Here is a 215,139-nt window from a genome sequence, read left to right as displayed (position 1 = left end):
GCGGTCCTTGTCCCAGTCGCGGTCGTGGTCGCGGTCCTTGTCCCAGTCGCGGTCGTGGTCGCGGTCCTTGTCCCAGTCGCGGTCGTGGTCGCGGTCCTTGTCCCAGTCGCGGTCGTGGTCGCGGTCCTTGTCCCAGTCGCGGTCGTGGTCGCGGTCCCTGTCCCAGTTGCGGTCCTTGCTAGGGTGACCCGGCTTGGGCTCGACCGGGGCCTGCTGGACCGGGGCCTGCTCGGCGGGGGCCTGTTCGGCGGGGGCCTGTTCGGCGGGGGCCTGTTCGGCGGGGGCCTGTTCGGCGGGGGCCTGTTCGACGGGGGCCTGCTGGACCGGGGCCTGTTCGGCGGGGGCCTGTTCGACGGGGGCCTGCTGGACCGGGGCCTGCTCGGCGGGGGTCTGCTCGACCGGGGCCACTGGCTCCGGCGTCGGCGCAGTGGTGCCCGCGTCAACGGGGACGTCCACTGCTGGCGTCAGGGCGGGATCCGGTGTGGCAAAAGTGGACGGATCGGAAAGAGCGGCCGCTACCTCCGACACCGTGGTCGTCTCGGCGGCTCCGGAAGCCGACGAGCTGTCGACCGCGAATGCCCCGGTGAACCCGGAGAAGGTAATCGCCGTGGCGGTAGGAGCGACGAGCAGAGCGCGTGCCAGTTTCTGGTTCAAGGTATTCCCCCTGTCAATGCGAGTGATCCCCTATCACTCGCTGGTACTAATTAACTTATGCACACAAGCGGGCCGGTGGTCGTCCCTACATGTGCCCCTGGCGGTCCAGGAGAGGGGGTTGATACGTCTGCATCCAATGGGGTGGTGGCCCGAGGTGGGACTCCACACGGAAGGCCTCGGAGGCCGCTCCCGGCGATTGACCCACGCGGATGGCGAAGCCGGTGTGGCCTGGGGCGACTGTCGATCGCACCGATCGATGTGGGCTGACAGGGCTGTTGCGTGAGATCCCGCCGGTGCGCCCGGACGGCTCGCGGCGATGCCTGCCCACCCGGTGTCAGGGCAGCACGACGGCGCCCCGTCCCCTGAGCTGGGGACGGGGCGCATGGCCGGCGCGGGAGACGCTAGAGCTCGAAGCGGTAGTTCTTCGGAGCGACCGTCAGCCCGGAGGTGGTCACGGTCAGCCCGCGGGCCTTGTCCTCCTCGCGGTCCACGCCCACCCGCGTGCCCGGCGGGACGACCACGTTCTTGTCGAGGATGCACCGGTCCACCACGGCGCCCTCGCCGACCCACACGTTGTCCATGAGCACGGACTGGCTGACGGTGGCGTCGTTCTGCACCAGCACCTTGGGGGAGAGCACCGACTCGTGCACCCGCCCGCCCGTGATGAGCACACCCGCGGAGAGGATCGAGTCCGTCGCGACGCCGCCCTCGCCGTGGGGGCCGCGGACGAGCTTGGCCGGCGGGGCCTGCACGCCGTAGGTGTAGATCGGCCACGAGTAGTTGTAGAGGTTGAACACCGGTAGCGGGCGGATGAGGTCCAGGTGGGAGTCGTAGTAGGAGTCCAGGGTGCCCACGTCGCGCCAGTACTGCCGGTCCCGGTCCGTGGAGCCCGGGACGTCGTTGCCCGTGAAGTCGTAGACGGCCGCCTCGCCCCGGTCGGCGAACCACGGCATGATGTCCCCGCCCATGTCGTGGTCGGTGTCGTCCTTGGACTCGTCCACGCGCAGGGCCTCGACCAAGGCGTCGGTGTCGAAGACGTAGTTGCCCATCGAGGCGTAGAAGGCGTTCGGGTCGTCGGGCAGGGGAGCGGTGGACTGGGGCTTCTCGACGAACCGGGTGATCCGGGTGGGGTCGTTCGGGTCCGTCTCGATCACGCCGAAGGACGTCACCATCTCCATGGGCTGGCGCACGCCGGCCACCGTGGCCCGTGCCCCGGACTGCACGTGGAAGTCGACCATGGCGGAGAAGTCCATCCGGTACACGTGGTCCGCCCCCACGACGACCACGATGTCCGGCCGGGCGTCGTCGACGAGGTTCAGGGACTGGTAGATGGCGTTCGCCGACCCCAGGTACCAGTCCTTGCCGCGGCGCTGCTGCGCCGGGACCGTGGTCACGTAGTTTCCCAGCTGGGTGGACAGCCGCCACGTCTCGGAGACGTGCCGGTCCAGGGAGTGGGACTTGTACTGCGTGAGCACCACGATCTGCAGGTATCCGGAGTTCACGAGGTTGGACAGGGCGAAGTCGATGAGCCGGTAGCTGCCGCCGAAGGGGACCGCCGGCTTGGCGCGGTCCTCGGTCAGGGGCATCAGGCGCTTGCCCTCGCCCCCGGCGAGGACGATCGCGAGAACCTTCTTACGGTGGGGCATGAGGACCTCTCTGACATCTTCGGCAACGGGCTCGCATCCGCCTGGCGGCGCCGAGGCAATCGACAGGCGCCTTCATTGTGTCTTAACCCGCGGGAACTGGGTGACCCCCACCACGGCGCGAGTCAAAATGTCGTCCGGTGCGGGGCCGCCCGAAAGTCTCCGCCGCGTTCCGGTGGCAGGGGCGGGCTCCTGCAGTACGCTCGGGAACGTGCGAGTCGATATCTTGTCCAAGGAGTTCCCGCCCGAGATCTACGGCGGCGCCGGAGTCCACGTGTCCGAGCTCTCGCGGGTCCTGGCCCCGCTGGTCGACCTGAAGGTGCACTGTTTCGGTGCGCCCCGGGAACCGCGGGTCAACGGGGCGGAGGTGAAGGCTTACCCCGTGCCCGGCGAGCTGGTGGACGCCAACGCCGCCATCCAGACGCTCGGGGTGGACCTTGCGATGGTGGGGGACGTCGCCGGTGCGGACGTCGTGCACTCGCACACGTGGTACGCCAACATGGCGGGCCACCTCTCCTCGCTGATGTACGGTATCCCGCACGTGCTCTCCGCCCACTCCCTCGAGCCGCTGCGCCCGTGGAAGGCCGAGCAGCTCGGCGGCGGCTACGCCGTCTCCTCCTTCGTGGAGAAGACCGCCTACGAGGCGGCTGCGGCGATCATCGCCGTCTCCGACGGCATGCGGCAGGACATCCTGCGCTCCTACCCCGAGGTGGACCCGGACCGGGTGCGCACCGTGCACAACGGCATCGACGTGAGCCAGTGGGTGCGCGACGAGGGCACCGACGTCCTCGAGGCCTACGGGATCGACCCGGCGAAGCCGTCCGTGGCGTTCGTGGGGCGGGTGACCCGGCAGAAGGGCGTGCCGTACCTGCTGCGCGCCGCGGCCCTGCTGCCCGAGGACGTGCAGCTCGTGCTGTGCGCGGGCGCCGCCGACACCCCCGAGCTGGGCGCGGAGGTCAACGCGCTCATCCACGACCTGAAGGCCACGCGCTCCGGGGTGGTGCTCATCGAGAAGATGCTCCCGCGCCGCGAGATCGTCCAGATCCTCTCGCACGCCACGGCGTTCGCGTGCCCGTCCGTCTACGAGCCGCTGGGCATCGTCAACCTCGAGGCCATGGCGTGCGGCACCGCCGTCGTCGCCTCCGCGACCGGCGGGATCCCCGAGGTCGTGGTCGACGGCGTCACCGGCCGGCTCGTGGCGCTCGAGCAGGTCCAGGACGGCACCGGGACGCCGCTGGACCCCGAGAAGTTCGTGGCGGACTTCGCGGCGGCGCTCACGGAGGTCGTCTCCGACCCCGCCCGGGCGCGGGAGATGGGTGCGGCCGGCCGCCGCCGCGCCGAGGAGGCCTTCGCGTGGGAGTCGATCGCCGAGCGCACCGTGGAGGTCTACCGCTCCGTGCTGTGAGTCCCTGCCGTGAGCGTTCGGCGCCGTGCGTCCGGTGCGGGGCGCAGGAGGCGGCGGTCGTCGGGGCCGATGTGAACCGGCGGCGGACATGTGGTAACTTATTCCCTGTTGCGTTCAGCGAAGGCCGCCGGAAACGGAAGCAGGCCGGACCTGGATCCACTCGCGCGGGTGGCGGAATAGGCAGACGCGCTAGCTTGAGGTGCTAGTCCTCGTATTAGAGGGTGGGGGTTCAAGTCCCCCCTCGCGCACGACGGGAAGGCCCCGGACCGGATGGTCCGGGGCCTTCGTCGTCCCCGGAGTCGTTTCTCTGGTTGCCGGTGTCGCTCTGTGCGCGGTGGGCGTCTGCTGCTCGCCGCGCCCAGGAGATCGAGGCAACGCAATCTGCCGGTCGGTCCGGTGTTCTCCCGGTGCCGCAGAGGCGACCGGATACGGGGTGGCCTCCGGCGGATGCCGGTGCCGATGCCGTCTGTCCGTGCACCGTCCATGCGGAGGGCACCGGCGCCGGGAGGCAGGTCGTCGTGACCGTCGGTCCGTTCGCCGTCGTGGTCCCCGCCGTGTTCATCGGCATCGGCGCCACGCCGGCCTCAGCGCCGCCCTGACGGTCGGGGGACCGGTGGGGTGGTCGCGGCTGCCCCAGGGACGACGAGCGAGGGCTTTCCCGCCGAAGCCGTGACAGTGGCACTGTGCGCGGTGCTGCTGCTGCCGGCGGCCGAAGACGTGGTCTTCCGCCGGCTGGTCCTCGGCTGGATGCTCACCCGGACGCCGAGCCCTCCAGTGATGCCGACGGCCGTGGTGCAGCTGCTCCTCCCGGTGGTGGCGGCCGACGCTGCGGTTCCGGGCGCCGGAGATCGGCGAGAGGGACTCCCTGCCACCACGGCAGGCGGGGGCGACGGGACGGGAGGGAGCCCGCGATCACCGCGGCAGATGGCGCTGCAGCCACATGGTGCACCACAGCTTCAACCGCATCTCGTCCCAGGATGGGGCGTCCACGACGAGGGCGGCGGGCCCGTACCGGTGGACCGACTCGACACCGTCGCGGTCGGTGAGCTCGGCGATCAGCTGCTCGACGACCGCTGGGTGGGCGTCGGCGATGTCCTCGCGCAGCCCGACGTCGAAGCAGTCCACCTCGGCGACCACCGTCACCGGCGGCTCCTCGACGGCGGCCGCCTCCCGGCCCTCCCCGCGCAGCGCTGCGATCGTGCGGCGGGTGTGGGCGAGCATCTCGGTCCCGCTCATCGCCGGCCGGCCGTGGGCGGACTGGTAGGCGCTGTAGAGCGGCATCCCGGGGAGGAAGACCTCGTGCCCGGCGCCGGCGAGCACCGGGTGGTTGAGCGCCGGGTAGTCGCTGATGCGGTGGTGCCCGACGCGCCACCGCGCCTCGGGCACCGCGGTGGTGAGCACCTGGCCGAGGTAGGAGGCGAAGCCGTCGACCAGGGCGAGGGCGGCGGCCGGCGGGTGCGGGTCCACGAGCTTGCCGTGGCGGGCCCAGCTGGGCCACGCGGGGCGAGTCGGGTCGTCATCCAGTGCTCTTGGATCCACGCCGAGCTCGGCCGCCCGGGCGGTGATCCACTCCCAGGCCGGGGCCACCGACTCGACCGAACCGTCGAGGAGCTCGCCGGGGCCGGGTCCTCGACCGGCCGGCGCTGAGCGCAGGTGCTGCAGCGCCGGGTCGCGCTCGGCCAGATACGCATCGAGTGCCTCCGCAGCCTGCTGCGGGCTCATCCACTCGTAGAGCAGCTCCGTCATGGACGTGACTCTACTGCGGGGGCGGAGCCGTCGCGGGCCGACGCGGACGGCGGCCGACGGTCAGCCACCGCGGACAGGGACGCCGTGCTGGTCACTCCTGGCGCGGAATCCTGCGGACCATGGCGACGCTGCTACCGGCGACGATGCCGTAGAGGAACGCCCCGGTCAGCTCGAAGCCGTTCTCCCGGACGGCCTGGGCCAGCTTGGCCTCGCCTTCGTCCAGGCCGATGAACTCGGTCACGGTGCCCGAGGCGAAGACCGGGCCGTCCCCGGTCTCGCTTTCCACGACTTTCCACCGGGTCTGCCCCTCGTGCCCTCCGCCGGCCTCCTCGCCCCAGTCCACGACCAGGACGTAGAGCGTGTTGGTGCCCTCCTCCAGCTGCTCGATCGCGCGGGTGACACTGCGGCGCAGGGCGTGAATGTCGCCGCCGCAGTCCTGTTCCAGGTGCTCGCGCAGGAAGGCCAGCAGGGCGTCGTCGTCAGGCATGGGAGCTCCTCCTGAGGTACGTGGCGTCGTTGACGGAACTGATGGTAGTCCGACCGGCACGGCGCGGTGACGACGGACCCGGCGATGCTCAGCGCCGGACAGCCCGGCAGCGGCAGGACGAGCACGAGCGCCTGCCGCAGGAGGGGGTCGGCCGCCACGGGTCAGTCGCACCCACCCCCGCCGCCGCCGTCACCACCGTCCCCGCCGGAGGAGCCCCAGATCCCGGCCGAGCCGGAGTCCGAGGAGGCGCCGCCACGGCTGTCGCGGGACCGGGTGGGGCGGTGCCGGGACCGGCGGGCGCGGAGGAGGACCGTCGCGGCCAGCGCCAGGGTGGCCAGGGCGAGGACCACGAAGAGGGCGACGCTGGTGGCCGAACCGGGCTCGGGCAGCAGCGTGGCGCTCAGCAGGGTGGAGGTGCTCATGGTCGGAACCTAGCAGCGCGGCGGGTGCTTGGGCAGCGGCTCGCCCGGTTGCGCCGTTCCGGCACGACCAGCCGGTGCCGGGCTGGCTGTCGCATGCCTGCGAGGTGCCTCCGGAGCCCGCCCACGACGTCGGGCGTGGGTGGCCGCCGGTACGCCCGGCACGCTCCGGCACCGACAGCGAGGGGTTCCCCGGCCTCATCCGCCAGGAGGACCGCACGCGCCTCCCGCGGGTCCGTCCTCGCCGTGCCCGTGGTCATGGCCCTCGCCGGTGCCCTCTGCGCGGTGGGCGCGCCGGGGGCGTACCGGACGGTGCCCGTGCGCCCGGCTCTGCTGGGCGACACGACGAGCCACGTCTCCACGCCCCAGCGTGCCGGGGCACTCCGGGCGCCCGACCGGAGCCACCGGCTCACCGTCCTCAGGCGGGCCACAGGTACGGGATGGAACAATCACCGGCGAACCACTCGGCGCGGAACCAGGAGAGAACGATGGCGGCGACGACAGCGCGGACGATGACACGATGGGGATTCGGCGTGCTCGCCGTCGCGATGCTGGCCGCGGCGGTCGTGCTCGGGCAGACGGCGCTCATCACGGTGGCGCTGCTGGTCGCGCTGGCCGGCATCTCCGGGGACCTGCGCCGGACGCGGGCGATCGCCGACCGTTCCTAGCCCAGCCGGCGTGCGCCCGGGTCAGCGAGGCAGGTGGCGCTGCAGCCACAGGGTCAGCCACATCTGCAGCCGGAGCTCCTCCCAGGACGGGGCGTCGACGACCAGCGCTGCGGGCCCGTAGCGGTGGACCGACGCGACGCCGTCACGGTCGGTCAGCTCGGCGATCAACCGGTCCACCAGCACCGGATGCTGTGCGGCGATGTCGGCGCGCAGCCCGACGTCGAAGCAGTCCACCTCGGGGACGACGGTCACGTACGGCTCCTCGGCGGTGGCCGCCTCAGGCCCCTGCCCGTGCAGCGCGGAGATCGTCCGCTGCACGTGCTCGAACATCTCGGTCCCGCTCATCGGGTCCCGTCCGTGGGCGCTCTGGTAGGCACTGTAGATCGGCAGGCCGGGCAGGAAGACCTGGTGCTCGGCGGCGGCGAGCACCGGGCGGTTGAGCATCGGGAAGTCGTTGATGCGGTGGTGACCGGCCTGCCACGACGCCTCGGGGACGGCGGTGGTGATGACCTCCCCCAGGTAGGCGGCGAACCCGTCGACCAGTGCCAGGGACCCGGCCGGCGGGTGCGGGTCCACGAGCATCCCGTGCCGCGCCCAGCTGGGCCAGCGGGGCCGGGTCGGGTCCTCGGCCAGCGGTCGGGGATCGACGCCGAGCTCGGTGACCCGGTCGGTGACCCACTCCCACACCCGCGCCACCGAGTCGACGGAGCAGTCCAGCGCCGCGGCCGGGTCCACGCGCTCGTCGGCCAGCGCGGAGCGCAGACGGTCCAGGGACGGCGCCCGCTCGGCGAGGTACTCCTCCAGCGCGGCGGCCGCCTGCTGCGGGGTCATCCACTCGTAGAGCAGCTCCGTCATGGCGGAACTCTACTGGGCAGGCCCGTCGCCGGGAACCGGTCACCGGGCGGGCGAGGCGCAGGGCACGGTGGACCCGGTGCTCCGCGCCGGGGGCCGTGCACCGGGTCCGGCCCCGCGGCCGGTGCACCCGGCCGGAGGCTCAGTGCAGGACTAGCCGCGTGCCGGCCGGCACGGGCAGGGGACCGCCGTGGCCCGGTGCCAGGACGCCGAAGTCGGTGCCGGAGAGCAGGCGGAGTGCCGTGTCCTCGGCCCGGACCGGATCGTGGTGGTAGGGAGCGGGCAGCATCTGCGGGGCGCCGAGGACGGGGGAGGTCATGTGGCCGGTGATCACCGCGTCGCCGGCCGCGACGACGCCCGTGTCGCCGATGAGGAAGGACGTGTGCCCGGAGGTGTGACCGGTGGTGGCGACGGGCCGCATCGCCCCGGGCAGATCGAGGACCTCGACGTCGGTGTCGAAAGGCGTGAGCGCGGAAGCCGCGACGGTGACGTCCCTGAGCCCACCGGTGCGGATCGCGTGGACGCACCACTTCGCCCAGCGCCAGGAGCGCAGCGCCCGCGGCAGGGACCCTCTCGGGCCGATCTGCTTGCGGGAGGTGCCGGTCATGTTCGGCACCTCGGCCGCCGCGCAGTGGATCGGCACGCCGGCGTCGGCGAAGCGCCCCAGGGTGCCGATGTGGTCGGCGTGGGCATGGGTGACGACGACGGCCTCGGGCAGGCCGGTGGCCCCGGCCGCGGCGATGGAGGCGTCGACGAGCTCGCGGTCGTCCGGGTAGCCGCAGTCGACGAGGGTGTAGGCCTCCCCGTCGCGCACGATCAGCCAGTTGGCCGCCGGTCCGGTGACCAGGGTGGTCCCCGGGCCGAGGTGGTGCAGGTTGCCGGTGGTGCTCCACTTGCCCATTGCTCGCGCTCTCCTGGGGTCGACGACGACACCGCCGGCCGGGGTGGCGCCGTGGCGGACCACCCGCATCGGCGGGGCCCGGGCCATCGGCGACAGCGGCGGGTCGGGCCGGACACGGCCTCCGGTCCAGTCTCCCCGTCCCCGACACGCCCGCCGGAGGGCGCCGGTCCCGTGCCGGCCTCCGTGCGGGTGCTGCCGGGACGGACCGCCGGACGGGGCGGGTCAGGCGCGCAGCCGCTCCGGACGCCCGAGGTGCTCCAGGAGGCTGGGACGCAGAGCAGGCGCGGGCTCGTCGGTCCCGGGCCCGAGGGAGGCGGCCAGCGGGACACCGGACGCCGTGCGGGAGGGCTCGGCGTCCCGTGCTGCCGCCTGGCCGTGCTGCCCCAGGTCCTGTAGACGCGCGTAGCGGGCCCGCTGGACGACCCAGGTGGCGAAGTACAGCATCCACAGCAGCATGATGAGCGCCATGGTGGTGTCGAACCTGCTCCCCGGCGACCATTCGTAGAGAACGCGGCAGGTGAGGGGCACTCCGACGGCCCCGAGCCCGATGATCAGTGCGTTCTCCTGGTCCTTGGACACAGTGGCTCCCCCTAGTCCCACGGCATGGTCCCTGCATCGTGTCATGTGCGAAAAGGAACTGTCTGACCCCACTTGTGGGGCCGATCCGGCGGGAGGGCGCCCCCTCCGTGTGAGGACATATGACACGACGACCTCCGGTGACCGGTGGGGTGGGTCATAATGGGGCGAACTTCCCCGGCGCGCGGGGAACGGGCGGTCGGAGCTGAACCCTTTCCGGGTGCGGCCTGTGAGGAGGTTGATGCCGTCTCATGGGTGGGGTGTTCCGGCATGAGCTCACGGTCTCGGACCCTGAGGTGGTCGCCGCGCTGGGCGATCGGACCGGGCTGCGCTTCGGGTACAGCACCACGGATCCGCGCTTCGCCTACCACCTGTCCCGGGCCGGGGACGAACAGGTCGCCGTGTCCGCGGTCCGCGTGGGCGGGGCGATGTCCCTGTGGGGCGACACCGAGGGCTTCACGGTGGCCAACGTGCACGGGACCCGGTACGACTGGCAGACCCGCGAGGAGACCGGGAGCGCCGCCGCGGGCTCCTCCGTGCTGTTCCGTCCCGGGCACCCGTCGCTCGTGGTGGCCGAGGACGTGGACGTCACCCTCGCCCACCTGCCGGTGGACCTGGTGCAGGAGACCGCCGACACGGTCTACGGCACCGACACCCCGGTCCTCTTCGCCTCCTCCACCCCGATCAGCGACCGATTGGGACAGTTCTGGACGCAGCTCGCCCGCTACGGGGCCGACGTGCTGGGCACCGAGGCCTTCGACGAGCCGCTGGTGCGCGCGGACCTCACCCGCAACCTCGCCGTGGGGCTGCTCGAGTGCTTCCCCCTGGTCGGGGACCCCGACGCGCGGTATTTGTCCATGGAGGCGCAGACTCACCGCTACCGGGCCGCCGTGCAGTTCTTCGACGACCATGCCGCGAGCCCGGTCACCGTCGAGGACGCCGCCCGTGCCGCCGGCACCACCACGAAGGCGCTGGTCAGGGCGTTCCGGGCCAACCACCCGCTGGGGCTCACCCCGGCCCAGTACCTGCGCCGGGCCCGGATGGACGCCGCCCACCGCGAGCTGCAAGTCGGCGACCCCGCCCGCGGGGACACCGTGAAGGACATCGCCGCCCGGTGGGGTTTCACGCACCCGGGCCGCTTCGCCCAGTACTACCGGCAGATCTACGGGACCACTCCTCGCCAGACCCTCGGCTCCTGACACCCGCCGGAGCGCGGGGGCCGGCCATCGGAGGTTCCGCGCTCCCCTTGTCGCGCCGTCCCAGGTCCCCGGCCGCGGCCGGGCGACCACAGGGAGGAGAGCCGGGCACCCCTGGCGACCCGACCGGGCGGCCTCGGCCGGTGCTGCGTCGAACCGCAGGATCGGCGGTGCCTCTGACGCGCACAGGCCTCGGACGCGCCCGGCAGGGATCCAGGACGTGGCCCCGGAGACCACGGGAGGCTCAGCCGGGACGGACGCCGGTGACGGCCACGAATCAGCGGCCGAGGTCGGCCCACCGCGTCGTCCGGGCGCTGTTCACCAGGACCGGGTCCACGGGTGCCGTCTCCGGCAGGAGCACGACCATGGTGGACAGCGCGCGGGAGGGCCAGGTGGACAGTCCGCGCACGGGGAGGAACGCGGGCGCGTCATCGCCACGGTGCATGCGCACGGCCTGGCCCAGGAGGAGCAGGCCGGCCACGGCCAGGCCGACACCCACCCAGGCCGGGGCGCGGTAGCCCCACCCGGCGGAGATCACGGCCCCGCCCAGGAAGGCCCCCAGGGCGTTGGCCAGGTTGAAGGCCGCGTGGTTCATCGCGGCGGTCAGCGACGGGGCGTCCTTGGCCTCACGGAGCAGGCGCATCTGCAGCGCCGTGCTGAAGACGGAGCCCATGATCCCGATCCACAGCACGCCGAGCACGGCCGCGGCCGGGAGGTGGACGAACAGGCCGAAGAAGGCCAGGGCCACCGCGGAGACGGCTCCGGCGCCCAGCGCGGTCTTCTCGATCGAGCGGTCCAGCAGGGGGCCGACGAGCAGCGAGCCCGCCGTCATGCCCACCCCGTACACGGCCAGCACCCACGGCACCGCCGAGATGTCGAGGCCGCTGAACTCGGTCAGGGTGGGGGAGATGTAGGTGTAGACCGCGAACATGCCGCCGAAGCCGACGGCGCCGGCCAGCAGCGTCAGGGTCACCTGGGGACGACCCAGGGCCCGGACCTCCTGGGCCACGGAGACGCCGCCGGTGTTGTGGGTGCGGGGCACCCAGGCGGCGAGGGCCGCGACGGTGAGCAGCCCGATGGCCACCACGAGACCGTAGCCCGAGCGCCAGCCCAGGGCCTCGCCGAGGAACGCGGCCAGGGGCACGCCGATGATGTTGGCGACCGTCAGCCCCAGGGCCACGCGGGCCACGGCGGTGCCGCGGCGTTCGCGCGGCACCATCGAGGACGCCACCACGGCGGCGACCCCGAAGTAGGCCCCGTGGGGCAGGCCGGAGAGGAAGCGGGCGGCGTACAGCCAGTCGAGCGAGGGCGCGGCCGCGGACAGGACGTTGCCGGCGGTGAACGCGGTCATCAGGCCCAGCAGGAGCGTCTTGCGCTCCACCCGGGCGGTCAGGGAGGTGACCAGCGGCGCGCCGACGACCACGCCCAGGGCGTAGAGCGAGATGGCGTGGCCGAGGGAGGGGATCGAGGCGCCGAAGTCCTCGGCGATGAAGGGCAGCAGGCCCATCGAGGCGAACTCGGTGGTCCCGATGCCGAAGCCGCCCAGGGCGAGGGCGAGGAGCGCGAGCCGGGTCCCGGTGGGGCCGGGGGCGTTGACGACCTGGAGCAGGGCGGTGCGGGGCGCTGACATGGCGGTTCCTTCCGTGTGGAGCGGGGGAGGGGAAGGCGCGTCGTCGAGCCGAACTGGATGAGGTCACGATGCTACGGACGATGTCGCGGGCGTCCAATGCCCTGGCGGTGTGATCTTGGACAAACGGACAATGGTGTGATAGAGCTGGCGCTCCGTTGCGCCGGACGCAGGAGGCGGAGGTCGGCACGGTGGCAGGACGTGCGGTGGTGGTGGGCGCCGGCATCGGCGGCCTGGCGGCGGGCGCCGCTCTGGCCCGCGCCGGCTGGCAGGTGAGCGTCCACGACCGGGCGCCGGTCCTGGACCCCGTGGGAGCCGGCATCAGCCTGTGGCCCAACGCGCTGCGGGCCCTGGACGTCCTGGGCGTCGGGAACGCCGTGCGGGAGCGGTCGGTCCTGGGCGCCGGTACCGGGATTCGCCGTCCCGACGGGCGGTGGCTGGGGCGCAGCGACGTCGCCGGTGCTCTCGAGGCGCGCTTCGGGGACCCGGTGGTCGTCCTGGCCCGAGCCGAGCTGACCGGTCTGCTCCGGGAGCTCCTGCCCTCCGGCGCGCTGCACCTGGGCCGGTCCGTCGACGCCGTGGCGCCCGGGGACCCGGCCGGCGGCGAGCGGGCCGAAGTGCTGCTCAGCGACGGGGACCGGATCGGGGCGGACCTCGTCGTCGCCGCCGACGGCATCCGCTCCCGTCTGAGGAGTTCCCTGTTCCCTGGACACCCCGGGCCCGCGTACGCCGGGTACACCGCCTGGCGCCTGCTGGCACCGGCTCCGGCCGGGGCGCAGGGCGCGGAGACGTGGGGGCCGGGCGGCCACCGGTTCGCCGTCGTCCCGATGGCCGGGGGCCGCGTGTACTGCTACGCCACCGCCACCACCGCGGCGGGGATCACGTACGAGGACGACGCCGCGGAGCTGCGGTCCCGCTTCGGCAGCTGGCACGACCCGATCCCGGAGGTCCTCGCCGGGCTGCGAGCCGGCGACGTGCTGCACCACGACGTCCAGGAGCTCCGCACGCCCCTGCCCTGCTTCACCTCGGGCCGCGTCGCCCTCGTCGGCGACGCCGCCCACGCCATGACCCCGGAGATGGGCCAGGGAGGATGCCAGGCGCTGGAGGACGCCGTCACCCTGGCCGCCCTCACCGTGGACGGGAGCCTGCCGGCCGCCCTGGAGCGGTACACCGGGGTCCGGCTGCCGCGCACCACGCGCATCGCCGCCCGCTCCCGCTCCACCGCCCGCCTGACGCAGGCGTCCGGCCCGGTGGGCACGCGCCTGCGCGACCTCTCCGGTCGGCTCCTGGGCCGTGTCCCCGCACGGGTGCTCGTCAGGGGACTGGCGCCCGTCGTCGACTGGTGCCCGCCCGGCGCGGGCTGACCCGCGCGGCCGGGCCGCAGCTCCGTGCGGGATGACGTCTCAGGCGGGACGGCTGCGGTCGCGGAGCACCTCCACGCCGTCGCCCTCGAGGTCGTCCAGGTAGGCGGCGCGGCCCACGGTGGCCATGAGCAGCGCGAGAGTCGGCCCGGTCACCAGCGGACCGTCACCGGTGGCGAAGGGGCCGTCGGCGGCCTCCAGGCGCAGGCCCTGCACCCGCCGGCGGCCCACCACGACGAAGTCGGAGCCGCTGTGGTACTCGGCCAGCCGGGTCAGCACCGGCGGCGGGTAGGCACGGTGGATGCCCAGTGGGCGGCGGATGTCCTCCGCGTGCACGACCGCCTCGCCCAGGGGCACGATCCGGGACCCGGTCGGGGACCGGGTCCCGGTGCGCACCGAGTCGAAGCGGCGCAGGGTGTCGGCGCCGTCGGTGCCCAGCTGCTCGGCCAGGCGCACCGCGACCTGACGGTCGAAGTCGAACCGGCAGCCCACCACTCCGGCGAACCAGCGGGCGGGACCGAGCGCGGCGCCGGCGGTGAGGTGGGCCAGGACCTCGCGTACCGTGAGCCCCGCGCACAGGGACGGTTCCGCCCACTGCTCCTCGGACAGGTGCTGGAGGTCGCGCGCCAGCGCCGCTCGCTCGGCGTGCGTGGCGCTCCAGTAGGAGGACATGGCACCAGGCTATCCAGCGTGCTACCCGCGCCGCCGTCGCGCCGCGAGGACCGTGCGGTGCCGGTCGTGGCGAGAACGTCAGCCGAGGAGCCCGAGCAGCCCGACGGCCAGGCCGGCGGCGGCGCACACCCCGAGGGTGCGCAGCACGGACCACCTGAGGCGGAAGACCATGACTAGGGCGGCCGCGGTGATGAGCACGGCCTGTGGTTGCAGGCTGGTCAGCTGCGGGAGATCGAGCCGGACCGGTCCCCAGGACAGGGCGGTGGTGGCGGCGAAGAGGGTGTGGACGGCGAAGTAGACGGCGAGGTTGGCGATCACCCCGACCACGGCGGCGGTGATGCCGGTCAGCGCCGCCGACAGCGACGCGTTCCCGCGCAGGCGCTCGACGTAGGGGGCGCCGAGGAAGATGAACAGGAAGCAGGGGACGAAGGTGACCCAGGTGGTCAGCAGCGACGCCAGCACGGCCGCCACCCACGGGTCGAGGGTCCCGGGGTCGCGGAAGGCCCCGAGGAAGGCCACGAACTGCACGACCATGATCAGCGGCCCCGGGGTGGTCTCGGCCAGGGCCAGTCCCCGGGCCATCTCCCCGGGCCCGAGCCACCCGTAGGTGGCCACGGCCTGCTGGGCCACGTAGGCCAGCACCGCGTAGGCCCCGCCGAAGGTGACCAGGGCGGTGCCGGAGAAGAACAGGCCCTGCTGGGTGAACACGCTGTCCGTGCCGGTGAGCAGGGCGGCGGCCCCGACCGGGGCCAGCCACAGCGGAACCCCGATGCCCAGCACCAGGGCGGCGCGCCTGCCGGAGGGGCGGGAGGTGTGGAGGGCGTCATCGGCGATCACCGGGGCTGGACCATCAGCGGTGTCCTTCTTCGCGGGGGCGACCATGATCGCCGGGCGGAGCCTGCCGATTACCCAGCCGCTCAGGGCGGCGGCGGCGACCACGGCGGGGAAGGGCACCGCGAACACGGCCAGGGCCAGGAACGACGCCACGGCGATGGCCACCAGCGCCGGGTGGTGCAGGGCGCGCCGGGCGACCTTGAGCAGGGCCTGCGCGACGATGGCCAGCACCGCCGGGGCCAGCCCGGCGAACAGCGCCACCACGACGGCCGTCTCCCCGAACGCGGCGTAGATCCCCGAGAGCACCAGCAGCGCCACGACGCCGGGCAGGACGAACAGGGTCCCGGCGATCAGCCCGCCGCGCGTGCCGTTGAGCAGCCAGCCGATGTAGACGGCCAGCTGCTGGGCCTCGGGCCCGGGCAGCAGGGTGCAGTAGGACAGGGCGTGCAGGAACCGCCGTTCCCCGATCCAGCGGTGCTCCTCGACCAGGGACCGCTGCATGACCGCGATCTGCCCGGCCGGGCCGCCGAAGGTCTGCAGGGAGATCTTGAACCACGCGCTGGTGGCCTCCCGCAGCGGGACGACGTCGTGGATCCGGGGGCTGGCGCTCATGGTGGTTCCCTTCCGCTGCGCAGGACCGCGCGGCCCTGCTCGGCGATCTTGTCGGCGCCAGCCGTCGGGGCTCGTGAGCGGCCGGGCCGGTGGCCGGGTGCCGCGGCGGGTGCCGCGGTGTGCTCCGCGACCCGGTCCACGGTACGGGGTGCGCGGCCCGGGGCGACAGGGAGGCGGCAGCTGCCCCTGACGATGTCGGGCAGTCACCCGGTGCGCCGGGGGGCGGTGCGGGGGGAACCGCCTGCGAGGACGGCCTCAGGAGTGCAGCGTGCTGATGGGGGAGCGCCCGTAGTGGTGGCGGTAGGCGGCGGCGAACCGGTCGAGATCGGTGAAGCCCCAGCGGTGGGCGATCGCCGCGACGGTGGCCCCGAGGGCGGGGTCGGCGTCCATCAGCTCCTGGTGGGCGCCGTCCAGGCGGGCGGTGCGCAGGTAGGCGAGCGGGGTGGTGCCCGTGTGCTCGCGGAAGGCGCGCTCCAGGCGGCCGGGGGACAGGCGGGCGGCCGCGGCGATCTCGCCCGGCCCGAGGGGGAGCTCGCGGTGCTCGTCGATGAAGGCCACCGCCCGGCGCACCGGCCCGGGCAGGACGGGGGCCTGGTCCACGGGGGCGTCGACGTCGTGGAAGGTGCCGGGGAAGGTCCACAGCAGGGCCGTGGCGATCCTGCGGTAGGCCTCGACGCGGATCAGCGGGATGCTCATCGCCTCCTCGTTGTCGAGCACGTCGTCCTGGAGGTGGCGCACGGTGTCCCTCCAGTGCTCGGCGGCGGCTCCGGTGCGGGGGGTGCGGTCGTGGAAGCGCAGCCGGAAGTCGTCCCGCTGGAGCAGCTCGGCGGCGTGGTCCTCCACCCAGGAGCGCTCCAGCGCCGTGGTGGTCAGGTGGGCGGCCTCCAAAGTGGCGGTGAAGGGCTCCTGCGGCAGCAGGAACGGGCCGTCGTCGGCGCGGGGCCGGTCCCGGCCGGTGCCGATCGTCATCCGGCCCCGGCTCACCTGGGCGATGCTCAGGGCCTCGGGAGGATCGATGCCCACCTGCAACGACGACGACGGGCCGAGCTGGGACTGCCGGCACATCAGGGGCCCGACGAGCGTCCAGGACGCGGTCAGCTCGAAGTCCGGCGCCGTGGAGGCCTGCACCTCGGCGCGCTTGACCACCCAGCGCAGGGCGTCAGCCGCCGCGCCGGCATCGGCGGTGACGAAGACATCGCGCTGAACGGCCCCCATGGCGCACCACCCTAGAGTCCCCGGGGTCCGGTCGGATAGGCGCGGGAACGTCTAATGCTCCACGTTTCACCGCCAGGGACGGGGTGGAGGAGCCACGAGCGGGGAGCCGGACAGCACGCGGTCCCGGACGGGCGGCACCGGCGTGTCCCTTCCCCTCTCCCCGGCGCCGCGCCAGAGTAGGAACCGCACGGGCCAGCGCCGACCGCACCGACAGGAGATCCTCATGGGGCAGCTGATCATCTCGGAGTTCATCACGCTCGACGGCGTCGTCGACTCCCCAGGCGGCGGGCCGCACCCCCACGCCGGCTGGACCTTCCAGCAGGTCCCCTTCGAGGAGGCGGCCTACGAGATCAAGGACCGGGAGCAGCGGGAGGCGACCGCGATGCTGCTGGGCCGGGTGAGCTACGACGAGTTCGCCCCGGTCTGGCCGTCGATGGAGGAGTTCGCCGAGTACAACGCCATGCCGAAGTACGTGGTCTCCTCCACCCTGACCGACCCGCAGTGGAACAACACCTCGGTGCTGCGCTCCCTCGACGAGGTCGCGCAGCTGAAGGAGAGCACCGACGGCACCATCCTCGTGCACGGCAGCGCCACGCTGGCCAAGGGGCTGGCCGCCGCCGACCTCGTGGACCGGTACCACCTGCTCGTGTTCCCGGTCCTGCTCGGCCGGGGCAAGCGCCTCTTCGACGACTCGGCCGACACGCTGCGCACCCTGGAGCTGGCCGAGCACGAGGCCTACGCCAACGGCATCGTCAAGGCCGTCTACGACGTCGTGCACTGACCGGCGGCCGGGCGCTCCCGGCCGGGGCGTCAGAACGGCCTCGCGCCGCGCCGGTAGCTCAGGGCGCCGGGGACGCGGCCGGCGTCGCCCAGCGGCTCGCCGCGGGCGAAGCCGGCCCACAGCCGGCGGACCTGCCGGCCGTGGGCCTCGATCTCCTCCCACGTCGCACCGGCGACCAGCCCGGTGTGCGCCCAGGTGCGCTCGTGGCCGAACAGCAGCGGCAGGTCGATCGTGTGGGCGGCCCCGTACGGGTTGCCGGGGGCGGCCCAGGAGAGTCGATAGGTGTGCGCGGTGCCGCCGGCGCGCACGTGGCGCCGGGCGAAGCGGCGGATGGCCCGCGAGTAGACCTCGGCGGTCACCCAACCCACGACGGCGCGGCGGACCAGCGGCCCGAGCAGGGGGAGGCGGACCCACCGGAGCAGGGCGGGCCGCGTCGGCAGGAAGAACCGTGCCTCCTCGGTGGTGTGGCCGATGAGGACGTCGATGTGCGGGGCCACCTTGTCCCACGCCGCGTCGACCTCCTCCTCGGCCGGCAGGGGGTGGTGGCCGTACTGGGTGCCGAAGGCCATCGCGCCCATGAGCCCGAAGGAGGCCGCGTGGGCGGCGACCTCGGCCTGGAGGGCCACCACCTCTTCTGCCGGGGTGGCGGCGGTGACGACCTCGGCCGCGGCCGCCATGGCGGCGTTCATCTTCGCCCGGCCGCGGGAGATCCCCAGCGGGGGGCTCTGGAGGATGGCGCGGCGGAACAGGGCGGGAGCCTCGGGGGTGGCCATGAGGTGGGCCACCGCATCGGCCCCGGCGGACTGGCCGAAGGCGGTCACCTGGTCCGGGTCCCCGCCGAAGGCCGCGATGTTGCGCCCCACCCAGCGGAACGCCTCGATCTGGTCGAGCAGTCCCAGGTTGGCCGGGCGGTGGTGGCCGGTCCCCAGGTAGCCGAACAGGCCCAGCCGGTAGGTCACCGAGACCACGACCACGCGTTGTTCGGCCACGAGCCGGGCCGGGTCCATGATCGGGGCGTCCCCGGCCCCGGTGGTGTAGGAGCCGCCGTGGATCCAGACCATCACGGGCAGCTGCTCGCCGTCGGCCAGGTCGCGGGGCAGGGTCACCGACAGCCGCTGGCAGTGCTCGTCCTGCGGCAGCCCGTCCATCGCCCCGCCGAGGACCTCCTCGAGGAAGGGGGACCGGACCTGGGCGCAGGCCGGTGCGGGCTCCGTGGCGGGAAACGGCTCCTGCCAGTCCGGTGCCGCAGCGGGGGCGGTGAACCGGTCGGCCACCGCGTAGGGGATGCCGGTCGCGCGGACCACGTCGCCGTCGGCCCAGCCGAGGACGGGGCCGCAGGGAGGTGTGAACGTGAGCGTGGTGATCATTCTGCCCATTATGGCCAGCCGCCGGCCCGGGCGCGCCCGGCGCCCGCGCCGCCGCGGGAAGCAGGTCGGGGGCAGCGGCTAGCCTGGAGCCGTGACCGGCTCCCTCTTCGACGACCTCGACCGCCCCGAGCCCTCCGGCGCCCCCGGGGGCGATCGGCCGGACGACGTCCCCGCCCCGGGCCGGGCCCGCCCCCGGTCCCGCAGCCGCGCCCCGCTCGCCGTGCGGATGCGCCCGCGCACCCTGGACGAGGTCGTGGGCCAGCAGCACCTGCTCAAGCCGGGCTCGCCGCTGCGGGTCCTGGCGGGGGAGGACCGGGGGCCGGCGGGGCCGTCGTCGATCATCCTCTGGGGTCCCCCCGGCACGGGCAAGACCACGCTCGCCCACGTCATCGCCCGCGGGGTCTCCCGCAAGTTCGTGGAGCTGTCCGCGATCACCGCGGGGGTCAAGGACGTCCGCAAGGTGATGGACGAGGCGCTCACCGACCGCGACCTGCACGGGCGCACCACGGTGCTGTTCCTCGACGAGATCCACCGCTTCACCAAGGCCCAGCAGGACGCCCTGCTGCCCGGGGTGGAGAACCGGTGGGTGGTGCTGGTCGCCGCGACCACGGAGAACCCGTCCTTCTCGGTGATCTCCCCGCTGCTGTCGCGCTCGCTGCTGCTGACGCTGCGGCCGCTGGAGCGGGCCGACATCGCGGCGCTGCTGGACCGCGCCGTCGCCGACCCCCGGGGCCTCGGCGGACAGGTGGAGCTGTCCGCACCGGCGCGGGAGCACCTCCTGGACCTGTGCGGGGGCGACGCCCGCAAGGCGCTGACCTCGCTGGAGGCCGCGGCCGGCGTCGCGTTCTCGGAGCAGGACGCCGCGGAGCAGGACGCCGCGGAGCGGGACCACGGCGCCGTCCCCCAGATCACCCGCGCCCACGCCGAGGAGGCCCTCGACCGGGCGGCGGTGCGCTACGACAAGAACGGCGACCAGCACTACGACGTGGTCAGCGCGTTCATCAAGTCCATCCGCGGCTCGGACGTCGACGCCGCGATGCACTACCTCGCGCGGATGATCGAGGCGGGGGAGGACCCCCGCTTCATCGCCCGCCGGCTCATCATCTCCGCGGCGGAGGACATCGGCACGGCCGATCCCACCGCCCTGCCCACCGCGGTGGCCGCCGCGGAGGCCGTCCAGCTCATCGGCATGCCCGAGGGCCGCATCCCCCTGGCCCAGGCCGTCGCCCACCTCGCCACCGCCCCGAAGTCCAACGCCGCCTACACCGCGATCAACGAGGCCATCGCCGACGTGCGCGCCGGCCGGGCCGGCCCCGTGCCGGCGCATCTGCGGGACGCCCACTACGCGGGGGCGGACCGGCTGGGCCACGGCCGCGGCTACGTGTACGCCCACGACGCGCCCAACGGGGTGGCCGCCCAGCAGTACCCGCCGGACGAGCTCGTGGGCACCGACTACTACCGGCCCGTGGACCGGGGCCGCGAGCGCCAGATCGCCGAGCGCCTGGAGATCCTGCGCGGCATCGTCCGGGGCGGCCAGTGACTCAGCGGCCCGAGAGGTAGCGCACCACGCCGCCCGCGGTGCGCTCGTCGACGACGAGGTCGGTCACGACGCCGGCCCGCAGGGCGCCGACGAGACCGCGGATCTTGTGCTCGCCCGAGACCACGCACAGCCGGCGGGGGATCCGCCGCAGCTCCGAGGGGGTGGGCCCCGAGGCGCGCCGGTTGAGGCCGATGTCCGCGTAGGTGCCGTCCTCCCGCAGGAACACCGTGCACACGTCCCCGACCACCCGCTGGGCGGTCAGCGTCCGGAACGCGTCCTCGTCGAGGTAGCCGCCGCTGTAGACCTGGGAGACCATGGGCCCGCGGAAGGCACCCACGCTGAAGACGGCGAGGTCGGCGGTGTTGCGCACCGCCAGCACGCGGCGCACGGTCGACTCCTGCCACATCAGCTCCCGGGTCCGCTCGTCGTCGAAGAAGGCGGGGGTGGGGAACGGGTACAGGGCGGCGTTGAACGCGGTGGACATCTGGGCCAGCAGGGTCGCGGAGCGGGCCGCCCCCGCGGGGTGGACGTTGACCGCGCCGTTCATCTGCACGACCGTCGCGCTGCGCGTGCGCTTGGGCTGCAGGTGGGAGGCGACCGCCGACGTCGTGGTGCCCCACGCGACCGCGAGCGTCATGCCGTCGCCGAACCACTCCCCGAGCAGCGCGGCCGCGCAGCGGGCCACCGACTCCAGCCGCTGCGAGTCCGTGGCGCTGCGGGCCGTGCCGGCGACGTGCACCGTGACCCCGAACGTGCTCTGCAGCGTGCGGGAGAGGTCGTCCACGGGGCTGCCGGGGGAGGCCAGGCTGATCCGCACGATGCCGCGGTCGCGGGCGCCCTGCAGCATGCGCGAGACCGTGGAGCGGGAGACGCCGAAGCGCTCGGCCACCGCGTCCATGGTCATTCCCTGCACCCAGTAGAGCTCGGCGGCCTGGTAGAGCTCCGCATCTTGGTGCATCCGCAAACCCTTCCCCTGCACGTCCGTTCGTATTGGTTGAGCATAGGTGCACCGGAGGGAAGAGTGTGAGTCACAGCACACCGGGGCGCTCCGCCCCGGGCCCGTCGAAAGGCCGCACCCATGTCGTTCCCCACCCTGTCCGCCACCGACCGGAAGCAGGCGCTCGCCGCGCTCACCGACGGCACCGAGCTCGACGTCCTCGTCGTCGGGGGCGGCATCACGGGGGCCGGGATCGCCCTCGACGCCGTGTCCCGCGGCCTGCGCACCGGCATCGTCGAGGCCCAGGACTGGGCCGGCGGCACGTCCCAGTGGTCCTCCAAGCTCGTCCACGGAGGCCTGCGCTACCTCCAGCAGCTCGACTTCAAGCTCGTCGCCGAGGCCCTGCGGGAGCGCGAGCTGCTCCTCGACTTCCTCGCCCCGCACCTCGTCAAGCCCGTGCCCTTCCTCTACCCCCTGACCCACCGGTTCTGGGAGCGCCCCTACGTCACCGCTGGCATCGGCCTCTACGACGCCCTCGCCCACATCGGCGCGAAGGTCGCCACCCTGCCCTACCAGCGCCACCTCACCGCCTCCGGCGTCCGGCGGCTCTTCCCCGACGTCAGGCCCGGGTCCATGGTCGGCGCCGTGCAGTACTGGGACGCCCGCGTCGACGACGCCCGCCTCGTCCTCACCATCGTGCGCACCGCCGTGCGCTTCGGGGCGCTCGCGGCCAACCGCACCCGCGCCGTTGGCTTCCCCACCGACGGCAGCGGCCGGGTGGTCGGCGCCACGATCCGCGACCTCGAGACGGGCACCGAGCACCTGGTGCGCGCCCGCAGCGTGATCGCGGCGACGGGGGTGTGGACGGAGCAGACCCAGGACCTCGCCCACGCCGAGGGCGGGCTGCAGGTGCTGGCCTCCAAGGGCATCCACATCGTCGTCCCGCGCGACCGGATCCGCAGCGACACCGGCCTGATCCTGCAGACCGAGAAGTCCGTGCTGTTCATCATCCCGTGGGAGCGGTACTGGCTCATCGGCACCACCGACACCCCCTACGAGCAGGACCTCGAGAACCCGGTGGCCTCCGGCGCGGACATCGACTACGTCATCGACCACGCGAACGTCGTGCTCGACCGTCCCCTGACCCGCGACGACGTGATCGGCACCTACGCCGGGCTGCGCCCGCTGCTGCAGCCGGGGACGAAGCAGGACGGCGGCGAGCAGTCCACCAAGATCTCCCGGGAGCACACGGTCACAGAGGTCGCCCCCGGGCTGATCACCATCGCCGGCGGCAAGCTCACGACCTACCGGGTGATGGCCGAGGACGCCGTGGACCTCGCCCTGGGCGCCGAGCGCGCCAGGCAGCTGCCGTCCGTCACCGACCGCACGCCGCTGCTGGGCGCCGACGGCTACCTGGCGCTGCGCCGGCAGGCGGGCTCCCTGGGCGCCCGGTTCGGCTGGGACGAGGAGCAGGTGCTCCACCTGCTGCGCCGCTACGGGTCCGCGGTCTCCGAGATCGTCGCGCTCGCCGAGGCCGACCCGGACCTGGGCCGCCCGCTCGCCGGGGCCGCCCCCTACCTGCGGGCCGAGATCGTCCACGCCTGCACGCACGAGGGCGCCCTGCACCTCGAGGACATCTACGACACCCGCACCCGCCTCACGTGGGAGCGGCCCCGGCACGGTCTGGACGCCGTCGAGGAGATCGCCGACCTCGCCGCCGCGGCCCTCGGCTGGGACCTGCAGCGCCGGGCCGCCGAGGTCGAGGCCTACCGGGCCCGGTGCGCCGCCGAGGACGCCGCGGCGGCCGCGGCCGACGACGCCGCGGCCGCCGCCGCCCGCGCCGCCGCCCCCGACGTGCTCGACGCGATCCGCCCCGCCGGCTGACCGCCGGACGGCCACCGGTCGACCGCCGGTGCCCGTCTCCCTCCTGCGACCGCCCGCCCGGGCGGCCCGCGCCACCCCGTCCGCCCGTCCGCCCGTCCCGAGGAGCCGCTGTGCTGTCCACGTCCCTGCCACACCTCTTGCTGCAGACCGCCCCCACCGTGCCCGCGTCCCTGTCCACCGTCTTCCTGTCCGAGATCGCCGGCACCGCGACGCTGCTGCTGCTCGGCGCCGGCGTCGTCGCCAACGCGGTGCTGCCCCGGACCAAGGGCCTGGGCGGGGGCTTCCTGATGATCAACTTCGGGTGGGGCCTCGCGGTGTTCGCCGGCGTCTACGTCGCCTGGCAGTCCGGGGCCCACCTGAACCCGGCCGTCACCGTGGGCCTGTGGGCCTCCGGCTCCGCGGAGTACGCCCCGGGGGTGCCCGTCACCGCGGCCAGCACGGCGGTGTACTTCGCCGGGGAGCTCCTCGGCGCGTTCCTCGGCGCCGTGCTCGCCTTCCTCGCGTACAAGAAGCACTTCGACGAGGAGGCGGACCCGGATACCAAGCTCGCCGTCTTCTCCACCGGCCCGGCGATCCGCTCCTACGGCTGGAACCTCGTCACCGAGGTGATCGGCACGTTCGTGCTCGTGGCCGTGATCCTGCTCTTCGGCAACACCCCCTCGCAGATCGGCCCGCTGGCCGTGGCCCTGCTGGTCGTCGGCATCGGCGCCAGCCTCGGCGGGCCCACCGGTTACGCCATCAACCCCGCCCGCGACCTCGGACCCCGCATCGCCCACGCCGTGCTGCCCATCCGGGGCAAGGGCCCCAGCGACTGGGCCTACGCCTGGGTCCCCGTGGTGGGGCCCCTGGTCGGCGGCGCGCTCGCCGGCGGCTACTACCAGCTCTTCGCCAACCCGCCCGCCTGAGACCCGCCCGCCGGAGACCTGCCGCCTGAGATCCCGCCCGCCCGCAGCACCCGCCATCCGTCCACCGGAGCACCACGAAGTGAGGAACCACCCATGAGCACCCAGCCGAAGTACGTCATGGCCATCGACCAGGGCACCACCAGCTCCCGCGCGATCATCTTCGACAAGCAGGGCAATGTCGTCAGCGTCGGCCAGCTCGAGCACCAGCAGATCTTCCCGCGCGCCGGGTGGGTCGAGCACGACCCCATGGAGATCTGGCTCAACGTCCGCAAGGTCGTCGCCGAGGCGGAGGCCAGCTCGGAGGTCGGCCCCCGCGACATCGCCGCCGTGGGCATCACCAACCAGCGCGAGACCACCGTGGTGTGGGACCGCACCACCGGCAAGCCCGTCTACAACGCGATCGTCTGGCAGGACACCCGCACCCAGGCGCTCGTCGAGCAGTTCGCCGGGGACGCGGGCATGGACCGCTACCAGGAGCGCACCGGCCTGCCGCTGGCCAGCTACTTCGCCGGGCCGAAGATCCGCTGGATCCTCGACAACGTCGACGGCGCCCGGGAGGCCGCCGAGCGCGGGGACCTCATGTTCGGCACGACCGACTCCTGGCTCGTGTGGAACATGACCGGCGGCGTCGAGGGCGGCGTGCACGTCACCGACGTGACCAACGCCTCCCGCACGATGCTCATGAACCTCGACACCCTGGACTGGAACGAGCAGATCTGCGAGGAGATGGGCGTGCCCGTCTCGATGCTGCCCGAGATCCGCTCGTCCTCCGAGGTCTACGGCAAGGGCCGCACCCGCGGCTTCCTCCGCGACGTGCCCATCTCCGGGATCCTGGGCGACCAGCAGGCCGCCCTGTTCGGCCAGGCCTGCTTCGAGAAGGGTATGGGCAAGAACACCTACGGCACCGGAAACTTCGTGCTCATGAACGTGGGCACCGACGTGGTCCCGGCCAGCCACGGGCTCATCGCCACGGCCGGCTACAAGATCGGCGACGCCCCTGCGGTGTACGCCCTCGAGGGCTCCATCGCGGTGACGGGCGCGCTCGTGCAGTGGCTGCGCGACAACCTCGGCATCATCTCCTCCGCCCCCGAGGTGGAGGTGCTCGCCGGCACCGTGGAGGACAACGGCGGCGCGTACTTCGTGCCGGCCTTCAGCGGCCTGTTCGCCCCGCACTGGCGGGCCGACGCCCGCGGCGCCCTCGTCGGGCTCACCCGCTACGTGACGAAGGCGCACATCGCCCGGGCCGCCCTCGAGGCCACGGCCTACCAGTCCCGGGAGGTCGTCGACGCGATGAACGCGGCCTCGGGCAGCCCGATCACCGAGCTGCGCGTCGACGGCGGGATGACCGCCAACGAGCTGCTCATGCGGTTCCAGGCCGACCAGCTGGGCGTGCCCGTGGTGCGCCCGGGGGTCTCCGAGACCACGGCCCTCGGCGCGGCCTACGCCGCGGGCATCGCCGTGGGCTTCTGGGCCGACACCGCCGACGTGGCCCGCAACTGGGCCGAGGGCGCCCGGTGGACCCCGACGATGGGGGATGAGGACCGCGAGCGGCTCTACCGCAACTGGAAGAAGGCCGTGACCAAGTCCCTCGACTGGGTCGACCGCGACGTCGACTGACCCCGCGCCGCCAGGCCGCAGCACCGTGCCGCCCGGGCCGGACCGGGCGGCACGGTGCTGCTCCCGTCGCCGGCCACCCCTCGGCGGCGCCCTCGGCGGGGCGCGTCGGGGGCGGGCGGTGCGAGGGCGCGCGAAAGGGGCGGGCGCAGGCTATACTGGACCGTCGGCCGGCAAGGCCCGTGCCCCCGCGCGCCCGGCGCACCGCTGTCAACCACGGTGCTCCCCGTGCGGCCACGGCGCTTGCAGGACGAGAGGATTGCGGCTGATCCTCACCTCTCCGACGGGACCGATCCCGTCCTCGGAGGCCGGACCGACCAGAACACGCTTCCCCCGCGCGACGGGGGAGCACCGCATTGTGAAAGGTAACCGTGGCTAACAACACGCGTGCGCGCCGTCAGGTGCGCAAGTCCCGCGCCCTCGGGATCGCCCTGACCCCGAAGGCCGAGAAGTACTTCGAGCGCCGTCCCTACGGCCCCGGCGAGCACGGCCGTGCCCGCCGGAAGGCCGACTCGGACTACGCCGTCCGTCTGCGCGAGAAGCAGCGTCTGCGCGCCCAGTACAACATCCGCGAGAAGCAGATGCACCTGGCCTACGTCGAGGCCAAGCGCCAGGAGGGCCAGACCGGTGAGAACCTGGTCGTCCTGCTGGAGTCCCGCCTCGACGCCCTCGTCCTGCGCGCCGGCTTCGCCCGCACCATGGCCCAGGCCCGCCAGATGGTCGTGCACCGCCACATCCTGGTCGACGGCCAGCGCGTGGACCGCCCCTCGTTCCGCGTGAAGGAGGGCCAGCTGATCCACGTGCACCCGAAGTCGGAGAAGATGGTGCCCTTCCAGGTCGCCGCCGCCGGCGCGCACCAGGCCGTGCTCCCGGACACCCCGGGCTACCTGGACGTGCAGATCGACCGCCTCCAGGCCAAGCTGGTGCGCAAGCCCAAGCGCGCCGAGGTCCCCGTGACCTGCGAGGAGCAGCTCGTGGTGGAGTACTACGCCCGCATGGCCTGATGCCAGCGGGCTCCCGTCCCCGGCGCACGCCGGGGACGGGGCCCCACCGGCGGAGAGCCCGCGGCGCCTGCGCCGCGGGCTTTTCCGTTCGGTACAGTTGGTCACCGGGCGCCGCGCCGGTGCCCCGCCCGCCCGCCGCGGGCCCCCGCCCCCGACCAGACCAGCAAGGAGCGCCCCGCCCCATGACCGGTGGAGAAATCGCAGGACTGCTCGCCGCCGGGGTGTTCGCCGTCCTGGTCGCCCTGCTCGCCGTGCCGATCCTCAAGCTCGGCAAGGTCTTCGACGAGCTGCGGCTGACGATCCGCTCGCTCAACAACGAGACCGTCCCGCTCATCGACGAGGTGACCCGGACCGTGTCGACCACCAACTCGCAGCTGGAGAAGGTCGACGGGATCACGACCAACGTCTCGGACGCCTCCGCGAACGTCTCCGCGCTGTCCTCCCTGGTGGCCTCCACCGTGGGCCAGCCGCTGATCAAGGTCGCGGCGTTCTCCCACGGGGTGCGCCGCGCCTTCACCGGGGACGACCCGTCCGCCGGGGCCCGCCGCGCGGATCCCTTCGGCGGGCCCACCACCGAGCCGGGTCCGCGCGACCCGGCCGCCTAGGGAGGACCCAGCATGAGCTTCTGGGGCAAGCTTGCCCTCGTGGCCGCCGGCACCGTGATCGGCGCCGCCGCAGCCCGGATCACCCGCACCCCCGGCCAGGACCTCGACGTGCGCCGCGGCGCCGCCGCCGCCCGCGCCCCCCGGCCCGGGGACTGGCGCTCCCGCCTCTACCGCTTCGCCGCGACCGTCAAGGCCGGCATGGACGAGCGGGAGGCCGAGCTGCGCGCCTCCTTCGGCGTGACGCCCCCCGGCACGCCGTCGTCCCCCCTCACCGGCCGCGACGCCGCGCCCGGGCTCCTCGACGCCCCCGACCCCTCGACCGACCGCGAAGGAAAGCACCGGTAATGCTCTCTCAGGAAATCACCAAGCGCTGGCTGGACTACTTCGAGCGCCAGGGCCACACCGTGGTGCCCTCCGCCTCGCTGATCTCCTCCCAGCCCGGTTCCATGTTCACCATCGCCGGCATGGTCCCGTTCATCCCGTACTTCCTCGGTCAGGAGACGCCCCCCTACCGGCGGGCCACCTCCATCCAGAAGTGCATCCGCACCCTCGACATCGACGAGGTCGGCAAGACCGCCCGTCACGGCACGTTCTTCCAGATGGCCGGCAACTTCTCCTTCGGCGACTACTTCAAGGAGAAGGCCATCCCTATGGCCTGGGAGCTGCTCACCGGCCCCGTCGAGCAGGGCGGCTTCGGCCTCGACCCCGACCGCCTGTGGGTGACCGTCTACGAGGGCGACGAGGAGTCCTACGCGCTGTGGAGGGACACGGTGGGCCTGCCCGCCGAGCGTATCCAGCGCATGGGCCGCGACGAGAACTACTGGGACACCGGCCAGCCCGGCCCCGCCGGGCCCGACTCCGAGATCTTCTACGACCGCGGCCCCCGCTACGGCCAGGAGGGCGGCCCGGCCGTCGACGACGACCGGTACATCGAGATCTGGAACCTCGTGTTCATGCAGTACCAGCGCGGCGAGGGCTCCGGCAAGGACTACGAGATCCTCGGGGACCTGCCGGAGCAGAACATCGACACCGGCCTCGGCGTCGAGCGCCTGGCCATGCTCCTGCAGGGCGTCGAGAACTTCTACGAGACCGACCAGGTCCGCCCCGTCCTCGACAAGGCCGCCGAGCTGTCGGGGAAGACCTACCGCGGCTCGGAGAGGGCCGACGAGGAGGGCTACGCCGACGACGTGCGGATGCGCGTGGTCGCCGACCACGTCCGCTCCTCGCTGATGCTCATCGCCGACGGCGTCAGCCCGTCCAACGAGGGCCGCGGCTACATCCTGCGCCGCCTGCTGCGCCGCGCGATCCGCGCGATGCGCCTGATGGGCGTCACCGAGCCGTGCCTGCCCGTGCTGCTGCCCGCCTCCCGCGACGCCATGCGCGGCGTCTACCCCTACGTCGCCGAGGACTTCGAGCGGATCTCCCGGATCGCCTACGCCGAGGAGAAGGCGTTCCTCAAGACCATCGAGTCCGGCACCACCCGGCTCAACGAGGCCGTGGCCGGCGCGAAGCAGCAGGGCCAGGCCGTCTCCGGCGCCGAGGCGTTCGCCCTGCACGACACCTACGGCTTCCCCATCGACCTGACCCTCGAGATGGCCGCCGAGGCCGGGGTCGCCGTCGACGAGACCGCCTTCCGCGGCCTGATGGAGGAGCAGCGCCGGCGGGCCCAGGAGGACGCCCGCGCCAAGAAGGGCGCCCACGCGGACCTGTCCGTCTTCCGCCGCCTGCTCGACGAGCGCGGCTCCGTCTTCACCGGCTACACCGTCCTGCGCACCGAGACCGCCCTGCGGGCCCTGCTCAGGGACGGCGTGACGGTCCCGGCCGCGTCGGCGGGCGAGCACGTCGAGGTCGTCCTCGACGAGACCCCCTTCTACGCCGAGGCCGGCGGCCAGGCCGCCGACACCGGCACCATCACCGGCGACGGGTTCGTGCTGGAGGTCTCCGACGTGCAGCAGCCGGTCAAGGGGCTGTCCGTGCACAAGGCCGTCGTGCGCGAGGGCGAGGCCGTCTCCGGCACGCCCGTGGTCGCGCAGGTCGACGTCGCCCGCCGCCGCGCCGGGGAGATGGCGCACTCGGGCACCCACATCGTGCACGCCGCCCTGCACGACATCCTCGGCCCCGACGCCGTCCAGCGCGGCTCCTTCAACAAGGAGGGCTACCTGCGCTTCGACTTCGCCTGGGGCGAGGGCCTGTCCGAGGAGCAGCGCCGGGAGATCGAGGAGGTCTCCAACACCGCCATCCACGACAACTTCCAGGTCGTCACCCAGGAGATGGGCCTCGACGAGGCGAAGGCGCTGGGCGCCATGTCCCTGTTCGGCGAGAAGTACGGGGAGCGCGTGCGCGTCGTCGAGATGAACGGGCCGTGGTCGCGCGAGCTGTGCGGCGGCACCCACGTGGGCGGCACCGCCCAGATCGGCTCGCTCACCCTGCTCACCGAGCAGTCCGTGGGCTCCGGCAACCGCCGCGTCGAGGCGCTCGTGGGCCTGGACTCGTTCCGCCACCTCGCCGCCGAGCGCACCCTGGTCCACCAGCTCACCGACATGCTCAAGGTGCAGTCCTCCGCCGAGCTCCCCGAGCGCCTGGCCACCACCCTGGACAGGCTCAAGGCCGCCGAGAAGGAGCTCGCCGGGCTGCGCCGGGAGAAGCTCCAGGCCCAGGCCGGGGCGCTGCTCGACGGCGTGCGCCAGGTCGGGCCCGTCAAGGTCCTCGTGCACGACGCGGGCGAGGTCGCCGGCGCCGACGACGTCCGCTCCCTCGCCCTGGACCTGCGCGGGCGGCTCATGGCCGACGCGTTCGTCGTCGCGGTGGCCGGTGTCGCCAAGGGCCGACCGGTCGTCCTCGTGGCCACCACCGAGGGCGCCCGCGAAGCCGGTGTGAAGGCCGGCCGGCTCGTCCGCACCGCCGCCACGGTGCTCGGCGGCGGGGGCGGCGGCAAGGACGACGTCGCGCAGGGCGGCGGACAGGACCCCGCGAAGATCACGGCGGCCCTGGACGCGGTGCTCGCCGACGTCGCCAACGCGACGGCGGGCGCCACCGCGTGAGCGCAGGCTTCGCCCGCGGACGACGGATGGGGGTCGACGTCGGACTCGTCCGCGTCGGGGTCGCCCTGTGCGACCCCGACGGGATCCTCGCGACCCCGCTGACGACCCTGCGCCGGGACCCGAAGAAGGGATTCGACGTCAAGCTGCTGGCCGGGCTGGTCCAGGAGCACGACGCCGTGGCCGTCTACGTCGGGCTGCCGCGCAGCCTCGACGGCGGCGAGAACGCCTCCACCGCGATGGCCCGGGACTACGCCGCCGCCCTGGTGCGCCGGCTGCACGCCAAGGGCCGGGACGTCCCCGTGCGGCTCGTCGACGAGCGGCTGAGCACGGTCGACGCCCACCGCGCGCTGCTGGAGGCGGGCGTGTCGCGGCGGGAGCACATGGACAAGGTCGACCAGGTGGCCGCCGCCACCATCCTGCAGAGCGCCGTGGACCGGGCGAAGGCGACCGGCGCGGAACCGGGCCAGCTCGTGCCCGGACCCGCGGCCGGGCCCCCGCCCCCGCCCGGTTCCCGCCCCGGGGCCCCCGTCGTGGCCCATAATGGGGGAGACCCCGGTGCGGACCACCCTGCCCCGGGGCACCTCGACGGACGGTCCCGGCACGCCGGGGACGCCGCCGCCGCGCCCGAGGGGGCGCCGGGGGCACCGTTGACGACCACCGATCCGGACGGAGAGCATTCGTGAGCGACGACCCGTACGACCAGGCGGCCTCCCGCCGTCCCGAGGCGCCCCGCGAGCCCTCCGGCGCGGGAGCGGCCGGGCGCCTCGGCAGCCTGCTGGACGCCCCGTCGTCGCGCGAGGACTCCACGGGCCTGCAGGGCGCCTTCGAGCACGAGGAGCTGACCCCCGAGCAGGTCAAGCGCCGGCAGCGGCGGGGCCGGGTCTCCCTGACCACGGCCATCGCCCTGTTCCTGCTGGCCGCGCTGATCACCGTGTCCGTGCTCGGCTCCACCTTCAGGTGGTTCGAGGTCCGCGACTACCGCGGCGACGGCAAGGACCCCGTCACCTTCTCCGTGGCCGAGGGCGCCACCACCGGGCAGATCGCGGTGGCCCTCGAGCAGCAGGGCGTCGTCGCCGACGCCGAGACGTTCATGGAGGCCTACCAGGAGGAGCACGCGGAGGAGTTCATCCAGCCCGGCGAGTACGAGCTGCGCACCGAGATGAGCTCCGAGAGCGCGATCGACCTGCTGATGGAGGAGGAGGAGGCGACGCACTACGCGGCCGTGGCCCAGACCCTGCGGATGAGCGACGTGTTCGAGATCCTCAGCAAGTCCACCGGCATCCCGATCGAGGAGTTCGAGGCCTACGCGGAGGACACCGCGACCTTCGGGATCCCCGACCGGTTCCCGAGCCTCGAGGGCTGGCTGCACCCCGGCGAGTACCGCTTCCCCCTCGACGCGAGCGCGCAGCAGATCCTGCAGACCATGGTGGACAGCACCCGCACGACCCTCGAGGGCGCCGGGATCACCGACGACGACGCGGCGTTCGAGGCGCTGACCATCGGGTCGATCATCGAGTTCGAGGTCCAGCCCGAGCACTACGACGTCGTGGCCGGGGCGATCGAGAACCGCCTCGAGAACCCCGAGGGCGAGACCTCCGGGTTCATCCAGTCCGACGCGTCCGTGACCTACGGCCTCGGCCGGAAGGGCTACGACTTCTCCGAGGAGGAGCGCCAGGACGAAGGCAACCCCTACAACACCTTCGCCCACCCGGGCCTGCCCGTCGGCCCGATCGGCTCCCCGGGCGACGCCGCCATCCAGGCCGCCGCCGACCCGGAGGACAACGGCTACTACTTCTGGGTGACCGTGGACCTGGACACCGGCGAGACCAAGTTCGCCGAGACCTACGCCGAGCACCTGCGCAACGTCGACGAGTACAACCAGTGGTGCGGCGAGAACGAGGGCCGGTGCGGGTGAGCCCCGCCCGGGCCGCGGTGGTGGGCCACCCCATCGGCCACTCCCGCTCGCCCGACCTGCACCGCGCCGCGTACGCGGTGCTGGGCGAGGACGTCGACTACGCCGCCCACGACCTCGTGGAGGACCAGCTGCCGGCGTTCGTCGACGCCCGGCGCGGGGACCCTGCGTGGCGCGGGCTGTCGGTGACGATGCCCCTGAAGTCCGTGGCCGCCGCGTGCGCCGACGAGCTCACCGGCCTCGGCGCCGCCGTGGGCGCGGTCAACACCCTGCTCTTCCGCCCCGGCGCCACGGTGCTCGGGCACAACACGGACGTCGCCGGGATCGTCGGGGCCGTGCGCGCCGCCGGCGCCGTGCCCGCCGCGCCCACGGCCGCGGTGCTGGGCGGCGGGGGGACGGCCACCGCGGCCGTCGCCGCCGCCGGGCTGCTCGGGGCCGGGCGGGCCGACGTGTTCGTCCGCTCCGCGGCCCGCGCCGAGCGCGCCGTCGAGGCGGGCCGCCGGCTCGGGCTGCCCGTGCGGCTGCGCCCCTGGGAGGAGGCGGCGGGCGCCCTGGCCGGCTACGACGTCGTGGTCTCGACCCTGCCGCCGCACGGCGCCGACGAGCTCGCCGCCCGCCTCGCGGCCACCGCCCCCGCGACGGCCGGGGTGCTGCTCGACGCCGCCTACGACCCGTGGCCCTCGGCCCTCGCCCGGGCCTGGGAGGGCGCGGGGGGAGCCGTGGCCCCGGGACTCGATATGCTGATCTTCCAGGCGGTCGATCAGATCCGCCTGTTCACCGGGCGCAGCCTGGGCGAACCCCTGCCCCGCGAGCAGGACGTGATCGCTGCGATGTGCACGGCGGTGGGACGGCCCATCCGCGTCGTCCCGGCCGTGTCCCGGACCCGACCCTGACGGCAGGGCGCGCCCCTGCGGGCCCCCGCCGTCGAGACCCCGAACGGAAAGAGTTGTTATGTTGCGTTGGCTCACGGCCGGCGAGTCGCACGGCGAGGCGCTCGTCGGGATCATCGAGGGCGTTCCCGCGGGGGTGGGCCTGACGAGCCAGGACGTGCGGGACGCGCTGGCCCGCCGCCGGCTCGGGTACGGGCGCGGAGCCCGGATGAAGTTCGAGCAGGACGAGGTGCGCCTGCTCGGGGGCGTGCGCCACGGCGTGACCCAGGGCGGGCCCATCGCCGTCGAGATCGCCAACACCGAGTGGCCGAAGTGGCGCGACGTGATGTCCGCCGACCCCGTGGACCCGGACGTGCTCGAGGGCCGGGCCCGCAACGCCGCCCTGACCCGCCCCCGCCCCGGCCACGCCGACCTCACCGGCATGCAGAAGTACGGCTTCGGCGAGTCCCGGCCCGTCCTGGAGCGCGCCAGCGCCCGGGAGACCGCCACCCGCGTGGCCCTGGGCGTCGTGGCCGCGAAGCTCCTCGAGGCCCTCGGCGTGGGCCTCGTCTCCCACACCACCGCGGTCGGGGCCGTCAGCGCGCCCCTGGACGCCCCCCGCCCGCTGCCCGCGGACGTCGCCGCCCTCGACGCGGACCCGCTGCGCTGCTTCGACGCCGCCACCTCGGAGGCGATGGTCGCGGCCGTGGACGCCGCGCACAAGGACGGTGAGACCCTCGGCGGCGTCGTCGAGGTCCTGGCCTACGGCCTCCCGCCGGGGCTCGGCTCCTACGTGCACTGGGACCGGCGCCTGGACTCGCGGCTGGCCGCGGCCCTCATGGGCATCCAGGCCATCAAGGGCGTCGAGGTCGGCGACGGCTTCCTCACCGCCGCCCGCCCCGGCTCCGCCGCCCACGACGAGATCGTGCGCGACGCCGACGGCCTGGTCCACCGCGTCAGCAACCGCGCCGGGGGCATCGAGGGCGGCATGTCCATCGGCGACGCCCTGCGCGTGCGCGCCGCCATGAAGCCCATCGCCACCGTCCCCAAGGCCCTGCGCACCGTGGACGTCGCGACCGGCGAGCCCGCCCGCGCCCACCACCAGCGCTCCGACGTGTGCGCGGTGCCCGCCGCCGGCGTGGTGGCCGAGGCCATGGTCGCGCTCGTGCTCGCCGACGCGATGACGGAGAAGTTCGGCGGGGACTCGGTCGCCGAGACCCGGCGGAACAAGGACGCCTACCTCGCGGCGATCCCCGCGTCCCTGGCCTCCTCCGGGGAGCTCGGGGCCTTCCGGGCCGACGCCGCCGCGTCCGCCGGTGACCACATGGGCGACCCCCTGGTGGCCCCCGCCGGCCCCGAGGGGGCGCAGCCGTGAGCGCCCCGCTGCCCGGCGCGGCCCCGCAGCGACCCGTGGTGCTCATCGGGCCCATGGCCGCCGGGAAGTCCTTCCTCGCCCTGCACATGGCCAAGTTCTACGGCTACGACTTCGTGGACGCCGACCAGGTCATCGTCTCCCGCTACGGGGTGATCCCGACGATCTTCGCCGAGCACGGGGAGAAGTACTTCCGGGACCTCGAGGCCGACACCATCGCGGAGGTCCTGCGCGACCCCGACCACGCCAACGCGATCTTCTCCGTGGGCGGGGGCGCCCCCATGACCCCGTCCGTGCGGGAGCTGCTGCGCCACGAGCTCGTCGCCTACCTGCACGTGGACGCCGGGACGGTCCTGCCGCGGATCAGCGGCAACCGCACCCGGCCCATGCTCCAGCCCGACCCGGAGCGGCGCTGGCAGGAGCTCTACGACGCGCGCCGCGGCTGCTACGAGGAGCTCGCCGACATCACCCTCGACGGCACCCGGGACCGGCCCGTGGCCGAGATCGCCGCCGACCTCGAGGCCGAGATCACCCGGCTGCGCGCCCTGCGCGCCCCCGGCACCACCCAGGAGGTCCAGTCATGAGCGAGTCCGCCCGCGGCACCGTCACCACCATCCCCGTCACGGGCGAGCGCCCCGGGGAGAACTACGAGGTCCTCGTGGGCCACGGCCTGCTCGGGGAGGTCCCGCGCGTGCTCGGGGACCGCGTCCAGCGGGTGCTCGTGATCCACCCCCGCGCCCTGCGCAGCACGGGCGACGTGGTGATGGAGCAGCTGCGGTCCCAGGGCTACCAGGCCTTCACCGCCGAGATCCCCGACGCCGAGGAGGGCAAGCACGTCCAGGTGGCGGCCTTCTGCTGGCAGGTGCTGGGGCAGAACGACTTCACCCGCTCGGACGCCGTCGTCTCCGTCGGCGGGGGAGCGGTCTCCGACCTCGCGGGCTTCGTGGCCGCGACCTGGCTGCGCGGGGTGCGCGTGGTGCACATCCCCACCACGCTGCTGGGCATGGTCGACGCCGCCGTGGGCGGCAAGACCGGGATCAACACCGCCGAGGGCAAGAACCTCGTCGGCGCCTTCCACCCGCCCGCGGGCGTGCTGTGCGACCTGGACACCCTGCGGACCCTGCCCGAGAACGAGCTGCTCACGGGCATGGCCGAGGTCGTCAAGTGCGGGTTCATCGCCGACGAGCGGATCCTCGAGCTCATCGAGGCCAACCCGCGGGCCGTGCGCGACGCGCAGTCGGACGTGGTGCGCGAGCTCGTCGAGCGCGGCGTGCGCGTCAAGGCGGAGGTCGTCTCCGGGGACCTGCGCGAGGCCGGGCGCCGGGAGATCCTCAACTACGGGCACACCCTCGGCCACGCCATCGAGCACAACGAGCGCTACCAGTGGCGCCACGGCGCGGCGGTGTCCGTGGGCATGGTCTTCGCCGCGGAGCTCGCCCGCACCGCCGGCAACCTCGCGGACGACGTCGTCGAGCGCCACCGCGCCGTGCTCGGCTCCCTCGGGCTGCCCACCACGTACCGGTGGGACCAGTGGCCCCGCCTGCTCGAGGTGATGAAGCGGGACAAGAAGACCCGCGGGAACCTGCTGCGCTTCGTCGTCCTCGACGCCGTGGCCCGGCCGCGGATCCTCGAGGTCCCCGACCCCGCGATCCTCTTCGCCACCTACCAGGAGATCGCCGAGGGCGCGCCCAGCTAGACTGGTCCGCGGTCCGGCGAGACCCACCGACCGCACCCACCGCCGACTTCGCAGACCGACAGAGAGAGAACCTGTGGCAACCACCAACGACATCAAGAACGGCACCGTCCTCAAGCTCGAGGGCAACCTCTGGAACGTCATCGAGTTCCAGCACGTCAAGCCGGGCAAGGGCGGCGCGTTCGTGCGCACCAAGCTGCGCAACGTCACCTCCGGCAAGGTGGTCGACAAGACGTTCAACGCGGGCGCGAAGATCGAGACGGCCACCGTGGACCGCAGCGACTACCAGTACCTGTACCAGGACGGCGCCGACTACGTCTTCATGGACAACAAGACGTACGACCAGATCACCGTGCCCGGCGAGGTCGTCGGCGACGCCGCGAACTTCATGCTCGAGAACCTCAACGCGACGATCGCGATGCACGAGGGCGCCCCCCTCTACATCGAGCTGCCCGCGTCCGTGGTGCTGGAGATCACCTACACCGAGCCGGGCCTGCAGGGCGACCGCTCCACCGGCGGCACCAAGCCCGCCACCGTGGAGACCGGCTACCAGATCCAGGTGCCGCTGTTCCTCGAACAGGGCACCAAGGTCAAGGTCGACACCCGCACGGGTGACTACCTGGGCCGCGTCAACGAGTGAGCGCCCGGGGCAAGGCGCGCCGCCGCGCCGTCGAGATCCTCTTCGAGGCCGAGCAGCGCCACGAGGACGCCCGTGAGGCCATGGAGCGCCGCCGCCTGCACAGCGACGCGCTCGTCTCCCCGTACGCCGAGGAGCTCGTGCAGGGCGTGCTCGTGCGCCGCGGGGAGATCGACGAGTACCTGGAGACGTACTCCCAGGGCTGGACCCTGGAGCGCATGCCGGCCGTGGACCGCAACATCCTGCGCGTCGGCGCCTGGGAGCTGCTGTTCAACGACGAGGTCCCCGACGCCGTCGCCGTGGCCGAGGCCGTGAGCCTCGCCAAGGAGCTCTCCGGCGACGAGTCCCCGCGCTTCGTCAACGGCCTGCTGGGCCGGCTGCAGCAGATGAAGCCGACCCTGCTCGGCTGACCCGCGGCATCCCGGACACCCCGTGCTCCGCGCTCCCGCGCGGCGGCGCGGGGTGCTGCCGTCCCCGGGGCCGCGAGCGCCCCGCACGCCCCGCGGCGGAGGAGACGGGCGTCACCCCCGGCCGGGGCGGACCGGCCGGACGTGCTAGTTTGGGCGGAGCAAGCAACCTTTAAGTCCGTCCTGTGAGGCGGGGAAGGAGGCGGCACCCATGAACGACGGCACCTCCGTGGCCGGTCCCCCGACGGGGCCCGTGACCGCGCGCGTCATCCTCTCGGCAGCCGACATCGACCGCGCCCTGACGCGCATCGCCCACGAGATCCTCGAGTCCAACAAGGGCAGCTCGGACCTCGTCCTGCTCGGCATCCCGCGCCGCGGCTACCCGCTGGCCCAGCGGATCGCCGCCAAGATCGCCGCGACGGACCCCGGCTTCGACGCCGCCGCGAGCCTCGGCCAGCTCGACGTGACGATGTTCCGCGACGACCTGCGCAAGAACCCCGCCCGCACCCCCCAGCCCACCCGCATCCCGGTGCAGGGCATCGACGGGCGCACCGTCGTGCTCGTCGACGACGTCCTCTACTCCGGGCGCACCGTGCGCGCCGCCCTCGACGCCCTCGTCGACGTCGGCCGGCCCCGCGTCGTGCGCCTCGCCGTGCTCGTCGACCGCGGCCACCGCGAGCTGCCCATCCGCGCCGACCACGTCGGCAAGAACCTGCCCACCTCCTCCCAGGAGAAGGTGCGGGTCCGTCTCGCCGAGACCGACCCCGAGCCGCGCTCCGCCGAGCACGCCGACTGCGTCGTCATCGAGGCCCCCGCGCCGGGGGCGGGCGCATGAGGCACCTGCTCTCCACGAAGGACCTGTCCTACGACGCCGCCCTGACGATCCTCGACACCGCGGACCAGATGGCCGCCGTGGGCCAGCGCGCGGTCAAGAAGCTGCCCGCGCTGCGCGGGCGCACCGTGGTGAACCTCTTCTTCGAGGACTCCACCCGCACCCGCATCTCCTTCGAGACCGCCGCCAAGCGGCTGTCCGCGGACGTCCTGAACTTCTCCGCGAAGGGCTCCTCCGTCTCCAAGGGCGAGTCGCTCAAGGACACCGCGCAGACCCTCGCCGCCATGAGCGCCGACGCCGTGGTGATCCGCCACTCCGCGTCCGGCTCCCCGCAGCAGCTGGCCGAGTCGGACTGGATCGACGCCGCCGTCGTCAACGCCGGCGACGGCACCCACGAGCACCCCACCCAGGCCCTGCTCGACGCGATGACGCTGCGCCAGCACCGCGCCCGCACCGAGGGTCGTGAGAGCACCCGCGGCCTGGACCTCGAGGGCATGCACGTGGTGGTCGTCGGCGACGTCCTGCACTCGCGGGTGGCCCGCTCCGACCTGTGGCTGTTCACGACCCTCGGCGCCCGCGTCACCTTCGTCGCCCCGCCCACGCTGCTGCCCGTCGGGATGGGGGAGTGGCCGTGCCGGGTGCTGTTCTCCCTCGACGAGGCGCTGGACCCGGCCCCCGACGCCGTGATGATGCTGCGCGTGCAGCGGGAGCGGATGCACGCCGCGTTCTTCCCGACCGCCCAGGAGTACGCCCGCGAGTGGGGCTTCACCCCCGAGCGCCTCGGCGCGCTCGACGCCGCCGGCGCCTCCACCGCGATCATGCACCCGGGCCCCATGAACCGGGGGCTCGAGATCTCCTCGGCCGCCGCCGACTCCCCGCGCTCCACCGTGCTGGACCAGGTGCGCAACGGCGTCTCCGTGCGGATGTCCGTGCTCTACCTGCTCCTGGCCGGCGACGACCTCGACACCCCCACCGACCCCGCACGACTCCAGGAGCGCTGACTGCAGTGACCTCGTACCTCATCAAGGGCGCCCAGCTGCTGGGCGAGCAGACCGCCGACCTCCTCGTCGACGAGGGCGTCATCCAGCGCGTGGGCCCCGACCTGGCCGGCGCGGCCGGCGACGCCCGCGTCGTCGACGCCGCGGGGCTGGTCGCCCTGCCCGGGCTCGTTGACATCCACACCCACCTGCGCGAGCCCGGCCGGGAGGACGCCGAGACCGTGCAGACCGGCACCCGCGCCGCCGCCCTCGGCGGCTACACCGCCGTGTTCGCGATGGCAAACTCCGACCCCGTGGCGGACACCGCCGGCGTCGTCGAGCAGGTGCACGAGCTCGGCCGCGCCGCCGGCTGGGTCGACGTGCGCCCCGTGGGCGCCGTCACCGTGGGCCTGAAGGGCGAGCGGCTCTCCGAGATCATGGCGATGGCCCAGTCCCGCGCCGCCGTGCGGGTGTTCTCCGACGACGGCATGTGCGTGCACGACCCGGTGCTGATGCGCCGGGCGCTGGAGTACGTCAAGGGCTTCGACGGCGTCGTCGCCCAGCACGCCCAGGAGCCGCGGCTCACCGAGGGCGCCCAGATGAACGAGGGGACCGTCTCCGCCGAGCTCGGGCTCACCGGGTGGCCCGCCGTGGCCGAGGAGGCGATCATCGCCCGCGACGTCCTGCTCGCCGAGCACGTGGGCTCCCGGGTGCACATCTGCCACCTGTCCACCCGGGGCTCCGTGGACATCGTGCGCTGGGCCAAGCAGCGCGGCATCGACGTCACTGCCGAGGTCACCCCGCACCACCTGCTGCTCACCGACGAGAAGGTCCGCACCTACGACCCCGTCTACAAGGTCAACCCGCCGCTGCGCACCGACGAGGACGTGCACGCGCTGCGCGAGGCCGTGGCCGACGGCACGATCGACGTCATCGGCACCGACCACGCCCCGCACCCGGCCGAGGACAAGGAGTGCGAGTGGTCCGGCGCGGCCAACGGCATGACCGGGCTCGAGACCGCCCTGTCCGTCGTCCAGCTCACCCTCGTGGACACCGGGCTGCTGACGTGGCGCGACGTCGCCCGGATCACCTCCGAGACCCCCGCCCGGATCGGTCGCCTGGCCACCCAGGGCCGGCCGCTGCAGGAGGGGGAGCCCGCCCACATCACGCTGTGGGACCCGGCCGCCCGCACCGTCGTGGACCCCGCCCGCCACGCCTCCAAGGGCCGCAACAGCCCCTACCGGGGCATGGAGCTGCCCGGGGCCGTGCGCGCCACGTTCTTCCGCGGCCACCCCACGGTTCTCGACGGCGCGCTGCACACCCCCGCGCCCACCGCCTGAGCACCCTGCCCCGTCCGCTCCGCCCCTTCCAGCCCCCGGAGGCCCCCGTCCCATGGGACCCGAACTCACCACCCTGGCCGCCACGCTGCTCGTGGTCGCGGCCCTGTTCGCCCTGATCCGGCGGGGGTGGGCCGCCCGCGTCCGGCGCCAGTCGGGGCTGGCGCCCCTGCCCGGGGTGCCGGCCGGGATCGAGGAGCGCACCCCGCGCCTGGCCGTGGCGGGCATGTACGTCTCCACCACGGAGTCCGGTGCCCCGCTGGAGCGGATCGCCGCCCACGGCCTCGGGGTGCGCGCCCGCGCCACCGTCTTCGTCTTCGACGACGGGGTGCTCTACGACCGGGACGGCACCCCGCCCCTGTTCGTGCCCGCCGCCGCGATCACGGCCGTGGGCACCGCGTCCGGCATGGCCGGGAAGTTCGTCGAGAAGGACGGGCTCGCGGTGCTCACCTGGTCGCTGGGCGGCACCCTGGTCGACACCGGCTTCCGCACCCGCCGCGCCGAGGACAAGGCGCGCCTGGTCGCGGCCGTCCAGGCCGTCGCCCCCGCCCGGCGGGCCTGACCGCCCGCCCCCGACTTCCCTGACCCGCAGCTACGAACGTGAGGACGACCTTGAGCTCGATCACCACTGACCCCGCCGTGTTCGTGCTGGAGGACGGCCGCGTCTTCCGCGGCCGCGCCTACGGCGCGCTCGGCACCGCCCTCGGCGAGGCCGTGTTCTCCACCGGCATGACCGGCTACCAGGAGACCATCACCGACCCGTCCTACGCCGGGCAGCTCGTCGTGCAGACCGCCCCGCACATCGGCAACACCGGCGTCAACGCCGCGGACGCCGAGTCGTGGCGGATCTGGGTGGCCGGCTACGTCGTGCGCGACGCCGCCCGCCGCCCGTCCAACTGGCGCTCCGAGGGCGCCCTCGACGAGCAGCTCGCCGCGCAGGGCGTCGTCGGCATCCAGGACGTCGACACCCGCGCCATCACCCGGCACCTGCGCGACCGCGGCGCGATGCGCGGCGGCATCTTCTCCGGCCCGGACGCGCTGCGCCCCGAGGCCGAGCTCGTCGCCGAGGTCGCCGCCGCCGAGCGGATGGAGGGCCGCGCCCTCGCCGAGAGCGTGTCCGCCCCCGAGGCCTACGTCGTGGAGCCCGCCGAGCACGGCTGGGGCGGCGAGGTCCGCCACGAGCTCGTGGCCGTGGACCTCGGGATCAAGTCCATGACCCCCCACCGCTTCGCCGAGCGCGGCGTGCGCGTGCACGTGCTGCCCGCGCACACGACCGCCGAGCAGATCCGGGCGCGGCGGCCCTCGGGCGTGTTCTTCTCCAACGGCCCCGGCGACCCCGCCACGGCCGAGCGCCAGATCGAGACCCTGCGCGGCGTGCTGCGCGCCGGGGTGCCGTTCTTCGGCATCTGCTTCGGCAACCAGCTGCTGGGCCGGGCCCTGGGCTTCGGCACCTACAAGCTCGTCTTCGGCCACCGCGGGATCAACCAGCCCGTGATGGACCGCCAGACCGGTCGCGTGGAGATCACCGCCCACAACCACGGCTTCGCCGTCGACGCCCCGCTCGAGGGCCCGGTGACGGCCCCGCTGGCGGAGTTCGGCCGCGTCGAGGTCAGCCACGTGTGCCTCAACGACGACGTCGTGGAGGGCCTCAACTGCCTCGACCTGCCGGCGTTCTCGGTGCAGTACCACCCGGAGGCCGCCGCGGGCCCGCACGACGCCTCGTACCTCTTCGACCGGTTCATCGCACTCATGGACACCTACCGGGACGGCTCCGCCGACCCGACCATCGACAACGCCGTTCCCCGCGGCGCGCAGGGCGCGCAGAGCGCGGAGGACGCACAGGAAGGGCAGCACTGACATGCCGCGCAGGACAGATCTCAACAGCGTTCTCGTCATCGGGTCCGGCCCGATCGTCATCGGGCAGGCCGCCGAGTTCGACTACTCGGGCACGCAGGCCCTGCGGGTGCTCAAGGAGGAGGGGATCCGCGTGATCCTCGTCAACTCCAACCCGGCGACCATCATGACCGACCCGGAGTTCGCGGACGCCACCTACGTGGAGCCCATCACCCCCGAGGTGGTCGAGAAGATCATCGCCAAGGAGCGCCCCGACGCGGTGCTGCCCACCCTGGGCGGGCAGACGGCCCTGAACACCGCGATCGCCCTGGACGCCAACGGCGTGCTCGACAGGTACGGGGTGGAGCTGATCGGCGCGAACGTCGAGGCCATCAATCTCGGCGAGGACCGCGAGCAGTTCAAGGGCGTCGTCGCCCGCTGCGGCGCCGAGTCCGCCCGCTCCGTGATCGTGCACTCCATGGACGAGGCCCTCGCCGCCGCCGAGGAGCTCGGCTACCCCATGGTGGTGCGCCCGTCCTTCACGATGGGCGGGCTCGGATCGGGCATGGCCTACGACGAGGCCGACCTGCACCGCATCGCCGGGGCCGGCATCCAGTACAGCCCGACCTCCGAGGTGCTCCTCGAGGAGTCGATCCTCGGCTGGAAGGAGTACGAGCTGGAGATGATGCGCGACAAGAACGACAACGTCGTGGTCGTGTGCTCCATCGAGAACTTCGACCCCGTGGGCGTGCACACCGGCGACTCCATCACCGTGGCCCCGGCCATGACGCTCACCGACCGCGAGTACCAGAAGCTGCGCGACATCGCGATCGCCGTGATCCGCGAGGTCGGCGTGGACACCGGCGGGTGCAACATCCAGTTCGCCATCGAGCCGGACACCGGCCGCGTCGTCGTCATCGAGATGAACCCGCGCGTCTCCCGCTCCTCGGCCCTCGCGTCCAAGGCCACGGGCTTCCCGATCGCCAAGATCGCGACCAAGCTCTCCCTGGGCTACACGCTCGACGAGATCCCCAACGACATCACCCGCAAGACCCCCGCGTCCTTCGAGCCCACCCTCGACTACGTCGTGGTCAAGGTCCCGCGCTTCGCGTTCGAGAAGTTCCCGGCCGCGGATCCCACGCTGACGACGACCATGAAGTCCGTCGGCGAGGCCATGGCGATCGGGCGCAACTTCACCGAGGCGCTGCAGAAGGCCCTGCGCTCCCTCGAGCAGAAGGGCTCCTCCTTCTCCTACGCGGCTCCCGAGCTCGACGCCGCCGGCCTGGACGCGCTCGTCGACGCCGCCCGCACGCCCACCACGGAGCGGATCCACCAGGTCCAGCAGGCCCTGCTGGCCGGGGCGGGCGTGGACCGGCTCTACGAGGCCACGGGCATCGACCCCTGGTTCCTCGACCAGCTCGTGCTGCTCAACGAGGTCGCCGAGGTCGTGCGCCAGGACACCGACCTCACCCCCAAGACCCTGCGCCTGGCCAAGCGCCACGGGTTCTCCGACGAGCAGATCGGCGCCCTGGTCCACATCGACCCGGCCGTGGTCCGCGGGGTGCGCCACGCCCTGGGCATCCGTCCCGTCTACAAGACCGTGGACACCTGCGCCGCGGAGTTCGAGGCGTTCACCCCGTACCACTACTCCTCCTACGACGAGGAGTCCGAGATCCGCGGGCACGACCAGCCGTCCGTGATGATCCTCGGCTCCGGGCCCAACCGGATCGGGCAGGGCATCGAGTTCGACTACTCCTGCGTGCACGCGTCCATGGTGCTGCGCGAGGCCGGGTACGAGACCGTCATGGTCAACTGCAACCCGGAGACCGTCTCCACGGACTACGACATCTCGACCCGGCTGTACTTCGAGCCGCTGACCTTCGAGGACGTCATGGAGGTCGTCGACGCCGAGCGCCGCACCGGCGGGCTGCTGGGGGTCTTCGTGCAGCTGGGCGGGCAGACGCCGCTCAAGCTCGCCGCGCAGCTCAAGGCCGCGGGCGTGCCCATCCTCGGCACCACCCCCGAGGCCATCGACCTCGCGGAGGACCGCGGGGAGTTCGCCCGCGTGCTCGCCGAGGCGGGGCTGCGCCAGCCCCGCAACGGCACCGCCTCGACCTTCGCGGACGCCAAGCGGATCGCCGACGAGATCGGCTACCCCGTGCTCGTGCGCCCCTCCTACGTGCTCGGCGGGCGCGGCATGGAGATCGTCTACGACGAGCCCGCCCTGGCGCGCTACCTCGAGAACGCCACCGAGGTCTCCCCGTCGCGGCCGGCGCTGATCGACAAGTTCCTCGAGGACGCCGTCGAGATCGACGTGGACGCCCTCTACGACGGCACGGACCTGTACGTGGGCGGCGTGATGGAGCACATCGAGGAGGCCGGCATCCACTCCGGTGACTCCGCGTGCACCCTGCCCTCCATCACGCTGGGCCCCGACGTCGTCGAGCGCGTGCGCGAGGCGACCCTGGCCATCGCCCGCGGGGTGGGGGTGCGCGGGCTCATCAACATCCAGTTCGCCGTGGCCTCCGACCTGCTCTACGTCATCGAGGCGAACCCGCGGGCCTCCCGCACCGTCCCGTTCGTCTCCAAGGCCACGGGGGTGCAGCTCGCCAAGGCGGCCGCGCTCATCGGGGTCGGCACGACGATCGCGCGGCTGCGGGAGCAGGGCCACCTGCCCGAGCGCACCGACGGATCCACCCTGCCCGCCTCGGCCCCCGTGGCCGTCAAGGAGGCCGTGCTGCCCTTCGCCCGGTTCCGCACCGCCGAGGGCGCCGTGGTGGACTCCCTGCTCGGCCCGGAGATGCGCTCCACCGGTGAGGTCATGGGCCTGGACAAGTACTTCGACACCGCCTTCGCCAAGGCCCAGGCCGCCGCGAACGTCTCCCTCCCCACCGGCGGGCGGATCTTCGTCTCGGTCGCCAACCGGGACAAGCGCGCGTCGATCGTCTACGTGCGGATGTTCCGCGACCTCGGCTTCGAGATCCTCGCCACGCGCGGCACCGCCGAGGTACTGCGGCGCAACGGCATCGAGGCCACCGTGGTGCGCAAGATCCGGGAGGCCGCCGCGGGGGAGCGCACCATCGCGGACCTGATCACCGCCGGGGAGGTCGACCTGGTCTTCAACACCCCCGCCGGCGGGGAGGCCCGCGGCGACGGCTACGAGATCCGGGCCGCGGCCACCAGCGTGGGCGTGCCGGTGATGACCACGGTCTCCGTGCTCGGGGCCGCGCTGCAGGCCGTGACCGCGCTGCGCTCCTACACGTGGGACGTCACGAGCCTGCAGGAGCACGAGGAGCGGCTGCGCGCGATCCTGCGCCCCCAGGAGCCGGAGGTCGTCGGTGCCTGACCCGTCGGTGCCTGACCCGTCGGTGCCGGCCACGCCGAGCGCCGGACCCGACCGCGCCCCCTTCGGCGCGCGGCTGGGCCGGGCCATGGACGAGCACGGGCCCCTGTGCGTGGGCATCGACCCGCATCCGGGCCTGCTGGACGCCTGGGGCCTGCCCCGCACGGCCGAGGGGCTGCGCCGCTTCGGCCTCACGGCCCTCGAGGCCGCCGCGGGCCACGCGGCGGCGGTCAAACCCCAGGTGGCGCTGTACGAGGCCTACGGGGCCGCGGGCCTCGCGGCCCTCGAGGAGCTGCTGGGGGCGGCCCGCTCCGCCGGGCTGCTCAGCGTGGCCGACGCCAAGCGCGGGGACATCGGCTCGACCATGGACGCCTACGCCGCGGCGTGGCTGGGGGAGGGCTCCCCGCTGGCGGCCGACGCCGTGACGCTCAGCCCCTACCTCGGCTTCGAGTCGCTGCGCCCGGCCCTGGACCTCGCCGCCCGCACGGGCCGCGGCACGTTCGTGCTCGCGCTGACGTCCAACCCCGAGGGCCGCTCCGTCCAGCACGTCGGCGGGGACGCCTCCGTGGCCCGCTCCGTGTGCGAGGCCGCCGCCGCTGAGAACGCGCGGCTGCTCGGGGACGCCGGTGCGCCCGGGACCACGACCGCCGGGCGCGGTGCGCTCGGCTCGTGCGGGCTCGTCGTGGGTGCGACCGTCGGCGACGCCCTGGGCGCGCTCGGCATCGACCTCACCGCCGTGCGCGGGCCCCTGCTTGCGCCCGGCTACGGGGCCCAGGGCGCCCGCGCCGCGGACCTGCCCGCGGTCTTCGGGCGCGCCGGCGCGCAGGTGCTGGCCACCTCCAGCCGGGCGATCCTGCGCGAGGGCCCCTCCGTCGCGGGGCTGCGCGAGGCGGTGCGGCGCTCGGCCGGGGAGCTCGCGGAGGCCCTGGGCTGAGCCGCGGGGCGTCCCCCGCGGCTGACTTCCCTGGTCACGCCACGGTTGCGGTGGTTTACCATCCATCGTTACTCATGTAGTTTCTTTAGCAAACGGGCTGTCCGTCCCACCGCGGGGCGGGGGCTGCGGCCCGTCGTGACGAGGAGGAACTACATGGCACTGCGTCCGTTGACCGACGACGAGCGGGCCGCTGCGCGGGAGAAGGCCACGAAGGCGCGGACGGCCCGCGCCGACGTGAAGAAGGGCCTGCGGGAGCGCTCGCTGACGATCGCCGAGATCCTGGACCGCGCCGACCGGGACGAGGCCGTGAGCCGGCTCAAGGTCTCGGACCTCCTCGAGTCCACCCCCGGGATCGGCAAGGTCCGCTCGGCGGCCATCATGGACGATCTCGGCATCGCCCGCACCCGCCGGCTGCGCGGGCTCGGCGTGCACCAGCGCAAGGCCCTGATCGAGTACTTCGACCGCTGAGCCCCGCCCGGCGCCCGCCGGCCCCGCCCCCGTCCGCGGACCGGAGGGGGCCCCGGCGGGCGCCGTCGGGACCACGGCGCCGGATCGGCTAGATTGGGAGGACCACCCCACCCCCAGGAGGATCTCCGTGAGCCCTGCCGCGCCCCGCGCCGAGCGCCCGTCCCTCACCGTGCTCGCCGGCCCCACGGCCGTGGGCAAGGGAACCGTCTCGACCTACGTCCGGGACCACTACCCGCAGGTCTGGCTCTCCGTCTCCGCGACCACGCGCGCGCCCCGGCCGGGCGAGACGGACGGCGTGCACTACTTCTTCGTCTCCGACGACGAGTTCGACGTGATGGTCCGCGACGGCCGGATGCTGGAGTGGGCCGTCGTGCACAACTCCCACCGCTACGGCACGCTGCGCTCCACCGTGGAGCAGGCGCTCGAGACGGGGCGCAGCGTCCTGCTGGAGATCGACCTGCAGGGGGCCCGCCAGGTGCGCAGCACCATGCCGGAGGCGAACTTCGTGTTCCTGGCCCCGCCCAGCTGGGACGAGATGGTCGCCCGGCTCGTGGGCCGGGGCACCGAGACCCCGGCGCAACAGCGGCAGCGGCTGGAAACCGCTAAACTGGAGCTCGCGGCCGAGCCGGAGTTCGACCACACCGTCGTCAACGACCGCGTCGAGCGCGCCGCCGCCGAACTCGTGTCGCTCATGGGCCTCGACCCCGAGCAGACATCCTGATCCCCGTCCACCTCGTTTGGAGCAATCGCTTGTCATCCCACACCGAAGGCATCATCAACCCGCCGATCGACGCCCTGCTGAAGAAGTCCGACTCCAAGTACGGGCTCGTCATCTTCGGCGCGCGCCGTGCCCGGCAGATCAATGCCTACTACTCGCAGCTGCACGAGGGCCTGTTCGAGTACGTCGGTCCGCTCGTCGACACCCAGCTCAACGAGAAGCCGCTGTCCATCGCCTTCCGTGAGATCGACGAGGCGCTCATCGAGGGCCGTCCCGTCGAGCACGCCGGCTTCGCCGAGAACGGGCAGCTGACCACGGAGCAGGATCTGGCCGCCGACGTCTTCGGCGCCGACTTCTTCGCCCAGGGCACCGAGGACGACGCCGCGGCGTTCACCGCCGACACCCCGTTCTCCGCCGACGCGGCCGTGGACTTCTCCTCCGGGGACCCCCTGGGCGACCTGCCCGGCGGGCTCCAGGACACCCCCGACAACGGTGCCGGCGACGCGGGCGACTCCGTTCCGCCGGAGCCGGGCCAGGCCCCCGGGGACCTCCGGGACCTGTGAGCCGGACCCGTCCCGCCCGGCGGGCGGTCGCCGCGTGAGGGTTGTCCTCGGCGTCGGCGGCGGCATCGCCGCCTACAAGGCCGCCCTGCTGCTGCGCCTGTTCACCGAGGGCGGCCACACGGTCGTGCCCGTCCCCACCGAGTCCGCCCTGAAGTTCGTGGGCGCCCCCACGTGGGAGGCCCTGTCCGGGCAGCGGGTGAGCACCGACGTCTTCGAGCGGGTGGACGAGGTCAACCACGTCCACCAGGGGCAGTCCGCCGACCTCGTCGTCGTGGCCCCGGCGACCGCCGACGTCCTGGCCCGCGCCGCGCACGGGCACGCCGACGACCTGCTGACGACCACGCTGCTGGCCACGCGGGCCCCCGTGCTGTTCGCCCCGGCCATGCACACCGAGATGTGGCTCAACCCGGCGACGCAGGCGAACGTCGCGCTGCTGCGCGCCCACGGGCACACCGTGCTGGAGCCCGCCGTCGGCCGGCTCACCGGCCCCGACTCGGGCCCGGGCCGGCTGCCGGACCCCGAGCTCATCCACGCCGCCGCCCTGCGCCTGGTGGCGCGCGAGGAGGACGCCGCGGCCGGCCCGCTGGCCGGTGCCCGCGTGCTCGTCAGCGCCGGCGGCACCCGGGAGCCGCTGGACCCGGTGCGCTTCCTCGGCAACCGCTCCTCGGGCAAGCAGGGCGTGGCCCTCGCGGCCGCCGCGCGCGACGCCGGCGCCGACGTCGTGCTCGTGGCCGCGCACCTGGAGACCCTCGTGCCCCCGGGGGTCGAGGTCGTGCACGTCGGCACGGCCGAGCAGCTGCGCCGGGCGTGCGTGCGCGCGGCCGCGCGCGCTGACGTCGTGGTGATGGCCGCGGCCGTCGCCGACTACCGCCCCGCGACGGTCGCCGCCGCGAAGATGAAGAAGGCCGAGGACGGGTCCGACCCCGTCATCCGGCTCGTGCGCAACCCGGACGTCCTGCGGGAGCTCGTGGACCTGCGCAACACCGCCCGCCGCCGACAGCTCGTGGTGGGCTTCGCCGCCGAGACGGGCGACGACGGGACGGACCCCCTGACGTTCGGGCGGCAGAAGCTCGTCCGCAAGGGCTGCGACCTGCTGGCCGTCAACCAGGTGGGGGAGGACCTCGTGTTCGGCCAGGACGCCACGGCCGTCACCGTGCTCTCCGCCGCCGGCGGCCCGGAGCAGGTGCTCGAGGGGACCAAGGCCGACGTGGCCCGCGGCCTCGTCGAGCGGATCGCGCAGGAGCTGGCGGCCGTGCGCGCCTGAGCGCCCGCCGCAGCCCCGGCCCGCCCGCGCTGTGCCGCCGGCCGCGCTGTGCCGTCCGGGGCGGCGGGTAGTGTGGTCTCCCGTGAGCGAGACGACCCAGCACCTGAGACTGTTCACCTCCGAGTCCGTCACGGAGGGCCACCCCGACAAGATCTGCGACCAGATCAGCGACTCCATCCTCGACGACCTGCTGCGCCAGGACCCCGAGTCCTCCGTGGCCGTCGAGACCATGGTGACCACCGGGCTGGTGCACGTGGCCGGGGAGGTCAAGACCCGCGGCTACGTGGAGATCCCCAACGTGGTGCGCAAGTGCCTGCTGGACATCGGCTACAACTCCTCGGTGCACGGCTTCGACGGCGAGTTCTGCGGCGTGTCGATCAGCGTGGGCGAGCAGTCCCCGGAGATCTACGAGGGCGTGTTCAACTCCCTCGAGGTGCGCGAGGGCACGGCCGTCGACGCCCGGGACGCCCAGGGCGCCGGCGACCAGGGCATCATGTTCGGCTACGCCTCCAACGAGACGGAGGTCCTCATGCCGGCGCCCATCTGGATCGCCCACCGGCTCTCCGAGCAGCTCACCCGCGTGCGCAAGACCGCGGTGCTGCCCGGGCTGCGCCCCGACGGCAAGACCCAGGTCACCCTGGGCTACGACGGCCACCGCCCGGTGGCGGTGGACACGGTGGTGGTCTCCTCCCAGCACGTCGAGGGCTACGACCTCGACCAGCTCGCCTCCGACCTGCGGCAGAGCGTGATCACCCCCGTGCTCGAGGAGTCGGGGCTGGACCTATCCGCCACCCAGGTGATCATCAACCCCGCCGGCAACTTCGTCCGGGGCGGCCCGGTGGGCGACGCCGGGCTCACCGGGCGCAAGATCATCGTGGACACCTACGGCGGCATGGCCCGCCACGGCGGCGGGGCCTTCTCCGGCAAGGACCCCTCGAAGGTGGACCGCTCCGCCGCGTACGCGATGCGCTGGGTCGCCAAGAACGTGGTGGCCGCGGGCCTCGCCGAGCGCGCCGAGGTGCAGGTCGCCTACGCCATCGGCCGCGCCGCCCCCGTGGGGCTCTACGTCGAGACGTTCGGCACCGAGACGGTCGACCCGGCCCGCATCGAGCGGGCCATCCGGGAGGTCTTCGACCTGCGCCCGCTGGCGATCATCGAGGACCTCGACCTCAAGCGCCCCATCTACGCCCGCACCGCCGCGCACGGGCACTTCGGCCGCACCGACCCCGAGTTCACCTGGGAGCGCACCGACCGCGTCGAGGACCTGCGCTCCGCCGCCGGGGTGTGACCGTGTCCCCGGAGGAGTCCCCGGCCGCCGCGCAGACCCCGCGGCAGCTGTCCCTCCTCACGGGGTTCCCCCCGCGCCCGGCACGGCCCGACGCGAAGGGCGTGGGTGCCGCGCTCCTCGCCGAGCGCGACCCCGTGGCGCGGGTGCTGCTGGACACGCACGTCCCGCACCTGGACCGCCCGTTCGACTACGCGGTGCCGGCCGAGCTCGCGGACGCCGCCGTGCCCGGGGCCCGCGTCAAGGTGGGCTTCGCCGGCCAGGAGCTCACCGGCTTCGTCCTGGAGCGCGTCGCGGACTCCCAGGTGAGGCAGCGGCTGCAGCCGCTGCGCCGGGTGCTCTCGGCGCTGCCGGTCCTGTCCCCCGAGATCGCGCGGCTGGCCGAGGACGTGGCCGCGCGCTCGGCCGGCACGGTCGCCGACGTCGTGCGCGTGGCCGTCCCGCCGCGGGTCGCGCGCGTGGACAAGGAGCTCGAGCAGCGCCTGGCCGAGGACCCCGGGCACTCCACGGGCCTGTCCCCGCACGCCCCGGCCCCCTCCCACGACGCCGCGCTGGCCGACTACGCCGGCGGGCCCGCCTTCCTGGCCGAGCTCACCGCCGGGGGCGCGCCCCGGGCCGTGGCCGAGGTGCTCCCGGCCCACCCGGCCCACGACTGGACCGACGTGCTCGCCGCGGCCGTCGGCGCCGCCTGGCGGGCCGGGCGCGGGGCCGTGGCGGTCGTGCCCGACCAGAAGGCGCTGGCCCGGCTCGAGCGCGCGGTGGCCGACGAGATCGGCGCCGAGCACCTGGTGCGACTGCACGCCGACGACGGGCCCACGCCCCGCTACCGGGCGTTCCTCGCCGCGGCCACCGGCCGGGTGCGGGTGGTGCTGGGCACCCGCTCCGCGGCCTACGCCCCCGTCGACGACCTGGGGCTGGTGTGCTGCTGGGACGACGGCGACGAGAACCTCGTGGAGCAGCGCGCGCCCTACCAGCACGCCCGCGACGTGCTGCTGCTGCGGGCCGGGCGCAGCGGGTGCGCCGCCCTGTTCGCCGGCCACGCCGTGAGCCCCGAGGCGCAGCGGCTCGTGAGCACCGGGTGGGCCCGGCGGATCGCCCCGGAGCGGGACGTGCTGCGCGCCTTCATGCCGCGGATCGTCTCGACCGCCGACTCCTTCCACGCCGCCCGCGACCCCCTGGCCAGCCGGGCGCGGCTGCCGGAGACCGCCTTCCGCGCCGCCCGGGCCGGACTGGAGCACGGACCGGTCCTCGTGCAGGTGGCCCGCGCCGGCTACGCCCCGCACCTGGCGTGCGAGCGCTGCCGCGAGCCGGCCCGCTGCCGGCACTGCGAGGGCCCCCTGGGGGTCGGCTCCCGCCGCGGCGTCCCGCGCTGCGGGTGGTGCGGGCGCTCCGCCCACGGCTGGACGTGCACCGCGTGCGGGTCCCGGCGGATGCGCCTGGTCACGGTGGGGGCGCTGCGCACCGCCGAGGAGCTGGGCCGGGCGTTCCCGCAGGTGCCCGTGGTCGCCTCCTCGGGCGACGCCGTGCGCCCCGAGGTGGGCGCCGCCCCGGCGCTGGTGGTGGCGACCCCCGGGGCCGAGCCGGTCGCGGAGGGGGGCTACGCCGCGGCCCTGCTGCTGGACGGCAACCAGATGCTCATGCGCCCGGCCCTGCGGGCGGCCGAGCAGACGCTGCGCCGTTGGTGCAACGCGGCCGCTCTCGTGCGCCGGGCCCGGGACGGCGGGGTCGTGGTCGTCACCGCGGAGCACGAGAGCGCGGTGGGGGCCCTGGTGCGCTGGGACCCCGCCGGCCACGCCGAGCGCGAGCTCGCCGAGCGCCACGCCCTGGGCCTGCCGCCCGCGGTGCGCTCGGCGGCCCTGACGGGCCCGGCGGCGGCCGTCGCCGCGTTCCTGGCGGACCTCGAGCTGCCCGGGGCCGTGCGCGTGATCGGCCCGACCCCCCTCGAGGACCACGAGCCGGGCCCCGGCGGGGAGCCGGCCCCGCACCGGGTGCTGCTGTTCTTCGGCTACGGGATCGCCGGGGAGGTCACCCGCCGGCTGCGGGCCGCCCGGGCCAAGGCCTCCGCGCTGCGCAAGCACCCGCCCGTGCACGTGCGCTGCGACGTCACCGACCTGCTCTGAGCGCCCCGGTCCGCCGGGGCCTTGGCGGGCGGGCCCGGGTGTGGTTGGTTGGTCCCACGCGGCGGCGCCGCCGCGGCCGTCACGCCGGGAGGTCACCGTGGGAGATGAGGTCCGCGCCCGCAGCTACACGCGGGAGGAGCGCCAGCGCTACCGGGAGAAGGTCCGCCGGGACCTCGACGTCTTCGAGCTGATGCTCACCCGCAGCTCCTTCGAGTTCGACCGGCCGATGACCGGGCTGGAGATCGAGCTCAACCTCGTCGACGAGCGCTTCGACCCGCACTTCCGCAACGCCGAGGTGCTCGCGGCGATCGCCGACCCCGGCTACCAGACGGAGCTGGCGCAGTACAACATCGAGCTCAACGTCCCGCCGCGGCCGCTGCCCGGCCGGGCCGCCCTGGAGCTCGAGGAGGACCTGCGCGCCTCGCTCAACGCGGCGGACGCCAAGGCCCGCGAGATCGGCTCGCGGCTGCTGGCGATCGGGATCCTGCCCACGATCATGCCCGAGCATTACCAGCAGGAGTGGATCAGCGACAACAACCGCTACGCGGCGCTCAACGACTCGATCTTCGTGGCGCGCGGCGAGGACATCCGGCTAGAGATCGCGGGCCCGACCGGGGAGCGGGTCGAGACGTGGTGCGACTCGATCGCCCCCGAGTCGGCGTGCACGAGCGTCCAGCTGCACCTGCAGGTCGCCCCGTCGGAGTTCGCGGCCCACTGGAACGCCGCCCAGGCGCTGTCCGCCCCCCAGGTCGCGCTGGCCGCGAACAGCCCGTTCTTCTTCGGCCGGCGGCTGCACGCCGAGACGCGGATCGAGCTGTTCAAGCAGGCCACGGACACCCGCCCGGTCGAGCTGCGCAACCAGGGCGTGCGCCCGCGGGTGTTCTTCGGGGAGCGCTGGATCACCTCGATCTTCGACCTGTTCGAGGAGAACGTCCGCTACTTCCCGGCGCTGCTCGCCGAGTGCTCCGACGAGGACCCGATGGCCAAGCTGCTGGCGGGCGTGGCCCCGCAGCTGTCCGAGCTGCGGCTGCACAACGGGACCGTCTACCGCTGGAACCGGCCGATCTACGACGTCGTGGGCGGCATCCCGCACCTGCGGGTCGAGAACCGGGTGCTGCCCGCGGGGCCCACGATCGCGGACGTGCTCGCGAACGCCGCGTTCTACTACGGCGCCGTGCGCGTGCTGGCGCGCCAGGAGCGGCCCGTGTGGACGCGGATGAGCTTCGCGGCGTGCGCCGAGAACTTCGCCCGGGCGGCGCGGGACGGCATCGACGCGAGGTTCTACTGGCCCGGCTTCGGGGAGGTCTGCGCCGACGAGCTGGTGCTGCGCCACCTGCTGCCGCTGGCCCACCAGGGCCTCGAGGAGTGGGGCGTGGCGCCGGAGGTGCGCGAGCGCTACCTCGGCATCGTCGAGGCGCGCTGCGTCGCCGGGGTCACCGGAGCGACGTGGCAGACGCGCGCCGTCGAGCGCCTCGAGGCCCGGGGCGCGGACCGGCGCACCGCGCTGCGGCGCATGCTCGGGCTCTACGCGGGCCACATGGACGGCAACGCGCCGGTGCACACCTGGCCGCTGCCCTGACGCGCCTGACCGCGGCCCGGGCCGGGCGCGGTCACCGGCGGGCCGAGCGGCGCTCGTGCACGCCGCGGGCGACCTCCACGAGGGTGCGCGCCGAGTCGACCCACGAGTACGCCCGGGCCCGTTCCAGCCCGGCCAGCACCTGCGTGCGCCGTCGCTGCGGGTCCTCGAGGGCGCGCACGGCGGCGGCGAAGGCGGCGTCGTCGCCGGCGGGCGCGTAGGAGGCGCCGGAGCCGGCGACCTCCCGGAAGATCGGCAGGTCGCTGCACACCACCGGGGTGCCGGCGGCGAGCGCCTCGACGACCGGCAGGCCGTAGCCCTCGGCCCGGGAGGCGGTCAGCAGCGCGGACGCCCGGGCGAGCAGCGCGGCGTAGTCGTCCTCGCTCACCCCGTCGTGGACCACGACCCGCGCGCCCGGGGGCACCAGGGCCTCCAGCTCGGCCCGCCGGGACGGGGAGATCCCGGAGAGCAGGTGCAGCTCGTGGTCGGGCAGCCGTCCCGCCGCGCGGACGAGCGTCTCGACGTTCTTGTAGGGCAGGAACGCGCCCATGTAGAGCAGCAGCTTCTCCCGGCCCGGCAGCCGGGCGAGGGCCTCGGCGTCGCCCAGCACGGAGCCGGGCTGCGGGGCGTTGGGCACGACGTGCACGGGCCGGCGGGTGAGCCGGTGGGCGGCCATGAGCTCCCGGGTGGTCGCGGAGACGGTGACGACGGCGTCGGCGCGGTCGAGCAGCACGCGCTGCGGCCACCAGGCGCGGTGGTAGAGCCGCCAGCCCGCGCGCACGGGTGCCGGCAGGTCGGCGGGGGGCTGGGGGTGGTCGTAGTAGATGAGGTCGTGCAGGGTGAGCACGAGCCCGTGCCGGCGGCCCGCGGAGCCCATGGTCTGCATGGGGGAGAAGACCACGTCGGGGCGGTGCCGGTTGAGGACCAAGGCCGTGGCGGCCTCGGCCGCCGAGACCGGGGAGGGTCCGAGCACGTGCGGGACGTCCGGGAGCATGGCCAGCTGCCGCGGGTCGCTGACGAGCATCGCGAGGTCGAGGTCCGGGTCGGTGGCGGCGAGCCCGGCCGTGGCCTCGATCAGCCCCGCCCCGTAGCGGCTGATCCCGTCGTGGCGGCCCAGCCGGGTGTAGCGGGCGTCCATGAGCAGCCTCATCGGCGGGACCCCCCGTGGCGCCGGCGGCGGACGGCCCGCTGCAGCCCGGTCAGGGGCGCGGTGAACGGGCCGGTGAACGGTCCCGTGGTCGGGGCGCTGAGGTCCGCGGGCGGCAGCTCCCGGTGCAGGGCGGCGGGCCCGCTGCCGGGAGGCGGGGCGCCGGCCGGCTGGGGGGCGACGGTGGGCTCGGGGGCGGGGGAGGCGAGGAAGTCGTGGACGAGCTCGGCCGTGCGCTCGGGGGCCTCGTAGTGGATGAGGTGCCCGACCCCGTCGAGGACCTCGAGGCGGCGCCGGGGGATCCAGGAAGCCATCCGCCGCTGCGCGGCCACGGAGCCGAGCTCGTCGTCCGCGCCGACGACGAGCAGCGTCGGCATGCCCAGCTGCATCGCGACCTCCGCGACGGTGGAGGAGACCGACGCCCGGTACGCCTCGAGCAGCACGTCCCGGTTCGCGAACGCGGAGAAGTAGGCCCGGTGCTGGTGGCGCACGTAGCGGCGCACCGCGGGGTCCGGGGACTTGGTCATGACCTCGCTCATGGCGTCGGTGACGGTCCCGCTCGCCAGCAGCCGCCGGCCGAGGCCGGCGGGCAGCACCCGGCCCAGCCGGTAGTAGGCGACGGCGAGGCGGCTCAGCGCCGCCTGGGAGCCCTCCAGGGCCGGCTCGCAGATGGGGTTCACGAGCACCAGCCGCTCGACCATGGCGGGGTGGGCGGCGGCGAAGTGGGCGGCCACCACGGACCCGAAGGAGTGGCCCAGCAGCGCGACGCCGGGCCCGGTGCCGTCCCGGGCGGGGCCGTCGTGCACGGCGCCGCCGGTGAGGGTCTCGAGGAAGCGGTGCAGGAACCCCGCGTAGCCGGCGACGTCGTGGGCCCGGTCGGGGAACGGCTCGGAGCGGCCGAAGCCGGGCAGGTCGGGGACGACGACGTGGTAGCGGTCCCGGAGCCGGTCGGCGATCAGCTGCAGGCCGTGGTGGTCGCCGCGGAACCCGTGCACCAGCACGAGCAGGGGCTTGGGGGTGCGGTCGACGTCGTAGAACCAGTAGCGCACCCGGTGGCCGTCGAGCACGACGCTGCGCCGCTCGGCGTACGGGTCGTGCAGCCGGACCCGGGGCGCGGGGGTGCCCGGCGCGGTGTCCGGCGGTGTGTCCGGCGGTGTGCCCGGCGCGGTGTCCGGCATGGTTCCTCCCTGCGGGCCGGTGCTCGCCCGGTGGTCGCGGCCCGCTGACGATGCTAGCGGGCGGGTGGGGGACCGCGGGCCGGGGCGCCGGTGCCGCTGGGCTACCATGGGACGGACTCCACCACCGTTACCACCGTCGGCGCGCGCCGGGGCCCCGTGATGCCCGCGCGCCGCCCACACGACCGTGCGCGGCCCGCACCCGGGCCGGCGCCGGTCCCACCGACCGCGAAGGCGAGGACCGTGACCGAACAGCTGCACACGACCGAGACCACCGGGTACGACTTCCGCGCCATCGAGGCGAAGTGGCCCTCGTTCTGGACGGAGCAGAAGGTCTTCGAGCCGCTCGACGACGGGTCCCGGGAACGCCGCTACGTGCTGGACATGTTCCCCTACCCCTCCGGGGACCTGCACATGGGCCACGCCGAGGCGTTCGCGATGGGCGACGTCGTGGCCCGGTACTGGCGCCAGCGCGGCTACGACGTCCTGCACCCGATCGGCTGGGACTCCTTCGGGCTGCCGGCCGAGAACGCGGCGATCAAGCGCGACGCGCACCCCGCCGAGTGGACCTACGCGAACATCGAGACCCAGAAGGCCTCCTTCCAGCGCTACGCGATCAGCGCCGACTGGTCCCGGGAGATCCACACCTCCGACCCGGAGTACTACCGGTGGACGCAGTGGCTGTTCCTGCAGTTCCACGCCAAGGGCCTGGCCTACCGCAAGAACTCCCCGGTCAACTGGTGCCCCAAGGACCAGACGGTGCTCGCCAACGAGCAGGTCGTCAACGGCGCGTGCGAGCGCTGCGGCACCCCGGTGACGAAGAAGGCCCTGAACCAGTGGTACTTCAAGATCACCGACTACGCCGACCGGCTGCTCGACGACATGGCGCAACTGGAGGGGCACTGGCCCGAGCGCGTGCTGGCCATGCAGCGCAACTGGATCGGCCGCTCCGAGGGCGCCCACGTGCACTTCACGATCGAGGGCGCCGGCGAGGGCGGGACCGACCGCGACGTCACCGTGTTCACGACCCGCCCCGACACGCTCTACGGCGCCACCTTCTTCGTGGTCGCCGCGGACGCGGACCTGGCGCAGGAGATCGTCGCCCCCGAGCACGCCGAGGAGCTGGCCGCCTACCGCGAGCAGGTCAAGGCGCTGTCCGACATCGAGCGCCAGGCCACCGACCGGCAGAAGACCGGGGTGTTCCTGGGCCGCCACGCCCTCAACCCCCTCACCGGGGAGAGGCTGCCCGTGTGGGCCGCCGACTACGTGCTCGCCGACTACGGCACGGGCGCGATCATGGCGGTGCCCGCCCACGACCAGCGCGACCTCGACTTCGCCCGCACCTTCGGCCTGCCGGTGCGCGCAGTGCTGGACACCGGCGAGGAGGACCCGGCCGTCACCGGGATCGCCACCACCGGCGAGGGCACCCTGATCAACTCCGGGGAGCTGTCCGGGCTGGAGAAGACCGAGGCCATCGAGCGCGCCGTCGCCGTGGTCGAGGCCGCGGGCACCGGCGAGCGCCGGGTCAACTTCCGGCTGCGCGACTGGCTGCTCTCCCGCCAGCGGTTCTGGGGCGCTCCCATCCCGATCGTCCACTGCGCGGCGTGCGGGGAGGTGCCCGTGCCCGAGGACCAGCTGCCCGTGCGGCTGCCCGACGACCTGCGCGGCGAGCAGCTGGCCCCCAAGGGCCGCTCCCCGCTCGCGGCCGCCGAGGAATGGGTCAACGTCGAGTGCCCGGCGTGCGGCGGGCCCGCCCAGCGGGACACCGACACCATGGACACGTTCGTGGACTCCTCCTGGTACTACCTGCGCTTCGCGTCCCCCACCGACGAGAACGCCGCGTTCGACCTCGAGCAGACCCGCAGGTGGCTGCCCGTGGACCAGTACGTGGGCGGGGTGGAGCACGCCATCCTGCACCTGCTGTACTCCCGGTTCTTCACCAAGGTCCTCTACGACCTCGGCCTCGTGGAGTTCACCGAGCCGTTCAAGGCGCTGCTGAACCAGGGGCAGGTGCTCAACGGCGGCAAGGCGATGTCCAAGTCGCTGGGCAACGGCGTGGACCTCGGCGAGCAGCTCGACGAGTTCGGCGTCGACGCCGTGCGCCTGACCATGGTCTTCGCGTCCCCGCCCGAGGACGACGTCGACTGGGCGGACGTCTCCCCGCAGGGCGCGCAGAAGTTCCTGGCCCGCGCCTGGCGCCTGGCCCAGGACGTCGCCTCCGCGCCCGGCACCGACCGGGCCGCCGGGGACCAGGCCGTGCGCCGGGCCGCCCACCGGGCCGTCGACGACGCCGCGCAGCTGCTCGACGGGGGGAAGTTCAACGTGGTCGTCGCCAAGACCATGGAGCTCGTCAACGTGGTCCGCAAGGCCATCGACTCCGGCTGCGGGCCCGCCGACCCCGCCGTGCGCGAGGCCGTCGAGGCGGTCGCGGTCCTGCTCTCGCTCGTCGCCCCGTACACCGCCGAGGACATGTGGCACGCCCTGGGCCACGAGGGCTCCGTCGTCGTCGCCGGCTGGCCCGCGGTCGACCCCGCCCTGCTCGTGGACGACACCGTGACGGCCGTCGTGCAGATCAAGGGCAAGGTCCGGGACCGGCTCGAGGTGCCCGCGGACATCACCGAGGACGCCCTGCGCGAGCTCGCCCTGGCCTCCGAGGCGATCCGCCGCCAGCTGGGCGATGCCGAGATCCGCAAGGTGATCGTGCGCGCGCCCAAGCTCGTCAACATCGTCGCCTGAGCCGGGTGGTGGGCCCGCGCCGGACCGCCGTCGTCACCGACGACGCCGCCGCCCTGCCCCCCGCCTGGCGGGAGGCCGCCGCGCGGGAAGGCGGGCTCGCCGTCGTGGAGCTGCCCGTGCTGGTCGACGGCCGGCCCCTGCCCGCTCCCGGGGACGGTACCCCGCAGGAGCTGCTCCGGGCGGTCGCCGAGGGACGGCCGGTGACCACGTCGCGGCCGTCCCCGGGCCGGTTGCGGCGGGTCTACCAGCAGTTCCAGGACGCCGGGTACGACGGGATCGTCTCCGTGCACCTGTCGGGGGAGCTGTCGGGGACGGCCGGGTCGGCCCGGATCGCCCGGCAGGGCGTCGACGTGCCGGTCACGGTCGTCGACTCCCGTACCGCCGCGATGGCCCAGGGGCTCGGGGTGCAGAGCGCGTGGCGCGCGGCCGGGACCGGGGCGGACGGGGAGCAGGTCGCCGCCGCCGCCCGCGAGGGCAGCCGGGACGCCGCGCTGCTGCTGTGGGTGCCCTCCCTCGAGCCCCTGCGCCGGGGCGGGCGGATCGGCCCGGGCGCGCCGGACGCGCTCCCGCAGCCGGGGTCGCTGCTGAGCGTCGCCGGCGGGAGGCTCGTGCCCGCCGGCACGCCCGGCGCGCCCGCCCGGGCCCGGTTCGGCGCGCTGGTGGGCGCGGCCCTGGCCGCCGCGGAGCCCCGGGACCCGGTGCTGGTGATGCACCACCTGGGCGACGGGCCCGCCGCCCGGGAGCTCGGCGAGGAGCTCGTGGCCGCGCACCGGCCCGGCGCGCGGCTCGTGGTCTGCCCGCTGCCGCCCGTCCTGGCGGCCCATGTGGGCCCGGGCGCGTGCGCCGCCGTCGTCGAGCGCCACCGCCTCCCCGCACTGCCGCCCTCCGTCGCCCGGCGGCGCTGAGCCCCGGCGTCCGGGCTCCCCAGAGCCCTTCGTCCGCCCGCGCCGTCCCCAACCCGGGTCCGGGCCGCTCCGTGGCGGACCCCCAGGGCGTTGGCTGGGCACCATGACCGGCACCGTCCACCCCAGCCGACGCCGCCCGCCGTCCGCCGAGCCCGCTCAGCGGACCGGGCCCCCGAGCCCACCGAGCGGACCGGGCCGCCCCCGCCCACCGGGCCTCCTGAGCCCACCGGGCGGACCGGGCCGGGCGGCAGCCCGCCCGGGCGGCTGTCCGCGCTGCTGGCCGAGGCTCCCGCCCGCGGCCCCCGGGCCCGCACCGTCCGGGACGGAGGGCCCCGCCCACCGGTGGCACGTCGCCGCGCGCACCCGGGTGCCGCGGTCCCTGCTGCTGCTCGTCTTGGCCGCGCTGGCGGTCCCCGCGTGGGCGGTGCTCGGTCCCGGCTCCGCCGGCGACGCGGCCCCCGGAGCCCCGCCCGTTCCTGCCGCCCCGGGCGGCTCCGCCCCACCGGGCGCCGGGCCCTCCGCCTCACCGGGCGCCGGGCCCTCCGCGGCGCCCTCACCGGGTGGGACGCTGCTCGTGCACGTGACCGGGGAGGTCGCCCGCCCCGGCGTCGTGGAGGTCGGGCCCGGGGACCGGGTCGTGGACGCGGTCGAGGCCGCCGGGGGGCTCACCGGGGCGGCCGTCACCGAGGGCGTCAACCTCGCCGCCCCCGTCGCCGACGGCCAGCAGGTCCTTATCCCCGACACCCGCCCCACCCCGCGCCGCCCCCGGCAGCCCCGGGCACGCCGGACCCGGCAACCGCCGCCGGCGCCGCCTCCGCCGACGGCGCCGGGCTGCTGGACCTCAACACCGCCACCGCCGCGGACCTCGAGGCGCTGCCCCGGGTGGGGCCCGTGCTCGCCGAGCCGATCGTGGCGTTCCGGGAGCAGAACGGGGGCTTCGCGTCCGTGGCCGACCTCGACGCCGTGGGGGGCGTCGGCCCCGCGCTCATGGAGGCGCTCACCCCGCTGGTGACCGTGTGAACGGCCCCGCCGGGTGGTGGGCGCGGGCCCTGGAGCACCAGGAGCTCCGCGACGCCCGCGCCCCGGGGCGCACCTGGGACCTGCGGCTGCTGCCCGCCGCGCTCGCCGCGTGGGCGACCGCGCTGCTGGGCACCCGTCTGCCGCTGGGGCAGGCGGCCCTCGGGGGCGGCGCGGTCCTCGGGCTGCTCGCCCTCCTGGGGGCCGTCCTCCCGCCGCTGGTGCACCGGGCGGTCCGGGCCCTGCACCGCGGGCCCGGGAGGGCCCCCGCCGTCCGCCGCTCACGGGGTGCTGTGCCGTGGTCCGCGCTCGGGCTCGCCGCCCTCGCGGTGGCCGCCGTGCTCCTCGGCACGGCCGCCGAGCGCCGTCCCCTCGCCGACGGGGCGCTGGGCGAGGCCCTCGCCGGGGGCGGGAGATTCACCGTCACCGCGCGGGTGCTCGAGCCCCCGCGCCCGTGGGCGTCCGCCGGGCCGGACGCCGCGGCCGCGGGCGAGGACCGCACCGGCGCCGTGGTCCGGCTGCGCCTCGACGAGGTGGTCCAGGGAGGGCGGGGCGAGGCGGCCGGGGTGCCGGCCACCGTCTTCGCCGACGGCCCCGGCTGGAGCGCCCTGACCCCCGGGGCCCGCATCTACGCGGTGCTCGAGGCCCCGCCCGCCCCGTGCCCCGGGGCCCTCGTGCTGCGCGCGGCCGCCGCGCCCAGCACACTGCCCGCCGAGCGGCCCCCGCCCGGGAGGCGCTGCGCGGGCGCTTCGTCCTGGCCACGGCCGGGCAGGGGCCCGACGCCGCGGCCCTGCTCCCCGGGATGACGTTCGGCGAGCGGGCCGGCCTCGGACCCGAGCTGGAGCAGGCCATGCAGGACACCGGCCTGACCCACCTCACCGCCGTCTCCGGCTCCAACTGCGCCCTCGTCACGGCCCTCGCCGGGCACGCCGCCCTCGCGCTGGGGGCGGGCCGGCGTACCTGCCTGCTCACGGGCCTGGGCGCCCTGGCTGCGTTCGTGGCCCTCGTCGGCCCGGACCCCTCCGTGCTGCGCGCCTCCGTGATGGGCGCCCTCGGCGCGCTGAGCCTGCTCACCGGGCGCGCCGCTGTCTCCCTGGCCACCCTCGCCGGGGCCGTGGTGGCCCTGGTCGTGGCCCGGCCCGCGCTCGCCGCCGAGCTCGGGTTCGTGCTCTCGGTGCTGGCCACCGCGGGGATCGTGGTCAGCGGCCGGCCTCTCGCGCGCCTGCTCGGGGCCCGCGTCCCCGAGGTGCTGGGCGTGGCCGTCGCGATCCCCGCGGCCGCCCAGCTGTGGTGCGCGCCCGTCCTGGTGCTCCTCCAGCCCGCCGTGCCGGTGTACTCCCTGCCCGCCAACGTCCTGGCCGGGCCGCTCGTGCCCGTCGTGACGGTGTGCGGACTCGCCGGGCTCCTGCTGCTGGGCGTGCCCGGGGACGCCGCCGCGGACGCCCGCCCTGCTCCCGCTGGGGGCGGGGGCCGTCGGCGCGCGCCTGGTCGCCGGGATCGCCCGCGTGCTCGCCGCCGCGCCCGGGGCCCTCCTGCCGTGGCCGGAGGGGCCCGCCGGGGTGGCGCTCATGGGCGTTCTCGCCGCCACCGCCGTGCTCGGCGTGCACGCCCTCGACGTCCGGCGCCGCCGGCCCCGGCCCTCCGCCGGGACGCTGCGCGACGGTCCCGCACCCCCGGCGCGCTCCGAGGTGCACCGGCGCCTGCTGGCGCGGCGGCGCCGGAGGCGGCGCGCCCTGGTTGCCGGTGCGCTGCTGGTCGTGGTCGTCGTGCTGGGCCTGCGGGCCCTGGCCGAGCTGCGGCGGCCCCCGCCCGCGTGGGAGGCCCTGGTCTGCGACGTGGGCCAGGGCGACGCCGTGCTGCTGCGCACGGGCCCGGACCGGGCCGTGCTCGTGGACACCGGCCCCGACCCGCGGGCCCTGGACCGGTGCCTGCGCCGCGGCGGCGTGCGGGAGCTGGAGCTGGTGGTGCTCACGCACGCCCACGCCGACCACACCGGCGGGCTGCCAGCCCTGACCCGGCCGGCGGGCGTGGCGGAGGTCTGGTACTCCACCGCCGCCCCGGACCCGCCCGCGGAGATCGCCGCCGCCCTGCCCGCCGTTCCTGTGCACCGGCCCGCCCCGGGGGAGACCCGCTCCTTCGGGGTGCTGCGGCTGACGGTGCTCGCCCCCGCGGCAGCCGCCGCCCGACGGTGGGGGCCGCCGTCGTCGTCGGAGGAGAACGACGCGTCCCTGGCCCTGCGCGCCGAGCTGACCGGCCCCGACGGCAGCACCGTCTCGTGGCTGCTGACCGGGGACCTCGAGGAGGCCGGGGCGCGCGCCCTCGTGCGCGCCGCCGGCCCGCTCGCCGACGTGGACGTCCTCAAGGTCTCCCACCACGGCGCCCGCAACGGCGGCACCGGCGTCGTCGACGCCGCGAGCCCCCGCCTGGCCGTGGTCTCCGTGGGCCGCGACAACGACTACGGCCACCCCCACCCGACGATCCTCGCCCACCTCGAGGCGCGGGGCGTGCCCCTGCTGCGCACCGACCGGCACGGCAGCGTCTACCTGCTGCGCGAGGGGGACCGCCTGCGGGCGCTGCCCGCCGGGCCCTGAGCCCGTCTGCGCTGCTGCCCGCACCGCCCCCGCCCGGAGCCGTCCCCGGACGCCCCCGGCCGTGAGAAGCTGGGACCACACCGACCCCACCACCGAAGGACGCGGCCATGACCCCACCACGGCGCCCCGCTCCCGCCGCCACCGGACCCACCTGGCGGGACGTCGAGCCGGCCCCGCTGATCCTGCTCACGGGCCCCGAGGACTACCTGGCCGCCCGTGCGCGCGACCGCGTGCGCGCCGCCCTCAAGGACCGGCGCGGGCCCGTGGAGCTCAGCGCCGTCGACGCCGCCGCCTACGCCCCCGGTCAGCTCGCCGCCCTCGCCAGCCCCTCCCTGTTCGACGACGCGAAGCTCATCCACGTGGCGAACCTCGCCGCCATGAACGACGAGCTCCTCGCCGACGGGCTCGACTACGTCAAGGCCCCCGACCCGGACGTCGTCGTCCTGTGGGAGCACAGCGGCGGCAACCGCGGCAAGAAGCTTCTCGACGCGCTCAAGGCCGCCGGCGCCGTGGTCGTCGAGTGCAAGCCTCTGAAGTCGGACCGGGACAAGAGCGAGTTTATCCTCACCGAGTTCCGCTCGCACCGCCGCCGCATCGACCCGGACGCCGCCCGCGCCCTGGCCGCGGCCGTGGGCAGCAGCACCGCGGAGCTCGCCGCCGCGTGCGCGCAGCTGCTCTCGGACGGGCCCGAGACGATCACCTTCGACGACGTCGAGAAGTACTACGGCGGGCGGGTCGAGGCCACCGCGTTCAAGGTCGCCGACGCGGCGCTGGCCGGGCGCACCGAGGCCGCCCTCAAGCTGTGGCGCCAGGCCCTCGACACGGGCGTGGATCCCGTGCCCATGGTCGGGGCCCTGGCCGCCAAGCTGCGCACCATCGCCCAGGTGCACGGCACCCGCGGAGGCTCCGGCCAGCTCGCCCAGCGGATCGGGGCGGCCCCGTGGCAGGTGGAGCGCGCGCAGGAGGAGTCACGGCGCTTCTCCGAGGCGGACCTGGTGCGGATGCTGGGCGCCCTGGCGGAGGCCGACGCCCAGGTGAAGGGCGAGGGCCGGGACCCGGCCTACGCCGTGGAGCGGGCCATCACCACGATCGCCCTCGCCGGCCGGCGCTGACCCGGCGCCGCCCGCCGCCGGTGCGGCGCCGGGCGGGACGCGGTCGTGCCGGGCGACGGAACAGGCCCCGTCCCGGAGAGGGACGGGGCCTGTTCCGTGCGCCCGCCGGAGCGGGCGCGGTTCGCGGGGAACCGGGAATCAGATCTTGGCGACGCGCTTGGCCAGACCGGACTTCTTGTTGGCCGCGTTGTTCTTGTGCAGCACGCCCTTGCTGACGGCCTTGTCCAGCTTGCGGGCGACGTTGCGCAGAGCGTCCTGCGCGGCGTCCTGCTGGCCGGCGGCGACGGCCTCGTCGACCTTGCGGATGAGGGTCTTCAGCTCGGACTTGTAGGCGTTGTTGCGGAGGCGCGACTTCTCGTTGGTGAGAATGCGCTTCTTCTGGGACTTGATGTTGGCCACGTGTAACTCCTTGGCGATGGATGCGGAATTCGGTCAGTGAGGGCAAACAGGCCGGTCATGAGACTGAGCGGGAGCGGGGACACCCGAGTGGCGGCCGACCTGCAGTGCCCGACGACCAGCGCGGACACACAGCAGAAAAGTCTAGCAGACGCCGCCCCGCTCCCGGGTCCGCGCCGCCGCGCGGCACGGGCCCGGGCAACGGATGGTGCGGGTCAGGGCCGCCGGCGCACCAGCTCGGCCGCGACCCGGTCGAAGCGCTCCACGGGCAGCACCGCGCCCTCCCGCCGGACGTCGGCCGGCAGCACCCGGACCACCCGGTCGAGCTTCACCTCGGAGGCCCGGCCCCGCCGGTCCCACGGCCCGGTGCCGACGTCGACGTAGTCGGGGTTCCGGGTGGCGTGGTTGGTGCGGTCGCGGGAGGTGAGCATGAGGCACAGCAGGTGCTCGCCGGCCCGGTCCACGACCAGCACGGGGCGGTCCTTGCCGCGGCCGTGGTCCTCCTGGAAGGGCACCCAGGTCCACACGATCTCGCCGGGGTCCGGCTCGCCGTCGGACAGGGGCCGGTAGACGGGGCGGACGGGTCCCCTCCAGTCGCCCGGGTACGGCGCGGAGAGCCTGCCGCGGTGCGCAGCCGCGTCGGGGCCCGGCCCCGCGGGTGCGGCGGGCCCGCGCCGCGGTGCGGACGTCCCGGCACCTTCGCCCGCGGAGTGCCGGTAGGCGTCCAGGGCGCGCACGGCGAGCCGGCCCAGGGCGCGCAGGTTCAGCTTCATGCGCCCACTCTAGCCACGGCCCCGGGCCGTGCCGGGGCGGTGGGGGGCCAAATGGCCCCCCACCGCCAAACGTGGGAAACTGGACAGCTGAATCACCGGCACGGTCCCCGTTGCCGACCGTCCCAGGACCTCCCCGGAAGCGCCCCGCGCCTCCCGAGAAAGGACCGCCCGTGTCACCGCTGGCCGTCAACGCCCCGGTTCCCGCCTCGACCGACCCGTCGATCCTCCGGAACTTCTGCATCATCGCCCACATCGACCACGGGAAGTCCACGCTCGCCGACCGCATGCTGCAGGCCACCGGGGTCGTGACCCCCCGGGAGATGAAGGAGCAGTACCTCGACCGGATGGACATCGAGCGCGAGCGCGGGATCACCATCAAGTCCCAGGCCGTGCGGATGCCCTGGAACGTCGCTGGCGCCGACTACGCGCTGAACATGATCGACACCCCGGGCCACGTGGACTTCACCTACGAGGTCTCCCGCTCCCTGGCGGCCTGCGAGGGCGCCCTGCTGCTCGTCGACGCCGCGCAGGGCATCGAGGCCCAGACCCTGGCCAACCTGTACCTGGCCATGGAGAACGACCTGACCATCATCCCGGTGCTGAACAAGATCGACCTGCCCGCCGCCCAGCCGGAGAAGTACGCCGAGGAGCTCGGCAACCTCATCGGGGCCGACCCGGAGGACGTGCTGCGGGTCTCGGGCAAGACGGGCCAGGGGGTGGAGGCCCTCCTGGACCGCATCGTGGAGCTGGTCCCCGCCCCGCAGGGCGACGCGGACGCGCCGTCCCGGGCCATGATCTTCGACTCCGTCTACGACACCTACCGCGGCGTGGTCACCTACGTGCGCGTGGTCGACGGGAAGCTCAGCCCCCGGGAGCGGATCCGGATGATGTCCACCGGCGCGCAGCACGAGCTGCTGGAGATCGGCGTCATCTCGCCCGAGCCGAAGCCGAGCGCCGGCCTGGGCGTGGGCGAGGTGGGCTACCTCATCACCGGCGTGAAGGACGTGCGCCAGTCCCGCGTCGGCGACACGGTGACCAACCACCAGCGGCCCGCCAGCGACTCCCTCGGCGGCTACGAGGACCCCAAGCCCATGGTGTTCTCCGGGCTGTTCCCGATCGACGGCTCCGACTACCCGGTGCTGCGCGACGCCCTGGACAAGCTCCAGCTCAACGACGCCGCGCTGGTCTACGAGCCCGAGTCCTCGGCGGCCCTGGGCTTCGGCTTCCGCTGCGGCTTCCTGGGCCTGCTGCACCTGGAGATCGTCCGTGAGCGCCTCGAGCGCGAGTTCAACCTGGACCTGATCTCCACCGCCCCGTCCGTCAGCTACAACGTCACCCTCGAGGACGGCACCGAGCGGGTCGTCACCAACCCCTCCGAGTTCCCGGCGGGCAAGCTCGCCGAGATCCGCGAGCCGATGGTCGCCGCGACCGTGCTCGCCCCCTCCGAGTTCATCGGCGCGATCATGGAGCTGTGCCAGACCAAGCGCGGCCAGCTCAAGGGCATGGACTACCTCTCCGAGGACCGGGTGGAGCTGCGCTACCGCCTGCCGCTGGCCGAGATCGTCTACGACTTCTTCGACCAGCTCAAGTCCCGCACCAAGGGCTACGCCTCCCTGGACTGGAAGGCCGAGGGCGAGGAGGCTGCCGACCTCGTCAAGGTCGACATCCTCCTGCAGGGCGAGCCGGTGGACGCGTTCAGCGCCATCACCCACCGGGACAAGGCCTACTCCTACGGGGTGATGATGACCGGCAAGCTGCGCGAGCTCATCCCGCGCCAGCAGTTCGAGGTCCCCATCCAGGCCGCCATCGGCTCCCGCGTCATCGCCCGCGAGAACATCCGCGCGATCCGCAAGGACGTGCTCTCCAAGTGCTACGGCGGCGACATCTCCCGCAAGCGCAAGCTGCTCGAGAAGCAGAAGGAGGGCAAGAAGCGGATGAAGATGGTGGGCCGGGTCGAGGTCCCCCAGGAGGCGTTCGTCGCGGCCCTGTCCTCCGACGAGCCCGGCGACAAGAAGGACAAGAAGAAGTAGTGTCCCCCGCCCAGCCCGACGGGCTGCCCGCCCCCCTCGACGGGCGCCTGCCCGCCTCCGCCGCGGCAGGCTCCGCCGGTCGCTCCCTGAGCCTCTACGTGCACGTGCCGTTCTGCGCGGTCCGCTGCGGGTACTGCGACTTCAACACCTACACCGCGACCGAGCTCGGCCCGGACGTCTCCCAGGACGTCTACGCCGCGGACGCGGCCGCCGAGGTGCGCTGGGCCCGGCGCGTGCTCGAGGACTCCGGGGTGACCGTGCGGCCCCTGCACAGCGTGTTCTTCGGCGGCGGCACCCCCACGTTGCTGCCCGCCGCGGACCTCGCCGGGATCCTCGCCCAGGCGCGGGACACCTTCGGCCTCGCCGACGGGGCCGAGGTCACCGTCGAGGCGAACCCGGACTCGGTCACCCCCGGGTCGCTGCGCGTGCTGGCCGACGCCGGCGTCACCCGCGTGTCCTTCGGGATGCAGTCCGCCGTCCCGCACGTGCTCGCGGTGCTCGACCGCACCCACGACCCGGACAACGTCCCGCGCGCCGTGGCGTGGGCCCGCGAGGCCGGCCTGGGCGTGAGCGTGGACCTGATCTACGGGGCGCCGGGGGAGTCCCTCGCCGACTGGGAGCACTCGGTGCGCACCGCCGTCGGCTACGCGCCGGACCACGTCTCGGCGTACTCCCTGATCATCGAGGACGGCACGAAGCTCGCCGCCCGGATGCGCCGCGGCGAGGTGGCCCCCATCGACGAGGACGACCAGGCCGACAAGTACGAGCTGGCCGACCGGCTGCTCGCCGAGGCCGGCTACGAGTGGTACGAGGTCAGCAACTGGGCGCGCCCGGCCGGCGCGGACGGGCGCGCCCACCGCAGCCGGCACAACCTCGCCTACTGGCACAACCAGGACTGGTGGGGGATCGGCCCCGGGGCGCACTCCCACGTGGGCGGCACGCGCTGGTGGAACCTCAAGCACCCCGTGCCCTACACGCACCGCGTGCGGGCACAGCACTCCCCGGCCGCGGGCCGGGAGGTCCTGGACGCGGCCACCCGCCACCTCGAGCGGGTGATGCTGGAGGCGCGGATCCGCGACGGTCTGCCCGTGGCCGCCCTCGACGACGACGGCCGCACCGCGGTGGCCGGGCTGATCGCCGACGGGCTGGTCGAGCCGGCGCACGCGCTGCGCGGGACGGTGGTGCTCACCCTGCGGGGCCGGCTCATGGGCGACGCCGTGGTGCGGCGGCTGCTCGGCTGACCCACGGCACGGGGCCGGGAGCGCTCAGCGGCGCGCGGCGCGCTCCCGGGAGCGCTGCTGCAGCCGCTCCCCGATCCGGTCGTAGAGGCGGGTGTTGTAGCGGTAGACGTAGGGCTCGCCCCGGTTGACCTGGATGCCGCCGGCGAGGGAGCTCACGGCGAGCAGCACCCACGCCGCGGCGGCCGCGAGCGCGAAGAGCCACCCGATGAACGGCACGGGCGCCACCAGCGCTCCCACGACGACCACGAGCGAGGGCAGGAGGGTGAAGTTCATGGCCTCCTTCGCCTCCTGCTCCGTGAACCGTCCCCGGCCGCGAAAGACGCGGTGGATCAGGAAGGACGGCAGGAACCCGCCGACCCCGCCGAAGTGCGCGAGGGTCGCCCACTGGCGGTCCTCGGCGACGGTCAGCGGCTGCGCGACGGGGGTGATGCCCTCGAAGGGCGACTCGGCGCTCTCTCGGCTCGATCGGGGGTCGGTCTGAACGGGCAACGGGAGTCCTTCAGCGGCGGGACCGCGGCGGGCGCGGTCGGTGGATGGCGTGGACCCATCGTACCGGCCGGACGCCCGGTTCTCCGGGCGTCCGTGACGCCGTGTGTGCCTTTGTGACGTGACGTCGGTCGCCGGCCCGGCCCGGTGCGCCCCGGTCCGTGTGGAGGACGCACGGGGCTCAGGCGCCGGGGGCGGTGAGGAAGTCGATGAGCTCCTCCACCCGGCCCAGCAGCGCCGGTTCCAGGTCGGCGTAGCTGTCCACGCGGGCGAGGATGTGCTGCCACGCCCGGCCCAGGTCGCCGGGGGTGCGGTGGGGCCAGCCGAGGGCCGCGGCGGTGCCGGTCTTCCAGTCGGTGCCGCGTGGAACGGCGGGCCACGCGTCGATGCCCAGCGCGCCCGGCTTCACCGCCTGCCAGATGTCCACGTAGGGGTGGCCGAGCACCAGCACGTTGCCGGCCGCCCCGGGCAGGTGCATCGTGCGCTCGGCGATCCGGGACTCCTTGGAGCCGGGCACGAGGTGGTCCACCAGGACGCCCAGCCGGCGCCCCGGCCCGGGGCCGAACTCCTGCACCGCGGCGGGGAGGTCGTCCACGCCGTGCAGCGGCTCCACGACGATGCCCTCGACGGCGAGGTCGTGGCCCCAGACCTTGGCGACCAGCTCGGCGTCGTGGTAGCCCTCGACCCACACGCGGGAGGCCTTGGCCGTGGAGGCGCGCAGCCCCTCCACGGCCACCGACCCGGAGCGCGTGCGGGCGGGCTTGCGCGCGGCCGGGGCCGAGCGCGGCTCGACGACCACCACCGGCGCGCCCTCCAGCAGGAAGCCGGGGCCCAGCGGGAACGCCTTGACGCGGCCCCGGCGGTCCTCCAGGCCCATGACCCGCATCCCGCCGATGGTCTCCAGCGACACGACGGCGCCGACCCAGCCGGTGGTGACGTCCTCCAGCAGCATCCCCGGCGCGACCGCCACCTCGGCCGAGACGGGCCGGCGGCGGGCGAGGGCGTCGTCGTCGAGGCTGCGCGGGCCCCAGCCGTAGTCGCTCATGGTCGTCCTCCCCGGTGCCGGCCCCGCGCGGGCCGCGCGGATCAGCCGGAAGCGTACCAAAGGGCCGGCGTCCCCGGGGTCCGGCACGGGGGCTACACTGGAGCGCATTGGCACTGTGCGCGCCCGAGTGCCAGGACGGCGGGCGCGGGGACCGACCCGGGGAGGAGTGACGTGAACCAGCCGAGACGACTGCAGATCCTGCAGGCCATCGTGGAGGACTACGTGCACTTCCGGGAGCCCGTGGGCTCGAAGGCGCTCGTGCAGCGCCACCGGCTCGGGGTCTCCTCGGCCACCGTGCGCAACGACATGGCCGCGCTCGAGGAGGAGGGGCTGATCGTCGCCCCGCACACGAGCTCGGGGCGGATCCCCACCGACAAGGGCTACCGCACGTTCGTCGACCAGATCGCCTCCGTCAAGCCCCTCTCCGGGCCCGAGCGGCGGGCGATCCACAGCCTGCTCGACGACGCCGCCGACATCGACGAGGTCATGGAGCGCACCGTGCGCCTGCTCGCCCAGCTCACCCACCAGGTGGCGGTCGTGCAGTACCCGCACGCCTCGGGGGTGACCGTGCGCCACGTCGAGGTCGTCGACCTCGGCGAGGGCCGGGTGCTCGTCGTGCTCATCCCCACGAACGGGCGGGTCGCCCAGCGCGTGGCCGTGCTGCGCGGGTCCCCGGACGAGACCCAGCTGCTCGAGCTGCGCGCCCGGCTGCTCGCCGCCGTCATCGGCCGCCCCCTGACGGCGGTGCCGGACGCGCTCCGCGCCCTGACGGCGGGGCTCGCCCCGCCGCTGCAGCCAGCCGCCGCGGCCGTGGCCGAGGCCGTCGCCGCCCTGGCGGCGGGCGGGGCCGAGCACCGCATGGTCATGGCCGGCACCGCCAACCTCGCCCGCGCCACGGGCGACTTCCATCTGAGCATCGGCCCGGTCCTCGAGGCGCTCGAGGAGCAGGTCGTGATGCTGCGCCTGCTCTCCGAGATGGAGCAGGACGCCCGCGGCGTGGCCGTGCGGATCGGCGCGGAGAACGCCGCGGGACCGCTGTCCGAGGCCGCGGTCGTGGCCACCGGCTACGGTCCCGAGGCGCAGTCCAAGGTCGGCGTCGTCGGCCCCATGCGGATGGACTACCCGTCCACGATGGCGGCCGTGCGGGCCGTCGCCCGCTACCTCTCCCGTATCCTCGGGGGCTGAGCCGCGGCCGGCTCCCCCGCACCTCCCGACAGACCTCCCCACAGACCTCTCGACAGAACGGACCACGGTGAGCGATCACTACGAGACCCTGGGCGTGTCCCGGGACGCCAGCCAGGAAGAGATCAAGAAGGCCTACCGCAAGAAGGCCCGCAAGCTGCACCCCGACGTCAACCCCAGCCCCGAGGCGTCGGAGGAGTTCAAGCGCGTCTCCCACGCCAACGACGTCCTCTCCGACCCCGACAAGCGCCGCGTCTACGACGCCACGGGCAACGAGAACGGCACCGACACCGGTTTCGGCGGCGGCTTCCCCGGCACGGGCTTCGGCTTCGCGGACATCTTCGACACGTTCTTCCAGGGCGCCGGCGGAGCGGGCTCCGGGCGCCGCGGCCCCGCGTCCCGCACCCGCCAGGGCCAGGACGCGCTGATCAACGTGCGGGTCTCCCTCAAGGACGCCGTCTTCGGCACGGAGAAGAAGATCACCGTGGACACCGCCGTGGTCTGCCCCACCTGCGACGGCTCCTGCTGCCAGGAGGGCACCCGGCCCGAGACCTGCGAGGTCTGCCACGGCTCCGGGCAGGTCCAGCGCCAGGTCCAATCGATCCTCGGCACCGTCGTCACCGCCGCCCCGTGCGCCACCTGCCAGGGCTTCGGTACCGTCATCAAGCACCCCTGCCACGAGTGCTACGGGGAGGGCCGGGTGCGCGACCGCCGGCCCCTGACCGTGAAGATCCCGGCCGGCGTGTCCACCGGCAACCGTATCCGGCTCTCGGGCCAGGGCGAGGCCGGCACCGCCGGCGGGCCCAACGGCGACCTCTACGTCGAGCTCAAGGTCGATCCCGACCCCACGTTCGAGCGCCAGGGCGACGACCTGCACGCCCGCGTGCGCGTGCCCATGACCTCTGCGGCCCTCGGGACCACCGTGACCCTCGAGACCTTCGACGGCGAGCGCGAGGTCCCCGTCACCCCCGGGACCCAGACCGGGCACACCGTGACCCTGCACAACCTCGGCGCCACCCGCCTGCGCGGCGGCGGCCGCGGCGAGCTCTTCGTCCACCTCGAGGTCGAGACCCCCACCGGGCTCGACGACGAGCAGCGCGAGCTGCTCGAGCAGCTCGCGCGGCTGCGCGGGGAGGAGCAGGCCACCGGCACGACCCTCGACTCCGCAGCCGGGTCCGGCGGGTTCTTCTCCCGGCTCCGGGACCGGTTCTCCGACCTGTGAGCCTGCCCGTCTTCAAGGTGGACCCGGGCGGGCTCGCCGGGCTGGCCCCCGGGGCGGAGCTCACCGTCACCGGCCCCGAGGCCCGGCACGCCGTGACCGTGCGCCGGCTCGCGCCGGGGGAGGCCCTCGAGCTCGTCGACGGGGCGGGCACCCGCGCCGCCGCGCAGCTCGTGGACGGCGAGAAGGACCGCATGAGCGTGCGGGTCCGGTCCGTGTGCACCGAGACGGCGCGCCGGCCCCGGCTGGTACTCGCCCAGGCCCTCGCCAAGGGGGACCGCGACCTGCTGGCCGTGGAGACCGCCACCGAGCTGGGCGTGGACGCCGTCGTGCCCTGGCAGGCCGACCGCTCCATCGTGCGGTGGAAGAAGGAGCGGGCCGCGAAGAGCCACGAGAAGTGGGTCAACACCGTCGCCGCCGCCGCCAAGCAGTCCCGCCGCGCCGCCTGGCCGGAGGTCGCCGCGCTGTGCACCACGGCGGCGCTCGCCGACCTGCTCCGGGAGCCCGGGACCCTCGGGCTCGTGCTGCACGAGGCCGCCGAGCACCCCCTCGCCGGTCCGGCGGGGCTCGTGCTCGGGGCGGGCGGGGCGCCGGAGGGCCCGGGACACCGCCCGGCGTGGGGGGACCCGGAGCGGATCGTGCTGGTCGTCGGCCCGGAGGGCGGCATCGCCCCGGAGGAGCTGGAGCGCCTCGGCGCCGCCGGCGCCCGGACCGTCCGGCTCGGGCCGGAGGTGCTGCGCAGCTCCACGGCCGGGCCCGCGGCCCTCGCGGTGCTCAGCGCCGCGCTGGGGCGCTGGTCGGGCGGGACCGCCTGAGCCCACCGGCTCAGGGGGCGCCGACCACCACGTCCTTGTCGTCGCGCACCGGCCCGCCCTCGGCGTCGCGGCCGATCACGGACACGACGTACTCCCCGGGGGGCAGGTCCACCTCGGCTCGGAACTCCGCCGGGCGGCCCTGCGCGGGGACGACCGTCACGGGCCCGCCGGCGACGGTGCCGTCGTCGTCCTTGGCCGTCACCGTCCACTCACAGTCGCGGACCCCCTCGAGGACGCGGCCCGAGAGGGCGAGGCGCCCGTCCGAGCGGGTGCCCTCCTGCGGGTCCACGAGCCACACCGGCGCCTCGAGCTGCTCGTCGGGCCGCACGGGCTCCCCGAGCCGGACCGAGCCGAAGACCTCCTCGTGGGGCCGCCCGTCGACGAGAAGGACCACCTGGGGCCGCGAGCCCTCCGGCAGCAGCCCGGCGGTGCGCGCCGCGGCCGCCACGGTGTGCGCGAGCTGCTGGAGCGCGAGCCGGGCGTCCTCGGCGGCCAGGTCCTGGCGGAACGCGTCGTCCGGCAGGTCCACGGTGATCGTCCCGTCCGGGGACGTCGAGCTGCCGATCCGGTCCACGGCGTTCCACAGGCTCCGGTAGTCGGGGTCCTCGGGGGCCGCGGCCGTCATCAGCTCGGCGGCCGCCGCGATCGGGTCCGCCGCCCGGGACCCCTCCGGCGGGTCCCGGAACTCGCGGAACAGCAGCTGCTCGCCGTCGGCGCCGCCCACCCAGTAGACCGGCAGCTTCGTGGTCGCCACGGACCCGCCCGCCGTGCCCCCGGCCGTGGCCCGGTCCGAGCTCCTCGCGGGCGCGGCGCCCGTGCCGTCGGCCGGCGGCGCCGCCTCGCCGCACCCGCCGAGCGCCACGGCGGCCGCCGCGGCCCACGCCGCCGCGCGGCGCGGCGCGCCGGTGCGCCGGGGTGGGGGAGCGGGCATGGGGGGGCACCTCGTCCTTCCGGGTCCGGGCTGGGGGCGGCGGGGCAGGCGCCCGGGGCCTGGACCGGCCCCCCGGCCGGAGGGCCCGCCCAGCAAAGCACAGCCGCCGCGGGCGACCCCAGCCCAGGCGCCCCGGAGCCGGGGACCGATATCAAATCGGAATCTGGGCCGCGCGCGCCGCCCGGTGCGGTGCGCGCGGTACCCTGGAGGGACCACAAACCCCGGCGCGTTCCCGACGCCGGCCGACGAGAGAGTGAGAGCACGGCCCCCGCGGCCGCACCCATGACTGAGACGCTGCCCGGCACCACGCACCCCCTGACGGCCCGCACCGTCATCACCTTCCCCGACCGCGAGACCATGGTCCGCAGCCTCGGCACCGGGGACGACACCCTGCGCCAGGTGGAGGCCGCCTTCCCCGGTCTCGTCACCCGCCCCCGGGGGCTCGAGCTCGGCCTCGAGGGCCCGAGCGCGCCCGTGCAGATCGTCACGACGCTGTTCGAGGAGCTCAAGGTGCTCGCCGGGCGCGAGACCGCGATCACCCCGCAGGTCATCGCCCAGCTGCTCGAGATCATCGGACGGGACCTCTCCGCGCGGCCCAGCGGGGCGCTGACCCAGAACATCCTCTCCAGCCGGGGCCGCAAGATCCGGCCCAAGACCCTGCGGCAGAAGGCCTACGTCGACGCGATCGACGAGCACACCGTGGTCTTCGGCATCGGTCCCGCCGGCACCGGCAAGACCTACCTCGCGATGGCCAAGGCCGTGCAGGCCCTGCAGGCCAAGGAAGTCAACCGGATCATCCTCACGCGCCCGGCGGTGGAGGCCGGCGAGCGGCTCGGCTTCCTGCCGGGCACGCTCAGCGAGAAGATCGACCCCTACCTGCGGCCCCTCTACGACGCGCTGCACGACATGATGGACCCCGACTCGATCCCGCGGCTGATGGAGGCGGGCACCATCGAGGTCGCCCCGCTGGCCTACATGCGCGGGCGCACCCTCAACGACGCCTTCATCATCCTCGACGAGGCCCAGAACACCACGCCGGAGCAGATGAAGATGTTCCTCACCCGGCTCGGCTTCGGCTCCAAGATGGTGATCACCGGGGACGTCACCCAGGTCGACCTCCCCGGGGGCACGTCCTCCGGGCTGCGCCAGGTCCAGCACGTGCTGGGCGGGGTCGAGGACGTCGCGTTCGCGGAGATGACCGCCGAGGACGTGGTCCGCCACGAGCTCGTGAGCCGGATCGTCAGCGCCTACGACGCCTTCGACACGACCAACCGCCGGCGCAACGAGCGCCGGGACCGCAAGGACGCCGTCCGCGCCGCCCGCGAGACCACCGCGGGCGCCGCCCCCGAGGCCCCCGCCGCCGACGGCGGGGCGAGCGCCTGATGGCCGTCGAGTTCGATCTGCAGCACGACCCGGCCGACGTCGCGCCGGCCGACCGGGAGGCCTGGGCGGCGGTCGACGTCGAGCTGCTGGGCCGGCTCGCCGGCTTCGCCCTCGCGCGCCTGCACGTGCACCCCGACGCGGAGCTGTCGATCGCGGTCGTGGACGAGGAGGAGATGGCCCGCCTGCACGTCGAGTGGATGGACCTGCCCGGCCCCACCGACGTCCTGTCGTTCCCCATGGACGAGCTGCGCCCCGGCACCCCGGAGCAGCCCGCGGAGGGCACGCTCGGGGACATCGTGCTGTGCCCGCCGGTCGCCCGCCGCCAGGCCGAGGCCGCCGGGCACCCCACCGCCGACGAGCTGTGCCTGCTCACCGTGCACGGCATCCTGCACCTGCTGGGCCACGACCACGCGGAGCCCGGGGAGCGGCAGGTCATGTTCGCCCTCCAGCGCGACCTGCTCACGGACTTCCTCGGCCGGCCCGCCCCGGTCGAGACCATGGAGTAGGCCGGGTCCATGACCAGCGCCATCCTGATCGCCGCCGCGATCGTCTTCCTCTGCACGGCGTTCGTGCTCACCGCGGCCGAGACGGGGCTGACCTACCTGCCCCGGGCCGAGGCCGAGGCCGTCGTGCGCGACGCCCCCGACTCCGCGGCCGCGAAGGTCCTCGCCACGCCCACCGCCCACCTGCACGCCCTGCGCTTCTGGCGCGTCTGGTTCGAGACGGCCTCCGCCGTGGCCGTCGCGCTCGTGGCCCTGGACGCGCTCGACGACGTGTGGCTGGCCGGGCTGCTCGCCACCGTGGTGATGGCCGCCGTCGGCTTCGTCCTCACGGGCGTCTCGCCCCGCCAGATCGGGCGCAGCAACGCCGTCGGCACCGTCCGCTTCACCGCGGGTCTCGTGCGGGTGCTGCGCGCGGTGCTGGGCCCCGTGCCCGGGCTGCTCGTGCGGCTGGGCTCCGCCGTCGCCCGGGACCCCGGGCACACCGACCCCGGGTTCCTCACCGAGGAGGAGCTGCTCGAGTTCGTCGACCGCTCCACCGACCAGGACCTCATCGAGGGCGACGAGGCGGAGCTGCTGCACTCGGTCTTCGACCTCGACGACACCAACGTCCGGGCCGTGATGGTCCCGCGCACGGACATGGTCACCGTCGACGACGACGACACGGTCGACAACGCCCTGAACCTGTTCTTCCGCTCCGGCTACTCCCGCATCCCCGTGATCGGCGACAGCGCCGACGACGTGCTGGGCATCCTCTACCAGAAGGACCTCTCCGAGCGGGTGCACCGCGAGGGCACCGACCTCCGCCGGCACGGGCTCGCGCAGCTGGCCCGGGAGGTCCGCTACGTCCCGGAGTCCAAGAAGGTCAACGAGCTGCTGCGCGAGATGCAGCTGGAGTCCATCCACGTGGCGGTCGTCGTCGACGAGTACGGGGGCACCGCCGGGCTCGTGACGCTCGAGGACCTCATCGAGGAGCTGCTGGGCGAGATCGTCGACGAGTACGACCGGGAGAAGCCCGAGGTCGTCGAGCTGGGCGACGGCCGCTACCGCATCTCCGCCGGACTGGGCGTCGAGGACCTCGGCGACCTGTTCGGCGTGGACCTCGAGGACGACGAGGTCGACACCGCCGGCGGCCTGCTGGCGAAAAGCATCGGCCGGGTGCCCATCGTGGGCTCCCGCGCCACCGTCGAGGGCATCGTCCTCGAAGCCGTGACCCTCGAGGGCCGGCGCAACCGGGTGGGCCAGCTCGAGGTCCGCAAGGACCCGGACTGGGTCCCGCCCGGGTCCACCGCCGTGGACCCGGCCGCCCTGGAGTCCGAGGAGGAGACCCACCACCATGTCTGAGCACGACCGCACCGCACCCGCCGCCGAGCCCGCCGCCGAGCCCGCCGCCCCGTTCCGGGCCGGCTTCGCCGTGCTCGTGGGCCGGCCCAACGCCGGGAAGTCCACGCTCACCAACGCACTGGTCGGGCAGAAGGTGGCGATCACCTCCAACCGGCCCCAGACCACGCGCCACACCATCCGCGGGATCGTGCACCGGCCCGAGGGCCAGCTGGTGCTCGTCGACACCCCGGGGCTGCACCGGCCCCGCACCCTGCTGGGCCAGCGGCTCAACGACCTCGTCGCCGACACCCTCGCCGAGGTCGACGTGATCGGCTTCTGCGTCCCCGCCAACGAGAAGATCGGCCCCGGCGACCGCTTCATCGCCCAGCAGCTCGCCGCGTCCGGCAACAAGCCGGTCGTCGCGATCGTCACGAAGACGGACACCGTCTCGCGCGCGGAGCTCACCGAGCAGCTGCTGGCCGTCACGGAGCTCGGCCGCTCCGTGATGGCGGAGGAGCGCGCGGCCCGCGCCGAACGGGCCGAGCGGAGCGCCCGCAAGCCTCGCCACCGCGCCGGCGGCCCGGCCCCCGCTGCCGCCGGCGCCGACGAGCCCGGCTGGGCCGACGTCATCCCGGTCTCCGCGGTGGACGGCTTCCAGGTCGAGGCCCTCGCGGGGCTGCTCGTCGGGCGGATGCCGGCGTCCCCGCCGCTCTACCCCGACGGGGAGCTCACCGACGAGCCCGAGCTGACGATGGTCGCGGAGCTCGTGCGGGAGGCCGCGCTCGAGGGTGTGCGGGACGAGCTGCCGCACTCGCTCGCCGTCGTCGTCGAGGAGATGGTGCCCCGCGAGGGCCGCCCCGCGGACCGGCCGCTGCTCGACGTGCGCGTCAACGTCTACGTGGAACGGCCCTCCCAGAAGGCCATCGTGATCGGCAAGGGCGGGGCCCGCCTGCGCGAGATCGGCACCAGCTCCCGGACCGCCATCGAGGCCCTGCTCGGCACGAAGGTCTACCTCGACCTGCACGTGAAGGTCGCCAAGGAGTGGCAGCGGGACCCCAAGCAGCTCTCCCGCCTCGGCTTCTGAGCCCCGTCCGGCCCGTTCCCGGCCCCGGGAGCGGGCCCGTGCGGTTAGCATGGCTCCCGGCTCCCGCTCCGGGCGCCGCCCCCCACCCCCCGGACCCCGGCCTCCCGGCCGGGGTCGTCCCAGGAGAAGATCACCGTGTCCACACTGAGCACCGACACCCCCGGCCCGGACCGACCCCGCCGCTGGTCCCGGCGACGCTGGGCGGTGCTGGTGCTCGTCGCGGTCCTGGTCGCGGTGCTGGGGGCCGGCGCCGCGGTGGTGTGGCGCCTGCAGTCGAACCTGAACACGTCCCCGCTGGACCTGGGCAACGGTGCCGCCGCGGTGGAGGACGGGCCCCTGGACGTGCTCGTCATGGGCACCGACACCCGCGAGGGCGAGGGCAACGACCAGTACGGCGACGACGGGGACAGCACGGGCGCCGGCCTCACCGACGTGATGATGCTGGTGCACGTGACGGAGGACCGCGACGAGGTCACGGTCGTGTCCTTCCCGCGGGACCTCGTGGCGGACCTGCCCGAGTGCACGGACCCCGACACGGGCAGCGTCCACCCCGCGGAGGAGCAGGCGATGCTGAACTCCGCGATCGAGAACGGCGGGCCGGGCTGCACGGTCGCCGCCATCAACGAGCTGACCGGGCTGCGGGTCGACCACTTCATGCTCGCCGACTTCAACGCCGTCAAGGAGCTCTCCTCCGCCGTCGGCGGCGTCGAGGTCTGCGTCAACGAGGCCGTCGACGACCCCAAGTCCGGGCTGAAGCTGCCCGCGGGGGTGTCCTCGGTGGAGGGCGAGCAGGCCCTGGCCTTCCTGCGCAGCCGCGCCGCGTTCGGCGACGGCGGCGACGAGAGCCGGATCCGCTCCCAGCAGTCGTTCCTGGCGTCCCTGGCCCGCAAGGTCAAGGCGGAAGGGACGCTCACCGACCTGCCCAAGCTCTACGAGATCGCCGACGTCGCCTCCCGGAACCTGCACGTCGACGAGGACCTCGGCTCCGTGCCCACCATGGTGGGCCTCGCGGGCGCCGTGCGCGGCATCGACCTGGGCAGCATGGCGTTCGTGACCGTGCCCACCGAGGCGTACGAGCCCGACCCCAACCGGCTCCAGCTCCAGGAGGAGGCCTCCGCGGAGCTCTTCGCCGCCCTGCGCGAGGACCGGCCCCTCACCTCCCCCACGGACGCGGCGAGCGGCGCCGCGACCGACGCGCCGTCCTCGTCCGCGGAGCCCTCGGCGTCGGCGACGCCGACCCCGGCCGTGGACCCCGCGACGGTGCCCGTCACGGTCGTCGACGCCTCGGGGGCCGAGAACCGCGACCAGGAGATCGTGGAGCTGCTCGAGGACGCCGGCTACGCCTACGCCGAGCGCGGCCCGGAGGTCACCGAGCTGCCCGGCACGCAGGTCTTCTTCGGGACCGGCTGGTACGAGGCGGCCGTCCAGGTCGCCGAGCTGCTGGGCGTCCCGTCGTCCCAGATCGTGCCGACCACCGCGATCGCGGGCGTGCAGGTCTCGGTGGGGCAGGACTTCACGGAGGGCGACCGGCTCGACGTCGGCTCCGTGCTGCCCGACGACCTCAACGGGCAGACCGCGGAGCAGTTCACCTGCCAGCAGGCCGCCGAGGAGTGGTGAGCCGGGCCCGGGGCGCCGGGGCGCGCCCGGGCGCGTGGTACGTTGGACCCATGCGGACAGGGAAGCTCCTCCTTACGTGCCGCAACGGGGCCTGACCCGTCGAGCGAATGGCCGGCCTCCCGTTGCGGAGTTCCTGATGCCCGGCCACCCGCAGACGTCTCGAGCAGAACAGGCCAACCCCATGCGCAACTTCCAGCAGCCCTCCGGCATGCCGACCCACAAGTACGTCCCGTACCAGGTGCAGTTCCCCGTAGACCTGCCGGACCGCACCTGGCCGGACAAGGTCATCACCGAGGCCCCGCGCTGGTGCGCCGTCGACCTGCGCGACGGCAACCAGGCCCTCATCGACCCCATGAACTCCGACCGCAAGCTCAAGATGTTCGAGCTGCTCGTGCGGATGGGCTACAAGGAGATCGAGGTCGGCTTCCCGTCGGCCTCCCAGACCGACTTCGACTTCGTCCGCCGCCTCATCGAGGAGGACCGGATCCCGGACGACGTGACGATCCAGGTGCTGACCCAGTCGCGCGAGCACCTCATCGAGCGCACCTACGAGGCCATCGACGGCGCCGACCGGGCCATCGTCCACCTGTACAACGCCACCTCCACGCTGCAGCGGCGGGTGGTCTTCGGCCAGGACATGGACGGGATCGTGGACATCGCCCTGACCGGGGCGCGGCTGTGCCTGAAGTACGAGGAGCAGCTGAGGAACACGGCCGTGACCTACGAGTACTCCCCGGAGTCCTACACCGGCACGGAGCTCGAGTTCGCGGCCCGCATCTCCAACGCCGTGGCCGAGACCTTCGAGATCGGCGGGGACCGCCAGATGATCCTCAACCTGCCCGCGACCGTCGAGATGGCGACCCCGAACGTCTACGCGGACTCCATCGAGTGGATGTGCCGCAACCTCTACAACCGCGAGGCCACCGTCGTGTCCCTGCACCCGCACAACGACCGGGGCACCGGCGTGGCCGCGGCGGAGCTGGGCTACCTGGCCGGCGCCGACCGGATCGAGGGCTGCCTGTTCGGCAACGGCGAGCGCACCGGCAACGTGGACCTGGTGACCCTGGGCCTGAACCTGCTCACCCAGGGCGTGGACCCGCAGATCGACTTCTCCGACATCGACGAGATCCGCCGCACCGTGGAGTACTGCAACCAGCTGCCCGTGCCCGAGCGCGCCCCCTACGGCGGCGACCTCGTCTTCACGGCCTTCTCCGGCTCCCACCAGGACGCCATCAAGAAGGGCTTCGAGCAGATGGACAAGGACGCCGCGGCCCAGGGCAAGGCCGTCGACGAGCTGGTCTGGGCGGTGCCCTACCTGCCGATCGACCCCAAGGACCTCGGCCGCACCTACGAGGCCGTGATCCGCGTGAACTCGCAGTCCGGCAAGGGCGGCGTCGCATACCTGCTCAAGCACGACCACGGCCTGGACCTGCCGCGCCGCGCCCAGATCGAGTTCTCCCGGGTGGTCCAGGAGCACACCGACACCACCGGCGGCGAGGTCTCGGGCGAGCGACTGTGGACGGTGTTCGCCGACGAGTACCTGCCCACCAAGCACGACGGCGGGCCCAGCCGCTGGGGCCGCTACCGGATCACCAGCCTGAGCACCTCCACCGGTGAGGAGGGCGGGGAGACCACCCTGGAGGTCGGCCTGGACGTCGACGGCGTGCAGCACCACCGCACGGCCCAGGGCAACGGCCCGATCGAGGCGCTGCTCGGGATCTTCGCGGCCGAGGGCGTGGACGTGCGCGTGCTGGACTACTCCGAGCACGCCCTCTCCGCGGGCGGCGACGCGCAGGCGGCCAGCTACGTCGAGGCCGCCGTGGGCGAGCGCGTCCTGTGGGGCGTGGGCATCGACGCGAACACGACCCGGGCCTCCCTGAAGGCGGTCGTCTCGGCCGTCAACCGCGCCGTGCGCGACGCCCAGGGCTGAGCCGGCCGGGCTCCCCACCACTGCGGCGGGCCGCCCCTCCCGGGGGGCGGCCCGCCGCCGTCGTGGCGCCCGGGGTGTCCGCCGGGCGTGGGAGAATGGTGCGGTGGCCAGGACGACCTTCGCATCGCGCAGCTACCGGGACGACGCCGTGGTGCTGCGCACCTACAAGCTCGGCGAGGCGGACCGGATCGTCGTGCTGCTCACCCGCGAGCACGGCCAGGTCCGGGCCGTGGCCAAGGGGGTGCGGCGCACCACCTCCCGCTTCGGCTCCCGGCTGGAGCCCTTCAACGTGGCGGAGCTCCAGCTCGTCACCGGGCGCAACCTCGACATCGTCGCGCAGGCCCTGGGCAAGCGCGGCTACGGGTCCTTGATCGCGGCCGACTACGCCAAGTACACCGCGGCCGCCGCGATGGCGGAGGCCGCGGAGAAGTTCACGGAGAACGACGACGAGTCCGCCGCCCAGCAGTACCGGCTGCTCGTGGGCGCGCTGTCGGCCCTGGCGCGCGGGCTGCACGAGCCCGGGGCGGTGCTGGACTCCTACCTGCTGCGGGCGGTCTCCACCGCCGGCTGGGCCCCAAGCTTCACCGACTGCGCCCGGTGCGGCGCCCCGGGCCCGCACGAGGCGTTCTCCGCCCCGCTGGGCGGCGCGGTGTGCCCCGTCTGCCGCCCGCCGGGCGCCGCGGCCCCCGACCCCGCCACCGTCGAGCACCTGTCGGCGCTGCTCACCGGCGCGTGGGAGCGGATCGACGCCGTCGAGCCCCGCACGGCCCGGGCCGCCGCCGGGATCGTGGCCACCTACGTACAGTGGCACCTGGAGAGGGCCGTCCGGTCCCTGAACCTCGTGGAACGGAGCTGACCATGCCCGGCTTTGCCGCCCCGCCCCCGCACCCCAGCGGTGCCCTCGCCCCGGACATCCCGGACCGGTTCGTCCCCCGGCACGTCGCCGTGGTGATGGACGGCAACGGGCGCTGGGCCAACCAGCGCGGCCTGCCCCGCAACGAGGGGCACAAGGCGGGGGAGGCCGCCCTCATCGAGGTCATGGCCGGGGCCATCGAGATGGGCATCCCGTACGTCAGCGCCTACGCCTTCTCCACCGAGAACTGGAAGCGCTCCCTCGACGAGGTGACGTTCCTCATGAACTACACCGCCGACGTCATGGCCCGCCAGCTGCCGACGTTCCAGGAGTGGGGCGTCCGGATCCGCTGGGCCGGGCGCCGGCCGCGGCTGTGGCGGTCGGTGATCAACCGGCTGGAGGAGGCCGAGCGGGCGACCCGGGACAACGACGTCGTGACCCTCACCATGTGCGTGAACTACGGCGGGCGCGCCGAGATCGCCGACGCCGCCGCGGCCATGGCCGCCGACGCGAAGGCGGGCCGGCTCAATCCCCGCAGCATTGACGAGGCCACGGTCCAGCGCTACCTCGACGAACCGGACCTCCCGGACGTCGACCTGTTCCTGCGCTCCTCGGGGGAGCAGCGGATCTCCAACTTCCTGCTGTGGCAGTCCGCCTACGCCGAGCTCGTCTTCCAGGACGTCCTGTGGCCGGACGTCGACCGCCGCACGCTCTGGGAGGCGGTCGAGGCCTACGCCCGCCGGGACCGCCGCTACGGCGGCGCGGTGGACCGCGTCGCGGGCCCGGCCCCGGTCTGACCCCGGGCCCGTCCCGGCAGGGACGCGGGCCGGCTACGCCCCGGGCCCGGGCAGCCGCCCCAGCCACGCCAGCAGCTCCCGCTGGGCGGCGCGCCGCACCGGCCCGCGGGACAGGTGGACGTCGTGGACCGCGCCCTCGTAGGAGCGCACCGTGACCGCCGCGCCGAGGTCCGGCGCGTGCCGGCGGATCTGTCGCACGTCCAGCACGGAGTCCGCCGAGCGCATCTGCTCGGACCACCACGGGCGGATGCAGGAGCGCGCGGAGACCTGGACCAGCACCGGGACCTCGATGTCCAGCCCGCCCGCGACCTCGCGCTGGGCCTGGAGGACGGCGTGGAGCCAGCCCGGGGTGATGCCGAAGCTCGTCTCGGGGCGCCACCGCGGGTCGATCGCCCACTCGCCCTCCGCGCGGTCGCTGAGCACCCGGAAGTAGTGGCTGCGCGGGCGCACCCGCAGGGCCCGGGCGGGCGCGCGCCCGGACGCCCGGGCGAGCACGGGCCGCAGCGCCGTCCCGAGGGCGTCCGCGCCGTGGCAGCCGATCCACGGGGCGACGAGGGCGAGCCCGGCCAGCCGCCCCGGGTGGCGGGCGGCCCACAGCGCGGCCGTGAGCCCGCCGGTGGAGTGGCCCATGAGCACGAGCCGCCCGCCCGGCCCGGGGACGCCGTCCTCGGCCATGACCCGCAGCGCGGCGGCCACGTCGTCGTCGTAGTCGGCGAGGTCGGTCGTGTGCCCCGGGCTGGCGGTCTCCTCCGCGAGCACGTCGTCGGTGAGGTTGCGCCCGTAGCCGTGCAGGTCGAGGGCGTAGAACGCCCATCCCGCGCAGGCGAGCGTGCCGGCGAGCTCGGCGTTGAAGAAGTAGTCGGACCACCCGTGCAGGTACAGCACCGCGTCGCGGGGGGCCCGGCGGAAGGCGCCGCCCGCGGGACGGTGGCGGACGACGGTCGCGGTCGCGTGCGGCGCGGACCCGGCCGGCAGCTCGACGGTGCGGGCCTCGAAGCCCGGCCCGAGCACGTCGGGGACCCAGGGGCCCGGGGGAGCGCTCATCGCCTCACCTCGTGTGCAGCTCGGTCGTCGTGCGGGCCCGCCCGGGCGCCGGCGCACCGGGCGGGCGCGGCGGCTGTGGAAGACTGGGCCCATGCGCTTCTACCCTACGTTCTTCAAGGCCGTCTTCTCCCGGATGGACCCGGAGCGGGCCCACCGCGTCGGGTTCCTGGGCATCCGGGCGGCCGGCGCGACGCCGCTGGGCGCGGCGCTGCGCGTGTACACCCGCCCCGACCCCGGCTCGGAGGTCCGGGCCCTGGGCCTGCGCTTCCCCTCGCCGTTCGGGCTGGCCGCCGGCTTCGACAAGGGGGCCGAGGGGATCGGCGCGCTGGCCGACCTGGGCTTCGGGCACGTCGAGATCGGCACCGTGACGGCCCAGGCCCAGCCGGGCAACCCCCCGCCCCGGCTCTTCCGGCTCGTGCGCGACCGCGCCGTGGTCAACCGGATGGGCTTCAACAACGACGGCGCCGAGGCCGTCGCCCCGCGCCTGGCGCAGGCGCGCCGGAAGCTGGAGGCCGACCACAGCGGACGGGCCCGCCCGGTGATCGGGGTCAACATCGGCAAGACGAAGGTCGTCCCGCTCGAGGCCGCGGTGGACGACTACCTGCAGAGCACCCGCACCCTCGCCCCGCTCGCGGACTACCTGGTCGTCAACGTGTCCTCGCCCAACACCCCCGGGCTGCGGCAGCTGCAGGAGATCGAGAGCCTGCGCCCGTTGCTGTCCGCGGTGGGCCGCGCCGCCGACGAGGCCGCCGGGCGGCACGTGCCGCTGCTCGTGAAGATCGCCCCCGACCTCTCGGACGACGACGTCCTGGCGGTCGCCGACCTCGCCCTGGACCTGGGGCTGGACGGGATCGTGGCGACCAACACCACGATCGCCCGCGGGGAGCTGGGCCTCGTGTCCCGTCCCGCCGAGATCGAGGCGTGCGGGGCGGGCGGGCTCTCCGGGGCACCCCTGCGGCGGCGCTCCCTGGAAGTGCTGCGGCTGCTGCGCGAGCGGGTGGGGGACCGGCTCGTGCTGGTCTCCGTGGGCGGGGTGACCACGGCGGAGGACGTCCAGGAGCGCCTCGACGCGGGCGCCACCCTGGTCCAGGGCTACACGGCGTTCCTCTACGAGGGACCCTTCTGGGCGCGCCGGATCAACCAGGGCCTCGCCCGGGCCGCGCGGCGCGGCCGCTGAGACGACTCCGCCCCCGTGCCGGTGCGGCACGGGGGCGGAGAAACGGGCGGGGGACGGTCAGGAGGGCCGCTGGCCCCGGGCGACCTGCGGCTTGGGCAGCCGCAGCCGCCGCATCGTGAAGGAGCGCATGGCGGCGTACCAGCGCACGCCCGGCTCCACCGAGCCGAACTTCGCCTGCAGGGCCTTCTTCATCCGGCCGGTCGTCAGGACGGCGTCGACCGCGCCCAGGACCATGAGCGCCCAGATGGCGTAGACGCCGTACGTGGCCACGTACTGGTTGGGGAAGAAGAGGATGAACAGCGCGAGCACCGCCACGACCATGAGGTACTCGGCCACGTTGAACCGGGAGTCCACCCAGTCCCGGGCGAAGCGCCGCTGCGGGCCCTTGTCGCGGGGCCCGAGGAAGCGCTCGTCGCCGGCGGCCATGCCGGCCTGCGCGCGCAGCCGCTGCTCCCGCGCCGCCTCCCGGGACTGCGCCTTTGCGGCCTTGCGGTCCTCCGGGACGAGCGGGCGGCGGCGGGCCGCCTCCTGCTCCTTGCGGCTGGGCGTCGGCCGGCCCTTGCCCGCGGTCTGCCGGGGCGCGGGCGGAGCCCCAGGGGCCCCCCGTTCCGGCAGGGGGGCCTGGGCGGTCACCGACGTGGAACCCGCGCGATCTGCATCCTTCTTGCGTCCAAACACCTGTCAAGGATAGCGGACGGGCGTCCGGCGCCCCGCCGGGACGCGGACGTAGGGTGGGCACCATGACCGAGCCCTACACCCCGTCCGCGCCCCTGCCCGTCGACGCCGTGCGCGAGGCCGTGCACGCCGACATGCCGCGTATCGTCGAGGAGCTCACCGAGCTCGTCGCGATCCCCGGCATCGCCTGGGACTCCTTCGACCCGGAGCAGCTCGAGCGCAGCGCCCGGGCCGTCGCCGGCCTGCTGGCGCAGGCCGGGCTCGACGAGGTCGAGATCCTGCGCGTGCCCCTCGGCAGCACGCCGGGCCGGCCCGCCGTCGTCGCCCGCCGCCGGCCCGCGCCCGGGCGCCCCACCGTCCTGCTCTACGCCCACCACGACGTCCAGCCCCCGGGCCGCCGCGAGCTGTGGTCCTCCGACCCGTTCGCCGCCGAGGAGCGCGACGGCCGCCTCTACGGCCGCGGCGCCGCGGACGACAAGGCCGGGATCATGGCCCACGTCGGGGCGCTGCGGGCCGTGGCCGCGCAGCTCGGGGACGACCTCGGCCTGGGAGTGACGGTCTTCGTCGAGGGGGAGGAGGAGGCCGGGTCCCCGTCCTTCCGGGACTTCCTGGAGGCGTACCGGGACCGGCTGGCCGCCGACGTCATCGTCATCGCCGACTCCTCCAACTGGGAGCTCGGCGTGCCCGCGCTGACCACGAGTCTGCGGGGGATGGTGGGCGCGGTGGTGGAGGTCTCCGTCCTCGACCACGCGGTGCACTCGGGGATGTACGGGGGGCCCGTGCTGGACGCGCCCACCCTCCTGGCGCGCCTCGTCGCCACGTTCCACGACGACGACGGCGCCGTCGCCGTGGCGGGGCTGCACGCCGAGGACAGCACCGACCTGGTCTACGACGAGGACCGGTTCCGGGCCGACGCCGCCGTCCGGGACGGCGTGCGGCTGGCCGGGCGCGGCTCCGTGGCCTCGCGGCTGTGGACGCAGCCGGCCCTGTCCGTCACCGGGATGGACGTCACGCCCGTCGACGTCGCGTCCAACACGATCATCCCGTCCGCGCGCGCCAAGCTCAGCCTGCGGGTCGCCCCCGGCCAGGACCCCGCCGGGGCGGCGGAGGCGCTCCGGCGCCACGTCGAGGCCCACGCTCCCTTCGGCGCGCACGTGCGCTTCGAGCTCGAGGAGACGGGACAGTCCTTCCGCACGGACATGGGCTCCGAGGCGGCCCGCATCGCCCAGTGGGCGCTGGGAGAGGCGTGGGGCCGGCCCGCCGTGGAGACCGGCATCGGGGGCTCCATCCCCTTCACCGCCGACCTCGTCGAGCTCTACCCGGACGCCCAGATCCTCATCACCGGTGTCGAGGACCCCGACTCCCGCGCCCACAGCGCCGACGAGTCGCTGCACCTGGCGGAGTTCGAGCGCGCGGTCCTCGCCGAGGCCCTCCTGCTGCTCGCCCTGGACGCGTCCGGGCGCGACGGCTCCCGGCTCGCCGAGGCGGGCCAGGACAGTCCCGCGGACCGGGAATGAACCCGGGGCCCGCGCCGTTGTGCCCCACGGTAGACCCGCCGCCGGCTCGACACCGCGCGGCACCCATCCACAGAAAGTGAGCATCATGAGCGTCACGACCGACAACGGCGCCGCAGTGGACGGCCTCCCGACCCACGGCGTCGCCCTGACCGAGGTCGCCGCCGACAAGGTCCGTGCCCTGCTCGAGCAGGAGGGCCGCACCGACCTGCGCCTGCGCGTGGCCGTGCAGCCCGGGGGCTGCTCCGGCCTCATCTACCAGCTGTACTTCGACGAGCGGATCCTGGACGGCGACGCCGTGCGCGACTTCGGCGGCGTCGAGGTCGTCGTGGACAAGATGAGCGTGCCCTACCTCGAGGGCTCGACCGTCGACTTCGAGGACTCGATCTCCAAGCAGGGCTTCTCGATTGACAACCCCAACGCGCAGGGCTCCTGCGCCTGCGGCGACTCCTTCCACTGAGCCGCCCGGCCCTCGCGAAGAGGCCCGTCGTCCCTCCGGGCGGCGGGCCTCTTCGCATGCCCGGAGGCCCCGCCGGCTCCGCCGGGGAGGGCCCCGCCGACACTGACACAGTGTCAGCGGATGTCTGGGACTGGGGGTAAGCTCGGAGGGAAACATTCCCCAAGACTGTGTCCAGGCTCTCGGAACCGGGGCCTTCGGCGCGCAGACGACGAGCACGACAAGAAGAGGAAGGGCCGTCTGTGAGTTCGCACACACGAACCGGCAGCCGTCGCCGCACGGCAAGGGTGTCGGCGGTAGCAGTCCTGGCAGCAGCTGCACTGACAGGATGCTCGGAGGACGCGAAGCTCGGGTGGATGCCCACCGAGCGTGGCACCACCGACAACGCTGACATGATCCTGGACCTGTGGATCGGTTCCTGGATCGCCGCACTGGCCGTGGGCCTGATCACCTGGGGCCTGCTGCTCTGGTGCATGATCGCCTACCGCCGCCGCAAGAACGAGACGGGCTACCCCCGCCAGATCGCCTACCACGCGCCGCTCGAGGTCTTCTACACCGTCGTGCCGATCGCGCTGATCGTCTCGCTGTTCTTCTTCACCGAGCGCACCCAGGCGGCGGTCACCGACCGCCACGCGGACCCCGACGTCACCGTCCAGGTCTACGGCAAGCAGTGGTCCTGGGACTTCAACTACCTCGACGAGGACGTCTACGAGACCGGCACCCAGGCGCACCTGGACGGCCAGGAGGGCGCCCCCGACCGGGTCCCCACCCTGTACCTGCCCGTCGACAGCGAGGTCGAGCTCGTGCTGAACTCGCGCGACTCCCAGCACTCCTTCTGGGTGCCCGCCTTCCTCGAGAAGTCCGACCTGTACCCGGGCCGCACGAACTACCTCAGCTTCACCACCGGGCGCGAGGGCGAGTTCTACGGCAAGTGCGCCGAGCTATGCGGCGAGTACCACTCCGAGATGCTGTTCAACGTCGCCGTGGTCAGCCAGGCCGAGTACGACGCCCAGATGGAGGCCCTGCGCGCCGCCGGCCAGACGGGCCAGCTCGGCGCGGAGTACGACCGCGACTCGTACCCGGACCCCGGGGAGGAGTTCACGTTGGACTCGCCCGGTGCCGAGTTCCCGGGCAACGTGGACCAGGAAAACGACCAGACTTCGAACAACTAAGGAGTACCGGTGTCTACACTCGAGTATTCACGGGACGAGGCGGCCACCGCGGCTCCGCGCGTGGTGCCCCGGTCCCGGGGACGGTGGGCGGTCAAGCTGCTGACCTCCACCGACCACAAGGTGATCGGCTACCACTACCTGATCTCCGCCTTCGGCTTCTTCTGCATCGCCGGCGTGATGGCGCTGCTGATCCGTGCGGAGCTCTTCCAGCCGGGCATGCAGATCCTGGAGACCAAGGAGCAGTACAACCAGCTGTTCACCATGCACGGCACCCTGATGCTGCTGATGTTCGGCACCCCGCTGTTCACCGGTTTCGCCAACGTGATCGTTCCGCTGCAGATCGGCGCCCCCGACGTCGCTTTCCCGCGGCTGAACGCCCTGTCGTTCTGGTTCTTCCTCTTCGGCTCCCTGATCGCCACCGCGGGGTTCATCACCCCGGCCGGTGCCGCCTCCTTCGGCTGGTTCGCCTACACGCCGCTGAGCAACTCCTCCTTCACCCCCGGCCTCGGCGGCGACCTGTGGGTCTTCGGCCTGGCGCTGTCCGGGTTCGGCACGATCATGGGTGCGCTGAACTTCATCGCCACGATCATCTGCATGCGCGCCCCGGGCATGACCATGTGGCGCATGGGCCTGTTCACCTGGAACTCCCTGATCACCTCCCTGCTGATCATCATGGTCTTCCCGGTCCTCGCAGCGGCGCTGTTCGCCCTCGGCATGGACCGCACCATGGGCGGGCACATCTTCGACCCGGCCAACGGCGGTGCCATCATGTGGCAGCACCTGTTCTGGTTCTTCGGCCACCCCGAGGTCTACGTGCTCGCGCTGCCGTTCTTCGGCATCGTCTCGGAGATCATCCCGGTGTTCTCGCGCAAGCCGCTGTTCGGCTACAAGGGCCTGGTCTTCGCCACGATCGCCATCGCGGCCCTGTCCGTGACGGTCTGGGCGCACCACATGTACGTCACCGGCGCCGTGATGCTGAGCTTCTTCGCGTTCATGACCATGATGATCGCGGTCCCCACCGGCGTGAAGTTCTTCAACTGGATCGGCACCATGTGGCAGGGCTCGATCACCTTCGAGACTCCGATGCTGTGGGTGCTGGGCTTCCTGTTCACCTTCCTCTTCGGTGGTCTCACCGGCGTCATCCTGGCCACTCCGCCGCTGGACTTCCACGTCTCCGACAGCTACTTCGTGGTCGCGCACTTCCACTACGTGATCTTCGGGACCGTGGTGTTCGGCATGTTCGCCGGGTTCTACTTCTGGTGGCCGAAGTTCACGGGGTACTTGCTCAACGAGCGCATCGGCAAGATCCACTTCTGGATCCTGTTCGTGGGCTTCCACACGACGTTCCTCATCCAGCACTGGCTGGGCGTCGACGGCATGCCGCGCCGCTACGCGGACTACATGCCCGAGGACGGGTTCACCTGGATGAACCAGATCTCCACGGCCGGGGCGATGCTGCTCGGGCTGTCGATGATCCCGTTCTTCTGGAACGTGTACACCACGCACAAGAACGGCCAGAAGGTCGAGGTCGACGACCCGTGGGGCTTCGGCGGATCCCTCGAGTGGGCGACCTCCTGCCCCCCGCCGCGCCACAACTTCACCTCGCTGCCGCGCATCCGCTCCGAGCGGCCCGCGCTCGACCTGCACCACCCCGAGCTAGCCGCGGAGTCCCCGCAGCAGAGCCCGGTCGACGACGGCGCGATCGCCGCACGGAAGGGCTGAGCATGAAACTGTCCATCAACCTCTTCGTCCTGCTGGGCGTCTTCTGCCTGCTCGCCGGCGTCGTGTACGCCTTCCTGTCCGACTTCACCGACCTCGTCGGCTTCCCCGCGCTGCTGGGCGTCGGCCTGATGTCCCTCATGCTCGCGGTGTACCTGTGGCTGGTCGACCGCAACACGGGCGGGATGCTCCCCGAGGACAAGCTCGACGGTGAGATCGTCGAGTCCGCCGGGGAGTACGGCCACTTCTCTCCGTGGAGCTGGTGGCCCCTGCTGATCGGTGTCGGCTGCGCCCTGGCGGTGCTGGCCATGGCCATCGACTGGTGGATGCTCATGCTCGCGCTGCCTGTGGTGGCGATCGCCCTCGTGGGTCTCGTCTTCGAGCACTCCCGGGGTGAGCACGCCCACTGAGCGGCCTGCGCCCCGAGACGCGCAGAGAGGCCCCGGACACCCTACGGTGTCCGGGGCCTCTTCCCGTTCCGCCGCCCTCCCGCGGCCCCACCGAACCCCGTCTGCTGCCGGGTGACCCGCTCCCGGGTGCCGCGGTGAGCCGCCGCCGGATCGGTCCTCGCCCGGGCACCGTCGGCGGCTCGTCACGCTGGCGGCGACCTCCACCGATCGGACCGGGGGAGCCGCGAGGGGTGCGGGGGCGCGCGGTCTCTCACGTCGCCGGCGGTGCCTCCCCGCACCGGGGGACGGCCACGAGACCGGCCTGTGCCGTCCTCCCGGGCCCGCACCGTGCCGGCCGAGTCCGCGGGTCGACATCGTACGGCGCTCTGCCTGCAGCGGCGGCCCAGGGGCGCGTGCAGGACGCCCCCACCCGCCGTGCGCCCCGCCCGAGCCCCGTGCCCGGCCAGGCGGCGGAGGCGGGGAGCTGCCGGGTCAGGACGGCCGACCGGGGCCCGGGCGGTGTCCGCGCCGCCTGCTGCTGCAAGGTCCGGCTCGGGCGGCTGCGGCACGGCCACGGCGGGCCCTGCGTGGGGCCCACGTGACCCGGCCCGTTGCCGGTCTCCCGAGGAGCGCGGTCCACGAGACGCCGGACGTGGCGTCGTCCGGTTGCCATCCTGCGCGGTCCGGGCCTGTGCCGCCGGCAGTGCCGGCTCGGACCGCCTCACCCCGTCGTGACCGCTGCGCCGCAGTGCGGTCGTCCCAGCCCTCGGCAGGCACGCGGCACCACGGGGGCGCGGCCCGGTGGGAGCACCGTTCGGCGGGCGGCGTGCACTCGATGAGCCCGGCGACCGCAACCGCCGCTCCCCGCGGACCGACAAGGCCGGACGCTCGTCGGCCGGGCGGTGACCAGGGCTCGGGCGTCCTCCCGGGCGTCGTCGAACCCGGAAGGCCTGGAGAGCCGGCGCCGGCCGGGACCCGGGCGGACAGGCGGGCCCGGCGGAGGCCCGGCTCGGCGAAGCCGGCCGGGACCGACGACGCGGGCAGGAAGCGGTGCCCCGGCACCGTGCGCGGAGACTCCTGGGCCGCTCCCACGGGACCGCAGTGGGGCGCGAGCGTCCGGTGCTCCATACCCAGCACTGGTGTCTCCGACGCTGGACGGTGTGCTGCGGCGGTGTGGGGCTCGGCACCCGTGTTCCCGTCCGTCTAAGCCCCGCAGGGGGGGCGTGGCCTGTCCCGCGGACCGTGCGTGTCCTGGCGGCCCTGGCGGCCCGTCGCAGCGGGTCCGGCAACATCTCTGTCGCGGACGTCCACGACTGGACGTGGCAGGCGTACCGGGCAACCGCTGGCGTCCGGCCATCGGAGCAGCCGCGCTCCTCCGGCGCTGGCCGACGTGTGCGCAGAGGGGACCGACCGAGGGGTCGAGTCGGCGGAAGAGCCGGGCCGCCGGAGCCGCCGGTTCCGCATCGGCTCGATGGCCGGTGGCGGCTGCCGCCTCGTTCCTCTACCCCCAGCGGGCGACCAGCACGAGCCGCGACGGCCCCCCGTGTCGTCCGACGCCCCGCCCAGCGCACCGCAGCCTGCGGCTGAGGGTGCTTCCGGCACTGCTACCGCCCCGACAGCCAAGGACGCGCTCCCGACCGCCCGGCCCGTAGGGAGCGTCCCGGCCGGCTCGCCGGGCCCACGCGCGGATCCCGGTTCCACGGCGGCGGTGGCGGGCTGGGCGCTGGCGCTGCCGATCGGCCCCGGCGGCGGCACGTGCCGACGCCACGATCTCCGGTTCCGAGGCATGCCTGCACGCGCCGGCCCGTGCCCCCCGACCGTGCAGCGGGGCGAGCACGGGCGTCAGCACATGCAACACTCCCTCACCGGCTCGGGCGAGGAGGGCCACGGCAGAAGACGAGGGCCCCGAGAGGAATGATCCTCTCGGGGCCCTCGTCAGCAGGGAAGTCGCCGGGTCAGCGGACGAGCTCCTTGTCCTGAGTGCCGGCCGTGACGGCCTCGTGGTGGTGGTGCGCCGCCTCGAGCTCGGCGGGCGTCACCGGGGCGACGCGGTCCTCGAAGAACCAGCGGCTGATCCGGCCGCGTGCCTTCTCGAGGCCCGTGATCTTGCCCTTGCCGTTGGGCTCCGCCGGCTGCACCTGGTAATCCGGGAAGGCGACGAGACGGTACCGCTTGTACTCGTCGATCGGCTCGTGCACCTCGATGAACTCACCGTGGGGCAGCTGCTGCACCCGGCCGGTCTCGCGGCCGTGCAGGACGATCTCCCGGTCCTTGCGCTGGAGCGCCAGGCAGACGCGCCGCGTGATGATGAATCCGAGGATCGGGCCCACGAAGTATGCGGTGCGCAGCCAGTAGATGACGTCGTTGAGGGAGACGTGGAAGTGGGTGGCGATGAGGTCGCCGGAGGCGGAGACCAGCATGACCGTGTAGAACACCACGCCTGCCACGCCCATCGCGGTGCGGAACGGCGCGTTGCGCGGCCGGTCCAGGAGGTGGTGCTCCCGGTCGTCCTTCGTGACCCACCGCTCGAGCCACGGCCACGCGGCCATGAGCGCGAACAGGATCATGATCGGGACCATCGGCAGCAGCACGTTGAAGGGGATCGACATGCCCCAGAAGGTCCACTCCCAGCTGAACGGCCAGTTGCCGGGCATGAGGCGCACGGCCCCGTCGGTGAAGCCCATGTACCAGTCTGGCTGCGAGCCGGCCTGGACCGGCGAGGGGTCGTACGGGCCGTAGTTCCAGATCGCGTTGATCGTGGTGGTCGCGGCCAGCAGGGCCATGATGCCGAACACGATGAAGAAGAACCCGCCCGCCTTGGCGGCGTACACCGGGCCGACCGGGAAGCCCACGACGTTGTTCTCGGTGCGGCCGGGGCCGGGGAACTGGGTGTGCTTGTGGACGACGACCATAAACAGGTGCACCACGATCAGCCCGAGGATCGCCGCGGGAATCAGCAGCACGTGGATGATGTACAGGCGCGGGATGATGTCGTGGCCCGGGAACTCGCCGCCGAACAGGAACATCGACAGGTAGGCGCCCACGATGGGGATCGCCTTCAAAATGGCGTCGGCGATGCGCAGGCCGTTGCCCGAAAGGACGTCGTCCGGCAGGGAGTAGCCGGTGAAGCCGGCCACGATCGCCAGGAGGAACAGGCCCACGCCGACGAGCCAGTTGAGCTCGCGCGGGCGGCGGAACGCCCCGGTGAAGAACACGCGGAGCATGTGCACCGACACGGAGGCGGCGAACACGAGCGCCGACCAGTGGTGGAGCTGGCGGAGGAAGAGGCCACCGCGGATGTCGAAGGAGATGTCGAGCGACGACACGTAGGCCGCCGACATCTCGACACCCTGCATGGGTACGTAGCTGCCCTCGTACTCCATGGATGCCATGGACGGGTCGAACCACAGGGCGAGGAAGGTGCCGGAGAGCAGCAGGATGACGAAGGTGTAGAGCGCCACCTCGCCGAACATGAAGGACCAGTGGTCCGGGAAGATCTTGCGGCCGAACTCCTTCACGATCGGCGACATGCCGACGCGGGTGTCGACGAAGTTCGCGATCCGACCGGTGCTGGTCTGCGGCTTGTACTCGTAGTCAGTGGACGTGGACATCAGTTTGCCTCACCCTGCATCTCTTCGACATGGGTACCCCGCTGCGAGTAGGTGGGGCCCACCGGCTCGTGGAAGTCGCTCCGGGCCACGAGGTAGCCGTCGGCGTCAACCGTGATGGGCAGCTGCGGGAGGGGACGGGCGGCCGGCCCGAAGATGACCTCGCACTCGTTGGTGAGGTCGAACGTGGACTGGTGGCACGGGCACAGCAGGTGGTGGGTCTGCTGCTCGTAGAGCGCGACGGGGCAGCCGACGTGCGTGCACACCTTCGAGTAGGCGAAGATGCCGTCGACGTTCCAGTCCGCGCGGTCGGGGGAGACGTTGACCGACTCCGGGTCCAGGCGCATGAGCAGGACCACGGCCTTGGCCTTCTCGTCGAGGTAGCCCTCGTGGTGGCTGAGCTCGTTAAGGTTCTCCGGGACGACGTGGAAGGTGGAGCCCAGCGTGACGTCCGAGGCCTTGATCGGAGTCCCGGACGGGTCGCGCACCAGGCGCACGCCCTCGTCCCACAAGGTCTCCTTGAGCGGGTCCAGGTTGGTCGGGCCGAGGTCCTTGAGGAGACCGATGAACGGCAGGGGAGCGACGACCGCCGCGCCGATCAGGGTGTTGCGCAGCAGCGGGCGGCGCTTGATGCCCGACTCGTCGTAGACCGTGGTGAGGATGCTCTGCGCGTCGGCGCGCTGCTCCTCGGTGCGCACGGCGTGCCGGCTCTCGACGAGCTCGTGGTCCGGCATGAGGGTCCGGGCCCAGTGCACGACGCCAATCCCGATCCCGAACATGGCCAGGGCGATGCCCAGCCCGAGCAGGAGGTTCTGCAGGCGCAGGGCGTCGGTGGCCGTGGGGTTCGTGACGTCGTAGAGCGGTCCCTCAACCCGGACACCGAAGTACCCGACGAAGAACATCACCGATCCGAGGATCGAGATCAGGAACAGCAGCGACACCTGCCGTTCGGCCCGCTTCGCCGCCTTGGACTCGACGTCCGTGAGGCGGGGGCGGTGCGGGGGCAGCCCGGGGTCGGGGAAACGCTCCATCTCCGTGGTGCCCGTAGTGGCAACGGTTCCCGACTGGTGGGGAGTGCCGTCACTGTGGCTTCCCATGTGGTCCCTCATTCTTCTCTTGGTGCAGTTGATCGTAGCTTCGGGGTCCGACAACCAGTGCCGGCACGGAGCGTCAGGCGGACCGCGAGGTGAGCCAGACAGTGAACCCGATGATGACGGCCAGTCCGATGGTCCAGACGAATAGGCCTTCGGAGACCGGGCCGAGCGAGCCCAGCGAGAACCCGCCCGGGCTCGGGTTGGTCTCGAGGGTCTTCAGGTACGTGATGACGTCCCGCTTCTCCTCCGGGGTGATGTTCGCGTCGTTGAACACGGGCATGTTCTGCGGGCCCGTCACCATGGCCTCGTAGATGTGGTTCTCCTCCACGCCCATCAGCTCCGGTGCGTACTTGCCCCGGGTCAGCGCGCCACCGGCACCGGCGGCGTTGTGGCACATCGCGCAGTTAGCCAGGAAGACCTTGGCGCCGTTGGCGGCGTTGCCCTGGGTGACGTCCAGGTACTCCTCCTCGGGAACGCCCGGGCCGGCGCCGAAGGTCGCGACGTAGGCGGCCAGCTGCTGGGTCTCCTCGGCGTCGAACTGGGGAGCCTTCTGCGGTGCCTGGGGGCCGTTGGCCTGCATCGGCATGCGCCCGGTGCCCACCTGGAAGTCGACGGCGGCTGCTCCCACCCCGACCAGCGACGGTCCGGACGGCGTCCCTGCGCCCTCCATGCCGTGGCAGGTGGAGCAGTTCGCGAGGAACAGCTTCTGACCCTCTTCGATGTCCTGCGCCGTGTAGGTCTCGGTCTGGGCCTTGGCCTCGTTGGTGGTTGTGGCAACTGCGTAGAGCCCACCGGTGAGGAGCAGGGCCAGGACCATCAGTACGAGGACTGCGAGAGGGTGGCGCCGCTGTTGCGAAAGTGCCTTCACGTCAAACGTTCCTTTAACTCGGTGCTGCGTTGGTTTGCTGGGGGCGTCCCCGGGACGACGTGGACTACTTGAGGAAGTAGACCACGAGGAAGAGGACGATCCAGACGACGTCCACGAAGTGCCAGTAGTAGGACACGACGATCGCCGAGGTGGCCTCGTAGTGCCCGAAACGCTTGGCGACGAACGCGCGTCCCATGATGCACAGGAAGGCGATCAGGCCTGCGGACACGTGCAGGGCGTGGAAGCCCGTGGTGATGTAGAAGGCGGAGCCGTACGCGTGGGCCGGGATGCTGACGCCGTGGCCGATCAGCTCGGCGTACTCGTAGGCCTGCACCGCCACGAAGAAGGCGCCCATGAGGAACGTCAGCGCGAACCACTCGACGACGCCCCACCGGGTGAACTGGAACAGCCCGCCCGTGCGGCGCGCCTGGAGGCGCTCCGCCGCGAAGACGCCGAACTGGCAGGTCACGGAGCTGAGCACGAGGACGATGGTGTTCACCAGCGCCAGCGGGATGTTCAGCTTGGCGGACTCCTGCGCCCAGAGCTCCGGAGAGGTCGAGCGGAGGGTGAAGTACATCGCGAAGAGGGCGGCAAAGAACATCAGCTCGGAAGCGAGCCACACGATGGTGCCCACGGAGGTGAGGTTGGGCCGATTGATCGACCCGCCTGCCGGCTTGGCTGGGGTATGGGTTGCAGTCGTCACAGAGACATTATGTCGCCAAAACTCCCGGTGGACCAACCACGGCCGGGTTCGGGCGGTTCGCGGGTCACGACGCGCCGGACGGCCCTCGACCTGCCCGTCCGGCGGGCCCGCGGGGCGGATCGGCGCGGCCGCCCGCCCCGCCGGGGGAGCTCCGGGCGAGGTGTGATGTGTGCGACAGGGCGGGCCCGGCGGGCACGGTCGGGCGCGGAGCGCTCCTGCGGCGCCGGGGGATACGATCGGGGGCGTGAACACGACGACCTCGGCGACCGCGCCGCACTTCGAGTGGCCCGATCTGATCACCGCGCTGATCGGGGGCACGGACCTGACCCGTGACCAGGCCTACTGGGCCATGGACACGATCATGTCGGGGGAGGTGCCCGACGTGGTGATCGCCGGCTTTCTGGTGGCCCTGCGGGCCAAGGGGGAGACGGTGGAGGAGCTCACCGGGCTCGCGGACGCCATGGTCCGCAACGCCCGTCCGGTGGACGTGGCCGGTCCGGCGCTGGACATCGTGGGCACCGGGGGAGATCGGCTGGGGAGCGTGAACATCTCCACGATGGCGGCGCTCGTCTGTGCAGGGGCCGGGGTGCAGGTGGTCAAGCACGGGAACCGGGCCTCGTCGTCGAAGTCGGGCTCCGCCGATGTGCTGGAGGCCCTGGGGGTCCGGCTGGACCTGCCGGTGGAGATGGTCGAGTCCGCCGCGGCGCAGGTGGGCATCACGTTCTTGTTCGCGCAGACGTTCCACCCGTCGATGCGCTTCGCCGCCGCGGTGCGGAAGCAGCTGCGCGTCGCTACGGCGTTCAACTTCCTGGGCCCCCTCACTAACCCCGCGCGGGTGGCGGCCTCGGCGATCGGGGTGGCGGACCCGGTGCTGGCGCCGCTGCTGGCCGGGGTGTTCGCGGCGCGGGGGGACCGGGCGCTGGTGTTCCGTGGGCAGGACGGGCTGGACGAGCTCACGGTCACCGCTCCGTCCGCGGTCTGGGAGGTGCGCGGCGGGAAGGTCGAGGAGCACGAGTTCGAACCGCTCGACTTCGGCATGGGCCGGGCCGACATCGAGGATCTGCGAGGTCGGGACGCCCGGTACAACGCCCGCGTGGTGGAACAGGTGCTGGCGGGGGAGGCGGGGCACATCCGCAACGCCGTGGTGCTCAATGCCGCGGCCGGCCTGGTCGCCTTCGACCCGGTGGCCCAGGGCTCTCTGGAGGAGCGGATGGCGGCTGCGATCCGGCGGGCGGAGGAGTCCATCGACAGCGGCGCGGCCCGGGGGGTGCTGGACCGCTGGATCGCGCACACCCGCGGCTGACCGGGCCCTGACCCACCGCTGACCCGTACCGCCGCCGGGGCCGGGTCCGCAACGACGAGGACGCGGACCGGCGAGCACCCGGGCCCACCGGCCCTCGCCCTCGTGCGTGCGGGGCACGGGCAGGACTGTGCGGCTATTCGATGCCGAGGGAGAAGGCGGCGTCGAGGTCGTGCTTGCTGTAGGTGCGGAAGGCGATGTTGGTGTTGGTCTCCACGACGCCGGGGACCTTGGAGAGGCGGTCGGCGATGACGTCGGCGAGGTCTTCGTGCTCGTGCACGCGCACGATCGCGATGAGGTCCCATTCCCCGGTCACCGAGTAGACCTCGCTGATCCCGGGGATGTCGGAGACCTGCTCCGCGACCTCGGGGATGCGGTCGGCAGTGGTCTTGATCAGGACGATGGCGGTGAGCATGGGGCGCCTCTCGGGACAGGGGTCCGGTGGTGGACCGGTGGGACGGATCGGTCAGCGGGCTCGGCGGCCGCTCGGCCCGGCGGCCCGGGGCGTGCCCCGCCGCACGAGAAGCCGGGTGACGGTGCGGGGGACCAGTAGGAAGACCGCCAGGACGACCAGGGCGACGAGCACGAAGCTCGGCGCGGTGCCCGCCCCCGTCACGTCCCGCAGGGCCATCCCCACGGCCACGGTGGTCAGCCACAGGGCCACGCCCCGGGGCCACACGGCGACGGGGGCGCGGTGCACGCGCCAGACCGCCCAGCCGGCGGCCAGACCGACCAGGAAGGGCCAGGCGGTGCCCAGCAGGCCAGTCAGCTCCAGGGCCGGGGCGTCAGGGGCGTGGGTGCGGCGTCCCAGCGCGGCGAAGACCAGGATCAGGGCGAGGTCGAGGACCAGGGGCACGGCCCAGGGGACCGGCCGGTGCCCCAGGCGTGCCCGGGCAGGAGGTGGGGAGCTGGCCACGGTGCGCATGGACGCAGTCTAATGCTCGCCGTTCCAGGGCTACCCGCGAGGATCCACCGACCATCCTGAAAGGCATCGACGTGGAAGTCAGGGTCGAGACCGGTGCCTGAACTCTCACGTCCAGGTTCAGTGATCCACGGGAGGGGCAGGCGTTAGTCCGCTGCCGCGGTGGTTCTGCCCGAGGCGCGGGAGGCCGGGAAACGGCGTCGGGTGGCGCCAGAACAGGGCGGCGTCCGGGGACACTGGAGCATGCCTGCTACGTCTTCTGCTGCGGATGCGGCAGCCACTGTCCTGAGTCATGCCCGCCGCGCCTGGCCCGGCATCCGCCGTGAGGTGGTGCCGGCTCTGGTCGTGTTCTGGATCAATCTCGCCGCGTGCGGGCTGGTCTTCGCGGCTCTGGAACCGGACGACAACTGGCTAGTCGGGCTCTACTGGTCGGCCGTGACCGGCTCCACCACCGGGTTCGGGGACGTGCTGCCGTCCTCGGTGGCCTCGATGCTGCTGACGATCTACGCCATCGCGTCGTCGTGGGTGCTCAACCTCGTAGTCGCGACGCTGCTGATCAAGAACGTGCTGCCCGAGCCGCACCTGTTCACCGACGCCGAGCAGCGCCACGGCCAGGCCCACGACGCGGTGCAGACCGCTCACGCTCGCTACCAGAGCGCGATGAGCGAGGCCCTGCACCGCAGCGTGCTAGGAGAGGACCCTCGCACCCTGGCCGCATACGGCGACCTCGCCCACGCCGAGCACCAGCTGGCCCACGCCCAGCACGCCCTGGACCGCGAACAGGCCCAGCGCGGCGAGCCCCGCGTCGGCTCCACCTCCTGGAGACCCCCGCGTCCTCGCTGAGCCGCGTCCTCCGGCGGGTCGTGACCGTCGCGGGCGCACGACACGCAGATTCGTCGGCCGCCCGGCCGGGCGGTGGGGTCCCCGGGGTCGGCTCGAGAAGGGGGCCTTCACCGCCCGTGGTGCCGGCCCGGGGTGGGTTGATGACGTTGATGGTCAGGGAGGGTTTGAGATGAGGTGCAGGGCCGGTCATGCTGTGGGAAGCCCTGTGGGACACCTCACTCCCGGGTTTGCCGCCGGTCGTCCCCGATGGGGTGTCGGTTCGTGGCGGGGGTGGGCGGTGGGTCCGGACGACGACGTCCCGGCTCCCCTGGCCGTCCGGGCCGGGTCCGGTGACAGGTCACCGCGCCGTGGGTCCTGCCCGGAGTGGTGCGCTCCCTGCGCAGGGGCCCTGTCAGGGCTGCCCGCCCTGACGGTCCGGGCACGGGGTGGGAGAACCCCGGTGGGCAAAGGTGCCGACCGGCGGTGGCGACAGCGAAGGAGATCACGATGAGCAGCAATTCCATGGGGGCAGACGCCTGGTCCGTGCGGGGCCGAGGGGAAGCAGCCGTCCAGGTCGGCGGGCGGGCCGATCGGAGTGCGCCGCCGCTGACACGATCCCGGGGCGCCGATCGCCTGGGGCGGATGTGGCCCGCCGGGCCGGTCCGTGCCGAGGCGGGGGGCTGGGTCCCGGCGCTGCCCGCGGTGGTGGTCCACGGCCGAGCCCCCAGGGAGCGCCCGGAGGACGACGAGGTGCTGATCCTTCCCGTGCGACCGGCACGAGCCCGCCTCGTGGACCATGAGCGCCCGGAGGACGACGAGGTGCTGGTCACCGGAGCCCTGCGCTGATCCTCCTGCGCTGATTCTCCGGCAGGACCCTCGTCCTCCGGGTCCGTCCTCGTCCGCGCTCGTGGCGATCGGCCCGGGGCCGTCGGGGGCCAGCCCCCTCCGCTGTGGAGCCTGATCCGGGCGGTGCCCGCGCTCGCGGGTGCGGTGCCCGTGGTGCTCTCCGTGCTGCGCAGTGGTCCTCCGGTCCGGGGGTGGCAGGGCATGCTCGCTCGCCGGCCGGGAGGCTCGCCTCATGGCGGTGGTCAGCGGATCAGCCGTCTGGCCGGCCGATCGGGCCGGTGCGGGCGGAGGAAGCCCACCGGGATTGCCGGTCGCCGGGGACGCCCTGGTGCGTGCCAGGACAGCGCAAGGCCCCCTGGACCTTCACGGTCCAGGGGGCCTGCTGTGGTTGCGGGGGCAAGATTTGAACTTGCGACCTCTGGGTTATGAGCCCAGCGAGCTACCGAACTGCTCCACCCCGCGGCGACGGTCCGACTATACGGGGGGCGGGACCCAAAATGCACATCGGGCACCGCCACAGCGGACGTGGCTGCCACGGCCCGGACGCCGTGCGGGCTCGGGGCCGGGGGTGTTCGCCGAGAAGCAGGTCGGACTCCCCCGACGAGCCCGTCCGACGCCGTTCAGGGCGTCAACGGGTCCAGGGTGTCGACGCCGGTCATCCCCAGGCAGGCCACGGCCGCCTTCAGCGCTGCCACCTGCCGGGCAATGGCCGCCGGATCGGCCGCGTCCCGGCTGACGAGACGGTGCCCGATGGGGCGGTTCGGCGACACGGTCCCGGGCACGTGCGCCCGCACCGGACGCGGCTCGATGCCGACGACCGCGTGCTCGGGTTCCAGGTGCATGCTCAACTGGTCGAGGTGGTGCAGGGCGTCCTCGAACGCCTCGAAGACCAGGGTGGAGCACACGGTGGCCAGGTGACCGCTCGGCCCGGTACCGGGTAGCGGCCGGACGTAGAAGCCGGGATCCAGGAGCAGCTCAGCGCACATGACGGGAGTCTAGATCCCCGATCTCCAACCGCCACCGGGCATTACGTCCGCCGTCCCGGTGTGACGACGCCTGGGTCGTCGGGGGTCATGCTCCCCGTCCCGGCCCGCTCCCTGCAGCGGGAGGAGGGAAGGGTCCCGTGCTCCTTCCTCCGCCGTGTCCCGTTGCCCCGTGCTTCACTCCACCGCGTCGTAGTGCGGCACGGGGACCGCTGCCGGCGCCATGCCCAGCCGCTCGACGACCCGATGCAGGGCGGCCACCTGCCGGCGCAGGTCGGCCGCGGGTAGCAGCTCCCACCCGGACAGCTTCCACCCGACCGCCCCCAGGTGCTCACCTCCCGGGACGCGCTGGATCCTGAGCTCGGCGACCACCTCGGCGGGGTCCATCTCCGCCGCGAGGACCGCCTGGTGGATCCGGGCGGTCCTCTCGTCCTCGAAGACGTGGGTGGAGTCCACGAAGCACTCGCGAAGCTCCGGGTCGGCACCGGTCCGCCGGACGTAGAAGTCCGGGTCCACCAGCTTCACCGCGCTCATGCCGATCAGTCTACGAGCCGACCGGTGGACCGGTGGGCGCATGCCACGCGCACGAGGTGGCCGACACCACTGCGGCGCCGTCCCCCGCCGGCGGGCGCAGACCGGCGAGCGGTCTCCCCGGTGGGGACGACGCCGTCCACGGGGGCGAGGGGGCCTGCCCGTCTCCGCGGGGCCGCCGACGATCTTCACCGCCGGGCCTTGCCGCGCAGAAAGCCTCCACCAGCGGCTGATCCCGGGGCAGACTGGAGGCATGAGCGAGCCGACTCCCGACCCGGCCCCCGACCCGGAGGCCCAGCCCGAGCATCCCGTGCCGGTGCCGGGGCGCTTCCTGAAGAAGTCGAAGCTGTCCGCCCACCGCCCCCACGTCCATCGGCTGCGCGCGGTGCGGACCGGGGAGCGCGCGGCGGCCGTCTACATCGGCTGGCCCGAGAACACCGGCCCCGTTCCCACCGGCTCGGCCCTGTACGCCCAGGCGCTGGCCGTGGCCGAAGCCACCCACCGGGAGGACCACCTGCTGGAGACCGTCCCCCTGCAGGTCACCGTCCACGTCCACGCTCCCGAACCGCCCGCCCCCGGCGGCGCGATGGAGGTCCTGCTCGACCTCTCCGGGCTGCCCACCGTCCAGATGGAGATGCACTTCTACGACCTGGCCCCCACCACCGAGACCCTCGACTGGTTCCTCGACGCGATGGTCTCCGCCTCCTGGGCCCTCGTGGAAACCAGTGAGGAGTAGTCCCCGGCGCGGCGCACACCGGGGCCGCAGGGCCACCGCCTGCGGCGCTCGCCGCTTCGTGCCCGACGCGCTCGAGGTCGCGGCCGCGCGCTCAGCCGGCGTCCGGGCCGGGCACGGGAGGCCGAGTCCGCTGGGGATGGAGCGGGCCGGTGCTGTGCGGGGCTTCTGAGGGCTTGAGGGGCTTTCGGCCGGTGGGCTCCATCGGGGATACTGGGATGCAGCTTGAGAAGCGTGCGCAGGCGGGGTGTGATGCATCCCGTGGCAGGGGGACCGGGCCCGTGGGGGTTCTGGTCCCCCTGTCGTGTGTCCTGGCCTTTCGTCGGTCGGACGCCCTCCGAGGGCCTCGCCGTGCTCGGCGTCCTCCTCGCCCGGTCGGTCCGGGTGCGCGGGGCGGCAGCCCCCGCGTTGCCGGCACCAGGGACTCCTCGCGCTCGGGCAGCAGGCGGCACGCGCCTGTGCAGGAGGGCCCATGACCCGGAGACCTCGGGGCGGCACCCGGCGTGGGCGTGGGCCGTTGGCCCCGGTCACGGCCCTCCGTGGTAGAGCGCTCCGTCCACGCGGATCACCTGCGGGCGGGCGGCCGGTGCGCCCCTGGCTCCACCGGTGCGACGGAGCGTGCTCGTGCGCGGTGCCGCCGACTGCGGCCGGCGCGGGTCATCAGTTGCTGACGGCGGGAGCGTCGCGGATGTAGGTGGTCTCCAGGACCTGGGTGGTGGTGAACCGGGCGATGTCGGCGGCGGTGGCCGAGGCGCCCACCTCGCCGGGGCCGAAGAACCCCACGTACTTCAGGCCCCGGGCGCTGCCTCCGGTGGCGTGCATGAAGCGCACAACCGTCCAGTCGAGTCCGGAGCCGGCGACCACCTGCATCATCTCCTGCATCTGCCGGTAGGCGTGGGGGGCGAAGCGGCGGGCGAGGAACCGGTGGACCTTGATGTGGGTGGTGGGCCTCTCCCGGGGACACAGGCTGACCACCGGGGTGCCGTGGCCGATGTAGCGGCGGATCCCGTGGCGGTGCATGCTGGCCACGATGTGACCGGTGCCCTCCGCCAGGGACAGCCTGCGGGAGTGGGGCCGCAGGCGGGGATCCAGGGTGCTGATCACCGCCTCGGCGCCTTTCACCGCGGTGTCGACAGCCGCGGAGTCGGTGATCCGACCGATCACCGTCGCCACCTCCCGTCCCCAGGCGGCCGGCACCGGCGTGGGGTCGTGCAGGAAGACGGTGACCTCGTAGCCGCGGAACAGCAGGTCCTCGACCAGCTCCTGGCCCATGGGATGGGTCGCCCCGAACACGGTGACCTTCATCCGTCCCCCGATCCTCGTCCATGGACATGTCCCCCGAAGAGTAGACCATCGGATTTGCAATCAAAATGCCATAGGGGGGACGTGCTGTCTTCGGGCCGTCGACGGAGCCGTGCCGGGGACCGGCCGGTTCGGCGGTCCGGTCACCGGGAGGGTCCCGGGAGCACCCCGCAGTGCCGCAGGGAGGCAGGCATGTGCGGACACCGCCGCACGGGAACGGCCCCGGCCGTGTCCGCAGAGAGCCGACGCTCCGGGCGAGCCGGCTCGTTCCGCAGCTCCCCGGTGGACGAGTCGGCGCCGGGACGGTGCCACTGTGCGGCCGGCCGGTGTCTCCGGCAGGGCTTCGCGGTTCCTGGAGTCCACCGCTGCGGCGCCTGAGGGCCCGAAGCCGGTGCCCGCCCTCGTCGACGGGACGGGGGCTCCCGCTCGTCACGGGACCGAGGTCGTGGGCCGGTGCGGCCTCGCCGCGAGCTCCGCGGGCTACGACGTGCGTGGGCCCTTGTGGGGACAGCACGGGCAAATAGTGACTCCTGAGTAGCCAGTACGCTGATGTTTATGCATCGACCGGGCTTCTCCCCCCTTCAGGAAGCGAGACGACGATGACCACCCACGAGATCCTGCAGGCCGTCAAGGGCGTGGTCGAGACCCACCCCGGAGCCGGGGTGCGGGTGGACCGGTTCGAGATCGTCGACGAGGTCGCCGAGCTCTCCCTGTCCTTCCGCGACGAGGTGCTGAAGAACATGCTCGCCTCCGAGCTGGCCTCCACCGGCGGGCCTGCCGACTGGGGGGACCCTCACGCGCCGATGGCCGAGGGCTCCCCAACCTGGGGCTACGCCGGCGGGATCGCGGCGCTGCTCCACCACGGCTACTTCAACCAGGTGATCCTCGCCCAGCACGAGCCTGCGCTGCAGCGGATCCTGGCCGAGCACGGCCACCCCGGCACACCGGTGACCGCCACTGCCACCTACACCCCGGGCGACCTCATGGTCCACTACCGCAAGCTCAAGGCCGAGCACCTCGAGGACCTGCGCACCCCCCGAGGCTGAAGGCTCACCGCGGCCGGCCCGGCCGGCGCCGGCGCCCGGACGCGGATCTCCGCCCGGGCCGCAGACGGCGACCCCGTCGAGGAACCGGCCGATCCGGTGGCGAGGCTGTGGACCGCGCGCGTCGTGCCACAGCCCCGGCGGACACGCCGTCGTCCCACCACTACATCCTGGACGAGCTGAACGGGATCGCCGTGCAGGTCCATGGTCCCTACCCGCCCAGCCGGCAGGATCTGGCGGGAGCCCCGCAGGCCGAGCAGGCCCCCGCGTGGTGCCCGCAGGTGCAGGAGCACTTCGACGTGGGGAAGGACGAGCACGGCCACGAGTACCTCCACCACCGCGACGACTCCCCGGTGCGCCCGCACGGCCGCACCGGGCGCAGCCAGCAGGGCGGCGCACAGCGCGCAGCGCACCGGCGCCCCGGCCGAGCGGCCCCGGTTCCCGGCCTGGGCCGGAGCGGCCCACCGGTCGGCGGGGTGCCGGAGCGCGGCAATGGCGTCGCCCGTTCCGGGCCCGCTCCTTGCTGAGCGCGTGGGGTCCTGGACGGGAGTTCCTGCGGGGTGCCGTGGGGGGCGCGACATCTTCGGCGCTCGGATAACGATCCTGGCCGGTTTCTCCGCCCCGGCTCGGAGGAGGTCCTAGGCTGGGGCCACCGCCCGACCGCCGAGTCCTCGGGGGCCGGTGCGTGGTGCGAGGGCCATGGATCGGCCCGTCATCTCATCGATCTCAGCGCCTGTGCGTGCTGCGGGAATGTTCCTTCGCGGTGGGGCGGGGCGCAGGGGATCGACATCGTCGTCCACGACGACCGAGTCCGAAGCACTGTCTCCCGGGCGGAGAAGCCCCCAGGGGTGTTCTGCGCCGACCGAGAAGGAAACGCAGATGTCATCACCGACACGATCCACACGTCACGTGCTCGTCGCCACCACGGCGACGGTGCTCCTGCTCGGGGCCAGCGGGTGCGCCGGCAGCGCCCCGTCCTCCCCGGCCGGTGCCGCGGCGGCGGCCCCTGCCCCAGCGACCTCGGCAGGTGCTGGGCAGAGCTGTGTGAGCGACGTCGACGACGTCGTCACCCGCGAGCCGTCCTCGCAGATGGCCGAGCCCTTGCCCGAGGAGCTCACGCAGAAGCTGGACGCCGCCGCCCGGGACTCGTTCGCGCAGGCGTCCGCGTCCGGTGCGGTCGTCGGGGTCTCGTCCCCGGAGGGCACCTGGACGGCCGCCTACGGGGTGGCCGATCCAGCGACCGGGGAGCCGATGGAGGTCGGTGTGCACACCCGCGTCGGGTCGGTCACCAAGCCCTTCACCGCCACGCTGGTGCTGCAGCTGGCCGAGGAGGGCAGGCTCTCCCTCGAGGACCCCATCGGGGACTACGTTCCGGGCATTCCCCACGGGGATCAAATCACGCTGCGCCAGGTGGCGGACATGACCAGCGGCATCGCCAGCTACACGCGCAGCACCGCGTTCACGGATCGTTTCTTCGCCGCCCCCGAGACGGTCTTCACCCCCCAGGAGCTGCTCGCCGCCGGGATCTCCGAATCCCCCCTGTTCGCCCCGGGGGAGCAGTTCGACTACTCCAACACCAACTACATCCTGCTGGGGCTGGTGATCGAGCAGGTCACCGGCGAGTCGGTCGGAGACGTGCTGGAAGAGCAGATCTTCGCCCCGCTGGAGCTGGAGGAGACCGTCTGGCCCGGGAACTCCCCCGCGTTGCCCGAACCGTACGCGCAGGGCTTCACCCTCCAGGGGAACACTGCGACCCCGCAGGCCCCGGCCGACGCCACGCACTGGAACCCCTCCTGGAGCTTCACCGCCGGGGACCTGATCTCGGACATGGGCGACCTGCTGGTCTTCGGCCGGGCGCTGGGCACCGGCCACGGGCTGCTGGGCGAGGAGGCCCAGCGGGAACGTCTCACCTCCTTCCAGCCCGCAGACAGGGGCTACGGGCTGGGCTTCGGATGCATCGACGGCTGGGTCGGGCACACCGGGGAGCTGCCCGGCTACAACACCACCGTCTACTACGACACCACCACCGACACCACCGTGGTCGTGCAGGCCAACAGCGACATCGCCTCCGGGAACTGCCCCGAGTCCCCGGTGCTGGCCGATGACCCGAAGACCCTGCCCTGCTCCTCGCCGGCCACCCGGATCTTCGCCGAGGTCTCCACCGCCCTGGGACACACCTTCACGCCCAACCCAGAGCGCTGACCACCTCGCAGGAGGCCTCGTCGGCCGGCTCGTCGGGCTCCGGGTTCGAACAGCCGGGACAGCCCCTGGGGCAGCCACCACGAGGTCGAAGCGGTGACTGCCCGAGAGGTGGTCCGTGCGGCGGCCCCGGTGCCGGCACGGTGGACCTGCGACCGCAGCACCTGCTGTCCCGGGGCGGCAGGTGCTGCGCGCCACCGGGTGCGCCGGGCGGCTGGAGGCGGCCCCCGCCCCCGGCGGACCCCCGTGCATCCTCTGCTCTCCACCATGGACGGTGGCGCCGGCGGGCACCACCAACACGCGGACCGTGGCATCCGGCACACCGGACCGTCCGGGGCTCGACGGCCCGTCGACGCCGCTGCGGTCGTTGCGCCTCCCGCCGAGGGCCGGCTCGGTGCGGGCGTCCCGCAGCGGCCGGTGGGCGGCGGGGCCGCCGCTGACCGTGACCGGGGAGCCGCGGATCCGGATGCCGTGGGCCGGGAGCAGCCGGGCGACGAGCGCGGTGGACCTGACGGCGTCCTCGACGTCAGCGGTGTTCAGGAACGGGCCGGACGACGTCGGGGCGCACGTGGGCCACTCGTCCGTCCCGGGGGAGTGCAGCGCCTCCGCGCCCCCGCGCTCGCCGCCCGGGACATGCCCATGTCACGACCCGGAGGTGTCAGCGGCCGGCTCGTCGGGCACCCCGCGGACCCGGAGCTCTTCCTCCCGCCTGGGTGACGTCCGTATCTCCGCCCACAGGCCCTGGACCCGGCCATCCAGAGCAGCGACCAGGGACGGACCCCCGTCCTCGTCGGCGGAACCCCCGACCAGCCAGGTCCGGGCGGGAGGTCCTGAGGGCATCGGACCCGGATCCTGCGGACCGACGGTGATGACCCAGTCGGTAGCCCGCACGAGATCCTCGGTGAGCAGCCGGGGCGTGACCGTGGCCGGTTCGATCCCGTGCTGGGCCAAGACCTCCACCGCGAAGGGGTCCACTGCCGCCCCCGGGCGCACTCCGGCAGAGCGAGCCACGACGGCGGCCCCGGCATAATGGGTCAGCAGACCGGCGGCGATCTGGGCCGGGCCGGTGTCGTGGGCGTCCACGAACAGCACCTGCCGCACCGGTGCGGAGCGGCGGCCCTTGGCGCGGGCCAGGACGCGCAGCCGGTCCCCGGCCGCGTGCAGGGACATCGGCCCCGGGGAAGTCTGGATCCGGGCAGTGCGCGCCAGGGCCGCGTGGGCCTCGGTCACGCAGCGTCCGACCAGTTGCGGGAAGAACACCCCGGTGCAGCGGGCCGCCGGCGGTTCAGCGGTCCCGCGCGGAACCCGCGGATCGCCGGGCTCGGCGCTCTGCTCACTCATGACAACTCCTCACCGTCGCCGTCGGCAGACACGGGGTTCCAAGGGGCGCGCAACTCGAACGTGTCGCTGGCGATCATCCTGCGCTCACCGATGCCGGACTCCCGGATCCAGACCACTCCCAGACCCGGGGCGGCCTCCTCCACGATCCCCCGGTGGCGCACCACTGCCTGGCTCCAGGCTTCGAGGTGGTCCCCGGGACGGATCTGCGTCAGGTCCTGAACAGGTGGAATCGCTGTGGTCGTCCCGTGGTCGCTCATGGCGGGCACCCCTCATCTCGACGTCGATCCCCGGAAGATCCCCGGCTCCCGGGCACAGCCCCAGTCTGGCCGGGCCTGATGACGCCCCGGTGGCCGGTGCACGGCCACCGGGTGTACACGGTGCTGATGCCCGGGCACCCACCCGTCCATCGACCTTCTGCCCTCCACCGCCCGTGAAGCGGCCGCGGAGTGTCGGGAGCACGTGCCCGCGTGCGCAGGTCGACGAAGCACTCGCCGCGGCCGAGAGGGCGGCCCAGCGGTTCCCACCACGCCGGACCGCCTGCGACGCTCGCCGCGCAACATGTCGGCCTTCGCCGCGCCACTGCGCAGCGGGGCTGCCGGCAAGGATCTCGGGGGAGGCGGGCGGGGCATCGCCGATCACCGGACCCGGAACGCGCTGCGGCGGATCGATGCCGGAGGACCGGCCAGCCGGGCCACCCACGACCCCGGCCGGCCCCGGCCCCCCTCCACCGGGGCAGCCGGGGCCTGCCGCAGCCCGGCAGCCCGTGGCGGCTCCGGAGCGACCGGCTCGTGGGTCGACGGCAGTGTTCCGGCTACGTTCAGTGGATGCTCAGCGGGCAGGCCGTAGCTTACGGGTCGACACCCCGTCGATCCCGCAAGGAGCAGCCCATGATCTCCCCCCGTTCCCGTTCTGCCCGCTTCGTCTCCACCGCGGCCGAGCAGTTCCTGGCGACCCTGTCGGCCGAGCAGCGCGAGGCCCTGCTCCACGCCTACGACGACGAGACGAAGACCACCTCCTGGTCGAACTTCCCCGTCACCTTCGTCGACCGGGCCGGGCTGAACCTGGCGGAGCTGAGCGAGGAGCAGCAGGCCGCCGCCCTGGAGGTGCTCGAGGCACTGCTCAGCGACGAGGGGTACCAGACCGTCACCGACATCATGGGCGGGGACCAGTACCTGCACGAGAACTCCACCAGCACCGAGGAGTCGCTGGGCCAGTACTACATCGCCTTCTTCGGCGACCCCTCCGACGCCAGCGCCTGGGAGGTGCAGTTCGGCGGCCACCACCTCGGGATCAACGCCACCCTCGACGGGACGGAGGGCTCGGTCACCTTCGCCCCCACCCACCTGGGCACCCAGCCGGCGGTCTACACCGACGGGCAGGGCAACGAGGTGCAGCCGCTGGCCGGGATGTACGAGACGGCCTTCGCCTTCTACGACAGCCTGACCGAGGACCAGCAGGCGGCGCTGTACCAGGGCGAGGACGTGGCCAATATGGTCTGCGCCCCCGGTGGCACCTGCTCCTACCCCACCGGCACCGGGATCGCCGGGTCGGAGCTGACCCAGGAGCAGAAGCAGCAGCTGCTCGAGGTCATCGCCCAGTGGGTGGGCCTGGCCGATGAGCAGACCACCGCCGAGGAGCTGGCCAGGATCGAGGCGAGCCTGGACGAGACCTACGTGACCTGGTCCGGGGCGACCGTCTACGACATGACCGCCGGCAACGGCATCTACTTCCAGATCTCCGGTCCCGACGTCTACCTCGAGTTCTCCAACCAGCAGGGCTCGGCCGGCGCCGACGTCACCGGGGTCACCACGGGCGGGTGGGGCCACATCCACACCATCTACCGCGACCCGGCCAACGACTACGCCGGGGCCGTCACCCAGCAGGAGGCCACCGGCATGGGCGCCGGGGCCCCGGCCGGCGCACCCCCGGCGCCGTGACCTGCGCCGTGACCTGCGCTGTCACTTCGGCCGGCGGCCCGTGCCGCCGCCCGGCCGGAGCGGCCTCACCGCAGACCGTCGACGCCCGGTCCCGGCTTCGACCGTCACCGGCTCCCGGGCAACGGCGAGCAGGCCCCGGGGTCGCCGTCGCCCGGGAGCCGCCCCCGCCCCGCCCCGCACGGGTGCGGGACCTGCCGAACCGGCACCCCGGGCCGCCCCTCCGGGGCGGGTGAACGCTGTGCTGGGCGGTCGGCGCGCTCACAGCGGGTGGACCGGGCCGGATATCTCCCGCAGCGGCCGCCCGCTGCCGCCGCCGCTGTGCTGGATCACTTCGGCCATGATGGACACGGCGGTGGCCTCGGGGGTGCGGGCCCCCAGGTCCAGGCCGATGGGAGCGTGCAACCGGGCGAGCTCCGCCGAACTCATCCCGCGGTCGCGCAACCGGCGCTCGCGCTCGGTGTTCGTGCGGCACGAGCCCATGGCCCCGATGTAGCCGGCGTCGCAGCGCAGCGCCACCTCCAGCAGCGGCACGTCGAACTTGGGGTCGTGGGTGAGCACGGCGAGAACCGTGGAGGAGTCGATGCGCCCGGCCTCGATCTCCTCGGCCAGGTACTGGTGCGGCCACCGGTCCACGACCTCGTCGGCCTCCGGGAACCGGGCAGGGGTGGCGAACACCGCCCGGGCGTCGCAGACGGTCACGGCGTAGCCGACGAAGGAGGCCACGGCGGCCAGTGCCCGGGCGTAGTCAATGGCCCCGAAGATGAGGAACCGGGGACGCGGGGCCAGGGCGACGACGAGTACCTCCACGCCGCTGCCCAGCCGTCCGCCGTCCGGGCCGTAGCCGATGACGTCGCTGCGCCCGGTGCCCAGCCGGCCCCGGGCGTCGGCGACGACGGCGTCGTCCAGGCGGGCGGGCCCGATGCTGCCGATGCTGGCTGCCGAGTCCACCAGCATCCACCGGCCCAGGGGCTCGCCGGCGGGCACGGCCTCGGTGCCGGTGGCCACGCGCACGGCGAGGGCGACCGGACGCTCCTCGGTAAGTGCCCGCAGGGCGCCGCGGAGCACCGCGCTGTCCTCCGCGGCGGGATCCACGAGCCGGACCAGGACGTCGAGGTGACCACCGCAGGTCAGGCCGACCGCCAGCGCGTCCTGTCCGCTGATGCCGTAGTGGGCGGCGCGGGCGGCCCCGTCGGCGAGGACCTCCAGGGCGAGCTCGTGCACAGCGCCCTCCACGCACCCGCCGGAGAGGCTGCCGAGGACCTGTCCGTCCTCATCGACCGCCATCATGGCGCCCGCGGGCCGGGGGGCGGAGGACCAGGTCCGGGCGATGGTGGCCAGCGCGAACCGGCGTCCCTCGCCCAGCCACCGCTCGAGCATCACGGCCACGTCACGCACGGCGGACCTGCTGCGCCCGGACCGGGAGCCGGGCGGCGCCGATCGCATCGAGTGCCTCCTGCAGGTGGGCCACCGTGTGCCCGCCCACGAGGTGGTCGAGAAACGGTGCGACGGCGCGCATCCCGGCGGTGTCCGGCCGGAACTGCTCGCGGCCGGCGCGCGGGTTCACCCAGATGAAGCGGTGGGCCAGCCGGTGGAGCCGGGCGGCCTGACGGGCCAGGCGGGCCGTCGAGCCGGTCTCCCACCCGTCGGAGACGACGACCACCACGGCCCCGCGCAGCGGTCCTCGGCGGCCCCAGTCGTCCACGAGGTCGGCGAGCGCGTCCCCCAGCCGAGTGCCTCCGGCCAGGTCGGGGACCTGCCGGCCGATCCGGGCGCGCACCGTCGGCCAGGGTCCGCGCAGGAGCCCGGTGACCCGGGTCAGCCGGGTGCCGGCGGTGAAGGCCTCACAGGGCCCGGGTTCCCGCACCAGGCGGCGGGCGAGACGCAGCGCCAGGTCGTGGTGGCGGTGCATGGACCCGGACACGTCGACGACCACGACGATCCGCCGGGGCTGGGGGCGACGCCGACGGTGGTGCAGCGGCGAGGGCTCCCCACCGGCGCGCAGCAGCGCGCGGGCGCTGCGGCGGCGGTCCACGCCGCCGCGGGAGGCGCGGCTGCGCCGGGCGGACCGGCGCACGGGTGGGCTCAGCCGCAGGACGTCCACGAGGGCCAGTGCCGCCTCCCGCTCCGGGCCGGGACGGGCCAGATCGGTGCGGGACAGCCGTTCGGTGCGCGAGGCGGACGCCGGGGAGCGCATGCCCGGGTCCGTGCCGTCGTTCCCCGAGCGCCCGTCAGGGCTGCCGGGAGCCTGCTCGAGGACCGTGGTGGCCCCGGGGTGGCCGGGCCCGGCGCGGAAGAAGGCGTCGAAGACCCGGTCGTGCACCTGGACCTGCGCGGGGGAGGTGCAGCAGCAGGCGCGGCTGGCGGCGCGCACCTGCTCCCGGTCGAGGGGGTCCAGCAGGGCCAGTGCGCGCACGAGCGTGCGCGTCTGCTCGGGCCCGGCGTCCACACCCGCCCGGCGCAGCTCCCGCCCGAGGCCCACGACCAGGTCCACGTAGTTCACCGGATGCTCCTCGGCGGGGCGCCACCGGGAAGCGGCCCGGCGTCCCGGACGGTCAGCAGGTCCTCGCGCTCCTTCACGACGGTGCCCAGGGTCAGGTGGGCCGCGGCCTCGTCGAGCTCGTCCACGCCGAGGCGCACCAGGGCCCGGACCCAGTCGAGGGTCTCGGCGACCCCCGGCGGTCTGACCAGGTCGAGGGAGCGCAGCCGGGCCGCGGCCGCCAGCACCGAGGCCGTCAGGGCGTCGGAGGCGTCAGGGACGTGGCGGCGCACGATCGCGCGCTCGCGCTCCAGGTCGGGCAGCTCGAACCAATGGTAGAGGCAGCGGCGGGTCAGCGCGTCGTGCAGCTCCCGGGTGCGGTTGGACGTGACGACGACGACGGGCGGGGCCTGCGCCACGACCCGGCCCAGCTCGGGCACGCTGACGGCCCATTCCGAGAGAACCTCAAGCAGCAAGGCCTCGAACTCGTCGTCGGCGCGGTCCACCTCGTCGACGAGCAGCACCGCTCGCCGCTGCGGGAGGGAGGCCTCCAGGGCCTGGAGAACCGGCCGGGCGAGCAGGAAGCGGCGCCGGTACAGATCCGTCTCGGCCGCCTCGAGGTCCGTGCGCCCACCGGCTTCCAGCGCGCGCAGGTGCAGGACCTGCCGTGGGAAGTCCCAGTCGTAGAGCGCCTGCGTCGCGTCGATCCCCTCGTAGCACTGCAGGCGGATCAACGGGCCCTCGAGCACAGCGGCCAGGGCGGCGGCCAGAGCGGTCTTGCCCACACCCGGGGCTCCTTCGCACAGCAGGGGCCGTTCCAGGCGGCAGGCGAGCCAGGCGGTGGTGGCCAGGGCGGTGTCGGCCAGGTAGCCGTGGGCGCCCAGGGCTTCCTGGAGGGCGACGGGGTCGTCGGGCAGGGCGGTCACGGCCGGTCCTCGTCCGGGGGGAGGGCCTCGGGCGGGCGCAGCCGTGCTCGCACTGCGTCCTGGGGCACGTCGACGTCGTGGCCGTCACCGAGGTCGGAGCACTCCACGCCCGTGGTACCGGAGCCGGAGAGGAGGGCGCGCGCCCCGCGGTCCCCGTGGGCGGTGCCGAGCGCGGCGGGCCAGTGCGCCCGCCCGAGCAGCACCGGGTGACCGGGCTCCCGGCGCCAGTGGGCTCGCACCTTGGCCGTGGCGGCCGGGTTCCCGGAGGCAGTTCCCGCGGCCAGCACCCGGCGCATGGCCGCCTCGCCGACACCGGGCAGGTCGACCAGCATGATCAGAACGGCGTCGGCGGCGGTGGGCTCCAGCGAGCGCAGCCCGGCCCGCAGCGAGGCGCCGAGGCCCTCGGCCCAATCGGGGGCCGGCACGATCACGGCCCCGGTCACGAGGGCGGCGACCTCCGTGGGCGCGGCCCCGACGACGACGTGCACCGGCTCGCAGCCGGCCCGGCGCAGCTGATCCACGACGACCTGCACCCGTGCCCGCCCGTCGGGCCCGCGCAGCAGCGCCTTCGGTGTGCCCAGCCGGCGGCCGGCGCCGGCCGCCAGGAGCAGCCCGGCGCAGCCGGGCTGGTCGCGGGGCGGGGACGGAAGAGCGGTCATGGTGGCATTGTGCCCCCGGCGCCGGCCACATGGGGTGGCCGATCCCGACGAGCACCCTGTGCGACGCCGGAAACGGGGACGGCAGCCGCGAGCACGGGGGTGCCGGCCCGGTGGTCGTGGGTCGGAGGGCCGGCCGGTGCGCCGTCCGCTCCCGGCGCTTCCTCCTGCGGGTGCGTGCCCCCGTGGGCGGTCCGTCGCCCTGTCATCAAGCACCGATGATGGCGGTCGTGCGGTGCACTCCATAGTGTTGCGCTCATCACCTCGCTCGGCGCATCGGCGCGCACCCGATCCCACCGACCGGTCGGCCGATGCCTGCGAGGGTCTCCCGCGCGAAGGAGCACGAGATGGGCATCCGGGGGGAAGCGTCCCGGCGACGGCCGCACGGCCGTCCCGCAGCCCGCGGCGGACCCGCCGCCGACCCGTGCGCGCGGGCCGGGCGTGCCGGGAGGGGCGCCGCCCACGGATCGGACGGGCCGTGAAGCCCGCGCCCTTCACCTACCACGCCCCCGACAGCCTCGAGGAGGCCGTGGGCCTGCTCCACGAGCTGGACCCTGCGGCGAAGGTCCTCGCCGGCGGTCAGAGCCTCATCCCGTTGCTCAACATGCGGCTGGCCACCCCGGAGCACCTCGTGGACCTCACCCGGCTGCCGGGCCTGGACCGGATCGACGTGACGGACCACGACGTCCTGGTGGGCGCCCTCGTCACCCACCGGGTGCTGGAGCGCAGCGGACCGGCCCACAGGGCCCAACCCCTCCTGCGCCGGGCCCTGGCCCACGTGGGGCACCCGGCGATCCGCTCCCGCGGCACCACCGTCGGTTCCGTGGCCCACGCCGATCCCAACGGGGAGATGCCGATGATCCTGGCCCTGACCGACGGGCGGGTCCGCGTGCGCTCCGTGCGCGGAGAGCGCACGGTGCCGGCGAGCGAGCTGTTCCTCGGTCCGCTCGAGACCTCCCTCGCCCAGGACGAGATCCTCGTCGAGGCCGCCTTCGGGCGGCTGCCCGACCGCGCGCGGGCCGGGTTCGCCGAATACGCCCGCCGCTCCGGCGACTACGCACTGGCGGGTGTGGGCCTGGTCCTGGAGGTCGCCGACGGGATGCTCACCGGTGCCCGGGCAGGGTTCGTCTCGGTGACCGACACCCCGTGCGTGCTCACTCTCGACGACGCCGTGGCCGGCCTCCCGGTGGCGCAGGCCGCCCGGGCCGCCGCCGACGTCGCTGCCATGGCCGAGGCGTTCGTCGTGCCGCAGGACGACATCCACGCCACCGCCGACTACCGGCGGCACCTGACCGCAGTGCTGACCCGCCGGCTGTTCACCGAGCTGACGGCCCTGCCCGGAGAGGACACCTGACCATGAGCACCCCTCCCCACCCGCAGGGCTGGTCCACCGGGGCCGCTCCCGAGCCTCTCCGCCCGGTGTCCCTGCGGGTCAACGGCCTCGAGCACCGCCTCGACCTCCCGCACCGGCGCCTGCTCTCGGACGCGCTGCGCCACGACGTCGGGCTCACCGGCACCCACGTCGGCTGCGAGCACGGCGTCTGCGGCGCCTGCACCGTGCTGCTCGACGGGCAGCCGGTGCGCTCCTGCTTGGTCCTCGCCGCCTCCGCCGAGGGCCACGAGGTGACCACCGTCGAGGGGATCGGCCACGACCCGCAGCACCCCTCACCCGTCCAGCAGGCGTTCATCGACTGCCACGGGCTGCAGTGCGGCTTCTGCACCCCGGGGCTCATCACCACGGTGCACGCCTACCTCGACGAGAACCCCGATCCCACCCCGGAGGAGGCCCGCACGGCGATCTCCGGCAACCTCTGCCGCTGCACCGGCTACCAGAACATCGTCCACGCCGTCCGCCGGGCCGCGCACCTGCGGCGCGGCGCGCGCACCACCGAGGAGCCGTCGTGACCACCCGCATGTTCGGCGCCCCCATCACGCGCCGCGAGGACCCCCGCCTCGTCACCGGCCACGGCCACTACCTCGACGACCTCGGCGCCGGAGCCCTGGAAGCCGCCTTCGTCCGCAGCCCCCACGCCCACGCCCGCGTGCTCGACGTGGACGTCTCCGGTGCCCTGGACATCGACGGGATCGTCGCCGTGTGGACCTGGGAGGACCTCCCGGGACCGGCCGCCGAACCGCTGCCCATGCTCCTGCCGCACCCCTCGATCGAGCACCCCGTGACCGGCCGCGCCCTGGCCAAGGACGAGGTCAACCACGTCGGGGAGCCCATCGCCATGGTCGTGGCCACCAACCGGTACCTCGCCGAGGACGCCGCCCAGCGGATCCGGGTCGCCTATGCGCACCGTGAGCCCGTGGTCGGGGTGGCCACCGCCCGCGACGCCGCCCACCTCGTGCACGAACAGGCCCCCGGCAACGTCGCAGCCCACCTCGTCCAGCAGGTCGGGAACGCGCCCGCTCAGATCGAGGCAGCCCCCCACGTCCTGGAACTGCACCTGGACATGGAGCGCAGCGCGTCGATGCCCCTGGAGGGCCGGGGCATCCTCGCCCGCTGGGACGCCGAGGACGGACGGCTGCGGGTACACGCCTCCACCCAGACCTCCACGGGCACCCGCGCGGCGCTCGCCGCGAAGCTCGGCCTGCCCCTGGCCCGGGTCGAGGTCATCGCCCCCGACGTCGGCGGCGGCTTCGGCGTGAAGATCAACCATCCCTGGCCGGAGGACATCTGCGTGGCCGCTGCGGCATGCAGGCTGCAGGCCCCGGTGAAGTGGACCGAGGACCGCCGGGAGCACTTCATCGGCTCCGCCCACGAGCGTCAGCAGCTGCAGACGGTCCGCGTCGGGTTCGACGACGACGGGCGGGTGCTCGGCCTGGACGTGGAGTTCTGGCACGACAACGGCGCCTACCTGCCCTACGGGGTGATCTGCCCGCTGAACACCTCCACCCACCTCCTCGGCCCCTACGACATCCCCCACTACCGGGTCGAGTTCTGGTCGCTGTACACCAACACCGTGATCGTGACCCCCTACCGCGGGGCGGGGCGTCCCCAGGGCGTGTTCATAATGGAGCGCACCATGGACGCGATCGCCGACGCCCTCGGGAAGGACCGCGCCGAGGTGCGGCTGGTGAACTTCGTGCGCGAGTTCCCCCACCCCCTCGGGCTGCTCATGCAGGACGGGCGTGAGGGGGTCTACGACTCCGGGGACTATCCCGCCTGCCTGGACGAGCTCAAGGACCTGGTCGGCTGGGACGACTTCCAGAAGTACCGGGCCCGGGCCCGGGCGCAGGGCCGCCGGGTGGGCCTGGGCATCGCCTGCTACGTGGAGAGCACCGGCGCGGGCCCCTACGAGGGCGGGCACATCGAGATCGACACCTCCGGGCGGATCCACGTGTCCACGGGACTCACCACCCAGGGGCAGGGGCACGAGACGGTCCTCGCCCAGGTCGTCGCCGACGAGCTGGGTGTGCCGATCGACACGGTGCGCGTCACGACCGGCGACACCCGGCAGATGTCCTACTCGGTGGGCACCTGGGGCTCCCGGGGGGCGGTGATGAGCGGCAACGCGGTGCACCTGGCCGCGCGCAGGGTGAAGGAGAAGGCCCTGCGGGTCGCCGGTCGCGCCCTCGAAGCGGACCCGGTCGACCTGGAGCTCGTCGAGGGGATCGTGCGCGTCAAGGGCGACCCGCGGGCGCAGATCCCCCTGGCCATGGTCGCGGTGCTCTCCAACCCCCTGCGCTACGCGTTCGACGACAGCGCGCGGGCGGCGACCCAGTTCGGCGGCCGGGCCGACACGACCCGTCCCCCGATCGCCGACGACGAGGAGCCGGGGCTGGAGGGCACCGACTTCTACTCGCCGCTGCGCTCGACCTTCGCATCGGGCATGCACGCCGCGATCGTGGAGACCGATCCGGAGTCGGCCGACATCCGGGTGCTGCGCTACTGCGTGGTCCACGACTGCGGGCCCATGATCAACCCGATGGTCGTCGAAGGACAGGTCCACGGCGGCGTGGCCCAGGGCATCGGCGGAGCCCTCTACGAGCGTCTCGTCTACGACTCCTCCGGGCAGTTGCTCAACGCCTCCTTCATGGATTTCCTGATGCCCTTCGCCTCTGAGGTCCCCGAGATCCGGACCGCCCACCTGGAGACCCCCAGCCCGCTCAACCCGCTGGGCATCAAGGGAGCCGGAGAGGCCGGGACCATCCCGGGCAGCGCGGTGATCGCCTCCGCGATCGAGGACGCCGAGGGGTTCCCGATCACCCGGATGCCCATCTCCCCGTCGGAGCTCTGGGACCTGCGCCGACGCCACGCCGCCGGCCGTTGGCCCTCGCTGCACCGCACCTGACCTGTCCGGCCCGGGCTCGCCCGCGGCTACGGGGCCCGCCCGCACCCCGCAGAAGGAGAGCCATGGAGATCACCGGCACCGCCCACCTGCAGGCCGGCCGCGCCACCGCATGGGCGGCATTCCACGACCCCGAAGTCCTGCTGCGCACCGTTCCCGGGGTGGAGTCGCTCGCCGAGCTGGGGGAGGACCGCTACGCCGTCAGGGCCACCATCGGCGTGGCCTCGATCAAGGGCGCCTACGAGGGCGAGGTCGCCTTCCGGGAGCAGCAGCCACCGGACGCGTTCGTGCTCGAGGTGCAGGCGGCGGGCGGACCGGGCACGGTCTCCGCCGAGGTGCACGTGCGGATGGCCGACGCCGGGGACGGCGGCACCGATCTCACGTGGGCGGCCGCTGCGGTCGTGGGCGGCTCTGTCGGCGGTGTGGGCCAGCGAATGCTCGCCGGAGCCGGCAAGCGGATGGTCGCGTCGTTCCTCGCCGCGATCGACCGGGACCTCGCCACCGGCGGCCGCGCCCCCGCGCCCTCCACGGCCGGATCCGTGACGACCACGAGCCCGGCCACGAGCGCGACCACGGGAAGCGGCGGGTCCCCGGCCGAGGCACGCGGAGCGCTTCGTGCCGGGGAGGGCCCTGCTGCCAGGGTCCCGGCCGCCGGGGGTCTGCCCCTGGAGTTCGGCGTGGGAGTGCTCCTCGGCGCCCTCGTCGCGCTGGGCGGAGTTCTTGTCGGCTCGCGCATCCCACGGCGATGATGGCAGGCGGCAGCGTGGGGAGCCGTCCCAGTGGATCAGGCCACCGCGGATCCGGCTGTCGAGCAGCAGGCTGTCGTATCCGTCACGGAGTTGGCCTCCATCCCCCGGGCGACCTGCGGGGCGCCCCGGGGTCCTCCCCACGAGACACCCCCGGCCTCCGAGGCCGGGGGTGTCTCCGAGGCCCGGCCACCGGGGCTCAGGACCCCGATGCGAGGGCTCGGTCGATGGCGATCTGCAGCCCCACCAGCTCGGCTCGAGTCAGGGTGTTCGTGGCCTTGTTGTTCAGCACCTCGTACAGGTATCCCTCCGGGGTCCACAGGACGGCCACGCCGAAGGCGTCCAGGGGCTCGGGCGGGTAGAAGGTGGGGCCCTCGTACTGCTCGTGCTCGACGTCGACGAGCTGCCAGCCGACGGGCAGCGGGTGGACCTGCTCGTGGAGCTGGCGCGGGCCGGGGTCGGTGTTGTGGCTCATGGGTGGCTCCTATGTAGGGGCAGCTGTGGATATTGGGGGGCTGCCAGGGGTGCCTTTCATGGGGCGTTCTCATGATGATGCATACAGGACCCCGCAGAGCACGCCGGGCGGTGCTGTGGCGAAGAAGACCATTTATGGCAAGTGCAAAACGTCTTCCGGCGACTGCCGCGCACGATCCCACGTCCTGCGGAGATGGTGACCATGGTCCGTCCGGGGCGGCGTCAGCGGCTCCGGCACTGTCCGCAACCGACCACCGACCAGTTCCCGGGCGCTCTCCGACTCGCCATGGCCACCACGGTCACCAGACCGGCCGGCACCGCACCCCGGTCATGGCCGTCGGAGCCCCTTCCCGGTCGCGGGTGCGCGGGCCTCGTCGTCGCGCCGGCGCTCAGGATGTGCTCTACTCGGTCGCATGAGCGCCTCCCCTGTGCCCGGCACGCCCACGGCTGCGGACTTCCGCGCGCTGGCGGCCAGCTCGCCGTGGCGGTTCACCACCGTGCACTTCACCCATCGGCGCCAGGAAGACAGCGGGAGCACGGCGCTGGGCGAGCCGGTCGAGGCCTGGCTCGATCGTCGCGTCGGCCGGGTGGTCGTGCGCTCCTCCGCAGGAGTCGAGGCGGCCGAGGGAGTGCCATACAGCGGATCCGCCGAGCCGGTGTGCTGCGGCGACGACGGCGCGGTGCGCGCTGTGCCCCCGGCTCCGGGGACGGGAGTCGTCCTGCGGCCGGATGGCCTGGTCTTCCAGCGCCCGGAGGACTGGCACTACGACCACGGCGATCCGATGTGGCGGGACTACCAGTTCACGGCCATGCTCGATCCGGCCGAGCTCAGCCAGGGCGTGGACGTCCGTGACGTCACCGCCACCATGCTCCGCGGCCGGCTCACCTGGTCGGCCACCTGCCGGCCGCTGGTGGGTGAGAACGAGGACTGGGACAACGGCTACACCCCCCGGTGCGGGTGCTGCCCGCTGCTGGACAGCCCCGCCAGCCGGATCCCCGAGTACGGTCCCGAGGACCCCACCCTCACCAGCGGCGGCCTCGCCACGCTGTACAGCGTTTCTCTCGATGTGCAGACGGGCATCGCCGTGGACATCACCCCGCTGGACGGCATCACCGGCAGCAGCCTCAGCAACGACCTCCACGCCGTCGACCGGCCCCTCGACCCACCACTGTGACACGCCGGTCCGCCCTCCGGGCCCGCCTCCGCGCGACACCTCCTCACCTGCCGACCACCATGCAGGGAACTCGGGCGTCGCTGAGGTCGCGTCTCCGTCGGAGGACGTGATGGCCCGGAGACGCGCCACCGGTGAGGCGCCCCCGCACGGAGCGTTCGGGCGGATCCAGGCCTGACGGCGCTCCGGACCGGCCGGGGCCGACCAGGTCCTCGCCCCGCTGCCGGACCGGCCGCGGGGCGGGCGACGGCACGGACCGAGCAGGACGCCCGTTCCCCGCTCCCGCTGGTCCCGCGGAGGCCGCTCGGTGTCCAGCTCCCGCGCTCGTGGGTCAGGGTTCCCGGAGCACCCGGGAGAGCAGATCGGGCCGGTCGGTCATGACGCCGTCCACGCCCCACTCCAGCAGGCGGCGCATGTCGGCCTCGTGGTCGATCGTCCACACGTCCACCCGCAGCCCCGCCTGCTGGGCGGCCCGCAGCAGCGCGGGGGTGAGCACGCGCACCCCCAGGATCCTGTCGGGCGGTTGCAGGCCCTGGAACGGAAGGGCGTGGTGGGCGTGGAGGCCCAGCAGGCACAGGAGCCGGAAGGCGGCGAACTCCGTCAGCGCCGCCGCCGTGGGGACCGTCCCTCCCGAGACCTGGCGGAAGCGCCGGATCGAGGCCGTGCGGTTGGTCGCGACGAGGGTGCGCCCCTGAGCCTCCGCCGCCTGGATGGTGCGCCAGACGATCTGCTCGGCCCCGGGCCGGTTGCCCTTGAGCTCGATCGCCACGCGATGGGCGGGGAAGGCTTCGTAGACCTCCGCCAGCGTGGGGACGCGGACCCCGCGTCCGCGCCACGGGAAGGTCGCCCCGTCGAGGGTGAAGGTGTGCCCGGCGTCCAGGCGCTGCAGGTCCCGGGTGGACATCCGTGCGACGGCTCCGGTCCCGTCGGTGGTGCGGTCCACGGTGAGGTCGTGCATCGACACGGCCGTGCCGTCGGCGGTGACCTGGACGTCGAGCTCCAGCACGACGTCCCCGAGGGCCGCGGCCGTCCGGAACGCCTCCAGGGTGTTCTCCGGGGCGACCTCGGCCCCTCCCCGGTGGGCGAAAGCGGCCGGCCAGCCCGTGGGCACGGGAGCCTTCGGGCCCGCCGACGGATCGGCCACGTGCCGGCCCAGCGCCGCACCGAGGTTGCTCGTGAGCAGGTTCCCGGCGAACGGGACGGCCGCGCGCAGCAGAGCTCGGGCGCGGGCGGTGACGTCGGGGCGGGTGCCGTCCTGCGCGGTGGTCACCGGGGTCACGGGAGTCCTTCCGGTCGATGGGGCGGGGCGCACCGGGGTCGTCGTGGCGTGCGCACCCGGCGCGGAGGCATGCTCGTCTGCCCACCCTACGACCCCGGCGGCACGGCGCGTCCGCCGAGGACCTACCACGAGCGGCGCGGTCGGGCGAGGTCCTCGAGGCGCTCCGGTCGTTGGTGCCGGACGGGGGCCGCTTGGCCACTCCGCCCCGGGTTCACGGGGAGGCGGCCGCCACCAGCGCAGCGGCCCGGACTCCCCGGGCGGCCGCTTGGAAGATTGTGACCAGCATCATGAGTAGCAGCCTCCGGGGGAGGAACCCTGCGCGGTCGCTGCCGGTGAGGAGCAGGTTCCCGAGGAGGAGCCCCGCGCCGGTCACCCCGGCGAACACGTACCACCGGAGCTTGTGCAGCGCTACCGCGTGCCCTGCCCTCCACGCCATCGGGGAGGACAGGTTGGCGGAGGTGCGCAGCCCGATCCGTCTGTTCCTGGGCAGCCTCCCGGAGGCGGCCGCCGACACCACCAGGTACACCGTCACCGGCACCAGGGTCATCATCACGGCCTGCACGATCGCGGCGGTCGTGTGCTCTCCTCGTTCCTCGGGGCTGACACCGGGGGCCCAGGAGCCGTCGTCAGCCGTGTCCTCAGTACGGGTCGTGGACGACCACGAGCCCGGGAGGTGCCAGGACACGCTCCGGGCCCCGCTGGCGCTCCGGAAGCGCGGGGAGAGCGCGGGCACGGTCGTCATCGTCCCTAACCTGCTGGTGCTCCTCGCCCGGATCCCGCTGCGCGAGCGGCCCGGGCCCGGCGCCCTCAGCAACGCGCAGGTGATCGGGCTGGTGCTCGACGCGACCCCGGGGGTGCTGCCGCCGGCTCCATCGGTGTGCACCTCGGTCACCGGACCGTGTGACGGTCCGGTGACCGGTCTGGCGAGGTGTACCGGGAGGTCCGTGCTTGTCGCGCGCACCTCGATCAAGGCGACCGTGGTGCTCGCGGGGCCGACTGCTCGGAGGGGCCGTGGGCCTGGGCGCGGTGCTCTGCGAGCTGGCCGGCGGAGCGCTGGTCCAGTTCCTCCTGCCCCGGCTGGGCAGTCGGCTGCACCCCTGACGTCGCTGCCCTCAGCGGTGAGCCGGGGTGTCCGGTCGCCGATGCCGTCGCCGTGTGGTGGCCGGGCTGTCGCCGTGGGGCGGGGTTCAGGGCGTGTGGGGGTCGTTCCAGCCGCGCAGGGCGTGGATGCGAGCGGTCTTGGGGTAGGTGCCCGGGTGCGGTGCGCGGGGCCCGAGCTCGAACAGGTCGAGCATCAAGAACAGCGGGTAGTCGGGGGCCTGCGTGTCGCGGTGGACGATCCTGCCCTCGCAGCCGATCACTGTTCCTGCCGGTCCCCACACCACGGACCAGGTGTGCGGGAGGGAGGCGTCGACGGGCACGGTGACCTCGACCATCTCGGTGGTCAGGGCGGGGTCGCCGTGGGCTTTCACCCCGCAGCGGGCGCGGCTGTGCCCGGGGCTGACGGCGCCGGCATCGATCTCGAACAGGCAGATCTCCCCGCTGTGGGTGGGGGAGCGGTGCTCGGTGCCGACCAACCACGCCGCCAGCATGCATCCCGGGTCCGTGCTGGCGCTGACCGTGACGTCCACCCGCCCGGCAGAGGGCGCCCACAGCAACCGTTGCGGGGTTGCGGTGCGCACCGCCAGACCGTCGGGCCGGTGCCGGTGGGTGCCGCGGGCGGAGCCCACCGGCCCGGAGAACACCCCGGTCTGGAGATTCGAGACCCGCATCGGGGCGTCCTCCGGTCTCCAGTCGGGCTGGTCCGCATCGATCCGCAGGCGGATCCCGGCCCCGTCCAGGTCGTACCGGGCCCGGGAGCGTTCCGGGGTGGTCCAGTGCGGGAGATAGTGATCGACCCACAGCTCGCGACGAAGACGCGGCGGAGGGAAACCGTCCTCGACCTCGGGCGGGCGCGCGGGTGCCTGCGGGAACACCTGGACATCGTCAATCATGGCACCAGTCTGCCCGCCGGACGACAGCGCGTCCCGGGGATCCCGCGACCGGTCCGGGGCACACATCCCTGCGCGGTCCGCCGGGGCCGGTACCGGGAAGTGGCCGTGGGCAGCTCCCCGGCGCCGGCCGGTCCCTCCCGTGGGCAGCCACGGCAGGGCCGCCCCGCCGGGACCCGGCACGGGCAGCGGCGGCCGACCCCGGAAGAGGTGACGGACCGCCCGCACCCGGCCGGGGGACACTGAAGGCATGACCGATCCGCTCCCGGGCCCGGAGGACGAGCCGCCCGAGCCGCCCGAGCCGTTGCCCGTTCCCGGTGATGTCGTGGAGGGGTCGAAACTGGCAGCCCGGCGCCCGCACGTGGAGCGGCTGCGGGTGGTGCGCACGGGGAGGGTGAGTGCCACCGTCTACCTCGGCTGGCCCGACAGCCCCGGGTCACCGCCCACGGCGGTGACCGTCTACGAACGGGCCCGGGTTCTCGCCCACGCCACCGGCCGGGAGGACCACCTGCTGCAGACCTCCCCGCTGCGGGTGCAGGTCCACCTCCACTCCTCGGAGCCGGAGATCACCGGGGCGGGGATGGAGGTGCTGATGGACCTCTCCGGCCTGCCCACGGCACGGATCGAGATGCACTTCTACGCCCTGGAGCCGACCCCCGAGACCCTCGACTGGTTTCTCGACGCCGCTGTCGCCACCTCCTGGGCCCTCACCGAGGGCGCCGGCGCCTGAGCCGCACCCTCACTGCTCGCGCCCCGGGGTTCCACGGCGAGGAGCGCGAGAGGCGCACGGTGAGCGGTGCCTCGCGGTGAGGCCTTCGCGCCCGGCCTGGATCCGGGGGCAGGATCGGTGGCCGACGGCACGGGTCGTGGACGGTGCGCCGTCTGCGCGGTCCTGAGGTCACGGCCCCGGCGTGGCCCGAGCACCCCCACCGGCTGGACGCGCAAGGAGACCCGCGCCGCCACGGTGGGCACCGCGTCCGTCTCCTCCCGCCTCATCCGGCGTAGCAGGGCCCGGCCCGGCCGCCGCCCGGGCCCTGTCGGGCCGAGGGCGGTGGGGAGGAACGCTGCGGCGCCGCTGGGAGTGCGGTCGGTGCCGCCCCCGATCGGGCGGATCTAGGAGCGGGGTGGGGCGAGGATCATCCGGCGCATCATGATGACGACCGCGGTGGTGGCGACCACGGCGGTGGCGGTGCCTGCGGCGACGGCGCGGTAGAGGCCGGTGTCCATGGCCGGCGCGGTGTCCTGGTGCGGCTGGGGCGTGTGGCGCGGCATCACGGTGACGGTGCCGGGGGTGACACGCGGCTGGGCGGGGATGAAGCGGGAGCTCACCACTGGCGCCTCCGGCGCCACTGCTGCTTGCGGGGCAACCGGTGCTTCGGGTAGGACCGGGGCCGCGGCGGGGGCGTGGGGGTGCCCGGCGGAGGCCTGGGAGGCCAGCTGTGGGGTGGAGGTGGCCGCCTGCGCCGTGGGGTCGCCGTACCAGCTCCAGGACATCGGCGAGGTGGGGAGAGGCAGAGGGGCGAGCCCGGGGGGTCCGGTGGTGGACCACCAGTAGTAGCTCCCGCCCTCGACGGGGACAGCGGCCGGGTCGGTCCCCCTGGTGAGGGGCTGGGCACCCGGGTGCCGCGGTGTGGCTCCGCCGTGGTCAGCCGGGTCCGGGGAGCCCGAGGTGGTGTCCTCCGGCGGCGCCGTCGCCGGTGCGGTGGCGGCCGGGAGCTGGGAGCCCGGGGCGGTGCCGTTTCCCACGAGGGTGTGGCTCCGGTGGGCGGGGTCGTCCCGGAGCGGGGTGGGGGTCGTGCTGTCGGAGGCCGGGGGAGCAGCGAGGGCGGGAGCCGGTGCAACCAGAACCGGTGCAGCCAGGACCAGGGCAGCGAGGGCGAGAGGACGAAGGCGCATGGGGGAGGATCTTCCGAAGGTGGTGCCGCGGGCGCCGGGGCGGCGGTGCGGCAACGGTGGAGGAGCACTTCCATTCTAGGTTCGGCGCCGCGGTTCCAGGAGGTCTGCGGGGTGTGTCCTCCACGACGCCGTCCGCTGCGTCGGGGCGGGTCGAGGGGCTCGTCAGGACCCAGGTGCGCCCCGGCCGTTCCGCGAGTGGCGCTCGCCGGGGCGGGAACAGGCTCGGCCGTGCAGCCGAAAAGGCCTGTGCGGTGTCGCCCGGGCCTGTCCCGTGCCGGGGAGCGGGGTCAGGTGCTGGTGGGGCGGCCCTTGCTTCCGGGTGCCGGTCGCGGGTCGGGGCAGCAGCGGTCAGGGGTGTTCTTGAGGCCGGTGAGGTGGTGGAGCACCTGGGCGGGGTCGACCTCGAGGATCTGGATCTCGACCGGGCCGGGGTGCCCGTGGTGGGCGAACAAGCCCCGTACGCCCTGGTCGTGGTCGCTCAGGCGGGCGATGATGCGGGTCCGGTTGTAGGTGGTGGCCATGGTCACGGCCCAGTCCCAGGAGGCGGAGGAGCCGTCCATGGGGGCGTGCTGGTCCTCCCAGTCCGCAGGGGTGTTCCCGGCGCCGAGGGCGCAGCGGATGAGGTCGGTGAGGTCGTGCGGGTGGGGGGCCAGGCGCACGAGGGTCTGGCCGTCGTCGATGGCCAGGAGTTCCACCAGGAAGCCGTGCTCGCCGGCCCAGGCGTCCAGGGCGGCGTCCACGAGGGACAGGTTGAGGGTCGGGAGGTGGGCGTGGTTCACGAGGGCGTTCTTTCCTGCCGGGAGGGGGTGCTGGGCACGGGGAGGGCGTGCCGTGCACCGGGGGATCGCCGACGATGGTACAGGGGTTCGCGCCGTGTCGGCATCCGCCGTGGGCCGCCTCCGGCTGCTGCAGATGCTGGGCAGTGCCACCGTGGAGGCCCCGCCTGCGCCCGACAGCGCGATCGGACAGCAGAGGATCCCTCAGCGGCCCCTCCCATCAGCTGAGGCAGTGGCGTGACCCCTGGGCGGCCCCGGCCGACAGGCCATGGTCGTCACCATCCGGCGCCATGAAGCAGCGGGCGGGCCACGGGGCGCGCAGCAGCGACAGCGCACCGACGTAGGTGATGCCGGCTGGAGCGTCCGCGCCCGACAGCGGCGTGTGCCGGGCCGCCATGGTGGTCGGCAGGTGCCGGCCGGGAGGAACGACTCGTCGGCACCCGGGCCCAGAGGAAGCCGTGGCTCCTGGTCAGAGCCGGTCGTCCAGGGCCATGGGCGGGGCAACGTGGACCGGGGCCGGCGCCGGCTTGCCGACCGAGCCTCTGACCGTGCCCGGACCGATGCTGCGCGTGACGGAGACCAGCTGGTAGGGCCGCTTGGCGCGGGGTCGTGCGTCGCGCCGAAGCAGCGCCACCCATCCTTCCCGGGCGACGTCCACCTGCGTCAAGGGCCGGGTGAGGTAGCTGGTGATCGTGGGCGGACTGGTGGACCGGTCGATGCGGACCCCGCCCACGAGATCGGTATTGAAGTCCCGGGTCCATGCGTTCTTCGCCGGCGTCGCGGAGGCGATGTGCTCTGCGAACTCCGGGGGCACCACGAAGGTCGCGATCCTGCCCTCGATGCCCTGCAGCAGGAGCGGCACCCGGTACCGGGGTGCGTCCAACTCGCCCATCCCCAAGTCCTCCCGTGCGGGATCGGACAGGTCCATCATATCGGCGGCACCTGCAGGAACTCCACGTTCTCCTCCCGGCAGGTTGCCGTCCCCTTCTCGCGCCGCTGTGGACGTCGCCAGGGGAGGGCGCCGGGGGAGTGCATCGGCTCGGCCGGTCCCTGGGGCCACAGGAGAGGGCGCCGCGTCGCCCCGGGGGCGGACGGCTCGGAGCGGCGGCGGTGGGACGAGGACTGCCGCTCGCCGCGTCCTCGCTTCCCCGCCGGTGGTGCCCGCCCACGGGAGGGTCTACGTTCTTGGAGCATGAGCGTTCAGCGGATGGACAACGTCGCCATCGTCGTCGACGACCTGGAGGCCGCCGTCGCCTTCTTCACGGCCCTCGGCCTGGAGCAGGAGGGCACGGCGCAGATCGACGGCCTTTTCGCCGACCAGGCGGTCGGACTCGACGGTGTGCGCAGCGAGATCGCGATGATGCGCACCCCGGACGGTCACGGCAGGCTGGAGCTGACCCGGTACCGCCATCCTGCGGCGGTCAGCGCCCCGCCACGGAACCCGCCGCCGAACACGCTGGGCCTGCACCGGGTCATGTACGCCGTGGACGACATCGACGACACCATCGCCCGCCTGCGCGCCCACGGCGCCGAACTGCTCGGAGAGGTGGCGCGGTACGAGAACCGCTACCGGCTGTGCTACCTGCGCGGGCCCGCGGGCATCATCGTCGCCCTGGCCGAACAGCTCCCCTGAGCCGAGCCGATCAGTGCCCGGTCTGCTGCCGTGCCTTCCCGCCGGACCTGCCACGGGTTCCCGGTCGCCGGGCCGACCCCGGTGGCGCGGCGCACCTCGGCGGTGCCACCGCTCGAGGCCCGGTCTCCGGTGCTCCTCCGTCAGGCCCAGCCGCCGTTGACGCCGTCCGGCCCCTGCCTCGACCCGTCCGCTCGGCCCGGGCGGGCGCGACGAACGCTGGAACCCACCCCAAGGGGACTCCGACCCCTCGTCGGTCAGCCGGCCGGCCTGCGCGACGAGCTCGTTGGCCTCCTCGGCCGCTGCCGCGCATGTCCTGGAGCCCTCCGACGCCGCCTGGGCGTCGGCTCCTGACTGCTTCGCACCACGTCCCCTCGTGACGAGGGTGGCCACGGCGAGCCCTGGGACCGGCACCGCGACCGGCAGCGCGCCGAAGCCGGTCGATCCCGGCGCAACCATGTCCCCGGACGGGGGTTCCCGACCCGGGGTGCGCGTGGCGGTGGCTGTCGTGCGGACGTCGTGGTGGCTGCCCTGTCCGGTCACGGCCGTCACGGCCGGGGCCTCCTCGGCCGCGGGAGCCGGAGCTGCTCCGCCTGGTCGCGCTCAGCGCAGTCCACGAGCACGGTCTTCGGCAGCTCCTTGCGGCCGAGGCGCCGCCGCCCATCGACCACCGACTCCAGCGCGTATTCGGGCACGTTCCCGACCGTGCCGGTGACGTTGGAGATGTCGGCCGCGCTGACCGGGCCTCTGACGGTGAAGGCGACGGACGCGCCGCCTGGCACGTCCAGGCCGCCACGGCGGTGGATCGTGAGACCTCCGCTGCCTGGCGGCAGGAACAGCCGAACGTGGTGAGCCGTGCTGCTGCCGCGGTTGATCAGCTCGTACCCGACCTCGTTCCCGCTCCAGCGTCCGGTGATCTCCCACCGGACGTGCCGGGACTCCGCCCGCTCCCTCTCCCGCCGGACGGATTCCCTCGCCGCGTCCGCGCTGCGCTTGCTGTAGGCCACCGCGAACAGCGAGAGGACCAAGGCCGCTGCCGCCACGATCAGGGTTCCCACATCGACAGGCTCCGCACCCTGCAGGTTCATCTGCCCATGCAAGCACCCTCGTCAGCACCGGAACAGATCCGCCGGCATCATGACACGGTCCCGGGACCAGCCCCGCGACAGGCGGGCTGCCGCGGCACGACGGGGCGGTGCGCCGTGGGGCGCTCCCCGGCGGACGTGGTCGTCCTGCCGGCAAGCCCCCCGCGTGGTGGCACGCGCCCCGCCGGGTCCCGGGCCCAGCCACTGCCGGAGCGCTCCGTGGTGGCGGAGACTGGGGGTGTCCCCTCCCCGATCCCGCACCCTGGAGAACAGATGGCACCCACCGACAGCACGATCCCCACGCGCCTCCTGACGGCCACGCTGCGGCCGGTCCCCGCCACCGCGGACTACGTGCTGGGCGCCTGTACCGCCACGGAGGAGGCGTACCCGGGGGCGGACCCGGCGCAGTCCCTGGAGCTGGTGCTGGAGGGCTCCGTGGTCGCGGTGGCCACCGAAGGCGACGGGGACCCGGCGCGGCTGACGGTCCTCGGCGCCACCGAGGAGGAGCGCCGGGCGCGGGAGGACCAGCTGGAGGCGTGGATCGGGGACTTCACCCGGGCCGGGCTGACGTATCGGGAGGTCATCGGCGGCCGCCTCTACGAGGCCCCCTACGACCGGGACCTGGTGGCCATCGCCTTGCTGGCCGAAGCGGAGCTCACCGCGGTGCTCGCCCACGAACCCGACCGCTTCTACGCCACCTCCCGGGCCGCGGTCCAGCGCCAGGAGTTCCAGCCCCTGGCCGGCTCCGCATCGATGACCGACGAGCAGGTCCGCGAGCACCTGGCCGGCCACGGTGCCGGGGTCGTGTTCTGGTCCCCGGACCAGCACGCCTGGATCTCCTGAGGAAGCACAGCGGGCACGTCCGGCGCGGGAACGCCCCGGCCGCTCCCTGCGCAGACCCCGGCCTCGCCCCGTGGGGACGGCGGGAGCCCGGGCCGCCGCGACGTCGTGCTCCCGGGCCACCACGACACGCCCGGAGCGCAGCGGTGCCGCGCACTAGGACCGCAGTGGTGGCCACCCGGTGCCGGGACGAGGAGCACCTGCTGGTGACGGTGCAGAACCGCCTTCCCCGGCGAGGGCCGCCGGCGCCTTCCGCTGCCGGCCACCGGAACTGCGGTCTGCCGTGCGCGCCGACTGCTACGGTCGCTCCAGCAGGCACCGGGCGCACCGGGGGTCCATCGTCTCCGGCGTCACCGGGAGCACCACGCGGCCGATGAGCCTCCGTTGCGCTTCGGCCCATGGCGGGGCCGCAGGGTCGGCCGAGACGAGAGGAGCGGGTGGGCGTGGAGCAACGGAGGATGCTCAACAAGGACGGGGCCGTCTACGTCGGCGCCCGCGCGGTGGTCATCCCCGCCCGGACCGGCAGCACGGGCGAGCCCACCACCCGCCAGGTGGTGGTGGCCGCCGACCACAGGAGCTTCACCCTCGATGACGGGCACACCTACGAACGGCTCTCCGGGACGATCTGGGGCAAGCGCTACTCCGTGGACCTCGGCACCCTGAGGGTCCGCCAGGCCTGCACCGAGGGCGCGGGACTGTTCGAGAGCCTGTGGCGCTCGGCGACCGACCCCGCGTCCCGCACGCCCGAGAAGATCGCCGAGGCCCAGGAGCAGTTCCTCGTGGAGGCCCTGCGCGCCCGCCACCGCATCGCGCCGTGGGCGCGGCCCGACTTCTCCTACGACGTGGCCCGGGCCCGGACCGCCCTGGCGGCCCTGGCCGCGGACTTCGCCCGCATCCCCGAGGCGAGGCTCTGGGCAGTGCTCGAGCACCACCGCCGCACGGATGCCGAGATCGCGGGGCTGAGCCAGCCGGTGGGCCCGGAGTGCCTCACCACCGAGCACGGCACCTGCCGGACGTGCCGGCCGGTGCTGGTGTGGGCCTGGGTCGCCGAGCGCCGCTGGAGCCACCACGGCGGGGACCCGGCCGTGCGCTACGACGTCGAGGCGATCCTCGCCGCGCTGGAGAGGATCGACCCCGAACACCGGAACACCCCCGGGCACGTGCTGTCCCGGGTCCTCGACGAGCACCACCGGTCCGCCCCGACGGCCACCGCATGAGCGCGCCGTCCGCCGACGCGGGCCACCGGGACCGCTCGGACGGAGGGCGCCTGAGGCGAGGCACCCGGTAACGGCCCGTCCTGCGAGGGACGGCATCGCCCGGCGGACCGGCGACGTCGTGGCCGTGGTGCGGGCTGCGGGCTGCGGGCGCTGGGCCTTGGATCGATGCCACCGTGCGGGGCGGCGAACCATGGGCGTACGGACGGTGACGGTGCGCCGACGACGGCCTGAGGCGACACGTCCCGCCGCGGTGGCGTGCCGCCGGGCGCCTGCGAGGGCGGAGCTGCCCAGGGCCGCCTCGCCCGGCGCCGTCCGGTGCCGGCGCGCGCCCTGACCCGGCGTCCGCGCCGTGGCCCCCCGCGACGACCACGGGTCGCCTGCGGTGCACCCGGAGCGTGCGTCCAGGGCCGGCCCGGGGCTCGAGCGGGCGCCGGGCTGCTGACCCGTGGCGCACGGGGCGCCACCGCGTGCTGCCGATCGGCCCGGTGGCCGGCCGGTCATCGGCTGCGCCGGGCGGTCCGTGCACCGAGCACCACCGCGGCGAGGACGAACAGGGCGCCCAGCAGCTGGAGGCCCGGCGAGTCGTCGGCTTCCCCGTACACGATGCCGGCGACGCCCACCGCGAGGCCGAGGGCGGTGGCGAGGAGAGCAAGGAGGGGTTTCACGGGATGTCCTTTCGCGGGCGTGGATCGGCCGCCGGCCGTGCGGTGAGCCGTCGACGCGGTTGAGGTCGTGCAGGGCCGGTGGTTCAGTCCTCGACCCACTCGAGCAGGTCCCCGGGCTGGCAGTCCAGGACCCGGCACATGGCTTCCAGGGTGGAGAAGCGCACCGCCTTGGCCCGGCCGTTCTTCAGCACGGCGACGTTGGCCGGGGTGAGCCCGACGCGTTCGGCGAACTCGCCGACGCTCATCTTCCGCTTGGCCAGCTCGACGTCGAGGCGCACGATGATCGGCATCAGATCACCGCTTCCATGTCGGTGCGCAGGGTCGTGGCCTGGCGCAGCAGCGCCCGCATCACCATCATCAGCAGCCCCAGCACCGTGAGGCCGGTCAGCATCAGGAACAGCAGCAGCGGCAGCCCGGGGTCCTCGGCGTTGAAGCCGACGTAGAGGAACACCCCCAGCAGCACCGCCCAGGCGGACCCGACGGCCCACACGATGGCATCCACCCACACCAGGGAGGCCGCGCTGAAGATGCGGTCCTTCTTGACCAGGGTGAGCAGCTTCCAGGTGGCCACGATCACCACCTGGGCGCACAGCACCCAGAACACCGTCACGGCCGTCGCCGGCCATCGCAGATAAGCCATGTCCGGGGACTCCCGGGCCATGTGCGCGAACTGCCCGGGCAGCGACATCACCTGGAACAGCACCAGGATCCCGAACAGCAGCACGAGGAAGATCCTGAGGGGGGCGACCACCCGGTGTTCAGCATTCATGCATCGATTCTCACCACATACCTATCGAAAGTCAATAGGTGGGCGCGAGACCCGCGGATCCTTCCCACGGTGCTGCGGGGCGCAGGCGGTGCTGCGGGTGCGGGACCTCGGTGGGGGAGGCGTGGGCCCCCCGGCGCGCTCGAGGGTCTGCACCGTCACGGCCGCCCTGGCCCCTCAACCTCCCTGCGCCGCAGCCCGTCGCCTCGGGCAGGGGCAGGGCCTCGCCCCGGTGCGCCAGGCCGGACCTGGTGCACCGGGGCGAGACCGCAGGGCACGTCACGACAGGAGACCCTGCGGGGACCAGTTCTTGAACGCCTTCTGCCGGGCGGGTGCGTAGGTGCGGACCTTCGACGTGGTCAGCCCCAGCCGGACGAGGGACTCGGCGACCGTGACCGCTGCGGCGACCCCGTCGACGACCGGGACGCCCGCGCGTTCGGCCACCGTCTCGAGCAGGCCGGCCATGCCGCCGCAGCCGAGGCAGATGACCTCGGCCCGGTCGTCCTGCACGGCCCGGAGGGACTGGTCGACGATCGCCCGGACCGCCGCGTCGGGGTCCGATTCCAGCTCCAGCACGGACATCCCGCTGGCCCGCACGGAGGCGCAGCGGTCGGTGAGCCCGGCGAGCTTGAGCCGGTCCTCGATGAGCGGGACCGTGCGGTCCAGGGTGGTCACCACCGAGTACTTGTGTCCCAGGTACATGGCGGTGCTCGCCGCGGCCTCGGTGATGTCGACCACCGGGACGTCGAGCAGCTCCTGCAGCCCTTCCCGGCCGTGCTCCCCGTAGCCGGCCTGGATGACGGCGTCGAAGGGCTCGGGGTAGGCCTTGACGGTCTCCATCACGGCGATGGCGGCCAGGTAGCTCTCGTAGTTGCCCTCCACCGACTCCGCCCCGAACAGCGGTGTCAGGGGCACGATCTCCGTGCCGGGCGAGGCCGCGGCCGCGGCCCCGCGCCCGATGGACGCGGTCATGGATTCGGTGGTGTTCACGTTGACCACGAGGATGCGCATGGTGGGTTGCCTTTCGGTCGGAGCTGCGGGGTGACTTCGTCCTCGCTGGCCTGGTCAGTGCTTCGGGGCGACGGCGATCGCCTCGCCGTCCACGGCGTGGAACGCGCCGTGGCGGTCCGCGATCAGCAGGTAGATCCCGGCGGCCAGGATCGCCCCGACGAACCAGGAGAACCCGGCGACGAAGGTGAAGGCGGGGACGAGTGCCAGGACCAGGGCGACGACGGCGGCCGGGGTCCCGGCGAGGATGGCCTTGCGGTTGACGCCGCGGGTGTAGGCGTACTCCCCGTCCGGGGCCTCGGAGTACAGGTCCGGGATGTTGACCCTGCCCTTCCGCACCAGCCAGTAGTCGGCCATGATCACGCCGAACAGCGGGCCGAGCAGGGCGCCCAGCCCGCCCAGGAAGTACACGATGACCACGGGTGAGTTGTACAGGTTCCAGGGCAGGATGACCAGGCCGATCACGGCGGAGACGATGGCTGCCCGGCGGAAGTTCAGGGTGCGCGGGAATAGGTTGGCCAGCGTGTAGATTGGGGCCACGAAGTTGGCCATGAGGTTCACCGCGATGGTCAGGATGATCAGGGCCAGGCACGCCAGCACCAGCAGGAAGGTGTTCGGGATCGCGGTGACGACGTCGGTGGGCGACTCGATGATCGTCCCGTCGATCCTGTACTGGGCGCCGGCGAGGACGACGACGATGGCGGCGAAGAAGAGCATGTTGATGGGGATGCCGTAGAAGTTGCCGCGCACCACGGACCGCTCCGAGGGGGCGCCGCGGGTGAAGTCGCAGAAGTTCAGGACGAACGTGCCGTAGATGACCACCCACAGGGCCGCGGACTGGAAGATCCTCACCCACATCTCGGCACCGGTCAGCGACTCGGCGGTGGACCAGGCGATGGAGCCGCCGGCTTCGACGAACATCCAGACGGCCAGGGCGAGCATGGTCAGCAGGATGACGGGACCGGCGAAGGCCTCGTACTTGCGGATCATCTCCATGCCGAAGCTGACGATGACGACCTGCACGATCCACAGCGCGACGAACGAGAGCCACCCCAGCGTCGAGAGGCCCAGGAACGAGTTCGTGTCCAGCGGCGCCAGCGACGGCGCGAGGGCCAGGATCAGCACCCGGAGCACCACGGAGGCCAGGTAGGTCTGGATGCCGAACCAGGCGATCGCGACGCCGCCCCGGACGACGGCGGGGATTTGGGCGCCCTTGACGCCGAAGGCGATGCGGCTCATGACCGGGAACGGCACCCCTGTGCGCTCCCCCATGAACCCGGAGAGGTTCAGCAGCAGGAACAGCAGGACGGCGCCGAGGAGGAAGGCCAGCATGATCTGCCAGGCCCCCAGCCCCAGGGCGAAGAGCCCGATGGCGAAGGCATAGTTGCCCAGGGAGTGCACGTCGTTGGCCCACAGCGTGAAGATGCTGTAGGCATGCCAGGTGCGGCCCTTGCGGGTGGTCGGTGCCAGGTCGGGGTTGTAGAGCCGGGGGCTGACGCCCGTGGGAATGGGCCCGGTCGTGCCGGGCACATGAACGGCGGCGTCCACGGCTGGGTCCCCGGTGCCCCAGGGCTCCGGGGTGATCAGGTGCGGGCGCCCGTGCTCGGCCTGCGAGCCAGGAGCGTGCTGGTGGGACATGAATCAGATCTCCCTGCGACAATGAAGGGTGGGCCCGGGTGCGGGTGGAGGCGGCCCGGGGCCGGTGGCGCCGGCGGTGGTGCTGGCAGCCGACGCCTCCTGGACGACTGATACTAATTCCGTATTGTGAAATTACGGTTTCATTCAGTGAAATAAACCCTAGATGTGTTCCAGGGCACAGTCAAGGATTGTGAAACGTGTATTTCGCCCGCCCCGCTTTTTGCACCTGGAACGCTCACAGGCCGCCGACGAGGAGCGGAACTCCTCGTCGGCGGCCTGTGGCGGGACGCGCTGGTTCTGCGTCAGCTCTCGCCGCGGCGGATCAGCCGGCCCCGGGGCGTCGTGAAGTCCACGGCGGTGCCGCGCAGGTAGGTCCTGCGCACCGTCCCGGACAGCGCCTTGCCCTGGTAGGGGGTGATGGGGTTCTTGTGGTGGAGCTTCCCGGCGTCGACCACGAACGCGTCGTCGGGGGCGAAGACCACCAGGTCCGCGTCGTAGCCCAGGGCCAGCTTGCCCTTGGAGCGCAGCCCGGCCCGCCGGGCGGGCTTGGTGGACATCCACTCCACCACGCGCCCCAGGCCGATCCCGCGCCGGCGCGCCTCGGTCCAGATCAGGGACAGGCCCAGCTGCAGGGAGGACACCCCGCCCCAGGCCACGCCGAAGTCGCCGTTGTCGAGGTCCTTGAGGTCCAGCGTCGAGGGCGAGTGGTCGGAGACGATGAAGTCGATGGTCCCGTCGATCAGCCCCTGCCACAGCAGCTCCCGGTTGCCGACCTCCCGCACCGGCGGGCAGCACTTGAACGCCGTGGCGCCGTTGGGCACCTCCTCCGCGAGCAGGGTGAGGTAGTGCGGGCAGGTCTCGACGGTGATGTCCAGGCCGTCGCGCTTGGCCGTGGCCAGCATGGACAGGGCGTCCGAGGAGGACAGGTGCAGGATGTGGGACCGCGCACCGGTCCAGCGGGTGCGCTCGATGACCTCGGCGATCGCCAGGTTCTCCGCACCCCGCGGACGCGACTTCAGGAAGTTTTCGTACACGTCCCCTTCCGGGTGCGGGGCCCGGTCGATGGCCCGGGAGTCCTCGGCGTGCACGATCATCAGCGAGTCGAAGGTCTTGATCTCCGCCAGGTCCTCCTCCATCTCGTCGGCCTCGAGGTGCGGGAACTCGTCCACGCCCGAGTGCAGCAGGAAGCACTTGAAGCCGAAGACCCCGTCGTCGTGCAACTCGCGCAGGTGCGGCTTGTTGCCCGGGATCGCCCCGCCCCAGAAGCCGACGTCGACGAACACGTTGTTCTGGGCGAAAAGCCGCTTGTACTCCAGGGCCGGCACGTTCACCGTGGCCGGGACCGAGTTCAGGGGCATGTCGAGGACCGTGGTGACGCCGCCGGCCGCGGCGGCCCGGGTCGCGGAGGCGAAGCCCTCCCACTCGGTGCGGCCGGGCTCGTTGATGTGGACGTGGGTGTCCACCAGCCCGGGGAGCAGGTGCTCGTCGTCGGCCAGCTCCACGAGCTCGCGGCCCCGCAGGCCGGAGCCCAGGGGCTCGACGGCCACGATCCGCCCGTCGCGCACACCGATCTCGCGCGGGGCGAAGTGGTCGCCGCAGGAGACGTTGCGCCCGCGCACCACGAGGTCGAACTCGCGGTGGTCGCCGGCGAAGGCGCCGTGGTCGTCGGCTCCCATGTGCGGGGCCTCGGCCGCGTCGTCGGGCAGACCGTGCTCCCGCTTGTACTCGGCGATGAGGCGGCGGACGCGGTCGGGATCGTTGACGTCCTGGCTGACCTCGCGCTTGTGGGCCTGCTCCGCCTCGAAGGCGCTCTGGGCGGCCGCGGGCTTGGTGGCGGCGCGGGCGGAGTCCTCCTGGGCGATCGCGGCCGGCTCCTGCGGCAGCCGCTGCGAGCGCCCGGCAGGGTCCGAGCCCGCGGGGGCGGCGGACTCGGCCTGCGCAGGCGGCTGCTGGGGGACCTCCTGTTCCGGGCTCTGCCGCCGGGGCGGCTTGCTCTCGGTGGCGCTGCTCTCGCGCGGGGTCTTCTTGTCCGTCATTGGATGTCCTCCTGCTCATCGGTGCCGGTGCCGGCCGGCGCGTCGTCGGTTGTGCTCTTCGCCCGGAGGAGCTCCGGGAGGTCGTGGGCGAGCTGGGCACCCACCTGCTCGAGCAGCCGCCCGGCCTCGCGCATGCTGATCCGGGGGTCCGGCTCGAGGTCGGTCAGGGCGTAGGTCCGCACGAAGCCCGCGTCCCGGCCGACCTGCGGCTCCAGCGTGGTGCGCCCGCACACCGCGACCACCGGCACGCCGGCCGCGCGCGCGAGCGCGGCAACGCCCACGGGCGTCTTCCCGCCCAGGGACTGCTCGTCGAGGCTGCCCTCCCCGGTGACCACGAGGTCGGCGCCGGCCGCCTGCGCGGCGAGGCCCGTGAGCTCCAGGACCACGTCGATCCCGGGCCTGCGGTGGGCCCCGAGCACGGCCAGGGCCGCGAAGCCCACGCCGCCGGCGGCCCCGGCGCCGGGGGCCTCCGCGGCCTCCAGGGCGGGCGGGCCCAGGGCCTCGGCGAGCCGGTCCCGGAAGACCGCCAGTGCGGCGTCTAGCTCCCGCACCTGCTCGGGGGAGGCCCCCTTCTGGGGGCCGAAGACGGCCGCCGCGCCCCGGGGGCCCACGAGCGGGTTGTCCACGTCCGCGGCCAGCACGAACTCCGCCTCGCGGATCCGGGGATCGAGCCCGGCGAGGTCGACCCGGGCCAGGCGGGCGAGCGGGGCCCCGCCCCGTCCGAGCTCCCGGCCCGCCCCGTCCAGCAGCCGGGCGCCGAGGCCCGCGAGCAGCCCGGCGCCGCCGTCGGTGCAGGCGCTGCCGCCCACGCCGAGCACCACGCAGGTGGCGCCGGCGTCGAGGGCGGCACGCACGAGCTCCCCGGTGCCCCGGCTGGTGGCGCCAACGGCGTCGTGGGCGGGCTCACCGTGCTCGTCCACCGGCAGGGCCGCCAGCCCGGAGGCCAGGGCCATCTCGACTACCGCGGTGCGGTCCCGGAGGGCGAACCGCGCCGTGACGGGCTCGCCCACGGGCCCCGTCACGGTGGCGGGGAAGGAGGTGAACCCGGCGCTCACGGCGGCCTCGAGGGTGCCCTCCCCGCCGTCGGCCACGGGCAGCGGGAGGACCTCGGCCGCGGGCTCCACGGCGCGGATGCCGGCCGCGAGGTGGTCCGCCACCTCGGTGGCCTCCAGGCAGCCCTTGAACTTGTCCGGGGCGATGACGATGCGCATCTGCGTCCTCCTGTGCGGGTGGGTGCCGGTGCGGAGCCGGCGGGTCAGTCGAGCAGCGCGATCGCGGTCGGGGCGTCCTCCCCGCGCTCGGCCAGCTCCTCGAACTCCACCACACCGTCGATCTCGGTGCCCATGGAAATGTTGGTGACCTTCTCCAGGATGACCTCCACGACCACCGGCACCCGGTGCTCCGCGGCGAGGGCGCCGGCCTCGGCGAAGGCTGCCTGCAGCTTCTGCGGGTCCGTCACCCGCACGGCCTTGCAGCCCAGGCCCTCGGCGACCTTGAGGTGGTCGACGCCGTAGCCGTTGGTCTCGGGGGAGTTGATGTTCTCGAAGGCCAGGGAGACGTTCTGCTCCATGCTGAACCCGCGCTGGGACTGGCGGATCAGGCCCAGGTAGGAGTTGTTCACGACCACGTGGATGTAGGGGAGGTTGAACTGGGCGCCCACGGCCAGCTCCTCGACCATGAACTGGAAGTCGTAGTCCCCGGACAGCGCCACCACGGTCTGTCCCGGCTTGCCGCGGACCACGCCGAGGGCGGCGGGCCCGGTCCAGCCCAGGGGCCCGGCCTGGCCGGCGTTGATCCACTGGCGCGGCCCGTAGACGTGGAGGAACTGTCCGCCGGCGATCTGGGAGAGCCCGATCGTGGAGACGTAGGTGACGTCCTTGCCGAAGGCGGCGTTCATCTCCTCGTACACGCGCTGGGGCTTGATCGGCACGTCCGTGAAGTGGGTCTTGCGCTGCATCGTGCCCTTGCGGCGGGCGCAGTCCTGCACCCACGCGGAGCGGTCGGGCAGGCTCGCCTGCGCCCTGCGCTCCCGGGCGACCTCCAGCAGGACCTCCAGCGCGGCGCCGGCGTCGGAGACGATGCCCAGGTCCGGGGCGAAGACCCGCCCGATCTGGGTGGGCTCGATGTCGATGTGCACGAACTTCCGGCCTGCCGTGTAGGTGTCCAGCCCGCCGGTGTGGCGGTTGGCCCACCGGTTGCCGATGCCGAGCACGAAGTCGGACTGCAGCAGGGTCTCGTTGCCGTAGCGGTGGGAGGTCTGCAGCCCCACCATCCCGGCCATCAGCGGGTGGTCGTCCGGGATGGCGCCCCAGCCCATGAGGGTGGGGATCACCGGGACGTCGAGCAGCTCGGCGAACTCCACCAGCTTCTCGGAGGCGTCGGCGTTGATGACCCCGCCGCCGGCCACGATGAGCGGGCGCTGCGCGGCGGCCATCATGTCCAGGGCCTTCCGCGCCTGGGTCCGGGTGGCGGTGGGGCGGGTGACCGCCAGCGGCTCGTAGACGTCGATGTCGAACTCGATCTCGGCCAGCTGCACGTCCAGCGGCAGGTCCAGCAGGACGGGGCCCGGGCGCCCGGAGCGCATCTCGTAGAAGGCCTTCTGGAAGGCCCCGGGGACCTGGCCGGGTTCCAGCACGGTCATGGCCATCTTGGTGACGGGTGCGGCGATGGAGGAGATGTCCACGGCCTGGAAGTCCTCCTTGTGCAGCTTGGCCACCGGCGCCTGCCCGGTGATGCACAGGATCGGCACGGAGTCCGCCGAGGCGGCGTAGAGGCCGGTGATCATGTCGGTGCCGGCCGGCCCGGAGGTGCCGATGCAGACGCCGATGTTGCCGGGGGCGGCGCGGGTGTAGCCGTCGGCCATGTGCGAGGCGCCCTCGACGTGGCGGGCGAGGGTGTGGCGGATGCCGCCGTGGGCGCGCATCGCCGAGTAGAGGGGGTTGATGGCGGCGCCGGGCAGGCCGAAGGCCTCGGTGGCGCCCTCCTTCTCGAGGATGGCGACGACGGCGTCGACGGTGCGCATTCTGGCCATGGTGGACTCCTTGTGCTGAGAGCGTGGGGTGAGGGTGCCCTGGCGGGACGCCGGGCCCGGGAGGATCAGTGGCCGGAGCGGCCGGAGAGCTCTTCGGTGAGCTTGAACAGCCCCGAGTGGTCCAGGCCGCCGTCGCCGCGGTTGACGGTGGCGCCCACGAGCTGGGCGACCAGGGCGCCGAGCGGGATGGCCACGCCGGCCTCGCGGGCGGCGGAGGTGACGATGCCCATGTCCTTGTTGTGGAGCTGGAGGCGGAAGCCGGGGGCGAAGTCGCGCTCCAGCATCTTCGCGCCCTTCTGGTCCAGAACCTTGGAGCCGGCTAGGCCCCCGCCGAGGACCTTCAGCGCCGCGCCGGTGTCCACGCCGTAGGCCTCCAGGAAGACGATGGCCTCGGCCAGCAGCTGGATGTTGCCGGCCACGATGAGCTGGTTCGCGGCCTTGACGGTCTGCCCGGAGCCGGCGGGGCCCACGTGCACGATGGTCCTCCCGACGGCCTCCAGGACCGGCCGGGCCGCCTCGAAGTCCGCCGCTTCCCCGCCGACCATGATGGACAGCACGGCGTCGATGGCGCCCTGCTCCCCACCGGAGACCGGGGCGTCCAGCGGACGCAGACCCTTCTCGGTGGCCTCCCGGGACAGCCGTGCGGCGACGTCGGGGCGGATGGAGCTCGCGTCGACCCAGAGGGCGCCCTGCCGGGCGTGGGCGAAGACGCCGTCCTCGCCGGTGACGACTTCCTCGACGTCGGGGGAGTCCGGGACCATCGTGATCACGACGTCGGCCTCGGCCACGGCCTCGGCGACGCTGGACGCGCCCTTGCCGCCGGCCTCGACGAGCTGGTCGATCTTGTCCTGGGAGCGGTTGTAGCCGACGACGTCGTGGCCGGCCCTGAGCAGGTTCTTGGCCATGGGCAGGCCCATGATGCCGAGGCCGATGACGGTGATGCTGGTCATGGTGGAAGTCCTCACTGTGGGGGCCCGGACGGTGGGTGCGACGGGCCGGTGGTGTCAGGTGGCGGAGGGAAGAAGATCAGGCGCCGGTACGGGCCGTGGACCACGAGGAGGTCCACGCGAAGGGGTCCTCCTGGGAGGCCTTGTACTCGAGGCCGACGCGCCCGGAGTACCCGAGCTCACGGCTGCGGGCGATCCACCGCTGCAGGGGCAGCTCACCGGTGCCGGGCTCGTTGCGCCCGGGGGCGTCGGCGATCTGGATGTGGCCGAAATCGGCGGCGTGGTCCTCGATGACGGCGTCGACGTCGTCGCCGTTGACGGCCAGGTGGTAGAAGTCGGCCAGCAGCCGGACGTTGTCCGCGCCGGCGTCGCGGACCCGGCCGATGACGGCCAGGGCATCCCGGGCGGTCTTCAGCGGGTATGCGGGGGCTCCGGAGACGGGCTCCAGGAGCACGGTGCCGCCGATGCGGGCCACCGCACGGCCGGCCCGCGCCAGGTTCTGCACGCCCAGCTCGTCCTGCTCCTCGGCGGAGACGCCGGGCTGGCGGTTGCCGTAGAGGGCGTTGAAGGCCCTGCAGCCGGTGCGCTCGCCGATGGCGGCGACGACGTCGAGGTTGTCGGCGAAGTCCTGCGAACGGGCCGGCCACGACACGAGGCCCCGGTCGCCGCCCGGCATGTTCCCGGCGTTGAAGTTCAGCCCGGTCAGCTGCACGCCGGCGTCCTGGACGGCGGCGACGAAGGCGTCGACGTCCTTGTCGGCGGGCACGGAGTTGTCGAAGGGCCACCAGAACTCGACGGCGTCGAAACCGGCGGCCCGGGCCGCGGCAGGACGGTCGAGCAGCGGAAGGTGGGTGAGGAGGATGGAGCAGTTCACGGTGTAGGACACGTTGGCCTCCTGGTAGCCGGGGCGGAGGCCGGGGAGCCGGTCGCCGCCGAGAGCAAGGATTTCGTATTGCGGAATACAAGTTCTGTTCTACGAAAATGCTACGGGTCCATGTGACCTGCGTCAACAGCGGGGGCCCGGAGGAGGGGAACTAGCCGCCACCATGTGGAAACCCCGCCCCACGACCGGGGTGGCGCCGGTCGTGGGGCGGGGTGGAGGAAGGGCCGGCGGGGGCCGGCCGGGGTCAGGAGAGCTTCATGTGCCGGTGGACGTCCTTGTAGAGCAGGTACCGGAACTTCCCCGGTCCGCCCGCGTAGCAGGCCTGCGGGCAGAAGGCGCGCAACCACATGAAGTCGCCCGCCTCCACCTCGACCCAGTCCTGGTTGAGCCGGTAGACCGCCTTGCCCTCGAGCACGTAGAGCCCGTGCTCCATCACGTGCGTCTCGGCGAAGGGGATGACTCCGCCGGGCTCGAAGGTCACGATCGTCACGTGCATGTCGTAGCGGACGTCGTCGGGGTCCACGAACCGGGTGGTCGCCCACCGGCCGTCGGTGCCCGGCATGGGGGTCGGCGCCACGTCCTGCTCGTTGGTGACGAACGGCTCGGGGACCTCGAGGCCCTGCACGTACTCGTAGGCCTTGCGGATCCAGTGGAAGCGGGCGGGCTCCTCGCCGTGGTTGCGCACCGTCCACCGGCACTCCGGCGGGAGGAACGCGTAGCCGCCGGGGGTGAGCTCGTACTCCTCCTCCTCCACCGTCAGCAGCAGGGCGCCCTCCATGAGGAACAGGACCCCCTCGACGCCGGACTCCGTCTCGGGCCGGTCGCTGCCGCCGCCGGGGCCGACCTCCATGATGTACTGCGAGAACGTCTCGGCGAAGCCGGACAGCGGCCGGGCGAGTACCCACAGCCGGGTGTCCTCCCAGTGCGGCAGGCGGCTCGTCACGATGTCGCGCATGGTCCCGCGCGGGATCACCGCGTAGGCCTCGGTGAACATCGCCCGGTCCGTCAGCAGGTCCGTCTGCGGCGGGTGGCCGCCGTGCGGGGCGTGGTAGGTGGTCCGCGTCATGTCAGTTGCCTCCGGTGGTCGATGCGGCCGGGCTCGAGGGGGCGGGGGCCGCGGCCCTGGGGTGGGCGAGGGCGAACAGGTCCTGGCCGCCGATGCCCGCCGCGGCCTCCAGCTCGGCCTCGGTCACGGCGCCGCAGAGCACGCCGCGGTGGACGAACCGGGCCAGGGCGCGGGCCGTGGCGGGTTCGTCCAGGATCTCCGACCTGACGCCGTGGACGTAGTTGCGCAGCCGCAGCGCCGCGGCGGCGAAGCCCTGGCGGTAGAAGAAGTACGTGGCGAGGAAGCGGGTGGGCAGCTGCGCGGGGTGCAGGTCCCAGCCCTGGTAGAAGCCCCGCTCCAGGGAGCGGCGGACCAGACGGGCGTGCAGCGCCCACGCCGCGCGCCGCTGCTCCTCGTCCCCGGTCGGCAGGACGTTGGTGGACCCGTCCGACAGGCGCACCCCGGTCCCGGCCACGGCCACCTGCATGACGGCCTTGGCGTGGTCGGCCGCCGGGTGCTCCATGGACTGGTAGGCGGCGGCGACCTGCAGGGAGTCGGAGTAGTCGTAGGTCCCGTAGTGCAGGGCCTCGACCCGACCGCCCGTGCGGTGGAGCATGGCCGGGATGGGGCAGGTGCCGTCGGGGCCCAGGATCATCGGGGCAGTCTCCATCTGCACCTCGAAGCGCAGCCGGCCGGGGCCCAGGCCCAGACCCTCCTCGAGGCGCTCGCAGGCTTCGGCCATCACCTGCACCTGCTCGAGGGTGCTGACCTTGGGCAGGGTGAGCACGAGGCCGCGGGGCAGCCCGTCGGGGCTGTGCCCGGCCTCCTTCAGCCCGCCCTCGCGCACCAGGGTGGTGAGGAACAGGTCCAGGGTCCGCAGGCCGCGGGCGCGGGTGGGCGCCTCGAAGCACTTGAAGCGGATGCCCACGAACGGGGGCGCGGTGGCCTCGCGCACGGCCCGGGCGACGTCCCGGGCGGTCCGCAGGGCGTGCTCGTCCTCCACGTCGTCGCCCCGGTCGCCGAAGCCGTCCTCGAAGTCGATGCGCAGGTCCTCGATCGGCTCGGTGGCCAGCTTGCGCTCGACCGCCTCGGCCACCGGGCCCACGAGCGCCCCGTCGAGGCCCGCGGGGGCCACGGCGGCCGCCAGGCCCCGGATCCCCGGCCCGGCGACGGCCTCAAGCGCGCGCCGGCCCCACTGCCGGGGCAGGTCCGGGCGGAAGGCGTCGGCCGGGACGTAGACCGTGTGCACCGGCTGGCGGGTCCCGGGGTCTCCGGGGTAGGCCCGCGCCAGCATCGCGTCGGTGCCGCGCAACTTCTCGTCCGCGGACTGCTGGAAGGCCGTGCCCAGGACTCCGGCCGGGTGTCCGGCGCTCACTTCGTGGCCGCCCGGTCGCGTGCGGACCTCTCCAGCAGGTCGTAGGCGGGCAGGGTGAGGAAGTCGATGTAGTCCTCGCCGAGCACGAGGTCCGCGATCAGCCCGGCGGCCGGCTCGAAGAACCGCTCGAACGTCTCCGGGTCGATCTCCTCGCGCAGCGCCGCCTTCTGCTCCTCGAGCACCCCGGAGACCAGCTCCCGCGTGGCCGTGGCCCCCGTGTCGTCGTACCGGATGCCGTTTTTGATCTGCTGCCAGACCTGGGAGCGGGAGATCTCCGCGGTGGCGGCGTCCTCCATGAGGTTGTGGATCGCCACGGCCCCGTTGCCGGAGAGCCACACGGCGGTGTAGCGGATGGCCACGTAGAGGTTGGCCGCCAACTCCTTCTGCGTGCGCACGGTCCCGGCGCTGGGGACGTCGAGCAGCTGCGCGGCGCTGACCTGCACCTCCTCGCGCAGCCGGTCGACCTGGTTGGGCTTCTCGCCCAGGACCCCGTCGAAGACCTCGCGGCAGGTGGGGACGAGGTCGGGGTGGGCCACCCAGGAGCCGTCGAAGCCGTCGGTGGCCTCGCGGGTCTTGTCCGCCCGCACCTTCTCGAAGGCGGCCGCGGTGGTCTCGGGGTCGCGGCGGTTCGGGATGAACGCGGCCATGCCGCCCATCGCGAAGGCCCCGCGGCGGTGGCAGGTCCGCACGAGCAGCTCGGTGTAGGCGCGCATCAGCGGGGCGGTCATGGTGATCGTGGAGCGGTCGGCCAGCACGAACTGCTCGCCCGCGTCCCGGAAGTACTTGATGACGCTGAAGAGGTAGTCCCAGCGTCCCGCGTTGAGCCCGGAGGCGTGCTCGCGCAGCTCGTAGAGGATCTCCTCCATCTGGAACGCCGCGGGGATGGTCTCGATGAGCACGGTGGCGCGGACGGTGCCGTGGTCGATCCCGACGTACTCCTCGGCGAACGTGAAGACGTCGTTCCACAGCCGCGCCTCGAGGTGGGACTCCATCTTCGGCAGGTAGTAATACGGGCCGTGGCCGTTGGCGAGCAGCAGCTTCGCCGTGTGGAAGAAGTGCAGGCCAAAGTCCACCAGCGAGCCCGAGCCCGGCTGCCCGTCCACGGTGACGTTGTACTCGGGCAGGTGCCAGCCGCGGGGGCGGGCGACCACCACGGCCAGCGGGGCGTCCTCGCGCAGCGCGTAGCGCTTGCCCTCGGGCGAGGTGTACTCGAGCGTGCCGCGCGCGGCGTCGCGCAGGTTCAGCACGCCGTCGACCTGGTTGTACCAGGTCGGGCTCGAGGCGTCCTCGAGGTCGGCCAGCCACACCTTCGCCCCGGAGTTCAGGGCGTTGATCGCCATCTTGGCGGGCGAGGCCGGGCCGGTCATCTCCACGCGGCGGTCCTGCAGCGCCGGCGGCGCCGGGGCGACCCTCCACTCGCCCTCCCGGATCTCCTTCGTCTCCGGGAGGAAGTCCAGGGTGCCGGTGGCCGCCGCCTGCTCGCGGGCCGTCACCCGCAGGCCCAGCAGCTCCTCGCGGCGGGCGGCGAAGTTCTGGTGCAGCGCCTCCACGAAGGCGAGGGCCTCGTCGGTGAGGACCTCGCCGGCGCGGTCGAGGCCGGCGGGGGTGGTGAACTCGATGGTCATGATGGGTCTCCGTTCGGTGCAGTGTTCTGGGGGTGTCGTCGCCCGGTCCGGGGCCGGCCGGCGACGCTCGGGGTGCGGCGGAGCCGGGGCCGTGCTACTTCTGGGCGGACGCCGGGAAGAGCTCGTGCGCGCCCTGCTGGGCCACCCGCTGCACGGCCTCCGCCACCGCCGGGGCCACGTGCGGGTCGAAGACGCTGGGCACGATGTAGCTCGCGTTGAGCTCGTCCTCGTGCACGCAGTCGGCGATGGCCCGGGCCGCGGCGACGAGCATCCCGGTGGTGATGTCGGCGGCCCCGGCGTCGAGCAGGCCGCGGAACAGGCCCGGGAAGGCGAGCACGTTGTTGATCTGGTTCGGGAAGTCGGAGCGTCCGGTCGCGACCACGGCGGCGTGCTCGGCCGCGATCCCCGGCTCGATCTCGGGGTCGGGATTGGCCATGGCGAAGACTACGGCGCGGTCGTTCATGGCGGCCACGTCCGCCGCGCCGAGCAGGTCCGGGGCGGAGACGCCGATGAAGACGTCCGCTCCGATCATGGCTTCCTTGAGGCTGCCCGAGAACCCGGCCTCGTTGGTGTTCTCGGCGATCCACTGCCGGTGGGCGTCCTGGTAGGACTCCCCCCGGTGGATCGCGCCGTTGCGGGAGCAGGCCACGATGTCCCCGGCTCCCTGGGCCTTGAGCAGCTGGATGATGGCGTGCCCGGCGGCGCCGACGCCCGAGACCACGATCCGCACGTCCTCGATGGTCTTGCCCACCACGCGCAGGGCGTTGAAGAGGGCGGCCAGGGCCACGATCGCGGTGCCGTGCTGGTCGTCGTGGAAGACGGGGATGTCGAGCTCCTCGCGCAGGCGGGCCTCGATCTCGAAGCACCGCGGGGCGGCGATGTCTTCCAGGTTGATCCCGCCGTAGACCGGGGCCATGGCCTTGACGATGCGCACGATCTCGTCGGTGTCCTTCGTGTCCAGGCACACGGGCCAGGCGTCCACGCCGCCGAAGGCCTTGAAGAGGGCTGCCTTGCCCTCCATCACCGGCAGGGCCGCGGCGGGGCCGATGTCGCCCAGGCCGAGCACGGCGGTGCCGTCGGTGACCACGGCCACGGTGTTGCGCTTGACAGTCAGCCGCCGGGCGTCCTCGGGGTTCTCATGGATGGCCATGCACACGCGGGCCACCCCCGGGGTGTAGGCGCGGGAGAGGTCGTCGCGGTTGCGCAGGGACACGCGCGGGGTGACCTCGATCTTGCCGCCGAGGTGGATCAGGAAGGTGCGGTCGCTGATCTTGCGCACCTGCACGCCCTCGAGCGCCTCGAGGGCGTCGCGCACCTCGTCCCGGTGGGAGGCGTCCGAGACGTTGCAGCTCACGTCGACCACGACGTGGTCCGGGTGCGACTCGACGATGTCGAGGGCGGTCACCGCCGCACCGGCGCGCGCGGCTGCGGCAGCGAGCTCGCTGGTGACGGTGAGGCCCGCCGGTGCCTCCACGCGCAGGATCATCGAATAGCCGGGGCTGGGCGTTGCCATGGTTCCTCCAGGGACCTGTGGATCGACAATTTCAGTCGTATCGTGGAATGAAACTTTCGTATTATGGATATTATGGGAGCCAGCAGGGGTTGGCAAGGGTTCGCGGTGACACCCGTCACGCACCTCGTGGCCGGCTCCTCGCCCGCCGCACGAGGCGGCCGGGCCGGGACGACGGGAGATGGCTATGACCACGACGAGTGCACGTGCTGCGTCGGGCGGTGTGCAATCGGTGGAGCGGGTGTTCGAGCTCCTCGAGGTGATCACCGCGGCCGGTGGCGAGATGTCGCTCAGCGAGCTCGCCGCGGCCGTGAGGCTGCCGCTGCCGACCATCCACCGGCTCCTGCGCACCCTGGTGCCTCCGGGCTACGTCCGCCAGCTCCCGAACCGCAACTACGCGCTCGGGCCGCGCCTGATCCTGCTGGGGGAGGCCGCGGGCCGGCAGTTCGGCTCCTCGGCCCGAGCCCGGCTCGACGAGCTCGTCGAGGAGCTCGGGGAGTCGGCGAACATGGCCGTGCTCGACGGCCAGCAGGTCGTCTACATCGCCCAGGCCCAGTCGAGCCGGTCCATGAGGATGTTCACCGAGGTCGGGCGCCGTGCGGACACCCACGACACCGGGGTGGGCAAGGCGATCCTGGCGACGCTGCCGGAGAAGCGGGTGCGCGCGATCGTCGCCGCCACCGGCATGCCCACCCCCACGGAGAAGAGCCTCGGCACCCTCGAGGAGCTGTTCGCCGACCTCGCGCGGATCCGGGAGCGCGGCTACGCGGTCGACGACGAGGAGCAGGAGCTCGGGGTGCGCTGCTACGCGATGGCGGTGCCCGGGGCCCCCACGCCCACGGCGATCTCCGTCTCCGGGCCGGTCTCCCGCGTGGACGAGGACTTCGGCCGCCGGGCGGTGCCTGTCCTGCGCCGGGCGGCGGAGGCGATCGCCGCGGAGCTGATGCCCGCCCCGGTCTGAGGGACCCATGGGCCTGCGACGGCGTCCGCCCGCCCCGGGGCGGGCGGACGCCGTCGTGGACCCGGCAGCGAGCTCAGGCCTCTCCGCCGGCGTTTCCGGTGGTGCCGGCGGTGACGTCATCGAGGCGGTAGCGCTCGAAGGCCCGGACCGGGGCGTCGGCGTCCACCGCCCCGCGGTCGGCCAGCATCTCCAAGGCCCGCACCACGATGGAGTGCACGTCGATCGTGAACCAGCGCCGTGCCGCGGCTCGGGTGTCGGAGAAGCCGAACCCGTCGGCGCCCAGGGTGGCGAAGTCGTTCGGCAGGTACTGGCGGATCCGGTCCGGCAGGTCGGAGACGAAGTCGGTGGAGGCGATCACCGGCCCCTCGGCGCCGGCGAGCTGCTGGGTGACGAAGGGAACGCGGCGCGGTGCTCCCGGGTTGCGGAATGCCTCCCGCTCGGCGGCCAGGCCGTCGCGGCGCAGCTCGTTCCAGGAGGTCACCGACCACACGTCCGCGGACACGCCCCACTCCTCGGCCAGGACCTGCTGGGCCCGCAGGGCCCACGGCACGGAGACTCCCGAGCCGAGCAGCTGCACCTGGGGACCCGGCACCTGGGAGCGGCTGATCCGGTGGATCCCGCGCACGACGCCCTCGACGTCGACGTCCTCCGGCTCGGCGGGCTGGTGGTACGGCTCGTTGTAGACCGTGAGGTAGTACATGACGTCCGGGTCCGGTGAGTCCGGCCCGTACATCTGCTCCAGCCCGTGACGGACGATGTGGGCGATCTCGTAGCCGAACGCCGGGTCGTAGCTGCGCACCGCGGGGTTCGTGCCCGCCAGCACGGGGGAGTGGCCGTCGGCGTGCTGGAGGCCCTCGCCGGTGAGCGTGGTCCGCCCCGCGGTGGCACCGATGACGAATCCGCGCGTCATCTGGTCGGCCGCCGCCCAGAAGGAGTCACCGGTGCGCTGGAAGCCGAACATCGAGTAGAAGATGTAGACGGGGATCATCGGCTCGCCGTGCGTGGCGTAGGAGGTCCCGGCCGCGGTGAACGCCGCGGTGGCGCCGGCCTCGTTGATGCCCGGGTGGAGCAGGACGCCCTGCGGGGACTCCTTGTAGGCGAGCATCAGCTCGCGGTCCACCGACAGGTAGTTCTGCCCGTGGGGGTTGTAGATCTTCGCGGTGGGGAAGAACGAGTCCATGCCGAAGGTCCGCGCCTCGTCCGGGATGATCGGCACGATGCGGTGGCCGAAGTCCTTCTCCCGCATGAGGTCCCGGAGGATCCGCACGAAGGCCATCGTGGTGGCGGCCATCTGCTTGCCCGAGCCCTTCCGGCCGGACCGGTAGGCGGCGGCCGCGGGCAGCGGCACGGGAGCGCTGCTGCTGCGGCGCTGCGGCACGAACCCGCCGAGCTCCTGGCGCCGCTCCAGCAGGTACCGGATCTCGGGGGCGTCGGGCCCCGGGTGGTAGTACGGGGCGCCGTAGAGGTCGTTGTCGATCTGCTCGTCCGTGACCGGGATGCGCAGGTGGTCGCGGAAGGCCCTGAGGTCCTCCAGGGTGAGCTTCTTCATCTGGTGGGTCGCGTTGCGCGCCTCGAAGGAGGCGCCCAGGCCGTAGCCCTTCACCGTCATCGCGAGCACCGCCGTGGGCTTGCCCCGGAACTCGGTGGCGGCCCGGTAGGCGGCGTAGACCTTGCGGTAGTCGTGGCCGCCGCGCTTGAGGGACCAGATCTCGTCGTCCGTCATGTCCGCGACGAGCTCCTTGGTGGCGGCGGATCGGCCGAAGAAGTGGTCGCGCACGAACGCGCCGGACTCGGCCTTGAAGGTCTGGTAGTCGCCGTCGACGGTCTCGTTCATGATGCGCACGAGCTCCCCGTCCGTGTCGGCGGCCAGCAGGGGGTCCCACTCCCTGCCCCACAGGACCTTGACGACGTTCCAGCCGGCGCCGCGGAAGAACGCCTCGAGCTCCTGGGCGATCTTGCCGTTGCCGCGCACCGGCCCGTCGAGGCGCTGCAGGTTGCAGTTGACCACGAAGGTGAGGTTGTCCAGCTTCTCGTTGGCGGCCAGCTGGAGCAGGCCGCGCGACTCGGGCTCGTCCATCTCGCCGTCGCCCAGGAACGCCCACACGCGCTGGTCGGAGGTGTCCTTGATCCCGCGGTGGTGCAGGTAGCGGTTGAACTGGGCCTGGTAGATGGCGTTCATCGGGCCGATGCCCATCGACACCGTCGGGAACTGCCAGAAGTCCGGCATCGACCGGGGGTGCGGATAGGACGGGATGCCGCTGGCGCCCTTGGACTTCTCCTGCCGGAACCCGTCCAGCTGCTCCTCGGTCAGGCGGCCCTCCAGGAACGCCCGGGCGTACATGCCGGGGGAGGCGTGACCCTGGAAGAACACCTGGTCGCCGCCGCCGGGGTGGTCGGGGCCGCGGAAGAAGTGGTTGAAGCCGACCTCGTAGAGCGTCGCGGCTCCCGCGTAGGTGGAGATGTGCCCGCCCACGCCGATCTCGGGACGCTGCGCGCGGTGGACCATCACGGCCGCGTTCCAACGCAGGAACGCGCGGTAGCGCCGCTCGATCTCCTCGTCGCCGGGGAAGTCGGGCTCCTGGTCGGCGGGGATCGTGTTCACGTAGTCGGTCGTCACCGCCGGCGCGTCCGCGCCCCTGGCCCGGGGCCGTGGGGCAGAGGAGTGCAGAAGGTACTGCGTCCGTTCCCTCACCTGCCTCTCGACCAGGTCCTCGAACGAGCCCGGCCACGCTGCGGTCTGCTCCGGTGTGCTGTTCGGGAGATCGGGGGTCGGCCGGTCGGGGGTCTCGACCATGCGCTCAGAATTCACGTCAACTCGCTCTCGGTCGTCAGAGGTGGAGAAGGGACATGTCCGGCCGGTCTCCTGCGGCGCCGGGGACCCCGGCGCCGCAGGAGACCGGCGGTGGCCCGGTGCTGCCGGTGCGTCAGTGCGCGGAGGCGCCGCTGGAGCCGTCCTGGGACCGGCAGATCCGGGTGTCGATGATCTCCCCGGCGGCGGTGATGACGGGCACCTCGTTGCCGTCGCAGTCCACGAGCTTGCCGTCCCTGACGGTGTCGCCCTCCTGCAGGTGGTCCTGGAGGTGCTCCAGGCTCTCGTAGCGCACCGCACGGACCGGGGCGTTGGCGAAGACCGAGCCGGTGCCCCGCGGGGGATTGCCGGCGCGGAACTCGTTGAACAGCAGGTTCAGCAGGACCGCCATCACGGCGGCCGAGCTGATGCCCGAGTGGAAGATGGTCTCGAACCAGCCGGGGAAGCGGTCGTAGATCTCGGGCAGGGCGATCGGCAGCATGCCGAAGCCGATGGAGGTGGCCACGATGATCAGGTTGGCGCCGTTCTTGTAGTCCACCTTCGCCAGGGTCCGGATGCCGGAGGCGGCCACGCTGCCGAAGAGCACGATGCCCGCACCGCCCAGCACGGGCGGGGGCACGGCGGCGACGACGCGGCCCAGGACGGGCAGCAGGCCCAGGATCACCAGGATGGCGCCGCCGGCGGTGACCACGAACCGGCTCTTGACGCCGGTGATGGCCACGAGCCCGACGTTCTGGGCGAAGGCGCTCTGGGTGAAGCCGTTGAACAGGGGCGCGACGGCGGAGGACGCCATGTCGGCGCGCAGCCCGTCGGCGATCCGGCGCTTGTCCACCTTCGTGTCCACGATCTCGCCCACGGCAATGATGTCCGCGGTCGTCTCCGTGAGGATGACGAGAACCACGATGAACATGGAGAGGACCCCCGCGACCTCGAAGACGGGCGGGCCGAAGGCCAGCGGCTGCGGGAAGGCGAAGATCGCCCCGTCGGCCACCTTGCTGAAGTCGGCCTTGCCCAGGACCGCCGCCAGCACCGTGCCGAGCACCAGGCCCAGGAGGATGGACAGCCGGGAGATGGCCGCGCTGCCCACCTTGGAGAGCAGCAGGATGATCAGCAGGGTGGCCCCGGCCAGGCCGAGGTTGCCGACCGAGCCGTACTCCGGGGACTGGGCGTTGCCGCCCATGGCCCACCGGGCGGCCACGGGGAAAAGCGTGAGCCCGATCGAGGTGATCACCACGCCGGTGACGACCGGCGGGAAGAAGCGCACGATGCTGGCGAAGAACGGCGTGATCAGGAAGCCGAGCACGGCCGAGGCGATCACGGCGCCGAACACCGCCTGGATCCCGCCGCCGCCCTGGGCGATGGCGGTCATGGTGGCCACGGACGCGAAGGAGGTGCCTTGCACGAGGGGCAGCTGCGAGCCGAAGAACCTGATCCCGTAGGACTGCAGGATCGTGGCGAGACCGCCCACGAACAGGCACGCCGCGATGAGCAGCCCCTGTTCCTGCGGGCTCACCCCCGCGACGCCGCCGATGATCAGAGGCGGGGCGATGATGCCGCCGTACATGGTGAGCACGTGCTGCAGGCCGTAGCCGAAGCTTCTGCCGATGCCGAGGTTCTCGTCCTCGGGGCGAGGTGCTGCCGTCCGCTCGGCGGTGTGGGACCTGGTCATGGTGTCCATCCTGTGGAAGTGGGAAGGAGAGCAGGAAAGGTGGGAGGAGCGGTGGGCCCGCCGCCGGTGACGGCGGGCCCACCCGGTGGTGCGTGGAGGTCAGCAGAAGCCGGCGATGCCCATCCAGGCGGCGTCGTTGCCCGGGGCGTCCTTGCGCTGGATCGTCGCCTCGATGAGGCCGTAGGGGCGGTCCGCCGCGTAGTGCGTCTCCTTGTTGTTGGGCAGGTCGCAGAAGCCCAGGTCGTAGACGAAGTGGTGCTTGTTGGGGCAGGAGAACTTGATCTCGTCGATCTCGGGGTGGGCCTCGATCACGGCCTTGCCCATGAGGTAGAGGGTCTCCTGCAGCGCCCGCGAGTAGTGGTCGGTGAACTTGGCGAGGATGATCCTCTTGACGTCCTCGTAGACCGCGTCGAAGTCCACGTCCGTGGTGTTGTAGCGCCACCGGGTGGCCACGTCGGTGGACATGATGCGGTCCTCCGTCTCCGGCAGGGTGGTGTACTTGTCCTTCGGGTAGCCGGCGAACCCGGACTCGGTGGTCTTCAGGACGGTGAGGTCCTTGAACCCGGAGATCACGGTCTGGGCGTCCCCGTCGGTGACCACCACGGCGGTGCGGACCTCGTCCTTCTTCTGCACGAAGCAGTGGTCGTGGTCGTCGATGCGCCTCCAGGCGTACTCCTGGGCCGCCCAGCGGCCCCCGGTGATCCACTCGAACTCGCCGGTGAAGTGGTCCGAGAGCTTCAGGAGGAAGGCCTCGGGCGAGGCGATCCCGTACTGCTGGGCGAAGGCGAAGACGGTGTTCTTCTGGGTGTCGGTGGGCACGCAGTGGGCGTTGTCGCCCTGGGTGTGCACGGCCTCCAGGTCCCCGCGCAGCTGCGAGGTCACCACGAGGTCGCGGATCTCGTGCCTGTCGGTGTCGCGGTTGATCCGCACCACGTGGTTCTCGGCCTTGCCGTACTGGTTGGCTCCCAGGACGACGGTGTCGGTGGCGGCAATGACGTCGGTCATGTCGAACGCTCCTTGCGGAAGGTGGTTTCTACTGGTGGGGCGGCCGAAGACGGGCGGGCCCGTCAACTCCTGGGTCAGCTGCCCCGGTAGGTGGAAAAGGCGAACGGGCTCAGCAGCAGGGGCACGTGGTAGTGCTTCTCCTGCGCCTGCACCGTGAAGGTCACCGTCACGTACGGGTAGAACGTCGGCTGGTTGTGGCCGGCGAAGTACTCGCCCGTGCGGAAGGTGATCCGGTAGTCGCCGGATTCCAGGGTCTCGGGGCCCAGCTCGGGCACGCGGCCGTCGTCGTCGGTGACGGCGGTCGCCAGAGGCTCGCCCCCGGCGGTCTCGAGGACCACGGTGACCCCGCGGGCGGGGGCGCCGGCGACGGAGTCGAGGACGTGGGCGGTGACGTAGCTCATGGGGTGACGAGTCCTTCCAGCCGGAGGAGGGCGATCTCGCGCAGCTGCTCAGCGACCACGGCGCGCTCCGTCGCGGGGTCGTTGGCCAGGCGGGCAGTGAGCTGCTCGAGGATCTCCTCGGGCGTGCGGCCGGCGGCGCGGATGAGGAAGACGCGGCCGAACCTCTCCTCGTAGGCCCGGTTTCCTTCCCTCAGGCGCTCCTGCACGTTCCGGTCCGTGGGGTCCACGGCGGCCTGCTCCGCCCGCGACAGCGCCGCCTCGGCGCCGTTGCCCGCCGGCCGCTCCCCGATGCGCGGGTGGTGGGACAGGGCCCGCTCGATCTCCTCGTCGGTGAAGGGCAGTGCGGCCGTGCGGGCTGCTCCCAGCAGGGCGTCCCGGTGCCAGTAGGGCCGGGCGTCGACGACCGCCTCGAGCCAGCGGGGGATGTCCAGGGCCGGCCGGACGGCCTCGGCCGCGTGGGTCCTGCTCAGGGCGTTGAACTCGGTGAGATGCATGGGCTGTGTTCCGCATCCTCTCTAGAAATTTCATAATGTGGAATGAATATTCCGTTGGGTACAGTGAAGGGGATCACAAGGTGGAAGTCAACGGGTCGGCCCAACATTTCCGCCACGGACCGCAGGGCCCCTCCCCGTCGAGTGCATGGAGGGGGAGGCCCTGGTGCAGGCCGGAGCCCGGCCAGGAAGTGAGGACCGCATGGGCAGCACGGGACGGAACAAGGTGGCCGTGGTGACAGGGGCCGGATCGGGGATCGGGCGGGCGGTCGCCCGCAGCTTCCTCGCCGAGGGCTGGACCGTCGTGCTCGGCGGGCGCCGGCGCGAGGCCCTCGAGGAGACCGCCGCCGGGGCGGCCGGGGCGCACGTCGTGCCCGTGGACGTCGCCGATCCGGCCAGCGTGGCCTCGGCGTTCCGGGACGTCGAGCGGCTCACCGGGCGGATCGACGTGCTGTTCAACAACGCGGGGACCTTCGGGCCGCGGGGCGAGGCGGACGAGATCGACGTCGAGGACTGGCAGCGCACCCTGCAGGTCAACCTGACCGGCACCTTCCTGTGCTCGGCGGAGGCCTTCCGGATCATGAAGGCGCAGGAGCCCCGGGGCGGGCGCATCATCAACAACGGCTCGATCTCCGCGCACGCGCCGCGGCCGCTGTCCGCGGCGTACACCGCGAGCAAGCACGCGGTCACCGGCCTGACGAAGTCCCTCGACCTGGACGGGCGGGCCTACGGCATCAGCTGCGGGCAGATCGACATCGGCAACGCGGCCACCGAGCTGCTCGCCGGCCTGGGCACCGGCGACGGCGCCCTGCAGGCCGACGGCTCGCTCCGGCCCGAGCCGAGCTTCCCCGTCGAGGAGGTCGGCCGGGCGGTGCTGCTGATGGCGCAGCTGCCCGCCTCGGCCACGGTCAACTCGCTCGTGCTCACCGCCGCTGGGATGCCGTTCCTCGGCCGGGGGTGAAGGGCCGGCCCTCGGCCGGGAGCGACAACGACGTTCCCGGCGCCGCCCGGATCCAGGACTCCCCACAGGGGCGACGATGGGGGAGCGCCTGCTCTGCCACCGCCGAGAACCCGGGGCCTCGTCGACGGGAGCGCCGCCGGCCGTCCCCGACCCCGTCGGCGACGGCCGGCGCAACCACGCCCGCCCCCCGGCCGGTCCGTCCCGGACGTGCCGACAGGGGTCGCGGTCACTCGGTGCGCGGGCGCCGCGTGCCGGTCCTCGTCGCCGCACGGGAGGCCCGTCCCCACGGGGCCGAAGCCGTTCGCCGTTCCGCGCAAGCCCCGCACCGAGGGCGCCGATCGACCACGTCCTTCGCCTCCCGGTCCCTCCTGGGCCGTACCCCTGATTCCGCGGGCCACTCTTGACCCATGGCGCAGGATCTAGTAAATTTCGTATCGTGAAAAAGTAATTTCATAATACGAACCCAGGGGGAACCCGTGAGCCATACCTCGCCGTCGGCCGCACCCGCGTCCTTCTTCGACTACACCACCATCGACTGCGACCCCGACCTCAGCCGCCCGCCCCACCGGCGCCAACGCACCGCACCGCTCTGGGTGCTGGCGGTCTCGTCGGCCTGCGTCGGCGCGGTGGTAGGACGCGTTTCCGCTCGACGTCACCCGTAACGAGGCCACCAGCGAGCCCGGAGCAGAACAGCACGCCGGCTCGCGGCGACGATCCATCACCCAGGAGAGCTCATGACCCCGCAGATCCCCACCGGTGCCACCGCGCCAGACCTCACGCTCACCGACCACGAGGGAAAGCATGTGCGGCTCGCCGACCTGCCCGGCAAGGTGATCGTCTACTTCTACCCGAAGGCCTTCACTCCCGGGTGCACCTCCGAGGCCTGCGACTTCCGGGACAACCTCGCGTCGCTCCAGCACCTGGGATACACCGTGCTCGGTGTCTCGGCGGACGACCCCGAGACCCTGAGCCGTTTCGTGGAGGAGTACCGCCTCCCCTACCGCCTGCTCTCCGACCCCGGCTCCGAGGCCGCTCGGGCGTGGGGCGCCTGGGGTGAGAAGACCGTGAACGGGACACCCCGGATCGGTCCGCTGCGCTCCACCTTCGTCGTCGACGACAGCGGCTCCGTCGTCTCCGCCGAGTACGACGTCCAGGCCGAAGGCCACGTCAAGGCCCTCAGGCAGCGGCTGAAGGCCTGAGCGGAACCGGTCCGGCAGTCGCTGACGAGCGACCCCAGTGGCCGCGGTCGGCCCCGAGCTCCCTCGGCACCCAGCGCCTCGTTCCCCTCCCGGGCACTCCGCGGAGGTGCCCGGCGCCGCCGAGGATCGCCTCGCAACCGCGCAGGCACCCGTCCGACCGTCTCAGCGGCGCGGATGCCGCCGGCCCGTCGGCACGACGTGCCCGGCCGGGCTGGGCCTCAGCGTGCTGCCCCGGAGCGCGCTCGCCGGGCCGCCCGCCGACCTCACCACGGGCCCGCCGAGCGACCCCCGCGTCCACCACCGCACCGTCGCCCCCACCCCTGCCCACCCCACCCGGGCGCGGCCGGTCCGCCGCCCCGGGACGGGACGGCGGACCGGTGGGACGGGCGCCGGCTCAGCCGGCCAGGAGTGGGACGAGCAGGGAGGTGACGAACAGGACCAGGGCTCCGCCCAGGCGGTTGGTCAGGGCGGCGAAGGGCATGAGGTGCATGCGGTTGGCCGCGCTGAGCACGGAGACGTCGCCGGAGCCGCCGGTGTCGGCCATGACCAGACCCGGGGTGATGGCCGCCTCCACGAAGTGGAACTTCACCAGCCAGCCCAGCAGCCCGGAGGTGAGGGTGGCGATCACCACGGTGGCGATGGTGAGGACGATGAACATCGGGTCGCTCACCGAGGCCAGGACCTCCTGGATGTCGATGTAGGTCATGCTCACCCCCACCAGCAGGGCCGGGACCAGGATGGAGGCGATCATGTCGCCCCACTCCGAGGAGCCGTCCTCGAGGTCCTTGGGCAGCAGGCCGAAGATCTTCACGGCGGCGGCGAAGAGGATGGTCCAGGCGTAGGGGTGCAGGACCGGCAGGTAGACCGCGACCAGGTTGCCGGCCACGAACAGGACCGCGGCGATGAGCAGGCCCTTGCCCAGGGAGAGGAAGGAGGAGAGCTCCTTCTTCGGCGGGGCGGCCATCTCCCCGGCCTTGCCCTGGATGCGCAGCAGCTGGCCGTGGCCGTTGAACCCGACGAAGAGCTGCTTCTTGCGCTTGCCCAGCCCGTTGTAGATCCCGGCGATGAGGATGCACACGATGTTGGCCATCACCACCGCCGACATCAGGTCGCCCATGAAGGCATCGGCCTGCCCGCCGGTGCGGGCGGCGTACATCTCCGACATGGGCACCGCGCCCAGGCCCAGGCCACCGGCCATGATGGGGGCGGCGATGAAGAGGATGCCCTCGACGAAGCCGAAACCGGTGACCGCCCCCAGGGCCCCGATGAGGACGAAGGTGGCGATCAGGCACCCGACGAGCGGCACCGCGAAGCGGGGCCCGGCCTTGAGCAGCAGCGCCCTGGGCATGCCCAGGATGGAGCCGGCGATCAGGGCCATGACGAAGAAGTCCAGGAACCCGTAGGTGTCGACAAAGTTCTGCACCACGGTCACGGCGTTATCCGGCATGAGTCCGGCGAAGATCAGGATGGCCGGGACGAAGGTGCACAGGATGGTCGGCAGCCCGAAGTCGCGGATGACGGGGAAGAGGTTGCCAATCCAGATGAGCAGCCCGCCCAGCAGGATGGTCACGGCGAAGCCCGAGAGCATGGACTCGGGCAGGTTGCCGGTGAGCGCGGCGATGAGCACCACGGCGGCGAAGACGACGTAGAGCGGGGCGGGCGTGCTGGCGATCCGGAAGCCCTGGCGGCCGGGATAGTGCGTTCCGCGGCGCGGTCCGGCGGTCGGGGCGACCGCACGGTGCATCCCGGTGCCCGGGTCCGCAGGCTGCTGATCCGGTGCCTGGCCGGCGGGCTCGGTGGTCTGGGCGGTGGGTGGTGTCATGGACATCGGTGTCCCCCGGTTCGTGTGGGCACGGCGGCCCTGCGGGCTGCGCGCGGACGGCTAATGGTGATCGGAAGAAGAACAAGCAGGAAAAAGGGTGGAGCGATCGTCCACCGAGCCCACGGCCTGACGGCCCGGCAACTCGGTGGACTGTCAGGCCGGGCGTGCGGCGGGATTCAGGGAACCGAGGGCGGGGGAGCAGGCGACGACATCGCGGGCCAGTCGCACGGCCTCGGCCAGGCGGGCCTCGTCGATGCCGGTGTCGTAGCCGGCCCCGTGCAGATGGGCCACGAGCTGCTCGGTGGCGATGTTGCCGTGGGCCCCGGGAGCGAAGGGGCACCCCCCGTAGCCGCCGAGGGCGCTGTCGAAGCGGGTGATCCCGAGCTGCTCGACGGCGGCGCTGACGGTGGTCAGGGCCTGGCCGTGGGCGTTGTGCAGGTGCAGAGAGTAGGTCAGGCCCGGTTCGGCGTCCTGGACGTACGCCACGGCGTTCACGACCTGGTCGGTGGGGGTGGTGCCGAGGGTGTCGGCCAGGCCGATGTCGGTGACGCCCATGGCCTGGAAGGCCCGCACCACCCGCAGCAGGTGGGCGGGGTCGATCTCGCCCTCGAAGGGGCAGGTGAAGGCGGTGGAGATCCCGGCGAAGAAGTGAGTCTGCGGGTACCGGGCCACCTCCGCGGCGAGGCTCTCCAGGGCGTCCTCGATGCCCTGCCCGGCGTTGGCGCTGCTGTGAGCCTGGCTGGCGGAGGCGACCACCGCGACGTCGGTGGCCCCGGCCGCGACGGCACGGCCGACGCCGCGGCCGTTGAGGGCCAGCGACGTGTACGTCACCTGCTCGGAAGGGGGCAGGCCGGCCAGGACCTCGGCGGCGTCGCCCATCTGCGGGACCTTCTGCGGGTTAACGAAGGAGGCCACCTCCAGGCGGGGGAGACCAGCGGCCACCAGGGCCTCGGCGACGGCGAGCTTGCCCGCAGTGGGGACGACGACGTCCTCGTCCTGGAGGCCGTCGCGCAGGAACACGTCGGTGAGCTGGATCCGCACCTCAGCGCACCGCCTGCGGGGTGAGGTCGGCGATCTGCTCCGGGCTCAGCCCGGCCAGATCGTGCAGGACCTCCGCGGTGTGCTGGCCCAGCTCGGGTCCCACCCACTGCACCCGCCCCTGGTGGCCTGGGATTTTCGGAACCACCCCGGGGAAGCGGATCAGCTCGGGCTCGTCCTCGACGACGACCTCGTGGGCCTGGATCATGTCCCGGGCCAGATAGTGCTCGTCGGTGGCGATGGACGGGGCGTCGTAGACCGGGCCTGCGGGCACTCCGGCGGCATCGAGCAGCTCGAGCACCTCCTTCAACGGCATGCTGGAAGTCCAGTCGGCGATGGCGCCGTTGAGCTCGGCCTCCCGGGCGGCGCGGGCCTCGGTGGTCAGCAGGGACTCGTCGGCCGCCAGGTCCGCCCGGCCGACGGCGGCCATCAGGCGGCGGAAGACGGAGTTGGAGTTCCCGCCGATGACGACCTCCAGCCCGTCCCCGGTGGGGTAGGAGCCGGTGGGCACGACCCCGGGCAGGGCCCCTCCGGTGCGCTGCCGGACCATGCCGTAGGCGTCGTAGTCGGGCACCAGGGACTCCAGCAGGCTGAACACGCCCTCGTAGAGGGCGACGTCGACGACCTGGGAACTCCCGGAACGGCCGCTGCGGGCCTTCTGCAGCATGAGCATCAGGGCGCCGATCACCCCGTAGAGCCCGGCGACGGTGTCGCCGAGGGAGGCTGCGGCCCGGCCGGCCGGGCGGTCGGGCTCGCCGGTGATGTAGCGCAGGCCGGCGAAGGACTCCGCCGAGCTGCCGAATCCGGCCCGGTTCTTGTAGGGGCCGGTCTGGCCGTAGCCGGAGATCCGGACCATGATCAGCTCCGGGTTGAGCTCGGTGAGGACGTCGGGGCCCAGGCCCCACTTCTCCAGGGTGCCGGGGCGGAAGTTCTCGATCACGACGTCGCACTGGGCGGCGATCTTCTTCACGGCCTCCCGGCCCGTGTCCGAGCGCAGGTCCAGGGTCACGGACTTCTTGTTCCGGGCCACGGTGCGGAACAGCATCGAGGTGGCCCCTCGGGTCTTGCGCCAGTCGCGCAGCTCGTCCCCACCCTCGGGCTTTTCGATCTTGATGACCTCAGCGCCGAAGTCGCCGAAGAGGCGAGCGGCGAAGGGGGCGGCGACGAAGCTTCCCAGCTCCAGCACGCGGATGCCCTCCAGCGGGAGCGTCTCGCCCTCGATGTGCAGATTCTCGGTCATGGTGCCTGCTTCCACAGTCGGTCCTCCTGGACCCCTCAACTTCTCACACAGTGGGAAGTGGGTGCCTTTTGGCGGGAAGACGGTAGCAAGTGACCCAGGACACACACAACCCCCTCGGCGAGTTTTCCGAGGAGGATGGTGTTGAAGGGCCGGTGTCAGACCTGGCGCAGCTGCAACTCCTCGCCCACGCGCCGTGCGGCCTCGGCCACGGCGGCGCCGAAGTCGGTCCCCGGGGATACCCGCACCCGGGCCAGGGGCATGGCCAGGCACACGGTGGCGACGATCCTCTCGTGCAGCAGCACGGGTGCGCTGACCGAACCCAGCCCGGGGGTGCGCAGGCCCACGGACTCCACCCACCCGTGCCGTGCCACCTCGCCCAGGGCCTCCGGCTCCTCGGCCAGCAGGCGACCGCTGGACCCGGCCGGCAGGGGGAGGCGTGAACCCTGGGGCAGGGCCACCCGCAGCTCCTGGGTGCTGTCGAGACTCAACGTGCAGACGCGCTCGTCCGCCCGGCGCACCCACAGCTGGACCGTTTCCCCGGTGGCGGTGCGCAGCTGGTCCAGAACGGGCGTGGCGGCGGCCTCCATGGCGGTGCGCACGAAACGCTGGCCGAGCCGGAAGTCCCCGCTCTCGGTGCGGCGCAGGAACCCGTACTCGACCATCGACAGGGCCAGGCGGTGCGCCGTGGACACCGACAGGCCCGTGCGGCGGGCCAGTTCACTGGCCGAGACCGCGGCGCGGTCCACGGCGTCGAGGATTGCGGCCACGCGCTCGAGGGTGCGGTTGCTGCTGGAGGACTCGGGAGAGGACATGACTTCAGCGTAGGGCTCGGTCACCGACCGGGCCCGCGCCCGCAGCCCGGGGGGCAGCACCTGACGGGACTCGACGCCCTCCTTCGCGCCGAGACGTACGTCTCGCCTCCGTGACGGCGGACGGCCAGGCCTCGCCCCTACGACCCGTGGTCGCCCGGTTGACGTGCGCATGGAAACGGCCTCGTTGCAGCCCCTTGTGGGCCGAGTCACCTCCTGCTATGGTCCTCCCGCTTCACAGAAACTGTTTCCTACCAGGTGGGAACAGTGTGGGGAGCCCCTGGTGAATAGCAAGGCAGGAGAGCCATGACTGACTACGACATTGCTGTGATCCCCGGTGACGGCATCGGGCCCGAGGTCGTCGACGCCGCCCTGGCCGTCCTGAGGGAGTGCGGGGCGCGCTGCGGGCTGGAGCTGGACTACACGTCCTACGACTTCAGCGCGGACCTGTACCGGCGCACCGGACGGAAGATCACCGCCGCCGACATGGACGAGATCGGTGAGGCCGATGCCGTGCTGTTCGGCGCCATGGGCCTGCCCGACGTGCGCGGGCCGGAAGGTCTGGAACTGGGCGCCCAGGTCGAGATGCGCGCCCACTACGGGCTCTTCGCCAGCCTCCGGCCGGTCCGGCTCTTCCCCGGGGTCGAGAACCCGGTGACGGCGAAGAACATCGACATGCTCGTCATCCGGGAGACGACCGAAGGGATGTTCGCGGGCCTGGCCGATGAGCACGAGCCCAGCGACGAGTCCGCCAGTGACCGCATGACGATCACCCGGGCCACCTGCGAGAAGCTCTTCGACCTCGCCTTCGCCCAGGCCCGAGCACGCCGCAAGCGGGGCACGCCGGGGCACGTGACGCTGCTGCACAAGTCCAACGCCCTGCGCAGCAACGTGCTGATGGAGAAGGTCTTCGACGAGGTCGCCGCGAGAAACCCCGACGTCGGCAGCGCCAAGTACTACATCGACGCCGGATCGATGTACCTGGTCACCGACCCGGAACGGTTCGACGTGGTCGTCTCGGAGAACATCTTCGGCGACATCGTCTCGGAGATCGCCGCCGGCCTCGTCGGCGGGCTGGGCGTGGCGCCCTCGGCCGACGTCAGCCCGACCCACGGCGTGTTCCAGCCCTCCCACGGCAGCGCCCCCGACATCGCCGGGAAGGGGATCGCCAACCCGATCGCGATGATCCTCTCGGCCGCGATGATGCTGGAGTGGCTGGGCGAACGCCACGGGGACGACCGGTGCACCCGGGCAGCGCAGAGCATCCAGGCCGCCGTCGAGGCCGCACTGGCCACCGGCCCCCGGGCCCGCGACCTGGGCGGGACGGCAGGCACCCAGGACGTGGTGGAGGCGGTCCTCGGAGCCCTGCCCGCGCAGCTGGAGAACCCAGCTCTCGCCGCGACCGACAGCTGATCCCGCGCCGATGCGCCCGTGCTTGCTCGGACGGATCGACGTGCCGCAACCGACAGGCATCGACCCATGAAAGGTACGCACCCATGACGTACAAAGTGCTGTACATCAACCCGCTGAAGGACTACATCGACCGTCTGGTGGACTCCACCCCGGAGGGCTTCGAGGTGACGGTGATGCCGCCGGAGACGGACGTGGCGCAGCTGTGCCGTGAGGCCGCCGACGCCGATTTCATCATCTCGGGCATCGACGTGCCCGAAGAGGTGTTCCGGGCGGCCAAGAACGTGCAGTTCATCCAGTACATGAGCTCCGGCTACGGGCAGCTCCCGGTGAGTGTCCTGGACGACCTGGGTGTTCCGGTGGCCCAGATGAAGACCCACTCCATCTCCGTCGCCGAGCACGCGCTCACGCTGATGCTCACGGTGCTGCGGCGGATCCCGGCCTCCGTGCAGCTGCTGCGCGAGGGGAAATGGCGCCAGGACCTGGACGAGACCTCCTACTCGGAGCTCTACGGCAAGACGGTCGGGATCGTCGGACTGGGCAACATCGGACGCTGGGTCGGCAGGATCGTCCACCACGGCTTCGGCGCCGACGTGGTCTTCTACGACCACGCGGAGATCCCGCTGACCGTCTCCGAGCTCATCCCGGCCCGTCCCGTCGCGCTGGCGGAGCTCATGGCGATCTCCGACATCGTCTGCGTGAGCCTGCCGCTGAACAAGGACTCGGACCGGCTGATCGGGCGCGAGGAACTGGCCCTGATGAAGCCCAGCGGCGTTCTCGTCAACGTCGGCCGCGGTGAAGTCATCGACGAGGCCGCGCTCATCGACTGCCTGCGCGCAGGGCGCATCGCCGGGGCCGGGCTCGATGTCTACGAGAACGAGCCGCTGGACACCGCCAGCGAGCTGCTGGAGCTGGAGCAGGTGGTGTGCACCCCGCACATGGCCGGTGTGGGCTGGGAGAACGTCCAGCGCAGGATCGCGACCGTGTGGCAGAACGTCGATGCCGTCCTGCGCGGCGACATCCCCCGCGGGGTCGTCACGGCGACCAAGACGGCGGTGCCCCGGCAGACCTCGGGGCTGGCCGTCTGATACCCGGTCCCAGCCCGACCGGCGACGAAGTCCTCCACACTCGTGGGGGCCGCCCGGATGCCTCGTGCCGCCGCGGCGTGGGCGGACGGGCACCCGGCATCGCCCCTCCACCACGACGGCGTCGCGGGACCCGGTGCGGTGGCCGGCCGTGCGGGCCGGCAGGGGTGTTTCCGGCTTCGCCGAGGGGTCCGGCGGAGCGCTCGCCGCAGGACGCGCCCCCGGAGCGGGCGGGCTCGTGGGCCGTCGGGTGTCCTGCCCGAGGAGGGCGACAGGCACGCCGCTTCTTCAGGGGGTCAGCGCGTCCACGACCGTGGCGGCGGGTCCGCCGTGGATGGCGGGGAAGCCGGTGCCGGCCCACAGGTGGGCGGTGTCCGCATCATGCTGGGCGACCGCGGCCGCCCGTACCGGTGCGGTGAGGTGGTGCAGGTGCGGGTACCCGACGGGGGCGCCGGGGTGGGCGGTGATGAACCGGTTGGTCAGTCCCCGGGCCAGCCGCCCGGTGAACGCCCGGGTCGGGGTGGTGCTGGTGAAGCGGCCACCGGTCAGGGCTTCCCGGTGGAGGGCGTTGGTGCCGGCCTCGTCGGCCAGCAGCAGGGCGGTGCCGACCTGGGCGGCGACCGCCCCGCGGCTCAGCAGGCCCGCCACCTCGCCGGCCGTGGCGATCCCGCCGCCGGCGACCACGGGCAGGCCGGTGCCGGCGACGATCTCCTCGACCGTGGACCCCAGGGGCGCCTGGGTCGGGGTGGCGCTCTGGTCGAAGGTGGCCCGGTGGCCCCCGGCGCCCGGGCCCTGGACGGACAGGGCGCGTGCGCCGCGGGCCTCGGCGATCCGGGCCTCGGCGGCGGTGGTGACGGTGACCATGGTGGTGATCCCCGCCGCCGTCAGCCGGCCCAGGACGTCGGCGTCGGGGCAGGCGAAGGTGAAGGAGACGACCTCGGGCTGCAGGTCCAGGACGACCTCCAGCTTGCCCGCCCACCCGTCGTCGTCCCACCGCGGGGTGCCCAGCGTCACGCCCAGCCGCTGCGCCTCGGGCTCCAGCGCCACCCGGTAGGCCTGAAGCGCTGCCGGGTCGGGCTCGACGGGTTCGACCACGAACAGATTGACGCCCACCGGGGCGCTGGTCAGCTCGCGCGCCCGCTGGATCTGGGCGGCCAGCTGACCGGCGCTCTTGTATCCGGCGGCCAGGAACCCCAGGCCCCCCGCCGCACTCACCGCCGCCGCCAGCTCCGGGGTGGAGGGTCCGCCGGCCATCGGCACCCCCACGATCGGGGACTCCAGGGATCGGGGCTCGAACATGGGTGGCCTCCTCGGGTCCGGGTCGCATCACAGCGGAGACATCCCGCCGATGCGAAGTGCCTTCAGGCTAGAAGCGGGAGGGGCGGGCGGGAAAATGCCGGGCAGTCATCACCCATGTCTGTCACACATGGACGAGAGGGGTGGGCAGGTCATGCCGGGGAGGGCTTCTGCGGGCGGGCGGCGTGCAGGAACTCCTCGCGGATCCCGCGCGGCAGCCGGGGCGCCAGGGCCAGGCGCACGGTCACCGGTGGGGCGCCCTCCAGCGGGATGAAGCGCAGCTCCGGGTGGGTGTTGCGGTGCTCGGCGATGTCCGGGACGATCCCGATGCCCACCCCGGCGGCCACGGACTCGATCCACTCGTCGTAGTTGGCCGTTCGCACCACGGTCAGCGAGGTCGCCTCCGGCCACAGGGAGGGCTGGGTGGTGCCGGTGGCGGTGTTGATCACCAGCGGCCACTCCGGCACCTGGTTCCACGCCAGGCCGGTGGCCCGGGCCAGGGGGGAGCGGCGGGAGCAGGCCACCACCCGCGGCTCGTCGAACAGCGCCACGCTCTCGAGCTCCGCATCGGGCTGACCGGAGCGGATCACGACCGCCTCGACCTCGCCCCGCTGCAGCGCCGTCGCCGGATGGTCGCACCGCACGAAGGCGACCGGCATCCCCGTGGCCTCGGTGAAGCGCGCCGCGGTCTCCTGTGCCCACGGGGAGGGCAGCAGCCAGCTAAACCCCAGGCGGAACACCGCGCTTCCGCGCGCGGCCTGCACCGCAGCCTCCAGGTCAGCCAGCAGCCGCTGTGCGCTGACGTGGAACTCCCGTCCGGGACCGGTCAGCTCGAAGGTCCGCGACGTGCGGGCGATCAGCCGCACCCCCAGGGCGGCCTCCAGCTGCTGGATCGTGCGGGTGAGTGCCGGCTGGGTGATATGCAGCTCGGCGGCCGCGTGCGTGAAGGACTCCTCTTCGGCCACCGCGACGAAGGCCCGCAGGTGCCGCAGCTCCACATCCATGCTGCCCAAGCATAGATGGTGCGGAACAGGCATTGTACGGACGCCGATCCCGACTCCTAGCCTCGGAGGAGGCCGAGCCGATCCGGCCCCCAGGAGAGGACACCGCATCATGCTGCAGAAGCCCCCGAGCGTCCGGGCCGTCGTCGTGCCGGGGGCCGCGGCGATGGCGATGGCCATGGGCGTGGGCCGGTTCGGCTTCACCCCGATCCTGCCGCTGATGCAGGACCAGGCCGGGCTGGCCCCGGACCAGGGGGCGCAGCTGGCCACCGCCAACTACCTGGGCTACCTGCTGGGGGCCGTGCTGGCCCTTGTGCGGCCGGCCACCACCACCTCGGCCCCGGCGTTCCGGGCCGCGCTGGTGGCCCAGGTCGTCGCCCTGGTCACCATGGCCACCACCACCTCGGTACCGGTCTGGGCCCTGGCGCGGTGGTGCTCGGGGGTCGTCAGCGCCCTGGTGTTCATCGCCGTGGCCGGTGCCGTGGCCGCTCGCCTGTCCTGTCGGGGGTCGAGCGGCGGCGGGTGGGTCTACGGCGGCATCGGCGGCGGCATCGCCGTGTCCGGCGTGCTCGTGCTCGTCCTGGAAAGCGCTGGGACGTGGACCACCGCCTGGTGGGCCTGCGCCACCACCGCCGCCGCCTTGGGCGCGGTGGCCTGGACCCTGCCGGTGAGCCACCCCCGGGCTCCCGCCCCGACCCGGGCCTCGGAGACCGGGCCTGGTTCCTCGGCTCGGCCGCGCCCGGGGACCCGGGACTCCTTCGTGGCGCTGGTGGTCAGCTACTTCCTCGAAGGCACCGGCTACATCATCGCCGGGACCTTCCTCGTCGCCGCCATCCGCGCCACCACCCCGGGATGGGTCGGCAGCAGCGCCTGGGTGCTCGTAGGACTCGCCGCCCTGCCCTCCGCCGCGGTCTACGCCCGCCTGGCCCGAACCTTCCCACCGGCCACGGTGCTGCGCACCACCCTGCTCGTCCAGTCCGTGGGCATGCTCCTGCCCGCGGTATTCACCGGCAGCGGCGCGGCCCTGCTCGCCGGGGTGATCTTCGGGGGGACCTTCCTGGGCATCGTCTCCCTGGGCATGGGCGCCGGGGCCCGCATGGGCGTCCCCCGCTCGGGCGCCATCCTGACCATCGCCTTCAGCCTCGGACAGATCCTCGGGCCGCTGGTCGCCGCACCGCTGATCCGCCACGGATATGCCCCCGCTCTGGTGCTCGGGGCCATCGTCGTGGCCCTGGCGGCCGTCCCCACCCTGCTCATCCGCCTCGCCGCACCCCCGACCCGCTGACCCGCTCCCTTCGCGCCCGACGGGCAGGGCTGCGCACCTCCGAGGTCGGTGGCCCACGCCCCGAGGCGTTCCACGCCCGGAGCGGTGCAGCAGAGGGTCCCGACGCCACGTTGTGGCCCCGACGGGTGAACTCGCCACGGCCGGGCAGGGAAAGCGTTCTCCGAGGCCGGACGTGGCGGCTCTGGAGGCGCGCCACGGCGCGTCGCGGCCGGCAGGCAGCGGGTGGCTGGTCCAGGCCGGGGCGGTGCTGTGGTCGCGCGACCGCCACCCGGCACGCGGACTGGCGTTCGGCGGCCTGGCCGTGCCGGACCGGCCGGCCACCGGGGTGGTGGCATCCATCGTGGAGCCGCTCCACCCGCGACCCCGACCTGCTCGGGCAGTTGCACGGGACGGGCCCGCACAGCGTTCCCGGCGCCCACGCATCCCTCGCCGCGGGGGCGGGCGGACCGCCCGGCTCGGGCCGTCCGCCGGGCGCGAGGCCCCGGCGGCCGCACCCCGGTGCCCGCGGACTGGCTCAGCCCTCGAACAGTCGGCAGGAGCCGGACACCCGTTGCCCGGACGCAACGCCCCGTGAGGCCGTGCGGGGGCCAGGTCATGCTCGGACACCACCGGTCGTGGCCAGGCTCCACCGCGGCCGCGGTCACGGGACGGGTCCTCCCTGCTCAGGCCGGGGACCACCCGGGGACCCGCAGGTGGTGGATCATCCGGGCCGGCGCGGGGGGATGATCGGGCAGCTCGTCGGGCAGGAGGATCTTCACCGGGCCGGCCCCGCCCATGGACTCGTCGTGGTCCACCGCCCAGCGCAGCAGGTCCACCCCGACGACCTCCACGTGCTCGGCGGCGGTGAGGTCGACGGTGAGGTCGACGGTGACGGTGACCGGCGGGCTCAGGGTCCGGGCGGATCGCCCTCGCCCACGGACACCGACCGCGCACCGGGAAGGATCCTCGCACCCGCACCGTCCCTCGACCGGGGGCCGTGCGGTCAGGCGCCGGGCTCGCCGACCGGATAAGGTCCGACCGTTGTCCTCACGCACGAGGTCGCTCTCGATCGGTGCCGCGCGGGCGAGACAAGCACGGCTACGCTGCCCGACCGCGGTGAAGCCCGGATCGAGGGCGCCGGAGCCGCAACGAAGACCGTGCGGGCCGGGGGTCCGGGGTTCGTCGGTCCCCGGACCCCCGGCCCGCACGGTGGCTCAGGCGGTCGTCCGCTCAGGCGTCGTCGGCGGCCCCGCCGCGGGCGGGGTCGCTGCCCTCCGCGCTGCCGGGCGAGCCCACGTCCTGGTCCTCCGGCGCGCCCTCGGCCTGGGAGGGCCTGTTGCCGGCCGGTTCGACGGCGGGCTCCACCTGCTCGTCGCCGGGATTGCCCTCGGCCTGGGAGGGCTTGTTGTCAGCCGGGTCGGGGATGTCGGTGTCGGTCATGGCACTCCTTTCGCGCCGCCGGACGGCGGTGTGTCGGTCACGCTACACGTGCTGCTCCTGCTGCGGCACCGCCCGGCGGGGTGGACGCGCAGGGGGATGGACAGGCCTGGGGGTCGGAGGGCGGGGTCAGCGGCGGGCGCCGGTCCGGTCGTGGGTGTCGCGGCCGATGAAGGACAGCCCCACCATGGTCGCGCCCAGGAACAGGTGCAGCCAGTCGTCGGCGGTGTTCAGGGGCACGAAGTTGGCCTGGGACTCCTGGCCCACGAGCAGCCCATAGATCCACAGCACGATGTAGACGACCCCGCCCCACAGCAGGTACTTCCGCGCGGCCGGGGCCGAGCGGGCCATGGCGATCCCGGCCAGACCGTAGAGCAGGTGGACGACGTTGTGCAGGACGGAGACCTGGAACAGGCCCATGAGCATGGCCTCGGAGTGGTGGCCGGCGAACTGCAGGGTGTCGTAGTTGGTGGTGATGCCGGGGATGAACCCGGCCAGGCCCACGAGCACGAACACGGCGCCGTAGAGCAGGGCGGCCGTCTGGACGGGCGAACGGCGGGCGGAGGTCCGGTTGGCGGGAGCAGTCATGATGTTTCCTCGTGTCGGTCGTGGTGGACATGGCCCCGGGACGGGAACCACCGGTTTACGGACGAATCCGGAAAGCATGCTTACTTCTTCCAGCCTACGGGGTCGAGGGGACGACGCCAACCGGAGTCGATCCTCGACCCGTAGGGCTGGTCGGCCCCTGGGTTTCGTGTGCCGACGACGCCGGGCATCAATACCCCTGCCGACATGAGGGGATCGGATGTCGTCCTGCCACGCCGGTGCTGACGGACCGCGCCGGCCGGGCCCAGGGCGCCGAGTCCGCAACGCGTGGCCCGGACGCGTGGCCCGCCCACATCAACGAATCGTCCGGATGGGCCTGCCGACGCTCGAGGGAAGCCCCCCGGGGGCTTGTGGCAGGCCGTGCCCGTGTGCCTACCGTGGGTCATGAACACGAACACGCGAGTGATCGCCGCGACCACCGCCGCCATCGCAGGGCTCTTGCTGGCCGGATGCGACAACACCGAAACAGAGGAAGCCCCGGAGGCTCCCGCCGAGACCAGCGCCCCCTGGGCGAGTCCACCAGTGAAGGCGCCGGTGACGGCCCCGACAACGAGACCGGTGGCGTGGGCGAGGGCGACGGAGCCGATGGCCCCGACAACGAGACCGGTGGCGTGGGAGACGGCGACCTGGGCGAGGAGGAGGGCGCCGGCTGAGACGATCCCGCCACCGGGCCGCGCGCCGACCACGGGTCCACAGCCCTGCCTGGCCGGTGGGCGGCGGTCGGTGCCGCGTGGCGCTGTGCCGGCAGCAGATCTCCCCGCGCATCCCGTCGGCCGGGGGTCCTCGGTCTCGAGGAGGGTGCGGAGAGGGTCAGTGCGTGCGGCCGGTGGAGGCCGTCGGGGGTGCGGTGTCACGGCGCAGGAAGGACAGGCCCACCATGGTGGTCCCGAGGACCAGGTGCAGCCAGTCGTCGGCGCTGTTGAACGGGACGACGTTCGCCGGCGACTCCTGTCCCACGACCAGCCCGTAGAGCCACAGCACCAGGTAGACGGCCCCGCCCCAGCGCAGGTAGGTCCGGGCCCTGCCGCCGGAGCGGGCCATGACCGCCCCGGCGATGCCGTAGAGCAGATGCACGAGGTTGTGCAGGATCGAGACCTGGAAGACGCCCATCAGCAGGGCCTGGGAGTGGTGACCGGCGAACTCCAGGGAGTCGTAGCCGGTGGTGAGACCGGGGACGAAGCCGGCCAGCCCTACGAGCAGGAAGGCGGCCCCGTGGGCCAGGGCGGCCGTTTCCAGTGCGGAGTGGTGCGTGGGGCGGGCTGCGGTGGGGGTGGTCATGGTCCGTCCTTCCGTCGGTCGCGCACCGGGGGTGAGCGGGGAGTGCCCCGGTCCGTTCCTCCTGGGCGACCTGGGGGCCGGTTCCGGGTCGGGCGGGGTCCAGGCGGTGGACCCGGTCCGGCACGCTTCGGCTGCCGGGGAGGAGGAGAGCCTGCCCGCGGGCGGTGGCTCGGTCAGGACGAATTGCACCGGTCCGGTGGGCTGCCCCGTTTCCTCGTGTGCGACCTCCCAGCACAGCAGGTCCAGCGCTGCGCTCTCCGCGGACTCGAGCGAGGTGAGGTCGATGACGACTTCGGTGTCGCTGGTGAGCGTCCGGGCGTGGTGGATCAACGGGTACAGCACGCGTTGGTTCGTCTCCGTTAGGCGCCCGGTGGCGACCAGGCGCACACGCCTGTGGTCCAGGTCGATCCGGACGAGAACCGACAGTTCAAGGTCCACGACGGAGCTCCTGGGCGCGAAAGGGGGTGTGGCCGAGGACTGGGCCCGTCCCCGGGCGCCTGAGAGCAGGACCGGGGTGGCGGTGGGCACGGGCGGGAGGGCGGTGGACATCAGGATGCCGCACGAGCTGGCACCACCTTCGGATTGTCCTCCGCAGACGAGACGCCACCGCGGATCTCGGACACCTGAGGATGCTGGAGCGCACGAGCCGATGTGGTCCGGTGACCGTGCCCCTGGGTCCCCGCCGGCCCCCGCCGGGAATCGGAAAACAGGAACTCGACCGGGCGCAGCCCGTCCGAGCCCTCGTCGTGGTCGACGGCCGCGCGCAGCAGCTCCACCCCGGTGGGCTCCACATGATGGGCCCCGGTGCAGTCCACGGTGACGTGGATGCCGGGGGTGAGGGTCCTGGCTCGGCGGATCAGCGGGTGCAAGGCCCGCTGACTGGCCTCGGTGAGGCACCCGGTGGCGAGGACTCGGATGGTTCTGCCGTCCAGGTCGACCTGGACGGTCACGGAGAGCTTGTGGGTCACAACAGCGGCTTTCTCTTCACGCGAGGATCTCGTGGCCTGCTGCTGGACCGGTGCTCCAGAATATGCGATACCGGCGTGAATGACCAGCAGGCTTACGGTACAACTGGTGGCCCTTGCAGGGGTCGCCCGGGGCTTGGCGCCGGACTGCAGACCCTGCTGAGCAGCGACGGGACCCGCGCCGGTGGCGATGACTCAGGCGCGGGCCTTGCCGCGTGCGGGTCAGGAGGCCCGGTGCAGGCGCTGAGGGCCGGTGGGCATGGGCGGCAGGCGATGGAGCTCGGTGTCGATGATCTCGCCGGCGACCTCGGCGAGATCGCGGTGGGTGTCCTGGGCCGTCGTGCACAGCAGGTCGAGCGCTTCCTCGCGGGGGAGCCCGTAGCGGGCCATCAGCACCCCGGTGGCGGTGCCGACCTCCCGGGCGGTGGCCACGGCCTGTTCCTGGTGCTGGGTCTGCCGGCGGTGGTGTCCGGCGGAGACCGCCCCGACGGCGTGGGAGGCCAGCACGGACCCGGCCCACAGGGCCGTCCCGTCGAAGGCGTCCGGGACGTCTGCGTACAGGCTCAGTCCCACGGTGGTGCCCGGGTCCTCGGGCAGGGGCAGGCGGTAGACCACCAGGCTCGCCACGTTCAGATGCTCTGCGGCGCCGGTGGTGAAGGCCGGCCAGCGGCGGTCCCGTGCCAGGTCCCCGACCAGGTGCACGGCGCCCTCCAGCAGAGGGTCCACGGCGGGGCCCTGCCCGGTGGAGTGCTGGAGAGCATCGGCGGCGGCGGCCATCGGGGCGGTGGCCACCAGGGTGCGGAACCGCCCCGGCCCGGCCACGCTCACACTGGCCCACCGGGTCCCTGCCACGTGGTGGACGGCGGCCTGGGCGATGGCGGCCACCGCCGCCCCGCCGGTGACCGCACCCAGCCGCTGGCCCAGTGAGGTCAGGACCCGGTCGATCTGCCCGGCCTGCACCGAGGGCCTGGTGCGCGGTGCCCGGCTCATGCCGCCCACCCCAGCTCCTGCACGGAACGGGCGGCTCGGGCAGGTGCGGGCCGGTGGGCGGGCAGGCCATGGGGGACGACCACCCGCACCGGGCTGGCCCCCTGCAGGCTCTCGTCGTGGTCGACGGCCCAGCGCAGCGCCTCCACCGCGGCCGCCTCCAGGTGCCCGGCGGTGGTGAGGTCGACGCTGACCGTCACCGGCGGGATCAACGTCCTCGCGCGGCGGATCAGGGGGTGCAGGACGTGCTGGTTGGCCTCGGTGAGGCAGCCGGTGACCACCAGGCGCACGTAGGCGCCGTTCAGGTCGATCTGGATCAGCACGGAGAGCTTGTGGTCCATGAGAAGCATCCTTCATCGCATGCCATCGATCTCACGGCCACCTGCTGGACCTCAGTCCACGATACGCGCGTTGCGGCTGGTGGACCAGGCATTTGCAACGTTTGCACCCCAGAACCGTGAGCCTGTGCGATCACGTCCTGGTGCTGTGCGGCGGGCGGGTCGGTGCCAGGTCTCCGAGGAGCTCCGACGGTTCTCGGTCTGGTCGTTGGTGAGGAAGCTGAGCTCGCCGCGGGGCTCCAGGTAGGCCCGCCGCACTTGGGAGGCGTCCTCGATGCCGTGGACCCGCAGCTGCGCCTCCGGCTCCTCGTCGCTGATGCACTCCCGGCGCATGGCCCGGCGGTTGAGCCGCCCATCGAGGATCAACGGCCGGGGGTGGCCCTTCAGCAGTCGAGCCAACCGCGGCCACCGGTAGGTCGCCGCGTCCATCACCACGCTCCAGCACAGGATCGTGGCCCCGGGGACCAGCCCGTCGGGCACCTTCTCCCCGTCCCCGGTGCGGCTGATCCCGGCGGCCTCTCCGACCAGGACGACGACCAGCAGGTCCGACAGGCCCAGGCCCCCGCCCTCACGCTGGCCCACGAAGCGCATCAGGACCATCAGCACGAAGAAGGTGACCGTGCCGCGGGCGAACAACTCCAGCCAGGGATGTCGGAGGTGAAGAGCGCACTCCACTCAAGCACGGGCACCGCCGCCGGAAGGCGGGAGCGAGCGCAGGCGGTCCTCGAGCGGACCGGGGAACAGGGCGGGAAGGGGGGCGGCGGGGTCCATGACGGTGTCCTCGGAGGACGAAGAGTGCACGGCCCCTGCTCGACCTGCCCTCCACCGCAGGAGGCCCCTGAGGGGCTCGGCAACCGGGGCACCGGGACCGCGCCCTACGAGGCTCTGGCCCGCCGCCCAGTGCCGAGGGAGGTGGTGGCCTCGCTGTGCGGCTGACGACGGCGGTGACTGGTTCGGCCGCCACCTCCCGCAGCGGATCTGGTGGTGGTCGCATCCCAGCCGTTCAGGACGGGGTATCGGCTCGGCCCCATGGGAACCCAGAGGGAGGGCGGCCGCAGGGGCTACCATCGGCGAGCCGACTGCTTGACTTCCCGATGACCGACCCGGCAACCAGAGCACACCCTGCCCGCTGTTCCGGACCTTGCCCCTCGGCGAATCCCTGCTGACGCACGTGAGCCCCGTCTCATGGCCGGCGGCCGGACCATGGGACGAGGCCGCGCGCTCCGGCGACGTGCCCCGTGAGTGTTCAGTTCTCGAAGTGGGTGGCGGCCGGGCCCTTGCCCACAGAGGCCACCAGCTCGGCGGCCAGGTCCCGCAGCTTGACGTTGCGGTGGTTGGAGGCGGCCTTGAGGATCTCGAAGGCCTTCTGCTGGGTGCAGCGGTTCTGGCCCATGACGATGCCCACGGCCAGGTCGATGGAGGTCCGCGAGGCCATGGCTGCCTGCAGATCCGCCTCCTTGTCACGGTGGCCGGCCAGGCGCACCGCCAGGCGCAGGGCGCTGGAGGCCAGCGCCACTTCCTGCCGGGCGGCCTCGATCTTGGCCTGGTCGTAGGCGTGGGGCTGATCGGCGTAGATGTTCAGCGCCGCCCTGGCCTCCCCGGCCAGCTCGAAGGGCACCCCGAGCACCGAGGCGACCCCGGCCGCGGCCGCGGCCTCGGTGTAGCCGGGCCACCGGTCGTCGGTGGCCACCTCCGGGACGTGGACCACGACGTGCTCCCGGGCGGCGGTCAGGCACGGCCCGTCGCCGTAGACGTACTGGATCTCGTCCAGGGCCGCGGCCCGGTCGTTGCTGGAGGCCACGGTGGCGGAGCGGCGCTCCCGCAGCAGGGTCACCGCGCACCACACCTCCTCCCCGTCGGCAGCCAGGGTGGTGGCCATCTTCTGCGTGAACTGGGTGAGGAAAGCAGTGATGTCCGGGCTGTCCAGCAGCAGCTCGTGCATCACCGAAGGGGCTGATCCGCCCGCGTGACGATCGATCATGGGTGATGTGTTCCGTGGTGGTTCAGGGCACAGCACACCGGGCGTGACAGCGCCCAGGGCCTGCGCCGGCGCAGAAGGGGTCGGTTCACCGCGCTGACACGGCCCGCTTCGACAGGGCCCGACCCCGGCAACGGGGGCAGCGATGGTGAGGCTGGGCGGCCATGACGTGCCGCCCGGCAGCCAGCTGCTTGACCACCAGGCATCAAGTCTATTCCACTGCCGCATCACACCCGGCACACGCGCGGGTGCCCCCGACGCGTGAGGGGCGGGCCTGCCTCAGGCGTCGAAGTGGGTGGTGGCTGGGCCTGCGCCGACGGTGGCGACCAGCTCGGCGGCCAGGTCGCGCAGCTTGACGTTGCGGTGGTTGGAGGCCGCCCGCAGGATCTCGAAGGCGCGCTCCTGGGGGCAGCGGTTCTGCCCCATGACGATGCCCACGGCCAGGTCGATGGTGGTCCGGGAGGCCATGGCCGCTTGCAGGTCGGTCTCGGTGTCGCGGTGGTTCTCCATCCGCACGGCCAGGCGCAGGGTCGTCGAGGTGGCGGCGACCTCGCGCTGGATCACCGCGAGGGTCGCCTCGTCGAAGGCGTGGGGGTGGTGGGCGTAGACGTTCACCCCCGCGGTGGCCTCCTCGCCCAGTTCCATGGGCACTCCCAGGGCGGAGAGGATCCCGGCCTCAGCAGCGGCTTTGCCGTATGCGGGCCAGCGGGGGTCGGTGCGGGTGTCGGCCACGTGGACCATCCGGTGCTCACGGGCCGCGGTCAGGCAGGGCCCGTCGCCGTAGTGGTACTGGAGCTCGTCCAGCGCCTCGGCGTCAGGACCGGAGGCGGCCACGGTGGTGGAGCGTCTGGCCCGCAGCAGGGTCACCGCGCACCACACCTCCTCCCCATCCTGGCTCAGAGCGGCGGCGATGGTGGTCGTGACGGCGTCGAGGAACCCGGTGATGTTCTCGCTCTCGAGCAGCAGCTCCTGCAGCAGGGGCACGGGCGGGCCGTTCGTCGCATGCTGCGTCACGGTTTTGTCCTTCGTTCTCGGTCCCCGGTTCCGGACGGTGGCGGTGGTGCCCGTGGCCGGTGCGGAGCGGGAGGCGCTAGACGGTATGTAGTGACCGCCCGGGTTCGCTGGGGGTTGCGGGCCGGGGCCTCACTCACACAGATTCGTGGGTTACCGAGCAGGGGCCGCCTGCTCGGCCTATCCGACATGTGTGGGAGGCCCCGGTGCTGACAGAGCGTACGAGCGTCGGCCTGGATGTGCACGCACGATCCGTCGCCGCAGCAGCGATTGACGGCACCACCGGCGAACTATTACAGGCCCGGCTGACCCCGGACCACGACCACATCCGCTCCTGGATCGGGGGCCTGCCCGGGCCGGTGGCGGTGGCCTACGAGGCCGGCCCGACCGGGTTCGGGCTCGCCCGGTCCTTGGAAGCAGCGGGCGTGCGGTATGTGGTCGCGGCCCCGTCAAAGCTGCAACGGCCCTCCGGAGACCGGGTCAAGACCGATGCCCGCGATGCGGTGCACTTGGCCCGGCTGCTGCGCCTGGACGAGATCACCACGGTGACGGTTCCCGGGGTGGAGCAAGAGGCCGCCCGGGACCTGGTGCGGGCCCGGAAGGACTGCCGCGGGGACCTGATGCGCGCTAGGCATCGGGTGTCGAAGCTGCTGCTGCGCCACGGCATCGTCTATTCGGGTGGGCAGGCCTGGACGGGTGCTCACCACGCGTGGCTGGCCCGCCAGCACCTGGATACCCCGGCGACCCGGGTGGCCTTCGACGCCGAGCACGAGGCCGTGCTGGCCACCCTCGCCCGCCGCGATCGGTTGGATGCGGCGATCACCGCGATGGCCGCCGACTCCCAGTTCACCCCGGTCGTGCACCGGGTGTGCTGCCTGCGCGGGATATCCACGTTGACCGGCTTCGCCCTGGCGGTCGAGATCGGTGACTGGCACCGGTTCACCGGCAACACCATCGGCGCCTTCCTCGGGCTGGTGCCCTCCGAGCACTCCTCCGGGGCGAGCAGAGCACAGGGGCCGATCACCAAGACCGGCAACACCCACGTGCGCCGGCTGCTGGTCGAGGCGGCCTGGCACCACCGGCCCGCCTACCGCATCGGGGCGACCATGCGTGCCCGCTGGGACAAGGCCCCGGCGGCGGCCCGGGCCCGCGGGGACGCCGGCAACCGCCGGCTGCACGCCCGGTGGGTGAGTTTCCTGGAACGAAAGAAGCGGCCCACCATTGCCACCGTGGCCATCGCCCGGGAGTTGGCCGGGTGGTGCTGGTCCCTGGCCGTCATGGACGAGCCGATGGACGAGGCCATGACCGGGTAGGTCAGAGCCCACAAGCTGGTCCGCCGGTGCTGCCGGGAGGCAGCGCGTGGAGCGATCCGCGAAACAACTATGAGCAGCCCCGCGGCCTCGTTGTTGCGGTGCGACGCTCGATCCTAGACAAGCGGTCCGCTCCAGCCGAACACCGTCCTGCGGTACCCAACCCGCGAATATCAGCATGACCGCGCGTCGAATTACGACACGCTCCCCGGTCACCACCGGTAGGACCACACAGAGGCGCCGTCCGGATCACTCCGGACGGCGCCTCACCCTGCCCTCTTGACAAGAATCCCCTACATATCAGGTGTATTTCCCCGGGACGTTGTGATCAGCGTGGCGTGAGCACATGAGGTGAGGACCTCCGGTATCGAAGGGGTTACCACACCTTCCTCGACCCACCGGAGGTCCTCGTGACTCACCCTAACGCCCCGCTGACACCCACCGGCAGGCTGCGCCTGGCCAAGCTGGTCGTGGACGATGGATGGCCGGTCCGGCGGGCGGCAGAGCGATTCCAGTGCGCCCCGGCCACCGCGGCGAAGTGGGCGGCCCGGTACCGGGCCGGGGAACCGATGACCGACCGGTCCTCCCGCCCGCACACCAGTCCGCACCGGACCCCGCGGCGGACCGAACGCCGGATCCTGGCTCTGCGCGCCACCCGCCAATGGGGTCCGCACCGGATCGGCTACCACCTCGGTCTGGCCCACTCCACGGTCGGGCAGGTGCTGGCCCGGCACCGGATGCCGCTGCTGGCCCATCTGGACCAAGCCACCGGCCTGCCCGTGCGCCGGGCCAAGCCGGTGCGCTACGAGCACCCCGCCCCGGGGACCTGGTGCACGTGGATGTGAAGAAACTTGGACGGATCCCCGATGGAGGCGGGCACCGGGTGCTGGGCCGGGCGGCCGGGCACCGAGACCGCCGCCATGGGGTCGGCTACGCCTACCTCCACCACGCCGTGGACGACCACTCGCGGCTGGCGTATTCGGAAATCTTGACCGATGAGCGCAAGGAGACCGCAGCCGCCTTCTGGTCCCGGGCAGCGGGTTTCTTCGCCGGTCACGGCATCACCGTGATCCGGGTGCTTACCGACAACGGCGCCTGTTACCGCTCCCACGCCTTCCGGAACGCGCTGGGGCCGGCGGTGGCGCACAAGCGCACCCGCCCCTACCGGCCCCAGACCAACGGCAAGGTTGAACGCTTCAACCGCACCCTGGCCGCCGAGTGGGCCTATGCCCGGCCCTACAGCTCAGAACAGGCCCGGGCGGCCGCCTACCAGGACTGGGTGCATCACTACAATCACCACCGACCCCACACCGGCATCGGAGGCCTCGTCCCCGCAGCCCGCGTTCACAACCTCCCGGGGAAATACAGCTAGGTCTCGGGATGGTGTGGGTCGTCGTGGTCCAGCACATCGGAGTCCTGGACGGGGGTGCTGTGCTCCTGCCGGTCGTGACCGGCGGCACGGGAGGTCTGCTCCTCCAGGAGGTCGGCGGCGGAGGGCGCCTTGGGCGGGGCCAGGTCGATGAGGATCTCGTTGGCGGCCTGGGCCAGCAGGTCCCGCTGCAGCCGCGGCAGGGTCAGGGAGTGGTGCAGGTAGGCGTCGACCTCGAACTCGCTCACGTCCCCGCCGATGCTGAAGTAGTACAGCCACAACCGGCCCCGGTCGATGCCGGCGGCGACCATCGTGGCCCGCAGACAGCGCGCCTGCTCGTAGCCCACCGCCTCGTCGTCGGCACCCATTCCTCTCACCGCCGCCCGTCCTGGTCGCGGCCCCGGTCCTGCGCGGCGACCAGGAGGTCGGCGGCGACCTCGGCCACCCGCCGGCCCTGGGCGCGGGCGGTCTCCAGCAGCGCGGTGCGGGCCGCCTCGGGACCGAGGTGGTCCCGGGCCATGAGCACCCCGGTGGCCAGCCCGACGACCCCTCGGGAGGACAGGGCCGCCTGCAAGGAGGCGCTCAGCCGCACCGGGGCGTCGCTGGTCTGGGCCGACCCGAGCAGGGTGGACACCGCGTCGGCAAACAGCCCCAGCAGCCGCTCCTGCTCCGAGCCGAGGGCTGCCGGGGTGGGGGCGTAGACCTTCAGCGCTCCCAGGGCCCGACCCCGGTGCACCAGCGGGGTGCTCAGGACCGAGCGGATCCCGGCCTCCGCCGCCGTCGTCTGCCATTGAGGCCAGCGGAGGTCCGTGGTGGTGTCCTCGATCCGCTGGGGCTCTCCGGTGGCCCAGGCGCTCAGGCACGGGCCCTGGCCCAGCTCGTACTGGGCGGCATCAGCGGCCTCCACGGCCGGGTCGGTGGCGGCGGTGGAGATCCGGGTGCCGTCCTCGTCCAGCAGCGAGACCCCAGCCCCGGTGGCGGCGGGGATCATCTGCTGGGCGGCCTGGGCGAGGTGGTGGACGGCCGAGGTGGCGTCCTGCCGGCTCAGCAGCATGCCGTGCAACTGGGCGAAGACGGCGGCCAGCTCACCGGGGGAGGACTCAGGGGATGCAGAGGACATGGGGTGCCCGGACTTCCATGGGGATGGTCGGGCTGGCGCGATGGCCGCTGCCGGCTCCGTCAGCGAAGAAAGCGTCTCGTCTCACTGACCCCCTCTTGTCCCTCAGTTTACTGTTCTTTCGGCCGCCTGGGGTCCCCGCCCGGGTCTCCTCCGCGGTCAGGAGCCTGGGGCGGCCGGAACGGTGCACGAGCATCAGCTCTCGCACTCGGTGCAGTACCGGTGGCCGTCGGTGGCGCGGGCGAGCTGGCTGCGGCGGCGGACCAGGAAGCAGGAGTCGCAGACGAACTCGTCGTCGCGTTCCGGGATGACCTGGATGGTCAGTTCTTCTGCGGACAGATCCGCCACGGGCAGGTCGACGCCCTCAACGGTGTCGTCCTCGGCGTCGTCGATGTCCGGGACCTGGAGGGTGCCCGGGGCCCGGGCGGCCTCCAGCGGCTCGTTGGCCGGCTCGTCCTCCGGGCTGGTGCGGGGGGCGTCGTAGTCGGTGACCATGGTGGTCGTCTCTCCTTGGAGTGCGCGAGGATGCGGGGATGTCCGGGGGCCCGTCCGGCCTGCGCGGGATGGGCGGAACCCGTCGGTGTGTGAGGCGTCCGTCCGTCGGTGATCGAGCGCGGTGCCGAGACGGGGGGCGCAGGGACGGGTCCCGGACGGATGCTCCTGTGCGGACCCCGTGGTCTCAGGTGCTGACGGCAGGGGCGGCGCGGAGGTGGTCGGTGTCCAAGGCCTGGGCGGCGGTGGCGGCGATGCCGGCCACGGTGGCCCTGGTGCCGACCGCGCGCCGGCCGAAGTGCCCCACGTACTCCACAGCTCGCGCGTCCCCGGTGTGCAGCTGGAGAAAGCGCACCAGCGTCCAGTCCAGCCCCGAGGCGGTGACCACCCGGGCCATCTGCGTCAACTGCTCCTGGGTCCGGGAGTGGAACCAGCTGACGTGCAGACGGTGGGCACGGACCCGGGCGGGCGCCCGTTCGTGCGGGCACAGGGGGATGGTGGGGCAGGTGTAGCCGACGTAGCGGCGGATCCCGTGGCGGTGCATCGCCCCCACGATGTGGGCGGTCGTCGTCACCGGAACGAGGGGGTGCTCCGGGCGGGTGGTGCGGGGGTCCAGGGCGTTGATTACCGCCTCGCCCGCGGCCACGGTCGCCACGTCGGTGAGCTCCCCGACCACGATCCGCACCCCGTTCCCGAAGTCCGAGGGGACCTGGTCGCGGTCCGTCAGGCAGGCGGTGACTGCGTGACCGCGGACGAGCAGGTCGGCGACCACCTGGCGCCCCAGCTCCGTGGTCGCGCCGAAGACCGTGACCCTCATCGATGGCCCACGTGCTCGTCCACGGTGCCGTGGGAGCCGACCAGACCGGTCGGGGAGGATGGATGGTTCACAGCGGCTGCCTTCTCGCACACGAGGACGTCTCGGCCTGCTGCTGGACCAGTTCTCCAGACTAGGCGCTTCCCGCACCATTGACCAGTCGGCTTAGTATTGCGCCGCAGCCCTCCCACAGGCGCCGCCGGTCGATGCGGAGCATGCTGGCCTCCGCCGAACAACTGCACAGCGGGGAAAGGAGGAAACGGCGCTGCGGGTGCTGAACCCGGTCGAGGGGATGTGGCTCCTCCGGTGCCGGGATGGTCCGGTGCGGGCCGCCAACCACCTGGCGCCCTACGCCGCGCTCCGGTGCAGCCGTGATCTGCGCCCGGGGCAGCGCCCTCCCGAGCTGCAGCCACTGAGGGCGGACCCGGTGAACCTCGGCCGGTTCACCCAGGACATCCGGGCACCCCCGGCCAGACCGGCCCGTGAGCCAGGCCTTGGGCGGTGATCAGCCGTTGAAGCCTTCCTCGGACGCGGCCCGGAGCTTGGCATCGGCGGCGCGTTCTGCGGTCTCCAGCTGTGCCTCCGTGGGCACCCCGTGCTGGTGGCCCGGGAGGAACTGTCCTCGTCGCAGGGCCGTGGCGACCTCGGGCAGCGCGACGAGCAACCCCTCAAGGCGCTGGTGGTCCAGGCTGTTCACCTCGCCGGAGGCCAGCCGGTCCTTGACGGTGGCGACCCAACGATCCAGCGACGCCGCGATCCGCAGGTGCTCCGGGTACTTCTCCGGCTGGGCCTGCAGGAGGTGCTGGAACTCGTCGTCCGTCAGCGCGAGGGCGTCGTGGTCGAATCCGTAGTCCTGGGAGGTGGCCATCTCCTCGTCCTTCCGTCGGTGCTGTGCGCCGACCCGTCGACGCCTGCCAGGACCACGCTACCGACCGTCGGCGACGCCCGTACCCACTGGACGGAGGGAAGGCCCAGTGTGACCTCCCCTCCACAAAGGGCCGTGGAGATGAGTCCCGTCGGTGCGGCCCCGGGCTGCGGAGCATTGGGCGCGGCGGAGCATGCTGAACCGAGCGGTGCAGAGGTCGGCCGGGACGGCCGGACCACTCGTTCCGTCCTCCCTGGGCCCAGCACGTGTCGGCCCCGTCGCGGCCTTCCGCCGGGCCAACGGGGGAGGCGCTCGGCTCATCCTGGGTGGGGTGGCGGTGGAGCTGCAGCCCACGTCGTGCACCGTGGTGATCAGGTGCTCGTGGTCGGCGCGCAGCCGCCGCACGTGCGCGTCCACCGTGCGGGTGCCGCCGTAGCAGTCGTGGCCCCCGACCTCGCTCAGCAGTCGGGCGCGGGCGAAGACCCGTCCGGCCCTCGGACCCGGTGGCCCCCGGCATCGGGGTGAGGGCGGGTTCCGACCCCACCCCCTCGGCCGGGAGCTGCTCCCCGTCCCGGTGTCGGGTGTGCACCGACCGGGCAGGGTCGAGCCTGCGGGCGGGGGAGATGGTGCTGTGCACCGCCTACGAGCCGGCCGGTCCGGGCGTGGTCGTGCTCGTGCGCCGCGAGGCCGACGGGCACCGCCTCGGCGCCCTCGTCCGCGGGGTGGCCGGTGAGGGCGCCGTTGGGCCCGGTGAGCTCCATGCGCAGCGCCTCTCCTCGAGGAGCAGCATCCACCGGTGGAGGACCCCGGCATGGGTGCCGCAGGCCGAGGAGGGCGGGACGTCTTCTGTCGGGTGGGCCCTCAGGTGCTCCGGGACGGGGCTGGTGGTTCGCGCTGTCCCCGGTGCTCGGTGCCTGGCAGCCGGTCCCGGAAGCGTGGTCCCGGGCTGCTCGCGGTGCAGCTCGGCGGTCCCGGTGTCAGGGCTGCGGGGCTGTGGCACCGCGCAGCACGGCCACGAGGAAGTCGCTGTCCTCCCGGAACGGCCGCAGGTCCCAGGTGGACAGGAGCAGGTCGGGCACCAGACCGGCCTGCTCGGCGTCGGTGAGGAACTGGGCGAAGGGGTAGCCGCGCCCAGCACCGAACCCGACGACCGCGCGCCCTCCGGAGGCCAGGTGCCGCTGGAAGCGCCGCAGGACGTCGGTGCGTGTGCTCGGGGCCAGGAAGGCCATGACGTTGCCGGCGCACAGGATGATGTCGAAGGGCTCGGGGATCCCGCCGGCGGGCAGATCGAGTTCGGCCAGATCCCCGATGATCCAGTGAGGCCCGGGATGATCCGCGCGGGCGGCGGCGATGAGGGCGGGATCGACGTCGACCCCGACGACGGTGTGCCCGGCGTGGTGCAGGTAACCGCCATTGCGGCCGGCTCCGCAGCCGGCGTCCAGGATCCGTGAGCGGCGGCAGACCATGGCGTCGATCAGCCGGGCTTCCCCGACGATGTCCTCTCCGGCGGCCGCCAGCTCTCGGAACCGCTCGACGTACCAGGCCGAGTGCCCGGGATCGGCCTGCACCTTGTTCATCCACACGCTCTGTTCCACCACCCCGTCAGGGTACAGGCGGAGCCGTGCCCAGCTCGGCGAAGGCTTTCCGCTGGGCCCCGCCCTCCGGACCAGGAGGCGATGAGGACCTTCAGCAGTCCCGTCGCCGTGTGTCTGCTGGGGCGCGCCTGTGCCGGCTCAGGCGGAGTGCGCAGGCCGGGCGGGGACGCGGCCGCGGGCGGACGCAGCTCCTCACGCAGCCGCTGGGCGTCGGCGGCACAGAGGTCGCTGCCGTGGTCGCGCCCGTCCGGGGCGACGGTGACGGTCGAGGGAGCTTGCCCAGCGGTCAGTCAGCCTCCGTGGTGTGTTCTCCTCGTCGTGGCCCCGGGGTGCTTCTGTGGCCGCCGCGGTAGCGGTGGGGCCGCGGGAGCCCTCGGTGCGGTTGCCGGTGACGACGGTGCCCTCTCCGGCGAGGTCCACGCACAGCGTGCCGTCCTCGGCGAGGGGCTGCCATCGCCCGGTGGTGGCGGTGCCGTAGTGCTGTGTGAAGGCAGCGGCCGGGACGACGGCCCGGGCAGGTCCGCGGTCGGAGCCGGAGGGGGCGGCGCTCGCCGTGGAAGCCGCGTGCACCGCCCGGCCCGCCAGGCGCTTCCTCTTTCGAGGCGGGCAAGCAGGACTGCGGGCGGCCTGCTGCGCGGTGCTGTCCAGGGCGCTCCTCCGTCGACGGTGCGAAGAGTCGGTACGGGGGTGTGGAGGCGGTGGTGCGCGCAGTGCGTGCTGGCCGTCCCGGGGCAGGCAGGTGGAGGGGGGTGCAGGGAGCGGAATGGGGCGTAGGCTGAACGTCCAGGACCAGGGCGAACTACGCAGACGCACCCCGCCGAGCGGAGCGATCTCCGAAGCCGGGACGTGACCTCCGGTCGCCGTCACGACCGGTGGAGCCCGCATGAACCCTGATCCTCCGGTGTCCGAGTTGGGCATGGCCTTCGCCCGCATCCAGGGGATGCCGCTGAGCCAGCCGGACGCTGCCACGGCGGTGGACCAGCTCGCCCAGGTCGCCCACGCCGTGATCGGCTCCGCCGCAGGGGCCGGCGCCTCGCTCATCGACTGCACCGGCCGGGCAAGATCCGCCGGGGCCACCGACGCCCTGCAGTACGAGCTCGGCGACCTGCAGTACGAGCTCGGCGAAGGCCCCTGCCTCGGCGCCTGGGCGACCGCATCAGTGGTGCGCGTCGACGACACGGCGAGCGAGGCCCGTTGGCCGGGCTGGTGTGCTGCGGCCAGGGAGCAGGGCATCGGCTCGGTGCTGAGCACCCCGCCGGTGCTCGGCGGACGGCGGGTGGGGCGATGAAGGTCTACGCCCGTGACCCCGGTGCCTTCACCGCAGAGGACGAGACAACGCCGGGTCTGCTTGCTGGGGCGGTGGCGGTCCTGCTGGGCTGCGACCAGCCTGGCGACGCCCCGCACCGGCTGAGCGCTGCTGTGCAGGCAGCCCTGGCGGACCGCCAGGAGGTGGGGGTCGCGGTCGGGGTGCTGATGGAGCGCCACGGCACCGGCCTCGAACAGGCCCGGGCAGCGCTGCTGCACGAGGCTGTGATCCAGGACCGCCCCCTGGCACAGGTCGCCCGCCAGATCCTGGCCCGCCCGGCGGACCGGGAAGGGTAGGAGGCCTGTGATGGACGACGACGAGGTGGGCCGGGAGCAGGCACGCGGCCTGGCCCGGGCGCTGGACGCCGCCGACCTCGCGGTGGGGGCGTTGTGGCTGCACTACTTCCGGCTGGGCGGGGAGGTGCAGGAGGTGGAGATCGATGCCTATCTCCATCACGCCCTGCGGCTGCCGCGCTTGGAGCGCGACCTGCTGGCTCATGCGGCCAACGAACTCGTCGATCACGGCTCCGGCACCCGCGCTCCCTACTCCTCCGAGGTGCCGGCGGACGACCCGGACGAGACGGCCCGCGGTACCGAGGGCACGGAAGGAACCGACGGGGACGGTGGTCCAGGTGGTGCCCAGCACTGAGGCGCACTGTCGGCGGCGGGCTCGGCACGGTGGGCTCACGGGCTGACGTGGTCCGGAGTATTCTGGGGGCAAGGGCAGTCAATGACCGGATTCCCTTGTGCCCCCGGTGTTCCGGGACGGAGAGCGGGTCCGTCGGACCGGGGGACCATTATGGACAGCGAATTCTCGGGCACGGAACTGACCACGGTCTTCGCCCGCATCCACAGCATGTTGCTCAGCCGGGAGAGCGCCGCCACCGCGGTGGAGCAGCTGGCCGAGGTCGCCCAGGACGTGGTGGACTCCGCGATCGGTGCCGGGGCGTCGATGATCGACGACCAGGGGCACACCATGTCCACCGGCGCCACGGATGCGGTCGCCGAAGCTGCTGACACCTTGCAGTACGAGCTGGGCGAGGGCCCGTGTCTGAGCGCGTGGGCCACCGAGGCGCTGCAGCGGGTGGACGACACCGCCACCGAGACCCGGTGGCGTCGCTGGTGCGCGGAAGTGCTACCACTGGGGGTCCGCTCGGCGATGAGTGCGCCGATGCTGTACAAGGGCCGCTGCATCGGGGCGCTGAAGGTCTACACCACCACCGCTGACGGGTTCACGGCCGCTGATGAGCGGCGGCTGAGCCTTTTGGCGGCCGCGGCCGCGACCCTGTTGGGTGCCGCCCAGACGTCTGAGGCCCCGCGCAAGCTCAGCGAGGCGTTGCGCACCGCCTTGTCCGACCGCCAGATGGTCGACGTGGCCACGGGGATCGTGATGGAACGTCGGGGGCTGGGTCAGCAGCAGGCGCGCGTGGCACTGCTGGAGGCCTCCCGGGCCCAGGGCCGGGAGTTGACGGAGATCGCCCGGGCGGTCCTGGACCGTTCCCCCGACGCGACGTTCTAGCACCGGGGGTGAGGAGGCGATGGCCCGAGAACAGGCCCGTTTGCTGCGCCAGGCCATCCAGCGTGCCGGGATCGGGTGCGAGCAGTTGTGGTTGCACTACTTCAGCATGGGGGGTGAGGCGGGGGAGGTGGAGGTCGACGCCTATCTGCACCAGTCCTTCAGCTTGCCGCCTTTCCAGCGGGACCTGCTGGCGCACGCGGCCAACGAGCTGATCGCCCGGATGCCCCCGCCACAGGCCCCGTACGTCTCGGACCTCGCCGAGAACGACAACGCCGAGGAGGACTGAGACGGTTCCCGCGGTGCTGAGCGGGTGGCACGGACCCATCACGGGATTGGCCCCCAGGACGAGGGGTCGGAGGCGTCCCGGAGGCCGTCGGCGGCCGCGGAGAGCTGGTGGGCACCCATGAGCACGCCCACGGCGCGTGCGATCCGGCCCCGGGGCCGCCACGGCGCCCTGGAAGTCGGTGCTCCAGCGCTGAGCTCGCAGGTGGGTGCGCTCGACTCTCAACAGGGCCGCACCGGGCCGGTGAGCGAGCTCAGCAGGACGCTCAGTGCGGAGCGGATGCCTGCCGCGGCCTGGGTCCGGCCCCAGGCCGGCCACCGCGGGTCCGGTGGCCGTATCAGGGACGTACTGAACGCCCACGGTGTCCCAGGCCCGCAGGCACGGGCCCTCCCCGAGCCCGTGCTGCAGCGCATCCGCCTGAGCCACGACCGGGCCCGTGGCCGCGACGGTAGTGCACGTCCCGTCCTGGTCCACCACGGGGATCCCGGCCCTCGCCGCCATGGGGATCAGCTCCTGGGCGACCTCCACCCACTGCGCCACCGCCTCAGCGGCCGTGCGGGCCTGCAGTACCACGCCCCGAACACGGGCCAAGGCGGCACCCGGACCGGCCGGCACCGGATCAGGTTCCATCAACTGTCCTCCGGCCATGCCACCAACCCCTGAACCGGCCCCCCTGACACCACAGGAGTCCCACGCCGCAGCAGTGCACATCCGGCAGGGCCGCCGTGGACCGCAGGCGGACGGCGCCTCTGACTGACGATCTTCCACGGGACGTGCCGCACCGACCCGGTCGTGGGAACGATCCCCGGTGCCTTCGGTCCTGTCCTGCAAGCCCGGGGCTACGAGGCGGAACTGGCGGGGGCCGGATGCCTGCTGTGACCGGAGGCCGATCCGTTGTGCAGGTACGGGCTGTCAGGGCCGCCCACCGGCCCGCGAGATGACCGCGCCGGTGGCGTGTGCGGCGAAGGAGCGACATCGTCACATGCCTCCGCGGATACCGGAGGACGAAACCGCCCTGTTCCTGCTCGCCGGTCGGCCGTCGCGAGCCCGATCTCGCCTGTTGCCGTCGGTGGCAGGGTGGACGTGCCCGCTGCTTCGAGGCCTGCCACAGATGGGCGGGCTTGCCGATCACGGCCATCGCCTCGGTCGGCCTGTGCGCCTCAGCGGCCCGTCTCATGAGCGGGCGGCGGGGACCCGAACATCTCACGGGTCCCCGCCGCCCTGCTGGTCAGGGCGTCAGGTTCAGCCGCGGGTGACGGGGATCTTCTTGGTCCCGGTCAACTCGTCGGCACCCCTGACCGGGGCCCGGACCTCCAGCACCCCGTCCTTGTAGGTGGCGGTGATGTCGTCCTCCTTGGTCCCGGCCGGAAGCGGCAGGGTGCGGTAGAAGGACCCGTAGCGGAACTCCGAGCGGTAGGTGGCCTTGTCCTTGCGCTCGGACTTCTGGCGGCGTTCGGCCCGCAGGCGCAGCGTGTCATCGACCACGGTGAGCTCCACGTCCTGCTCCGGGTCGATGTCGGGCAGCTCCGCCCGGATCACCATGGCCTCGCCGTCATGGAACTCCTCGACCTTGGGCCAGGACACTGGCATGCCGGGCTGCAGGTCGCCTTCCAGGAGCCGGCGGAACGGCTCCAGCACGTCGAAGGGGTCCCTGCGCATCAGTCCAGCCATCACTTGCCTCCTCTCCTCGACGCCGGCCCCCGCAACGTCGGGCCGGCCGTCAACCGGAGGCCGTGGACCCGTCGGGGGCCGGAGGTGCTCTTGTTGGGACACTTCCAGGATAGGCACCGCCGGCGGGGAGCGAAAGATCCGTTCTCGGCGCGGTGGCAGCGTCAGCCGGGCCCGTCGTGGTCACGAGCTCATAGGGGAGGCCGGTGATGGAGCGGTCGACAGGTCCTGGGCACGCCACGCCGCCTCCTGGTGGTGGAGGACGTGCCGGCCCGAGGATGCAGGTGGCGGCGAGCTGCGATCGGCCGTGCGGCCGGTCGACGCCCACGCCGCCGCTGCCGGAGCGGCTTCAGCTCGAGGCCGCGGGGGACAGGCCCTCACCGCTTCGACGTGCTGCCCCGGCGGGAGCTGACCATGCCGCTGGCGGTGTCCTCCCGGGACGGAAATCCGGGGACGGCGCCGACGAGCTGCGGGGTGGCGGGTCGGCGTTCGATCCCGGCGACGGCGTAGACCTCGGTCTCGTCCAGGCTCTCGCGGTCCATGAGCGTGGACACGATCGCCTCGAGCCGGTCCCGGTGGTCGCCCAGCACCTGGCGGGCCTCGGCGTAGCAGTCGGCGACGAGGGTGCGCACCTCCTCGTCGACGGCTTCCAGGAGCGCCTCCGACGCCCCCGCCTGCCGCGGGTCGCCCTCGAGGGGGTAGACCTGCACGGGTCCGACCCGCGGCGACATCCCCCACCGGCCGACCATCTGCCGGGCGATGCCGGTGGCGGTCTGCAGGTCGGACTCCGCCCCGGTGGTGATGACGCCGAAGACCTCCTCCTCGGCGGCCATGCCGCCCAGTGCCCCGATGATCCGGCCCCTGAGATAGTCCCGGTCATAGCCGTACCGGTCCGTGTCCGGGGTGGACAAGGTCACTCCCAGGGCGCGACCGCGCGGGACGATGGAGATCTTGCGCACGAGGTCCGCCCCGGGCTGGAGCATGCCCAGCAGAGCGTGACCGGCCTCGTGGTAGGCGGTGCGCAGCCGCTCCTCCCGGGGCAGGACCACGGAGCGTTCAGCACCCAGCTGGACCTTCTCCAGCGCGTCGGTGAAGTCCCGGAGCGTCACCTGCTCACGCCCGCGCCGAGCAGCCAGCAGCGCCGCCTCGTTGACGAGGTTGGCCAGATCGGCCCCGGTCATCCCCGGGGTGGTACGCGCCACGTGGGCGAGGTCAACGTCGGGGGCTAGGGGCACGGTGCGGGTGTGGACGGCCAGGATCTCCTGGCGCCCGTGCTGGTCGGGCACCCCGACGGTGATCTTGCGGTCGAAGCGACCGGCCCGGGTCAGGGCCGGGTCCAGGATGTCGGCGCGGTTGGTGGCGGCCAGCACGACCACACCTTCGGTGCCGGTGAACCCGTCCATCTCTGTGAGGATCTGATTGAGGGTCTGCTCGCGTTCGTCGTGTCCGCCCACCGAACCGGTCGCCGAGCGGGTGCGCCCGATAGTGTCGATCTCGTCGATGAAGACGATGGCGGGAGCGACCTTGCGCGCCTCGGCGAAGAGCTCGCGCACGCGCGAAGCGCCCACCCCGACGATCATCTCGATGAACTCCGAAGCACTGGCCGAGAAGAACGGCACGCCGGCCTCCCCAGCCGTGGCCCGGGCGATCAAGGTCTTGCCCGTGCCGGGCGGGCCCTCCAGCAGCACCCCTTTGGGCATCCGAGCCCCGAGGCGACGGTACTTGTCAGGGTCCTTGAGGAAGTCGACGATCTCGACGACCTGATCCTCGACCTCGTCGATGCCTGCGACGTCGTCGAAGGAGACACGCACCTCGGAGGGGTCCACCCGGCGGGGCTTCTTGCCGCCGAGCATCCCGCCCATGGCACCGCTCTGGCGGCGCAGCACCCACAACCAGAACCCGACCAGCACCGCGACCGGCAGCAAGGAGATGAGCAGGTTCGCCAGAAAGCCCCGCTCGGTGGTCACCGGGGTCGCACTGACCTGGGCATCGCTGCGCTGCAAGGCTGCGAGAAGGTCGTCGTCGGCGAAAACCGGCCGCTCGGTGGTGAACTCGGTGTAGGTGTCCTCCTCACCGGGACGGTCGGCCGGCTCCTTGAGGACGCCTTCGATCGTGTTGCCGCGGGCGAAGACCTCCCGGACGTTGGCGTCCTGCACCTGAGCGGTGAACTCGGTGTAGGGCACGGCGGCCACCTGGGCGCTGCCCACGTCCTGGACGGTGGTCAGCGCGAAAAGCAACAACCACCACCCCAGCAGCCACGCCCAGAAGCGCCACCAGGTCGGCTTCTGCGGCCCCTCTCCGTCCCCCGGCAGGCCCTCGGTGCGCCACGGGCGCTGCGGGGCGGTCCCCCGGCGCCGCCGGGCCCAGCGCGCCCGGCCGACAGTTCCCTGCTCCGTGGTCTGCCCGGCCCCCGTGTGATCGGCCATGACGTCTCCTTCGACGACAGTCACTGCGACATCACTATGACCGATTCCGGTCCAGCGCGCACGGGTCGCGGCGCCCTCAGAACTCCGTGCCGCCACGGGCGACCACGGCCATGGATCGGGACGGCGGACCCCAGCATGCGCCCGAGCGTCCGGGGAGTGATGCGGCGTCGGGCAAGCCCCCCACCGCACCGGTACCGGACACCGGTCTTAGGGAGTGCGGCAGAACCAGCAGCGCGGGGCTGCGCTGTCTCGAGCGTGCTGGATCGAGTCGGTGCCGCAGGCAGGAAGCAAGAGGATCGCCGTACATGTGGCGACGGCGGTGGAGAGCGCGTCCGAGCCGGTGGGTGTGGTGCCTGGACCACGGTCCTGCCCCTTGCACCTGGTCCCACAACTCGGGAGCCTGACGGCCAGCAGGAGTGGCGGCAGGCGGTCCGTGGGGATGGGGGCCGGTCAGCTCGCCACCCTTTGGGTCCGCCCGGACACCGAGTCAATGCTGTCCCTGGACCAGTCCAGGATCTGCTTCTCTTCAGAGCTCATCGGGCACCCGCTGGTGCAGCTTCTCCCACACCTCGGCTTCCTGCCGGTGGCGCATCCGCCGGGCCGTGTGCTCGCATCCTCCACCCAGCTCCGGGGGCAGGTCCCGCCACCGGCACCCGGTATGGAGCACGACCAGGACTCCCCAAGGCCGCCCGGCCACCGATCCGAGGCCGCACGCCAAGGTTCTGAGGCGGTCGCGGGGGTGGGATGAGCGGGGGATCAGCTCCCACGGCTGGTCGTCGACCATCCACTGGTGCTTCCTCGCGGCATGCCGGCATGGTCGGCCAACCGAACAAGCACGAGCAACGGCCGATCGGGTGCTGGGACCAGGTGCTAGAGCGAGGCCGGTGGCGGGCCGAGGATCTCGATGTGGTGGCGGGCGGCGGCCGCGGCCAGGGCGGCCGGGTCCACTGGCCCCGGGCCCGGCAGCACCCGCTCGAGTGCCGGGGTGCCGGCCTCGGCGGTGAACTCCTCGAAACCGGCCGGCACGGTGATCTGCACGGTGTGCAGCGGCTCCTGTGGGGCGACGAGGAACGTGTGGGCTGAACCGACGGGGAGGAACACGAAGTCCCCGGGCCCGGCATCGAAGACGGTGCCGTCGCATACGAAGCGCGCCCGCCCGGACACAATGTAGAAGACCTCGTCCTCCTCCAGGTGACGGTGCACCGGAGGGGCGAACCCGGGCGGGTTCACGAAGTCCACGATGGTGAGCTTGCCCCGGGTGCGGGCCCCGTCGACCTTGACGGTCACCAGGCTGCCGAGGAACCAGAACGGGGTCCCCTCCTCGGCCGTGAGCACATAACCACCGGGAGCGCTGTCGGAGGTTCCGGTCATGACGATCCTGCTCTCCTCGCACACACCGGGGGATGCGGTGGACCGAGTGTACGTGCCGGCGCCCCCGTGACGGAACGGGCCCGATAGGGGACCTGACCGTCCTGGCGCGCAGACCAGCAGTAGTCCGCGGCAGGCTGCACCGAGGGCCGCACCGGCTTGACCCGGCCCGCAGGCAGTCCCGCCCCCCCACCCCGGTGCGGGGGACAGAGCCCCGTTCCGGCGGCGCACCATGCCCCTGCTCGCGACACGCAATCCAGCCCGCGGGGTGTGGGGCCTTACGGGGTGGCCGGGCACGCCGTGCGGCGGGACGAGGACGGGTCGGTCTCAGCAAGGGCGCCGACACCACGTCCCTCTTTCGACCGGGCTGGTGGCGCCACGGACCGCATCGACCTCGCGGGCGATCCTGCCGGCACCCCGCCCAAGGAGCGGTGGGCAGAGATGGCGCAGTGAGGGCTGTTCCGTCTCCAGCCGCCCCGCCGCTTACCCGGGTGCGGCGGGACAGACGACGGGCCCTGCGCATGGGGGATGGCAGAGCCCGCGGGGTCCCCACGAAGGCGGGGACACCAGCGATCCGCACCGCACCCGACACCGAAGGGGGGGGGCCGCCGGGGGCGCAGATCGCCACTGGCGACATCATCCCCAGTCGGAGCACACACCTAATCCGATCCCCAGGGTCTGTGGCCCCGGGCGGCCAGGGCCTCGACTCGTGACCGGGCGGCTCGACGACGGACAGCAACCCGTGGGGACCGGCATGGTCCTGGGGTGGGCCAGGGTCGCCCAGCACGGTATCGGCGACCTGCGCCAGGGACTGGCCCAATCGGCGGGCTGCCGCCGGTGACCGTGCCCGGGCGGGGCGCACCGCCCGGTGGTGGCGTCCCCTCAGCGCCTCTGCAGCCCGCTCGATCCGCCTGCGGGCCTCCACGGCGGACGCCAGAGAGGCGCTCAGCCGGCGCCTCCAGCCTGCCCCGCGCCTTGGCCACCGGCCAGGCGCCATCCGTGGAGGTTGCGTCTCGATCCCACCCGGAGCCGATGACGCCCGGAAAACCGCGACGAGGCACTCAGGGCGAAAGAAGTGTCATTCACTGGAGCACACCAATGTGTCGCCCAGCCACAGCGATATTGCGGCTCGGCCTGAGGGCCACGTGAGCCACCCCGCATGATCGATGGCGGAACGAGCAACCGCAGGGCGGACCAGCGCCGTGACGGCTGTTTGCCCCTGGCCGGGCTTTCGCCTCGTGGACAACAAGGTCCGCCAAGGAAACGGACCGGCCACCCGCGGAGGGACCGTGCTGGGAGCCCGTTCCGCCTCCGGTCACCCCTGCACCTCTGTCGGCGGTGTACCTCCGCGTGGTCGGTGAACCACCCCGGTGACCGCTCACCATTCGGTCACGCCCCGACGGACCCTCGACGGCAGGTCTCCCCACTTCGCCCTGCGTCCTGGCTACGGTAGGGCCCATGGACTCCGTTCCGATGACCCCCGGCCCCGGCAGGACCCCACCGCCGACGGTGGAGCCCGGTGGCGGGTAGGAGCCGGCCGTGCCGATGACCCACTACCGGCGGATGGCCGATCAGCAGGCCATCGCCGCCCTGGAGGAGTTCCTCACCGAACGCGCCCCGGCGCTGGAGGCCCTGCACGCTGCGCTGCGCACGGAGGGAATGGACCCGGAGGTGCTGCTGGATGCCTCCCCGGAATCGCTGACCCCGCTGTGGGCGTGGATCACCGACCACCAGGCACAGCTGGCCGCCAACCCCTCGGCCGACTCCCCGGTGCAGCCGCGCGAGCAGTGGCCTTCCTGGGCCAGGCACACGGTGACCAGCCTGAAAATTCCCTCGGCGACGATGTTCACCCTGCTGGACGGACTGGTCTCCTATCTGGCCCAGGTGCTCATCATCGGCGCCCCGACAGCGAGATGGGTGGTGGGCTCACCGCAGGATCCCCGGCACCACCTCCACCACCATCCGGTGCTCACCGGAGCCGGCCACCAGGTCTTCGTCCCGACGCTGCCCATGGGCGGGATGCTGCGGCTCAAACGCGCAGAGCCCTCGCTGCGACCCACCGAGCTGGCCGAGTACGCCGCCGCAACCGTCAAGAACCTGTCCGAGGCGGCCCCCTACCGCCCTCCGGCCCCGGACCCGCCGGTGGTGGTGGTCGCCGAACCGGAAGGCTTCGACGTCGGGGTGCGCGCCGACATCGCCGGCGACCACCCCCAGCTGGTGGAACGGATGGCCACCGCACTCACTACCCACCACGGGGTCACCGCGGTGGAGCGGCTCGGGCGCGACGCGATGCTGGTGCACGCCCGGGACGGGGATGCCGATGCCCTGCAGCACCGGCTGACGGCGTGGCTGAACATCCACCTGCCCTTCGACCGTTGACCCCGGGGAGGGCAGGGGCGCCGCGGAGGAGGAGGTCACCCGGCCGGGTCGGCGAGGGACTCCACGATGGACTGGGCGGTCTCGGCCAGGGACCGGTGGTGGGCGTGGGCGGCCTCGGCCAGCAGCCGCTGGGCTGCGGGGCGGGTGAGACGGTGGCGCTCCATGAGGATACCGGTGGCGGTGTCGAGGGCCTGGCGGTCGGTGAACACCGTCCGGAGCGCATCACTGATGCGGGGAGCGGCGCCCGTGGCCTGTCCGGATCCCAGCAGGGCGGCCACCGCCGCGGCCAGCAGGCCCATGGTGCGTTCATCGGCGGCGGTAAACGCGTGCGGAGTGGTGGCGTAGACCTCCACCACGCCCAGGGCTTCGGCCCCGAACATCAGCGGCGTGGCCAGCATCGAGCGGATCCCCAGCTGACGGGCGGCCGGGGACCAGGCCGGCCAGCGGATGTCGGTGGCGGTGTCCTCCACGCGTTCGGTCCGTCCCGTCGCCCAGGCGCTGTAGCAGGGGCCTTCGTCCAGGGCGTGCTCGAGGTCCTCGGCGGCGGCAAGCACCGCATCGGTGGCCGTGGTGGTGATCTCCCCGCCGCCGGGTTCGAGCAAGACCACCCCCGCCCCCTCCGCACCAGGAATCAGGTGCCGGGCCAGCTGCGCCAGCTGGTCCACCGTGGTGGGGGCGGTGTCCTGGCCCAGCAGGATGGTCTGCAGCCGGCTGAACAACTCCACCAGCTCCCGTGCGGAGGCCTCAGGCACCCCCATCACCCCCTCTCCGGATGCGACCACCCAGGTCACCCCCATTGTGGGACTCCACCGGCCCTTGGCACCGCTGCGTGGTCCCTTCGTTACGCCCATGCCCACGCTGCCACCGAGCCACCTCTGCGCGGCCGGGCGGCTGCGGCCAGGCCGGCCGCACGATCGGCCGCGCAGCGCCCCTCAGCGGGCGCCGCTCCCCAACTCCCCGTTCCAGCGACCTGCGGGCCACGCCGGATCCGCAGCCTCCACCAGGGTCCGCCCCGGGCTGCTGTGCCTGTCGATCGGCGTGCCTCGAAGCCGGGGCAACCGCCATCGCCGGGCATCCCCGCACGCCCCTGCCCCGTCACAAGGTCGAGGAGCGCGCCCCTGTCGTCGTGTGATGGCCCAGGCAAAGGCATGGCCATCACGGCCTCATCGGGGCCGTGATTCCTCCACGACCGCGTCCACGGGGTGACACTGGGCCCACGGGACGGGGCGATGACGCCGCGCTTCCCGCGCCGTGTTATTGTCCGTGGTCACGGCCGCCGCCGTGCCCGCGTCCTCGAGGGCACCTGGTGCGCTGCCGGTGTGTCCTCGCCACGATCCCTGCCCGCCGGCCACCCCACCTGGCTCACCCCACCTGGCTCACCCCACCTGGCTCACCCCACCTGGCTCACCCCACCTGGCTCACCCCACCTGGCTCACCCCACCTGGCTCACCCCACCTGGCTCACCCCGGGGGGGGAGGTCCGCAGGGACCGGCAACTCGCAGCAAGGGTTCGTCATGCCCACGACCTCGCGCCGGGTCTCGGCGCTCGCCGCCGTCCTGATCACCGCCATCGTCCCGTCCGCGCAGGCTGGCCCGGCCGTGCCGGGCCAGGTGCCCTGGCCTCCGGCCGGCACCCGCGGCACCTGCGTGCCGTACCGCGGCACCGCCACCGCCGACGTCCAGCGATTGCCCGACTCCGCCCTGCTCGACGAGGTCGCCATCAACGGCACAGGGTTCGAAACCCACGCCCCCGACGGCACCAGGTGAGCTTCGACCGCCCCGGACCGGCGATCGTGGTGGGCAGCCCACGCGGTGGAGGCCCAGGAGCTCACCACCCACGTCTTCGACCTGTGCGAACCGCTCGACCCAGCCCCCCAGGGACCCGTGAGCGCACCCGCCCGACCACCTCGGCCCCAACGACGCGGGGAACCAAGAGCCCAGGCGCCCCAGGAGCCCCCACTGGGGGCCCCGGAACAGGCAACGACCCCACCGACGGGAAGCCGGCCGAGGAGCTTCTCCCAGGACCAGGCTTCTTGCCACTCGCACAGCCGGCGCCCTGCCCTGTGCCCGGACCCCCAGCCCGGGAGCGGGGCGGGTCCCGCCACCGGCAGCCGGTGTGGAGCACGAACAGAATCCTGTCCGGAGTGGCCCGATCCTCGATCCGAGGCCGTCCACCCGGTCCTCGAGGTGGCGGCTGGTGGTGGCACGGCACGGCGGGACGTGTGCAGTGGCTGGCTACGGTCAGGCTCACCGGGAGTCAGGGCGGCTCCGTGCTCGCGGGGGCCGGTAGCGTAGGGGCCATGACAGTGGATGCTGGGACCCCCGAGGAGGCAGCCCGGGTGCGCGCTCTGCACGCGCTGAACGTCCTCGACACCCCGAAGGAGGAGCGCTACGACCGGGTGGTGCGCATCGCCCAGCAGGTCTTCGGGGTGAAGGCCGCCGCGGTGAACCTCATCGACGCCGACCGGCAGTTCACCAAGGCCGAGACCGGGCTGGACGGGCTGGTCCACGCCGCCCGCACCGACTCGCTGTGCGCCCGCACCGTCGAGGCCGACGCCCCGCTGGTGGTGCCCGACGCGGTGGTCGAGGCGCGGTTCGCCGGCAGCGCCTTCATCGCCGGACCGGACCCGGTGCGCTTCTACGCCGGGCACCCGCTGCACGCCCCCGGCGGGGAGCCGGTGGGCTCGCTGTGCCTGGTCGATGACCGTCCCAGGGAGCTGGACGCGCGGGAGCGTCGCCTGCTGGCCGAGATGGCCGGGTGGGTCGAGCGCGAGCTCGCCGCCCAGGACGAGATGGACCGCGCCGCCCAGGTCCAGCAGATGCTCATGCCCCGCACCGGGCTGCTCACCGCCCGCATCGAAGCCGCTGGGCGCTGTCTGCCGGCGAGATCCCTGGGCGGGGACTTCTACGACTGGATGGTGCTGGGCGAGGACCTGCAGGTCATGGTGGCCGATGTGATGGGCAAGGGGATCCCGGCGGCCCTGCTGGCGGCCTCGGCCCGGGCGGTGCTGCGCGGGACCTTCCAGTACAACGCCGCCCCGGAGGCGATGGCGCGTGCGGCCGGGGCGCTGACGCCGCTGCTGGAGGAGGCCGGGGCGTTCGTCACCGCGTTCATCGCCCGGCTCGACACCTCGACCGGGGTGCTGGAGTACATCGACGCCGGGCACGGCCTGGCGCTGATCCTCAGCCCCGACGGCGCCTCGCGGCGGCTGTCCAACTCGGGGCCGGCGGTGGGCCTGGTCGCGGGGTGGACCTGGGAGATCCACACCGACACCTTGGAGCCGGGGCAGACGCTGCTGGTGGTCTCCGACGGGTTCCTGGACTTCTTCGACGACCTCGAGCAGGCCCTGGCCACCGCTGCCGCACTGAACACCGTGGCCGCCACCGCCGAGGAGCTCGTGAGGCTGTGCAGCGACTACGCCGACTCCCCGGAAGCCGACGACGACACCACCGTCCTGGCGCTGCGCCGCCTCGCCTAGTCCGGTCAGCACTCTCCGGCCCGCCCTGGGTAGTCTGGCCCCGATGGTTCTGCCGGCCGGAGCTCCCGAAAGTCCATGCCCCGGTGTGGCGCCGATCGGGGTCGGCGCAGCGCTGCCCCCACGGGAACCGCTCGGGGGCTGACCACGGAGCGGGGAAGGACCGGAGCGTCTCGGGCGTGACGCTCACCGGGGAACGATGCGGAACAGGAACCTCTTCTTCACCATGACCCACAGCAGGCCCAGGACCACGACGTAGGCGGCGGTGTTGAGCCACAGGTTCCCCTGCTGCAGCGCGGGGATGTTGGCCGCGACCAGAATCAGGAACACGTGAAGGATGAACACGTACAAGGTGGCCTGGCCCAGGGGGATGAGGAACCAGCCCAGGGCCCTCTCCAGGGGTCTCCAATAGGCGCTGAGCAGGGCGTAGCCGGCGATGACCACCAGCAGCACATTGAGCAGCCGACCGGGTCCGAGAAAGGTGCGCTCGAAGAAGCCGTCGTAGACGGTGCGGAAGGTGGTTTCCGGGAGCAGCGCCAGGCGGACGTCGTAGGCGTTGGTGAAGTAGGGGCTGGACCAGGAGAAGACGGCGAGAGCCACGGCCCCCAGCACGCACGCCACCAGCAGCACCCGCCGCGACCGCGCGGCGAACCAGGTCACGATCGGGGCGCGGTAGTAGCCGGCGACCATGCCCAGCACGAACAGCACCTGCCACACCAGCAGCGGGAAGGAGTCCTCGAACTGAGACGGCAGCAGCCGCCAGCGCGTCGTCGTGCCGAGCCCGTAGAGGCCCAGGCTGATCACCAGGACCAGCCACGCCCGGCCGCGGGAGAGCGCCATCAGCACCAGGGGGCTCAACGCCAGCAGGATCACGTACAGGCCCATGACGTTGAACTGCCACGGTCCGATCTGCAGCAAGAAGATCGAGGGGATCAGGTGGGCGGGCACGGGGTACTGGGTCAGCCCCTCCATCCCGGCGTAGAGGTCGTAGGTCGTCCCGGCCGCCCCCGTCCCTGCGCCACCGGTGCCCTGGTCGGTGAACGTGGTGACGGCCGTGGCGTCGAGGAACGGCAGCCGGCTCAGCGCGTAGACGAGCAGCACCACGGCCAGGGCGGTGACGTAGAGCTTCCAGGCGCGCTTGCTGGTGCGGTCCACCACATCCCCCAGCTGGTCCTTCACCCGGGGCCCGTAGACGAGGCCCAGGACGGCCCCGGAGAGGAACACGAACAGCTCCGCTCCCGAGACCACCCCGACGGTCTCCTGGGTGAGCAGCTGGAACAGCGAGGCGAGGCCGACGTGGTTGATCACGACGAAGACGATGGCCACCCCGCGCAGCATGTCGATCCGGGCGTCCCGGGAGGTGGCGCCCGCATAGGCCCAGGCTCGGACGGGTCGTAGCAGGGGCAGGAGACACAGCAGCAGTGCCGCGACCAGCGCGGTCGCAGCCACCGACCAGGCCGCGGGACCAGCCAGAGTGGTGCCCGTGGCCGCCGGCGCCGCGCCTTCCAGGGTCGAGCGCTCGATCACCGGGCCGGTCGCCAGCCCGGAGCTCTCGATCCGGCCGGCGAAGGCGGCGGCGAGGTCCGGATCGGTGGTGGCCCGCCAGTCCACCGCCCCGGCATCACGCTGCTCGACGGTCTCGTTCCACACCACCGCCCCGATCCGGCCGTACTCCGGGGCCGAGGTAGCGCCGAGCACCTGGTTCCACCAGCCGCTCTTGACCTCGAGCTCGGAGGGGCCTTCCGCCTCGGGGCTGTAGAAGGCGGCCGTCTCGACCATCAGGGGCTTGTCGTGGCCGGCCGCGTAGGCGGCGTAGAAGTCCTCCTCGACGGGCGGGCCGGTGGCCCGGGCCGGGCCCAGCAGCGCGACGAACGCCCCCGGCTCCGGAATCGCGTTGCGCACGGAGGCCCCGTCGGTCTCGTCGTGGTAGGCGGTCAGTCCCACCCAGTCCACGACGTCGTCGCCGGGGTAGTAGGGGCGGTAGGCGTCGTCGTCGACGTTCCACACCCCGTCCCCGGTGGTGTCCAGGGCTCCCAGGGCCCCGCCCTCCGGGGTGGTGGTGGAGGGGTCCCGGAACGGGTAGTCCTCGGCGGCCGTGGGCGACCAGACCATCACCGGATTCCCCAGTTCGGCGTCCATCGCCTTCGCCACGGCGCGGAAGGCGTCGCGGTACGCCTCGGGCTGCTGCCCCCAGGGCACCCAGGGTGCGTTCATCTGCGGGGCGAACCGGACGAACACGGTGCCCTCGTACCCCTCGGCGACGTCGCCCACCTGCGCGGCCAGGGCCGCGGCCGCCGCATCGTCCACGTACTCCAGGGCCACCTCGGGCTGGACGGTGAGCAGGGCGTGGGCGCCCTGGGAGGCGACCTGGCCGAAGTAGTCGCGCAGATAACCCTGTTCCTGCTCACCCAGGGGCAGCGGCACCGGCCGGCCGTAGACGGCGGCCGGTGCACCCAGGCGATCGGCGTAAGCCGTGGTCGAGTCCGTGGCCCAGTCCAGCAGCGCCCCCAGGTACGGCCCCTGAGGCCCGGGCGAGGAGGTGGCGTCCTGGACCGCACGGGCCGGCCCGGCGTGGAGAAGGCTCAGCGCGCACACCAGCAGCACGAGGGCTGCGACGACAGGCGTCCCCGGGAGTCGTCGAACGGTGGAACCCATGCTGCCCCCAGTCATGGTCAGGAAAAGATCGCCCCCATCGTGGCCGGGGACATCCGGGGGCGACCCACCGTGGGATCGTCCGCCAAGGGGTGTCCCCGGCAGTGAAGAAGATCATACTGCTGACGAAAACGGGCCCGTTGTCCCCTGGGCTCGGTGCCCATGGGGCGGGGCACCTTCGTCCGAGGACACCGGGGGACGGCGGTGTCCTCGGGGCACGTTCTCGCCACCCATCCTCGGGTGCGAGAGTGGTCGGGACGTGCCGGCTGATCAGGACAGGGCGTGCAGCGCGTTCATGGGCTCGCCACGGAACGTGCAGCAGGTCCTGTGAGCCACCCCAGTGCGGACAACCAAGATGCGCACAGTACCGGCCAGGCTTCCGGTTCTCCGGTGCCCTGGGCGAGTCCGAGGCCGTGCGGTCCTGACGGGAAGACGTGCAGGGCGTGGGGTATCCCCTTCGTTGCCAGGGCCTGAGCCAGGAGATAGGAGTGCTGCACCGGCACCGAGGGGTCGTCGGCGGTGTGCCAGATGAAGAAGGGCGGAGCCGTCACGGTCACCAGGTGGTTCAGCGACGTTGCGACCCGCGCCTCGGCCTGCGGAGCGGCGCCCAGCAACTCCCGTTGGGTGCCCTGATGGGTGTCGAGTTCCATGGACACCACCGGGTAGCACAGGATTGCGGCGTCGACCCTCTCGGGGGCCGACGGTGAGGCGGTCACGGCGGCATGGCCGGCCAGGTGCCCACCGGCGGACGAGCCCAGCAGGGCGATCTGCTCGGCGCCGCCTTCCCTGATCCGGCGGATCTCGGCCCGCACGGCCTCCAGCGGAGCGGGGTGCACGGCGCCCACCGGATAGCGGAACACGCTCGCTGAGAGGCCGAGCCGGTCCAGCCACTCGGCGACGGGTTCCGCCTCGTTGTCCGCATGACCGGCGTATCCACCGCCGGGAAGGACGATGACGTGCCGGGCGGGACCCGTGCCGTCGGGAAGCGTGCCGCTGTGAGCGGACGAGGGCGCAGAGCTTCGCGGGGCCTGCTGTGAGTTCATCCCTTCAGCCTTTCAGGGGTTGTGCGGCTGTGGTCGGGGCAGAGGGCCCGCCCCGCAGGAACAGGAGTGAGCCGGTGGGCGAGGAGAGCTGTGAGCCGATCACGCCCCGTCCCACCGTACGACGCACCTTGCCGGGGACCACGGTGACGGTCGAGCCCGACGCGGACATCCGGACCGGCAACACCGGAGCGCATCGCCCTGAACGCTGTGCTGGGCGCCTCTACGGCGCGACCTGGCGCATCGGGGGTTTCCGACCGCCGGCCGCCCGGCCGGCGAGGTAGAGCACCAGCCCGATCGCCACGAGGATCCCGGCCCTCAGCCAGACGCCGGGTGCCTGCTGGCTCATCAGCAGCAGGCAGGAGGCCACGGCCAGGTACGGAACAGGGGTGAAGACCCGGAAGTGCTTGTGGCCGACGTCCTGGCGCCGCAGCACCAGCACGGCGATGTTGGTGCTCAGGAACACGAACAGCAGCAGCAGCACCACGGTTTCGGCCAGGACGGCCACCTCGCCGGTGATGGTGAGGACCATTGCGATGAGTGTGGTCGCCACGATCGCCACCCAGGGGGTGCGCCGGGCCGGCAGGACCCGGCCCAGCCCGGAGGGCAGCAGCCCCTGCTCGGCCATGCCGAAGGCCAGGCGGCTGGCCATGATCATGGTCAGCAGCGCGCCGTTGGCCACGGCGATCAGCGCGACGGCGCTGAACAGCCAGGGCGGGACGCCGAAGCCGGTGGCGGTGACGACATCGAGCAGGGGACTGCTGGAGCCGGCCAGGTCCTCGGCCGGCAGCGCAGCGGCAGAAGCCAGGCCGATGAGCAGATAGACGATCCCGGCGGTGGCCAGCGCACCGAAGAGCGCCTTGGGGTAGACCCGGGCCGGGTCGCGGACCTCCTCGGCGACGTTGGCCGAGACCTCGAATCCCACGAAGGAGTAGTAGGCCAGCAGGGAGGCCGCCAGCACGGCCGCGGCCGGGTTCGCCCCGTCCGGGAACTGGGAGATCTGCGCCGGGTTGCCATTGCCCTGCCCGACGAAGACCGCGACCAGGACGATGACCAGGAGCAGCCCGGAGACCTCGATCACCGTCATGACCACGTTGCTGCGCACCGACTCGGTGATCCCGCGGGCGTTGAGCACAGCGACAAGGGTGAGGAAGACCACGGCTGCGGCAACCGGCGGGACGCCCACGAACACGGAGAGGTAGTCGCCGCCGAAGGCCAGGGCCAGCCCGGCGGCGCTGGTGACGCCGGCGGCGAGCATGCAGAAGCCCACCAGGAAGGAGATGACCGGGCTGCGGTAGGCCCGTTGGGCGAACACGGCCGCACCACCGGCCTTGGGGTACTTGGTGACCAGTTCGGCGTAGGAACCCGCCGTCAGCAGGGCCAGCAGCAGCGCGAACACCAGCGGCACCCAGATCGCCCCGCCGACATCGGCGGCCACTGCTCCCACCAGCGCGTAGACGCCGGCCCCGAGAACATCACCGAGGATGAACAGATACAGCAGCTTGCCGGTGATGCCTTGTTTGAGCTTGGACTGGGGAACGGGGTCCGTGGATGACATTGCCGCAGTCTAGACCCTTCCGAGCAACCGCTCTCCGGCGGGAGGCCGCCGGAGCCGCACGACCGGGCGACCGTGCACCGGACCATCGACGAGGAACTCGCCCGCGATGTGGTGACGGAGGCACCGCGGGCGCGACACCGGGCGATCACCGACCGCCCGGTGGCCGGCGGGGCGGAGGGCACCGTGCTGGGGTCCACGGAGATTAAGTTGCTGGTGCGCGCGGAGGACAGCTCGATACCGGTGTCTCCCACTCCGCGCCTTCATCTGGAAGCTGCCGTGGACATGGCCCCCACCCGAACTGGCCACTTTCGCCGGTCTGCACCGTGGGTGCCACGGACCAGGGGCGGCAGTCGCCGCGGCTGCTTCAGGGCGCGTGTCCCGTGCTGCAGTAGCAGTTCGTGCGTGGGCCCGGCCCGGCGATGTCCTGCGGACTGGCTCGGGGGCCTGCTCGGGCACCGGCACGGATGCACCGGAATCGTGGTGGGCGGCCCCAGCACGTACGGTCGAAAGGATTCCCTGTCGGAAGTGCCTGGTGAGCGACGACGATCTTGCCCTGATCCCGTTGTCGTGCGGCATCGGTCTGTTCCCGGGCGTGTGCGTGCCGTTGACGCGCATGGCGGCTTCGGTCGGGGTCGCCCGCAACCGTGTCGCCGGCATCCGGACCCGGCACACCCAGGCCTCCGAGGCCGCCGGGATCGCCCGGCGCGCTGCGCCTTCCGCCGTCGTGGACCCCGTCCGTCCTCCCGGTGCGCAGGACACGGTGCAGGCGCGATGTCGTGGCTGCCGGCCCCGCGCGGGGTCCCGGCCCACGATGACGTCCTGCTTGTCGAGCACCGATTCCTGCCAGCATTCCACCCACGGTGGAGGAGAGGCGGCACAACTGATGGTGGGAACACAGGTTCCCGAGAAGCAGCAGCGCCTTCTGGCGGCGATCGCCTGGGCGTCCTTCGGGGTCTCCACCGCGCTGACGCTGGTGCTGCTCGATTGGCGGGGCGCTGGAGCGGCTAAGCCGCTGTGGGCGTTCGCGCTGCCCACGGCCAGCGGGATCGTGGGTGGCATCGCCGGCTTCCGCGCGCAGCAAGAGCTTCTGGGGGCCGTGGCTGTGGCTTTCGGTTCGCTCTGCGTTCCTGTGGCGATTTTCGTGGTCGGAGCGCTCCACGGGCCCTGAGCCCGTAACACGTGCCGCACGCGGCTGTTCGACGTCAGGGCGCGGTAAGCCGTCCAGGAACAGCACGCAGGACCAGCGGCCACGGTCGTGCACCTGATCCGGCGGCGGGGTCGCCGAGGTCTCACGGCTCACGACGAAGCACCGACCGCACGAAGGGCCTCGAACCACCCACCATTGGCGCACAGTGCAGACGGGATTCCATGGTGGTCGTTGTTCCTGTGGGCATGGGATGGAGCTGCCGCCCTTGAGGACGACTACTGATGCCGGGCTGCTGCCACGGCGGTCTGCGCTCTTTCCCTCCGGTGGAAGCGGGCGAGGAGCACCAGCCCGAGGAAGGCGGCCACCGTCAGGGCCCCCAGGCTGGTGTAGAAGACCTCGGGTCCGGTGGGGTAGTGGTCAACGGTGATGGTGTGTGCAGCCCCGGGGGCCGGGGCGTAGTGGCAGATCAGCGTGGGGGGAAAGGCGGTGGTGTCCGCGGTGACCATGCTGCTGCTGATGATGCTGGTGGGCACCGGCCAGTCGGTGGCGCAGGCGTAGCCGGGCCCATCCCGGACCCGGTAGCCGTAGAAGAGCTGGTTGATGCTCCAGACCAGCACAGCGACGGCGGCCAGGACGGCCGGAGGCCATGCCCATCCCCGACTCACCGGCGCCGGGAGCGCCAGGGGCGCTGGTGGCGCCAAGGGCGCTGCGGCGGGGAGCTGATTAGGTGCACTGGCGAGGTGGCGGGCCGTGAGGACCACGCGCAGCACGACCATGAGCAGGGCTGCGCTGATCATCCCCATCGCCCAGGAGGGGGCACGCACCGTGGCGGTCATCGCCCACACCGCCAGCCATCCCACGACCAGCAAGCAGGCGCCCAAGGCCAGGACCGGAGCCAGCCGGGAGACCGGCAGAGAGCTCCGGGCAGCGGAGGGGCCTTCTCCTGCGGCCGCACCGGTGGAGGGCGGGGAGGACCTGGTGGTGGTCCTTCCCTCCGTCCTCCACCGGTGCCGCAGGCGCAGGAGCAGCCCGCCCGAGAGCGTGAGGACCAGCGCGGTGAGGCAGGTGAAGAACAGCCACGGGCCCGCGGAGAAACGGTCCACCGAGATCATGGTCGCCGGATCTCCCGGCGCGGGGTAGTGGCACACCAACGACGGCGGCAGCACGGTCATCTGGGCCTGCGCGGGGGCATCGCTGGCACCGGGAGGCAGCGGCGAGGTCGTGCAGGTGTACTGGGCGCCCTCGTGGACCACAGCGATGAACAGCAGTTGGACGGACCCCAGGAGCACCACCGCCACCACGGAGGCGATGTCCAACCGGACCCCCGCATCACCGGGGTAGGACGACGCCGGCCTCGAGTTCGGCCGTGGGGTCGTGGTGGCCAGCCTCCGGGCTCCGGGCGCGAGGCCGGCCAGGGCGAGAGCGGAGGCGGCAGCGACCACCCATGATCCTCCCGAACCGGTCGCCACCGCGTTGGTGATCGAACCCAGCATCACGATCCCCGCCACGAAGAGCAGAGCCCCGGCCATCAGCAGGGCAAGCAACCGCAGGTTCGGCAAGAGAGGCTCCGATCATCGGGCGGGGGTCGAGGTGGAATCCTCCCACGACGAGCGTCCACGCCAGCACGACAGCTTCCCCTTTCCCCCAGTAGTGCATGCGGGGTCCGCTGCGGGCTTCGTCGGCTGATGCCGGACAGGCTGACCTCCACCGAACGACGGCGCAGCCGGGGAGCAGGGTTGCAGGTGCTGAACCCGGGTGGGGGTGACATGGACACAGCCACCCCCATGGGCTCGGCGGGCCACCCTCGATCGGCGGATCCGGGAGCTTCCACAAGCGGCGAACATCTGAGCCCGCTTCCTCGGGTGCGAGTCGTGATGCATGTCGTACCTGAGCGAGCTCTCCACCGGGCGGCTCGGACCGGCCTGACCACCCCGTCCACCTGCCAGTGTCCCGCACAAGCGGTTCCCGGTGCGCTGGAGGTCGGACTGACCGGCAGGGGCGGGTCCGCACTCCGGCGGTGTGCATGGTGAGCTGGGTGGTGCTACCGCGCATCTCGCGGACGAGGCCATGGCCGTCAATTCGCCCGGATGACCACCTTCACGGCCCGGTGCTCGGCGGCGTTGCCGAAAAGGTCATAGGCCTCCTCCATCTGGGACATCGTGAAGTGGTGCGTGGCCATCGCCTTCGCGTCGAGCCGCCCGGAGCGGACCATGTTGAGCAGGTTCCCCACGGTGCGGCAGTCGACCAGGCCCATGTTGATCCGCACGTTCGAGATCCACAGCTTGTCCAGGGGCAGCTCGACCGGTCTCCCGTGCACGCCGGCGTTGGCCACGGTGCCGTAGGGGCGAACGATGTCCAGGCAGGTCTGGAACGTCTGAGGCACCCCCACAGCCTCGATGGCCACGTCCACCCCCAGGCCGTCGGAGGACAGAGCCTTGATTTTCGCGACGGCGTCCGCGTCGCCGGCGTTGACCTTGTCGGTGGCGCCGAGCTCCAGCGCCTTGTCCATGCGGTTCTCGTCGAGGTCCACCGTGATCACCCGTCCCGCCCCGCAGAGGTTGGCGGTCATGACCGCGCCCAGGCCGACGGGGCCTGCGCCCACGACGGCTACCGTGTCGCCGGGCTTGGTATTGCCGTTGAGGATGCCGATCTCGAAGCCGGTAGGCAGGGCGTCGGTGAGGAACAAGACGTCCTCGTCGTCAAGCCCTTCGGGGACCCGGTGCACGGAGGTCTCCGCGAAGGGCACGCGCACGTACTCGGCTTGCGTGCCATCGATCAGATGACCGAAGACCCAGCCCACGCCCCCGAGGGTCAGGCAGTGAGAGGACTGGTTGTTCTTGCAGTAGGAGCACTTCCCGCAGTTGGTGATGGCGGGAATGATGATGCGGTCACCGACCTTCAGGCCGGTCACGGCGTCGCCGACCTCGGTGATGGTGCCGACCGCCTCGTGGCCGAGGATCCGGCCGTCGGTCACGGCCGGGACGTCGCCCTTGAGGATGTGCAGATCGGTGCCGCAGATGGTCGTCGTGTCGACCTTCGCAATGACATCGGTCGGGTCCTGGATGGTGGGTTCAGGGGCGTCCTCCCACGCCCTGTTCCCCGGTCCGTGATAGACGAGTGCCTTCATGGAGATCCTCCTCGATCGACGGACCAGCGGGCTGCCCGTCCGCTCCTCGTCATCGTAGGCAGATGACCCCCAGCGGCTACGGGATCACCAGTATGAGACGACCTTCACTCGGTGCACACGGCAACCCCCTCCGCTGGACAGAGGGCCCGGTGAGCAGCGCATCGCGCCGCAATGAACGTTCCCTCCAGCAGTTGCGGGCCGAGGTCCTGCCGCGCTTCCCCGGATATGGCGCGTACGGTGGAGTCGACCCAGCGAGGAGGCGGCAGCCGATGAGACGAGCCGTGAAGGCGCATCCCTGGAGCACCTATCTGGTGTTCCAGGCACTGACCGCCGTGCTGTCTCTGGCTTATGCCGGCGTGGGGTCGGTGGACAGCACTCGGGCGGACTGGCTGGCAATCTGGGCGATGCTCGCAGTGGTCGGTCTGGTGTGGACCCAGGTGGTGTGGGGGCCGTGCTGGGAAGCCGGGGGCGACTACGAACTGCCCACCACGGTGCGTATCGCGGTGATGACCCTGGGAGGCGGGGCGCTGTTGGTGCCGTGCTGGTTCCTGGACTTGGTCCACGACGGCGGATGGTTGTTCATCGGGATGCTGCTCGTCCCCTACGGGGGGTTCTGTGGCGCCGTGGGCGGCGCTGCCTTAGCCCTGCGTGATCGCAGTTGCTTGTCCACCCAGGGATCTCGTACCTGGCGACCAGAGGAACGGAAGAGATCCACCGGCTGAGCAGTGACGCGCTGTGCACTGGGTTGAGGGGGCTGCTCGCGCGCTGGGGGGACTGGGTCCCCCGGCTCAGAGGATCGTTGGTGCGGCGTGGACGTCTTGGTCTCGTCCGGGGCTGTGCAAGGTCTATGCGTTCCCCTTCGACGGAAGAGGACCCGAGGCACCCTCACCCGGCTCCCCCCGAGCCTCCGAGGAACCTGATGCGCTGAAGGTGCTGCTGAGCTCCGCGGCACCGCCCACCACTCGTTGCGCGCAGGCGGAGCAGGATCTGCAGCACATGGTCCTTGAGACCGCCGCCACCGGCGCGGGGCAGGAGTGGTGCGCCGTTTTCCTCGGGCGGCGATCGCGGGGGCCGCCCTGACCTTGGCCGTCGGCGGAGGAAGCCGAGGCCTACGCCCGCAGCGCTGACCTGATCGACGCCGCTGACATGGACGCCGCCCTTCAAGAAATCAGGTCGGGCACCTCCACGATCGTGCACGGGGACGGCACCAAGGAACTCCTGGCGCTGTGGGAGCACGCCGACATGCTCTTCCGCCCCCGCTACCGCGCGCTCGGGCTGATCGCGCTGCCCCACACGATGCTGGCCACCGTGATTCCGCTGGTGTTCCTGCCGCTGACCGTGGTGGTGGCCGGACTCGACCTTGCCGCCGGCAACTGGGTTCCCCTCCTCGCCGTCGCCGCCTTCGTCGCCGGGCTCCACGCGATCATCTGCGTCATCGCCCTGCGCATGGTCGGGGAGTCCTGGGCGCACCTGCTGGTGGTGCCCCTCTACCGGGTGACCTGCGAACCGCTGCGCGCCTACCTGCTCTGCGCCTCCCTGCTCCAGGCGCTGAAGGGCAAGCTGGTCGGCTGGTACCACCCCGCACGCACCAACACCGTCCCCGACCTCACTGCCCGCCAGGACCGGACCGCGCGCGGAGCGGATCTGACCCGGGAGACCGCAGGGGTGGGAATCCGATCACCTCCACACTCGCCCCGGGAATTCCTCCTGATCATCACCGGCCTGGTGAGTCAGTACGGCAGGCGGACCGAGTGCTCGTTCCCCCGATCCTGGCGCCAGCCCACGTCTGCGGCACCCTTGGTGGCTTGTCATACAGCGAAATGCACACACTCCTATTTGCAGCTGCCATAGGTTGAAGGGGCCGGCGGGACGGGCTGTCCCCGCAGGTCGACCCCATCCTCTGACCCCCCTGAAGAGGCCCCCTTGAAGCTGCTGCCCTCCGCCCTGCCCACCCGTGCCCTCGCCGCCGCCCTCCTGGCCGGCGGCCTCGCCGCCACTGCCGTGCCCGCCCACGCGGAACCCCCTGCCCCCGCCCCGGCCGCCGCGTCGCCCACCCCATCGGCCGGCACCGTTCTCGGTGCCGCCGCCGTCGGCACGGTCAGGACCGGCTTCATCACCGGCTACACGATCCACGACAACGACCCGGCCGGGTCCCGGGCCATCGCCTACTCCTCGGCGTGGGACGCCCGCACCGTCCACACCGAGGCCGGAGGCATCGGCACCTACACGGACCCCATCACCCTCGCCGCCCAGATCGGCGACTACGCCCCGGGCACCCGGTTCTACCTGCCCCACGTCAAGCGCTACTTCGTCCTGGAGGACACGTGCGCCTCCTGCGGGCAGAAGCCCGAGTGGATCGACATGTGGATCGGCGGTTCCCTCGCCGACTCCGCCCCCGCCACCACCCGGTGCGCCGAGGCCCTCACCGGCTACTTCGAGTTCGAGATCGACCCGCCGGCCGGGCGCCCGGTGGTCACCGGCCCGCTGTTCGACAGCGCGACCGACACCTGCTACGTCCCCACCGGCTCGGCCACCACGCCCGCACCCGCCCCGTCCACCGGCACGACCGTGGTCGACGGCTTCCCGGTCCGGGGCGCGATCCTCACGAAGTGGAAGGCCCTGGGGGCCACCGCCTGGGGGAGACCGATCGGCTCCCAGGCCGCCTCCGGCTACTCCTCCTCCTACCAGCGCTTCGCCGGTGCCGACGGGAGGACGAAAGCGATCTACTGGTCGGCCGCCACCGGCGCCCACGCCGTGGACTACGGCGGGGGCATCGGCCGGAAGTTCGCCGCCGGCGGCTACGCCCGGGCCTACGGCCCGCCGGCCACCGAGAAGCTCCGCCTGGCGGACGGGGGCTACGCCCAGGAGTTCCGCGCGAACAGCACCCGCACCCGGATCGTGTGGTCCTCGCCCACCGGGGCGCGAGCCGTGCGGCTCACGGGCGCCATCGGGGCGAAGTGGGTGGCCCTGGGCGCCCAGAACGGCCTGGGCTACCCCACCACCGACGAGCAGGCCACCGCCACCGGCCGGGTCCAGAAGTACACCCGCGGACGGATCGACTGGAACGCCACCACCAGGACCACCACCGTCGTCCGGTACAACTGATATGTAGGGGATTCTTGTCAAGAGGGCAGGGTGAGGCGCCGTCCGGAGTGATCCGGACGGCGCCTCTGTGTGGTCCTACCGGTGGTGACCGGGGAGCGTGTCGTAATTCGACGCGCGGTCATG

192 protein-coding genes, 2 tRNA genes and 3 pseudogenes are annotated in these 215,139 nt (G+C 73.1%); 99 read left to right on the top strand and 98 right to left on the bottom strand.

Annotated features, from left to right (window positions below):
• Both M3185_RS05615 and glgC read right to left on the bottom strand, forming a co-directional pair.
• Positions 1-408: hypothetical protein (locus M3185_RS05615; RefSeq protein ID WP_251332688.1), on the bottom strand; the 408-nt coding region annotated here is incomplete at its 3' end.
• Positions 409-1,055: 647 nt separating this feature from the next.
• Positions 1,056-2,300 carry a glucose-1-phosphate adenylyltransferase gene (gene glgC / locus M3185_RS05610; protein WP_251332687.1) on the bottom strand — a complete coding sequence of 415 codons (1,245 nt, stop codon included), beginning with the start codon at positions 2,298-2,300 and terminating at the stop codon, positions 1,056-1,058.
• Positions 2,301-2,508: 208 nt separating this feature from the next.
• On the opposite strand from glgC, the gene glgA reads away from it, so the two are divergent.
• Together glgA and M3185_RS05600 are read left to right on the top strand one after the other, a co-directional pair.
• Positions 2,509-3,702 (top strand): glycogen synthase, encoded by a 1,194-nt coding sequence (glgA, locus tag M3185_RS05605; protein WP_251332686.1) that lies wholly within the window; start codon positions 2,509-2,511, stop codon positions 3,700-3,702.
• 162 nt (positions 3,703-3,864) lie between these two features.
• Positions 3,865-3,950, top strand: a tRNA-Leu gene (locus M3185_RS05600).
• A 664-nt stretch (positions 3,951-4,614) separates the two neighbouring features.
• Here the strand turns inward: M3185_RS05600 and M3185_RS05595 are convergent.
• The 3 genes from M3185_RS05595 to M3185_RS05585 all read right to left on the bottom strand — a co-directional run bounded on the left by M3185_RS05595 (position 4,615) and on the right by M3185_RS05585 (position 6,357).
• Positions 4,615-5,448, bottom strand: a complete 834-nt coding sequence (locus tag M3185_RS05595) for a hypothetical protein (protein WP_251332685.1) — start codon at positions 5,446-5,448, stop codon at positions 4,615-4,617.
• A gap of 91 nt (positions 5,449-5,539) precedes the next feature.
• Positions 5,540-5,935, bottom strand: a complete 396-nt coding sequence (locus M3185_RS05590; protein WP_251332684.1) for a hypothetical protein — start codon at positions 5,933-5,935, stop codon at positions 5,540-5,542.
• Between the two features lie 161 nt (positions 5,936-6,096).
• Positions 6,097-6,357, bottom strand: coding sequence for a hypothetical protein (locus M3185_RS05585; RefSeq protein WP_251332683.1), 261 nt, complete (start codon positions 6,355-6,357; stop codon positions 6,097-6,099).
• A 509-nt stretch (positions 6,358-6,866) separates the two neighbouring features.
• Between M3185_RS05585 and M3185_RS05580 the strand changes: the two genes are divergently transcribed.
• The gene (locus M3185_RS05580; RefSeq protein WP_251332682.1) at positions 6,867-7,022 is read left to right on the top strand and encodes a hypothetical protein; all 156 of its coding nucleotides are present in this window, start codon (positions 6,867-6,869) and stop codon (positions 7,020-7,022) included.
• A 21-nt stretch (positions 7,023-7,043) separates the two neighbouring features.
• On the opposite strand, the gene M3185_RS05575 is transcribed toward M3185_RS05580, so the two are convergent.
• The 3 genes from M3185_RS05575 to M3185_RS05565 form a co-directional block, all read right to left on the bottom strand.
• Positions 7,044-7,877 carry a hypothetical protein gene (locus tag M3185_RS05575; RefSeq protein ID WP_251332681.1) on the bottom strand — a complete coding sequence of 278 codons (834 nt, stop codon included), beginning with the start codon at positions 7,875-7,877 and terminating at the stop codon, positions 7,044-7,046.
• Positions 7,878-8,016: 139 nt separating this feature from the next.
• A complete protein-coding gene (locus M3185_RS05570) occupies positions 8,017-8,775 on the bottom strand; it encodes an MBL fold metallo-hydrolase (protein ID WP_251332680.1) in 759 nt (252 codons plus the stop codon).
• A 222-nt stretch (positions 8,776-8,997) separates the two neighbouring features.
• Complete coding sequence (locus tag M3185_RS05565) at positions 8,998-9,354, bottom strand: hypothetical protein (protein ID WP_251332679.1); 357 nt, start codon at positions 9,352-9,354, stop codon at positions 8,998-9,000.
• A 257-nt stretch (positions 9,355-9,611) separates the two neighbouring features.
• Here M3185_RS05565 and M3185_RS17335 point away from each other — a divergent pair, with 257 nt between their 5' ends.
• Complete coding sequence (locus M3185_RS17335; protein WP_251332678.1) at positions 9,612-10,550, top strand: helix-turn-helix transcriptional regulator; 939 nt, start codon at positions 9,612-9,614, stop codon at positions 10,548-10,550.
• A 274-nt stretch (positions 10,551-10,824) separates the two neighbouring features.
• Here M3185_RS17335 and M3185_RS05555 read toward each other — a convergent pair whose 3' ends face one another.
• Positions 10,825-12,177, bottom strand: a complete 1,353-nt coding sequence (locus M3185_RS05555) for an MFS transporter (RefSeq protein WP_251332677.1) — start codon at positions 12,175-12,177, stop codon at positions 10,825-10,827.
• Positions 12,178-12,365: 188 nt separating this feature from the next.
• Between M3185_RS05555 and M3185_RS05550 the strand changes: the two genes are divergently transcribed.
• Complete coding sequence (locus M3185_RS05550) at positions 12,366-13,538, top strand: FAD-dependent monooxygenase (protein ID WP_251332676.1); 1,173 nt, start codon at positions 12,366-12,368, stop codon at positions 13,536-13,538.
• A 39-nt stretch (positions 13,539-13,577) separates the two neighbouring features.
• Here the strand turns inward: M3185_RS05550 and M3185_RS05545 are convergent, their stop codons facing one another.
• From M3185_RS05545 to M3185_RS05535, 3 genes are all read right to left on the bottom strand, one after another.
• Positions 13,578-14,207: a maleylpyruvate isomerase family mycothiol-dependent enzyme gene (locus M3185_RS05545; RefSeq protein ID WP_251332675.1), complete on the bottom strand. Its 630-nt coding sequence runs from the start codon at positions 14,205-14,207 to the stop codon at positions 13,578-13,580.
• A 78-nt stretch (positions 14,208-14,285) separates the two neighbouring features.
• On the bottom strand, positions 14,286-15,653 hold the full coding sequence (gene chrA / locus M3185_RS05540; protein ID WP_251332674.1) for a chromate efflux transporter: 1,368 nt from the start codon (positions 15,651-15,653) through the stop codon (positions 14,286-14,288).
• A gap of 255 nt (positions 15,654-15,908) precedes the next feature.
• Positions 15,909-16,868 (bottom strand): helix-turn-helix transcriptional regulator, encoded by a 960-nt coding sequence (locus M3185_RS05535; protein ID WP_251332673.1) that lies wholly within the window; start codon positions 16,866-16,868, stop codon positions 15,909-15,911.
• Between the two features lie 223 nt (positions 16,869-17,091).
• Between M3185_RS05535 and M3185_RS05530 the strand changes: the two genes are divergently transcribed.
• On the top strand, positions 17,092-17,649 hold the full coding sequence (locus M3185_RS05530; protein ID WP_251332672.1) for a dihydrofolate reductase family protein: 558 nt from the start codon (positions 17,092-17,094) through the stop codon (positions 17,647-17,649).
• Positions 17,650-17,678: 29 nt separating this feature from the next.
• Here the strand turns inward: M3185_RS05530 and M3185_RS05525 are convergent, their stop codons facing one another.
• Positions 17,679-19,016: a carboxylesterase family protein gene (locus tag M3185_RS05525; RefSeq protein WP_251332671.1), complete on the bottom strand. Its 1,338-nt coding sequence runs from the start codon at positions 19,014-19,016 to the stop codon at positions 17,679-17,681.
• A 91-nt stretch (positions 19,017-19,107) separates the two neighbouring features.
• Between M3185_RS05525 and M3185_RS05520 the strand changes: the two genes are divergently transcribed.
• A complete protein-coding gene (locus tag M3185_RS05520) occupies positions 19,108-20,556 on the top strand; it encodes a replication-associated recombination protein A (protein WP_251332670.1) in 1,449 nt (482 codons plus the stop codon).
• Between the two features lies 1 nt (position 20,557).
• On the opposite strand, the gene M3185_RS05515 is transcribed toward M3185_RS05520, so the two are convergent.
• Positions 20,558-21,514, bottom strand: a complete 957-nt coding sequence (locus M3185_RS05515) for a sugar-binding transcriptional regulator (protein ID WP_251332669.1) — start codon at positions 21,512-21,514, stop codon at positions 20,558-20,560.
• 120 nt (positions 21,515-21,634) lie between these two features.
• On the opposite strand from M3185_RS05515, the gene M3185_RS05510 reads away from it, so the two are divergent.
• From M3185_RS05510 to M3185_RS05370, 29 genes are all read left to right on the top strand, one after another.
• Positions 21,635-23,377, top strand: a complete 1,743-nt coding sequence (locus M3185_RS05510; RefSeq protein WP_251332668.1) for a glycerol-3-phosphate dehydrogenase/oxidase — start codon at positions 21,635-21,637, stop codon at positions 23,375-23,377.
• Positions 23,378-23,547: 170 nt separating this feature from the next.
• A complete protein-coding gene (locus M3185_RS05505; RefSeq protein WP_251332696.1) occupies positions 23,548-24,282 on the top strand; it encodes an MIP/aquaporin family protein in 735 nt (244 codons plus the stop codon).
• A gap of 93 nt (positions 24,283-24,375) precedes the next feature.
• On the top strand, positions 24,376-25,899 hold the full coding sequence (gene glpK, locus M3185_RS05500) for a glycerol kinase GlpK (RefSeq protein ID WP_251332667.1): 1,524 nt from the start codon (positions 24,376-24,378) through the stop codon (positions 25,897-25,899).
• Positions 25,900-26,267: 368 nt separating this feature from the next.
• The gene (gene rpsD / locus M3185_RS05495) at positions 26,268-26,900 is read left to right on the top strand and encodes a 30S ribosomal protein S4 (protein ID WP_251332666.1); all 633 of its coding nucleotides are present in this window, start codon (positions 26,268-26,270) and stop codon (positions 26,898-26,900) included.
• A 182-nt stretch (positions 26,901-27,082) separates the two neighbouring features.
• On the top strand, positions 27,083-27,505 hold the full coding sequence (locus tag M3185_RS05490) for a DUF948 domain-containing protein (RefSeq protein WP_251332665.1): 423 nt from the start codon (positions 27,083-27,085) through the stop codon (positions 27,503-27,505).
• A gap of 12 nt (positions 27,506-27,517) precedes the next feature.
• Positions 27,518-27,850: a hypothetical protein gene (locus M3185_RS05485; protein ID WP_251332664.1), complete on the top strand. Its 333-nt coding sequence runs from the start codon at positions 27,518-27,520 to the stop codon at positions 27,848-27,850.
• Positions 27,850-30,546: an alanine--tRNA ligase gene (alaS, locus tag M3185_RS05480; protein ID WP_251332663.1), complete on the top strand. Its 2,697-nt coding sequence runs from the start codon at positions 27,850-27,852 to the stop codon at positions 30,544-30,546. The genes M3185_RS05485 and alaS overlap by 1 nt, the downstream gene beginning before the upstream one ends.
• A 26-nt stretch (positions 30,547-30,572) precedes the next feature.
• Positions 30,573-31,229: a Holliday junction resolvase RuvX gene (gene ruvX / locus M3185_RS05475; protein ID WP_251332662.1), complete on the top strand. Its 657-nt coding sequence runs from the start codon at positions 30,573-30,575 to the stop codon at positions 31,227-31,229.
• The gene (mltG, locus tag M3185_RS05470; protein ID WP_251332661.1) at positions 31,226-32,461 is read left to right on the top strand and encodes an endolytic transglycosylase MltG; all 1,236 of its coding nucleotides are present in this window, start codon (positions 31,226-31,228) and stop codon (positions 32,459-32,461) included. The genes ruvX and mltG overlap by 4 nt, the downstream gene beginning before the upstream one ends.
• Positions 32,452-33,351 (top strand): shikimate dehydrogenase, encoded by a 900-nt coding sequence (locus M3185_RS05465; protein WP_251332660.1) that lies wholly within the window; start codon positions 32,452-32,454, stop codon positions 33,349-33,351. The genes mltG and M3185_RS05465 overlap by 10 nt, the downstream gene beginning before the upstream one ends.
• A gap of 58 nt (positions 33,352-33,409) precedes the next feature.
• Positions 33,410-34,702 carry a chorismate synthase gene (gene aroC / locus M3185_RS05460; protein ID WP_251332659.1) on the top strand — a complete coding sequence of 431 codons (1,293 nt, stop codon included), beginning with the start codon at positions 33,410-33,412 and terminating at the stop codon, positions 34,700-34,702.
• On the top strand, positions 34,699-35,283 hold the full coding sequence (locus tag M3185_RS05455) for a shikimate kinase (protein WP_251332658.1): 585 nt from the start codon (positions 34,699-34,701) through the stop codon (positions 35,281-35,283). The genes aroC and M3185_RS05455 overlap by 4 nt, the downstream gene beginning before the upstream one ends.
• Positions 35,280-36,395 carry a 3-dehydroquinate synthase gene (gene aroB, locus M3185_RS05450; RefSeq protein ID WP_251332657.1) on the top strand — a complete coding sequence of 372 codons (1,116 nt, stop codon included), beginning with the start codon at positions 35,280-35,282 and terminating at the stop codon, positions 36,393-36,395. The genes M3185_RS05455 and aroB overlap by 4 nt, the downstream gene beginning before the upstream one ends.
• Positions 36,396-36,468: 73 nt before the next feature.
• Positions 36,469-37,032, top strand: a complete 564-nt coding sequence (gene efp, locus M3185_RS05445; RefSeq protein ID WP_251332656.1) for an elongation factor P — start codon at positions 36,469-36,471, stop codon at positions 37,030-37,032.
• Positions 37,029-37,439, top strand: a complete 411-nt coding sequence (nusB, locus tag M3185_RS05440; protein WP_251332655.1) for a transcription antitermination factor NusB — start codon at positions 37,029-37,031, stop codon at positions 37,437-37,439. Before efp ends, nusB begins: the two co-directional genes overlap by 4 nt.
• Before the next feature lie 208 nt (positions 37,440-37,647).
• Positions 37,648-38,271, top strand: a complete 624-nt coding sequence (pyrR, locus tag M3185_RS05435; RefSeq protein ID WP_251332654.1) for a bifunctional pyr operon transcriptional regulator/uracil phosphoribosyltransferase PyrR — start codon at positions 37,648-37,650, stop codon at positions 38,269-38,271.
• Entirely contained in the window at positions 38,268-39,269 is a 1,002-nt protein-coding gene (locus M3185_RS05430) for an aspartate carbamoyltransferase catalytic subunit (protein ID WP_251332653.1), read from the top strand. The genes pyrR and M3185_RS05430 overlap by 4 nt, the downstream gene beginning before the upstream one ends.
• A gap of 5 nt (positions 39,270-39,274) precedes the next feature.
• Positions 39,275-40,585 (top strand): dihydroorotase, encoded by a 1,311-nt coding sequence (locus tag M3185_RS05425; RefSeq protein ID WP_374238468.1) that lies wholly within the window; start codon positions 39,275-39,277, stop codon positions 40,583-40,585.
• A 52-nt stretch (positions 40,586-40,637) separates the two neighbouring features.
• Complete coding sequence (locus M3185_RS05420; protein ID WP_251332652.1) at positions 40,638-41,144, top strand: PH-like domain-containing protein; 507 nt, start codon at positions 40,638-40,640, stop codon at positions 41,142-41,144.
• A 50-nt stretch (positions 41,145-41,194) separates the two neighbouring features.
• Entirely contained in the window at positions 41,195-42,439 is a 1,245-nt protein-coding gene (gene carA / locus M3185_RS05415; RefSeq protein ID WP_251332651.1) for a glutamine-hydrolyzing carbamoyl-phosphate synthase small subunit, read from the top strand.
• Position 42,440: 1 nt separating this feature from the next.
• Entirely contained in the window at positions 42,441-45,761 is a 3,321-nt protein-coding gene (gene carB, locus M3185_RS05410) for a carbamoyl-phosphate synthase large subunit (protein WP_251332650.1), read from the top strand.
• Positions 45,754-46,692 (top strand): orotidine-5'-phosphate decarboxylase, encoded by a 939-nt coding sequence (gene pyrF, locus M3185_RS05405; RefSeq protein WP_308222174.1) that lies wholly within the window; start codon positions 45,754-45,756, stop codon positions 46,690-46,692. The genes carB and pyrF overlap by 8 nt, the downstream gene beginning before the upstream one ends.
• A 153-nt stretch (positions 46,693-46,845) precedes the next feature.
• Complete coding sequence (mihF, locus tag M3185_RS05400; protein ID WP_251332649.1) at positions 46,846-47,160, top strand: integration host factor, actinobacterial type; 315 nt, start codon at positions 46,846-46,848, stop codon at positions 47,158-47,160.
• Positions 47,161-47,287: 127 nt separating this feature from the next.
• Entirely contained in the window at positions 47,288-47,881 is a 594-nt protein-coding gene (gene gmk / locus M3185_RS05395) for a guanylate kinase (protein ID WP_251332648.1), read from the top strand.
• A gap of 29 nt (positions 47,882-47,910) precedes the next feature.
• Positions 47,911-48,441, top strand: a complete 531-nt coding sequence (rpoZ, locus tag M3185_RS05390) for a DNA-directed RNA polymerase subunit omega (protein ID WP_251332647.1) — start codon at positions 47,911-47,913, stop codon at positions 48,439-48,441.
• A 34-nt stretch (positions 48,442-48,475) separates the two neighbouring features.
• Entirely contained in the window at positions 48,476-49,705 is a 1,230-nt protein-coding gene (gene coaBC, locus M3185_RS05385; protein ID WP_251332646.1) for a bifunctional phosphopantothenoylcysteine decarboxylase/phosphopantothenate--cysteine ligase CoaBC, read from the top strand.
• Positions 49,706-49,787: 82 nt separating this feature from the next.
• Entirely contained in the window at positions 49,788-50,993 is a 1,206-nt protein-coding gene (metK, locus tag M3185_RS05380; protein WP_251332645.1) for a methionine adenosyltransferase, read from the top strand.
• A 2-nt stretch (positions 50,994-50,995) separates the two neighbouring features.
• The gene (locus tag M3185_RS05375) at positions 50,996-53,110 is read left to right on the top strand and encodes a primosomal protein N' family DNA-binding protein (RefSeq protein ID WP_251332644.1); all 2,115 of its coding nucleotides are present in this window, start codon (positions 50,996-50,998) and stop codon (positions 53,108-53,110) included.
• Between the two features lie 97 nt (positions 53,111-53,207).
• A complete protein-coding gene (locus M3185_RS05370) occupies positions 53,208-54,689 on the top strand; it encodes a glutamate-cysteine ligase family protein (protein ID WP_251332643.1) in 1,482 nt (493 codons plus the stop codon).
• A gap of 31 nt (positions 54,690-54,720) precedes the next feature.
• Here M3185_RS05370 and M3185_RS05365 read toward each other — a convergent pair whose 3' ends face one another.
• Both M3185_RS05365 and M3185_RS05360 read right to left on the bottom strand, forming a co-directional pair.
• Positions 54,721-55,836, bottom strand: a complete 1,116-nt coding sequence (locus M3185_RS05365) for a glycosyltransferase (protein ID WP_251332642.1) — start codon at positions 55,834-55,836, stop codon at positions 54,721-54,723.
• Positions 55,833-57,011, bottom strand: a complete 1,179-nt coding sequence (locus tag M3185_RS05360) for an alpha/beta fold hydrolase (protein WP_251332641.1) — start codon at positions 57,009-57,011, stop codon at positions 55,833-55,835. Before M3185_RS05360 ends, M3185_RS05365 begins: the two co-directional genes overlap by 4 nt.
• Positions 57,012-57,251: 240 nt before the next feature.
• Here M3185_RS05360 and leuS point away from each other — a divergent pair, with 240 nt between their 5' ends.
• The 8 genes and pseudogenes from leuS (at position 57,252) to holA (ending at position 65,369) form a co-directional block, all read left to right on the top strand.
• Positions 57,252-59,744: a leucine--tRNA ligase gene (leuS, locus tag M3185_RS05355; RefSeq protein WP_251332640.1), complete on the top strand. Its 2,493-nt coding sequence runs from the start codon at positions 57,252-57,254 to the stop codon at positions 59,742-59,744.
• A gap of 5 nt (positions 59,745-59,749) precedes the next feature.
• Positions 59,750-60,649 carry a DegV family protein gene (locus tag M3185_RS05350; protein ID WP_251332639.1) on the top strand — a complete coding sequence of 300 codons (900 nt, stop codon included), beginning with the start codon at positions 59,750-59,752 and terminating at the stop codon, positions 60,647-60,649.
• Positions 60,567-61,367: pseudogene (locus M3185_RS17520) on the top strand (SLBB domain-containing protein); the annotation flags it as partial. The gene M3185_RS05350 and the pseudogene M3185_RS17520, both read left to right, overlap by 83 nt.
• 113 nt (positions 61,368-61,480) lie before the next feature.
• Positions 61,481-61,669, top strand: a complete 189-nt coding sequence (locus M3185_RS17515; protein WP_374238469.1) for a ComEA family DNA-binding protein — start codon at positions 61,481-61,483, stop codon at positions 61,667-61,669.
• Entirely contained in the window at positions 61,666-62,472 is an 807-nt protein-coding gene (locus tag M3185_RS05340) for a hypothetical protein (RefSeq protein WP_251332637.1), read from the top strand. The genes M3185_RS17515 and M3185_RS05340 overlap by 4 nt, the downstream gene beginning before the upstream one ends.
• A pseudogene (locus M3185_RS17510) lies at positions 62,469-63,041 on the top strand (ComEC/Rec2 family competence protein); the annotation flags it as partial. The gene M3185_RS05340 and the pseudogene M3185_RS17510, both read left to right, overlap by 4 nt.
• Before the next feature lie 130 nt (positions 63,042-63,171).
• Entirely contained in the window at positions 63,172-64,257 is a 1,086-nt protein-coding gene (locus tag M3185_RS05335) for a ComEC/Rec2 family competence protein (protein ID WP_251332636.1), read from the top strand.
• Between the two features lie 107 nt (positions 64,258-64,364).
• Entirely contained in the window at positions 64,365-65,369 is a 1,005-nt protein-coding gene (gene holA / locus M3185_RS05330; RefSeq protein WP_251332635.1) for a DNA polymerase III subunit delta, read from the top strand.
• Positions 65,370-65,507: 138 nt separating this feature from the next.
• Here holA and rpsT read toward each other — a convergent pair whose 3' ends face one another.
• Together rpsT and M3185_RS05320 are read right to left on the bottom strand one after the other, a co-directional pair.
• Complete coding sequence (rpsT, locus tag M3185_RS05325) at positions 65,508-65,768, bottom strand: 30S ribosomal protein S20 (RefSeq protein ID WP_251332634.1); 261 nt, start codon at positions 65,766-65,768, stop codon at positions 65,508-65,510.
• A gap of 212 nt (positions 65,769-65,980) precedes the next feature.
• Positions 65,981-66,538, bottom strand: a complete 558-nt coding sequence (locus tag M3185_RS05320; protein WP_251332633.1) for a type II toxin-antitoxin system PemK/MazF family toxin — start codon at positions 66,536-66,538, stop codon at positions 65,981-65,983.
• 170 nt (positions 66,539-66,708) lie between these two features.
• Between M3185_RS05320 and lepA the strand changes: the two genes are divergently transcribed.
• Positions 66,709-68,568 (top strand): translation elongation factor 4, encoded by a 1,860-nt coding sequence (gene lepA, locus M3185_RS05315; protein ID WP_251332632.1) that lies wholly within the window; start codon positions 66,709-66,711, stop codon positions 68,566-68,568.
• Complete coding sequence (gene hemW, locus M3185_RS05310) at positions 68,568-69,809, top strand: radical SAM family heme chaperone HemW (protein WP_251332631.1); 1,242 nt, start codon at positions 68,568-68,570, stop codon at positions 69,807-69,809. The genes lepA and hemW overlap by 1 nt, the downstream gene beginning before the upstream one ends.
• Positions 69,810-69,833: 24 nt before the next feature.
• Here the strand turns inward: hemW and M3185_RS05305 are convergent, their stop codons facing one another.
• A complete protein-coding gene (locus tag M3185_RS05305) occupies positions 69,834-70,298 on the bottom strand; it encodes a DUF4870 domain-containing protein (RefSeq protein WP_251332630.1) in 465 nt (154 codons plus the stop codon).
• A gap of 178 nt (positions 70,299-70,476) precedes the next feature.
• Complete coding sequence (locus tag M3185_RS05300) at positions 70,477-71,340, bottom strand: DUF3097 domain-containing protein (protein ID WP_251332629.1); 864 nt, start codon at positions 71,338-71,340, stop codon at positions 70,477-70,479.
• Between the two features lie 171 nt (positions 71,341-71,511).
• Between M3185_RS05300 and hrcA the strand changes: the two genes are divergently transcribed.
• The 3 genes from hrcA to M3185_RS05285 all read left to right on the top strand — a co-directional run bounded on the left by hrcA (position 71,512) and on the right by M3185_RS05285 (position 74,556).
• Positions 71,512-72,525 (top strand): heat-inducible transcriptional repressor HrcA, encoded by a 1,014-nt coding sequence (hrcA, locus tag M3185_RS05295; protein WP_251332628.1) that lies wholly within the window; start codon positions 71,512-71,514, stop codon positions 72,523-72,525.
• 67 nt (positions 72,526-72,592) lie between these two features.
• Complete coding sequence (dnaJ, locus tag M3185_RS05290; RefSeq protein ID WP_251332627.1) at positions 72,593-73,744, top strand: molecular chaperone DnaJ; 1,152 nt, start codon at positions 72,593-72,595, stop codon at positions 73,742-73,744.
• Positions 73,741-74,556 (top strand): 16S rRNA (uracil(1498)-N(3))-methyltransferase, encoded by an 816-nt coding sequence (locus M3185_RS05285; RefSeq protein WP_251332626.1) that lies wholly within the window; start codon positions 73,741-73,743, stop codon positions 74,554-74,556. Before dnaJ ends, M3185_RS05285 begins: the two co-directional genes overlap by 4 nt.
• 10 nt (positions 74,557-74,566) lie before the next feature.
• Here the strand turns inward: M3185_RS05285 and M3185_RS05280 are convergent, their stop codons facing one another.
• The gene (locus tag M3185_RS05280) at positions 74,567-75,487 is read right to left on the bottom strand and encodes a GerMN domain-containing protein (protein WP_251332625.1); all 921 of its coding nucleotides are present in this window, start codon (positions 75,485-75,487) and stop codon (positions 74,567-74,569) included.
• Between the two features lie 282 nt (positions 75,488-75,769).
• Between M3185_RS05280 and M3185_RS05275 the strand changes: the two genes are divergently transcribed.
• The 8 genes from M3185_RS05275 (at position 75,770) to M3185_RS05240 (ending at position 84,974) form a co-directional block, all read left to right on the top strand.
• The gene (locus tag M3185_RS05275) at positions 75,770-76,870 is read left to right on the top strand and encodes a PhoH family protein (RefSeq protein ID WP_251332624.1); all 1,101 of its coding nucleotides are present in this window, start codon (positions 75,770-75,772) and stop codon (positions 76,868-76,870) included.
• A complete protein-coding gene (ybeY, locus tag M3185_RS05270) occupies positions 76,870-77,376 on the top strand; it encodes an rRNA maturation RNase YbeY (protein WP_251332623.1) in 507 nt (168 codons plus the stop codon). Before M3185_RS05275 ends, ybeY begins: the two co-directional genes overlap by 1 nt.
• A gap of 9 nt (positions 77,377-77,385) precedes the next feature.
• Positions 77,386-78,714, top strand: coding sequence for a hemolysin family protein (locus tag M3185_RS05265; RefSeq protein WP_251332622.1), 1,329 nt, complete (start codon positions 77,386-77,388; stop codon positions 78,712-78,714).
• Positions 78,707-79,777 (top strand): GTPase Era, encoded by a 1,071-nt coding sequence (locus tag M3185_RS05260; RefSeq protein WP_251332621.1) that lies wholly within the window; start codon positions 78,707-78,709, stop codon positions 79,775-79,777. Before M3185_RS05265 ends, M3185_RS05260 begins: the two co-directional genes overlap by 8 nt.
• A gap of 135 nt (positions 79,778-79,912) precedes the next feature.
• A complete protein-coding gene (locus M3185_RS05255; protein WP_251332620.1) occupies positions 79,913-81,394 on the top strand; it encodes an LCP family protein in 1,482 nt (493 codons plus the stop codon).
• A gap of 181 nt (positions 81,395-81,575) precedes the next feature.
• Entirely contained in the window at positions 81,576-83,324 is a 1,749-nt protein-coding gene (gene leuA, locus M3185_RS05250; protein WP_251332693.1) for a 2-isopropylmalate synthase, read from the top strand.
• A gap of 103 nt (positions 83,325-83,427) precedes the next feature.
• Positions 83,428-84,180: a DNA repair protein RecO gene (gene recO, locus M3185_RS05245; protein ID WP_251332619.1), complete on the top strand. Its 753-nt coding sequence runs from the start codon at positions 83,428-83,430 to the stop codon at positions 84,178-84,180.
• A 2-nt stretch (positions 84,181-84,182) separates the two neighbouring features.
• A complete protein-coding gene (locus M3185_RS05240; protein WP_251332618.1) occupies positions 84,183-84,974 on the top strand; it encodes an isoprenyl transferase in 792 nt (263 codons plus the stop codon).
• A gap of 33 nt (positions 84,975-85,007) precedes the next feature.
• Here the strand turns inward: M3185_RS05240 and M3185_RS05235 are convergent, their stop codons facing one another.
• Positions 85,008-86,018: an alpha/beta hydrolase gene (locus tag M3185_RS05235; protein WP_251332617.1), complete on the bottom strand. Its 1,011-nt coding sequence runs from the start codon at positions 86,016-86,018 to the stop codon at positions 85,008-85,010.
• 91 nt (positions 86,019-86,109) lie between these two features.
• Between M3185_RS05235 and M3185_RS05230 the strand changes: the two genes are divergently transcribed.
• Entirely contained in the window at positions 86,110-87,195 is a 1,086-nt protein-coding gene (locus M3185_RS05230; protein WP_251332616.1) for a quinone-dependent dihydroorotate dehydrogenase, read from the top strand.
• 57 nt (positions 87,196-87,252) lie between these two features.
• Here the strand turns inward: M3185_RS05230 and M3185_RS05225 are convergent, their stop codons facing one another.
• Entirely contained in the window at positions 87,253-87,828 is a 576-nt protein-coding gene (locus M3185_RS05225; protein ID WP_251332615.1) for a DUF3043 domain-containing protein, read from the bottom strand.
• Between the two features lie 107 nt (positions 87,829-87,935).
• Here M3185_RS05225 and M3185_RS05220 point away from each other — a divergent pair, with 107 nt between their 5' ends.
• The 5 genes from M3185_RS05220 to M3185_RS05200 all read left to right on the top strand — a co-directional run bounded on the left by M3185_RS05220 (position 87,936) and on the right by M3185_RS05200 (position 93,142).
• Positions 87,936-89,387 carry a dipeptidase gene (locus M3185_RS05220; RefSeq protein ID WP_251332614.1) on the top strand — a complete coding sequence of 484 codons (1,452 nt, stop codon included), beginning with the start codon at positions 87,936-87,938 and terminating at the stop codon, positions 89,385-89,387.
• A gap of 85 nt (positions 89,388-89,472) precedes the next feature.
• Positions 89,473-89,844, top strand: coding sequence for a HesB/IscA family protein (locus M3185_RS05215; RefSeq protein WP_251332613.1), 372 nt, complete (start codon positions 89,473-89,475; stop codon positions 89,842-89,844).
• Between the two features lie 239 nt (positions 89,845-90,083).
• Positions 90,084-91,013, top strand: a complete 930-nt coding sequence (ctaC, locus tag M3185_RS05210; RefSeq protein WP_251332612.1) for an aa3-type cytochrome oxidase subunit II — start codon at positions 90,084-90,086, stop codon at positions 91,011-91,013.
• 9 nt (positions 91,014-91,022) lie between these two features.
• Complete coding sequence (gene ctaD, locus M3185_RS05205) at positions 91,023-92,735, top strand: aa3-type cytochrome oxidase subunit I (protein WP_251332611.1); 1,713 nt, start codon at positions 91,023-91,025, stop codon at positions 92,733-92,735.
• Between the two features lie 2 nt (positions 92,736-92,737).
• A complete protein-coding gene (locus tag M3185_RS05200; protein ID WP_251332610.1) occupies positions 92,738-93,142 on the top strand; it encodes a cytochrome c oxidase subunit 4 in 405 nt (134 codons plus the stop codon).
• Between the two features lie 1,934 nt (positions 93,143-95,076).
• Here the strand turns inward: M3185_RS05200 and qcrB are convergent.
• The 4 genes from qcrB to ctaE all read right to left on the bottom strand — a co-directional run bounded on the left by qcrB (position 95,077) and on the right by ctaE (position 99,394).
• Positions 95,077-96,732, bottom strand: coding sequence for a cytochrome bc1 complex cytochrome b subunit (qcrB, locus tag M3185_RS05195; RefSeq protein WP_251332609.1), 1,656 nt, complete (start codon positions 96,730-96,732; stop codon positions 95,077-95,079).
• A complete protein-coding gene (gene qcrA / locus M3185_RS05190; RefSeq protein ID WP_445298419.1) occupies positions 96,732-97,826 on the bottom strand; it encodes a cytochrome bc1 complex Rieske iron-sulfur subunit in 1,095 nt (364 codons plus the stop codon). Before qcrA ends, qcrB begins: the two co-directional genes overlap by 1 nt.
• 73 nt (positions 97,827-97,899) lie before the next feature.
• Entirely contained in the window at positions 97,900-98,691 is a 792-nt protein-coding gene (gene qcrC, locus M3185_RS05185) for a cytochrome bc1 complex diheme cytochrome c subunit (protein WP_251332607.1), read from the bottom strand.
• Positions 98,692-98,755: 64 nt separating this feature from the next.
• Positions 98,756-99,394 (bottom strand): aa3-type cytochrome oxidase subunit III, encoded by a 639-nt coding sequence (gene ctaE / locus M3185_RS05180; RefSeq protein ID WP_251332606.1) that lies wholly within the window; start codon positions 99,392-99,394, stop codon positions 98,756-98,758.
• Positions 99,395-99,638: 244 nt separating this feature from the next.
• Between ctaE and trpD the strand changes: the two genes are divergently transcribed.
• Positions 99,639-100,697 carry an anthranilate phosphoribosyltransferase gene (gene trpD / locus M3185_RS05175; RefSeq protein WP_251332605.1) on the top strand — a complete coding sequence of 353 codons (1,059 nt, stop codon included), beginning with the start codon at positions 99,639-99,641 and terminating at the stop codon, positions 100,695-100,697.
• A gap of 133 nt (positions 100,698-100,830) precedes the next feature.
• On the opposite strand, the gene M3185_RS05170 is transcribed toward trpD, so the two are convergent.
• Both M3185_RS05170 and M3185_RS05165 read right to left on the bottom strand, forming a co-directional pair.
• Positions 100,831-101,109: an Lrp/AsnC family transcriptional regulator gene (locus M3185_RS05170; RefSeq protein ID WP_251332604.1), complete on the bottom strand. Its 279-nt coding sequence runs from the start codon at positions 101,107-101,109 to the stop codon at positions 100,831-100,833.
• A 51-nt stretch (positions 101,110-101,160) separates the two neighbouring features.
• On the bottom strand, positions 101,161-101,619 hold the full coding sequence (locus tag M3185_RS05165; RefSeq protein WP_251332603.1) for a DUF3054 domain-containing protein: 459 nt from the start codon (positions 101,617-101,619) through the stop codon (positions 101,161-101,163).
• 327 nt (positions 101,620-101,946) lie between these two features.
• On the opposite strand from M3185_RS05165, the gene M3185_RS05160 reads away from it, so the two are divergent.
• The gene (locus M3185_RS05160) at positions 101,947-102,459 is read left to right on the top strand and encodes a potassium channel family protein (protein ID WP_251332602.1); all 513 of its coding nucleotides are present in this window, start codon (positions 101,947-101,949) and stop codon (positions 102,457-102,459) included.
• Positions 102,460-103,669: 1,210 nt separating this feature from the next.
• Here M3185_RS05160 and M3185_RS05155 read toward each other — a convergent pair.
• The 3 genes from M3185_RS05155 to M3185_RS05145 all read right to left on the bottom strand — a co-directional run bounded on the left by M3185_RS05155 (position 103,670) and on the right by M3185_RS05145 (position 104,801).
• A tRNA-Met gene (locus tag M3185_RS05155) sits at positions 103,670-103,746 on the bottom strand.
• 158 nt (positions 103,747-103,904) lie between these two features.
• The gene (locus M3185_RS05150) at positions 103,905-104,270 is read right to left on the bottom strand and encodes a hypothetical protein (protein ID WP_251332601.1); all 366 of its coding nucleotides are present in this window, start codon (positions 104,268-104,270) and stop codon (positions 103,905-103,907) included.
• 174 nt (positions 104,271-104,444) lie between these two features.
• Positions 104,445-104,801: a hypothetical protein gene (locus tag M3185_RS05145; protein ID WP_251332600.1), complete on the bottom strand. Its 357-nt coding sequence runs from the start codon at positions 104,799-104,801 to the stop codon at positions 104,445-104,447.
• Positions 104,802-105,051: 250 nt separating this feature from the next.
• Between M3185_RS05145 and M3185_RS05140 the strand changes: the two genes are divergently transcribed.
• Positions 105,052-105,534 (top strand): hypothetical protein, encoded by a 483-nt coding sequence (locus tag M3185_RS05140; protein ID WP_251332599.1) that lies wholly within the window; start codon positions 105,052-105,054, stop codon positions 105,532-105,534.
• A gap of 657 nt (positions 105,535-106,191) precedes the next feature.
• Here M3185_RS05140 and M3185_RS05135 read toward each other — a convergent pair.
• Entirely contained in the window at positions 106,192-106,836 is a 645-nt protein-coding gene (locus M3185_RS05135) for an NAD(P)H-binding protein (RefSeq protein ID WP_251332598.1), read from the bottom strand.
• Positions 106,837-107,432: 596 nt separating this feature from the next.
• On the opposite strand from M3185_RS05135, the gene M3185_RS05130 reads away from it, so the two are divergent.
• The 3 genes from M3185_RS05130 to M3185_RS05120 all read left to right on the top strand — a co-directional run bounded on the left by M3185_RS05130 (position 107,433) and on the right by M3185_RS05120 (position 110,078).
• Positions 107,433-107,879, top strand: coding sequence for a hypothetical protein (locus M3185_RS05130; protein ID WP_251332597.1), 447 nt, complete (start codon positions 107,433-107,435; stop codon positions 107,877-107,879).
• A 107-nt stretch (positions 107,880-107,986) separates the two neighbouring features.
• Complete coding sequence (locus M3185_RS05125) at positions 107,987-108,403, top strand: hypothetical protein (protein ID WP_251332596.1); 417 nt, start codon at positions 107,987-107,989, stop codon at positions 108,401-108,403.
• A 517-nt stretch (positions 108,404-108,920) separates the two neighbouring features.
• A complete protein-coding gene (locus M3185_RS05120) occupies positions 108,921-110,078 on the top strand; it encodes a serine hydrolase domain-containing protein (protein ID WP_251332595.1) in 1,158 nt (385 codons plus the stop codon).
• Between the two features lie 639 nt (positions 110,079-110,717).
• On the opposite strand, the gene M3185_RS05115 is transcribed toward M3185_RS05120, so the two are convergent.
• Together M3185_RS05115 and M3185_RS05110 are read right to left on the bottom strand one after the other, a co-directional pair.
• Entirely contained in the window at positions 110,718-111,416 is a 699-nt protein-coding gene (locus tag M3185_RS05115; RefSeq protein ID WP_251332594.1) for an arsenate-mycothiol transferase ArsC, read from the bottom strand.
• Positions 111,413-111,673, bottom strand: a complete 261-nt coding sequence (locus M3185_RS05110) for a hypothetical protein (RefSeq protein ID WP_251332593.1) — start codon at positions 111,671-111,673, stop codon at positions 111,413-111,415. Before M3185_RS05110 ends, M3185_RS05115 begins: the two co-directional genes overlap by 4 nt.
• Positions 111,674-112,303: 630 nt before the next feature.
• Here M3185_RS05110 and M3185_RS05105 point away from each other — a divergent pair.
• Positions 112,304-113,353 carry a DUF3500 domain-containing protein gene (locus M3185_RS05105; RefSeq protein ID WP_251332592.1) on the top strand — a complete coding sequence of 350 codons (1,050 nt, stop codon included), beginning with the start codon at positions 112,304-112,306 and terminating at the stop codon, positions 113,351-113,353.
• Positions 113,354-113,611: 258 nt separating this feature from the next.
• On the opposite strand, the gene M3185_RS05100 is transcribed toward M3185_RS05105, so the two are convergent.
• Genes M3185_RS05100 through M3185_RS05085 form a run of 4 tightly spaced genes read right to left on the bottom strand, consistent with a single transcriptional unit; the run spans position 113,612 to position 117,414 of the window.
• The gene (locus M3185_RS05100; protein WP_251332591.1) at positions 113,612-114,748 is read right to left on the bottom strand and encodes an XdhC family protein; all 1,137 of its coding nucleotides are present in this window, start codon (positions 114,746-114,748) and stop codon (positions 113,612-113,614) included.
• The gene (locus M3185_RS05095) at positions 114,741-115,853 is read right to left on the bottom strand and encodes a vWA domain-containing protein (RefSeq protein ID WP_251332590.1); all 1,113 of its coding nucleotides are present in this window, start codon (positions 115,851-115,853) and stop codon (positions 114,741-114,743) included. The genes M3185_RS05100 and M3185_RS05095 overlap by 8 nt, the downstream gene beginning before the upstream one ends.
• Positions 115,850-116,755, bottom strand: a complete 906-nt coding sequence (locus M3185_RS05090; RefSeq protein ID WP_251332589.1) for an AAA family ATPase — start codon at positions 116,753-116,755, stop codon at positions 115,850-115,852. The genes M3185_RS05095 and M3185_RS05090 overlap by 4 nt, the downstream gene beginning before the upstream one ends.
• Positions 116,752-117,414, bottom strand: coding sequence for a nucleotidyltransferase family protein (locus tag M3185_RS05085; protein WP_251332588.1), 663 nt, complete (start codon positions 117,412-117,414; stop codon positions 116,752-116,754). The genes M3185_RS05090 and M3185_RS05085 overlap by 4 nt, the downstream gene beginning before the upstream one ends.
• Before the next feature lie 475 nt (positions 117,415-117,889).
• Between M3185_RS05085 and M3185_RS17330 the strand changes: the two genes are divergently transcribed.
• The 4 genes from M3185_RS17330 to M3185_RS05065 all read left to right on the top strand — a co-directional run bounded on the left by M3185_RS17330 (position 117,890) and on the right by M3185_RS05065 (position 122,455).
• Complete coding sequence (locus M3185_RS17330) at positions 117,890-118,765, top strand: FAD binding domain-containing protein (RefSeq protein ID WP_251332587.1); 876 nt, start codon at positions 117,890-117,892, stop codon at positions 118,763-118,765.
• A gap of 2 nt (positions 118,766-118,767) precedes the next feature.
• Entirely contained in the window at positions 118,768-119,316 is a 549-nt protein-coding gene (locus tag M3185_RS05075; RefSeq protein WP_251332586.1) for a (2Fe-2S)-binding protein, read from the top strand.
• Positions 119,313-121,709: an aerobic carbon-monoxide dehydrogenase large subunit gene (gene cutA / locus M3185_RS05070; RefSeq protein ID WP_251332585.1), complete on the top strand. Its 2,397-nt coding sequence runs from the start codon at positions 119,313-119,315 to the stop codon at positions 121,707-121,709. Before M3185_RS05075 ends, cutA begins: the two co-directional genes overlap by 4 nt.
• Before the next feature lie 62 nt (positions 121,710-121,771).
• Positions 121,772-122,455 (top strand): SRPBCC domain-containing protein, encoded by a 684-nt coding sequence (locus M3185_RS05065; RefSeq protein ID WP_251332584.1) that lies wholly within the window; start codon positions 121,772-121,774, stop codon positions 122,453-122,455.
• Between the two features lie 196 nt (positions 122,456-122,651).
• Here M3185_RS05065 and M3185_RS05060 read toward each other — a convergent pair whose 3' ends face one another.
• Complete coding sequence (locus M3185_RS05060; RefSeq protein WP_251332583.1) at positions 122,652-122,927, bottom strand: hypothetical protein; 276 nt, start codon at positions 122,925-122,927, stop codon at positions 122,652-122,654.
• Positions 122,928-123,339: 412 nt separating this feature from the next.
• On the opposite strand from M3185_RS05060, the gene M3185_RS05055 reads away from it, so the two are divergent.
• Positions 123,340-124,101, top strand: coding sequence for a hypothetical protein (locus tag M3185_RS05055; RefSeq protein WP_251332582.1), 762 nt, complete (start codon positions 123,340-123,342; stop codon positions 124,099-124,101).
• Positions 124,102-124,429: 328 nt separating this feature from the next.
• On the opposite strand, the gene M3185_RS05050 is transcribed toward M3185_RS05055, so the two are convergent.
• The 3 genes from M3185_RS05050 to M3185_RS05040 all read right to left on the bottom strand — a co-directional run bounded on the left by M3185_RS05050 (position 124,430) and on the right by M3185_RS05040 (position 127,371).
• Complete coding sequence (locus M3185_RS05050) at positions 124,430-125,377, bottom strand: glycerophosphodiester phosphodiesterase (RefSeq protein WP_251332581.1); 948 nt, start codon at positions 125,375-125,377, stop codon at positions 124,430-124,432.
• A 211-nt stretch (positions 125,378-125,588) separates the two neighbouring features.
• Positions 125,589-126,119 carry a hypothetical protein gene (locus tag M3185_RS05045; protein WP_251332580.1) on the bottom strand — a complete coding sequence of 177 codons (531 nt, stop codon included), beginning with the start codon at positions 126,117-126,119 and terminating at the stop codon, positions 125,589-125,591.
• A gap of 445 nt (positions 126,120-126,564) precedes the next feature.
• On the bottom strand, positions 126,565-127,371 hold the full coding sequence (locus M3185_RS05040; protein ID WP_251332579.1) for a hypothetical protein: 807 nt from the start codon (positions 127,369-127,371) through the stop codon (positions 126,565-126,567).
• Between the two features lie 247 nt (positions 127,372-127,618).
• Between M3185_RS05040 and M3185_RS05035 the strand changes: the two genes are divergently transcribed.
• Entirely contained in the window at positions 127,619-128,098 is a 480-nt protein-coding gene (locus M3185_RS05035) for a hypothetical protein (protein ID WP_251332578.1), read from the top strand.
• Positions 128,099-128,481: 383 nt separating this feature from the next.
• Here the strand turns inward: M3185_RS05035 and M3185_RS05030 are convergent, their stop codons facing one another.
• The 3 genes from M3185_RS05030 to M3185_RS05020 all read right to left on the bottom strand — a co-directional run bounded on the left by M3185_RS05030 (position 128,482) and on the right by M3185_RS05020 (position 130,932).
• A complete protein-coding gene (locus tag M3185_RS05030) occupies positions 128,482-128,862 on the bottom strand; it encodes a hypothetical protein (RefSeq protein ID WP_251332577.1) in 381 nt (126 codons plus the stop codon).
• Between the two features lie 689 nt (positions 128,863-129,551).
• The gene (locus M3185_RS05025) at positions 129,552-130,043 is read right to left on the bottom strand and encodes a hypothetical protein (protein WP_251332576.1); all 492 of its coding nucleotides are present in this window, start codon (positions 130,041-130,043) and stop codon (positions 129,552-129,554) included.
• Positions 130,044-130,509: 466 nt separating this feature from the next.
• The gene (locus M3185_RS05020) at positions 130,510-130,932 is read right to left on the bottom strand and encodes a hypothetical protein (protein ID WP_251332575.1); all 423 of its coding nucleotides are present in this window, start codon (positions 130,930-130,932) and stop codon (positions 130,510-130,512) included.
• Positions 130,933-131,232: 300 nt separating this feature from the next.
• Between M3185_RS05020 and M3185_RS05015 the strand changes: the two genes are divergently transcribed.
• Positions 131,233-131,673: a VOC family protein gene (locus tag M3185_RS05015; RefSeq protein ID WP_251332574.1), complete on the top strand. Its 441-nt coding sequence runs from the start codon at positions 131,233-131,235 to the stop codon at positions 131,671-131,673.
• Positions 131,674-132,218: 545 nt separating this feature from the next.
• Here M3185_RS05015 and M3185_RS05010 read toward each other — a convergent pair.
• Positions 132,219-132,758, bottom strand: coding sequence for a hypothetical protein (locus M3185_RS05010; RefSeq protein ID WP_251332573.1), 540 nt, complete (start codon positions 132,756-132,758; stop codon positions 132,219-132,221).
• Between the two features lie 270 nt (positions 132,759-133,028).
• Between M3185_RS05010 and M3185_RS05005 the strand changes: the two genes are divergently transcribed.
• Together M3185_RS05005 and M3185_RS05000 are read left to right on the top strand one after the other, a co-directional pair.
• On the top strand, positions 133,029-133,598 hold the full coding sequence (locus M3185_RS05005; protein WP_251332572.1) for a hypothetical protein: 570 nt from the start codon (positions 133,029-133,031) through the stop codon (positions 133,596-133,598).
• Positions 133,599-134,038: 440 nt separating this feature from the next.
• Positions 134,039-134,812, top strand: coding sequence for a hypothetical protein (locus M3185_RS05000; protein WP_251332571.1), 774 nt, complete (start codon positions 134,039-134,041; stop codon positions 134,810-134,812).
• A gap of 497 nt (positions 134,813-135,309) precedes the next feature.
• Here the strand turns inward: M3185_RS05000 and M3185_RS04995 are convergent, their stop codons facing one another.
• The 14 genes from M3185_RS04995 to M3185_RS04930 all read right to left on the bottom strand — a co-directional run bounded on the left by M3185_RS04995 (position 135,310) and on the right by M3185_RS04930 (position 151,344).
• Positions 135,310-135,477 carry a hypothetical protein gene (locus tag M3185_RS04995; protein ID WP_251332570.1) on the bottom strand — a complete coding sequence of 56 codons (168 nt, stop codon included), beginning with the start codon at positions 135,475-135,477 and terminating at the stop codon, positions 135,310-135,312.
• Between the two features lie 83 nt (positions 135,478-135,560).
• Positions 135,561-135,767, bottom strand: a complete 207-nt coding sequence (locus M3185_RS04990; protein WP_251332569.1) for a helix-turn-helix domain-containing protein — start codon at positions 135,765-135,767, stop codon at positions 135,561-135,563.
• The gene (locus M3185_RS04985) at positions 135,767-136,246 is read right to left on the bottom strand and encodes a DUF2975 domain-containing protein (protein WP_251332568.1); all 480 of its coding nucleotides are present in this window, start codon (positions 136,244-136,246) and stop codon (positions 135,767-135,769) included. Before M3185_RS04985 ends, M3185_RS04990 begins: the two co-directional genes overlap by 1 nt.
• A 276-nt stretch (positions 136,247-136,522) precedes the next feature.
• The gene (locus tag M3185_RS04980) at positions 136,523-137,254 is read right to left on the bottom strand and encodes an aspartate/glutamate racemase family protein (protein ID WP_251332567.1); all 732 of its coding nucleotides are present in this window, start codon (positions 137,252-137,254) and stop codon (positions 136,523-136,525) included.
• A 54-nt stretch (positions 137,255-137,308) separates the two neighbouring features.
• The gene (locus M3185_RS04975) at positions 137,309-138,889 is read right to left on the bottom strand and encodes an NCS1 family nucleobase:cation symporter-1 (protein ID WP_251332566.1); all 1,581 of its coding nucleotides are present in this window, start codon (positions 138,887-138,889) and stop codon (positions 137,309-137,311) included.
• 302 nt (positions 138,890-139,191) lie between these two features.
• On the bottom strand, positions 139,192-140,565 hold the full coding sequence (gene allB, locus M3185_RS04970) for an allantoinase AllB (RefSeq protein ID WP_251332692.1): 1,374 nt from the start codon (positions 140,563-140,565) through the stop codon (positions 139,192-139,194).
• 356 nt (positions 140,566-140,921) lie between these two features.
• Positions 140,922-142,136 carry a glycerate kinase gene (locus tag M3185_RS04965; RefSeq protein WP_251332565.1) on the bottom strand — a complete coding sequence of 405 codons (1,215 nt, stop codon included), beginning with the start codon at positions 142,134-142,136 and terminating at the stop codon, positions 140,922-140,924.
• Positions 142,137-142,180: 44 nt separating this feature from the next.
• Entirely contained in the window at positions 142,181-143,956 is a 1,776-nt protein-coding gene (gcl, locus tag M3185_RS04960) for a glyoxylate carboligase (protein WP_251332564.1), read from the bottom strand.
• A gap of 65 nt (positions 143,957-144,021) precedes the next feature.
• The gene (locus M3185_RS04955; protein WP_251332563.1) at positions 144,022-144,906 is read right to left on the bottom strand and encodes a 2-hydroxy-3-oxopropionate reductase; all 885 of its coding nucleotides are present in this window, start codon (positions 144,904-144,906) and stop codon (positions 144,022-144,024) included.
• 76 nt (positions 144,907-144,982) lie between these two features.
• Entirely contained in the window at positions 144,983-145,789 is an 807-nt protein-coding gene (locus M3185_RS04950; RefSeq protein WP_251332562.1) for a hydroxypyruvate isomerase family protein, read from the bottom strand.
• Positions 145,790-146,030: 241 nt separating this feature from the next.
• Positions 146,031-146,852, bottom strand: coding sequence for a bifunctional allantoicase/(S)-ureidoglycine aminohydrolase (locus M3185_RS04945; RefSeq protein ID WP_251332561.1), 822 nt, complete (start codon positions 146,850-146,852; stop codon positions 146,031-146,033).
• A gap of 1 nt (position 146,853) precedes the next feature.
• Positions 146,854-148,206, bottom strand: coding sequence for a DUF6986 family protein (locus tag M3185_RS04940; RefSeq protein ID WP_251332560.1), 1,353 nt, complete (start codon positions 148,204-148,206; stop codon positions 146,854-146,856).
• Complete coding sequence (gene aceB, locus M3185_RS04935; protein ID WP_251332559.1) at positions 148,203-149,831, bottom strand: malate synthase A; 1,629 nt, start codon at positions 149,829-149,831, stop codon at positions 148,203-148,205. Before aceB ends, M3185_RS04940 begins: the two co-directional genes overlap by 4 nt.
• A 94-nt stretch (positions 149,832-149,925) precedes the next feature.
• The gene (locus M3185_RS04930) at positions 149,926-151,344 is read right to left on the bottom strand and encodes an NAD-dependent malic enzyme (protein ID WP_251332558.1); all 1,419 of its coding nucleotides are present in this window, start codon (positions 151,342-151,344) and stop codon (positions 149,926-149,928) included.
• Positions 151,345-151,528: 184 nt separating this feature from the next.
• Between M3185_RS04930 and M3185_RS04925 the strand changes: the two genes are divergently transcribed.
• Entirely contained in the window at positions 151,529-152,302 is a 774-nt protein-coding gene (locus M3185_RS04925) for an IclR family transcriptional regulator (protein WP_285859500.1), read from the top strand.
• 73 nt (positions 152,303-152,375) lie between these two features.
• Here the strand turns inward: M3185_RS04925 and aceE are convergent, their stop codons facing one another.
• The 5 genes from aceE to uraD all read right to left on the bottom strand — a co-directional run bounded on the left by aceE (position 152,376) and on the right by uraD (position 158,680).
• Entirely contained in the window at positions 152,376-155,096 is a 2,721-nt protein-coding gene (aceE, locus tag M3185_RS04920; protein WP_251332691.1) for a pyruvate dehydrogenase (acetyl-transferring), homodimeric type, read from the bottom strand.
• Positions 155,097-155,226: 130 nt separating this feature from the next.
• Positions 155,227-156,780 carry a nucleobase:cation symporter-2 family protein gene (locus M3185_RS04915; RefSeq protein ID WP_374238467.1) on the bottom strand — a complete coding sequence of 518 codons (1,554 nt, stop codon included), beginning with the start codon at positions 156,778-156,780 and terminating at the stop codon, positions 155,227-155,229.
• 99 nt (positions 156,781-156,879) lie between these two features.
• Positions 156,880-157,785: a factor-independent urate hydroxylase gene (gene pucL / locus M3185_RS04910; RefSeq protein ID WP_251332555.1), complete on the bottom strand. Its 906-nt coding sequence runs from the start codon at positions 157,783-157,785 to the stop codon at positions 156,880-156,882.
• Positions 157,786-157,859: 74 nt separating this feature from the next.
• On the bottom strand, positions 157,860-158,186 hold the full coding sequence (uraH, locus tag M3185_RS04905) for a hydroxyisourate hydrolase (RefSeq protein WP_251332554.1): 327 nt from the start codon (positions 158,184-158,186) through the stop codon (positions 157,860-157,862).
• Entirely contained in the window at positions 158,183-158,680 is a 498-nt protein-coding gene (gene uraD, locus M3185_RS04900; protein ID WP_251332553.1) for a 2-oxo-4-hydroxy-4-carboxy-5-ureidoimidazoline decarboxylase, read from the bottom strand. The genes uraH and uraD overlap by 4 nt, the downstream gene beginning before the upstream one ends.
• Positions 158,681-158,879: 199 nt before the next feature.
• Here uraD and M3185_RS04895 point away from each other — a divergent pair, with 199 nt between their 5' ends.
• Positions 158,880-159,638 carry an SDR family oxidoreductase gene (locus tag M3185_RS04895; RefSeq protein WP_251332552.1) on the top strand — a complete coding sequence of 253 codons (759 nt, stop codon included), beginning with the start codon at positions 158,880-158,882 and terminating at the stop codon, positions 159,636-159,638.
• Between the two features lie 734 nt (positions 159,639-160,372).
• Complete coding sequence (locus M3185_RS04890) at positions 160,373-160,837, top strand: peroxiredoxin (RefSeq protein ID WP_251332551.1); 465 nt, start codon at positions 160,373-160,375, stop codon at positions 160,835-160,837.
• Positions 160,838-161,231: 394 nt separating this feature from the next.
• Here M3185_RS04890 and M3185_RS04885 read toward each other — a convergent pair whose 3' ends face one another.
• The 4 genes from M3185_RS04885 to M3185_RS04870 all read right to left on the bottom strand — a co-directional run bounded on the left by M3185_RS04885 (position 161,232) and on the right by M3185_RS04870 (position 165,749).
• A complete protein-coding gene (locus tag M3185_RS04885; protein ID WP_251332550.1) occupies positions 161,232-162,659 on the bottom strand; it encodes a 2-hydroxycarboxylate transporter family protein in 1,428 nt (475 codons plus the stop codon).
• 153 nt (positions 162,660-162,812) lie between these two features.
• On the bottom strand, positions 162,813-163,700 hold the full coding sequence (locus M3185_RS04880; protein WP_251332549.1) for a hydroxymethylglutaryl-CoA lyase: 888 nt from the start codon (positions 163,698-163,700) through the stop codon (positions 162,813-162,815).
• A 1-nt stretch (position 163,701) separates the two neighbouring features.
• Entirely contained in the window at positions 163,702-164,937 is a 1,236-nt protein-coding gene (locus M3185_RS04875; RefSeq protein ID WP_251332548.1) for a CaiB/BaiF CoA transferase family protein, read from the bottom strand.
• A 155-nt stretch (positions 164,938-165,092) separates the two neighbouring features.
• Entirely contained in the window at positions 165,093-165,749 is a 657-nt protein-coding gene (locus M3185_RS04870; RefSeq protein WP_251332547.1) for an IclR family transcriptional regulator, read from the bottom strand.
• 303 nt (positions 165,750-166,052) lie between these two features.
• On the opposite strand from M3185_RS04870, the gene M3185_RS04865 reads away from it, so the two are divergent.
• Both M3185_RS04865 and M3185_RS04860 read left to right on the top strand, forming a co-directional pair.
• Entirely contained in the window at positions 166,053-167,159 is a 1,107-nt protein-coding gene (locus tag M3185_RS04865; protein ID WP_251332546.1) for an isocitrate/isopropylmalate dehydrogenase family protein, read from the top strand.
• An 83-nt stretch (positions 167,160-167,242) separates the two neighbouring features.
• Entirely contained in the window at positions 167,243-168,244 is a 1,002-nt protein-coding gene (locus M3185_RS04860) for a 2-hydroxyacid dehydrogenase (RefSeq protein ID WP_251332545.1), read from the top strand.
• Between the two features lie 285 nt (positions 168,245-168,529).
• Here M3185_RS04860 and M3185_RS04855 read toward each other — a convergent pair whose 3' ends face one another.
• Both M3185_RS04855 and M3185_RS04850 read right to left on the bottom strand, forming a co-directional pair.
• Positions 168,530-169,540: a nitronate monooxygenase gene (locus tag M3185_RS04855; protein WP_251332544.1), complete on the bottom strand. Its 1,011-nt coding sequence runs from the start codon at positions 169,538-169,540 to the stop codon at positions 168,530-168,532.
• A gap of 149 nt (positions 169,541-169,689) precedes the next feature.
• Complete coding sequence (locus M3185_RS04850; RefSeq protein ID WP_251332690.1) at positions 169,690-170,541, bottom strand: LysR family transcriptional regulator; 852 nt, start codon at positions 170,539-170,541, stop codon at positions 169,690-169,692.
• A gap of 109 nt (positions 170,542-170,650) precedes the next feature.
• On the opposite strand from M3185_RS04850, the gene M3185_RS04845 reads away from it, so the two are divergent.
• Positions 170,651-171,823 carry a YbfB/YjiJ family MFS transporter gene (locus tag M3185_RS04845; RefSeq protein WP_251332543.1) on the top strand — a complete coding sequence of 391 codons (1,173 nt, stop codon included), beginning with the start codon at positions 170,651-170,653 and terminating at the stop codon, positions 171,821-171,823.
• Between the two features lie 662 nt (positions 171,824-172,485).
• Here the strand turns inward: M3185_RS04845 and M3185_RS04840 are convergent.
• The 10 genes from M3185_RS04840 to M3185_RS04795 form a co-directional block, all read right to left on the bottom strand.
• A complete protein-coding gene (locus M3185_RS04840; protein WP_251332542.1) occupies positions 172,486-172,638 on the bottom strand; it encodes a hypothetical protein in 153 nt (50 codons plus the stop codon).
• Positions 172,639-173,032: 394 nt separating this feature from the next.
• Positions 173,033-173,242: a hypothetical protein gene (locus M3185_RS04835; RefSeq protein WP_251332541.1), complete on the bottom strand. Its 210-nt coding sequence runs from the start codon at positions 173,240-173,242 to the stop codon at positions 173,033-173,035.
• Between the two features lie 126 nt (positions 173,243-173,368).
• The gene (locus M3185_RS04830; protein WP_251332540.1) at positions 173,369-173,827 is read right to left on the bottom strand and encodes a DUF4383 domain-containing protein; all 459 of its coding nucleotides are present in this window, start codon (positions 173,825-173,827) and stop codon (positions 173,369-173,371) included.
• 828 nt (positions 173,828-174,655) lie between these two features.
• Positions 174,656-175,123, bottom strand: coding sequence for a DUF4383 domain-containing protein (locus M3185_RS04825; RefSeq protein WP_251332539.1), 468 nt, complete (start codon positions 175,121-175,123; stop codon positions 174,656-174,658).
• A 548-nt stretch (positions 175,124-175,671) separates the two neighbouring features.
• Positions 175,672-176,091 (bottom strand): hypothetical protein, encoded by a 420-nt coding sequence (locus M3185_RS04820; RefSeq protein ID WP_251332538.1) that lies wholly within the window; start codon positions 176,089-176,091, stop codon positions 175,672-175,674.
• 219 nt (positions 176,092-176,310) lie between these two features.
• Positions 176,311-177,078, bottom strand: a complete 768-nt coding sequence (locus tag M3185_RS04815; RefSeq protein ID WP_251332537.1) for an ANTAR domain-containing protein — start codon at positions 177,076-177,078, stop codon at positions 176,311-176,313.
• Positions 177,075-177,416: a hypothetical protein gene (locus tag M3185_RS04810; protein ID WP_251332536.1), complete on the bottom strand. Its 342-nt coding sequence runs from the start codon at positions 177,414-177,416 to the stop codon at positions 177,075-177,077. The genes M3185_RS04815 and M3185_RS04810 overlap by 4 nt, the downstream gene beginning before the upstream one ends.
• A 51-nt stretch (positions 177,417-177,467) precedes the next feature.
• The gene (locus M3185_RS04805) at positions 177,468-178,049 is read right to left on the bottom strand and encodes a DUF421 domain-containing protein (protein WP_251332535.1); all 582 of its coding nucleotides are present in this window, start codon (positions 178,047-178,049) and stop codon (positions 177,468-177,470) included.
• 610 nt (positions 178,050-178,659) lie between these two features.
• Complete coding sequence (locus tag M3185_RS04800; protein ID WP_251332534.1) at positions 178,660-179,394, bottom strand: GAF and ANTAR domain-containing protein; 735 nt, start codon at positions 179,392-179,394, stop codon at positions 178,660-178,662.
• Between the two features lie 276 nt (positions 179,395-179,670).
• Positions 179,671-180,405, bottom strand: coding sequence for an ANTAR domain-containing protein (locus tag M3185_RS04795; RefSeq protein ID WP_251332533.1), 735 nt, complete (start codon positions 180,403-180,405; stop codon positions 179,671-179,673).
• A gap of 206 nt (positions 180,406-180,611) precedes the next feature.
• Here M3185_RS04795 and M3185_RS04790 point away from each other — a divergent pair, with 206 nt between their 5' ends.
• A complete protein-coding gene (locus M3185_RS04790; protein WP_445298420.1) occupies positions 180,612-181,715 on the top strand; it encodes an IS110 family transposase in 1,104 nt (367 codons plus the stop codon).
• A gap of 407 nt (positions 181,716-182,122) precedes the next feature.
• Positions 182,123-183,084 (top strand): annotated as a pseudogene (locus tag M3185_RS04785) (IS481 family transposase).
• Here M3185_RS04785 and M3185_RS04780 read toward each other — a convergent pair.
• The 7 genes from M3185_RS04780 to M3185_RS04750 form a co-directional block, all read right to left on the bottom strand.
• Entirely contained in the window at positions 183,081-183,458 is a 378-nt protein-coding gene (locus tag M3185_RS04780) for a hypothetical protein (protein ID WP_374238466.1), read from the bottom strand. The pseudogene M3185_RS04785 and the gene M3185_RS04780 overlap by 4 nt on opposite strands.
• Positions 183,455-184,201 carry a GAF and ANTAR domain-containing protein gene (locus M3185_RS04775; RefSeq protein WP_251332531.1) on the bottom strand — a complete coding sequence of 249 codons (747 nt, stop codon included), beginning with the start codon at positions 184,199-184,201 and terminating at the stop codon, positions 183,455-183,457. The genes M3185_RS04780 and M3185_RS04775 overlap by 4 nt, the downstream gene beginning before the upstream one ends.
• A 192-nt stretch (positions 184,202-184,393) precedes the next feature.
• Entirely contained in the window at positions 184,394-184,693 is a 300-nt protein-coding gene (locus M3185_RS04770; RefSeq protein WP_251332530.1) for a DUF4193 family protein, read from the bottom strand.
• A 184-nt stretch (positions 184,694-184,877) separates the two neighbouring features.
• Positions 184,878-185,507 (bottom strand): NAD(P)-dependent oxidoreductase, encoded by a 630-nt coding sequence (locus M3185_RS04765; RefSeq protein ID WP_251332529.1) that lies wholly within the window; start codon positions 185,505-185,507, stop codon positions 184,878-184,880.
• Positions 185,508-186,009: 502 nt separating this feature from the next.
• Complete coding sequence (locus M3185_RS04760) at positions 186,010-186,372, bottom strand: hypothetical protein (RefSeq protein ID WP_251332528.1); 363 nt, start codon at positions 186,370-186,372, stop codon at positions 186,010-186,012.
• Positions 186,373-186,429: 57 nt separating this feature from the next.
• Positions 186,430-187,182 (bottom strand): winged helix-turn-helix domain-containing protein, encoded by a 753-nt coding sequence (locus M3185_RS17505; protein ID WP_374238465.1) that lies wholly within the window; start codon positions 187,180-187,182, stop codon positions 186,430-186,432.
• 164 nt (positions 187,183-187,346) lie between these two features.
• A complete protein-coding gene (locus M3185_RS04750) occupies positions 187,347-187,967 on the bottom strand; it encodes a class I SAM-dependent methyltransferase (RefSeq protein ID WP_251332527.1) in 621 nt (206 codons plus the stop codon).
• 880 nt (positions 187,968-188,847) lie between these two features.
• Here M3185_RS04750 and M3185_RS04745 point away from each other — a divergent pair.
• From M3185_RS04745 to M3185_RS04725, 5 genes are all read left to right on the top strand, one after another.
• A complete protein-coding gene (locus M3185_RS04745; protein WP_251332526.1) occupies positions 188,848-189,252 on the top strand; it encodes a GAF domain-containing protein in 405 nt (134 codons plus the stop codon).
• The gene (locus M3185_RS04740; protein ID WP_251332525.1) at positions 189,249-189,566 is read left to right on the top strand and encodes an ANTAR domain-containing protein; all 318 of its coding nucleotides are present in this window, start codon (positions 189,249-189,251) and stop codon (positions 189,564-189,566) included. The genes M3185_RS04745 and M3185_RS04740 overlap by 4 nt, the downstream gene beginning before the upstream one ends.
• A gap of 10 nt (positions 189,567-189,576) precedes the next feature.
• Positions 189,577-189,918, top strand: a complete 342-nt coding sequence (locus M3185_RS04735; protein ID WP_251332524.1) for a hypothetical protein — start codon at positions 189,577-189,579, stop codon at positions 189,916-189,918.
• Between the two features lie 150 nt (positions 189,919-190,068).
• Positions 190,069-190,788 (top strand): GAF and ANTAR domain-containing protein, encoded by a 720-nt coding sequence (locus M3185_RS04730; RefSeq protein ID WP_251332523.1) that lies wholly within the window; start codon positions 190,069-190,071, stop codon positions 190,786-190,788.
• A 19-nt stretch (positions 190,789-190,807) separates the two neighbouring features.
• Positions 190,808-191,074, top strand: a complete 267-nt coding sequence (locus tag M3185_RS04725) for a hypothetical protein (protein ID WP_251332522.1) — start codon at positions 190,808-190,810, stop codon at positions 191,072-191,074.
• 1,239 nt (positions 191,075-192,313) lie between these two features.
• Here the strand turns inward: M3185_RS04725 and M3185_RS04720 are convergent.
• From M3185_RS04720 to M3185_RS04710, 3 genes are all read right to left on the bottom strand, one after another.
• On the bottom strand, positions 192,314-192,742 hold the full coding sequence (locus tag M3185_RS04720) for an Hsp20/alpha crystallin family protein (protein ID WP_251332521.1): 429 nt from the start codon (positions 192,740-192,742) through the stop codon (positions 192,314-192,316).
• Positions 192,743-193,116: 374 nt separating this feature from the next.
• Positions 193,117-195,165 (bottom strand): ATP-dependent zinc metalloprotease FtsH, encoded by a 2,049-nt coding sequence (gene ftsH, locus M3185_RS04715; RefSeq protein WP_251332520.1) that lies wholly within the window; start codon positions 195,163-195,165, stop codon positions 193,117-193,119.
• An 870-nt stretch (positions 195,166-196,035) separates the two neighbouring features.
• A complete protein-coding gene (locus M3185_RS04710) occupies positions 196,036-196,536 on the bottom strand; it encodes a cupin domain-containing protein (RefSeq protein ID WP_251332519.1) in 501 nt (166 codons plus the stop codon).
• A 1,536-nt stretch (positions 196,537-198,072) separates the two neighbouring features.
• Between M3185_RS04710 and M3185_RS04705 the strand changes: the two genes are divergently transcribed.
• Complete coding sequence (locus tag M3185_RS04705; protein ID WP_251332518.1) at positions 198,073-198,912, top strand: hypothetical protein; 840 nt, start codon at positions 198,073-198,075, stop codon at positions 198,910-198,912.
• A gap of 35 nt (positions 198,913-198,947) precedes the next feature.
• Here the strand turns inward: M3185_RS04705 and M3185_RS04700 are convergent, their stop codons facing one another.
• Entirely contained in the window at positions 198,948-199,664 is a 717-nt protein-coding gene (locus M3185_RS04700) for a GAF domain-containing protein (protein WP_251332517.1), read from the bottom strand.
• Positions 199,665-200,426: 762 nt separating this feature from the next.
• Here M3185_RS04700 and M3185_RS04695 point away from each other — a divergent pair.
• Positions 200,427-200,678 (top strand): hypothetical protein, encoded by a 252-nt coding sequence (locus M3185_RS04695; RefSeq protein WP_251332697.1) that lies wholly within the window; start codon positions 200,427-200,429, stop codon positions 200,676-200,678.
• A 533-nt stretch (positions 200,679-201,211) separates the two neighbouring features.
• On the top strand, positions 201,212-202,390 hold the full coding sequence (locus M3185_RS04685) for a PP2C family protein-serine/threonine phosphatase (protein ID WP_251332516.1): 1,179 nt from the start codon (positions 201,212-201,214) through the stop codon (positions 202,388-202,390).
• A 183-nt stretch (positions 202,391-202,573) separates the two neighbouring features.
• Here the strand turns inward: M3185_RS04685 and opgC are convergent, their stop codons facing one another.
• The 3 genes from opgC to M3185_RS04670 form a co-directional block, all read right to left on the bottom strand.
• Positions 202,574-205,042, bottom strand: a complete 2,469-nt coding sequence (opgC, locus tag M3185_RS04680) for an OpgC domain-containing protein (protein ID WP_251332515.1) — start codon at positions 205,040-205,042, stop codon at positions 202,574-202,576.
• A 290-nt stretch (positions 205,043-205,332) separates the two neighbouring features.
• On the bottom strand, positions 205,333-206,082 hold the full coding sequence (locus M3185_RS04675; protein ID WP_251332514.1) for an alpha/beta hydrolase: 750 nt from the start codon (positions 206,080-206,082) through the stop codon (positions 205,333-205,335).
• A gap of 220 nt (positions 206,083-206,302) precedes the next feature.
• Positions 206,303-207,637, bottom strand: a complete 1,335-nt coding sequence (locus tag M3185_RS04670; protein WP_251332513.1) for an APC family permease — start codon at positions 207,635-207,637, stop codon at positions 206,303-206,305.
• 532 nt (positions 207,638-208,169) lie between these two features.
• Here M3185_RS04670 and M3185_RS04665 point away from each other — a divergent pair.
• Positions 208,170-208,805: a hypothetical protein gene (locus M3185_RS04665; RefSeq protein ID WP_251332512.1), complete on the top strand. Its 636-nt coding sequence runs from the start codon at positions 208,170-208,172 to the stop codon at positions 208,803-208,805.
• A gap of 254 nt (positions 208,806-209,059) precedes the next feature.
• Here the strand turns inward: M3185_RS04665 and M3185_RS04660 are convergent, their stop codons facing one another.
• Positions 209,060-210,343, bottom strand: a complete 1,284-nt coding sequence (locus M3185_RS04660; protein WP_251332511.1) for a hypothetical protein — start codon at positions 210,341-210,343, stop codon at positions 209,060-209,062.
• Between the two features lie 515 nt (positions 210,344-210,858).
• Positions 210,859-211,911, bottom strand: a complete 1,053-nt coding sequence (locus tag M3185_RS04650; protein ID WP_251332510.1) for a zinc-dependent alcohol dehydrogenase family protein — start codon at positions 211,909-211,911, stop codon at positions 210,859-210,861.
• Positions 211,912-212,192: 281 nt separating this feature from the next.
• Here M3185_RS04650 and M3185_RS04645 point away from each other — a divergent pair, with 281 nt between their 5' ends.
• The 3 genes from M3185_RS04645 (at position 212,193) to M3185_RS04635 (ending at position 215,016) form a co-directional block, all read left to right on the top strand.
• The gene (locus M3185_RS04645; RefSeq protein ID WP_251332509.1) at positions 212,193-212,633 is read left to right on the top strand and encodes a hypothetical protein; all 441 of its coding nucleotides are present in this window, start codon (positions 212,193-212,195) and stop codon (positions 212,631-212,633) included.
• Positions 212,634-213,057: 424 nt separating this feature from the next.
• Positions 213,058-213,762, top strand: coding sequence for a hypothetical protein (locus tag M3185_RS04640; RefSeq protein ID WP_251332508.1), 705 nt, complete (start codon positions 213,058-213,060; stop codon positions 213,760-213,762).
• Between the two features lie 72 nt (positions 213,763-213,834).
• Positions 213,835-215,016: an LGFP repeat-containing protein gene (locus tag M3185_RS04635; protein WP_251332507.1), complete on the top strand. Its 1,182-nt coding sequence runs from the start codon at positions 213,835-213,837 to the stop codon at positions 215,014-215,016.
• The last annotated feature ends 123 nt before the right edge of the window (positions 215,017-215,139 follow it).

The organism is Kocuria rosea (assembly GCF_023715525.1).
GTDB classification, from domain to species: Bacteria; Actinomycetota; Actinomycetes; order Actinomycetales; family Micrococcaceae; genus Kocuria; species Kocuria rosea_A.
Note: the sequence above shows the minus strand (reverse complement) of the source record. Positions and strands in the feature narration are given on the sequence as shown.

Coding starts and splice junctions, on each gene's coding strand:
- glgC (WP_251332687.1), bottom strand. CDS start 2,300: ATGCCCCACCGTAAGAAGGTTCTCGCGATCGTCCTCGCCGGGGGCGAG.
- M3185_RS05595 (WP_251332685.1), bottom strand. CDS start 5,448: ATGACGGAGCTGCTCTACGAGTGGATGAGCCCGCAGCAGGCTGCGGAG.
- M3185_RS05590 (WP_251332684.1), bottom strand. CDS start 5,935: ATGCCTGACGACGACGCCCTGCTGGCCTTCCTGCGCGAGCACCTGGAA.
- M3185_RS05585 (WP_251332683.1), bottom strand. CDS start 6,357: ATGAGCACCTCCACCCTGCTGAGCGCCACGCTGCTGCCCGAGCCCGGT.
- M3185_RS05580 (WP_251332682.1), top strand. CDS start 6,867: ATGACACGATGGGGATTCGGCGTGCTCGCCGTCGCGATGCTGGCCGCG.
- M3185_RS05575 (WP_251332681.1), bottom strand. CDS start 7,877: ATGACGGAGCTGCTCTACGAGTGGATGACCCCGCAGCAGGCGGCCGCC.
- M3185_RS05570 (WP_251332680.1), bottom strand. CDS start 8,775: ATGGGCAAGTGGAGCACCACCGGCAACCTGCACCACCTCGGCCCGGGG.
- M3185_RS05555 (WP_251332677.1), bottom strand. CDS start 12,177: ATGTCAGCGCCCCGCACCGCCCTGCTCCAGGTCGTCAACGCCCCCGGC.
- M3185_RS05545 (WP_251332675.1), bottom strand. CDS start 14,207: ATGTCCTCCTACTGGAGCGCCACGCACGCCGAGCGAGCGGCGCTGGCG.
- chrA (WP_251332674.1), bottom strand. CDS start 15,653: ATGAGCGCCAGCCCCCGGATCCACGACGTCGTCCCGCTGCGGGAGGCC.
- M3185_RS05535 (WP_251332673.1), bottom strand. CDS start 16,868: ATGGGGGCCGTTCAGCGCGATGTCTTCGTCACCGCCGATGCCGGCGCG.
- M3185_RS05530 (WP_251332672.1), top strand. CDS start 17,092: ATGGGGCAGCTGATCATCTCGGAGTTCATCACGCTCGACGGCGTCGTC.
- M3185_RS05525 (WP_251332671.1), bottom strand. CDS start 19,016: ATGATCACCACGCTCACGTTCACACCTCCCTGCGGCCCCGTCCTCGGC.
- M3185_RS05515 (WP_251332669.1), bottom strand. CDS start 21,514: ATGCACCAAGATGCGGAGCTCTACCAGGCCGCCGAGCTCTACTGGGTG.
- M3185_RS05510 (WP_251332668.1), top strand. CDS start 21,635: ATGTCGTTCCCCACCCTGTCCGCCACCGACCGGAAGCAGGCGCTCGCC.
- glpK (WP_251332667.1), top strand. CDS start 24,376: ATGAGCACCCAGCCGAAGTACGTCATGGCCATCGACCAGGGCACCACC.
- M3185_RS05490 (WP_251332665.1), top strand. CDS start 27,083: ATGACCGGTGGAGAAATCGCAGGACTGCTCGCCGCCGGGGTGTTCGCC.
- M3185_RS05485 (WP_251332664.1), top strand. CDS start 27,518: ATGAGCTTCTGGGGCAAGCTTGCCCTCGTGGCCGCCGGCACCGTGATC.
- alaS (WP_251332663.1), top strand. CDS start 27,850: ATGCTCTCTCAGGAAATCACCAAGCGCTGGCTGGACTACTTCGAGCGC.
- ruvX (WP_251332662.1), top strand. CDS start 30,573: ATGGGGGTCGACGTCGGACTCGTCCGCGTCGGGGTCGCCCTGTGCGAC.
- aroC (WP_251332659.1), top strand. CDS start 33,410: ATGTTGCGTTGGCTCACGGCCGGCGAGTCGCACGGCGAGGCGCTCGTC.
- aroB (WP_251332657.1), top strand. CDS start 35,280: ATGAGCGAGTCCGCCCGCGGCACCGTCACCACCATCCCCGTCACGGGC.
- pyrR (WP_251332654.1), top strand. CDS start 37,648: ATGAACGACGGCACCTCCGTGGCCGGTCCCCCGACGGGGCCCGTGACC.
- M3185_RS05430 (WP_251332653.1), top strand. CDS start 38,268: ATGAGGCACCTGCTCTCCACGAAGGACCTGTCCTACGACGCCGCCCTG.
- M3185_RS05420 (WP_251332652.1), top strand. CDS start 40,638: ATGGGACCCGAACTCACCACCCTGGCCGCCACGCTGCTCGTGGTCGCG.
- carB (WP_251332650.1), top strand. CDS start 42,441: ATGCCGCGCAGGACAGATCTCAACAGCGTTCTCGTCATCGGGTCCGGC.
- mihF (WP_251332649.1), top strand. CDS start 46,846: ATGGCACTGCGTCCGTTGACCGACGACGAGCGGGCCGCTGCGCGGGAG.
- M3185_RS05365 (WP_251332642.1), bottom strand. CDS start 55,836: ATGAGGCTGCTCATGGACGCCCGCTACACCCGGCTGGGCCGCCACGAC.
- M3185_RS05360 (WP_251332641.1), bottom strand. CDS start 57,011: ATGCCGGACACCGCGCCGGGCACACCGCCGGACACACCGCCGGACACC.
- holA (WP_251332635.1), top strand. CDS start 64,365: ATGACCCCACCACGGCGCCCCGCTCCCGCCGCCACCGGACCCACCTGG.
- M3185_RS05320 (WP_251332633.1), bottom strand. CDS start 66,538: ATGAAGCTGAACCTGCGCGCCCTGGGCCGGCTCGCCGTGCGCGCCCTG.
- M3185_RS05300 (WP_251332629.1), bottom strand. CDS start 71,340: ATGAGCGACTACGGCTGGGGCCCGCGCAGCCTCGACGACGACGCCCTC.
- M3185_RS05280 (WP_251332625.1), bottom strand. CDS start 75,487: ATGCCCGCTCCCCCACCCCGGCGCACCGGCGCGCCGCGCCGCGCGGCG.
- M3185_RS05275 (WP_251332624.1), top strand. CDS start 75,770: ATGACTGAGACGCTGCCCGGCACCACGCACCCCCTGACGGCCCGCACC.
- ybeY (WP_251332623.1), top strand. CDS start 76,870: ATGGCCGTCGAGTTCGATCTGCAGCACGACCCGGCCGACGTCGCGCCG.
- M3185_RS05265 (WP_251332622.1), top strand. CDS start 77,386: ATGACCAGCGCCATCCTGATCGCCGCCGCGATCGTCTTCCTCTGCACG.
- M3185_RS05260 (WP_251332621.1), top strand. CDS start 78,707: ATGTCTGAGCACGACCGCACCGCACCCGCCGCCGAGCCCGCCGCCGAG.
- leuA (WP_251332693.1), top strand. CDS start 81,576: ATGCGCAACTTCCAGCAGCCCTCCGGCATGCCGACCCACAAGTACGTC.
- M3185_RS05240 (WP_251332618.1), top strand. CDS start 84,183: ATGCCCGGCTTTGCCGCCCCGCCCCCGCACCCCAGCGGTGCCCTCGCC.
- M3185_RS05235 (WP_251332617.1), bottom strand. CDS start 86,018: ATGAGCGCTCCCCCGGGCCCCTGGGTCCCCGACGTGCTCGGGCCGGGC.
- M3185_RS05230 (WP_251332616.1), top strand. CDS start 86,110: ATGCGCTTCTACCCTACGTTCTTCAAGGCCGTCTTCTCCCGGATGGAC.
- M3185_RS05220 (WP_251332614.1), top strand. CDS start 87,936: ATGACCGAGCCCTACACCCCGTCCGCGCCCCTGCCCGTCGACGCCGTG.
- M3185_RS05215 (WP_251332613.1), top strand. CDS start 89,473: ATGAGCGTCACGACCGACAACGGCGCCGCAGTGGACGGCCTCCCGACC.
- M3185_RS05200 (WP_251332610.1), top strand. CDS start 92,738: ATGAAACTGTCCATCAACCTCTTCGTCCTGCTGGGCGTCTTCTGCCTG.
- qcrB (WP_251332609.1), bottom strand. CDS start 96,732: ATGTCCACGTCCACTGACTACGAGTACAAGCCGCAGACCAGCACCGGT.
- qcrA (WP_445298419.1), bottom strand. CDS start 97,826: ATGGGAAGCCACAGTGACGGCACTCCCCACCAGTCGGGAACCGTTGCC.
- M3185_RS05170 (WP_251332604.1), bottom strand. CDS start 101,109: ATGCTCACCGCCATCGTCCTGATCAAGACCACTGCCGACCGCATCCCC.
- M3185_RS05165 (WP_251332603.1), bottom strand. CDS start 101,619: ATGCGCACCGTGGCCAGCTCCCCACCTCCTGCCCGGGCACGCCTGGGG.
- M3185_RS05150 (WP_251332601.1), bottom strand. CDS start 104,270: ATGTGCGCTGAGCTGCTCCTGGATCCCGGCTTCTACGTCCGGCCGCTA.
- M3185_RS05145 (WP_251332600.1), bottom strand. CDS start 104,801: ATGAGCGCGGTGAAGCTGGTGGACCCGGACTTCTACGTCCGGCGGACC.
- M3185_RS05140 (WP_251332599.1), top strand. CDS start 105,052: ATGAGCGAGCCGACTCCCGACCCGGCCCCCGACCCGGAGGCCCAGCCC.
- M3185_RS05135 (WP_251332598.1), bottom strand. CDS start 106,836: ATGAAGGTCACCGTGTTCGGGGCGACCCATCCCATGGGCCAGGAGCTG.
- M3185_RS05130 (WP_251332597.1), top strand. CDS start 107,433: ATGACCACCCACGAGATCCTGCAGGCCGTCAAGGGCGTGGTCGAGACC.
- M3185_RS05115 (WP_251332594.1), bottom strand. CDS start 111,416: ATGAGTGAGCAGAGCGCCGAGCCCGGCGATCCGCGGGTTCCGCGCGGG.
- M3185_RS05110 (WP_251332593.1), bottom strand. CDS start 111,673: ATGAGCGACCACGGGACGACCACAGCGATTCCACCTGTTCAGGACCTG.
- M3185_RS05105 (WP_251332592.1), top strand. CDS start 112,304: ATGATCTCCCCCCGTTCCCGTTCTGCCCGCTTCGTCTCCACCGCGGCC.
- M3185_RS05085 (WP_251332588.1), bottom strand. CDS start 117,414: ATGACCGCTCTTCCGTCCCCGCCCCGCGACCAGCCCGGCTGCGCCGGG.
- M3185_RS05075 (WP_251332586.1), top strand. CDS start 118,768: ATGAGCACCCCTCCCCACCCGCAGGGCTGGTCCACCGGGGCCGCTCCC.
- M3185_RS05065 (WP_251332584.1), top strand. CDS start 121,772: ATGGAGATCACCGGCACCGCCCACCTGCAGGCCGGCCGCGCCACCGCA.
- M3185_RS05060 (WP_251332583.1), bottom strand. CDS start 122,927: ATGAGCCACAACACCGACCCCGGCCCGCGCCAGCTCCACGAGCAGGTC.
- M3185_RS05055 (WP_251332582.1), top strand. CDS start 123,340: ATGAGCGCCTCCCCTGTGCCCGGCACGCCCACGGCTGCGGACTTCCGC.
- M3185_RS05045 (WP_251332580.1), bottom strand. CDS start 126,119: ATGACGACCGTGCCCGCGCTCTCCCCGCGCTTCCGGAGCGCCAGCGGG.
- M3185_RS05040 (WP_251332579.1), bottom strand. CDS start 127,371: ATGATTGACGATGTCCAGGTGTTCCCGCAGGCACCCGCGCGCCCGCCC.
- M3185_RS05035 (WP_251332578.1), top strand. CDS start 127,619: ATGACCGATCCGCTCCCGGGCCCGGAGGACGAGCCGCCCGAGCCGCCC.
- M3185_RS05030 (WP_251332577.1), bottom strand. CDS start 128,862: ATGTCCTGGAGCTGGTACGGCGACCCCACGGCGCAGGCGGCCACCTCC.
- M3185_RS05020 (WP_251332575.1), bottom strand. CDS start 130,932: ATGGGCGAGTTGGACGCACCCCGGTACCGGGTGCCGCTCCTGCTGCAG.
- M3185_RS05015 (WP_251332574.1), top strand. CDS start 131,233: ATGAGCGTTCAGCGGATGGACAACGTCGCCATCGTCGTCGACGACCTG.
- M3185_RS05010 (WP_251332573.1), bottom strand. CDS start 132,758: ATGAACCTGCAGGGTGCGGAGCCTGTCGATGTGGGAACCCTGATCGTG.
- M3185_RS05005 (WP_251332572.1), top strand. CDS start 133,029: ATGGCACCCACCGACAGCACGATCCCCACGCGCCTCCTGACGGCCACG.
- M3185_RS04990 (WP_251332569.1), bottom strand. CDS start 135,767: ATGCCGATCATCGTGCGCCTCGACGTCGAGCTGGCCAAGCGGAAGATG.
- M3185_RS04985 (WP_251332568.1), bottom strand. CDS start 136,246: ATGAATGCTGAACACCGGGTGGTCGCCCCCCTCAGGATCTTCCTCGTG.
- M3185_RS04980 (WP_251332567.1), bottom strand. CDS start 137,254: ATGCGCATCCTCGTGGTCAACGTGAACACCACCGAATCCATGACCGCG.
- M3185_RS04975 (WP_251332566.1), bottom strand. CDS start 138,889: ATGTCCCACCAGCACGCTCCTGGCTCGCAGGCCGAGCACGGGCGCCCG.
- allB (WP_251332692.1), bottom strand. CDS start 140,565: ATGGGAGCCGACGACCACGGCGCCTTCGCCGGCGACCACCGCGAGTTC.
- M3185_RS04965 (WP_251332565.1), bottom strand. CDS start 142,136: ATGCGCATCGTCATCGCCCCGGACAAGTTCAAGGGCTGCCTGGAGGCC.
- gcl (WP_251332564.1), bottom strand. CDS start 143,956: ATGGCCAGAATGCGCACCGTCGACGCCGTCGTCGCCATCCTCGAGAAG.
- M3185_RS04955 (WP_251332563.1), bottom strand. CDS start 144,906: ATGACCAGCATCACCGTCATCGGCCTCGGCATCATGGGCCTGCCCATG.
- M3185_RS04945 (WP_251332561.1), bottom strand. CDS start 146,852: ATGACGCGGACCACCTACCACGCCCCGCACGGCGGCCACCCGCCGCAG.
- aceB (WP_251332559.1), bottom strand. CDS start 149,831: ATGACCATCGAGTTCACCACCCCCGCCGGCCTCGACCGCGCCGGCGAG.
- M3185_RS04930 (WP_251332558.1), bottom strand. CDS start 151,344: ATGGCAACGCCCAGCCCCGGCTATTCGATGATCCTGCGCGTGGAGGCA.
- M3185_RS04925 (WP_285859500.1), top strand. CDS start 151,529: ATGACCACGACGAGTGCACGTGCTGCGTCGGGCGGTGTGCAATCGGTG.
- aceE (WP_251332691.1), bottom strand. CDS start 155,096: ATGGTCGAGACCCCCGACCGGCCGACCCCCGATCTCCCGAACAGCACA.
- M3185_RS04915 (WP_374238467.1), bottom strand. CDS start 156,780: ATGACCAGGTCCCACACCGCCGAGCGGACGGCAGCACCTCGCCCCGAG.
- pucL (WP_251332555.1), bottom strand. CDS start 157,785: ATGACCGACGTCATTGCCGCCACCGACACCGTCGTCCTGGGAGCCAAC.
- uraH (WP_251332554.1), bottom strand. CDS start 158,186: ATGAGCTACGTCACCGCCCACGTCCTCGACTCCGTCGCCGGCGCCCCC.
- uraD (WP_251332553.1), bottom strand. CDS start 158,680: ATGCATCTCACCGAGTTCAACGCCCTGAGCAGGACCCACGCGGCCGAG.
- M3185_RS04895 (WP_251332552.1), top strand. CDS start 158,880: ATGGGCAGCACGGGACGGAACAAGGTGGCCGTGGTGACAGGGGCCGGA.
- M3185_RS04890 (WP_251332551.1), top strand. CDS start 160,373: ATGACCCCGCAGATCCCCACCGGTGCCACCGCGCCAGACCTCACGCTC.
- M3185_RS04885 (WP_251332550.1), bottom strand. CDS start 162,659: ATGACACCACCCACCGCCCAGACCACCGAGCCCGCCGGCCAGGCACCG.
- M3185_RS04875 (WP_251332548.1), bottom strand. CDS start 164,937: ATGACCGAGAATCTGCACATCGAGGGCGAGACGCTCCCGCTGGAGGGC.
- M3185_RS04870 (WP_251332547.1), bottom strand. CDS start 165,749: ATGTCCTCTCCCGAGTCCTCCAGCAGCAACCGCACCCTCGAGCGCGTG.
- M3185_RS04865 (WP_251332546.1), top strand. CDS start 166,053: ATGACTGACTACGACATTGCTGTGATCCCCGGTGACGGCATCGGGCCC.
- M3185_RS04860 (WP_251332545.1), top strand. CDS start 167,243: ATGACGTACAAAGTGCTGTACATCAACCCGCTGAAGGACTACATCGAC.
- M3185_RS04855 (WP_251332544.1), bottom strand. CDS start 169,540: ATGTTCGAGCCCCGATCCCTGGAGTCCCCGATCGTGGGGGTGCCGATG.
- M3185_RS04850 (WP_251332690.1), bottom strand. CDS start 170,541: ATGGATGTGGAGCTGCGGCACCTGCGGGCCTTCGTCGCGGTGGCCGAA.
- M3185_RS04845 (WP_251332543.1), top strand. CDS start 170,651: ATGCTGCAGAAGCCCCCGAGCGTCCGGGCCGTCGTCGTGCCGGGGGCC.
- M3185_RS04835 (WP_251332541.1), bottom strand. CDS start 173,242: ATGACCGACACCGACATCCCCGACCCGGCTGACAACAAGCCCTCCCAG.
- M3185_RS04830 (WP_251332540.1), bottom strand. CDS start 173,827: ATGACTGCTCCCGCCAACCGGACCTCCGCCCGCCGTTCGCCCGTCCAG.
- M3185_RS04825 (WP_251332539.1), bottom strand. CDS start 175,123: ATGACCACCCCCACCGCAGCCCGCCCCACGCACCACTCCGCACTGGAA.
- M3185_RS04815 (WP_251332537.1), bottom strand. CDS start 177,078: ATGAGCCGGGCACCGCGCACCAGGCCCTCGGTGCAGGCCGGGCAGATC.
- M3185_RS04810 (WP_251332536.1), bottom strand. CDS start 177,416: ATGGACCACAAGCTCTCCGTGCTGATCCAGATCGACCTGAACGGCGCC.
- M3185_RS04800 (WP_251332534.1), bottom strand. CDS start 179,394: ATGATCGATCGTCACGCGGGCGGATCAGCCCCTTCGGTGATGCACGAG.
- M3185_RS04775 (WP_251332531.1), bottom strand. CDS start 184,201: ATGTCCTCTGCATCCCCTGAGTCCTCCCCCGGTGAGCTGGCCGCCGTC.
- M3185_RS04770 (WP_251332530.1), bottom strand. CDS start 184,693: ATGGTCACCGACTACGACGCCCCCCGCACCAGCCCGGAGGACGAGCCG.
- M3185_RS04765 (WP_251332529.1), bottom strand. CDS start 185,507: ATGAGGGTCACGGTCTTCGGCGCGACCACGGAGCTGGGGCGCCAGGTG.
- M3185_RS04760 (WP_251332528.1), bottom strand. CDS start 186,372: ATGGCCACCTCCCAGGACTACGGATTCGACCACGACGCCCTCGCGCTG.
- M3185_RS17505 (WP_374238465.1), bottom strand. CDS start 187,182: ATGCCGGGGTCCTCCACCGGTGGATGCTGCTCCTCGAGGAGAGGCGCT.
- M3185_RS04745 (WP_251332526.1), top strand. CDS start 188,848: ATGAACCCTGATCCTCCGGTGTCCGAGTTGGGCATGGCCTTCGCCCGC.
- M3185_RS04740 (WP_251332525.1), top strand. CDS start 189,249: ATGAAGGTCTACGCCCGTGACCCCGGTGCCTTCACCGCAGAGGACGAG.
- M3185_RS04735 (WP_251332524.1), top strand. CDS start 189,577: ATGGACGACGACGAGGTGGGCCGGGAGCAGGCACGCGGCCTGGCCCGG.
- M3185_RS04730 (WP_251332523.1), top strand. CDS start 190,069: ATGGACAGCGAATTCTCGGGCACGGAACTGACCACGGTCTTCGCCCGC.
- M3185_RS04725 (WP_251332522.1), top strand. CDS start 190,808: ATGGCCCGAGAACAGGCCCGTTTGCTGCGCCAGGCCATCCAGCGTGCC.
- M3185_RS04720 (WP_251332521.1), bottom strand. CDS start 192,742: ATGGCTGGACTGATGCGCAGGGACCCCTTCGACGTGCTGGAGCCGTTC.
- ftsH (WP_251332520.1), bottom strand. CDS start 195,165: ATGGCCGATCACACGGGGGCCGGGCAGACCACGGAGCAGGGAACTGTC.
- M3185_RS04710 (WP_251332519.1), bottom strand. CDS start 196,536: ATGACCGGAACCTCCGACAGCGCTCCCGGTGGTTATGTGCTCACGGCC.
- M3185_RS04695 (WP_251332697.1), top strand. CDS start 200,427: ATGCCCACGACCTCGCGCCGGGTCTCGGCGCTCGCCGCCGTCCTGATC.
- M3185_RS04685 (WP_251332516.1), top strand. CDS start 201,212: ATGACAGTGGATGCTGGGACCCCCGAGGAGGCAGCCCGGGTGCGCGCT.
- opgC (WP_251332515.1), bottom strand. CDS start 205,042: ATGGGTTCCACCGTTCGACGACTCCCGGGGACGCCTGTCGTCGCAGCC.
- M3185_RS04675 (WP_251332514.1), bottom strand. CDS start 206,082: ATGAACTCACAGCAGGCCCCGCGAAGCTCTGCGCCCTCGTCCGCTCAC.
- M3185_RS04670 (WP_251332513.1), bottom strand. CDS start 207,637: ATGTCATCCACGGACCCCGTTCCCCAGTCCAAGCTCAAACAAGGCATC.
- M3185_RS04650 (WP_251332510.1), bottom strand. CDS start 211,911: ATGAAGGCACTCGTCTATCACGGACCGGGGAACAGGGCGTGGGAGGAC.
- M3185_RS04640 (WP_251332508.1), top strand. CDS start 213,058: ATGGACGCCGCCCTTCAAGAAATCAGGTCGGGCACCTCCACGATCGTG.